This is a genomic window from Sphingomonas rosea (assembly GCF_039538065.1).
GTDB lineage: Bacteria > Pseudomonadota > Alphaproteobacteria > Sphingomonadales > Sphingomonadaceae > Sphingomicrobium > Sphingomicrobium rosea.
In genome coordinates this window covers 2,342,547-2,565,300 of the sequence record NZ_BAABBR010000001.1, presented here as the reverse complement: position 1 = coordinate 2,565,300, position 222,754 = coordinate 2,342,547, and the positions used below count along the sequence as shown (strand labels likewise).

212 protein-coding genes, 8 tRNA genes, 2 other RNA genes, 1 riboswitch and 1 other annotated feature (2 of these 224 only partly in view) are annotated in these 222,754 nt (G+C 67.4%); of the genes, 119 read left to right on the top strand and 103 right to left on the bottom strand.

Annotated features, from left to right (window positions below; all coding sequences use genetic code 11):
- The 3 genes in view from ABD693_RS12690 to ABD693_RS12680 are tightly spaced (at most 59 nt apart) and all read left to right on the top strand, a layout consistent with a single transcriptional unit that may run on beyond the window.
- Nucleotides 1-44, top strand: partial view of a hypothetical protein gene (locus tag ABD693_RS12690; protein WP_344697438.1) — the 3' end only. The gene continues 538 nt to the left of window position 1, outside the view; 44 of the gene's 582 nt are visible here — the last part of the coding sequence; its start codon lies off the left edge, out of view; its stop codon occupies nt 42-44.
- 59 nt (nt 45-103) lie between these two features.
- The gene (locus ABD693_RS12685; protein WP_344697437.1) at nt 104-556 is read left to right on the top strand and encodes an EF-hand domain-containing protein; all 453 of its coding nucleotides are present in this window, start codon (nt 104-106) and stop codon (nt 554-556) included.
- Entirely contained in the window at nt 504-1,031 is a 528-nt protein-coding gene (locus ABD693_RS12680) for a BLUF domain-containing protein (RefSeq protein WP_344697436.1), read from the top strand. Before ABD693_RS12685 ends, ABD693_RS12680 begins: the two co-directional genes overlap by 53 nt.
- Before the next feature lie 4 nt (nt 1,032-1,035).
- Here the strand turns inward: ABD693_RS12680 and trmFO are convergent, their stop codons facing one another.
- From trmFO to ABD693_RS12660, 4 genes are all read right to left on the bottom strand, one after another.
- The gene (gene trmFO, locus ABD693_RS12675) at nt 1,036-2,373 is read right to left on the bottom strand and encodes a methylenetetrahydrofolate--tRNA-(uracil(54)-C(5))-methyltransferase (FADH(2)-oxidizing) TrmFO (protein WP_344697434.1); all 1,338 of its coding nucleotides are present in this window, start codon (nt 2,371-2,373) and stop codon (nt 1,036-1,038) included.
- Nucleotides 2,374-2,393: 20 nt separating this feature from the next.
- A complete protein-coding gene (locus tag ABD693_RS12670; RefSeq protein ID WP_344697433.1) occupies nt 2,394-2,840 on the bottom strand; it encodes a hypothetical protein in 447 nt (148 codons plus the stop codon).
- The gene (locus ABD693_RS12665; protein WP_344697432.1) at nt 2,837-3,649 is read right to left on the bottom strand and encodes a fatty acid desaturase; all 813 of its coding nucleotides are present in this window, start codon (nt 3,647-3,649) and stop codon (nt 2,837-2,839) included. Before ABD693_RS12665 ends, ABD693_RS12670 begins: the two co-directional genes overlap by 4 nt.
- A 90-nt stretch (nt 3,650-3,739) precedes the next feature.
- Nucleotides 3,740-4,288 carry a GbsR/MarR family transcriptional regulator gene (locus ABD693_RS12660; RefSeq protein ID WP_344697631.1) on the bottom strand — a complete coding sequence of 183 codons (549 nt, stop codon included), beginning with the start codon at nt 4,286-4,288 and terminating at the stop codon, nt 3,740-3,742.
- Between the two features lie 101 nt (nt 4,289-4,389).
- Between ABD693_RS12660 and ABD693_RS12655 the strand changes: the two genes are divergently transcribed.
- Nucleotides 4,390-5,754, top strand: a complete 1,365-nt coding sequence (locus ABD693_RS12655; protein WP_344697431.1) for an alpha-amylase family glycosyl hydrolase — start codon at nt 4,390-4,392, stop codon at nt 5,752-5,754.
- A gap of 4 nt (nt 5,755-5,758) precedes the next feature.
- On the opposite strand, the gene ABD693_RS12650 is transcribed toward ABD693_RS12655, so the two are convergent.
- Both ABD693_RS12650 and ABD693_RS12645 read right to left on the bottom strand, forming a co-directional pair.
- On the bottom strand, nt 5,759-7,048 hold the full coding sequence (locus tag ABD693_RS12650) for a sugar transferase (protein ID WP_344697430.1): 1,290 nt from the start codon (nt 7,046-7,048) through the stop codon (nt 5,759-5,761).
- Between the two features lie 28 nt (nt 7,049-7,076).
- Nucleotides 7,077-8,384 (bottom strand): nucleotide sugar dehydrogenase, encoded by a 1,308-nt coding sequence (locus tag ABD693_RS12645; protein ID WP_344697429.1) that lies wholly within the window; start codon nt 8,382-8,384, stop codon nt 7,077-7,079.
- Nucleotides 8,385-8,544: 160 nt separating this feature from the next.
- On the opposite strand from ABD693_RS12645, the gene ABD693_RS12640 reads away from it, so the two are divergent.
- On the top strand, nt 8,545-8,934 hold the full coding sequence (locus ABD693_RS12640) for a hypothetical protein (RefSeq protein WP_344697428.1): 390 nt from the start codon (nt 8,545-8,547) through the stop codon (nt 8,932-8,934).
- Nucleotides 8,935-8,985: 51 nt separating this feature from the next.
- On the opposite strand, the gene ABD693_RS12635 is transcribed toward ABD693_RS12640, so the two are convergent.
- The 4 genes from ABD693_RS12635 to ABD693_RS12620 form a co-directional block, all read right to left on the bottom strand.
- The gene (locus tag ABD693_RS12635; protein WP_344697427.1) at nt 8,986-10,434 is read right to left on the bottom strand and encodes an AMP nucleosidase; all 1,449 of its coding nucleotides are present in this window, start codon (nt 10,432-10,434) and stop codon (nt 8,986-8,988) included.
- A gap of 56 nt (nt 10,435-10,490) precedes the next feature.
- Nucleotides 10,491-10,564 (bottom strand) — tRNA-Gly (locus tag ABD693_RS12630).
- Nucleotides 10,565-10,674: 110 nt separating this feature from the next.
- Nucleotides 10,675-13,410, bottom strand: a complete 2,736-nt coding sequence (locus ABD693_RS12625) for a TonB-dependent receptor (protein WP_344697426.1) — start codon at nt 13,408-13,410, stop codon at nt 10,675-10,677.
- A 198-nt stretch (nt 13,411-13,608) separates the two neighbouring features.
- The gene (locus ABD693_RS12620; protein ID WP_344697425.1) at nt 13,609-14,265 is read right to left on the bottom strand and encodes a queuosine precursor transporter; all 657 of its coding nucleotides are present in this window, start codon (nt 14,263-14,265) and stop codon (nt 13,609-13,611) included.
- 77 nt (nt 14,266-14,342) lie between these two features.
- On the opposite strand from ABD693_RS12620, the gene ABD693_RS12615 reads away from it, so the two are divergent.
- From ABD693_RS12615 to ABD693_RS12595, 5 genes are read left to right on the top strand one after another with little or no spacing between them, the layout of a single operon-like run.
- Entirely contained in the window at nt 14,343-15,329 is a 987-nt protein-coding gene (locus ABD693_RS12615) for an adenosine kinase (RefSeq protein WP_344697424.1), read from the top strand.
- Nucleotides 15,326-15,901, top strand: coding sequence for an LOG family protein (locus tag ABD693_RS12610; protein ID WP_344697423.1), 576 nt, complete (start codon nt 15,326-15,328; stop codon nt 15,899-15,901). The genes ABD693_RS12615 and ABD693_RS12610 overlap by 4 nt, the downstream gene beginning before the upstream one ends.
- Nucleotides 15,902-15,930: 29 nt before the next feature.
- A complete protein-coding gene (locus ABD693_RS12605) occupies nt 15,931-17,214 on the top strand; it encodes a NupC/NupG family nucleoside CNT transporter (RefSeq protein ID WP_344697422.1) in 1,284 nt (427 codons plus the stop codon).
- A 41-nt stretch (nt 17,215-17,255) separates the two neighbouring features.
- Nucleotides 17,256-18,206, top strand: coding sequence for an isopenicillin N synthase family dioxygenase (locus tag ABD693_RS12600; RefSeq protein ID WP_344697421.1), 951 nt, complete (start codon nt 17,256-17,258; stop codon nt 18,204-18,206).
- A complete protein-coding gene (locus tag ABD693_RS12595) occupies nt 18,203-18,535 on the top strand; it encodes a hypothetical protein (RefSeq protein ID WP_344697420.1) in 333 nt (110 codons plus the stop codon). Before ABD693_RS12600 ends, ABD693_RS12595 begins: the two co-directional genes overlap by 4 nt.
- Here ABD693_RS12595 and ABD693_RS12590 read toward each other — a convergent pair.
- The 7 genes from ABD693_RS12590 to ABD693_RS12560 all read right to left on the bottom strand — a co-directional run bounded on the left by ABD693_RS12590 (nt 18,516) and on the right by ABD693_RS12560 (nt 25,128).
- Entirely contained in the window at nt 18,516-19,352 is an 837-nt protein-coding gene (locus tag ABD693_RS12590; RefSeq protein WP_344697419.1) for a sterol desaturase family protein, read from the bottom strand. The genes ABD693_RS12595 and ABD693_RS12590 overlap by 20 nt on opposite strands.
- A gap of 134 nt (nt 19,353-19,486) precedes the next feature.
- Nucleotides 19,487-19,562: transfer RNA gene (locus ABD693_RS12585), tRNA-Lys, on the bottom strand.
- A gap of 85 nt (nt 19,563-19,647) precedes the next feature.
- Nucleotides 19,648-20,763 carry a rod shape-determining protein RodA gene (rodA, locus tag ABD693_RS12580; protein WP_344697418.1) on the bottom strand — a complete coding sequence of 372 codons (1,116 nt, stop codon included), beginning with the start codon at nt 20,761-20,763 and terminating at the stop codon, nt 19,648-19,650.
- Entirely contained in the window at nt 20,760-22,661 is a 1,902-nt protein-coding gene (gene mrdA / locus ABD693_RS12575; protein WP_344697417.1) for a penicillin-binding protein 2, read from the bottom strand. The genes rodA and mrdA overlap by 4 nt, the downstream gene beginning before the upstream one ends.
- A complete protein-coding gene (gene mreD / locus ABD693_RS12570; protein WP_344697416.1) occupies nt 22,658-23,179 on the bottom strand; it encodes a rod shape-determining protein MreD in 522 nt (173 codons plus the stop codon). The genes mrdA and mreD overlap by 4 nt, the downstream gene beginning before the upstream one ends.
- Before the next feature lie 2 nt (nt 23,180-23,181).
- On the bottom strand, nt 23,182-24,066 hold the full coding sequence (locus tag ABD693_RS12565) for a rod shape-determining protein MreC (protein ID WP_344697415.1): 885 nt from the start codon (nt 24,064-24,066) through the stop codon (nt 23,182-23,184).
- A gap of 15 nt (nt 24,067-24,081) precedes the next feature.
- Nucleotides 24,082-25,128, bottom strand: a complete 1,047-nt coding sequence (locus tag ABD693_RS12560) for a rod shape-determining protein (protein ID WP_344697414.1) — start codon at nt 25,126-25,128, stop codon at nt 24,082-24,084.
- Nucleotides 25,129-25,245: 117 nt separating this feature from the next.
- Between ABD693_RS12560 and mutL the strand changes: the two genes are divergently transcribed.
- Nucleotides 25,246-27,036, top strand: a complete 1,791-nt coding sequence (mutL, locus tag ABD693_RS12555; protein ID WP_344697413.1) for a DNA mismatch repair endonuclease MutL — start codon at nt 25,246-25,248, stop codon at nt 27,034-27,036.
- A gap of 169 nt (nt 27,037-27,205) precedes the next feature.
- On the opposite strand, the gene ABD693_RS12550 is transcribed toward mutL, so the two are convergent.
- From ABD693_RS12550 to ABD693_RS12540, 3 genes are read right to left on the bottom strand one after another with little or no spacing between them, the layout of a single operon-like run.
- Complete coding sequence (locus tag ABD693_RS12550) at nt 27,206-28,609, bottom strand: MFS transporter (protein WP_344697412.1); 1,404 nt, start codon at nt 28,607-28,609, stop codon at nt 27,206-27,208.
- Nucleotides 28,610-28,661: 52 nt separating this feature from the next.
- The gene (locus ABD693_RS12545) at nt 28,662-29,252 is read right to left on the bottom strand and encodes a DUF4126 domain-containing protein (protein WP_344697411.1); all 591 of its coding nucleotides are present in this window, start codon (nt 29,250-29,252) and stop codon (nt 28,662-28,664) included.
- Nucleotides 29,249-29,773 (bottom strand): hypothetical protein, encoded by a 525-nt coding sequence (locus tag ABD693_RS12540; protein ID WP_344697410.1) that lies wholly within the window; start codon nt 29,771-29,773, stop codon nt 29,249-29,251. Before ABD693_RS12540 ends, ABD693_RS12545 begins: the two co-directional genes overlap by 4 nt.
- 128 nt (nt 29,774-29,901) lie before the next feature.
- Between ABD693_RS12540 and ABD693_RS12535 the strand changes: the two genes are divergently transcribed.
- Together ABD693_RS12535 and ABD693_RS12530 are read left to right on the top strand one after the other, a co-directional pair.
- Nucleotides 29,902-30,666, top strand: a complete 765-nt coding sequence (locus tag ABD693_RS12535; RefSeq protein ID WP_344697409.1) for an FkbM family methyltransferase — start codon at nt 29,902-29,904, stop codon at nt 30,664-30,666.
- Nucleotides 30,667-30,788: 122 nt separating this feature from the next.
- Entirely contained in the window at nt 30,789-31,502 is a 714-nt protein-coding gene (locus tag ABD693_RS12530) for a head GIN domain-containing protein (RefSeq protein ID WP_344697408.1), read from the top strand.
- A gap of 4 nt (nt 31,503-31,506) precedes the next feature.
- Here ABD693_RS12530 and ABD693_RS12525 read toward each other — a convergent pair whose 3' ends face one another.
- From ABD693_RS12525 to ABD693_RS12505, 5 genes are all read right to left on the bottom strand, one after another.
- Nucleotides 31,507-32,694, bottom strand: a complete 1,188-nt coding sequence (locus ABD693_RS12525; RefSeq protein WP_344697407.1) for an acetyl-CoA C-acyltransferase — start codon at nt 32,692-32,694, stop codon at nt 31,507-31,509.
- 49 nt (nt 32,695-32,743) lie between these two features.
- A complete protein-coding gene (locus ABD693_RS12520) occupies nt 32,744-33,199 on the bottom strand; it encodes a MaoC family dehydratase (protein ID WP_344697406.1) in 456 nt (151 codons plus the stop codon).
- A gap of 77 nt (nt 33,200-33,276) precedes the next feature.
- Entirely contained in the window at nt 33,277-34,680 is a 1,404-nt protein-coding gene (locus ABD693_RS12515) for a serine protease (protein ID WP_344697405.1), read from the bottom strand.
- A complete protein-coding gene (locus ABD693_RS12510; protein WP_344697404.1) occupies nt 34,680-34,970 on the bottom strand; it encodes a hypothetical protein in 291 nt (96 codons plus the stop codon). Before ABD693_RS12510 ends, ABD693_RS12515 begins: the two co-directional genes overlap by 1 nt.
- Nucleotides 34,971-35,038: 68 nt before the next feature.
- On the bottom strand, nt 35,039-36,937 hold the full coding sequence (locus ABD693_RS12505) for a TIR domain-containing protein (protein ID WP_344697403.1): 1,899 nt from the start codon (nt 36,935-36,937) through the stop codon (nt 35,039-35,041).
- 176 nt (nt 36,938-37,113) lie between these two features.
- Here ABD693_RS12505 and ABD693_RS12500 point away from each other — a divergent pair, with 176 nt between their 5' ends.
- Nucleotides 37,114-38,046 carry a DUF2167 domain-containing protein gene (locus tag ABD693_RS12500; protein WP_344697402.1) on the top strand — a complete coding sequence of 311 codons (933 nt, stop codon included), beginning with the start codon at nt 37,114-37,116 and terminating at the stop codon, nt 38,044-38,046.
- 4 nt (nt 38,047-38,050) lie between these two features.
- Complete coding sequence (locus ABD693_RS12495) at nt 38,051-38,353, top strand: alkylphosphonate utilization protein (RefSeq protein ID WP_344697401.1); 303 nt, start codon at nt 38,051-38,053, stop codon at nt 38,351-38,353.
- A 27-nt stretch (nt 38,354-38,380) separates the two neighbouring features.
- Here the strand turns inward: ABD693_RS12495 and ABD693_RS12490 are convergent, their stop codons facing one another.
- From ABD693_RS12490 to ABD693_RS12480, 3 genes are all read right to left on the bottom strand, one after another.
- Nucleotides 38,381-39,334 carry a transferrin-binding protein-like solute binding protein gene (locus tag ABD693_RS12490; RefSeq protein WP_344697400.1) on the bottom strand — a complete coding sequence of 318 codons (954 nt, stop codon included), beginning with the start codon at nt 39,332-39,334 and terminating at the stop codon, nt 38,381-38,383.
- An 86-nt stretch (nt 39,335-39,420) separates the two neighbouring features.
- The gene (locus ABD693_RS12485; protein ID WP_344697399.1) at nt 39,421-40,518 is read right to left on the bottom strand and encodes a mechanosensitive ion channel family protein; all 1,098 of its coding nucleotides are present in this window, start codon (nt 40,516-40,518) and stop codon (nt 39,421-39,423) included.
- Nucleotides 40,519-40,567: 49 nt separating this feature from the next.
- A complete protein-coding gene (locus tag ABD693_RS12480) occupies nt 40,568-41,659 on the bottom strand; it encodes a DNA topoisomerase IB (RefSeq protein WP_344697398.1) in 1,092 nt (363 codons plus the stop codon).
- A 39-nt stretch (nt 41,660-41,698) separates the two neighbouring features.
- On the opposite strand from ABD693_RS12480, the gene ABD693_RS12475 reads away from it, so the two are divergent.
- Together ABD693_RS12475 and ABD693_RS12470 are read left to right on the top strand one after the other, a co-directional pair.
- The gene (locus ABD693_RS12475) at nt 41,699-42,229 is read left to right on the top strand and encodes a type 1 glutamine amidotransferase domain-containing protein (RefSeq protein ID WP_344697397.1); all 531 of its coding nucleotides are present in this window, start codon (nt 41,699-41,701) and stop codon (nt 42,227-42,229) included.
- Nucleotides 42,230-42,253: 24 nt separating this feature from the next.
- Nucleotides 42,254-42,751 carry a hypothetical protein gene (locus tag ABD693_RS12470; RefSeq protein WP_344697396.1) on the top strand — a complete coding sequence of 166 codons (498 nt, stop codon included), beginning with the start codon at nt 42,254-42,256 and terminating at the stop codon, nt 42,749-42,751.
- Nucleotides 42,752-42,758: 7 nt separating this feature from the next.
- On the opposite strand, the gene ABD693_RS12465 is transcribed toward ABD693_RS12470, so the two are convergent.
- Complete coding sequence (locus tag ABD693_RS12465) at nt 42,759-43,040, bottom strand: hypothetical protein (RefSeq protein ID WP_344697395.1); 282 nt, start codon at nt 43,038-43,040, stop codon at nt 42,759-42,761.
- Nucleotides 43,041-43,339: 299 nt separating this feature from the next.
- On the opposite strand from ABD693_RS12465, the gene ABD693_RS12460 reads away from it, so the two are divergent.
- A complete protein-coding gene (locus tag ABD693_RS12460) occupies nt 43,340-43,972 on the top strand; it encodes a S24 family peptidase (RefSeq protein ID WP_344697394.1) in 633 nt (210 codons plus the stop codon).
- On the opposite strand, the gene ABD693_RS12455 is transcribed toward ABD693_RS12460, so the two are convergent.
- Nucleotides 43,969-44,145, bottom strand: a complete 177-nt coding sequence (locus tag ABD693_RS12455; RefSeq protein ID WP_344697393.1) for a hypothetical protein — start codon at nt 44,143-44,145, stop codon at nt 43,969-43,971. The genes ABD693_RS12460 and ABD693_RS12455 overlap by 4 nt on opposite strands.
- Nucleotides 44,146-44,254: 109 nt before the next feature.
- On the opposite strand from ABD693_RS12455, the gene ABD693_RS12450 reads away from it, so the two are divergent.
- Nucleotides 44,255-44,461: a hypothetical protein gene (locus ABD693_RS12450; protein WP_344697392.1), complete on the top strand. Its 207-nt coding sequence runs from the start codon at nt 44,255-44,257 to the stop codon at nt 44,459-44,461.
- Nucleotides 44,462-44,541: 80 nt separating this feature from the next.
- Entirely contained in the window at nt 44,542-45,957 is a 1,416-nt protein-coding gene (locus ABD693_RS12445) for an amino acid permease (RefSeq protein WP_425567299.1), read from the top strand.
- Here the strand turns inward: ABD693_RS12445 and ABD693_RS12440 are convergent.
- A complete protein-coding gene (locus ABD693_RS12440; protein WP_344697391.1) occupies nt 45,954-46,883 on the bottom strand; it encodes a PilZ domain-containing protein in 930 nt (309 codons plus the stop codon). The two genes, ABD693_RS12445 and ABD693_RS12440, sit on opposite strands and share 4 nt — an antisense overlap.
- 140 nt (nt 46,884-47,023) lie before the next feature.
- Here ABD693_RS12440 and ABD693_RS12435 point away from each other — a divergent pair, with 140 nt between their 5' ends.
- Nucleotides 47,024-48,007, top strand: a complete 984-nt coding sequence (locus tag ABD693_RS12435) for an NAD(P)H-binding protein (protein ID WP_344697390.1) — start codon at nt 47,024-47,026, stop codon at nt 48,005-48,007.
- Nucleotides 48,008-48,075: 68 nt separating this feature from the next.
- The gene (locus tag ABD693_RS12430) at nt 48,076-48,978 is read left to right on the top strand and encodes a response regulator (protein ID WP_344697389.1); all 903 of its coding nucleotides are present in this window, start codon (nt 48,076-48,078) and stop codon (nt 48,976-48,978) included.
- Nucleotides 48,979-49,009: 31 nt separating this feature from the next.
- Here ABD693_RS12430 and ABD693_RS12425 read toward each other — a convergent pair whose 3' ends face one another.
- Genes ABD693_RS12425 through ABD693_RS12410 form a run of 4 tightly spaced genes read right to left on the bottom strand, consistent with a single transcriptional unit; the run spans nt 49,010 to nt 55,912 of the window.
- Entirely contained in the window at nt 49,010-51,643 is a 2,634-nt protein-coding gene (locus tag ABD693_RS12425) for a M1 family metallopeptidase (protein ID WP_344697388.1), read from the bottom strand.
- 39 nt (nt 51,644-51,682) lie between these two features.
- Nucleotides 51,683-53,083: an efflux transporter outer membrane subunit gene (locus ABD693_RS12420; protein WP_344697387.1), complete on the bottom strand. Its 1,401-nt coding sequence runs from the start codon at nt 53,081-53,083 to the stop codon at nt 51,683-51,685.
- A 4-nt stretch (nt 53,084-53,087) separates the two neighbouring features.
- A complete protein-coding gene (locus ABD693_RS12415; protein ID WP_344697386.1) occupies nt 53,088-54,230 on the bottom strand; it encodes an HlyD family secretion protein in 1,143 nt (380 codons plus the stop codon).
- Nucleotides 54,230-55,912, bottom strand: a complete 1,683-nt coding sequence (locus ABD693_RS12410) for an MFS transporter (RefSeq protein WP_344697385.1) — start codon at nt 55,910-55,912, stop codon at nt 54,230-54,232. The genes ABD693_RS12415 and ABD693_RS12410 overlap by 1 nt, the downstream gene beginning before the upstream one ends.
- A 247-nt stretch (nt 55,913-56,159) precedes the next feature.
- Here ABD693_RS12410 and ABD693_RS12405 point away from each other — a divergent pair, with 247 nt between their 5' ends.
- On the top strand, nt 56,160-56,582 hold the full coding sequence (locus ABD693_RS12405) for a GNAT family N-acetyltransferase (protein WP_344697384.1): 423 nt from the start codon (nt 56,160-56,162) through the stop codon (nt 56,580-56,582).
- A gap of 43 nt (nt 56,583-56,625) precedes the next feature.
- Here the strand turns inward: ABD693_RS12405 and ABD693_RS12400 are convergent, their stop codons facing one another.
- Together ABD693_RS12400 and ABD693_RS12395 are read right to left on the bottom strand one after the other, a co-directional pair.
- The gene (locus ABD693_RS12400; RefSeq protein WP_344697383.1) at nt 56,626-56,964 is read right to left on the bottom strand and encodes a DUF6481 family protein; all 339 of its coding nucleotides are present in this window, start codon (nt 56,962-56,964) and stop codon (nt 56,626-56,628) included.
- Between the two features lie 65 nt (nt 56,965-57,029).
- Nucleotides 57,030-57,758 carry an N-formylglutamate amidohydrolase gene (locus ABD693_RS12395; RefSeq protein WP_344697382.1) on the bottom strand — a complete coding sequence of 243 codons (729 nt, stop codon included), beginning with the start codon at nt 57,756-57,758 and terminating at the stop codon, nt 57,030-57,032.
- Nucleotides 57,759-57,831: 73 nt separating this feature from the next.
- On the opposite strand from ABD693_RS12395, the gene ABD693_RS12390 reads away from it, so the two are divergent.
- From ABD693_RS12390 to ABD693_RS12365, 6 genes are read left to right on the top strand one after another with little or no spacing between them, the layout of a single operon-like run.
- A complete protein-coding gene (locus ABD693_RS12390) occupies nt 57,832-58,758 on the top strand; it encodes a transglutaminase family protein (RefSeq protein ID WP_344697381.1) in 927 nt (308 codons plus the stop codon).
- The gene (locus ABD693_RS12385) at nt 58,758-59,573 is read left to right on the top strand and encodes a transglutaminase-like domain-containing protein (RefSeq protein ID WP_344697380.1); all 816 of its coding nucleotides are present in this window, start codon (nt 58,758-58,760) and stop codon (nt 59,571-59,573) included. Before ABD693_RS12390 ends, ABD693_RS12385 begins: the two co-directional genes overlap by 1 nt.
- Nucleotides 59,566-61,560 (top strand): M3 family metallopeptidase, encoded by a 1,995-nt coding sequence (locus ABD693_RS12380; RefSeq protein ID WP_344697379.1) that lies wholly within the window; start codon nt 59,566-59,568, stop codon nt 61,558-61,560. Before ABD693_RS12385 ends, ABD693_RS12380 begins: the two co-directional genes overlap by 8 nt.
- A gap of 2 nt (nt 61,561-61,562) precedes the next feature.
- Complete coding sequence (locus ABD693_RS12375) at nt 61,563-63,038, top strand: circularly permuted type 2 ATP-grasp protein (protein WP_344697378.1); 1,476 nt, start codon at nt 61,563-61,565, stop codon at nt 63,036-63,038.
- Entirely contained in the window at nt 63,016-63,957 is a 942-nt protein-coding gene (locus tag ABD693_RS12370; RefSeq protein ID WP_344697377.1) for an alpha-E domain-containing protein, read from the top strand. Before ABD693_RS12375 ends, ABD693_RS12370 begins: the two co-directional genes overlap by 23 nt.
- Nucleotides 63,957-64,826: a transglutaminase family protein gene (locus ABD693_RS12365; protein ID WP_344697376.1), complete on the top strand. Its 870-nt coding sequence runs from the start codon at nt 63,957-63,959 to the stop codon at nt 64,824-64,826. The genes ABD693_RS12370 and ABD693_RS12365 overlap by 1 nt, the downstream gene beginning before the upstream one ends.
- On the opposite strand, the gene ABD693_RS12360 is transcribed toward ABD693_RS12365, so the two are convergent.
- The 3 genes from ABD693_RS12360 to ABD693_RS12350 form a co-directional block, all read right to left on the bottom strand.
- Entirely contained in the window at nt 64,827-65,687 is an 861-nt protein-coding gene (locus ABD693_RS12360; protein ID WP_344697375.1) for an ROK family protein, read from the bottom strand.
- Nucleotides 65,687-66,763: a glycoside hydrolase family 68 protein gene (locus ABD693_RS12355; protein ID WP_344697374.1), complete on the bottom strand. Its 1,077-nt coding sequence runs from the start codon at nt 66,761-66,763 to the stop codon at nt 65,687-65,689. Before ABD693_RS12355 ends, ABD693_RS12360 begins: the two co-directional genes overlap by 1 nt.
- 69 nt (nt 66,764-66,832) lie before the next feature.
- The gene (locus ABD693_RS12350) at nt 66,833-69,304 is read right to left on the bottom strand and encodes a TonB-dependent receptor domain-containing protein (RefSeq protein WP_344697373.1); all 2,472 of its coding nucleotides are present in this window, start codon (nt 69,302-69,304) and stop codon (nt 66,833-66,835) included.
- A 146-nt stretch (nt 69,305-69,450) separates the two neighbouring features.
- Here ABD693_RS12350 and ABD693_RS12345 point away from each other — a divergent pair, with 146 nt between their 5' ends.
- From ABD693_RS12345 to ABD693_RS12335, 3 genes are all read left to right on the top strand, one after another.
- The gene (locus ABD693_RS12345) at nt 69,451-70,794 is read left to right on the top strand and encodes an MFS transporter (RefSeq protein WP_344697372.1); all 1,344 of its coding nucleotides are present in this window, start codon (nt 69,451-69,453) and stop codon (nt 70,792-70,794) included.
- A gap of 17 nt (nt 70,795-70,811) precedes the next feature.
- Nucleotides 70,812-71,837 carry a LacI family DNA-binding transcriptional regulator gene (locus ABD693_RS12340; RefSeq protein ID WP_344697371.1) on the top strand — a complete coding sequence of 342 codons (1,026 nt, stop codon included), beginning with the start codon at nt 70,812-70,814 and terminating at the stop codon, nt 71,835-71,837.
- Between the two features lie 70 nt (nt 71,838-71,907).
- Nucleotides 71,908-71,963: a sequence feature (sul1 is cis-regulatory element that is thought to sense ions involved in sulfur or methionine metabolism; They are found in Alphaproteobacteria), on the top strand.
- 59 nt (nt 71,964-72,022) lie between these two features.
- The gene (locus tag ABD693_RS12335) at nt 72,023-73,519 is read left to right on the top strand and encodes a SulP family inorganic anion transporter (RefSeq protein WP_344697370.1); all 1,497 of its coding nucleotides are present in this window, start codon (nt 72,023-72,025) and stop codon (nt 73,517-73,519) included.
- Between the two features lie 78 nt (nt 73,520-73,597).
- On the opposite strand, the gene ABD693_RS12330 is transcribed toward ABD693_RS12335, so the two are convergent.
- Both ABD693_RS12330 and rtcR read right to left on the bottom strand, forming a co-directional pair.
- Nucleotides 73,598-75,547: an AAA family ATPase gene (locus ABD693_RS12330; protein WP_344697369.1), complete on the bottom strand. Its 1,950-nt coding sequence runs from the start codon at nt 75,545-75,547 to the stop codon at nt 73,598-73,600.
- 266 nt (nt 75,548-75,813) lie between these two features.
- The gene (gene rtcR, locus ABD693_RS12325; protein WP_344697368.1) at nt 75,814-77,406 is read right to left on the bottom strand and encodes an RNA repair transcriptional activator RtcR; all 1,593 of its coding nucleotides are present in this window, start codon (nt 77,404-77,406) and stop codon (nt 75,814-75,816) included.
- Between the two features lie 243 nt (nt 77,407-77,649).
- Here rtcR and ABD693_RS12320 point away from each other — a divergent pair.
- From ABD693_RS12320 to rtcA, 3 genes are all read left to right on the top strand, one after another.
- Nucleotides 77,650-77,723, top strand: a tRNA-Pro gene (locus ABD693_RS12320).
- 75 nt (nt 77,724-77,798) lie between these two features.
- Nucleotides 77,799-79,025, top strand: a complete 1,227-nt coding sequence (locus ABD693_RS12315; protein ID WP_344697367.1) for an RtcB family protein — start codon at nt 77,799-77,801, stop codon at nt 79,023-79,025.
- Between the two features lie 52 nt (nt 79,026-79,077).
- Complete coding sequence (gene rtcA / locus ABD693_RS12310; protein ID WP_344697366.1) at nt 79,078-80,109, top strand: RNA 3'-terminal phosphate cyclase; 1,032 nt, start codon at nt 79,078-79,080, stop codon at nt 80,107-80,109.
- A gap of 49 nt (nt 80,110-80,158) precedes the next feature.
- Here rtcA and ABD693_RS12305 read toward each other — a convergent pair whose 3' ends face one another.
- From ABD693_RS12305 to ABD693_RS12290, 4 genes are all read right to left on the bottom strand, one after another.
- The gene (locus ABD693_RS12305; protein ID WP_344697365.1) at nt 80,159-80,698 is read right to left on the bottom strand and encodes a type 1 glutamine amidotransferase domain-containing protein; all 540 of its coding nucleotides are present in this window, start codon (nt 80,696-80,698) and stop codon (nt 80,159-80,161) included.
- A gap of 44 nt (nt 80,699-80,742) precedes the next feature.
- A complete protein-coding gene (locus ABD693_RS12300) occupies nt 80,743-82,275 on the bottom strand; it encodes a catalase (protein WP_344697364.1) in 1,533 nt (510 codons plus the stop codon).
- Between the two features lie 319 nt (nt 82,276-82,594).
- Nucleotides 82,595-83,947: a sigma-54-dependent transcriptional regulator gene (locus ABD693_RS12295; protein ID WP_344697363.1), complete on the bottom strand. Its 1,353-nt coding sequence runs from the start codon at nt 83,945-83,947 to the stop codon at nt 82,595-82,597.
- Nucleotides 83,944-85,719: a sensor histidine kinase gene (locus ABD693_RS12290; RefSeq protein WP_344697362.1), complete on the bottom strand. Its 1,776-nt coding sequence runs from the start codon at nt 85,717-85,719 to the stop codon at nt 83,944-83,946. Before ABD693_RS12290 ends, ABD693_RS12295 begins: the two co-directional genes overlap by 4 nt.
- Nucleotides 85,720-85,933: 214 nt before the next feature.
- Between ABD693_RS12290 and ABD693_RS12285 the strand changes: the two genes are divergently transcribed.
- Genes ABD693_RS12285 through ABD693_RS12275 form a run of 3 tightly spaced genes read left to right on the top strand, consistent with a single transcriptional unit; the run spans nt 85,934 to nt 91,384 of the window.
- Nucleotides 85,934-87,307: a dicarboxylate/amino acid:cation symporter gene (locus ABD693_RS12285; protein ID WP_344697629.1), complete on the top strand. Its 1,374-nt coding sequence runs from the start codon at nt 85,934-85,936 to the stop codon at nt 87,305-87,307.
- Between the two features lie 16 nt (nt 87,308-87,323).
- Nucleotides 87,324-90,470, top strand: coding sequence for a TonB-dependent receptor domain-containing protein (locus ABD693_RS12280; protein WP_344697361.1), 3,147 nt, complete (start codon nt 87,324-87,326; stop codon nt 90,468-90,470).
- A 2-nt stretch (nt 90,471-90,472) separates the two neighbouring features.
- Entirely contained in the window at nt 90,473-91,384 is a 912-nt protein-coding gene (locus ABD693_RS12275) for an SGNH/GDSL hydrolase family protein (protein WP_344697360.1), read from the top strand.
- A gap of 143 nt (nt 91,385-91,527) precedes the next feature.
- Here ABD693_RS12275 and ABD693_RS12270 read toward each other — a convergent pair whose 3' ends face one another.
- The gene (locus ABD693_RS12270) at nt 91,528-95,016 is read right to left on the bottom strand and encodes a hypothetical protein (RefSeq protein ID WP_344697359.1); all 3,489 of its coding nucleotides are present in this window, start codon (nt 95,014-95,016) and stop codon (nt 91,528-91,530) included.
- A gap of 172 nt (nt 95,017-95,188) precedes the next feature.
- Nucleotides 95,189-96,208: a helix-turn-helix domain-containing protein gene (locus ABD693_RS12265; protein WP_344697358.1), complete on the bottom strand. Its 1,020-nt coding sequence runs from the start codon at nt 96,206-96,208 to the stop codon at nt 95,189-95,191.
- 513 nt (nt 96,209-96,721) lie between these two features.
- Here ABD693_RS12265 and ABD693_RS12260 point away from each other — a divergent pair.
- On the top strand, nt 96,722-97,957 hold the full coding sequence (locus ABD693_RS12260) for a hypothetical protein (RefSeq protein WP_344697357.1): 1,236 nt from the start codon (nt 96,722-96,724) through the stop codon (nt 97,955-97,957).
- Between the two features lie 65 nt (nt 97,958-98,022).
- The gene (locus ABD693_RS12255; protein WP_344697356.1) at nt 98,023-99,345 is read left to right on the top strand and encodes a hypothetical protein; all 1,323 of its coding nucleotides are present in this window, start codon (nt 98,023-98,025) and stop codon (nt 99,343-99,345) included.
- A gap of 365 nt (nt 99,346-99,710) precedes the next feature.
- Here ABD693_RS12255 and ABD693_RS12250 read toward each other — a convergent pair whose 3' ends face one another.
- The 5 genes from ABD693_RS12250 to ABD693_RS12230 form a co-directional block, all read right to left on the bottom strand.
- Nucleotides 99,711-100,433: a hypothetical protein gene (locus ABD693_RS12250; RefSeq protein WP_344697355.1), complete on the bottom strand. Its 723-nt coding sequence runs from the start codon at nt 100,431-100,433 to the stop codon at nt 99,711-99,713.
- 504 nt (nt 100,434-100,937) lie between these two features.
- Entirely contained in the window at nt 100,938-101,564 is a 627-nt protein-coding gene (locus ABD693_RS12245; protein WP_344697354.1) for a TadE/TadG family type IV pilus assembly protein, read from the bottom strand.
- Complete coding sequence (locus ABD693_RS12240; protein ID WP_344697352.1) at nt 101,558-102,157, bottom strand: TadE/TadG family type IV pilus assembly protein; 600 nt, start codon at nt 102,155-102,157, stop codon at nt 101,558-101,560. Before ABD693_RS12240 ends, ABD693_RS12245 begins: the two co-directional genes overlap by 7 nt.
- The gene (locus tag ABD693_RS12235; protein ID WP_344697350.1) at nt 102,154-103,584 is read right to left on the bottom strand and encodes a TadE/TadG family type IV pilus assembly protein; all 1,431 of its coding nucleotides are present in this window, start codon (nt 103,582-103,584) and stop codon (nt 102,154-102,156) included. The genes ABD693_RS12240 and ABD693_RS12235 overlap by 4 nt, the downstream gene beginning before the upstream one ends.
- Nucleotides 103,585-104,402: 818 nt before the next feature.
- Nucleotides 104,403-105,659, bottom strand: a complete 1,257-nt coding sequence (locus ABD693_RS12230; protein ID WP_344697349.1) for a S41 family peptidase — start codon at nt 105,657-105,659, stop codon at nt 104,403-104,405.
- Nucleotides 105,660-105,722: 63 nt separating this feature from the next.
- Here ABD693_RS12230 and ABD693_RS12225 point away from each other — a divergent pair, with 63 nt between their 5' ends.
- Nucleotides 105,723-106,316 (top strand): helix-turn-helix domain-containing protein, encoded by a 594-nt coding sequence (locus tag ABD693_RS12225; protein WP_344697348.1) that lies wholly within the window; start codon nt 105,723-105,725, stop codon nt 106,314-106,316.
- A gap of 120 nt (nt 106,317-106,436) precedes the next feature.
- On the opposite strand, the gene ABD693_RS12220 is transcribed toward ABD693_RS12225, so the two are convergent.
- Nucleotides 106,437-106,513: transfer RNA gene (locus tag ABD693_RS12220), tRNA-Arg, on the bottom strand.
- Between the two features lie 14 nt (nt 106,514-106,527).
- Nucleotides 106,528-107,424: an alpha/beta fold hydrolase gene (locus ABD693_RS12215; RefSeq protein WP_344697347.1), complete on the bottom strand. Its 897-nt coding sequence runs from the start codon at nt 107,422-107,424 to the stop codon at nt 106,528-106,530.
- 152 nt (nt 107,425-107,576) lie between these two features.
- On the opposite strand from ABD693_RS12215, the gene phaR reads away from it, so the two are divergent.
- The 4 genes from phaR to glmU all read left to right on the top strand — a co-directional run bounded on the left by phaR (nt 107,577) and on the right by glmU (nt 111,039).
- Complete coding sequence (gene phaR / locus ABD693_RS12210) at nt 107,577-108,116, top strand: polyhydroxyalkanoate synthesis repressor PhaR (RefSeq protein ID WP_344697346.1); 540 nt, start codon at nt 107,577-107,579, stop codon at nt 108,114-108,116.
- A 6-nt stretch (nt 108,117-108,122) separates the two neighbouring features.
- Nucleotides 108,123-108,539 (top strand): hypothetical protein, encoded by a 417-nt coding sequence (locus ABD693_RS12205; RefSeq protein ID WP_344697345.1) that lies wholly within the window; start codon nt 108,123-108,125, stop codon nt 108,537-108,539.
- A gap of 318 nt (nt 108,540-108,857) precedes the next feature.
- Nucleotides 108,858-109,589, top strand: a complete 732-nt coding sequence (locus tag ABD693_RS12200) for a hypothetical protein (RefSeq protein WP_344697344.1) — start codon at nt 108,858-108,860, stop codon at nt 109,587-109,589.
- A gap of 91 nt (nt 109,590-109,680) precedes the next feature.
- Entirely contained in the window at nt 109,681-111,039 is a 1,359-nt protein-coding gene (gene glmU, locus ABD693_RS12195; protein WP_344697343.1) for a bifunctional UDP-N-acetylglucosamine diphosphorylase/glucosamine-1-phosphate N-acetyltransferase GlmU, read from the top strand.
- 9 nt (nt 111,040-111,048) lie between these two features.
- On the opposite strand, the gene ABD693_RS12190 is transcribed toward glmU, so the two are convergent.
- Together ABD693_RS12190 and ABD693_RS12185 are read right to left on the bottom strand one after the other, a co-directional pair.
- A complete protein-coding gene (locus ABD693_RS12190) occupies nt 111,049-111,528 on the bottom strand; it encodes a DUF2846 domain-containing protein (protein ID WP_344697342.1) in 480 nt (159 codons plus the stop codon).
- Nucleotides 111,529-112,098, bottom strand: coding sequence for a hypothetical protein (locus ABD693_RS12185; protein ID WP_344697341.1), 570 nt, complete (start codon nt 112,096-112,098; stop codon nt 111,529-111,531).
- A gap of 173 nt (nt 112,099-112,271) precedes the next feature.
- On the opposite strand from ABD693_RS12185, the gene glmS reads away from it, so the two are divergent.
- Nucleotides 112,272-114,095: a glutamine--fructose-6-phosphate transaminase (isomerizing) gene (gene glmS / locus ABD693_RS12180; protein ID WP_344697340.1), complete on the top strand. Its 1,824-nt coding sequence runs from the start codon at nt 112,272-112,274 to the stop codon at nt 114,093-114,095.
- Nucleotides 114,096-114,101: 6 nt separating this feature from the next.
- On the opposite strand, the gene ABD693_RS12175 is transcribed toward glmS, so the two are convergent.
- Complete coding sequence (locus ABD693_RS12175) at nt 114,102-115,016, bottom strand: LysR family transcriptional regulator (protein WP_344697338.1); 915 nt, start codon at nt 115,014-115,016, stop codon at nt 114,102-114,104.
- 52 nt (nt 115,017-115,068) lie between these two features.
- Nucleotides 115,069-115,323, bottom strand: coding sequence for a hypothetical protein (locus ABD693_RS12170; protein WP_344697337.1), 255 nt, complete (start codon nt 115,321-115,323; stop codon nt 115,069-115,071).
- Nucleotides 115,324-115,378: 55 nt separating this feature from the next.
- Here ABD693_RS12170 and ABD693_RS12165 point away from each other — a divergent pair, with 55 nt between their 5' ends.
- Nucleotides 115,379-115,546 (top strand): hypothetical protein, encoded by a 168-nt coding sequence (locus ABD693_RS12165; protein ID WP_344697336.1) that lies wholly within the window; start codon nt 115,379-115,381, stop codon nt 115,544-115,546.
- A 7-nt stretch (nt 115,547-115,553) separates the two neighbouring features.
- On the opposite strand, the gene ABD693_RS12160 is transcribed toward ABD693_RS12165, so the two are convergent.
- Complete coding sequence (locus ABD693_RS12160) at nt 115,554-116,195, bottom strand: alpha/beta hydrolase (protein ID WP_344697335.1); 642 nt, start codon at nt 116,193-116,195, stop codon at nt 115,554-115,556.
- A 79-nt stretch (nt 116,196-116,274) separates the two neighbouring features.
- Between ABD693_RS12160 and ABD693_RS12155 the strand changes: the two genes are divergently transcribed.
- The 3 genes from ABD693_RS12155 to ABD693_RS12145 are packed head-to-tail and all read left to right on the top strand — an operon-like array spanning nt 116,275 to nt 118,738.
- Entirely contained in the window at nt 116,275-117,348 is a 1,074-nt protein-coding gene (locus tag ABD693_RS12155) for a cysteine desulfurase family protein (RefSeq protein WP_344697334.1), read from the top strand.
- Nucleotides 117,345-118,436, top strand: a complete 1,092-nt coding sequence (locus tag ABD693_RS12150) for a cysteine desulfurase family protein (RefSeq protein ID WP_344697333.1) — start codon at nt 117,345-117,347, stop codon at nt 118,434-118,436. The genes ABD693_RS12155 and ABD693_RS12150 overlap by 4 nt, the downstream gene beginning before the upstream one ends.
- Complete coding sequence (locus ABD693_RS12145; RefSeq protein WP_344697331.1) at nt 118,433-118,738, top strand: 2Fe-2S iron-sulfur cluster-binding protein; 306 nt, start codon at nt 118,433-118,435, stop codon at nt 118,736-118,738. The genes ABD693_RS12150 and ABD693_RS12145 overlap by 4 nt, the downstream gene beginning before the upstream one ends.
- A gap of 7 nt (nt 118,739-118,745) precedes the next feature.
- Here the strand turns inward: ABD693_RS12145 and ffs are convergent.
- Nucleotides 118,746-118,843, bottom strand: an RNA gene (ffs, locus tag ABD693_RS12140) — signal recognition particle sRNA small type.
- Nucleotides 118,844-118,917: 74 nt separating this feature from the next.
- On the opposite strand from ffs, the gene ABD693_RS12135 reads away from it, so the two are divergent.
- From ABD693_RS12135 to ABD693_RS12115, 5 genes are all read left to right on the top strand, one after another.
- On the top strand, nt 118,918-120,618 hold the full coding sequence (locus tag ABD693_RS12135) for a DNA polymerase III subunit gamma/tau (protein ID WP_344697330.1): 1,701 nt from the start codon (nt 118,918-118,920) through the stop codon (nt 120,616-120,618).
- The gene (locus tag ABD693_RS12130) at nt 120,611-120,934 is read left to right on the top strand and encodes a YbaB/EbfC family nucleoid-associated protein (RefSeq protein WP_344697329.1); all 324 of its coding nucleotides are present in this window, start codon (nt 120,611-120,613) and stop codon (nt 120,932-120,934) included. The genes ABD693_RS12135 and ABD693_RS12130 overlap by 8 nt, the downstream gene beginning before the upstream one ends.
- Nucleotides 120,935-120,990: 56 nt before the next feature.
- Nucleotides 120,991-122,598 carry a long-chain fatty acid--CoA ligase gene (locus ABD693_RS12125; RefSeq protein ID WP_344697328.1) on the top strand — a complete coding sequence of 536 codons (1,608 nt, stop codon included), beginning with the start codon at nt 120,991-120,993 and terminating at the stop codon, nt 122,596-122,598.
- Nucleotides 122,599-122,687: 89 nt separating this feature from the next.
- Nucleotides 122,688-123,061, top strand: an RNA gene (gene rnpB / locus ABD693_RS12120) — RNase P RNA component class A.
- A gap of 29 nt (nt 123,062-123,090) precedes the next feature.
- Nucleotides 123,091-123,627 carry a J domain-containing protein gene (locus ABD693_RS12115; RefSeq protein WP_344697327.1) on the top strand — a complete coding sequence of 179 codons (537 nt, stop codon included), beginning with the start codon at nt 123,091-123,093 and terminating at the stop codon, nt 123,625-123,627.
- Between the two features lie 6 nt (nt 123,628-123,633).
- Here ABD693_RS12115 and ABD693_RS12110 read toward each other — a convergent pair whose 3' ends face one another.
- Genes ABD693_RS12110 through pspA form a run of 7 tightly spaced genes read right to left on the bottom strand, consistent with a single transcriptional unit; the run spans nt 123,634 to nt 126,510 of the window.
- Nucleotides 123,634-124,077, bottom strand: coding sequence for a PaaI family thioesterase (locus tag ABD693_RS12110; RefSeq protein ID WP_344697326.1), 444 nt, complete (start codon nt 124,075-124,077; stop codon nt 123,634-123,636).
- Nucleotides 124,074-124,478: a SufE family protein gene (locus tag ABD693_RS12105; protein WP_344697325.1), complete on the bottom strand. Its 405-nt coding sequence runs from the start codon at nt 124,476-124,478 to the stop codon at nt 124,074-124,076. Before ABD693_RS12105 ends, ABD693_RS12110 begins: the two co-directional genes overlap by 4 nt.
- Nucleotides 124,479-124,528: 50 nt before the next feature.
- The gene (locus ABD693_RS12100) at nt 124,529-124,768 is read right to left on the bottom strand and encodes a hypothetical protein (RefSeq protein WP_344697324.1); all 240 of its coding nucleotides are present in this window, start codon (nt 124,766-124,768) and stop codon (nt 124,529-124,531) included.
- Nucleotides 124,769-124,804: 36 nt separating this feature from the next.
- A complete protein-coding gene (locus tag ABD693_RS12095) occupies nt 124,805-125,092 on the bottom strand; it encodes a hypothetical protein (protein ID WP_344697323.1) in 288 nt (95 codons plus the stop codon).
- A gap of 27 nt (nt 125,093-125,119) precedes the next feature.
- Nucleotides 125,120-125,509: an envelope stress response membrane protein PspC gene (gene pspC / locus ABD693_RS12090; RefSeq protein ID WP_344697322.1), complete on the bottom strand. Its 390-nt coding sequence runs from the start codon at nt 125,507-125,509 to the stop codon at nt 125,120-125,122.
- Entirely contained in the window at nt 125,509-125,838 is a 330-nt protein-coding gene (gene pspB, locus ABD693_RS12085; protein WP_344697320.1) for an envelope stress response membrane protein PspB, read from the bottom strand. Before pspB ends, pspC begins: the two co-directional genes overlap by 1 nt.
- Nucleotides 125,839-125,841: 3 nt before the next feature.
- Nucleotides 125,842-126,510 carry a phage shock protein PspA gene (gene pspA / locus ABD693_RS12080; RefSeq protein WP_344697319.1) on the bottom strand — a complete coding sequence of 223 codons (669 nt, stop codon included), beginning with the start codon at nt 126,508-126,510 and terminating at the stop codon, nt 125,842-125,844.
- A 155-nt stretch (nt 126,511-126,665) separates the two neighbouring features.
- Here pspA and pspF point away from each other — a divergent pair, with 155 nt between their 5' ends.
- Together pspF and ABD693_RS12070 are read left to right on the top strand one after the other, a co-directional pair.
- Nucleotides 126,666-127,715: a phage shock protein operon transcriptional activator gene (gene pspF, locus ABD693_RS12075; RefSeq protein ID WP_344697318.1), complete on the top strand. Its 1,050-nt coding sequence runs from the start codon at nt 126,666-126,668 to the stop codon at nt 127,713-127,715.
- A gap of 81 nt (nt 127,716-127,796) precedes the next feature.
- The gene (locus ABD693_RS12070; protein ID WP_344697317.1) at nt 127,797-128,405 is read left to right on the top strand and encodes a superoxide dismutase; all 609 of its coding nucleotides are present in this window, start codon (nt 127,797-127,799) and stop codon (nt 128,403-128,405) included.
- A gap of 92 nt (nt 128,406-128,497) precedes the next feature.
- Here the strand turns inward: ABD693_RS12070 and ABD693_RS12065 are convergent, their stop codons facing one another.
- The 5 genes from ABD693_RS12065 to dapF are packed head-to-tail and all read right to left on the bottom strand — an operon-like array spanning nt 128,498 to nt 132,524.
- Nucleotides 128,498-129,259, bottom strand: coding sequence for an ABC transporter permease (locus tag ABD693_RS12065; RefSeq protein WP_344697316.1), 762 nt, complete (start codon nt 129,257-129,259; stop codon nt 128,498-128,500).
- Nucleotides 129,256-130,200, bottom strand: coding sequence for an ABC transporter ATP-binding protein (locus tag ABD693_RS12060; RefSeq protein ID WP_344697315.1), 945 nt, complete (start codon nt 130,198-130,200; stop codon nt 129,256-129,258). The genes ABD693_RS12065 and ABD693_RS12060 overlap by 4 nt, the downstream gene beginning before the upstream one ends.
- Nucleotides 130,197-130,817: a septation protein A gene (locus ABD693_RS12055; RefSeq protein ID WP_344697314.1), complete on the bottom strand. Its 621-nt coding sequence runs from the start codon at nt 130,815-130,817 to the stop codon at nt 130,197-130,199. Before ABD693_RS12055 ends, ABD693_RS12060 begins: the two co-directional genes overlap by 4 nt.
- The gene (gene ftsY / locus ABD693_RS12050; protein WP_344697313.1) at nt 130,814-131,734 is read right to left on the bottom strand and encodes a signal recognition particle-docking protein FtsY; all 921 of its coding nucleotides are present in this window, start codon (nt 131,732-131,734) and stop codon (nt 130,814-130,816) included. Before ftsY ends, ABD693_RS12055 begins: the two co-directional genes overlap by 4 nt.
- Before the next feature lies 1 nt (nt 131,735).
- Complete coding sequence (gene dapF / locus ABD693_RS12045) at nt 131,736-132,524, bottom strand: diaminopimelate epimerase (protein WP_344697312.1); 789 nt, start codon at nt 132,522-132,524, stop codon at nt 131,736-131,738.
- 58 nt (nt 132,525-132,582) lie between these two features.
- Between dapF and ABD693_RS12040 the strand changes: the two genes are divergently transcribed.
- Nucleotides 132,583-133,026 carry a hypothetical protein gene (locus ABD693_RS12040; protein WP_344697311.1) on the top strand — a complete coding sequence of 148 codons (444 nt, stop codon included), beginning with the start codon at nt 132,583-132,585 and terminating at the stop codon, nt 133,024-133,026.
- Between the two features lie 3 nt (nt 133,027-133,029).
- Complete coding sequence (locus ABD693_RS12035; protein WP_344697310.1) at nt 133,030-133,539, top strand: CPBP family glutamic-type intramembrane protease; 510 nt, start codon at nt 133,030-133,032, stop codon at nt 133,537-133,539.
- A 2-nt stretch (nt 133,540-133,541) separates the two neighbouring features.
- Here ABD693_RS12035 and ABD693_RS12030 read toward each other — a convergent pair whose 3' ends face one another.
- Nucleotides 133,542-133,724 carry a hypothetical protein gene (locus ABD693_RS12030; RefSeq protein WP_344697309.1) on the bottom strand — a complete coding sequence of 61 codons (183 nt, stop codon included), beginning with the start codon at nt 133,722-133,724 and terminating at the stop codon, nt 133,542-133,544.
- Nucleotides 133,725-133,870: 146 nt separating this feature from the next.
- On the opposite strand from ABD693_RS12030, the gene lon reads away from it, so the two are divergent.
- The 3 genes from lon to ABD693_RS12015 all read left to right on the top strand — a co-directional run bounded on the left by lon (nt 133,871) and on the right by ABD693_RS12015 (nt 136,746).
- Nucleotides 133,871-136,261, top strand: a complete 2,391-nt coding sequence (lon, locus tag ABD693_RS12025) for an endopeptidase La (protein WP_344697308.1) — start codon at nt 133,871-133,873, stop codon at nt 136,259-136,261.
- An 88-nt stretch (nt 136,262-136,349) separates the two neighbouring features.
- On the top strand, nt 136,350-136,622 hold the full coding sequence (locus tag ABD693_RS12020) for an HU family DNA-binding protein (protein ID WP_344697307.1): 273 nt from the start codon (nt 136,350-136,352) through the stop codon (nt 136,620-136,622).
- Between the two features lie 49 nt (nt 136,623-136,671).
- Nucleotides 136,672-136,746: transfer RNA gene (locus ABD693_RS12015), tRNA-Val, on the top strand.
- Nucleotides 136,747-136,759: 13 nt separating this feature from the next.
- On the opposite strand, the gene ABD693_RS12010 is transcribed toward ABD693_RS12015, so the two are convergent.
- Together ABD693_RS12010 and ABD693_RS12005 are read right to left on the bottom strand one after the other, a co-directional pair.
- Nucleotides 136,760-137,473, bottom strand: coding sequence for a Crp/Fnr family transcriptional regulator (locus tag ABD693_RS12010; RefSeq protein ID WP_344697306.1), 714 nt, complete (start codon nt 137,471-137,473; stop codon nt 136,760-136,762).
- Between the two features lie 88 nt (nt 137,474-137,561).
- Nucleotides 137,562-138,005: an HIT family protein gene (locus tag ABD693_RS12005; protein ID WP_344697305.1), complete on the bottom strand. Its 444-nt coding sequence runs from the start codon at nt 138,003-138,005 to the stop codon at nt 137,562-137,564.
- A 96-nt stretch (nt 138,006-138,101) separates the two neighbouring features.
- Here ABD693_RS12005 and ABD693_RS12000 point away from each other — a divergent pair.
- From ABD693_RS12000 to ABD693_RS11960, 9 genes are all read left to right on the top strand, one after another.
- Nucleotides 138,102-138,178 (top strand) — tRNA-His (locus ABD693_RS12000).
- Nucleotides 138,179-138,214: 36 nt separating this feature from the next.
- The gene (locus ABD693_RS11995; RefSeq protein ID WP_344697304.1) at nt 138,215-139,264 is read left to right on the top strand and encodes a Glu/Leu/Phe/Val family dehydrogenase; all 1,050 of its coding nucleotides are present in this window, start codon (nt 138,215-138,217) and stop codon (nt 139,262-139,264) included.
- A 166-nt stretch (nt 139,265-139,430) separates the two neighbouring features.
- Nucleotides 139,431-140,147 (top strand): heme ABC transporter permease CcmC, encoded by a 717-nt coding sequence (gene ccmC / locus ABD693_RS11990; RefSeq protein ID WP_344697303.1) that lies wholly within the window; start codon nt 139,431-139,433, stop codon nt 140,145-140,147.
- A complete protein-coding gene (locus ABD693_RS11985; protein WP_344697302.1) occupies nt 140,144-140,275 on the top strand; it encodes a hypothetical protein in 132 nt (43 codons plus the stop codon). The genes ccmC and ABD693_RS11985 overlap by 4 nt, the downstream gene beginning before the upstream one ends.
- Nucleotides 140,272-140,718 carry a cytochrome c maturation protein CcmE gene (gene ccmE, locus ABD693_RS11980; RefSeq protein ID WP_344697301.1) on the top strand — a complete coding sequence of 149 codons (447 nt, stop codon included), beginning with the start codon at nt 140,272-140,274 and terminating at the stop codon, nt 140,716-140,718. Before ABD693_RS11985 ends, ccmE begins: the two co-directional genes overlap by 4 nt.
- The gene (locus ABD693_RS11975; protein ID WP_344697300.1) at nt 140,715-142,628 is read left to right on the top strand and encodes a heme lyase CcmF/NrfE family subunit; all 1,914 of its coding nucleotides are present in this window, start codon (nt 140,715-140,717) and stop codon (nt 142,626-142,628) included. The genes ccmE and ABD693_RS11975 overlap by 4 nt, the downstream gene beginning before the upstream one ends.
- Nucleotides 142,625-143,155: a DsbE family thiol:disulfide interchange protein gene (locus ABD693_RS11970; protein WP_344697299.1), complete on the top strand. Its 531-nt coding sequence runs from the start codon at nt 142,625-142,627 to the stop codon at nt 143,153-143,155. The genes ABD693_RS11975 and ABD693_RS11970 overlap by 4 nt, the downstream gene beginning before the upstream one ends.
- Nucleotides 143,156-143,268: 113 nt before the next feature.
- Nucleotides 143,269-143,646 (top strand): cytochrome c-type biogenesis protein, encoded by a 378-nt coding sequence (locus tag ABD693_RS11965; RefSeq protein ID WP_344697297.1) that lies wholly within the window; start codon nt 143,269-143,271, stop codon nt 143,644-143,646.
- Entirely contained in the window at nt 143,646-144,344 is a 699-nt protein-coding gene (locus tag ABD693_RS11960; RefSeq protein WP_344697296.1) for a tetratricopeptide repeat protein, read from the top strand. Before ABD693_RS11965 ends, ABD693_RS11960 begins: the two co-directional genes overlap by 1 nt.
- 79 nt (nt 144,345-144,423) lie before the next feature.
- Here the strand turns inward: ABD693_RS11960 and ABD693_RS11955 are convergent, their stop codons facing one another.
- Together ABD693_RS11955 and ald are read right to left on the bottom strand one after the other, a co-directional pair.
- The gene (locus ABD693_RS11955; protein WP_344697295.1) at nt 144,424-144,648 is read right to left on the bottom strand and encodes a DUF3072 domain-containing protein; all 225 of its coding nucleotides are present in this window, start codon (nt 144,646-144,648) and stop codon (nt 144,424-144,426) included.
- A gap of 63 nt (nt 144,649-144,711) precedes the next feature.
- Nucleotides 144,712-145,815, bottom strand: coding sequence for an alanine dehydrogenase (gene ald, locus ABD693_RS11950; RefSeq protein ID WP_344697294.1), 1,104 nt, complete (start codon nt 145,813-145,815; stop codon nt 144,712-144,714).
- Nucleotides 145,816-145,939: 124 nt separating this feature from the next.
- On the opposite strand from ald, the gene ABD693_RS11945 reads away from it, so the two are divergent.
- From ABD693_RS11945 to ABD693_RS11935, 3 genes are read left to right on the top strand one after another with little or no spacing between them, the layout of a single operon-like run.
- Nucleotides 145,940-147,892: a potassium transporter Kup gene (locus ABD693_RS11945; protein WP_425567284.1), complete on the top strand. Its 1,953-nt coding sequence runs from the start codon at nt 145,940-145,942 to the stop codon at nt 147,890-147,892.
- A gap of 49 nt (nt 147,893-147,941) precedes the next feature.
- On the top strand, nt 147,942-148,508 hold the full coding sequence (locus ABD693_RS11940) for a PRC-barrel domain containing protein (RefSeq protein ID WP_344697293.1): 567 nt from the start codon (nt 147,942-147,944) through the stop codon (nt 148,506-148,508).
- A gap of 25 nt (nt 148,509-148,533) precedes the next feature.
- Nucleotides 148,534-149,037, top strand: coding sequence for a 2'-5' RNA ligase family protein (locus tag ABD693_RS11935; RefSeq protein WP_344697292.1), 504 nt, complete (start codon nt 148,534-148,536; stop codon nt 149,035-149,037).
- Here the strand turns inward: ABD693_RS11935 and ABD693_RS11930 are convergent.
- Nucleotides 149,034-149,453 (bottom strand): DUF3775 domain-containing protein, encoded by a 420-nt coding sequence (locus ABD693_RS11930; RefSeq protein WP_344697291.1) that lies wholly within the window; start codon nt 149,451-149,453, stop codon nt 149,034-149,036. The genes ABD693_RS11935 and ABD693_RS11930 overlap by 4 nt on opposite strands.
- Before the next feature lie 121 nt (nt 149,454-149,574).
- Here ABD693_RS11930 and ABD693_RS11925 point away from each other — a divergent pair.
- The 12 genes from ABD693_RS11925 (at nt 149,575) to fabZ (ending at nt 160,614) form a co-directional block, all read left to right on the top strand.
- A tRNA-Met gene (locus ABD693_RS11925) sits at nt 149,575-149,651 on the top strand.
- A 119-nt stretch (nt 149,652-149,770) separates the two neighbouring features.
- A complete protein-coding gene (gene rpsB, locus ABD693_RS11920) occupies nt 149,771-150,529 on the top strand; it encodes a 30S ribosomal protein S2 (RefSeq protein ID WP_344697290.1) in 759 nt (252 codons plus the stop codon).
- A 151-nt stretch (nt 150,530-150,680) separates the two neighbouring features.
- Nucleotides 150,681-151,613 (top strand): translation elongation factor Ts, encoded by a 933-nt coding sequence (gene tsf / locus ABD693_RS11915; protein WP_344697289.1) that lies wholly within the window; start codon nt 150,681-150,683, stop codon nt 151,611-151,613.
- Between the two features lie 115 nt (nt 151,614-151,728).
- Entirely contained in the window at nt 151,729-152,454 is a 726-nt protein-coding gene (gene pyrH / locus ABD693_RS11910; RefSeq protein WP_344697288.1) for a UMP kinase, read from the top strand.
- Nucleotides 152,455-152,457: 3 nt separating this feature from the next.
- Nucleotides 152,458-153,015: a ribosome recycling factor gene (gene frr, locus ABD693_RS11905; RefSeq protein ID WP_344697287.1), complete on the top strand. Its 558-nt coding sequence runs from the start codon at nt 152,458-152,460 to the stop codon at nt 153,013-153,015.
- Nucleotides 153,016-153,082: 67 nt separating this feature from the next.
- The gene (locus ABD693_RS11900) at nt 153,083-153,826 is read left to right on the top strand and encodes an isoprenyl transferase (protein WP_425567298.1); all 744 of its coding nucleotides are present in this window, start codon (nt 153,083-153,085) and stop codon (nt 153,824-153,826) included.
- Nucleotides 153,823-154,470 (top strand): phosphatidate cytidylyltransferase, encoded by a 648-nt coding sequence (locus tag ABD693_RS11895; RefSeq protein ID WP_344697286.1) that lies wholly within the window; start codon nt 153,823-153,825, stop codon nt 154,468-154,470. Before ABD693_RS11900 ends, ABD693_RS11895 begins: the two co-directional genes overlap by 4 nt.
- Nucleotides 154,470-155,624: a 1-deoxy-D-xylulose-5-phosphate reductoisomerase gene (locus tag ABD693_RS11890; protein ID WP_344697285.1), complete on the top strand. Its 1,155-nt coding sequence runs from the start codon at nt 154,470-154,472 to the stop codon at nt 155,622-155,624. The genes ABD693_RS11895 and ABD693_RS11890 overlap by 1 nt, the downstream gene beginning before the upstream one ends.
- Nucleotides 155,624-156,754, top strand: a complete 1,131-nt coding sequence (locus tag ABD693_RS11885) for a M50 family metallopeptidase (RefSeq protein ID WP_344697284.1) — start codon at nt 155,624-155,626, stop codon at nt 156,752-156,754. The genes ABD693_RS11890 and ABD693_RS11885 overlap by 1 nt, the downstream gene beginning before the upstream one ends.
- A gap of 122 nt (nt 156,755-156,876) precedes the next feature.
- Nucleotides 156,877-159,528, top strand: coding sequence for an outer membrane protein assembly factor BamA (gene bamA, locus ABD693_RS11880; protein WP_344697283.1), 2,652 nt, complete (start codon nt 156,877-156,879; stop codon nt 159,526-159,528).
- On the top strand, nt 159,528-160,133 hold the full coding sequence (locus ABD693_RS11875; protein ID WP_344697282.1) for an OmpH family outer membrane protein: 606 nt from the start codon (nt 159,528-159,530) through the stop codon (nt 160,131-160,133). The genes bamA and ABD693_RS11875 overlap by 1 nt, the downstream gene beginning before the upstream one ends.
- Nucleotides 160,134-160,137: 4 nt before the next feature.
- On the top strand, nt 160,138-160,614 hold the full coding sequence (gene fabZ / locus ABD693_RS11870) for a 3-hydroxyacyl-ACP dehydratase FabZ (protein WP_344697281.1): 477 nt from the start codon (nt 160,138-160,140) through the stop codon (nt 160,612-160,614).
- On the opposite strand, the gene ABD693_RS11865 is transcribed toward fabZ, so the two are convergent.
- Genes ABD693_RS11865 through ABD693_RS11850 form a run of 4 tightly spaced genes read right to left on the bottom strand, consistent with a single transcriptional unit; the run spans nt 160,580 to nt 164,802 of the window.
- Nucleotides 160,580-161,308, bottom strand: coding sequence for an ABC transporter ATP-binding protein (locus ABD693_RS11865; RefSeq protein WP_344697280.1), 729 nt, complete (start codon nt 161,306-161,308; stop codon nt 160,580-160,582). The genes fabZ and ABD693_RS11865 overlap by 35 nt on opposite strands.
- Nucleotides 161,305-162,261 carry a FecCD family ABC transporter permease gene (locus tag ABD693_RS11860; protein ID WP_344697279.1) on the bottom strand — a complete coding sequence of 319 codons (957 nt, stop codon included), beginning with the start codon at nt 162,259-162,261 and terminating at the stop codon, nt 161,305-161,307. The genes ABD693_RS11865 and ABD693_RS11860 overlap by 4 nt, the downstream gene beginning before the upstream one ends.
- Nucleotides 162,258-163,013, bottom strand: coding sequence for an ABC transporter substrate-binding protein (locus ABD693_RS11855; protein ID WP_344697278.1), 756 nt, complete (start codon nt 163,011-163,013; stop codon nt 162,258-162,260). The genes ABD693_RS11860 and ABD693_RS11855 overlap by 4 nt, the downstream gene beginning before the upstream one ends.
- Nucleotides 162,979-164,802: a TonB-dependent receptor plug domain-containing protein gene (locus ABD693_RS11850; protein ID WP_344697277.1), complete on the bottom strand. Its 1,824-nt coding sequence runs from the start codon at nt 164,800-164,802 to the stop codon at nt 162,979-162,981. The genes ABD693_RS11855 and ABD693_RS11850 overlap by 35 nt, the downstream gene beginning before the upstream one ends.
- A 94-nt stretch (nt 164,803-164,896) precedes the next feature.
- A riboswitch (adenosylcobalamin-variant (AdoCbl-variant) riboswitch) is annotated at nt 164,897-164,989 on the bottom strand.
- 115 nt (nt 164,990-165,104) lie between these two features.
- Between ABD693_RS11850 and rpmE the strand changes: the two genes are divergently transcribed.
- From rpmE to ABD693_RS11835, 3 genes are all read left to right on the top strand, one after another.
- The gene (gene rpmE / locus ABD693_RS11845; RefSeq protein ID WP_344697276.1) at nt 165,105-165,335 is read left to right on the top strand and encodes a 50S ribosomal protein L31; all 231 of its coding nucleotides are present in this window, start codon (nt 165,105-165,107) and stop codon (nt 165,333-165,335) included.
- Nucleotides 165,336-165,438: 103 nt separating this feature from the next.
- Nucleotides 165,439-165,978 (top strand): GNAT family N-acetyltransferase, encoded by a 540-nt coding sequence (locus tag ABD693_RS11840; RefSeq protein ID WP_344697275.1) that lies wholly within the window; start codon nt 165,439-165,441, stop codon nt 165,976-165,978.
- Nucleotides 165,979-166,111: 133 nt separating this feature from the next.
- The gene (locus ABD693_RS11835; protein ID WP_344697274.1) at nt 166,112-167,446 is read left to right on the top strand and encodes a terminase large subunit domain-containing protein; all 1,335 of its coding nucleotides are present in this window, start codon (nt 166,112-166,114) and stop codon (nt 167,444-167,446) included.
- A gap of 21 nt (nt 167,447-167,467) precedes the next feature.
- On the opposite strand, the gene ABD693_RS11830 is transcribed toward ABD693_RS11835, so the two are convergent.
- The gene (locus tag ABD693_RS11830; protein ID WP_344697273.1) at nt 167,468-168,601 is read right to left on the bottom strand and encodes an acyl-CoA dehydrogenase family protein; all 1,134 of its coding nucleotides are present in this window, start codon (nt 168,599-168,601) and stop codon (nt 167,468-167,470) included.
- A 61-nt stretch (nt 168,602-168,662) separates the two neighbouring features.
- Here ABD693_RS11830 and ABD693_RS11825 point away from each other — a divergent pair, with 61 nt between their 5' ends.
- Entirely contained in the window at nt 168,663-169,754 is a 1,092-nt protein-coding gene (locus tag ABD693_RS11825; RefSeq protein ID WP_344697626.1) for a CaiB/BaiF CoA transferase family protein, read from the top strand.
- Nucleotides 169,751-170,896: an aminotransferase class I/II-fold pyridoxal phosphate-dependent enzyme gene (locus ABD693_RS11820; protein ID WP_344697272.1), complete on the top strand. Its 1,146-nt coding sequence runs from the start codon at nt 169,751-169,753 to the stop codon at nt 170,894-170,896. The genes ABD693_RS11825 and ABD693_RS11820 overlap by 4 nt, the downstream gene beginning before the upstream one ends.
- An 8-nt stretch (nt 170,897-170,904) precedes the next feature.
- Here ABD693_RS11820 and ABD693_RS11815 read toward each other — a convergent pair whose 3' ends face one another.
- Together ABD693_RS11815 and ABD693_RS11810 are read right to left on the bottom strand one after the other, a co-directional pair.
- Nucleotides 170,905-171,747 carry an EAL domain-containing protein gene (locus ABD693_RS11815; RefSeq protein WP_344697271.1) on the bottom strand — a complete coding sequence of 281 codons (843 nt, stop codon included), beginning with the start codon at nt 171,745-171,747 and terminating at the stop codon, nt 170,905-170,907.
- Nucleotides 171,744-172,136: a response regulator gene (locus tag ABD693_RS11810; RefSeq protein ID WP_344697270.1), complete on the bottom strand. Its 393-nt coding sequence runs from the start codon at nt 172,134-172,136 to the stop codon at nt 171,744-171,746. Before ABD693_RS11810 ends, ABD693_RS11815 begins: the two co-directional genes overlap by 4 nt.
- Before the next feature lie 133 nt (nt 172,137-172,269).
- Here ABD693_RS11810 and ABD693_RS11805 point away from each other — a divergent pair, with 133 nt between their 5' ends.
- Complete coding sequence (locus tag ABD693_RS11805; RefSeq protein WP_344697269.1) at nt 172,270-172,968, top strand: PilZ domain-containing protein; 699 nt, start codon at nt 172,270-172,272, stop codon at nt 172,966-172,968.
- Nucleotides 172,969-173,048: 80 nt separating this feature from the next.
- The gene (gene msrA, locus ABD693_RS11800) at nt 173,049-173,594 is read left to right on the top strand and encodes a peptide-methionine (S)-S-oxide reductase MsrA (RefSeq protein WP_344697268.1); all 546 of its coding nucleotides are present in this window, start codon (nt 173,049-173,051) and stop codon (nt 173,592-173,594) included.
- Here the strand turns inward: msrA and ABD693_RS11795 are convergent.
- Complete coding sequence (locus ABD693_RS11795) at nt 173,591-174,577, bottom strand: NAD(P)/FAD-dependent oxidoreductase (RefSeq protein WP_344697267.1); 987 nt, start codon at nt 174,575-174,577, stop codon at nt 173,591-173,593. The two genes, msrA and ABD693_RS11795, sit on opposite strands and share 4 nt — an antisense overlap.
- 58 nt (nt 174,578-174,635) lie before the next feature.
- Between ABD693_RS11795 and ABD693_RS11790 the strand changes: the two genes are divergently transcribed.
- Genes ABD693_RS11790 through rplS form a run of 3 tightly spaced genes read left to right on the top strand, consistent with a single transcriptional unit; the run spans nt 174,636 to nt 176,103 of the window.
- On the top strand, nt 174,636-174,956 hold the full coding sequence (locus ABD693_RS11790; RefSeq protein WP_344697266.1) for a hypothetical protein: 321 nt from the start codon (nt 174,636-174,638) through the stop codon (nt 174,954-174,956).
- Nucleotides 174,953-175,690 carry a tRNA (guanosine(37)-N1)-methyltransferase TrmD gene (gene trmD / locus ABD693_RS11785; RefSeq protein WP_344697265.1) on the top strand — a complete coding sequence of 246 codons (738 nt, stop codon included), beginning with the start codon at nt 174,953-174,955 and terminating at the stop codon, nt 175,688-175,690. The genes ABD693_RS11790 and trmD overlap by 4 nt, the downstream gene beginning before the upstream one ends.
- Nucleotides 175,687-176,103: a 50S ribosomal protein L19 gene (gene rplS / locus ABD693_RS11780; protein WP_344697264.1), complete on the top strand. Its 417-nt coding sequence runs from the start codon at nt 175,687-175,689 to the stop codon at nt 176,101-176,103. Before trmD ends, rplS begins: the two co-directional genes overlap by 4 nt.
- Before the next feature lie 61 nt (nt 176,104-176,164).
- On the opposite strand, the gene ABD693_RS11775 is transcribed toward rplS, so the two are convergent.
- The gene (locus ABD693_RS11775; RefSeq protein ID WP_344697263.1) at nt 176,165-178,429 is read right to left on the bottom strand and encodes a M20/M25/M40 family metallo-hydrolase; all 2,265 of its coding nucleotides are present in this window, start codon (nt 178,427-178,429) and stop codon (nt 176,165-176,167) included.
- 79 nt (nt 178,430-178,508) lie between these two features.
- Here ABD693_RS11775 and ABD693_RS11770 point away from each other — a divergent pair, with 79 nt between their 5' ends.
- The 3 genes from ABD693_RS11770 (at nt 178,509) to ABD693_RS11760 (ending at nt 182,379) form a co-directional block, all read left to right on the top strand.
- On the top strand, nt 178,509-180,734 hold the full coding sequence (locus ABD693_RS11770; protein ID WP_344697262.1) for a S9 family peptidase: 2,226 nt from the start codon (nt 178,509-178,511) through the stop codon (nt 180,732-180,734).
- Between the two features lie 71 nt (nt 180,735-180,805).
- The gene (locus tag ABD693_RS11765) at nt 180,806-181,831 is read left to right on the top strand and encodes an aspartate-semialdehyde dehydrogenase (RefSeq protein WP_344697261.1); all 1,026 of its coding nucleotides are present in this window, start codon (nt 180,806-180,808) and stop codon (nt 181,829-181,831) included.
- A 107-nt stretch (nt 181,832-181,938) separates the two neighbouring features.
- Nucleotides 181,939-182,379: a GFA family protein gene (locus ABD693_RS11760; RefSeq protein ID WP_344697260.1), complete on the top strand. Its 441-nt coding sequence runs from the start codon at nt 181,939-181,941 to the stop codon at nt 182,377-182,379.
- A 6-nt stretch (nt 182,380-182,385) separates the two neighbouring features.
- Here ABD693_RS11760 and ABD693_RS11755 read toward each other — a convergent pair whose 3' ends face one another.
- From ABD693_RS11755 to ABD693_RS11730, 6 genes are all read right to left on the bottom strand, one after another.
- Entirely contained in the window at nt 182,386-183,159 is a 774-nt protein-coding gene (locus tag ABD693_RS11755; protein ID WP_344697259.1) for a dimethylarginine dimethylaminohydrolase family protein, read from the bottom strand.
- Nucleotides 183,160-183,291: 132 nt separating this feature from the next.
- On the bottom strand, nt 183,292-183,870 hold the full coding sequence (gene rpsI, locus ABD693_RS11750; RefSeq protein ID WP_344697258.1) for a 30S ribosomal protein S9: 579 nt from the start codon (nt 183,868-183,870) through the stop codon (nt 183,292-183,294).
- A 1-nt stretch (nt 183,871) separates the two neighbouring features.
- Nucleotides 183,872-184,351 carry a 50S ribosomal protein L13 gene (rplM, locus tag ABD693_RS11745; RefSeq protein WP_344697257.1) on the bottom strand — a complete coding sequence of 160 codons (480 nt, stop codon included), beginning with the start codon at nt 184,349-184,351 and terminating at the stop codon, nt 183,872-183,874.
- A 129-nt stretch (nt 184,352-184,480) separates the two neighbouring features.
- Nucleotides 184,481-184,837 (bottom strand): bleomycin resistance protein, encoded by a 357-nt coding sequence (locus ABD693_RS11740; protein ID WP_344697256.1) that lies wholly within the window; start codon nt 184,835-184,837, stop codon nt 184,481-184,483.
- Nucleotides 184,834-185,163 (bottom strand): divalent-cation tolerance protein CutA, encoded by a 330-nt coding sequence (cutA, locus tag ABD693_RS11735; protein WP_344697255.1) that lies wholly within the window; start codon nt 185,161-185,163, stop codon nt 184,834-184,836. Before cutA ends, ABD693_RS11740 begins: the two co-directional genes overlap by 4 nt.
- The gene (locus ABD693_RS11730) at nt 185,160-186,242 is read right to left on the bottom strand and encodes a COX15/CtaA family protein (RefSeq protein WP_344697254.1); all 1,083 of its coding nucleotides are present in this window, start codon (nt 186,240-186,242) and stop codon (nt 185,160-185,162) included. The genes cutA and ABD693_RS11730 overlap by 4 nt, the downstream gene beginning before the upstream one ends.
- Nucleotides 186,243-186,347: 105 nt before the next feature.
- Here ABD693_RS11730 and ABD693_RS11725 point away from each other — a divergent pair, with 105 nt between their 5' ends.
- Entirely contained in the window at nt 186,348-186,734 is a 387-nt protein-coding gene (locus tag ABD693_RS11725; RefSeq protein WP_344697253.1) for a MerC domain-containing protein, read from the top strand.
- Here ABD693_RS11725 and ABD693_RS11720 read toward each other — a convergent pair.
- Nucleotides 186,731-187,438 (bottom strand): TMEM175 family protein, encoded by a 708-nt coding sequence (locus ABD693_RS11720; protein ID WP_344697252.1) that lies wholly within the window; start codon nt 187,436-187,438, stop codon nt 186,731-186,733. The genes ABD693_RS11725 and ABD693_RS11720 overlap by 4 nt on opposite strands.
- A 70-nt stretch (nt 187,439-187,508) precedes the next feature.
- Between ABD693_RS11720 and ABD693_RS11715 the strand changes: the two genes are divergently transcribed.
- From ABD693_RS11715 to ABD693_RS11640, 16 genes are all read left to right on the top strand, one after another.
- Complete coding sequence (locus tag ABD693_RS11715) at nt 187,509-187,967, top strand: Fur family transcriptional regulator (protein ID WP_344697251.1); 459 nt, start codon at nt 187,509-187,511, stop codon at nt 187,965-187,967.
- A gap of 38 nt (nt 187,968-188,005) precedes the next feature.
- On the top strand, nt 188,006-188,566 hold the full coding sequence (gene pnuC / locus ABD693_RS11710; RefSeq protein ID WP_344697250.1) for a nicotinamide riboside transporter PnuC: 561 nt from the start codon (nt 188,006-188,008) through the stop codon (nt 188,564-188,566).
- Nucleotides 188,567-189,607: an AAA family ATPase gene (locus ABD693_RS11705; RefSeq protein WP_344697249.1), complete on the top strand. Its 1,041-nt coding sequence runs from the start codon at nt 188,567-188,569 to the stop codon at nt 189,605-189,607.
- 19 nt (nt 189,608-189,626) lie between these two features.
- Complete coding sequence (dxs, locus tag ABD693_RS11700; protein ID WP_344697248.1) at nt 189,627-191,555, top strand: 1-deoxy-D-xylulose-5-phosphate synthase; 1,929 nt, start codon at nt 189,627-189,629, stop codon at nt 191,553-191,555.
- Nucleotides 191,556-191,608: 53 nt separating this feature from the next.
- The gene (locus tag ABD693_RS11695; protein ID WP_344697247.1) at nt 191,609-191,953 is read left to right on the top strand and encodes a hypothetical protein; all 345 of its coding nucleotides are present in this window, start codon (nt 191,609-191,611) and stop codon (nt 191,951-191,953) included.
- The gene (locus ABD693_RS11690; RefSeq protein ID WP_344697246.1) at nt 191,950-192,684 is read left to right on the top strand and encodes a TlyA family RNA methyltransferase; all 735 of its coding nucleotides are present in this window, start codon (nt 191,950-191,952) and stop codon (nt 192,682-192,684) included. The genes ABD693_RS11695 and ABD693_RS11690 overlap by 4 nt, the downstream gene beginning before the upstream one ends.
- A gap of 3 nt (nt 192,685-192,687) precedes the next feature.
- Nucleotides 192,688-193,254 carry a TspO/MBR family protein gene (locus ABD693_RS11685; protein WP_344697245.1) on the top strand — a complete coding sequence of 189 codons (567 nt, stop codon included), beginning with the start codon at nt 192,688-192,690 and terminating at the stop codon, nt 193,252-193,254.
- Nucleotides 193,255-193,256: 2 nt separating this feature from the next.
- Entirely contained in the window at nt 193,257-193,574 is a 318-nt protein-coding gene (locus ABD693_RS11680; RefSeq protein ID WP_344697244.1) for an accessory factor UbiK family protein, read from the top strand.
- A 2-nt stretch (nt 193,575-193,576) separates the two neighbouring features.
- Complete coding sequence (locus ABD693_RS11675) at nt 193,577-194,092, top strand: type III secretion system chaperone family protein (RefSeq protein ID WP_344697243.1); 516 nt, start codon at nt 193,577-193,579, stop codon at nt 194,090-194,092.
- An 87-nt stretch (nt 194,093-194,179) separates the two neighbouring features.
- Nucleotides 194,180-194,986: a pyrroline-5-carboxylate reductase family protein gene (locus tag ABD693_RS11670; RefSeq protein ID WP_344697242.1), complete on the top strand. Its 807-nt coding sequence runs from the start codon at nt 194,180-194,182 to the stop codon at nt 194,984-194,986.
- Nucleotides 194,987-195,054: 68 nt separating this feature from the next.
- Complete coding sequence (locus tag ABD693_RS11665; RefSeq protein WP_344697241.1) at nt 195,055-195,927, top strand: branched-chain amino acid aminotransferase; 873 nt, start codon at nt 195,055-195,057, stop codon at nt 195,925-195,927.
- A gap of 74 nt (nt 195,928-196,001) precedes the next feature.
- Nucleotides 196,002-197,606, top strand: a complete 1,605-nt coding sequence (locus ABD693_RS11660) for an MFS transporter (protein ID WP_344697240.1) — start codon at nt 196,002-196,004, stop codon at nt 197,604-197,606.
- A 107-nt stretch (nt 197,607-197,713) separates the two neighbouring features.
- A complete protein-coding gene (locus ABD693_RS11655) occupies nt 197,714-200,059 on the top strand; it encodes a putative bifunctional diguanylate cyclase/phosphodiesterase (RefSeq protein WP_344697239.1) in 2,346 nt (781 codons plus the stop codon).
- A gap of 64 nt (nt 200,060-200,123) precedes the next feature.
- A tRNA-Gln gene (locus ABD693_RS11650) sits at nt 200,124-200,198 on the top strand.
- Nucleotides 200,199-200,311: 113 nt separating this feature from the next.
- Nucleotides 200,312-201,955, top strand: a complete 1,644-nt coding sequence (locus ABD693_RS11645) for a hypothetical protein (protein ID WP_344697238.1) — start codon at nt 200,312-200,314, stop codon at nt 201,953-201,955.
- Complete coding sequence (locus tag ABD693_RS11640) at nt 201,922-202,212, top strand: site-specific integrase (protein ID WP_344697237.1); 291 nt, start codon at nt 201,922-201,924, stop codon at nt 202,210-202,212. Before ABD693_RS11645 ends, ABD693_RS11640 begins: the two co-directional genes overlap by 34 nt.
- Nucleotides 202,213-202,311: 99 nt before the next feature.
- Here ABD693_RS11640 and ABD693_RS11635 read toward each other — a convergent pair whose 3' ends face one another.
- The 4 genes from ABD693_RS11635 to ABD693_RS11620 form a co-directional block, all read right to left on the bottom strand.
- Nucleotides 202,312-205,644, bottom strand: coding sequence for a DEAD/DEAH box helicase family protein (locus ABD693_RS11635; RefSeq protein WP_344697236.1), 3,333 nt, complete (start codon nt 205,642-205,644; stop codon nt 202,312-202,314).
- Nucleotides 205,645-205,728: 84 nt separating this feature from the next.
- Nucleotides 205,729-206,694 carry a hypothetical protein gene (locus ABD693_RS11630; RefSeq protein ID WP_344697235.1) on the bottom strand — a complete coding sequence of 322 codons (966 nt, stop codon included), beginning with the start codon at nt 206,692-206,694 and terminating at the stop codon, nt 205,729-205,731.
- 25 nt (nt 206,695-206,719) lie between these two features.
- On the bottom strand, nt 206,720-209,776 hold the full coding sequence (locus ABD693_RS11625) for a DNA methyltransferase (RefSeq protein WP_344697234.1): 3,057 nt from the start codon (nt 209,774-209,776) through the stop codon (nt 206,720-206,722).
- 33 nt (nt 209,777-209,809) lie between these two features.
- On the bottom strand, nt 209,810-212,686 hold the full coding sequence (locus ABD693_RS11620) for an SNF2-related protein (RefSeq protein WP_344697233.1): 2,877 nt from the start codon (nt 212,684-212,686) through the stop codon (nt 209,810-209,812).
- 176 nt (nt 212,687-212,862) lie between these two features.
- Between ABD693_RS11620 and ABD693_RS11615 the strand changes: the two genes are divergently transcribed.
- Nucleotides 212,863-216,261, top strand: coding sequence for an AAA family ATPase (locus ABD693_RS11615; protein ID WP_344697232.1), 3,399 nt, complete (start codon nt 212,863-212,865; stop codon nt 216,259-216,261).
- 247 nt (nt 216,262-216,508) lie between these two features.
- Here the strand turns inward: ABD693_RS11615 and ABD693_RS11610 are convergent, their stop codons facing one another.
- Both ABD693_RS11610 and ABD693_RS11605 read right to left on the bottom strand, forming a co-directional pair.
- Nucleotides 216,509-216,712: a hypothetical protein gene (locus ABD693_RS11610; protein ID WP_344697231.1), complete on the bottom strand. Its 204-nt coding sequence runs from the start codon at nt 216,710-216,712 to the stop codon at nt 216,509-216,511.
- A 196-nt stretch (nt 216,713-216,908) separates the two neighbouring features.
- Nucleotides 216,909-217,112 (bottom strand): MbcA/ParS/Xre antitoxin family protein, encoded by a 204-nt coding sequence (locus tag ABD693_RS11605; protein WP_344697230.1) that lies wholly within the window; start codon nt 217,110-217,112, stop codon nt 216,909-216,911.
- Between the two features lie 456 nt (nt 217,113-217,568).
- Between ABD693_RS11605 and ABD693_RS11600 the strand changes: the two genes are divergently transcribed.
- Both ABD693_RS11600 and ABD693_RS11595 read left to right on the top strand, forming a co-directional pair.
- A complete protein-coding gene (locus tag ABD693_RS11600) occupies nt 217,569-218,459 on the top strand; it encodes a TIR domain-containing protein (protein WP_344697229.1) in 891 nt (296 codons plus the stop codon).
- A 28-nt stretch (nt 218,460-218,487) separates the two neighbouring features.
- Entirely contained in the window at nt 218,488-220,278 is a 1,791-nt protein-coding gene (locus tag ABD693_RS11595; protein ID WP_344697228.1) for a hypothetical protein, read from the top strand.
- A 3-nt stretch (nt 220,279-220,281) separates the two neighbouring features.
- On the opposite strand, the gene ABD693_RS11590 is transcribed toward ABD693_RS11595, so the two are convergent.
- The gene (locus ABD693_RS11590) at nt 220,282-220,728 is read right to left on the bottom strand and encodes an ion channel (RefSeq protein WP_344697227.1); all 447 of its coding nucleotides are present in this window, start codon (nt 220,726-220,728) and stop codon (nt 220,282-220,284) included.
- 22 nt (nt 220,729-220,750) lie between these two features.
- A protein-coding gene (locus ABD693_RS11585; protein WP_344697226.1) for a serine/threonine protein kinase crosses the window boundary here: on the bottom strand, nt 220,751-222,754 show its 3' portion. It continues 282 nt past the right edge of the window; only the last 2,004 of its 2,286 coding nucleotides appear in the window; its start codon lies off the right edge, out of view; it ends in the stop codon at nt 220,751-220,753.

Here is a 222,754-nt window from a genome sequence, read left to right as displayed (position 1 = left end):
GACGCTCGTGGACCCTGATCCGGCACCGGCTGACGGGTCGTTGACGAGGCGCAACAACTAGCGGACAGTGGGTGCGCCGGATCGAGTCTCGTGGAGACTTGCGATGAACTCTCTCGCCCTCGGCGCCGGCGCCGCCATCCTGCTCGCTTCCGGCACCTTCCTGTTTTTCACCAGTCGCGCCGCCGAGCCGTCGCTTCCGCCTGCACCCGCGGTCACCGCCGCTGCCGCGCCGCTGGTCGCCGCCGTGCCCGCCACGCCCGGATTCCGGGCCCCGCTCGTCGCCACGCCCAAATCACGCGAGGAGAAGCGCTTCGCCCGTGCCGACAAGGACGACGACGGCCGGATCACCGCCGCCGAACTGCTCGAGCCACGACGCAAGGCGTTCGCCAAGCTCGACAAGGACGGCAACGGGACGCTCAGCTTCGAGGAATGGGCGACCAAGACCATCGGCAAGTTCGCCGAGGCCGACGACGATCGCTCGGGCTGGCTGACCCCGGCCGAATATGCCAGCACCGCGCCCAAGGCGCCCAAGCGCAAGGCGGTCTGTTCCTGCTGATTTGCCAATGGGTTGGCGTTCGATTAATGTTCCCGCGGACAGCAAGGTCCGGAAGGGTATCCGTGTGAAGTACAAGCGTCTTGCCTACACCAGCATGGCCGCTCTCGACCTGAGCGTCGAGCAGCTGTTCGATATCGGTCAGACCGCCCGCGACCTCAACGCGCTCGATGGCGTGACGGGGCTCCTGCTGTTCAACGGAACGCACTTCCTCCAGTGGATCGAGGGCGCGCCCGAGACGCTCGACGAGCTGATGGAGCGGCTTCGCCGCGATCCCCGGCACAGCGCGGTCGAGATCCGCGAAACGCAGATGGCCGACGAGCGGCTGTTCTCGGGCTGGGCGATGAAGCTCGTCCGGGTCAGCACCGATCGGATGCAGGCGCACGACGATGTGCTCGAGTCGCTTCCGGCCGGCATGCCCGACACCATCCGTGAGCGGATCGCCGGAATGGTCGAACTGATCAGCGTCGAAGTCTGAGCGGTCAGGCCGCGGCGGCGACCTCCGTCTGGCCGGTCGCCGCGAGCCATTCGCCGAAGGCCGCGCGGGCGCGGTCGGTATAGGCCTTTTTGCGGTCGGCCTTCTTGAAGCGCTCCGGCAGCGGCGGCATCAGCCCGAAATTGACGTTCATCGGCTGGAACGTCTCGGGATTGGCATCGCCCGTGATGTGCCCGAGGAGGGCGCCCAGCGCCGACACGTTGGGCGGGGTGGCAAGCTCCCCGCCCCGTGCCTCGGCTGCCGCGAACCGGGCCGCGATGAGGCCGATGGCGGCGCTTTCGACATAGCCTTCGCAGCCGGTGATCTGGCCGGCGAAGCGGACGTTGGGCTTGCTCTTCAGGCGAAGCTGGCGGTCGAGCAATTCGGGCGAGCGGATGAAGCTGTTGCGGTGGATTCCGCCCAACCGCGCGAACTCCGCATTCTCGAGCCCGGGGATGGTGCGGAAGATGCGGACCTGCTCGCCATGCTTCAACTTGGTCTGGAAGCCGACGATGTTCCACAGCGTCCCGCTGGCATTGTCCTGGCGGAGCTGGACGCAGGCATGGGGCCAGCGACCGGTGCGCGGATCGTCGAGCCCCACACCCTTCAGGGGGCCGAAGCGCAGGGTCTGGACGCCGCGCTCGGCCATGACCTCGATCGGCATGCAGCCCTCGAAATAGGGCGTGTCCTTTTCCCAATCCTTGAATTCGGTCTTCTCGCCGGCATTCAGCGCGGCGACGAACGCGTCATATTGCTCGCGGGTCAGCGGGCAGTTGATGTAGTCGTCGCCGCCCTTGCCCCAGCGCGCCGCCTTCCAGGCGATACTCATGTCGATGCTGTCGCCGTGGACGATGGGGGCGATGGCGTCGAAGAAGGCGAGCGCGCCCTTGCCGGTCTCGGCGGCGATCGATTCGGCCAGCGCCGAGCCGGTCAGCGGGCCCGTGGCGACGATCACCGGGTGGTCGGGGAGGGCGTCGACGCGCTCGCGAACGATGGTGATGTTGGGCTGGCTTTCGAGCGCCTGCGTGACTCGCGCTGCAAAGCCCTCGCGGTCGACCGCAAGGGCGGAGCCGGCGGGCACCTTGGTCGCATCGGCGCAGGCCATGACGAGGCTGCCCATCCGCCGCATCTCCTGATGGAGGAGGCCGACGGCATTGTTGTCCGCATCGTCCGAGCGGAAGCTGTTCGAGCAGACCATCTCGGCCAGCCGGTCGCTCTCGTGCGCCGGAGTCGTGTCCCCGCCGCCGCGCATCTCGCTCAGCCGCACCTTGAGCCCGGCGTTCGCCAGCTGCCACGCGGCCTCGGATCCGGCGAGCCCGCCGCCGATGATGTGAATGTCGTGCATGGCAAGGCCCTTAGCGCCGATCAGGGCAAAGGCGAAAGATGCTCGAAGCGCCAGCAGACATAGCCGCAGATGCTGCCGGCGACTCCGAACAGCGGGATTGCGGCGAGCGGCGGAACTCCGGGTACCAAGATGGCGACGGGGAGCGCCAGCACGAAGCCTGCCAGCATCCAGGCGGAGCTGCGGCGCGCAAATGCGCTATCCTCCGTCAACGCCCCCATGAAGGCGGTGCCGATCAGGCTTGCGATCAGACCGGGCAGGAAGCCGACGACCATCGCCAGCAAAAGCCCCCAGAACAGCGTCCCGAGGTCCCACGGACCACGGAGCGCGCCGGGGCTCGTCAGGAGGATGATGAAGAAGGGCGTGACCACGGCTTCAATCAGGACGAGGGGGCCAGCGATAATCGCCGAAACGAGGACCCCGCCGACCCGGTTCGGAGCGGCGGCGCGCGGCTCGCGATACCCACTCATCCCAGCACCCGGCGCGCCTGGATGGCGTAAGCGGGGACGGCGGCGTCGATGCGGTCGGCGAGGCGGGCGAGCCGCTTCACCGGCACGGCGGGGAAGAGGTGGTGCTCGAGGTGAAAGAACATGTTGTAGCTCAGCAGGTTGACGAGCCTCGAGCGCTGCGTGCGGGCCATGAACAGGCCGTCCTCGCAGTCATGATGCGTGATCCACACGGCGAAGAAGGCCGTCATGCATTGCGCCACGATCATCAGCGCGACGTGCCAGCGGAGGAATTCGAGCCCCGGCACGAGGAGAAGCGCCAGCATCAGCGCGTTCAACCCGCCGTCGATCGCCATCCGCCGCCGCGTCTCTGGCTTGCCCCGCGTCCAGGCGAACCAGTGCATCTGGAATGGGAAGAGCGGCCCGAACAACAGCACCTTGCCCATGCTCATCCGGCCGCAGGCGCCTTCGTGATCGTCGGGCTCGCCGACATGGGCGTGATGATGCATGTGGTTGAAGGCGACCGCGTGGTTCGATCCCGTCATGAGGAAGCTCAAGCCATGGAGGACGGCGAGATGGCCGCCGCGTCCGAAGCCGAGCGACCGGTGGATCGCCTCATGGTTGAGCCGCAGCGCGGTCAGGAAGAACATGAAGGCGGCGGCGATCCCGAGCGGCCACCACCCTTGCGCATGGGCCCACCATGACAAGCCAAGCCAGGGCAGGGGGTGAAGGCACTCGACGAAACCGTCGGCGGGCCGCATCGCCACCAGATCCTGCCACCGCACGATCCGCCGCAGCCTGTCCCTGGCGACCCTGTCTGCGTCCTTTCCCATGATCCTGCTCCCTGTCTGCAGTTTCAAACGTTTCTGAAATTCCCGAAACTCCATGCCGCGATGATGCCCCTCGCAGCTCGTGTTATTGGATCATCCTGAGTCCTTACCGCTGCCGGGGATGAAGCGGGCGACCTTGGCGCCGAGCTTCATCAGGGTGACGAGCGTCGGCTTGGGCAGCTTGCGGACCTGCTCGTACCAATTGCCGAGCGTACCGATGAACTCGTGCATGTGGGTCACCCGCTCGCGCAGCTGGGGCGGGGCGGTGGGGTCGTTTTTGAGCTTGGCCGCAAGCTCCTCGAGCAAGCGGACGGTGGGGTCGATCTCGCGCCGCTTCCGCTCGGCCGCGATCTTCATCAGCATGTCCCACAGGTCGGTGTCGGCGACAAAATGGTCGCGACGATCGCCTTCGACATGGACCCGGCGCACGATCCCGTAGCCCTGGAGCTCGCGCACCCCGGTCGAGACGTTCGAGCGGGCAAGCCCGAGCTGCTCGACGATTTCCTCGGCATGAAGAGGCCGGTCGGAAAGGTAGAGCAGCGCGTGCAGCTGGGCGACCGAACGGTTGACGCCCCACTGGGTCCCCATCTCGCCCCAGTGGAGGATGAACGCCTTGGCGTCGGGATGATCGACGATTCTCATTGCAGTCATTTCTGTATCAACAGAAATTGAAGAAGACAAGCGCGCCATGAATACGTGTGCAGTGACTGGCGGGCGGCGCTGCGAGGTGCTTCACTCCGCCGATGAAGCGTCTGTTCCTTGCCGCCGCCCTGGCGACCGCCGCCCTTCCTTCCGCCGCGCTGGCCGGGCCGTACGCCCCGCAGGACCTCTCGGGCGTCAGGCATCCCGACTGGGCGAAGGACGCGGTGATCTACCAGATCAACACCCGCCAGTTCACGCCCGAGGGGACGTTCAAGGCGGCCGAAGCGCGGCTGCCGCGCCTCAAGGCGATGGGCGTCGACATCCTGTGGGTGATGCCGATCCAGCCGATCGGGGTGAAGAACCGCAAGGGCACGCTGGGCTCGCCCTACAGCGTCAGGGACTATCGCGCGGTCAATCCCCAGCTCGGCAGCCTCGCCGACTTCCAGTCCTTCGTTCGCGCCGCGCACGGCCAGGGGATGAAGGTCATCATCGACTGGGTCGCCAACCACAGCGCGTGGGACAACCCGCTCGTGACGCAGCACCCCGACTGGTACGACCGCGACTGGAAGGGCGACTTCCGCCCGACGCCGTGGTGGGACTGGTCCGACATCATCGACTTCGATTATTCGAAGGAGGGGCTTCGCCAGTATATGGCGGAGAGCATGCTCTACTGGGTCCGGACCGCCGACATCGACGGCTTCCGCGCCGACGTCGCCGCTTATGTCCCGCTCGACTTCTGGGAAAAGGTCCGCGCCGAGGCTGACAAGATCAAGCCGGTCTTCATGCTCGGCGAGGCGCAGATGCGCGATCTCCACACCAAGGCCTTCGACGCGACCTACGGCTGGGCCTGGTACAATGCGCTCGCCGACATCGCGCAAGGGAAGGCCGACACCGGCGCGCTCTACGGCTATTTCAGCGAGAACGAGAGCGCGTGGCCGGCGGGTTCGATGCGGATGGTCTATGCCGAGAACCACGACCAGAACGCCTGGCACGGCACCGGCGCCGAGGTGTTCGGCCCGGCGCTGACGCAGGTCCACGTGCTGAGCTTCGCGGGCGAGGGCATTCCGCTCATCTACAACGGTGAGGAAGCGGGTAATCCGAAGCGTCTGAAATTCTTCGAAAAAGACCCCATCGCCTGGCGCGAGCATCCCAATCGCGCGCTGTTCACGAAGCTCGCCGCCTTGAAGAGCCGCAATCGCGCGATGTGGAATGCGCCATGGGGCGGGCGGATGGTGCTCGTTCCCAACGACCACGCGCAACAGGTCTTCAGCTTCGTTCGCAAGACCGGCAATGCGCGCGTGTTCGGCTTGTTCAATTTCTCGAAGATGCCGCAGACGGTGAAGTTCACCCAGCGCCTCGCCGACGGGACCTATCAGGACTTCGACACCGGCCAGTCGATCAGGGTCGATGCCGCCACCAGCTTCGCCATGGCGCCGTGGAGCTACCGCCTGCTGACGGTAGAATGAGCGCCTAACGCGCGCCGAAACCGGTCAGCATCGTCCGCAGCGTCTTGAAGACGATCAGCAGGTCGAGAAACGGCGAGAAATATTTGATGTAGTAGAAGTCGTACTGGAGCTTGCGGTTGATCGCGTCGACCGAGGTGACGTGCCCCTGGTTGGTCTGCGCCCAGCCGGTGATCCCCGGCTTCACCACGTGGCGATAGCGGTAGAAGGGGATGTCGCCGACATACCAGTGCGACAGCACCTCGGCCTCGGGGCGCGGCCCGATCCAGCTCATCTGCCCGACGAGAATGTTCCAGATCTGCGGGAGTTCGTCGATCCGGCTCTTGCGCAGGAAGGCGCCGACCTTGGTGATCCGCGGGTCGAAATCGCCGGTCATGGCAAGCTTGCGCGCGTCGCTGCCCGAGCCCGCGTCGACCCGCATGGTGCGGAACTTGAGCACCGGGAAGGCGCGGCCGCGGTGGCCGATCCGGCGCTGGCGGAAGAAGACGGGACCGCCGTCGTCGAACTTGATCGCGGCGGCCGCGACCAGGAGGATCGGCAGCAGCACGGGCAGCGCGATCGCGGCGGCAACGAAGTCGATCACCGTCTTGAAGTAGAAATAGCCGCGCGCGGGGACGAGCGAGCCGAAACTGTTCTCGGACAGATGGTCGACCTCGACCCGGCCGGTCAGCGATTCCGCGAGCGGCTTGACCTGGTAGACGATGAGGCCCGCGAGCGCGGCGTCGGCGAGGAAGCGCTCCCACTCGGGCGAGAGGTCGGCATTGAAGTCGGCGACGATGGCGTCGCAGCGGCGCGCGACCTCGAGGTCGGGGCCGTCGAGCCGGATCCAGCCGACCTGATCCATCCGCTCCAGTTGGCGGTAGGAGCCGACCGGCACCACGCCGATCTGCAGCATGTGGCGCCGCTGGACGAGGAAATAGACGACGTAGAACCAGGCGACGTGCAGCAGGAAGCCGAGCACGAAGGCGGTCCGGTCGTAGGGCAGGCGGGTGAAGAAGAAGAAGGCGAGTACGACGGCATGGGCCACGGCGCAGGTCGGGGCGATGACGAGGCTCGAGCGGATGCCGGGGTAAGGCTCGACGCTGAGCCGGAGCCAGAAGGCGATGACCACCGCGACGACGTTCGCGTAGAAGGCGTTGGTGGACGAAATCCACAGGCTCGATGGCGTGAAGAACAGCCGGACCGCGAACGGCACCAGCGCCGCGAGCAGGATCGCGCCGATCAGCTGGACGCGCCGGCGCGCGAGCCAGCCGCCGCGCCGGACCCGCTTCACCGGGGAGGTTTCAAGCATCATCATGCGATCACTGGCCCGGTCGAGCTAATCTCTACAGCGTCCACACCGGCACGGCCGACGCATCGCCCTTATGCCACAAGCGCTTGAGATCGGCCACCATTCCGCCATCGCCGAGCATGGCGGCGAGCTCGTTTTCGCCGATCGCCTTGTAACTGTCATGGGCCACCGCGCCGATCACCATGTCGACCTTGTCGGTGAGCGCCTGGGGGTCGGTGAGGGTCAGGCCGTATTCGTGCTGCGCCTCTGCCGGGTCAGCGAGGGGATCGGCGACCAGCACCTCGTGCCCGAGCCATTCGAGGCGGCGGATGACGTCGATCACCCGGCTGTTGCGAAGGTCGGGCACGTTTTCCTTGAAGGTGAGGCCGAGCACGAGGACGCGCTTGGCCTTGTTGCCGAGCTTCTCGTGGAGGCGATCGGCGATCCACGCGCCCATCTGGTCGTTGGTCTCGCGGCCCGCGAGGATGATGCGCGGCTCGTGGCCGAGTTCGCGCGCGCGGTGGGCGAGATAATAGGGGTCGACGCCGATGCAGTGGCCGCCGACGAGGCCCGGCTCGAACGGCAGGAAGTTCCACTTGGTCCGCGCCGCGGCGAGGACATCCCAGATCGACAGGTCGAGCTTGGCGAAGATCTGGGTGATCTCGTTGATGAAGGCGATATTGATGTCACGCTGGGCGTTCTCGATCACCTTGGCGGCTTCGGCGGCCTTGATCGAGGCGGCCGCGAAGATCTTGCCGCCGTTCATCGCGCCATAGATGCGGGCGAGCAGCGCCGAGGTCGCGTCGTCCTCGCCGGCGACGACCTTGACGATCCGGTCGACGGTATGTTCGCGGTCGCCCGGGTTGATCCGCTCGGGGCTGTAGCCGAGGCGGAAGTGGGTGCCCCGCTTGAGGTTGCCGGCGCGCTCGAGCTCGGGCCCGCAAATGTCCTCGGTGACGCCGGGATAGACCGTGCTCTCGTAGACCACGACCGCAGGCCGCTCGGGATCGATCATGGCCGCGACGCTGCGGGTCGCCGAAATGAGCGGGCGAAGGTCGGGAACGTTCGAGCCGTCGACGGGGGTCGGCACGGTGACGATATAGACGTCGGCGCCGCGCGCTTCGGCGGGGTCGCTCGTCAGCCGAAGCGAGGAGGCGGCGAGACGGTCGGCCTCGATCTCTCGGGTGCGGTCATGGCCCTGGCTAAGTTCGCTGATCCGGCCCTCGTCGATATCGAAGCCGAGCACCTCTCCGTGATTGGCCAGCGCCACGGCCAAGGGGAGCCCGACATAGCCAAGCCCGACGACAACAATCCGCTGATCCGACACGGTAAAAAACCCCAAATCCGTTCGAGACGGGTCCATAAAGGTGTGCAGCAGAACAACAAGGCAAGAATGATCCGTCATTCGCGCTTTGGACTTTGCAACCGATCCGGCGCAACGTAGGTTACCGCATCGGGCGCCCTCACTTCGGCCGGGTGGCCGCACATGCATCGCTAAAGAAGTAAGAGTGGAGGACGCATTTATGACCAAATTGTCCATCGTCGCCGGCCTCGCCGCCGTGTCGATGATCGCCGGCAGCGCTGCGGCGCAGTGGGTTCCGGGTTCGGAAATCGCCGGCCAGACCCTTCAGGTCGAGACCAACGGCGTCGTCAACAACATCACCTTCCAGCCGGGTGGCTCAGCCACCATCACCACGCCGAGCGGCAATGCGATCCCGGCCAGCTGGACCGCCACGGGTGGCCAGCTCTGCCTTCGCACCGGGACGGCGAGCGAGTGCTTCCCCTATCAGCAGGCTTTCCAGGCCGGCCAGAGCGTGACCGCGACCAGCAGCTGCGGCGCGACCAGCCGCTGGCTCGCCAGCGCCGTCAACCAGCAGCAGCCGCCCGCGCGTGCTGCGGGTGAGCGCGGCTAAGGCCCTTCGAACGTCGTCCCGGTTTCGGCCGGGACGACATTCCTTTCCTTCTTACCGGAACGGCGGCTCGTCGAAGCTGCGCAGCTTGCGGCTGTGGAGCGCGTCGCCTTCCTCGCGAAGCAGGTTCAGCGTCTCGATCCCGATCCGGAGATGCTGGCTGATCGCCCGCTCGTAAAACGCATTGGCCTGGCCCGGCAGCTTGAGCTCGCCGTGGAGCGGCTTGTCCGACACGCAGAGCAAGGTCCCGTAAGGCACGCGGAAGCGGTAGCCCTGCGCCGACACGGTCGCGCTCTCCATGTCGATTGCCACCGCGCGGCTCTGGTTGAAGCGCAGTGCGCTCGCGGTGTAGCGAAGTTCCCAGTTGCGGTCGTCGGTGGTGACCACGGTTCCAGTCCGAAGCCGCTTCTTGAGCGTCTCCTCATCCTCGCCGGTGACCTTGGCGGCCGCGTTGTAGAGCGCGGTCTGGACTTCGGCGATGGCCGGGATCGGAACTTCGACCGGGAGGATCCCGTCGAGCACATGGTCGTCGCGCAGATAGGCGTGGGCGAGGACGTAGTCGCCGATCGTCTGGCTCGGGCGAAGGCCGCCGCAGTGGCCGATCATCAGCCACACCTCGGGCCGCAGCACCGCGATATGGTCGCAGATCGTCTTGGCGTTGCTCGGGCCGACGCCGATGTTGACCAGCGTGATTCCGTCGTCGCCGTTGGGGCCGATGAGGTGATAGGCGGGCATCTGGAAGCGCCGCCACGACCCGCCGGCAATCTCCTCCTCGGCGTTGTCGAGCTCGCCCGGATCGTAGCGCCCGCCCGGGACCGACAGTCCGAGATATTGACTGCCCTCGGCGCGCAGTTCCTCGGCGGCGAAGCGCACGAACTCGTCGACGTAGCGGACATAGTTGGTGAACAAGACGAACCGCTGGAAATGCTCGGTCGGGGTGCCGGTGTAGTGGCGCAGCCGCGCGAGGCTGAAGTCGGTCCGCGGCCCGTCGAACAGCGCGAGCGGGCGGGCCGAGTGGCGGGTCGCGTCCCAGTCGCCGTCGGCGATCTCATCACCGATGTGGACGAGCTCGGTCGTCGGGAACCAGCGCCCAAGCTCGGCCGACTGGATCCCGCCCAGCGCCAGGTCCTCGGACCCGTCGAGGACATAAGGATAGGGGATTTCGCTCGCCGACAGGCCGACGCTGATGCGCACGTCATAGTCGCGCGACAGATGCTCGAGCTGAGTGCGCAGATAGTCGCGGAAGAGCTTCGGCCGCGCGATGCTCGCGACATAGACGCCAGGCTGGTTCAGGCGCGCGAAGGCGCGGGCCGGCAGCGGCGGGGGAGTCGTCGGGTCGTAGTCGATCCGCAGCTCCGGATAAGCGAAGCGGCCGTCGTTGCGGGCCGCGGCCTCGGGCCGGATGCCCTCGCGGACATAGGCCATGAGCGCACGCCGCAGATTCTGCACGGAGCGGTCGAAAATGGTCTCGAGCTGGTCGAGGATCGTTTCGATGTCAGACATGGCGCCGTGTAGCCCAACTTCGTGGCAGGGCAAGGGCAGCAATGTTGCGAAACGGCTGGAGCGGGTAGCGGGAATCGAACCCGCGCGTTCAGCTTGGGAAGCTGACAGGCTACCATTACATCATACCCGCGGCGCCGGCTGGCCGGTTGCCACAGCGTTTCGCGCGGCACAAGGGCACAAAAGGAGAGGGCGCCGCTCTTTCGAGCGACGCCCCTTCCGGTTGGTCGTGAGACCGAGGCCTTAGAGGCCGATGTTGAGCGTCAGCATGGCCGAACGCGTCGCCACCGGCGTGAAGCGCGGCGCCTGGGCGTTGAAGCCGTAGGCGTTGATCTGCGTCGACAGGTTGCCGAAGTAGCGCGCGTTGAACAGGTTGTTCAGGTTGAACTGAACGTAGCTGCGCTTGTTCGCGATCATCGGCAGACCGACGCGGGCGTCGAGGTCGACGAACGTATAGGCGGCGCTGACCACGTCATTGACGTCGGTGGCGAAACGCTTGCCGACATACTTCGCCTGGATGCCGAAGGTGACCGGGTTGAAGCTGAACTCGGCGCGGCCGCCGACCTGCCACTTCGGCGTTTCCACGACCTGCTTGCCCGCGGTGCGCGCGCAGACGTTGTAGGTGTAGACACCCGACGCGGTCGGCAGCGGGCTCGGAAGGCCGTTGCAGATGTAGGTCAGGCCGGTGATCGACGTCGGGATCGTGACGTTGCGCGGGATCGCGACGGTGGTCGGCTGGCCGGTCACCGGATCGATCACGGCCGGGATCGCGACCGGGACGTAGTTGAACGCACCGATGATGAGGTCGCTTTGCAGGCGGGCCTTGGTGTAGCTGACGTTCCCGATGAGGTTCAGGAACGGCGCCACGCGGGTGCCGACGCTGGCGTCGAAGCCCGAGCTCTTCACCTTGCCGACGTTGCGGTCGATCGAGACGTTGGTGATCGGGTCGAAGCTCGACACGATGCGGTTCTTGTAGTCGATCTTCCAGGCAGTCGCCTCGATCTGCAGCGCGCGGCTCACGTAGCGCGCACCGAAGTCGTAGCTGTTGGTCGATTCGGGCGTGATGTTGATGAACGGCTGGCGATACAGGTTGTCCGTACGCGGCGCCGAGAAGCCCTTCGAGTAGCTCGAGAAGATGCTGATCGCGTCGGTGACCGCGAAGGTCGCGCCGACGTTCGGCAGCAGCTTGTGGAACTTATACTTGGCCTTGAACGGGGCATATTCCGGCGTTCCGAGCAGGCCGGCCGCGGGCGGCGCGTAGCTGTTCGGCACGACGTAGCGACCCGAGTTCGGACCGTTGGTCGAGACCGCGGTCGAGACGAGGCAGTCCGGGAAGCCCGAACCGGCGGCCGGGGTGAAGCAGCGCTGGTCGAGGTTACGCTGGAACCACGGCGAACGCAGGCCGAGCTCGACGCGCAGGCGGTTGTCGATGAAGCGGCCGATGTACTGCCCAGAGAGCTGGTTCAGGAGCGCGATCGAGAGACGGTCGCGGTTCTGGAGCACGGTGCCCGCCGCGGTGATCACCGGACGGCCGTTGCGGCCGAAGAACGGGTTGTCGAGGCGGAAGTTCTGGTCGGTGTAGCTGTATTCGCCGGTCTGGCGGTGACGCGCACGGTCGAAGGTGTAGCTCAGACGGAAGGTGTGCGCGGTGCTCGGACGGAAGACGAGCGAGCTGACCAGCGTGAAGCGGTTGGTGTTGGTGATCGACGGACGACCCAGCACCACCGTGTCGAGGATGTCGTTGTCGCCGTTGAGGTCGACGCCGCCGGCCGGCTGGCCCTGCGCGAGCAGGTAGCTGTTCTCGGCGATCAGCGCGGTCTGGCTGCCGCCGTTGGCGAGCGTGTACTGATAGGTCGGGTCAACCGTCAGGATCAGGCCCTGGCCGAGCGTGAAGCGCGACTGGAGGCCGATGTTGCCGGTGTTCGACGGGTTGATCTGGCCCGACAGCTTGTTGGCGATGCCCTGGCTTGCGAGCGGGCCTTCCGGGGTGAAGCAGGTCGACGGATCCGACTGCGCGGTGCCCTGGACGGGGGTCGGGCGGGTCTGGATCGTGCCGTTGGCGGCAAGGCAGTTCTTCGGGAACGACAGCTGGTCGAGGCGATCCCACTGCTGCTCGTTGTAGTTGCCCACGACGGTCGGACGGTTGGCGTAGGTCGCCGGAACGTCGGTGGTGCCGAAGATCGAGCGGAGGTCGCTGAGCGTCGGGTTGTTGTAGTTGTTGTTGCGGTTCTCGTTGTAGTGCGCGTTGAGCGTCACGAAGTCGCCCTGCGTGCCGAGCGGCTGATAGACCTTGGCATTGAACTGGGTCTTCTGGATGGTGCCGTCACCGCGCCAGTGATCGTAGTTGGTGCGGCTGCCCGACACCCAGGCGCGCAGGCCCGAGGCGGTCAGGTCGCCGGTGTTGATCTGCATGAACAGGCGGCGGAAGTCGAAGCTGCCGCCCGACAGCGCGATACGGACCTGCTGGTCGCGGGTCGGGAGCGCGGTGCGCAGGTTGACGGTGCCGCCGGCCGCCGAGGCGGTGGGGCTGTCGACGTCGGTCGCGCCGAGGTTGACGTTGACCTGCTCGATCAGCTCGGGGTCGACCTGCTGGTTCGAGAAGATGGCGTAGTTGCCGCTGTCGTTGAGCTGCGCGCCGTTGAGCGTCAGGCTGATGCGGTTGCCGTCGAAGCCGCGGATACGGATGTTACCGCCCGAGCTGCCGTAGGGGTCGTTCTGGGTGAAGTTCACGCCCGGGATGATGTTGATGCTCGAAAGCACCGACTGGCCGGGGTTCTGCTTGCTGATGAGTTCCTGCGTGATCAGGCCCTTGGCCTTGGTCGAGTCCTGCACGACCACGCCGGCGGTGCCGGGCTGCCGGCGGGTGCCGGTGATGACGATCGTGTCCTTCTCGGTCTCCTGCGTACCCGTCGACTGCGCATACGCGGCAGTCGGGAAGGTGGCAGCCGCGGTGGTGCACAGCAGAATAAGCTTTTTCACGTTTGAACCCCGATGCTTTTGGTAAGGGACTGACTCTTGTTCGATCAGTTCACTGGGGCCGCTAGGGCTGGATTAAGACAAAAAGGTGACGACCGGTCGGCCTCACCTTTTTGCGTAATCCGTGTTGTTTCAAAACAACGCTAGCCCGTCGCCACCCCCGCGACTCGCGCCGGGTAACAGCAGCTTAAACTGTCATTTTCAAGTGACGTTGCGGTCCAGCTTCCGTCCGAGGCGCACAAACATCAGAATGAGTGGCGGAACGAACACAATCGAGAGCACCACCTTGGCCAGCATCTGCCCGGCGAGCAGGGTGCCGATCGGGAACACGCCGTAGAAGGCGACGGTGACGAAGATCAGGGTGTCGACGACCTGGCTAAGCACCGAGGCGACCGCCGAACGGAACCACAGCAGCCTGGCGCCCTCGCGGCCCTTGAGCGCGCTGAAGATGGTGACGTTCAGCGCCTGGCTGGTACCGTACGCGATGAGGCCGCCTAGCCAGATCCGGAGGTTCGAGCCCATGATCGTCTCGAACGCGACGAGCCGTTCGGGCTCCATCTTGGGGGAGGCGGGGAGGGCGAGGACCAGCACCGCGAGGCCGGCCGAGATCAGCAGCGGCACGAATCCCCACAGCACGAGTCGGTTGGCGACCGCGCGGCCGTGCAGTTCGGCGACGGTCGAGCTCGTCACCACCAGCAGGAGGAAGGCGAAAATTCCCGCCTCGACCGCGAGCGGCCCCAGGGCCACCTGCTTGTTGCCGAGCACGCCGGCGATGCAGACCATGCCTCCGTAGAAGAGGGCAAAAGCGAACAGGCTCGGCGAAAGCGCGCGGGTTCCGGAGGCGGTGTCATGTTCCATGGGGGCGGAGGCGTAACGGCTCGAAATCAAAGTGCAACATTGACCGTCGCGGGTCGCATGCCTAACCGACCGCCCTCGTGACTTCCCCCAATCTCGACATCCTCGCCATGGGCGACGCCCTCGTCGACGTGATCGCGACCTGCGAGCCCGAGTTCCTCGAGCGATTCAACCTGCCCAAGGGCGCCATGCAGCTGCTCGGCCAGGACGAGACGATCGCGCTTTATGATGCGATGGGCTCGGCGCGCGAGACGAGCGGCGGCTCGGCGGCCAATTCCATGGCGGGCGCGGCCGCGATGGGCGCCAGGGTCGGCTTCGTCGGCCAGGTCGCGGACGACCAGCTCGGCACGATCTTCACCCACGACATGCGCGCGCTGGGCGTGCGCTTCGACACGCCGCCGCTCGGCAATGGCGCCGCGACGGGCCGCTGCCTGATCCTCGTGACGCCCGACGGCGAGCGGACGATGAACACCTGCCCGGGCGCGGCGCATCTCCTGTCACCGGACGCCGTCGACAAGGCCCAGGTCGAAGCCGCTTCGATCCTCTATCTCGAAGGCTATCTGTTCGGTCCCGAGCTGCCGCGCCAGGCGATGTTCAAGGCGATCGACATCGCCCATGCTGCCGAGCGCACCGTTGCCTTCACTTTGTCCGAAAGCGTCTGCCTGCCGGGCCGCAAGGAGCCGCTCCAGCAGCTGATCGCGGGCGGCGGGATCGACCTCATTTTCGCCAACGAATCGGAAGCATTGCAACTGGCCGGCGCGGCCGACCTCGACACGGCGGTGGCGCGGCTCTCGCAGAGCGTGAAGACGCTGGTCTTCACCCGCGGCCCCGCCGGCGCACTCGCCTTCGAGGGCGGGGAGAAGACCGAGGTGCCCGCCATTTCCGTCTCCCAAGTCGTCGACACGACGGGCGCGGGCGATCTGTTCGCCGCCGGCTTCCTTGCCGCGCGCGCCAAGGGCCACGGGATCGACCGGCAACTGATGACCGGCGCGATCGCCGCCGCCGAGATCATCAGCCATTTCGGTGCCCGCCCGGTCGCCGACCTCAAGGAACTGGTGAAGCTGTGACCATCCGCCGAATCGCCGTCTATTGCGGCTCCGCGCCGGGGAATGATCCGGTCTTTGCCGAGGCCGCGGTCGAACTCATCCGCGCCATGGCCGCGCGCGGGATCGACCTCGTCTATGGCGGCGGGAAGCTCGGGCTGATGGGCCTCGTCGCCGACGAGATGCTGGCCGCGGGCGGCAAGGTCTATGGAGTCATTCCCGCCGCGCTGGTCGACAAGGAAGTCGCCCACCTCGGCCTCACCGAGCTCCATCAGGTGTCGGGCATGCACGAGCGCAAGGCCAAGATGACCGAGCTGTGCGACGCCTTCGTCTGCCTGCCCGGCGGCATCGGCACGCTCGATGAATTGTTCGAGGCCTGGACCTGGAACGCGCTCGGCTATCACGCCAAGCCGTTCTGCCTGCTCAATGTGAAGGGCTTCTGGAGCGGGCTCGGCGACTTCATGGACCATGTCTCGGCGAGCGGCTTCCTGTCGCCCGACCGGCGCCGCCAGCTGATGATCGCCGACGGCGTGGGCGAAGCGCTCGACAGGCTGGACGAAGCCGCGGCAAACGCTACGCAAGGCATGGTCTGGTAATCACACTGCCAGGGGGCGGGGACTCAAGAATGAATCACTGGTTCGGTTTGCTCGGGATCGCCGCGATCCTGCTCGTGGCCTTCGCTTTCTCGAGCGACCGCAAGGCGATTCGCCTCCGCGTCGTCGCCGCCGCCTTTGCGCTGCAGGCGGGCATCGCCTTCCTCGTCCTCTATACGCCATGGGGCCGCGCGGGCATCCAGGGCATGGCGCATGGCGTCTCGAACCTGCTCGGCTATGCCGGGGAGGGGACCGCCTTCCTGTTCGGGCCCAAGGAAAACAACCCGGCGCTCTGGAACACCTTCGCGCTCGGCGCCCTGCCGGTGATCATCTTCTTCGCCGCGCTCGTCTCGATCCTCTATTATCTCGGCATCATGCAGCGCATCGTGCGCTGGGTCGGCGGCGCGATCGGCTGGCTGACCGGCATCGGCCGGGTCGAGGCACTGGGCTCGGCCGCCAACATCTTCGTCGGCCAGTCGGAAAGCCCGCTGGTCGTCCGTCCCTATCTCGCCAGCCTCACCCCGCCGCAGCTCTTCACCCTAATGGTGGTCGGCATGGCGGGCGTCGCCGGCACGATCCTCGCCGCCTACGCGAGCCTGCTCGGCGAGACCTACCTGCCCTATCTCCTCGCCGCCGCCTTCATGTCGGCGCCGGGCGGCATCCTCATGGCCAAGATCGTCATGCCCGACGTCCGCGCCGAACTCCCGCCGACCAACGCCGAGGCGCGCGCCGAAGCGGGTCCGCCGGCCGAGACGATCGACATCGCCGAGACCTTCGAGGAGGGCGAGAAGCCCGCCAACATCATCATGGCCGCCGCCCAGGGCGCGCAGACCGGCGTCAAGCTCGCGGTCGCGGTCGGCGCGATGGTGCTCGCCTTCGTCGCGCTCGTCGCGCTCGCCAACGGCATCCTCGGCGGGGTCGGCAACTGGTTCGGCTTCCAGGGCCTGAGCTTCCAGCGGGTCGTCGGCCTCGCCTTCCAGCCGATCATGTATCTGATCGGCGTGCCGTGGAACGAGGCGGGCACCGCGGGCGGCCTGTTCGGGACCAAGATTGTCTTGAACGAATTCGTCGCCTTCATCGAACTCGGCAATGCCAAGGGCGCCGCGGCGCTGCTGACCGACCGCAGCCGCGCGATCGTCACCTTCGCGCTGTGCGGCTTCGCCAACTTCAGCTCGATCGCGATCCAGATGGCGGTCACCGGCGGTCTTGCGCCCAACCAGCGCCCGGTGATCGCGCGGCTTGGCCTCAAGGCGCTGCTCGCCGGTAGCCTCGCGAACCTGATGAGCGCGGCGCTGGCCGGGATCATGCTGCCGTAGAAGTCTTGGCGGAAGAACGGCTTGGGGGTAGAGGCGGAGCCATGAGCACCGACACCCTCACCGCCGACAACATCGCCTCCGTCAGCCTCAAGGAAGCCGACGCCGATCGCGACGCCTTCGCCCAGCATCTGGGCAAGAGCTTCGAGGAATATGGCTTCGCCGTCCTCGCCGATCACGGCATCCCCGACGAGCTGATCGCGCGGGCCGAAGAGAAGGCGAAGGAGTTCTTTGCGCTTCCCGAGGAAACCAAGCGCAAATATGCGCTCGGGTCGGGCGGGGCGCGCGGCTACACGCCGTTCGGGATCGAGACCGCCAAGGGCGCCAAGGCGCACGACCTCAAGGAATTCTGGCACGTCGGGCGCGAGCTGACCCCGGGCCACAGCTTCCGTGACGTCATGGCCGACAACGTCTGGCCGGACGAGGTGCCGGGCTTCAAGGAAACCTTCCTCGAGCTCTACGATACCTTCGACCGCACCGGCGTCACGGTGCTGAAGGCGATCGCGCGCTACCTGCAGATCGACGAGGATTATTTCACCGACACCGTCCGCGACGGCAATTCGGTGCTGCGCCTGCTGCACTACCCGCCGCAGAAGGAAGCCACCGGCGAGCACATCCGCGCCGGCGCCCACGAGGACATCAACACCATCACCTTGCTCTTGGGCGCCGAGGAAGCGGGCCTTGAGCTCAAGACCCGCGACGGGCGCTGGATCCCGGTCAGCCCCAAGCCTGGCGAACTCGTCATCAACATCGGCGACATGCTGCAGCGGCTGACCAACGGCAAGCTGCGCTCGACCCCGCACCGGGTCGTCAACCCGACCCCGGACCGGGCCAGCAACGCGCGTTATTCGATGCCCTTCTTCCTCCACTTCCGCCCCGACTTCATGATCGAGGCATTGCCCGGCACCGTGGGGCAGGGCGAGGAGCCCAAGTGGCCGCCGATCAGCAGCCACGACTATCTCATGGAGCGCCTGCGCGAGATCAAGCTCGCGTGAGGCGCGCCGCGATCGTCCTCATTCTCGGCGCCAGCCTGGCGCTTGGCGGCTGCGTCGCGGGCATGGCGGCTGGCGCGATCAGCGCCGCGGCGCGGAGCAGCCAGAAGGGCAAGGACGTTTATCAGAACGACGAGGGGCTGAAGCTCGCCGCCGCCGCCGCCTGCCGCGCCCAGGCGGCCCCCTATGGCGAGGTCGCGCTCATCGACATCGAGCAGCGCGGTGCGACCAAGGCGACCGTCTGGGGCACCGCCACGGGGGCGACCGGGCGCCAGTCCTTCGAATGTCGCTACGACCGCAAGGTCGTGGCCTTCAAGTTGCGGAAGCTCTGAGCTCTTCCCTGGGCGCGGCCTCGGGCGGCGCGGCAGGGAAGAGGAACGCGTTCAGGCTCCGCGCCTCCGGCAGATAGTCGACCCCGGTGCGCGGCAACTCGTCCTTGGCGGGCCAGTAGGCCGGCCTGAACAGCACATCGAGGACCGGGAAGTAGAAGGAGAAGTTGCGGTTCCAGTGCCGCTCTTCGATCGAATGGTGGATCCGGTGAAAGCGCGGTTCGGTGACGAGGTAGCGCAGCGGCCCGAAATCGATCCGCGTGTTCGCATGACCGAGCTTGCCGACGACCGAGACGAGCGCGGCGGTAATCACCACCTGCGGCTCGCTGACCGCGAACAGCAGGTTGAGCGGGATCGTCAGCAGCGGGATGCGGAACAGATATTCCGACACATGATGGTAGGAGTTGAAGGCGTTCAGCTCCTCGATCGAATGGTGCAGCGCGTGGTAGCGCCACAGGAACGGAACCGTGTGCTGGAGCCGGTGGAAGAGGTAATAGCCGACGTCATAGACGAGGATGCCGATCAGCGGCGCAACCGTATAGCCGAAGGTGATCACCAGCGGATTGCTTGAGTGGATCGTGCTCGCAAGGTCGAGCGCGAACAAGGGCGTGAGGTGGGCGCCGTGCATCAGCTGCTGGGTGAGGGCGGTCATCAGCACCGCTGCGGCGAGCGACAGCGATGTGAACAGGAATCCGCGCAGCCGCGAGGACCAGCCCTGCCGCTCGGCGCAGAGCGACAGCTCGACCAGCGTGCAGGTCGCGGCCCCCAGGACGAAGGTCGCGATGGTTGTCGCGATGTTCTGAAGGAGATCGGGAAGCAACTGGAGACCCTCGGCGATGAAACGCGAGCGCCGTTCTGCCGCGATCTTCCTGCAATAGGGTTAACCCGGCCGCTTAACGGCGCACCGTCGCCGCGGAAGCCGGCGCCATCGCGTCAGTAGGAGAGGAAAAAGGATGGTGGACGCACTTGGGCTCGAACCAAGGACCCGCTGATTAAGAGTCAGCTGCTCTACCAACTGAGCTATGCGTCCATGCCGATCCGGCAGGGCTCCGACCGCTCTGCAGCGGGGGTGCGGATGGGCCTCTAGCGGTGCCTCGCCCCTCGCGCAACCCTCTTTAGTGAAAGCTTGAGCGGGTTCTTTGCTGGCGCTCGAAACTCATCAGCAAACCAAGGCAGATCATCACCGTCATCACCGCCGAACCGCCATAGCTGATGAGGGGGAGGGGGATGCCGACCACGGGTGCCAGGCCCATCACCATCAGGAGGTTGATCGCGAAATAGCTGAACAGGACGGCGGTGAGCCCTGCGCAGCTCAGCCGGGCGAAGCGCGTCGTCGCCTTGGCCGCGACGCCGAGGCACCAGCGGATCACGAAGAGGTAGGCGATGATGACGAGGCTGCCGCCGACCATGCCCCATTCCTCGGCCAGCGTCGCGAAGGCGAAGTCGGTGTGGCCTTCGGGAAGATATTGCAGGTGGCTCTGGCTGCCTTGGAGGAAGCCCTTGCCGAACAGCCCGCCCGAACCGATCGCGATCTTGCTCTGGATGATGTGGTAGCCCGCGCCGCGCACATCGCTTTCGGGATCGAGGAAGATGTCGATCCGCTTGCGCTGGTAATCGTGGAGCAGGAATTCGTAGATGAGCGGGATCGCCGCGGCGAGCAGGCCGCCGGGGATCAGGAACCAGCGCAGCGGCACGCCGGCGAGGAACATGACGGTGACCCCCGCGAAACAGATCATCAGCCCCGTGCCGAGGTCGGGCTGGAGGATGACGAGGCCGGCCGGCACCGCGATCAGCGCCGCGGCGGGCCAGATGGCGCGCAGGCTCTTCATGTCGCCGGCGGGAAGGAGGTCGTAGAAGCGCGCGAGCATCAACGCGATCGCGGGCTTCATGAATTCGGATGGCTGGAGGCGGATGATGCCGAGGTCGAGCCAGCGCTGCGCGCCCTTGCCGACGAAGCCAAGGAGGTCGGTCAGCACCAGCATGACGACGATCGCGCCATAGATGGGGATTGTGACCTGCTTGACCCGTTCCTCGCGGACGTTCGAGAGGACCACGGCGAGCGTCAGGAAGACCGCGAAAGCGGCGCCCTGGCGCATCGCCCACGGCTGGATCGCGCCGCCCGCAGCCGAGTAGAGGTTGATCAGCCCGAAGCCGCCGATCCCGCAGACGAGGAAGATCAGCCGCCACGGCAGACGCGCGAGGGGCTGGGGAATGATCGCGCTCGAGATCATGTCGTGCTCTTGGCCGCCTGGGCTGCCGCGGCGGCCGCCTCGATCGCCGCCGCGCGGCGCGCGGTCCGCTCGGCCAGCGTCCCGCCCCACGACTGCTCGAGCGGGCCGAGCACTGACCAGGCCTTCTCGGAGTCGAACAGGTAAGTCATGCAATCGCGCACGATCGGCGCCGCCGAGGCTGCGCCGAAACCGCCATGCTCGATGATGCAGCCGATGGCGTATTTGGGTTTGTCGGCGGGCGCGAAGGCGATGAACAAAGCGTGGTCGCGCAGCTTCCAGTTCGAGTTGGCGACGCCGCGCGTGGTCAGCTTGTAGACCTGCGCGGTGCCGGTCTTGCCGGCCATCAGCACACCGTCGAGCGGGAGCTTCGAGCCGACACCCGTGCCGCGGCCGTTGACCACCGCCGACATGGCGTTGCGGATGATCACCAGATGTTCGGGATCGGCCGCGACATCCGGGGCCGGCTGCCTCGGCGCGCCCATCAGCAGGCGCGGCTGGATGATCTTGCCCGAGGCCAGGCGCCCCGGCATCACCGCCAATTGGAGCGGATTGACCAGCACATAGCCCTGGCCGATCGAGGTGTTGGCGCTGTCGTAGCCTTGCCACTTGCGCTTGTACTTCTGTTCGAGCCACTTGGGGCTCGGCATGGTCCCGAAGCGCTGGCTGGCGAGACCCATAATCGGAAATTCCTGCCCGTAGCCGAGATAATTCACCATCTCGGTCGTCTGCTCGGGGTCGGTGCGCAGGCCCATCGCCCAGAAATAGGTGTTGCAGCTCCGCTCGATCGCCGCGTGCATGTCGACCGATCCGTGGACCGCGTCGCAGCTGAAGAAGCGATTGCCGATCCTCAGGCCACCCGGGCAATGGACACGCTGGCGAGGATCGACCCCCTGCTTGAGGAAGGCGAGCGCCATCGCCGGTTTGATCGTCGAACCCGAGGGATAAAGGCCCTGGCTGACCTTGTTGACCAGCGGCTTGTGGTCGTCCTCGGACAAGGTCTTCCACTCGGTCCGGCCGATTCCGCTCGAGAAGCTGTTCGGATCGAATGCAGGCATGGAGACGAAGGCGAGGACATCGCCACTCTCGACGTCGAGCGCCACCATCGCGCCCGATTCGTCGCCCATCCGCCGCGCGGCGAATTCCTGCAGGCCCGCGTCGATGGTGAGCTGTACCGCCTGCCCGCTGCGGTCGGGTTTGGGCTCGAGTTCCTTGACCAGCCGACCGCTCGCGGTAACTTCGATCCGCTGCCCGCCGGGCACCCCGCGCAAATAGGGTTCGAGCGTCTTCTCAAGTCCCTGCTTGCCGATCTTGAAGCCGGGTGTGAGGAACAGGGGGTCCTTGGTCTTCTTGTAATCCTCGGCCGAGGGCGTGCCGACATAGCCGACCAGATGCCCGACCGCGGGCCCCGCCGGATAGTAGCGCGAGAAGCCGCGCGAGGGCTGGACGCCGGGCAGTTCGGGCAGTCGCACCGTGACCGCCGCATAGGCTTCGTAGGGGACGTTCTCGGCGACCTGGATCGGCTGGAACGTGCGTGCGCCGGCAAGCTCCCGGTTGATGCGGTCGACCTCGTCGGGCGGGATCTTGAGCAATTGCGTGAGCAGCGCGACCGTACGGTCCTTGTCCTTCATCTGCTCGGGGATGAGGTCGACCCGGAAGTCCGAGCGGTTGGTCGCGATTTCCTTGCCGTGGCGATCGACGATCCAGCCGCGCCGCGGGGGCACGATGATCAGCTGGACGCGATTGTCTTCGCTCAGGAGGTTATATTTCTCGTTCTCGCGGATCGCGAGCCAGCCCATGCGGCCGATCAGCGCGCCCGCCACCGCGATCTGCGCGCCGCCGACAACCAGCATGCGGCGCGAGAAGACCATGTCGGCCTGGACGCTGGTGAAGCGGTTCATCGCCCGAGCCTCCACCGGTCGATCGCGCTCGCGGCCCAGGCGGCGACCGGGAAGGCGAGGATGGCGATGGCGATCGAAGGCAGCACGGCACCCCAGTCGGCGCGCGCGCCCATCGCCGCATCGACCTCGCGCCGGGCAAGCTCGGCGAGCGTGATCAGCCCGCTCGCGATCAACCACTCGAGCCAATAGTCGCGCCACATGGTGCGCCGGTCGAGGAGATCTAGGATGATCATCGCCGCGGTCCATGTGGCGACGCTGAGCCCGATCGGAAGACCCAGCACGAGGTCGTTCCACAGCCCGAGCGGCGCGGACCACCAGCCGGGGATGACGTCGCTCCGCAGGAGGCGCCAGGCGAGAAGCAGCAGGAACCCGGTCTCGGGCATCCAGCCGACCTCCGCCATGATCGGCAGGAGCGGGATGAGCGAGGCGAATGCGACCGACAGCGCGGGGGCGAAGCGGGCGATCCTTTTGGGCCCGCGGTCGATGCTGCTGGGACGGCCGAGGGCGGAGCGGACCATCGCTAGCGCTGCGCCTCTTCCGCCGGCGCGGCCGAGGGCAGGGCGCTCTCCTCGTAGGGTCGTTCGACGATCGCGAAGCTCGCGTCGGCAGGATCGGCCATCGGCACCGCAATCGCACCGTCATCGTCGAGCCGGACAACGCGCGCGACGGGCACGTTGGGCGGATAAAGTCCGCCGGTGCCCGAAGTCACGACAATGTCGCCGGGCTTGAACGGATTGCGGCCCACCTCGAGCGGGCGAAGGTCGATCGTGCCGTCGCCGCGTCCGGTCGCGATCACCGGTTGATTGCCGCGCAGGAGGCGGGTCGGAACGATGTTGGCCCGGTCGGAGACGAGCAGCACCCGGCTCGCCAGCATGCCGGAGTCGACCACGCGGCCGATCAGCCCGTCAGGCGAGCGCACAGGCATTCCGACCATCACCCCGTCGCGCGACCCCGCCGAGATGACCGCGAAGCGCCGCTCGCTCTCGAGGCTGGAGCCGACGATCCGGCCGCTCGCCACCGCGACGGCGCTGCGCTCCCGGAGGGCGAGCGCGGCCTTGAGTTGCCCATTCTCCTGGAAGATCGCACGGGCCTGGATCGACTGGCGGCGAAGCTTGGCATTTTCCTCGCGAAGCGCACCATTCTGCCGCGCCGCGTCCCAGTAATTGCCCGCGCCGCTGACGAGGCCGCCGACGGTGTCGGTGACGCTTCGCATGGCACCGGTGACCGGGGCAGTGATGTCGAGCGCTGCGCCGCGCACCCCGGCATAGGCCGAGGGCGCGACGATGCTCAGCGCCAGAAGCGCGAGCCCGACCAGCAGCCCGGCGACAACCGCCAGGAAGCCGAAGAACAGGCCATATTGCGCCCGCCTGGACCAGCCCGGGCGCGCGCTAACAGGCGGCGCCACCTTGCACCCTTTCGCTTAGGCGGTCTGAAGAACGCCGCGGAACTGCTCTTCCTCCAGCGCGCGGCCGGTGCCGAGCGCGACGCAGGTCAGCGGGTCCTCGGCGACGGTCACCGGAAGGCCGGTCTCGTCGCGCAGCACTTCGTCGAGACCCTGCAGCAGCGCGCCGCCGCCGGTCAGCACGATGCCCTGGTCGCAGATGTCGGCGGCAAGCTCGGGCGCGGTGTTCTCGAGCGCGATGCGGACGCCCTCGACGATCGTACCCACGGGTTCCGACAGCGCTTCGGCGATCTGGCCCTGGTTGATCGAGATTTCCTTGGGCACGCCGTTGACGAGGTCGCGGCCCTTGATGTGGACCGTCTTGCCGATGCCGTCGACCGGGGGCTTGGCGATTCCGACTTCCTGCTTGATCCGCTCGGCCGTGGCTTCGCCGATGAGGAGGTTGTGATTGCGGCGAACGTAGGAGGAGATCGCCTCGTCCATCTTGTCACCGCCGACGCGCACCGAGGTGGTGTAGGCAAGGCCACGCAAGCTCAGCACCGCGACTTCGGTGGTGCCGCCGCCGATGTCGACAACCATCGAGCCGACCGGCTCGGTAACCGGCATGCCGGCGCCGATCGCGGCGGCCATGGGTTCCTCGATCAGATAGACTTCGCTCGCGCCGGCATTGCTCGCGGCGTCGCGGATCGCGCGGCGCTCGACGCTGGTCGATCCCGACGGCACGCAGATCACGATCTCGGGGAAGCGCAGGGAGCGCAGCTTGCCGCCACCATGCACCTTGTGGATGAAGTGCTTAATCATCTGCTCGGCGACATCGATGTCGGCGATGACGCCGTCACGAAGCGGACGAATGGCCTCGATCTGATCGGGCGTCTTGCCCATCATCAGCTTGGCGTCCTCGCCGACGGCCTTGACCTTCTTGACCCCGTTGATCGTCTCGATCGCGACCACCGACGGCTCGTTGAGGACAATTCCGCGACCCCGGACATAGACGAGCGTGTTGGCCGTCCCGAGGTCGATCGCCATGTCATGGCTCATCCACTTGAACCAGCGTGTCCAGAACATCGAGATCGCCAACCTTCCCGCAAAAATCGGTTAAAAGTCAGCAGCGTAACGACTGCATAATTGGATCGGAAATGCTGTCCCTCGCCGCTGCTTGGCGATTGGGCTAGAGGGTTTCACATGTCAATAAGAAGGCTTCCTTCGCACCTCGTCGACCGCATCGCCGCGGGAGAGGTGGTGGAGCGTCCCGCAAGCGCCCTCAAGGAACTGATCGAGAACAGTCTGGACGCGGGTGCGACGCGCGTGGACGTGCGCCTGGCCGCGGGCGGGCTCGACCTCGTCGAAGTGAGCGACGACGGAACGGGCATGGCGCCGGACGAACTGCGGCTCGCGATCGAACGCCATGCGACCTCCAAGCTCCCGAACGAGGCGATCGAGGAGGTCGCAAGCTTCGGATTTCGCGGCGAGGCCTTGCCCTCGATCGCCAGCGTCGCCCGGTTCACGCTCGAAAGCCGGGTGCGCGGCGCCGACGGCTGGCGGCTGGAGATCGACCATGGCGTGCCGGTGGGCGAGGGGCCGGCGGCGCTTCCGCCCGGTACGCGGGTCCGGGTCGAGGACCTGTTCGGCAAGGTGCCCGCGCGGCGCAAGTTCCTGCGCTCCCCGCGCGCCGAATATGCCGCCTGCCTCGACGCAGTCCGGCGGCTCGCCATGGCGCGCGCCGACGTCGCCTTCACGCTCGACCACGACGGCCGGCGGATCCTCAGCCTCGCACCCGCCGCGCTGCCCGCGCGGGTCGCGGCGCTGCTCGACAGCGGATTGAGCGAGCACGGGCTTCCGATCGACCTCGATCGCAACGGGATCCGGCTTGGCGGGGTGGTCAGCCTGCCGACCTTCACCCGCGGCGCGGCCGACCAGCAGTTCCTTTTCGTCAACGCGCGGCCGGTCAAGGACCGGCTTCTCGTCGGCGCGCTCCGGGCGGCCTATCAGGACCTCATCGCCCGCGAGCGCTCGCCGATCGTCGCGCTGTTCCTCGAGCTTCCCGGCGACCAGGTCGACATCAACGTCCACCCGGCCAAGACCGAGGTCCGCTTCGCCGATCCGCAGGGCGTGCGCGGGCTGATCGTCGGCGGCTTGCGGAGCGCGCTCGACCAGGCCGGGCATCGCAGCGCCGCACGGACCCAGGCCGCCGCGCCGGTCAACTGGACCAGCGAACTGGACCATCATTCTTCCGTCGTGGGGGAGGGCCCGCCGGGAGCCAGTTTCGCCTACGAACATTCCCGGCCCGCCCCATCCTTCGAGCGTCCGGGCTCAAGCGCGCTTCACGAGGACCGCCACCTTTTCACCGCGGCGCCCGCCGCCCGCGCCGAGCCCGCGCATGCGCCGGTCCCCGACCATCCGCTCGGCGTTGCGCGGGGGCAGGTGGCGAACACCTATATCGTTGCCGAGGCGGCCGACGGCCTGGTCCTGGTCGACCAGCATGCCGCACACGAGCGGCTGGTCCTCGAACGGCTGAAGCGCGGCGCGGGCAATGGCGGCGTGCCGAGCCAAGCGCTGCTCCTGCCGCAAGTCGTCGAGCTCGACGAGCCCGAGGCCGACCGGATCGAGGACGCGGCGGGCGAGCTTGCGGCCTTCGGCCTCGAGGTCGAACGCTTCGGCCCGTCCGCGATCCTCGTCCGCGCCACACCGGCGCCGCTGGGCAAATTCGACGTCGAGCGCCTCGTCCGCGACCTCGCCGCAGAAATCGCCGAGCTCGGCGGCCCGCAGGCGCTCAAGGCCCGGCTCGACCTCTTGGCCGCGACCTTCGCCTGCCACCACAGCGTGCGGGCGGGACGCGTGCTCTCAGTCGCCGAGATGAACGCGCTTCTGCGCGAGATGGAGATCACGCCGCATTCGGGTCATTGCAACCACGGCCGCCCGACCTGGGTGAAGCTTGCGCACGGCGACATCGAGCGGCTGTTCGGTCGCCGCTAAGCTCTTGAAAACACGCGAGGCGGGGCCATCTTCTTCGCATCGTCAACAATGCGAAAGGAGGTGGTCAGATGTCTCATTGTCCCAAGTCGGTGAGCCCTGCCTCCATGAACGAGGTTCTCGCCTAAAGGTCGGGCAATCCGAGCAAGGCAATGCGGAAGGCCGTCGGCGCTCAGGCGTCGGCGGCCTTCTTCTTTTGGGTGTCGGCCGAGACGGTGAACCAGGCGACCGCGCCCGCCCCGATGCAGACGACCGCCGCGACCAGTAGCGCCACGTGGAAGGCGCCGACGAGCTTTTCGCCCTTGGCCGCCAGCACCGCGCCCAGCAACGCGGTGGCGATCAGTCCGCCGGTCCGCGCCACCGCGCTGTTGAGGCCGCTGGCCGTTCCCGCATGCTTGTCGTCGACCGAGGCGAGGACCGTGCTGGTGAGCGGCGCGACCGCGAGTGCCATGCCGCTGGCAAGCACCAGCACCGCAGGCAGGACGTCGCGGACATAGTCGCTTCCAATCCCGATCCGCTGGCCGAGCAGCAACCCGCCCGCGACCAGCACCGGTCCGAGCGTCAGCGGCAACCGCCCGCCGATCCGCGCCGCGAGCTTGCCCATCAAGGGCGAAGCGAGCGCGATCACCACCGCGAGCGGGGTGAGCGCCATGCCCGCCTGGAGCGGCGAATACCCACCCGCCTCGATCAGCACGTAGGGCAGCAGCAGCATCGCCGCGCCGAACGCGCCGTAGAGGAGGAAGGTGAGGGTGTTGGTGCCGACGAAGCTCGCGTTGCCGAACATGGCGAGCGGCATCATCGCCTTGTCCCCGCGCTTGCCCTCGACCCAGAGGAACAGCCCGAGCAGCAGCACGCCCGCGACGACCAGCCCGACGATGAGCGGCGTGAAGCGCAGCGCGACCGACCACAGGGTCAGCCCGTAGGTCAGGCCGAGCAGCCCGAGCGTCGCAAGCAGCGCGCCCGGATAATCGGTTCGTGCCGCGCCCTCGTTCCTGCTCTCCTGCGCGAATTTGGCGGCGATCAGGATCGCACCCGCGGCGAGCGGCAGGTTGATGTAGAAGATCGCCGGCCAGCCGACATGATCGACCAGCCACCCGCCGATCAGCGGTGCGATGGCCGCGGCGCCGGCGCCGACCGCCGCCCAGATCCCGATTGCCCGCCCGCGCGCCTCGCCCTCGAAGGTGGCGTTGAGGAGCGCCAGACTGTTGGGAAGGAGCATCGCCGCGCCGATCCCCTGCAGCACGCGGCCGCCGAGCAGCATCGGGAGCCCGGTCGCCAGCGCGCAGGCGAGCGAGGCGACCGCGAACAGGCCGGTGCCGAGGATCAGCAGCCGTTTGCGGCCATAATGGTCGCCGAGCGCGCCTCCGAGGAGCAGCAAAGCCGACAAGGGCAGCAGGTAGGCGTTCACGACCCATTGCACTTCGCTCGCCCCCGCGCCGACGCTTTCCCGGATCGCGGGAAGCGCGACATTCAGCACCGAGCCCTCGACGAAACTCAGGCTGGAGGCGAGGATGCAGGCTGCGAGGGTCCAGCGCTGGTGGGAGTGCGAACGGGCCGCGGGTTTCTCATCGGTCATCGGATAAGCGGCGTAGATAGTCGGAGCGGCGCTGGCCAGACGGTCGCAAGGGTCAGGTCGCCGGGGCGCCGAGGAAGCGGCGAAGCGCGCGGCGGCCGGCGAGGACCAGCCAGACGCTGAGCAGCACCAGGATCAGCGCGATGAGGCCGGCGGCGACCGGGTTGGCGATGGCCAGCGCGAGGAGGCCGGCGGTGGCGACATCCTCGCCGGTCGAGACCGCGATGTTGCTGAACGGTTCGGGACTGGTGTTGACCAAAGCCCGCGCGCCCGCCTTGCCGGCATGGGCGACGAACGCCGCGCCCCCGCCCAGCAGGAAGGCCGCCGCCTGCCACGCAGGATCGCCGGGATCGATGATCGCCAGCGCGAGGAGGGCGCCGCCGAGCGGCCGGACGACGGTGTGGATTCCGTCCCACAGGCTGTCGATGAAGGCGATCTTGTCGGCGAAGAATTCGAACAGCGCCGCCGCGCCCGAAATTACCAGCACCCACGGATTGGCGAGCACGTCGAGCGCGGCGAGCTTGTCGGGCAGGTCGATCCACCCCATCCGCATCGACAACCCGGTGACGAAGGTCACGAGATAGAGCCGCCAGCCCGCGAGCAGGCTGGTCGAAGCGGCGAGCGCGAGAAGCTCGACGCCGGTCACGGCGCGGGTTTCGCCGGCTCAGGCGGAAGTTTGGCGATGGCCGCCAGCACGCGCGGATCGTTCGACGTGTCCGCCGTGATTCCCTCGGCAATCACGATGCCATTCAAGCCGTCGGTCTCGAACAGGACGACGAGCGTGCCGACCGGTGCGGTCGCGCCCGAGCCTTGCTCGAAGACTGCGCACCGCATCTGCAACTCGTAACGCAGCGGAACCGGTTCGGCCTTTAATGGGCCTTTCACGCTGGCAATTGGGAGGGCGACGGCTTCCCAAACGGGTCGCGGGGAATCGCTGCCCGCCTGGCTTGGTGGATCGACCCTGCCGGTGCTGCTGGTGATCCGCGCAAGACTTACCCGGACGGCATCGTCGAAGGCATTCCTTTGCCAGCCGCGCGACATGTTGTCCGCCCAATTGGTGATCCACGGATTGATCCGCGCCTCGTAGGCGGCGTCGCTCTCCTTGGGGTCCCGGGTTGGCAAAGGGTAAATGCAGGCCAGCGCTTCGCCTCCGGTCCCGAGAAGCATGGCGGCGAGGAGGAGTAGGTGACGGCGCATGAAGCGAGCCTATCGCAATCGCCGGCCTTCGCAATCCCGCGACCGTGGCGCCGTCATCGATCGATTGCACTGGCGGTTCCCGCAGCTATCATCGGCTGATGCGGTCCTTGCTTAACGAACTGCGCCGTAACGCAGTGGATGTCCGCACCTTCGGCCTGGGCATCCTCGGACGGCATTTGTCGCGCAGTGCGCGCTGGTCGGGGCATCTTCGCGGCATCGGGCGGGTCAGTCTCCGCCCCGCCCAATCGGACACTGCCGCGTTCCGCCAGGTCTTTGCCGGGCGGGAATATGATCTTTCGGACACGCCCGGGATCCAGGCGCGGGTCGACGCCGCCTACGCGGCCATGCTCGCGGCAGGCGAAACCCCCGTGATCCTCGACGCAGGCGCCAATGTCGGCGCCTCCGCGCTCTGGTTCGCGCGGCGCTACCCGCGGGCGAGGATCGTCGCGGTCGAGCCCGATCCCGGCAATTTCGCCGTGCTGTCCGACAACGTCCGCGACCATGCGATGATCGAACCGGTGCACGCCGCCATCGGCGCCGAGCCCGGCTTCGTCGCGGTCGATCCCATGTGGGCCGGCTGGGCCGCCCGCACCACGCGGGCGGAAGAGGGCGTTCCGGTCGTCACCGTTCAGGACTGCTGCAAGGCCGGCAAGCTTTTCATCGCCAAGATCGACATCGAAGGCTTCGAGAAGGACCTGTTCGCCAGCAACACGGGCTGGATCGAGGAAGCGGCGGTGGTGGCGGTCGAGCCGCACGACTGGCTGATGCCGGGCGAGTTCACCTCGCGGCACTTCCTGACCGAACTCTCGAAGCATCCGTTTGAAGTCGTCATCAAGGGCGAGAATTTGATCTTCGTCCGCTAGCGTCGAGAGCATCGTCACCGCTTCACCGTCGTTCGTCGACGATCCCCGCCATTCGTCGAAGTCCGGCTTGGAAGCTTTACATTTGTAGCGCTACAAATGTCGCATCAATCAGGAGAGACGCCGTGACCCGCCCCCGTATCGTGATCATTCTCGCCAGCCTCGTCAGCGCGACCCTGCCGCTTGGCGCCGCGCTCGTTCCTGCAACGCCGGCGCATGCCGAGGGCTGGAACGTCGTCCATCGCACCAATGCGCCGATGGTGAGCGGTAGCGGGCGCCTGATGCAGCAGGCCCGCGCCGTCGCCCCGTTCCGCCGGATCGAGACGCTGGGCGCCGAGAACGTCACGGTGCAGATCGGGCCGCGCGCGTCGGTGGTCGTCACCGCCGACGACAACATCCTGCCGCTCGTCACCACCGAGGTGCGCGGGGGAACGCTGCGGATCGCGAGCCGCGGTTCCTTCCGGTCGCGCACGCCGATCCGGGTGGCGATCACCGTCCCCGCGCTCGACGCCTATCAGTCGACCGGTAGCGGCAATGCCACCATAACGGGTATCGATAGCCCGCGGCTGGCGCTGACCCTGACGGGCTCGGGCAACATCCGCGCCACCGGCCGAACCGGCGAATTGCGGCTTGGCGTCAACGGATCGGGCAATGCCGACGTCGCCGGTCTCGCCGCCGCCCGCGCCGAAGTGACGGTCCATGGCAGCGGCAATGCCGACGTCCGGGCCGAGCAGAACCTCGACGCCGCGGTCTACGGCTCGGGAAGCATCAATTATGCGGGCCGCGCGGCGGTCCAGCAGCGCCGCTACGGCAGCGGCTCGATCGTCGCGCGGCGCTAGTCCCTCAGAAGACCTCGAACAGGCCCGCTGCGCCCATGCCGCCGCCGACACACATGGTGACGACGACGTACTTGGCGCCGCGGCGCTTGCCTTCGAGCAGCGCGTGGCCGGTGAGGCGCGCACCGCTCATGCCATAGGGGTGGCCGATCGAGATCGCGCCGCCGTTGACGTTGAGGAGCTCGTCGGGAATGCCGAGCTTGTCCTGGCAGTAGAGCACCTGCACCGCGAACGCCTCGTTCAGCTCCCACAGGCCGATGTCCTCGACCTTGAGGCCGAAGCGGTTGAGCAGCTTCGGCACCGCGTAGACCGGGCCGATGCCCATCTCGTCGGGCTCGGTGCCCGCGACCGCCATGCCGACATAGCGGCCGAGCGGCTCGAGGCCCTTCTTTTCCGCCAGGCTCGATTCCATCACCACGCAGGCCGAGGCGCCGTCCGAAAGCTGCGAGGCATTGCCGGCGGTGATGATGTTGTCGGGGCCCATCACCGGCTGCAGCTTGGCGAGATCCTCGAGCGTGGTCTGCGGGCGGTTGCCCTCGTCCTTGGCGAGGGTCACCTCCTGCATCGAGGTTTCGCCCGTCTCCTTGTTCTTGACCGCCATGCGCGCGGTGACGGGGACGATCTCGTTGTCGAACAGCCCACTGGCCTGCGCCTGCGCGGTGCGCTGCTGCGAGCGGAGCGCATATTCGTCGCAGCGCTCGCGGCTGACCGAATAGCGCTTGCCGACCACTTCGGCGGTCTGGATCATCGGCATGTAGACCGCATTGTGCATCGCGAGGAGCTCGGGGTCCGAGCCGAGGCGCATCTCGGGGGTCTGGACGAGGCTGATGCTCTCGACGCCGCCGGCGACGCAGACGTCCATGCGATCGACGATCACCTGCTTGGCGGCGGTGGCGATCGCCATGAGGCCCGAGGCGCACTGGCGGTCGATGCTCATGCCGGCGACCCGGACGCCCAATCCGGCGCGAAGTGCGGCGGTGCGGCCGATGGTGGTCTGGACCCCCTGCTGGAGCGCGGCGCCGATGACGCAATCCTCGATCTCGTCCGGGCTCACGCCGGCACGCTCGACCGCGGCGCGGATGGCGTGGGCGGTGAGCGTCGGCGAGGGGGTCGCGTTGAACGCGCCGCGATAGGCCCGGCCGATCGGCGTGCGGGCGGTGGAGACGATGACGGCGTCGCGAACGGTGGTGGTCATGAGGGCTCCTGAAGCGTGAGTCTGTAAGGGCCTTAGCGGGGCGAACGGATCAAGCGAAGACCTGCCCGATCCAGATGGCGTTGAGCGCGGGCTTTTCCTCGCCCTCGATCTCGACCGTGACGTCGTGCGCGAACTGATATTGACCGGGGCGCTTCTCCTCGAACGAGACGAGGGTGAAGCGGCCGCGCACCCGCTTGCCGGCGCGAACGGGGGAGAGGAAGCGGACCCGCTCGAAGCCGTAATTCACGCCCATCCTCGTCGTCTCGGGAACGAGCATCACGTCGGCCGCCATGCGCGAGAGCAGCGACAGCGAGAGGAGGCCGTGGGCGATGGTGCCGCCGAACGGGGTCTGCTTGGCCAGCGCCTCGTCGACGTGGATGAACTGGTGGTCCTCGGTCGCGTCGGCAAAGACGTTGATCCGGTCCTGCGTCACCTCGATCCAGTCGGAGACCCCGAGCGCCTCGCCGACCTTGGACTTGATGGTGTCGATCGAAGCTGCCGGCATGATTGGTCCTCCAGAACGCGCACATGAGAATGCGACGCCGTTCAGGTGGAAGAAGCCGGCCCGCCTTGCAAGCCCGCTCAGCGCGCAGACACGGGCACCGGTCGTGGCGGCCAGTCGGTGAGCTGGCCCGGCTTCGCGGCCTTACGCGCCTGCGCGATCCAGCCCGCGTAGGCGCTGACGTCGGTATAGACGCCGGGCACGCCGGGAAGACCGCAGCCGCGCCCGAACGAGACGAGGCCGACCAGCACCTTCTCGCCGCCCGGCAGCGTCCGGATCAGCGAGCCGCCGCTGTCGCCCTGGCAGGCATCGACCCCGCCCTCGCCGTAAGCGCACAGCTGGCCGCGGCCGACCTGGCTCGCCCCGGCAAAGGCGGCATTGCCGTTGCACGCGGCGGCGGGCTTCATCACCAGATTGGCTTCCTGCAGGATCGGGGTCGCCATCTTGGCCGCGCCGTAGCGATTGCGGAACTTGGCGCCGATCGCGGTCTCGGTGGTGTTGCCCCAGCCGAACACCGTCAGCGGCTCGGCCGGCCCGATCGGGGCGTCGCCCCGCCGGGGCATGCGAATGACCCGCGCCGAACCGTTGGCGGCGAGGCTGGTCTCGGCATCGGGCTCGAGGACGAGGAGCGCGATGTCGTTGCGCTGGTTGCTGTCGTAGCCGCCGTGCCGGACCGCGGCGGCGATCCGCCAGGTCGTGCCGCCATAGCGAATATCCTGGGTCCCCGTGCGCACCCGTCGGGTCTGGAGGAAGGGCCCCGGCGGCGGATCCTTGACGCAATGCGCGGCGGTCAGGACCAGCCGCGGGGCGATGAGCGCGCCGCCGCAATGATGCGTACGCTGGTAGGGGAGAAGCGCCTGGCCGTAATTGTCGAACTCGCGCCGAAGCTCGAGCGGCGACAGGGGCGCCGCGCTCACCCCTGCCTTGAAGATCTGCACCTGGAACGGCGCCATGTCGTTTTCCGCGATTCTCGCGCGCGTGACCTGCTCGGGCGGATCCCAGACATATTCGAAGGTCTTCCACGCGGCCTCGGCGGGGGCGTCGGCTTGGTCTTCGGGAGTCGTCGTGTAGCGGGCCCGGACGAACAGGTCGTGATAGGCGCGGTCGGTGCCGACCTTCGAGATGTAGGTCGCAAGCCCTTCGACGAACTCGGCGGGATAGCGCCCGAACCGGCCGGCGAGCTTCTCGACTTCGGCGTCGTCAAGCCGCGCCAGCAGCGCGGTGAAGCGGCGGCGGGTGTCCTCGGGCGCGGCGAGGAAGGCGGCGACGACGAAGCCGCGCCGGCCCTCGCCGAGCCCGTCGGTGAGGAGGCGCATCCGACCCTGCTCGGCGGGAGTCATGCTCGCCCACCAGGCGGCCCATTGCGGCTGCTCGGCGGCCTCCAGCTCGGCACCGACGCGGTCGTCGGACTGAGCCGCGGCGGGCGCCGCCAGTAGCAGCGCCAGCCCGAGGCCGGCCGCCGCCGGCCAGCATGGCGCACGCATCAACGGTCGTCGGGATTGGTCCGCATGTCCGCGGAACTGCGGTCATCCGGATTGGTCCGGTCATCCGGGTTCGTGCGATCGTCGGGGTTGGTCCGATCGTCGGGGTTGGTCCGATCGTCCGGGTTGGTCCGATCGTCCGGGTTGGTGCGCTGGTCGGCGCCATTGCCCATCACCTGGTTGGCCGGAACCGGCTGATTGGCTGCAGCCTGCGCGGCGGCTTGGTTGGCATCGTCGCTCGCCGCTTCCTTGGCGGTCTTGCCGCACGCCCCGAGCGCGGCGGTCAGCAGCAAGGCGGCGGCTAGGGCGGTCTTCGGTGTTCCAGTCACACGCATCTCCTTCGGACAAGGCAAAGGCGGTCTCACGAGAAGCCGAGCCGCCGGGACAGTGCCGCGAACCGGGGATCGGCGCGGCAGGGGTTGAGAAAGGGGTCGTTGCGAAGCCGGACGAGCCCGGCGTCGCGCGCCGCGAGGGCCTGGTCGAGCTGGTCGAGCGCTGGCCCGACCGCGCCCCAGAAGGCGAGCACCTGCGCCTGCTGGTAATGGCTCTCGGGGCCGTGGTCGGCGACGAGCTCGGCCATCGCGGCCCTAGCCTCGGCCGCCCGTCCGCGCTTGTGCTCGGCCATGGCGAGCCCGCGCAGCCTCGACACGTCGTCGGGCTCGGCGGCGAAATAGCCTGCGGCGGCCTCGGCATCGCCCTGCATCAGCGCGACGTCGCCGAGGAGCGAGCGGATGATGCTGCCCTTGGGTCGCAGGTCGAGCGCGGTGCGAAGCGGCGGGAGCGCCGCCTCATAGTCGCCCGCCGCGAACTCGAGCAGGCCGGCGTTGCGGAATACGGTGGCGTTCAGCGGATCGAGCCGCTGCGCCCGGCGAACCGCCTTGCGGCCATCTTCGAACCGCCCGGTTCGCCCGGCGAACACCGCATAGGCCGAGAGGATGTCGGCATTGCCGAAGCCCAGTTCGAAGCTGCGCTGGTAGGGCTGCTCGGCGGCCTTGGCGTCGAGGTCGCCGTTGATGATGGCGAAGCCGAGCGCGCCATGCCCCTCGGCCATGTCGGGCGCAATGGCGACCGCGCGGGCGGCTCCCGTGCGGGCCTGCGTGTAGAGGGCCTCGCGCGCGCCCGCCTTGGCGCCATTGTTGGCGGTCGCGGTGAGGACGCGGGAGCGGGCGGCATGCGCGGCGGCGTAATTGCGGTCGCGGGCCAGGGCGGCGTCGAAGCGGGCGAGGGCGGCGCGGTCGCCCTCGGCGCCGCCTGCCTGGCGGTAGAGCGCCATCCCCTTGAGGTAATCCTCGAACGCGGCCGGGTCGCTGGTCCCGCCGATCCGCGCCAGTTCGGGCGAGCGCTTGAACATGCCGGCCAGCAGCGAGTCGGTCACCAGCGAAGCGATCTCGGCCTGGACCGCGAGGACGTCGGCGGCGACCCGGTCGAAGCTCTGCGCCCAGCTGTCGAAACCGGTCGTCCCGTCGATCACCCGCGCGTCGATCCGCAGCGTCTGGCCGGCGCGGCGGACGCTGCCTTCAAGGAGATAGGCGACCTGCAGCCGGCGGGCGATCGTCTTGGCGTCGGGTGGGTCGTCGCGAAAGCTCTCCGAGCTCGTCTGCGCCGCGACCTCGAGCATCGGATTGCTGCTGAGGACCGAGCGCAACTCCTCCGCCAGCCCGTCGCTGAAGAAGCCTTCGGCCGGATCGAGGTTGCGGAAGGGCATGACGGCGATGCTGTTGGTCCGCGCGGTGGCGACCGGACGCAGCCACTGCCATGCGCCCACCCCGGCAAGCCCGAGCGCGGCCACACCTGCCGCTCCGGTCAGCCATTGCCGCCGGTCGATTCCGCGCTCCTCGATCGCGCCTGTCCGGCCGACATGCTTGCCGGCCATGATCGCGGCCACCTCGTCGCGCAGCGTGGTGATGCGGTGGTCGGCGGGGTCGCCCTTCCATCCGACCAGCGACAGCGCCTGCACCTCGCCGAAGCCGAGGGGCGGCTCGACCCGGTCGATCCGGACAGGAAGATAGACGTGGCGGCGGAGTGCGCGGGTCGCCTCGTCATGGACGAAGCCGCCTTTCTCGCCGATCGAGCGCTTGGACCAGACGACGATCACGCAGCGCGCGGCGTCGAGCGCGTCGCTGATCTCCTTGCGCCAGCCGGTCCCGGCGCCGATCCGCGCATCCCACCAGACCGACAGGCCCCCCGCTTCGAGCGCATCGACGAGCGGCGCGACGCGGCGCCGGTCTTCAGCCTTGTAGGACACGAACACGTCGGTCACCGGGCGCCCCCTGCGGACGGCTTCTTGCGGCACTGTGCGGGAAGGGGGGGCAGTTGGCAATGATGCCCGCAAATCAGCGCTTCCTGCGCCTTGAGACATGCCGAAAGTCGAAGCGGCTTGCGCGCCGGTCCCGTCGCTGTAGGCTCGGCGCTTCATCCGGGGGGATTTTTCGAACCATGACCAATGCGTATCGGCTGCTGCTGTCGGCTGCCCTGTTGTCACTTGCCGCGCCCGCGCTCGCCAAGGGCGAGGCACCGCCCTCGCCGCAGGAGCAGCAGAAGGCGGTAGCCGAGTTCAAGGCCTCGCTTCATCCGCGGACGGGCGTCATCGCGCTGCCCGAAGCCAAGGCCAGGCTGAACCTGGGCCAGGGCTATGTCTTCTACGGTCCCGAGGATTCGCGCCGCGTGCTGGTCGATGCGTGGGGCAATCCGGCGGACGCCGCCGACGGCGTGCTCGGCATGGTGTTTCCCGCCGGCGGGGACTTCTCGAACAGCTGGGGCGCGGTGGTCACCTTCGAGGACACCGGCCATATCACCGACAAGGATGCCGCCTCGCAGGATTATGCCGCCGTTTTGAAGGACATGCAGGAAGCGACCGAGAACGCCAATGAGGAGCGCGTGAAGGCCGGCTACGGCAGGATGCACCTCGCCGGCTGGGCGCAGGCGCCGACCTACGATGCCAACCGCAAGGTGCTGGTCTGGGCGCGCGACCTCGCCGCCGAGGGCGAGCCCGAGCACAGCCTCAACTACGACGTCCGCTCGCTGGGCCGCACCGGCGTCCTCAGCCTCAACATGGTCGACGGGATGAGCCGCCTGCCGGTGGTCAAGGCTGCGGCGGGCGACCTCGGGCAGACCGTCCAGTTCGATGCGGGCGCGCGCTACGCCGACTTCGTGCCGGGCACCGACGCCGAGGCCGAATATGGCCTTGCCGGGCTGGTCGCGGCGGGCGCGGGGCTGGCGGCGGCCAAGAAGGTCGGGCTGATCGGCATCCTGCTCGCCTTCGGCAAGAAGTTCGCGGTGCTGGTCGCAGTGGCCTTCGGCGGTGCATGGCGCTGGCTCAAGGGCCGCTTCGGCAAGGGCGACGACGCCGACGGTCAGCTGCAGGACTGAGCGCATGGCCGACGACGATTACGTCTATGACGAGGAAGGCGGCGAGTGGCTGCCGGCGGCCGAGCTCGCCGAGCGCCAGCGCGCCGCCGCGGCGGTGGAGGTGCGCGATTCGGTCGGCAACCTCCTCGCCGACGGCGACCAGGTGACGCTGATCAAGGACCTCGACGTCAAGGGCGCGGGCCAGACCCTCAAGCGCGGGACGCTGATCAAGTCGATCCGCCTGACCGGCGACCCGCAGGAGATCGACTGCAAGTTCGACGGCATCCGCGGCCTGGTCCTGCGCGCGGAGTTCGTGCGCAAGCGCTAGGGCGTCAGGGATGCAGCCCGGCGCGGGCTAGCGAACGCCAGCCGCCGCGCCGCCGATTTGCGCGCCGTTCGGATCGGCTAGCCTGAAGCCGAAGCCGACTTCGGCGGCGCCAGGGCCCGTGAACAGGCCGGTGAAGCTCCCGTTATAGCCTGATCCTGAAAGGGACCCGCCCAAGGTCCCGTTGGCCTGCAAGGTGCCGGTGCCGGTGAAGGCGAGATTGGTCTGACTCTGATTGACGACAGGTCCGCCAAGATTGAGGCTCGTCTGCACCGTCTTTGCCCCGAAGTCCGCGACGAGTTGCATGAAGCCCGAACTCAGGATGGAGTCCGCGCCAAACGTATAATACGCGCGCGCCGGGCCGGTGAATGTTGCCGTACCGGTCGAAGGCATGTCGCCGGGCTGAGTGGCGAAGCCGCCAACACCCAAAAAGGCCTGGCGCTGCTTGTCGACGAAACCATTGCCGCTGACCGTCTCGGTCAGGCGCGTAAAGTTGACAATGGTCGTGTAGCGCAGCGGCTTGTCGCTCCCGGTGCCACCGCTCGGACGGTAGACGGCTAGGTAATCGCTGACATTGCCGTTGGTCTTCTCATAGGCCGCAAAGGCGGCATTGCTGTACGCGCTGCTCGCATCGGCGGGGCCGAAGGTCTGGCTGAGCGTCGCGTTGCGCACGGTGTAGGTACCGCTGGCGGGATTGAAGGTGATTGAGAGTACGCCACTCTCCGCGGGCTGCAGTGAAATCGATCCGCTCGGGACATTGCTGCCCTCGGCCCGCACCATCGTTGCGCCGGACAGCGGAATGGTCTGCTCACCCGTCAGCGCACCGAAGCTGTTGTAGGTGTAGGTAGGGTTCGAGGGCGGGGGCGGGGTCGAGGCGACCGGGGTGCCTGCGCCACCGCCGCCACAAGCCGCGAGCATGAGTGCAAGAACCGACAAAGAGGCAACGCCACACAAACGCATCGGACCGCCTTTAACTTGAAGCATTCGGGGCTCCAATGTCGCGTCGACTGTTGGCGGGCAATGTCTCAAGCGGCTCCGGGCACGGAAGAACCGCGACTGTGGCGCGCTGACTACATAGTGGTGACGGGCGGCGGCACCGCGTAGGGCATGACCAGCGTTCCGTCGGGGGCGGCGGTGAAGGTGGTTTGGGTGGGGTAGGCGAACTCGATTTCTTCGGCGGCGAAGCGGCGGAGGAGGTCGAGGATGATCGCCGCCTTGGCCTGGAACAGGTGGTCCTGGTCGAGGCCCTCGTGGCGGAAGACGAGGTCGTGGTCGAGGCTGCTCGGCCCGAACGCGGTCATGACGCAGCGCTGAAGGTGACAGCCGGGCTGGCTTTCGACCGCGGCGCGGGCGAGGGCGGGGACGGCCTCGAGCTTTGCCGGGCTGGTCTGGTAGGTGAGGCCGAAGCGCAGCGTCTCCTGCCGGTCGCTCCCGCCGGCGAGATTGCGGATCTCGCGCTCGAGCAGCTTGGTGTTGGCCATGATCACCGCCTCGCCGGTGACGCTGACGAGGCGGGTGGTCTTGAGGCCGATCTTCTCGACCGTGCCGGTGGTGGTGTCGAAGCGGATCGTGTCGCCGCGCCGGAAGGGCTTGTCGAACAGGATCGAAAGCGCGGCGAAGAGATCGGAGAAGATGCCCTGCGCGGCAAGGCCGATGGCGATGCCGCCGATGCCGAGGCCCGCGACCAGCGCGGTGACGTTGACCCCGAGATTGTCGAGGATGACCACCAGCGCGATCGCAAACACCGCGACGCTGACGAGGACCCGGATCACCCCCATGGCATTGCCGACCGCGGTGTCGCCCGGGCGCTCGCCGGCGCGCGTGCCGATCACGCCGAGGATGAGCTCGCGGCCCCAGACCGCGGCCTGGAGCGCGAAGGCGACGGTGAAGGCGATGTTGCTGAGCCGGGCGATCCGCGCGGGCGGGTCGGCATAGTTGAGGACGATGTCGATCGCCGCAATCGCCATGAAGACAAGGCTGGTCTTGGTCAGCACCCGGCCGATCACGCCCGACCAGCCGACGCAGCGCGGATCGCGGTCGATCATCTTGTGGCCGACCGCGCGCGCGATCAGCATCAGCCCGACGAGGCCGATCGCGACGAGGGTCCCGATCAGCAGCGCGTCGCTGTTCTGGGTCAGCCAGCGGCTGAGCGAATTGACTTTGTCCATGGGGGCAGCGGGATGGCCGCGACCGCCCGCGAAGGCAAGCCGCCGTGCCTCAGGCCGCGACCGCCTCGGCGACCTTGGCGGGCGAGGTCCTGGCGGCCTTCACCACCTCGTCGACCTTCTTCGCCTTGCGCTTCTTCTTGCCCATCAGCCAGTCGAGGAGACCGACTTCGGCGCTCGACAGATATTTGCGCGCCCGCGGCCGCTCGATCGCACCGAGGGGAAGCTTGGGATTGTCCCGCGCGGCGTCGATCAGCTTGGGATGGACATAGCTCTTGCGGCTGATCGCGGGCGTGTTGCCAAGTGCCTCGGCGACCGGTTCTAGCACGGTCTTGAGGCTGATCTTGCGGGCTTCCTCTTGCTGCGCGGTCAGCATCTGTTCGAAGGCGATCACGCTCGCGCCCCAAGTGCGGAAGCTTTTGGCGGTGAACTCGCCGCCGGTGCCCTCGCGGATATAGTCGTTGACGTCGGCGCTGGTCACCGGACAGGCTTCGCCGTCGTCGGTCAGATACTGGAAGAGGTGCTGGCCGGGCAGGTCGTGGACCTTGCTGACGACCCGTTTCAGCCGCGCGTCCGACATCTTGAGTTCGCGGACGATGCCGTGCTTGCCCTTGAACTTGACGACCAGCTTGTTGCCCGCCTTGCGGACGTGGCGGCTGCGCAGCGTGGTTGCGCCGAAGCTCTTGTTCGACTTGGCATATTGCTCGTTGCCGATGCGGATATGCTCGGTGTCGAGGAGGCGGACGACCGCGGCGAGGACGGCCTCGCGGCTGGTCGCCTTGGCGCCGAGGTCCTGTTCGACCTTCTTGCGCAGTCGGGGAAGCGCGGCGCCGAACTCGATCGTGCCGAGATACTTCTTCTTGTCGCGGCGCGAGGTGAAGTCGGGGTGGTAGCGATATTGCTTGCGGCCCCGGGCGTCGCGGCCGGTCGCCTGGATGTGGCCGTTGGGGAAAGGGCAGAACCAGGCGTCGGTGTAGGCGGGCGGAAGCGCGATGCCGTTCAGCCGGTCGATCTCGTCCCGGTCGGTGATGCGCTTGCCGTCGGGATCGAAATAGGCCCACTTTCCCTTGATCTGTTGGCGCGAGATGCCGGGCTGGTCGTCGCAGCAGTGGCGGAGGCGGGCGGGGGCGGTGGGCTTGTCCATCTTGGCGGAAAAGCGCCGAAGGGCTAGGGCTTGTTCCGGATGCGGCCCAAAGTCCTGATCATGGCAAGCGACGGGTTCGAACAGGACGAGCTGTTCGTGCCCCTCGAACGACTGCGCGAGGCAGGCTGCACGGTCGCGGTCGCCGCGCCCGCGTCGGCGCCGATCCGGGCCACCGTGCTCGACGATCCGGGCGAGTGGATCACCCCCGACCTCACCATCGCCGAGGCGTCGGCGGCGACATGGGACGCGCTGATCCTGCCCGGCGGCCTCATCAATCCCGACCACCTGCGGACCAACGCCGAAGCGGTGGCGCTGGTGCGCGATTTCGTGGACGCCGGAAAGCCGGTCGGCGCCATCTGCCACGGGCCGTGGCTCTTGGTCGAGGCCGACGCGCTGCGCGGCAGGCGGGCGACGGGCTGGCGCTCGATCCGGACCGACCTGCGCAACGCCGGCGCGCTGGTGGAGGAGGGGCCGGTGGTGGTCGACGGCACGCTCGTCACGGCGGTCGGGCCGTCCGACAGCGCGGCCTTCGCCGATGCAATCCTGCGCCTCGCGTCAACCAAAGGCTAACCATTCGCGCTTACCCCAACGCCCATGGACGGGAGTGGGGACGACATGCTGGGCTGGAGCCTCGATGGCCTGGCCGCGGGGCTGCTCGGCGCAGCGGTGGGCGTATCGGCGCTATTGCTCGGGCAGGGCGTGCCCGGCGTGGTCGCGGCGGCGGCGGTGAGCCTTACCGCGCTCGCTATGCTGCGGCAGGTGCGGCCCGAGCCGCGGCGTTTCAAACTGCCGGTCTTCGCCTTGCCGGCCGTGCCGGTCGAGGCGGTCGACGTCCTCGACCTGACCGACGTGGCCGAGGACGAGGAAGCGATGCTCCTCGAGGACCGTCTCGAACCCGCGCCCGAGGACAGCCGCGTGGTGCAGCTCTTCGCCGCGCGTCCGCTGCCGACCCCGGGCGAGCTGCGCCAGCGGATCGAAGCACATCTCGGCGAGCGACCAGAAAGCCGCGGCGGCACCGTCCTCGAACTCGAGGTCGATGCCACTGCCGCCCTCCGCCAGGCCCTCGGCGACCTCCGCCGGAGCCTCGCCTGACCCGGCCCTAATCGTCGAGAGTCAGGGCTCCGATCTCGACCTCGACCGACCCGTCGGGTCGTTTCATCGGCGGGCTCGTCACCTCGATGTCGGCGACGAACCCGCGCGGCAGGTCGAACTCGGCGTCGCACAGGCCAGCAAGCCATAGCGCGGTAAACGCTTCGGCCTTGTCGCCCGACACGACGAAACTCGCTTCGTGCCGTTCGCCCTCGAGGGTCAGGCTGTGCCAGTCGGTGGTGGACCAATGGCCTAGCGAAATGCGGTTGCGGTCCTCCCCGGCGCGTTGCATCAAGCAACGGAGCAGGGAGGTAGCGTAGGCGGTCATCCGCGGCCGGTTCATCGAACCTGCTCCAGATAGTGCCGTACCTTCGTTATCGTCTCGGCTCTGGGTTCGCGCCCGCGACGAAGGTCGAAGACAAATCTCGGATCCCCCATCACAATTCGCCCGAACCTCGCTGGACTCTGGTTCGTGCTGTTAAGAAATCTTTCAACGTCCCGCAGTAAATACACCGTCCTGGCCCCCCGACCAATGACGACTCGGCACCTCAGGTGTCTCAATTGGCGTCCTACATGTCTAGGTGTTTTCCTATGGCCGAAAGTAAAAATCCTATTGCCGATCCACGCGAAACGCTTCGCCGACTGACCCAGGAAAGGGGCGAGGACTTCACCAGCCTGTCGCGGCTGGTCGGGCGCAACACCGCGTACATCCAGCAATATATCCGGCGCGGGACACCCAAGCGCCTGCCCGAGCGGGAGCGCCGGATCCTCGCGCGGCACTTCGGAGTCTCGGAACAGTTGCTCGGGGCCGAAGCCGCGTCCTCCGTCGCGGGCGGGATGGTGAGCCTGCCGCTGGTGGAACCGGATCCGGGGGCGGGAAAGGCAGGCCTCGCTTTCGCCGCCGACTGGCTCGCGCGGCTCGGCGGGAACGGGGCCGACGCCTTGCGGCTCGCGACGGTGGCCGGGGACGTGATGGCGCCGACCCTCAGCGAGGGCGACGATCTTATCGTCGATGTCGAGGATGGTGCCGCGACGCTGCGCGACGGGCTTTATCTGCTCGCGCTCGAGGATCGCCGCGAGGTCCGCCGCCTGACCCTCCACCCGGTACGGGCCGAGGTGACGGTGCAGTCGGACAATCCGGCCTATGCCGACTGGCCGGGCGTCGCGCCCGCCGAATTGCAGGTGATCGGGCGCGTAATCTGGGCCGGGCGGCGCTTCGCCTAGCGCTGGCGGCGCATCACCCAGAGGAGGACGGCGATTCCCGCGCCGACCGCGACCCCGATCATGGTGCCGATGCTCGGCTGGTCGACCGCGATCCCGATCGCGGCCCCGACGAGGAAACCGACGAAGAGCAGGCATCCGCCGGCGTAAAGGGGTTTGTCTTGCTGGGCAGCCATGGACGGGCTCATGGCAGAGCGGGCGGCCCGCGCCAAGGAAACATGGTGAACGGCCTCCTAATCCTGTTTCTTGGGCGCTCCTTACCGGCTCGGCCCGTAATCCCGGCGGGTGCTTGCCTACATCGCCTCGAGAGCCGCGCTTGCGGACGCCTGCCAGCTGATCGACACCTTCGGCGACGACGCTTCGTTCGAAGCGGCGCTTCGTGCGGAAAAGGCCCGCGACCGGGGCAATGTCGTCAATTTCTGCCACTGGCGGCAGATCGAGCGGGTCATCGTCACGCTCGCCAGCAACGAACCGGTCGGCACCGTCCACTAGGGCTCAGGCCGCTCGACAGAGGTTGACCTCGACCGCCCCCTCGGCTTCCTGTGGATGCCGAAAAGGGGAGCGTGTCGATCTTGTCCAACTGGAACGTGAAGAAGCACGTCGGCGCCGCCGACGAGCAGCCCGAGCATCATCGCCTGGCGCGGACCCTGGGGTGGCCGCACCTCGTCGCGCTCGGAGTCGGCGCGATCGTCGGCACCGGCATCCTTACCCTGATCGGGGTCGGGGCAGGGAAGGCTGGTCCCGCCGTCATCCTCTCCTTCGCCATCGCCGGCGTGATCTGCGCCTGCGCCGCGCTCGCTTATGCCGAAGTCGCGACGATGATCCCCGCCTCGGGCTCGGCCTACACCTACAGCTATGTCGTGTTCGGCGAGCTCATCGCCTGGATCATCGGCTGGAGCCTGATCCTCGAATATAGCCTGGTGGTGAGCGCGGTGGCGGTCGGCTGGTCGGGCTATGCCGCGGGCTTCCTCTCGGGCACGGCCTTTGCGCTCCCGCCCGAGTGGATCGCGGGCCCGCATGCCGGCGGAATCCTCAACCTGCCGGCCGTGTTCATCATCGCCGTCGTCGCCTTCATGCTGAGCGCCGGGACGCGCGAAAGCGCGACGCTCAATGCGATCCTCGTGGTGATCAAGATGCTCGCGCTTGCGCTGTTCGTCGCGGTCGCATTGCCGCACTTCGACGCCGCCAATTTCGAGCCCTTCATGCCGTTCGGCTTCCCGCGCTCGGGCGCCGCCGGATCCGAGGTCGGAGTCATGGCCGCCGCCGCGATCATCTTCTTCGCCTTCTACGGGTTCGACGCGATCGCGACCGCCGCCGAGGAAGCCAAGAACCCCGGCCGCGACCTCTCGATCGGGATCGTCGGCTCGATGATCGCCTGCGTCGCCATCTACATGGCGGTGGCCGCCGCCGCGATCGGCGCGCTTAGCTTCACCCGCTTTGCCGCGAGCCCCGAGCCGCTCGCCCTGATCCTGCGCGAGATCGGGTCGGGCTGGGCCGCGCGGATCCTCGGCGCCAGCGCGGTGATCGCGCTTCCGACGGTGATCCTCGCCTTCTTTTACGGGCAGAGCCGGATCTTTTTCACCATGGCCCGCGACGGTCTCCTGCCGCAGCCGCTCGCACGCGTGTCCAGCCGCGGCAGCCCGGTGCGGATCACCATCTTCACCGCGGTCATCGTCGCCGTGATCGCCGGGCTGTTCCCGCTCGACGAGATCGCCGCGCTGGCCAATGCCGGAACGCTCGCGGCCTTTGTCGCGGTGTGTGCGGCGATGCTGGTGCTGCGCCGGCGCGCGCCCGACGCGGAGCGCAAGTTCCGGGCCCCGCTGGCGCCGGTCATCGGCACCGTCGGCATCCTCGGCTGCCTCTATCTCTTCTACAGCCTGCCGGCGAAGACCCAGCTCTACTTCCTGATCTGGAATGGCATCGGGCTGGTCGTCTATTTCGCCTGGGCGCAGTTCCAGGCGGCGCGGGTGCGGCGGGCCGCGGCCTAGAAGCGGGGCTTGCGCAGCGAGCGCTGGAGCCCCGCGAGGTCGCTCCGGCCCCACTGGCTGGCCCAGGGGCTGTTCGCGGCGCGGTCGTCGCGCAGATAGTCGGGGGCGACCCAGCGCGCGGCGGCGATCTCGGGGCGGGCCTCGGCCAGCTTCTTGAGGTCGTAGGGCGCATGGAACTTGAGGCCGGCGGTGTCGCCATGCGCCCAGGTGACGGTCGCGAAGATCGCGCCCGCCGCGTCGAGATCGAGCAGCAGTTCGGCGCCGAGCGGAAGACCCGACACGCCCTCGATCAGCGCGCCGCCGGCCGAGATGTTGCGCAGTCGGACAGGCGTGGTGTCGTGATTGTAGCAGACGTTGCCGCTCCAGATGAGCGGGTGGCGAAGTGCGCGCTCCTGCTGCGCGGGCGCGTTCTCCTCGACCGGAGCGGGAGCGGGCTCGGCAATCGCCTCGGGCTCGGCATCCTCGGCCAGCGCGACATCGGGGAAGGAGCGGCTGAGCACGTCGCGCAGCGTGTCGGCGAGTTCCTCGACCTCGAGGTCGATCCGCGTTTCGTGCGCGAATTCGAGGCCGATGCGGTCGCCCTTGATCCAGCGGACCGCGGCCTCGACCCTGTTGTTCTCGCCGAGGCACAGCTCGATCCGGTCCCACAGGCGAAGTTCACCGGCGCCCTCGATCATCGCGCCGCCGCCCGACAGGTTGATCAGCGTGACCTCGCGCTCGGCACCGTCGTGAACGAGCCCGACCGTCTTCGCTTCGAGCCGATGCCGGTCGCCATCGCGGTGATTGGCCTGACGCACCGTTTCGCGCGGGATCGACAGATCCGAGAAGCTTTCATCCTCGTGCGGTTCGATCGCACGCGGACGCTTGGTCTTCAGCAGCGGGCTTTCCTGCTTGCTGCCGAACAGCTTTTCCCGAAATTCGTTCATCGCCTGTCGGCCGCCCTTCACCCGCTGGTTCGCGTAGACCATAGCGCGGCGAGGTTACCAAAGGGCTAAGTTTGACACCCCGCCGGATCCGGTGGGCGCGCCATTTGCCTCGCCGCGCGGCCTCGTGCACCTTCGCTGTCGTGACAGAGCAGAGCACCGCCCCCGTCCGCCGGCGCATCTTCCTTGCCGGCGCGACCGGGACGATCGGGAAGGCCACGGCGCGGGCTTTGCATGCGCGCGGGCACGAGGTCGTCTGTTTCGTTCGCCCGGCGGCGAAGGCCGAGGGGCTGGAGGGCGCCGACATCCGCCGCGGCGACGTCACCGATCCGCGCTCGGTCGAAACCGCTGGCTTTCGCGGCGAGCGGTTCGATACGCTCGTCTCGTGCCTCGCCTCGCGCACCGGCGCGCCGGCCGACGCGCAAGCCATCGACCATGACGCGCAACTGATCCTGCTCGACGCCGCACGACGCGCGGGCGTCGCGCATGTCGTGCTGCTGTCCGCCATCTGCGTGCAGAAACCGCGATTGGCCTTCCAGCATGCCAAGCTCGCCGTCGAGCGGGCGCTGGTCGGCAGCGGGATCGCCTACACCATCGTGCGCCCGACCGCGTTCTTCAAATCGCTGTCAGGGCAGGTCGCGCGGGTGCAGCGCGGCAAGCCGTGGCTGCTCTTCGGCGACGGCAGGCTCACCGCCTGCAAGCCGATCAGCGATGCCGACCTCGCGGCGTTCCTCGTCCGCTGCGTCGAGGACGAGTCACTGCGCAACCAGCGCCTTCCCATCGGCGGCCCCGGACCTGCGATCACTCCGCGCGAGCAAGCGGAGATGCTGTTCGCCATGCTCGGCAAGCCTGCCCGTTTTCGCTCTGTTTCCGTGCGCATGATGGATGCGATCATCGCCGCGCTGAGCTTGTTCGGGCGCCTGTCGCCCAAGCTTCGCGACAAGGCCGAGCTCGCGCGAATCGGGCGCTATTATGCGACCGAGTCCATGCTCGTGTGGAAGGGCACGCATTATGATGCCGACGCGACGCCCTCGACCGGTTCCGAAACGCTCCGCGATCATTATGCGCGGCTGCTGCGCGGGGAGGCTGAGAGCGATCTCGGCGCGCATGCGCTGCTACCGCCCTGAGGCCCGTTTGGTACATCGCCGATAACCGTTTATGAACGCGCGGCCCCAAGTTGCGTGAGTGATGTCGGATGACAGGGACGGACGACTTTCCCGAATTCGAACGATGGGGCCTGCGCTTCGAACCGTGGGTGCGCACCGTCGCGGTCGATGACCGCCGGACCTTGCTCGACCCGCGCTCGGGCAGCGTGTTCGAAACGCTCGCCCGCCGCTTTGGACAATGCGTCACCAAGGAAGAGCTGCTGCGCACTGCCTGGCCTGGGCAGATCGTCCAGGAGAACAGCCTCGCCAAGGCGATCAGCAAGCTGCGCCAGGCGATCGCCGGGTCGGATATCGAGATCGTCGCATCTTACGGCCTCGGCTACGTCATGCGCACGGTCGAAGGGGCGGTCCCGCGCGAGCCCGAACCCGAGCCGCGCGCCGCGCTCGGCGAACCCGTGCCGGCACCGCGCGAGCGGCCGGTCGGCAAGGCGGTCGCGCTCGGCCTCACCATCCTGCTTCTCGCTGGCGCCGGAGCCGCGACCATCGACCGCTCACGGGCACCCGCCGAAGTCCGCAAGGGCCCGCTGCTGACCCATGATGCGCCGGGCTCGGTCGCGACCATCCTGTGGGTCGACGACCATCCGTCGAACAACAGCCAGCAAGTCGCCGACTTCCGCAAGAACCAGATTGCGGTGCACCTCGCCGAGACCACCGAGGATGCGCTCAAGCTCCTCGCGATGAACCATTACGACCTGGTGATCAGCGACCTCGGGCGCGGCGAGGACCGGCTCGCCGGGCTCAAGATGACCGAGGCGCTGCGGGCGCGCGGCGACAAGGTGCCCGTGCTCATCTACACGATCCGCGCCAAGGATGCCGAAGGGCAGGCGGCGCAGCGGCGGATGGTTGCCGAGGCGGGGGCGACGGGACTGGTCGTGACGCCGCAGGAAGTGCGGACCGACGTCCTTCGACGCCTGTCCGCGACCTCCTCCTAGCGCCGCCTTCTTCCCGCAGCGGAGGCCGCCCTCACGCCTTGTGCGTGCGTAGCCACGCGAGCGCGGCAGGCTTCAGGCGCCCGTTCTCCGACAGGCGCGTCGCGATCCGCGTCGTGACCTGCGTGATCGGCTTGCGGTCGCTCGCTGCGACATTGGCCCTGGCGTAGGCGTCGAGCTTGGCGATCGTCTCGGGCTTCCCGCTGCCCGCGCCGAGCTGGGCGAGAAAGCGCGACCAGCCCGAGCTGTCGACCAGGCTTCGCACCTGCGCCAAGTGCGCGAGCGCGAAGTCGAGCGCCATTTCGGGATGCTCCGCCGCGACCGCCGAGATGATCCCCGAGCTCACGGTCTTGCCCGGTTCCGGCGTCAAAGCGAGGTCGAGCGCGCGGCGCGCGAGCGATTCGTTCTTCGTCCGCCCGAGCAGCTCGTAATAGGTCGTGCGCTCGACCGAGCCGGTGGCGGTCTGCGCGAGCTGGTGGAGTTTCTCCCACGTCGCCTCGTCGGCATCGTAGGCGACGACACCGAGCCAGGTCGACTTGAGCGAGCCCGGGATGGCGGCGGGGGCGGCGAACAGGCGACGCGCCTCGGCTCGCACCGCGGGATCGCCCACTTCGCCGAGCACGGATATCAACTGCGGCCGGAGCGTCGCGTCCATCACCGGCTCGCCCTCGCGCGGGGCGAGGCCCATGCGGTCGAGCATCGGCTTGAACCGCGCCTCGATCTGCGCCGCGACGAGCGCCTGGCTGGCCGCATCGCCCGAGAACAGGCCGTAGAGCCCCGACCATTTGCCGAGCGCGCTCGCCGCCACCTTGGGATGGGCATTGCCCGGCACCGCCGCGAGCATGTCGAGCGCGGGGGCATAGGCCTGATAGCCCGAGCGCGACAATGCGCTGGTGTCGTTGAGGAGGCCATATTGGTCGACCGGCCCGAGGCTCGCGAAGGCGCGGGTCAGTTCGGCGAGCTGGTTGGGCTGGTAGAGCGTCCGGTAATAGCCCGTCTGCCCGGCGTTGAGCAGCAGCGGGCCGCAGCCCGGCGCGCTGAGCGTCGTGGTCCGCCCTTCGGTGACGAGCGCGGTCGGCGTGCCCCCGACGGTCATCGCGCGCACCGGGACGTGCCATGACAGCGGAGTCAGCTTGCCTTGCTTGTCCTCGCTATACTGGTCCTGCGTCAGGGTCGCGCGCACCGTGCCGCCGGCGCAGGTCGCGGGGCCGACGCGGATCAGGGGAATACCCGGCTGCAACGTGAAGTCGTGCGCGATGCGCGTCAGGCCCCTGGCGCCCGCGCCCTCGACCGCCGACCACAGGTCGTCGCTGACGGTGTTCCCGTATTTGTGCTTGGCGACATAGGCCTGGATGCCGCGCTGCCAGACGTCGGGGCCGGCGAAGCCCTCGAGCATCGCGATCACCGATTCGCCCTTCTGATAGGTGATCGTGTCGAACGCCTGGTTGGCCTGTTCGACCGTGCGGACCTGCTGGACGATCGGATGCGTCGTCGACAGGGCGTCGATCGACAGCGCCGCCTCGCGCGAGGCGACATGGTCGACGTCGCCGCCCCATTCGGGGTGGAAATGCTGCTCGGTCTTGTTTGCCATCCAGCTGGCGAAACCCTCGTTCAGCCAGAGGTCGTCCCACCACGCCATGGTGACGAGATCGCCGAACCACTGGTGCGCCATCTCGTGCGCCTGGACGCCGAAGATGTCGTGGCGCTCGGCCTCGGTGGTGATGGCGGGATCGTCGAGCAGGATCCGCTCGAAGGTGAAGATCGCGCCCCAATTCTCCATCGCGCCGAAGAATTGCGACTGGCCGGGGCCGGCGACATTCTCGAGCTTAGGAAGCGGATAGCGCGTCCCAAAATACTGGTTGTAATAGGTCAGCACCTGGCCTTCGGCGTCGAGCGCGGTGCGGGCCTTGGCTTCGTTGCCGCGGCCGACGGTGATCGCGACCTCGGTGTTGTCGACCGTCTTCGAGATGCGGCCGAAGTCGCCGCTGGCGAAAAACAGGAGGTAGCTCGACATCAAGGGCGTGGTGCCGAAAGTGACGCGCTTTTTGCCGCCAGGCAGCGCCGCGGTCTTCGCGACGGGCATGTTGCCGATCGCCATCTGGTTCGCGGGCACCACCGCCGACAGGTCCCACGGCGTCTTGTAGTCGGGCTCGTCCCAGCTCGGCACGAAGGCGCGGGCGTCGGAGGCTTCGAACTGCGTAAAGAGCGAGCGGCGCGGGCTTCCGTCGGGTGCCTTGCTGTCGAGCGCGAACAGCCCGGTCGCCTGCTCGTTGATGACGCCGTCATAAGCGATGCTCAGCCGGTAGCGGCCGGCCTGGAGCCTGGCGGGGAAGGTGAGGGTGGCGGTCTCGTTCGCCTTGCTGACGACCGCCCGGCCGCGCTGCGCCGCGCCGCCGCCCGCGCGCTGGATCGACACCGCGCCCAGCTTGAGGTCCTTGGCGTTCAGCGTGAGGCTGTTCGTCGGCTTCACCACGTCGAGGTCGATCGCGACCTTGCCCGCAAAGCGCAGGTTCGCCGCGTCGGGCGTCACCTCGACGCTGTAGTGGCGCGGGATGGCGGTGCGGGGCAATTGCGTGACGCTGGATTCGATCCGGTCCTGCGCGGGCTGCGCGAGCGCGGCCCCGGGAAGAAGCGACGCACTCAGAAGCAAGAGGGGCAGTGTACGCATGACCGACATTCTCCAGCGATGGAACGGCGCCGTGTGCGCCTATCCGCCAGCGCTTGCAATCGGCCTCGACGCGGCCACCGGCGGCGCGCCGCCGACCGCCTGGTAGAGGCCGATCAGCGCGTTCAGCCGGTCGGCGCGAAGCTGCACCAGCGACAGCTCGACGCCGAGCAGGCTGCGCTGCGCGTCGACCTGCTCGATGTAGGGCGAATAGCCCGCGTCATAGCGGTTGCGCGCGTGGCGCAGCGCGTCGGCCACCGCGACCCGTTGCGCGTCGAGCGCGGCCTGCTGGTCGCGCAGGCGGGCGAGCGTCGCGAGCCGGTCCTCGACCTCGCGGAAGGCGGTGAGCACGGTGCCGCGATAGGCGAAGGCCGCCTGGTCGCGCCGCGCGGTCGCCGAGGTCAGCTGACCCTTGAGGCGCCCGCCGTCGAAGATCGGCGCGAGCACGCTTCCGCCCAGCGACCAGATCGAGATTGGCGACTTCAAAAGGTCGGAGAAGACCGTTCCGACCGACCCGCTGATCCCGATCGTCGGCAGGAAGCGCGCGCGGGCGGCCCGCATCTGCGCGTCGCTCGCCGCGAGCTGATATTCGGCCGCCGCAATGTCGGGACGGCGGCGCAGGAGTTCGGACGGGACGATCGCGGGGGGCGGGGGCTGGGTGAGGCTGGTGAGCGTACCGCCGCGCCGGATCGCCCCCGGCAGCGCGCCGGTCAGCACCGACAGCGCATTCTCCTGCCGCGCGATCTGCGCCTCGACCTGCGGCACCAATTGCGCGGTCGACTGATACTCTGCCTGCGCCTGACGCCATTCGAGCTGCGAGGTGTAGCCGACCTCCGCGCGCCGCTGCGCATAGTGGACCGACTTCTGCTGCACCGCGAGCGTGCGTTTGAGCGTGTCGAGCCGCGCGTCGAGCGCGAGCAGGGTGACATAGCCGCTGGCGGTCGCGCCGCTGACGCTGAGGAGCGTGGCCTCGCGCGCCGCTTCGCTCGCCGCCACACCGGCACGCGCGGCATCGATCCCGGCACGGTTCTTGCCGAACAGGTCGAGCTCGTAACTCACGCGCGCGAGCGGCTGGGCGACCACCGATTCCTGCGCCTTGCCGAACGCCGACACCTCGCGCCGGACCGCGGCATTGGCGCCGCCCTCGACCGTGGGAAAGAGCAGAGAGCGCGACTGTGCCTCGGTCCCGCGCGCTTCCTCGATGCGCGCTGCCGCGACGAGTACGTCGTTGTTGTTGGCCCGCGCGGCCTCGACCAGCGCCGTCAGCGCGGGGTCGCCGAACGAAGCCCACCAGCGCTGGTCGATCGCGGCCGTTCCGGGCAGCTCGGTGCGCCAGGCGAGCGGCGGCGTGACGACCGAGGCGTCGGGCACCGGGCGAAGGGCAGGGGCGCAGCCCGACAAGGCGAGCACGGCGACGAGGGCGAGGCGCGATGCGGCGGTCATCGGCTCACTTGCCCCCGGCGGTGTGGACGGTCGCCACCACCGACATGCCCGGCCCGAGGCGCTGGGAGAGTGGCTGATTGCGGTCGAGCGCGATCCGGACCGCGATGCGCTGCGGCACCTTGACGAAATTGCCCGCGCCCGCGTCGGGCTTGACCAGGCTGAACTCGGTGCCCGCCGCCGGCGCGATGCTCTGGACCCGGCCCGTGAGCTTCTCGCCGCCGAGCGCATCCACCGTCAGCGTCGCGCGCTGGCCGACCCGCATCTTGGCGGTCTGCGTTTCCTTGAAATTGGCCGTGACCCACAATTCGTCGGGCACCAGATACATGAGCTGCGTTCCCGCCGAGACCAGCTGCCCGACCCGCGCCGAAATCTCGCTCAGCCGGCCCGCGCGCGGCGCGCGTATCTCGGTCCGCGAGAGGTCGATGCGGGCGAGTTGGGCCGAGACGTCGGCGCCCTCGACCTGTGCTTCCAGCGCGCCGCGGCCGACCTGCACCGTGCGGACCTGTTCGGCCGCGATCGCCCGCTGCGCCTGCGCCTGCTGCACGCTCGCCTGCGCCTGCTTCAAGGCGGCGCGCGCCTGGTCGCGTTCGCGTAGCGAGACCGAGCCTTCGCCCGCGAGTTCGTCGATCCGGCGCATGTCGGCTTGCGCCTTCTCCAGCCCGGCGCGCGCGGCGCTGACCGCGGCGTCCTGAAGCCGCATCTGCGCTTCGCCCGAGCGCAGGCTCTGCTGGCTGTTGGCGAGGGTCGCGCGCTGCGCGGCGATGCTCGCCTCGCCCTGCCGGACCCGCTGCTGGAAGGGCGTGGGGTCGATCCGCGCGAGGAGCTGGCCCGGCTGCACCCGGTCGAAATCCTTGACCGGAACCGCGATCAAATAACCCGCGACCTGCGGGCTGATCACCGTCGTCTGCCCGCGCACATAAGCGTTGTTGGTGGTCTCGTCGCCGCTGTCGAAGGGGGGCAGCCCCCACGCCCAGAGCGCCGCGAGGACACCCGCGACGATGACGAAGATCCCGCCGACGAGCTTCGGGCGCGAGACATTGGGCGACCAGCCCTTGGGCCGGGCCGTCGCTGGGCTGGCGTCGGCAACCGCCGCGTCTGGGGCATCCACCTCGGTCGCGGGTCGATCGAGGACCTGGTCTTCACTCATCATTGGCTCCGGTTGGTCATGGCTTGAAGGGCGGCGAGCTCCTTGCCGAGCGGATTGTGCCCGCGCACGCGGTTGATCACCCACGGCACGAGCACCACCACGAAGGCGATGACGGCGAGCCACCCGATCACGAAGAACACGTCGTTGAAGGCGAGGACCGCCGCCTCGCGGCCCGCCTCGCGCGACACCTGGCCCGCAGCGAGGCTCTGGCGGAGCGCGGGGTCGGAGACGGTCGAGGCGGCGCTGGTCGCGGCGCGGCGCAGGCCCTCTGCGAGCTGCGGGTTGGCGGCGGTCAAGGTCGCGCTGGCGTCGAGCAGGTGGGTCTTGAGGCGGATGGTCTGGAGCGCCGACAGCCCGGCCGTGCCGGCGAGGCCGCCCAGCGTCTGCGACAGCGAGAAGATCGCGATGAAGCTGACCACATGGCCCGGTCCCGCCGCGAGCGCACGGACCATCCCCTGCATCAGGACCGGACCCATGGCGTAGACCGCGGCAAAGGCGATCGCGGCCTGGGTCAGGTAAAGGTTGTTCGGCCGCGAGAGGACGCCTGTGCGGGTGTCGGCGAAGGCCGCAATGGCGATGACGAGGATCGCGAACAGGATCGGGCGGGTGAGGTCCTTGGGATCGAGCCGCACGAGCGACAGCACCGCGCCCGCGACGCTCGCCCCCGTCAGCACCCAATAATAGCCGGTGAGCTGCTCGTTGGCGTAGCCGAGCGACGCGAACAACCCGCTTGCGCCGAAGCTCTGCTCGGAGACCAGCACGCGCACGCCTGCGCCGGTGATGGCGAGCGAGAGGATCGCGCGGCTCGACAGCCAGCGCGTGTGGAGCATCGGATTGCAGCGGCGGGACTCGAGGAGAAGGCACCCGCCGAGCCCAAGCACCGCCACCGCCAGCACCGCGCCCAGCCACGGCGTATCCCACCAGACGATCCGCCCCTGGATGAGGAAGGTCACGAGCGCCATCACGCCGGTGACGAACAAGGCGGTGCTCGGCACGTCGAGCCATTCGAAAGTCTCGCGCCGTTGCCCGGGCGGCAGCCGGAAGACGGTGACGAGCCCGAGCACCAGCAGCGACAGCGCGAACTGGAATTCGAACGCCCGGTCGATCCCGCCGTCAACCAGCAGGGTGGGCGAGATGGCGCGGGCGAGGGGGAAGGCGATCTGCGACAGGCCGGTGCCGAGCACCATGCCCCCGATCCTTGCTGCGGGCGGAAGCCCCTGCATCAGATAATAGATCGACAGCGCCGAGAGGCCGCTCGCGGCCAGTCCCGCGACCGCGCGGGCGGCAAGCTCGGTCCCGTAGCCAAGCTCGAGCATCTGCACCGTGTTCGCGGCGAGCAGGCCGACCATCGCGTAGCGGACGAACGGCTGGATGCCATATTCCTGCCGCATCCGGAGGAGCAGCATGCTCATGCAGGCATAGCTCGCGTAGAAGGAGACCGAGAGCCAGCCGGCCTCGACCGGGGTCAGCGACAGCGAGCCCTGAAGCGCCGGGGTGTTGGCGAGGAGAAAGCCGTTCTGCGCGCCGCCGACCAGTCCGACGAACAGCCCGATCAGCAGATAGGCGACGCGGCGGCGGCGGGGATGGTCCGGGGTCGCGGGCGAGCCGGGAATGAGCGGCATCTCGTGCGGCCGGAAGGTATAGCCCGACCGGGGATCTTCGAGAACGGGGGGCTGGGCCATGCCGGACGCCTCAGGCTTCGACCGGACCGTGCTGGCGCAGGGCGGGACGGTGGCGGGACGGCATGACACGAACCTTCGCAAGCGACGGAAGAATAGGGGAACGCGAACGAGGGTCGGCAGGCGCGAGCCCGGCCATGGCACCCGAAAGTCGTTACGAAGCCGAAAGCCACTTGTTCCCGGGGCGCAACAGAAAGTCCGGCAACCGACAATCATTGCCGCCGCGGCTTGGGACTGGCAGGGCGCGTCGATGACACCGACCATCAGGCGCGCCACGGTCCGCGACGTTCCGGCGATGCACGCCATCCGGAAGGCCGCGCGGGAAAACCGCCTGTCCGAGACGACGCTGATCCGCGAGGCCTCCTACCTCCCCTATATCGCGTCGGGCAGCAGCTGGATCGCCGAGGATGCGGCCGGAATGCTCGGCTTTGCCGCGGTCGACGCGCAGGCGCGCTGGGTCTGGGCCCTGTTCGTCCGGGTCGGGGCCGAAGGGGCCGGGGTCGGCCAAGCACTCCACGAACGCATCCTGTCCTGGGCGCGCTCGCAAGGCATCGCCAACCTCTCACTCAGCACCGAGGAAGGAAGCAGGGCGATCAAATTCTACGGCCGCGCCGGATGGCAGCGCACGCAGACCGGGCCCGACGGCGAGGTGTTCTTCCGGCGCGCGGTCTAGGCACTGGCCGCCCGGGAAAAACCCGGACGGCCAAGAGTTCAAGTTAGCGCCGGGCCTTGCGGGCAGCGTAACGAGCGTCGCGCGCGGCCTTGCGCTCTTCTTCGGTCAGCTCGGGCTTGATCTTCGCCAGCCGCTCGGCCTCGGCGTCTTCTGCGGCCTTCTTCTCGTCGAGGGCAGCCTGCCTGGCGGCTTCCTCGGCGGCCTTGCGGTTCGCGCGCTTCTCGGCCTCGGCGGCCTCGCGCCGGGCCTGCGAGGCGACGCGGGCTTCTTCGGCGGCCCGATCGACCGGCGGCTTCTTGCGGAGCATCTCGATCTTGCGCTGCTTGGCTTCTGCGGCCTGCGAAGCGCGGTCCTGGAACGTGGTATTCGTATAGGCTTTCATGGGTTTCCGGTTCGATGTTCGGGGTATCGGGCGCTCCCTAGCAGAAAAGCTCGGGTTCGACGCCCCTAAAGGTCGCGATACCGCGCACGGGCAGAAATCAACGCCTGTTCGGTCCGGTCGCACCACTCCGCGATCCCCGCTTCGTCGGCGAGCAGGTCCTGCCGAATCTCGATCTCGGCATAGGGCAGGCGGCGATCGTAGGCGTGGAACGGGATCGTGTAGTCGATGATGTCCATCGAATAAGGCTCATTGTCCCCGGCATGAAGGTCGGGGTCGCGCGCGAAATATTCGAGCATGGCGCGGGCGAAACGGCTGTCGCCCTTGTCGTGGAGGATGCCGACCTTCCACGGCCGGTCGATCCCGCGCATCCGGGGCGTGAAGCTGTGCAGCGCGATGAGGATCGTTTCCTGGCCCGCCGCCAGCCGGCGCTCGATCGCCTCGCCGATCACCGCCTGGTAGGGCGCATGGATCGCATCCGCGCGCGCCGCCGCGCCCGCTGCATCGAGCGCGGCATTGGCGGCGATCGCCGTCCCGTCGCTCACGGGGGGAATCGAATCGGGCGCGCCGGGCCGCCGGTTGCAGTCGATCACCAGCCGCGAATAGGTCTGGCGGATGAAGGTGGCGTTCAGCCGTTCCGACAGCGCCTCGCCCAGCGCCGCGATCCCGATGTCCCAGGCGATGTGCCGCGTGCGCTCGGTCTCGTCGAGGCCGAGGTCCGCCATCCCCCTTGGAATGACATTTCCGGCATGATCGCCGAGCAGCAGGAACGGGGAGGGCGCATCGGGATTAAGCACTTTGACGGGTGGCGGCTCATCGGCGGCCAAGATAGGGGGATGTGGTGACGCTTCGACGATGGGCTGATTTTGCATGACGATCCTGACCATCTCCCATGTGACGCGCTACACGTACCGGCAGCCCGTATCCTTCGGCGAACACCGCATATTTGTCCGTCCGCGCGAAAGCTACGACCAGCATCTGCTCGAAGCCCGCCTGGACATCACGCCCGAGCCCGCCGAACTGCGGTGGACCCAGGACGTGTTCGGTAACTCCCTCGCGCTCGCGACGTTCAATCGCCGGGCCAAGGAATTGCGGATCGACAGCTGGATCCGCCTCAAGCACAGCCCGCTGCTGAACGACGAGGTCGAGATCGAGCCCTACGCCCGGCGCTATCCCTTCGGCTATTCGCCCGACGACATGCCCGACCTGCTTCGCTCGATGGAGCGCCAGCACCACGATCCCGAGCGGATCCTCGACCATTGGGCGCGCAAGTTCGTCAAGAAGAGCGCCGAGACCGACACGCTGGCGATGCTGACCGCGATGACCAACGCGATCCGCCGCGACTTCACCTACCTGCCGCGCGCCGAGAAGGGCACGCAGCGACCGATCGAGACCCTCCAGAAGCGCCAGGGCACCTGCCGCGATTTTGCGGTGCTGATGATCGAGGCCTGCCGCGCACTGGGACTCGCCGCCCACTTCGTCTCGGGCTATCTGTATAATCCCAAAGGAACTTCGGGGCGTGTCGGGGGTGGTAGCACACATGCGTGGGTCCGGATCTTCCTGCCCGGTTCGGGCTGGGTCGAGTTCGACCCGACCAACGGGATCGTCGGGAATTCGGGCTTGATCCGGGTCGCCGTCGCCCGCGATCCGGCGCAAGCCATTCCGATTTCCGGGACGTGGAGCGGGTTTCCCGCCAGCGACCTCGGGATGGAAGTCACCGTCGACGTCACGCTCGATGAGCAAGTCGAACCAGAAATCCCGGCCGTTCCGGCCACCGTATCGAGAAAGTCCTCTTAATGCTGATCCGCGCCGGTTACGACATCCGCTTCACGTGCAAGCAGCCGACGCCGATGATGGCCCTGCTTGGCGTGCATGAATCGCGTCACCAGTATCTCAAAACCCAGCCCCGGCTTCGCAGCGATCCCGAAATCCCGATGCACGATTATCGCGACGGTTTCGGCAACATCGCGACCCGCTTCGTCCTTCCCGAGGGCGAGACCTTGCTGTCGAATACCTTCGTGATCGAGGACAGCGGCGAGCCCGACCGGGTCACGCCCGACGCCATCCAGCATCCGGTCCAGGACCTGCCCGACGAGGTCCTCGTCTATCTCCTGGGCAGCCGCTACTGTGAGACCGACCGGCTGTCGGATACCGCCTGGGGCCTGTTCGGCCACGTCGAACCGGGCTGGACCCGGCTTCAGGCGATCCTCGACTTCACCCACAAGCAGATCGAGTTCGGCTACCAGCACGCCCGCTCGACCAAGACCGCGTGGGACGCCCACCAGGAGCGACGCGGGGTCTGCCGCGACTATGCGCACCTCGCGATCACGCTGTGCCGCTGCATGAACATTCCGGCGCGTTACTGCACCGGTTTCCTCGGCGAGATCGGGGTTCCCAAGGCCGACGCGCCGATGGACTTCTCGGCCTGGTTCGAAGCCTATCTCGGCGGCGAGTGGCACACGGTCGACGCGCGCCACAACAAGCCGCGGATCGGGCGCATCCTCATGGCCCGCGGCCGCGACGCCACCGACTGCGCGCTGACCACGTCCTTCGGCTCGGCGATCTTGACCGGCTTCGACGTCCACACCGACGAGGTCGACAGCATTGCCTAATCCGCTCCTCCAGGAGTGGGGAGGCCCGGCCGGCTCGCCCGATTTCGCGGCGATCCGCGCCGACCAGTTTCTGCCCGCGATCGACGAGGGCATCCGGCTGAGCCGCGCCGAACTCGCGGCGATCACCGGCAATCCCGCCGCGCCCACTTTCGCCAACACGGTCGAAGCGCTCGAGCGCTCTGGCGCGGTGCTGGCGCGGGTCCGGCGGATCTTCTGGACCTTGTCTTCCGCGCAGGCCGACGATGCGATCCACGCGATCGAGGCCGACGTCTCCGCGCGGCTGACCGCCTGGGGGCTCGAAGTCAGCCACGACGTGGCGCTGTTCGAGCGCGTTGCGACGGTGTGGAAGACCCGCGAAACGCTGACGCCCGAACAGGCGCGGCTGGTCGACAACAGCTACAAGGGTTTCGTCGCCGGCGGTGCCGCGCTCGATGCGGCGGCCAAGCACCGCCTCGCCGAGATCAGCACGCGCCTTTCCGAACTTGGCGTCATCTTCGGCCAGAACGTCCTGGCCGCGACCAACGAGACCGAGATCCTCGTCGCCGACGACGAAAGCGACGGCATCCCCGAGGACCAGTGCGCGCTCGGGCGCGCGGCGGCGGCGGCACGCGGCCTTGCCGGCCAGCACCTGTTCCGCGCCGACCGCGGGACCTACGAGAGCCTGCTGACCTTCGCCGACAGCCGGGCGGTGCGCGAGCGCGTGTGGCGCGCCTTCACCGGACGCTGCCAGTCGGGTCCGTATGACAATCTTCCGGTCATCGCCGAGATCGTCGCGCTGCGCGACGAGAAGGCACGGCTCCTCGGCTACGCATCCTATGCGCAATATGCGCTTGAAGATTCGATGGCGAAGACCCCGGAGGCTGCCGCCGGCCTGATGGACCGCGTCTGGCGCCCGGGCCTCGTCCAGGCCAGGCGCGAGGCCGAGGCGCTGCAGCAGATCGTCACGCGCGACGGCAATGATTTCGAGCTCGCCGCCTGGGACTGGCGCTATTTCGCCGACCGCGTCCGGCGCGAGCGCTTCGCTTATGACGCCGCCGCCGTTCGCTCGCACCTGTCGCTCGGCAAGGTTCGGAGCGCCGCCTTCGCCGCGGCGGAGCGCCTTTACGGGCTGCGCTTCACTCGCCGCGAGGACGTCGCGGTCTATCATCCGGACGTCTGCGCATGGTCGGTCGACAATGCCGACGGCACGCCGCTCGGCCTCCTCTTCACCGACTATCTTGCACGGCCCGAAAAGCACGGCGGCGCCTGGATGGGCAGCCTCCGCGTGCAGGAAAAGATGGACGCGGCGGTTCGCCCGATCGTCTACACCGTCGCCAACTTCACCCGCGCCGAGCCCGAGGACGACGCGCTGCTGACGCTCGACGAAGCGCGCACCCTGTTCCACGAATTCGGGCACGCGCTTCATGCGTTGCTGTCCGACGTCACCTATCCGAGCCTTGCCGGCACCGCCGTCGCGCGCGACTTCGTCGAGTTCCCGAGCAAGCTCATGGAGCACTGGGTCGCGTCGCCCGAAGCGCTGCGCGGCTTCGGCATCCCGGACGATCTCGTCGAGGCGATCGGCCGCGCCGAGACCTTCGGCCAGGGCTTTGCGACGATCGAGTTTCTCGCCTCGGCGATCGTCGACCTGAAACTGCACCAGACCCAGCCGCCGCCGACCGACATCGCAGCCTTCGAGCGCGACACGCTCGCCGCGCTCGGCACGCCCGACGCCATCGGAATGCGCCACCGGCTGGCTTACTTCACCCATGTCTTCGACGGGGGCTATGCCAGCGCTTACTACAGCTATCTCTGGGCCGAGGTGCTCGATGCCGACGTGTTCGAAGCCTTCACTGCGACCGGCAACCTGTTCGATCCCGAGCTGGCCGACCGCCTTCGCCGCGAAGTCCTGGCGCAGGGCGATGCGCGCGATCCGATGACGAGCTTCACTGCCTTCCGCGGCCGTGCGCCCGACGAGGCCGCGCTGCTCCGCGCGCGGAGCCTTGCCTGACCATGGCGGCGCGCAAGGCCTTTGACGAACTCTGGGGGCAGGGCTCGGGCGAGACCCCGCGTCCCGGCTTCGAGCAATTGGGCGAATGGCTCAAGAATACGCCGGTGACCGAGCTCGCGCGGCGACAGGCGATGGCCGAGGCCGCCTTCCGCAGCCTCGGGATCACTTTCAGCGTCTATGGTGACGAGCAGGCAGGCGAGCGGATCATCCCGTTCGACATCGTGCCCCGCATGTTCACCGCCGCCGAATGGGACAAGTTGTCGCTCGGCCTCGAACAGCGGGTGCGGGCGCTGAACGCCTTCGTCGCCGACGTCTACGGGCCGCGCCACATCCTCAAGGACAAGGTCGTCCCCGAGGACGTGATCCTCGGCAATCCGCAATTCTGCATCCCCGCCAACGCGATCGTGCCGCCCCACGGGATCTACACGCACATCTGCGGGATCGACATCGTTCGCACCGGGGCGGACGATTTCTTCGTCCTTGAGGACAATGCCCGAACGCCCTCGGGCGTCTCCTACATGCTCGAAAATCGCGAGGCGATGCTCCGCCTTTGCCCCGAATTGTTCGCGCAATTGGCGGTGCAGCCGATCGACACCTATCCCGACCTCCTGCGCGACATGCTCTATTCGGTCGCGCCGCGCGGATCGCAGGAACCGACCTGCGTGCTGCTGACGCCGGGCCATTACAACAGCGCCTTCTACGAGCACAGCTTCCTTGCCGACAGCATGGGGATCGAGCTGGTCGAGGGCCGCGACCTCGAGGTCGCCGACGACATTGTCTACATGCGGACCATCGAAGGCCGCGTGCGGGTCGACGTCATCTACCGCCGCATCGACGACGCCTTCCTCGATCCGCTCGTCTTCAACCCTGACAGCGGGCTCGGCGTGCCGGGCCTGATGTCGGCCTATCGCGCGGGCAACGTCACCATCGTCAACGCGCCGGGCACCGGGATCGCCGACGACAAGGCGGTCTACAGCTTCATGCCCGAGATCGTCCGCTACTACATGGGCACCGACGCGCTGCTCCCCAATGTCGAGACCTTTCGCTGCCGCGAGCCGCAGGCGCTTCGCTACACCCTCGAGAATCTCGAGAAACTGGTGGTGAAGCTGGTCGACGGTTCGGGCGGCTACGGGATGCTGGTGGGCCCGACCGCCAGCCGCCAGGAGATCGACGACTTCCGCACCGCGCTGATGGCCGAGCCGCAGCGTTACATCGCGCAGCCGACCCTCGCGCTCTCGACCGTCCCGACGCTGGCCGAAAAGGGCATCACCCCGCGCCACGTCGACTTCCGTCCGTTCATCCTGAGCGGGGCCGACCGGGTCACCATCGTGCCCGGTGGCCTGACCCGCGTCGCGCTCGCCGAAGGGTCGCTGGTGGTCAATTCGAGCCAGGGCGGCGGCACCAAGGACAGCCTCATCATCGCCGCGCCCGAGCTCCAGCCCACGGAGGAGCAGCATGCTCTCCCGTACAGCCGCTAACCTCTACTGGATCGGGCGCTACATGGAGCGCGCCGAGTTCACGACCCGGCTGATCGAGGCGACCCTGCGCCTGTCATCGCTCTCCTATGGCATCGATGCCGCCAACGCGACGTGGGAAAGCGCGCTCGCGGTGGTCGGCCGCGGTCCCGCGCCGGGCGACACCGCGCAACCCGGCGCGACCGCGTTCAACGTCTGCAAGGCGCTTGCGCTCGACCTCGACAATCCCAATTCGATCCGCTCGTGCCTGTCCCGCGCCCGCGACAATGCCCGCTCGGCGCGCAACGCCTTGTCCTCCGAAGTGTGGGAAGCGATCAATCGCGCCTGGCTCGACGTCGGCGACCGCACCAGTCCGGGCGGTATCCAGAACACGCTCTCGCTGATCGACACGCTCAAGGCCAACAGCCGGGGCTTCGAAGGCGCGCTTGCCCGCATGCTGCGTCACGAGGGCTTCTGGTTCATGCGCCTCGGCTCGGCGATCGAGCGCGGGGACAACAGCGCCCGCCTTCTCGACGTCAAATATTACCTGCTCCTGCCGAAGGAGCAGAAGGTCGGCGGGGTCCTCGACCGCGACCAGTGGACTGCGATCCTGCAGACCGTCTCGGCCCGCAACGCCTATCGGTTGTTCTATCACGATACGCTGAAGCCGTGGCTCGTCGCCGACCTGCTCATCTTCAAGAGCGAATTGCCGCGTTCGATCGCCGGCGCTTCGACCGAGGTGGTCGACCTGCTCGCCGAGATCGGTGGGCGGACCGGGCGGCAGGGCGAGGCCGACCGGCTTGCGCGCCTTCGCCATTCGCGGCTGACCGAGACCAACATCGGCGAGGTGTTCCGCAGCGGTCTCCACGAGTTCCTGCGCGATTATATCGAGGAAAATGCCGCGCTGGACACCGCCATCTCGCACCAGTTCCGCTTCCCCTGATGCGCCTGACGATCAGCCACAGCACGCGCTTCCGCTTCACGCGTCCGCTCACGAATGCGGTGCAGATGCTTCGACTGACCCCGCAAAGCAGTCTCAACCAGACGGTCCTCGACTGGCGGATCGATGTCGACTGCGACGCCCGGCTGCGCGAGGCCCGCGACGGTTACGGCAATTGCCTCACCGCGCTCTACGTCGACGAGCCCGTCACCACCCTGACGATCACCGCGCAGGGGCAGGTGGTGACCGACGACCGCGCCGGGGTCGTGTCGGGGCTCGGCAGCGAACTCCCGCCGGGCGTCTTCCTGCGACCGACCGCGCTGACCATGCCCGATGAGGCGATCGGCGACTTCGCGGCCGGGATCACGCGGAGCCTCCCCTCGACGCTCGACCGCCTTCACGCACTGAGCGGCGCCCTCGCCGAGCGCATGACCTTCGAGACCGGCACCTCGGCCGTCTCGACCACGGCCGCCGATGCCTTCGCCGCAGGCCGCGGCGTGTGCCAGGACTATGCGCACATCTTCATCACTGCCGCGCGCGCCCGCGGCATTCCGGCACGCTACGTCTCGGGGCATCTCTATCGCCGCGACGGAGCCGGTCCGCAGCCCGCCGGCCATGCCTGGGCCGAAGCCTGGGTCGACGGGCTCGGCTGGGTCGCCTTCGATCCCGCCAACGGCACCTGCGCCGACGACGCCTATGTCCGCGTCGCCTCGGGCCTCGACTTCGCCGACGTCTCGCCGATCGTCGGGACGCGGCGCGGCGGGGGTACCGAAGAGATGGAGGTCGAGGTGCGGGTCACCAAGTCGACCGCCCGCCGCCAGTCGCAGCGGCAGGGCAGGGGCGGCTCGTGGCAGAGCCAGTCGCAGGGCTGACTAGAGGGACAGCCCCGCCGCAATCGTCAGGGCGCCGACGATCCCAGACCGGGTGCCGAGCCGCGGCGCACTGACCAGGTGTCGTTCGCGGCCCGGGAGATAGCCGGCATCAAGTTCTCTCGCCCGCGTCGCCACCCGCTCGAGGAGGCCCGGCGCGCCCATCACGCCGCCGCCGCACACCACCGTCTCGACCGATGCGGCGGCGAAGATCGTGTGGCACGCCTGCGCGAGATATTCGGCGACGAGGCCGTGCGCGGGATGGTCGGGCGGAAGGTCCGACAAGGTTGCGCCCCAGCGGGCAAGGATCGCCGGCCCGCTCGCCAGCCCCTCGAGGCAGTCGCCATGGAAAGGACAGGTGCCGGGAAAGTCGGTGTCGCCGGCCGGACGGCGCGGATAGAAATGCCCCATCTCCGGATGCGCGGCGCCGTGAACGCAGCGGCCGTCGAGCACCAGCCCGACGCCGATCCCCGTTCCCACGGTCATGTAGGCGAGCGACTTCGACGCGCTGTGCGGCTGCGCGCCGGCTTCGGCGAGCGCGGCGGCGTTGACGTCGGTCTCGACCGCGACCGTGACACCAAGCCCGCGGGCAATCGCGCCGGTGAGATCGAAGCGGCTCCAGCCGGCCTTGGGCGTGTCGAGGATATGTCCCCAGTCGTCGCGCGCGGGATCGAGCCCGACCGGTCCGAAAGTGGCGAGCCCGAGCGCGGTGATGCGCGGCTGCCGCGCAAACCAGCCGAGGATATCGGCGACGGTTTCTTCGGGGCTCCGCGTCGGCACCGACACGCAGGCTTCGATCCGGTCGGGTGCCGACCCGATCGCGAGCACGCATTTGGTGCCCCCGGCCTCGATCCCGCCGAGCATCAGGCGGCGGCCGTCCCGGCAAGACGCACGGTCTCGCCGTCGAAGGTGAGTTGCAGCAGCGGCGCCGGACAGCCGCCGAAGCCATGCCCCGCGACATCGTCGACGAAGCTCGACACGATCCCCTCGCGCGTCACGAACCAGCTGTAGGTCAGCCCGGGATCGGTCGCCGGGTTGGTGAGGACGAGCCCGCCGTGGTTGAGCGGGGTCCAGGGCCCGGCAAGGCTGGTCGCCACCATGCCGTAGAGCCCGGTCGGGCCGGGGGTCAGGTCGGGCGAGAAGGTTGCGCGCTGGGTCACCCAGAAAAGGTAGTAGAAACCGCCATGCGCGACCACGTGCGCGCGCTCGAGTTCGTTGTTGACCCCGTCGGCGTGGACGAGCGGCGGCAGGAGCGCCCAGCCCTCGCCCTCGCGCCGCGCCAGCCCGACGGCTCCGTTATAGGCCGATTGCGTCGCGGCGAGCGACGCGGTGAACACGAGATAGTCCTCGCCCGTCGCGGGATCGCGGAAGAAGGCGGGATCGCGGAAGGCCTTGATCCGCCCGGGCTCGCCATCATGCGCATCGGCCGCGCAATAATCGTCGGTCAGCGCCGTGATCGATGGGCACGGCCGGTCCCATTGGCCGATCGTTCCGTCGGCCGACACGGGAGCGCTCGCCTCGAACAGGCGCTGCTGATAGCCGCCCGGCCGCTCCGACGTCCCGGCGCCGGTGAAGAACAGGGTGAGGCGCCCCCGGTCGAGCAGCGCCGAGCCGGCCCACTCGCGCTCGTAAGGGGCGGCATGCGGGGGAAGGACGGCGCCGCGATCGCGCCACGCGTCGCCCTGGCGCTCGATCCAGCGGATTTCGGCCTCGAAATGCCGCCGCCCGGGGTCGCCGCGGTCAGTGGCCGAGAGCGCCATCCACCATTCGCGCGTGCCGAGCTTGGCCACGGTCCCGTCGGCATGCTGGATCGGCCACATGTCCCAATAATAACGGCCTTCGCCGCCCACTGGCCGGCGGCGGGGCTCGAACTTCGGCACCGTCCCCGCCAGGCCGCCGTCGATGGCGGCGACCTGCGCCCTGGTCCACGCACTCGTCACTTGATCATGTCCTCGTCTGGCGGCGGGTCCGCGCCGCCCGAAAGCAAGCGCAGGACCGGTCGCGAGGGGTCAGAAGTCGAAGCGGACCGACGCCGAGATGGTGCGCCCGTTGATCGACCGCGCCCGGACGATCCCGTTGGCCGGGATCGATCCTTCTTCCGCTTCGGTGAAGCCCTTGGTGTTGAACAGGTTGTTGCCGTTGACCGACAGCGTTACGCGCTGGAGCGGGCGAACGTTGACGAAGGCGTTGACGGTGGTGAAGCCCGGCAGCTTCAGCTGGTTGCTGTCCTGCGCATAGCTGTCGCCGGTACCGACGAGATTGACGCCAAGCCCGAAGCTTTTCTGCTCATAGGCGGCGGTGGACTGGTAGATCCATTTGGCCTGGCGGCGCGGACGGTTGCCGACATTGGCGGGGCTGATGTTGTCGCGCGAGATGTTCGCGTCGGTGTAGGTCGCGCCCGCCGACAGGTTGAACGGACCGCTGCGGTACGAGCCTTCAAGCTCGATCCCGCGCGCCTTGTACGAACGGCTGAACACGCGCTGCGAGGTGGCTTCGTAATTCTCCTCCTCGGTGCGGGCGTCGAACAGGGTCGCGTAGAAAGCGACACCGTTGGCGCGATACTTGAGCCCGATTTCGGCCTGCTTGACGAAGTCCACCGCGACCGCGTCGTTGCGCAGCGCGCCGGTCGCCGGATCGACGTTGTTGCTGTTGAACAGGATGCGGTCGGCGTTGGCGCGGCCGCCCTTGCTGTACCGGCCGAACACCGACAGGCTGTTGTTGATGAGGTAGTTGGCGCCGACCGAGTAGGACGCATAATCGGTCTTGTAATCGACCAGCGCGGCGCCGGTGGTCGGAAGCACGCTGACCAGCTGCTCGGCGGGCACGATCACGCCGTCATTGTTCATGTCGCGCGTGACCACCGGACCGTCGCCGAAGGTCCGGCCCTTGGCGCGGGTGAAGTCCCAGCGCAGGCTTCCGTCGAGCGACAGGCTGCCGAGATCGACCGAGAGGGACGCAAAGGGCGCGCTCGTGTCGTAACCCAGGTCGTAGGCGCGGCGGCAGCAATTGCCGAAGAAGGACGCGCTGTAGCCGACCGTCCCGTTCTGCGTGATGCGCTGGCCGAGCGCGTTGCGGACGTCGAGCAGCACCGCATTGCCCTTGCCCTCGACCGAGGTGAGGTACGAGGTCCACAGCCACTCGGTGTCGATCTTCTGGTGCGAGTAATAATAGCCGCCGGTGAGCGTCGCCTCGCCGCCGGTGAAGGCGAACACCTTGCTCGCGCGCAGGTCATTGGTGAAGTTGTTGAGGTTCTTCAGCCGCGTGTTGAACAGCACGACATTGGCGGCGAGCCCGTTCCCGCCGAGCGACGAGGGGCTGGTGACCTGCTGCCCGGCCTTGTCGCCGCTGGCGTAATAAAGCGTCGAGCCCGCGCCGCCGATCGCATTGGCGGCGGCCTGCGCGGTCGTCACGCTGGCGGGGAAGGGAGAGACGAACGCGCCGCCGACATCGGCATAACGCGCACGCTCGGTGATCGAGACACCGCCCACGTCGAACTTCGCCTCGATGCCCAGCGCCGCGACCTTGGGGTGCATGCCCTCGTCGATGTCGAAGGTGCGGATGTTGTTGCTGCCGTCGAGCGAGACCAACGGCTGGAAATTGCGCGAGTGCAGCGAATCGCGGTTGATCGAGAAGTTGGCGATGCTGGTGTATTTCGGATCGCTGTCGCTGCCGGTCACGAGCACTGGATTGGGCAGGTAGCCGACCGAATGGTCGTCGAGATACTTGCCATAGAGCCGGACGTAGCCGCCGTTGAAGCGCCTGGTGATATTGGCCTTGATCTGGCCGCCGCGCGCGCCGTCGAAGCCGACCCGGCGCGGGCCGTCGCCGATGTGGGCGAAGCCGCCGACGTGGAAGTCGGTGCTGGCGTCGATCGCGCCGCCATAATCGAAGTCGGCGCGATATTCGCGATAGTCGACGCCGGCGGTCAGGCCGAACGATCCGCCGGGGCGGTCGCCGGTCTTCGAGATGAAGTTGACCACGCCGCCGGGCGAATTGGAAGCGAAGGTCGAGGCCGAGCCGCCGCGCACCGCTTCGACCCGCGCGACATTATAGTCTGTGCGAAGAAAGATGTCGGCGTTGCCGAAGGTGATGTCGCCGAACTCGAGGATCGGCAGGCCGTCTTCCTGGAGCTGGAGGAACTTGGCGCCGCCCGAGGCCACGGGGAGACCGCGGACCGCGATATTGGCATTGCCTTCGCCGCCCGAGCTTTCGGAGCGGATGCCGGGGATCTGGCGGATGAGCTCGGCGGCCGAACGCGGCGCGAGGTCGACGATTGCCTTGCTTCCGATCGAACTCACCGAGACCGAACTGTCGAGCACGTTCTGGCCGCGCGCGACGGCGGTGACGACGATCTCCGATTGCTCCGTGGGCGGCGACGGGTCCTTCCGTTCGGAGGACGATTCGGGTGCCGTCTGGGCAAAGGCGGGCGAGGTCAGCGCCGAGAGCGCAACGCTCGCGGCGAGGGTGAGACGAACGTTCATCGCTTAACTCCTCCAAAGCGAAACTCGTTACGGCCTAGCGTCGATGCAAACGTTTGCAACAAAAATGTTGCAATCGTTTGCATCAGGTCTGCAGCTGTGACACTTTTAGCTCGCAGTGCCCCGGCACGGGTTGGAGGAGAGGAAAGATGCAAGGGGCGAAACCGCGCCTGTCGCTCGCGCGAATCGTCGAAATGAACGTGGGCTTCTTCGGGCTTCAGTTCAGTTTCGGCCTGCAGCAGGCGAACATGGGGCCGATCTACGGCTTTCTCGGCGCCGACGAGGCGACCATGCCCCTTTTGTGGCTCGCCGGGCCGATGACCGGCCTCCTCGTCCAGCCGATCGTCGGCGCGCTGAGCGACCGCACCTCGAGCCGGCTCGGCCGCCGCACGCCCTACTTCCTGGTCGGCGCGATCATCTGCTCGCTCGCGCTCTTCGCCATGCCTTATTCGCCCGCCCTGTGGGTCGCGGCGTCGCTGCTGTGGCTGCTCGACGCGGGCAACAACGTCACGATGGAGCCCTACCGGGCCTATGTCTCGGACCGCCTTGCCCCCGACCAGCGACCGACCGGCTTTCTCACGCAAAGCGCCTTCACCGGCCTCGCGCAGACCCTGAGCTACCTCGCACCGACCCTGCTGACCGCCTTCGTCGGCAAGGACGTGATCGACAGCAACGGCATTCCGGTGATCGTCCGCATCGCCTTCGTGATCGGCGCGATCCTGTCGATCAGCACCATCGTCTGGTCGATCTGGCGCGTGCCCGAACTCCCGCTCGACGCCGACGAGAAGGCCGCACTGGCGGCGCGCCCGCTGTCGGTCGGATCGGCGCTCGGCGACATCGGCCAGGCACTGCGCGAGATGCCGCGCCCGATGCGCCAGCTCGCGGTGGCGATGCTGTGCCAATGGTATGCGATGTTCGTCTACTGGCAGTATATCGCCTTCGCCGTCGGGCGCTCGCTCTACCGCACCGCCGATCCCCAAAGCGCCGCCTTCCGCGAGGCGACGCTCACCGCGCAGCAGATGGGCGCTTTCTACAACCTGGTCGCCTTCATCGCGGCGCTGGCGCTGATTCCGCTCGTCCGGCGTCTCGGCGCGCGCTCGGTCCACGCCTTCTGTCTCGCGGCTTCGGGCGCGGCGATGCTGCTCATTCCCACCGCTTCCAGCCCGCTCATGCTGTTCGTCCTGATGATCGGGATCGGGATCGGCTGGGCCGGCATGATGGGCAACACCTATGTCATGCTGGCCGATACGATCACGCCCGAGCGGACCGGGATCTACATGGGCATCTTCAACATGTTCATCGTCATCCCGATGCTGATCGAGACGCTGACCATGCCGATCATCTACCAGCCGTTGCTTGGCGGGGATCCGCGCCACGCGCTGATCCTTGGCGGCGTCCTCATGGTGATCGGCGCGGTCGCGACCCTATTCGTCCAGTGCGGTGCGCGCCCCGTGACGCTTCGTCCCGCGGTCGCTGGTTCTGCCGGGGTCTGACCTGCTAGGGAGCGCCCGTGAGCCCGACCCGAACCAGCGACCAGCCCCCCGTCCGCACGCTGAGCGATCTTGCCAAGATCGCCGGCGTGTCGGCGGGCACGGTCAGCCGGGCGCTCGCGGGCAACAGCCTCGTCAACGACGCCACCCGTGACCGCATCGTCGCGCTCGCCCGTGCCCATGGCTTCCGCCCCAACCAGATGGCGAGCAGCCTCCGCCGGCAAAAGACCGACGTCATCGGGATCGTGATCCCGCTCGGGCACGACCAGCGCCAGCAGATCAGCGATGCCTTCTTCATGACCTTGCTCGGCCATCTCGCCGACGCGCTCACCGAACGCGGCTACGACCTCATGCTCCGCCGCGTGTTGCCCGACCGCGACGAGGACTGGCTAGACCGCTTCATCGGCTCGGGGATGATCGACGGCGTGATCGTGATCGGCCAGTCCGACCAGCTCGAGCGGATCGAGGAAGCCGCCGCGAACTTCCGTCCGATGGTGGTGTGGGGCGACCATGCGCAGGGTCAGCAGCATTGTGTCGTCGGCACCGACAACCGGCTCGGCGGGAAGCTGGCAGCCGAGCGCCTGATCGCGGGCGGCGCGCGCCACATCTATTTCCTGGGCGACGTCTCCGCGGTCGAGTTCGCCGCGCGCTTCGCCGGGGCGACTGACGCCGCCGAAGGCCACGGCGTCGCGATCACCCCGCTCACCAACCACCTTTCGGCCGACCGGCTCGAGGCCGAGGTCGCCGGCAATCTCGACCGGCCGCTCGGCCCCGGCGACGCCATCTTCGCCGCCAGCGACATGCTCGCGGTCGCGGCGCTCGCACGGCTCCGGACACGCGGCATCGACGTCCCCGGGACGGTCAAGGTGATCGGTTTCGACGACCTGCCCTTTGCCGCCCAGACCTCGCCGCCGCTGACGACCATCCGCCAGGACATTCGCGCGGGTGCCTTCGCCATGGTCGACCGCCTGATGCGCCGCCTCGACGGCGCGGATGCGCCGAGCATCGTCCTTCCCCCGACGCTGGTCGAGCGGGGAACCGCCTGAGGGCAGGGGACCAGGGCCCCGCGGCCGGTCTGGCCACAGAGGGCAATTCCGGCTAGGGCGCGGACATTCGCAAGGACCCGGTGCAACTCCGGGTGGCTATTCCGGCCGCCAATCCGCCGGACAACATCACGCACCTCACCATCCAGCGCCTCAGGGGCGCCGTGCGTTCTGATGTGGAAAATCCAATGACCATCCTTTCTGCTCGCCTTCGCCAGCAATGGCTCGGCGGCAACGCCTCCCCCCGGCACGAGCTGCTTGCCGGGATCGTGGTCGCGCTCGCACTGATCCCCGAAGCCATCGGCTTCTCGATCATCGCCGGGGTCGATCCGCGCGTCGGCCTCTACGCGTCCGTGGCGATCGCCATGGTGGTCGCCTTCACCGGCGGACGCCCGGGCATGATTTCCGCCGCGACGGCCGCCGTCGCCGTGCTCGTCGGACCGCTCGTTCGCGAGCACGGCGTCGAGTATCTGTTCGCGGCGACGATCCTGATGGGGCTCATCCAGATCGTCGCCGGCCTGGCCCGGCTCGACCTGCTGATGCAGTTCGTGTCGCGCTCGGTCATCACCGGCTTCGTCAACGCCCTCGCGATCCTGATCTTCATGGCGCAGCTGCCGCAGCTGACGAACGTGACGTGGCAGGCTTATGCGATGGTCGCCGGCGGGCTGGCCATCATCTACCTTCTCCCGCGCCTCACCAGGGCCGTTCCGTCGCCACTGGTCGCCATCCTGTTCCTGTCGGTCATCTCGATCGCGACCGGAGCGCCGGTCAACAGTGTCGGTGACATGGGGCAACTGCCCGAAGGCCTGCCGAGCTTCGCCCTTCCCGACGTACCGCTGACGCTCGAGACCCTCCGGATCATCCTGCCCTATTCGCTGGCGATGGCGGCAGTGGGGCTCCTCGAGTCGCTGCTGACGGCGCAGATCGTCGATGACATGACCCACAGCGACAGCGACAAGCGCCGCGAGTGCGGCGGGCAGGGCGCCGCCAATATCGCGGCCGCGCTCGTCGGCGGCATGGGCGGCTGCGCGATGATCGGCCAGTCGGTCATCAACGTCACCTCCGGCGGGCGAGGCCGCCTGTCGACCTTCACCGCCGGCGCATTCCTCCTGTTCCTGCTCGCCGTATTGGGGCCGTTCGTCGGACAAATCCCGATGCCCGCGCTGGTCGCGGTCATGATCATGGTGTCGATCGGGACGTTCAGCTGGAATTCGATTCCCAACCTCCGTCATCACCCCTGGCCATCGTCGGTGGTGATGCTGACGACGGTGGTCGTGGTGGTCGCGACGCACGACCTGTCGATGGGCGTGCTCGCGGGTGTGCTGCTGTCAGGCATCTTCTTTGCCGGCAAGGTGCAGCGCCTGTTCGCGGTCGAGCGGACCATTTCCTCGGACGGGTACACCGCCACTTACCGGGTCTCGGGCCAGATCTTCTTCGCGTCGGTGGATCGCTTCGTCCGCGCTTTCCAGGTAGAGGAGAGCGCGCCGAATATCCTCATCGACATGACGGCCGCGCATTTCTGGGACATCTCGGCCGTCGGCGCGCTGGACAAGGTCATCGCGCGCCTGCGCCGCGAGGGCCGGACCGTCGAGACGATTGGCGTCAACCGGGCCAGTGCGAACCTCGTCAGCCGGTTCGCGCTGCACGACAAGACGGGGGTCGAGATCGGCGTCGTGCCGCACTGAGTGGTGCGGTGACGAGGCCCGGCCTTCGCCGCTCGGACCTGTGATCCGCTCGGCAGCAAAGCCTCGCGAGCCCCTTCGTCAGAAACCCACCCTCACCGAACGGCCACGCTTTGCCTCCGCTTCGACGCGGAGGCGGTCGACGAGCTCCTGCCCGCCGCTCGCGGGCATAAAGCGCAGCTGGCGTTTGACGACCTGGAAGTCGCCCGGCGTGAGGCCGGAGACCTCGCCGAGGCTGCGTGGTGCCGGCATGCCGAAGAAGCGCTCGAATGCGCGGGCGGCGCGCGCGGGGCTCATCGGATCGAGGCGGACCTTGAAGACGAAGCGGCGCAGGGTCGCCGGATCCAGTCGCTCGACGTAATTGGTGGCCGCGACGACCGGAAGCGGGTGCAGGTCGAGCCAGGTGAGCAGTTCATTGACCTGCCCGACCTCCCAGCTGGTTCGCGCCGTTGCACGATCGAACAGCAGCGAGTCCGCTTCGTCGAACAGCAGCAGTGCGCCGCGTTGCCGTGCCTCGGCGAATGCGCCCGCGATCTGCGCTTCGGTCTCGCCGACCCACTTGGAGAGCAGGTCGGAGGCCCGCTTGACGAGCAGCGGGCGGTCGATCGCTTCGGCAAGATGATGCGCGAACGCTGTCTTCCCCGTGCCCGGCGGCCCGCTCAACAGGATGGCGACGGCATCGTGTCGGCCGATCGAGCCGAACAGGCTGGCGATCGAATGGTCGCTTTCGAGGAGATCGAGGTCGAAGTCCGCAGGCGGGGGCGGGGCAAGATCACCTCCGCGCAGCGCCCGGACGAGCGCTTCCGCGGCCGTGGCGCCGCCATCGACGTCACCGGCGAGGCGCCCGGCCCGCGAGGCGACACGCAGTACGGTCGCGGTCTCGGGGGCCGCGGCGAGCAGGGCCGTGAGGCGCGGGCTGGGCGCGACCGCTTCCTCGCGCGTGACGCGCGCCAGCATCGCCTCGGCAGCCCGCCGGTTCGGCAGGTCGAACTTGAGGACAAAGCTCATGCGCCGGAGGATGGCCCCGTCGACGTTGCCGATGGCGTTGGTGGTCCAGATCACCGGAACCTTGTTGGTTTCGAGCAATCGGTTGACGAACACCTTGCTTCCCTGGCGCCGCGAGACCCAGTCGCCGCCGGACGGGCGCGCGTCGCCGATCAGATCTTCCATCTCGTCGAACAGCAGGACCGCATTGCCGCGCCCGGCGAGGAGCCGCTGCGATAGGGTCAGCGCTGCGATGCGGTCCCAGCGGCTAGGCTCCTCGCCATCGTCGTCAGCCTCGCCGACCCCGTGCAGCGTCGCGCCGGCGGCGTGTGCGAGCGTACGGGCGAACTCGGTCTTGCCCGTGCCCGGGGGACCGTGGATCAGGACGTTGATCCCGCATTCGCGCTGGCTCACCGCGCCACGAAGCAGGCGCACCAGAAAGTCGGCGTGGGCGACATGCGCGAAGTCGGCAAGGCCGAGCACTGGCGGCTGGCGTTGGCCGACCAGGGTTTCGAGCATCTCGGCACCCCCATTGGGCGCGCGATCGAGCAAGCGCTCGAGCGGCCAGCTCACCATGACCTCCAGCTCGCCCTGCCGGTTCAGGATGAACTCGGCGAGGTCGAGGCGAATGGGCGCGCTGCGCCGCACCAGGCGCTCCGCCTCGTTCGGCGGCGCGCCGGCCACCTCGCCAAGGAGCGTCGGCAGATGGTGTCCGTGCTTGCCCAGGATCCTGGTGAGCAGGGTGACGCGCGGCAGTCGGTCGCACGCGACCATCGCCGTCAGCAGGGCCGCGTCGAAAGGCGGGAGTTCCAACAGCGCGGCAAGCGCGCCGACGAGATCGAGTGACTGCGACGGCTCCTCGACCGCGCGCGGCTCGGCGAGGCTGGCGAGAAGCGCCGGCCAGTCGAGGTCGTCAACACGTCCAGGCGTCAGCCAATCGCGATGCGGTGTTGCCCACTCGAGCAACGCGGCCGCGAGCGGGGATGATTCCGGCAAGCCGCCGGCGGTCCGAAGCACCATGCTCCGGACGATCGAATGTTCGTTCATGAATTTCCCACGAGCCGGCACGCGCAAGGGCGCGCGGCTTCCTCAGTTCAGTCAGGGAGGTGCGGCAGCCCGGTTCCGGCGTGCCGCGCGCGTCGTGGGACGGTTACGCGAAAGGCCGGAGGAAGGGGCTCGTCGCACCGCGGGTGGCGGCAAGAACCAGCAATGTCTTTCTCCTTGCTCGGATTCCTATCGAGCGGAGCGGCCGATAGCAGCGAAACGCCAAATCGGCAATGCCGCCGCGATCCCGGTGCCCGGCGTACCCGTGGTCAGCCGGCGGTGACCGTTGCCCAGTCGAGGCCAAAGCGGGCAAGATATTTGCGCAGGCGGTCGGCATCGTTGGCGGAGGTCCGTCGGCTCCGCGAGGCGGCGAACAGCGCGCGGCCGGCTTCCGAGAGCGATCGACTGCGGCGGCAGACGCGGACGGTCTCGGCGAGCTGGACGCGATCGAACGGATCGATCCCCGCGAGGGCTTCAGCATCGAGCAGGCTCGCAAGGTCGTCGGCCGCCGCGCCGGCCTGGCCCGACCAGTTTCGCTGCAGCCGCGCGATTTCGGCGTCGACGCAGGCAAGGTCGATCCGGCCTTTGGGGCTCAGCGTCGCCATGCGCGTCACGCTCGCCGCCAGGTCGCGGAAATTGCCGGGCCAGCTCGCCTCCGGGCCCGTCGCATAGGCAAGATAGCGTTGGCGGGCTTCCTTGTTGAAGCTCGCGCGCTCTCCCTCGCGTTCCGCGAAACGATCGAGCTCATAGTCGAGATTGGGTTCGATATCCTCGCGGCGGTCGGCCAGTCCCGGGAGGGTGAACGTCCACAAATTGAGCCGGGCATAGAGATCGTCGCGGAAGCTGCCGTTCGCGACGGCTTCTCCCAAATCCCGGTTGGTGCCCGCGATCAACTGGAATTCGGACGCCGTCTCCTTGTCGGCGCCGACGGGCAGGAAGCGCTTGTCCTCGACTGCGCGCAGGATCATCGCCTGTTCGTCGAGGCCCAGTTCGCCGATCTCGTCGAGGAACAGCATGCCGCGATCGGCGGCGCGAAGCAGGCCCGGCCGCTCGGCAACGGCGCCGGTGAAGGCGCCCTTGCGGTGCCCGAACAGCGCCGACATCGCGCCGTCGCCTTTCAGCGTCGCACAATTCACCTCGACGAAGGGGCCGGCGACCTGGTGCTTGAGCTTCTTCAGTTCGTAGATGCGCCGCGCCAGCAGGCTCTTGCCCGCCCCCGTCGGGCCCATCAGCAGCACCGGCGCCTTGGAGCGCAGCGCGACGCGCTCGATCTCGTCGATCATGCGGTTGAAGGTGGCGCTCCGGGTATCGATTCCCGACTTCAGGAACGAGGTGCTCTCGGCGCTGGCCGCTGCGAAGCGCGTGGCGATGCTGTCGTAGCGCGACAGGTCGAGGTCGATGGTCGTCCAGCTCCCGACCGGGCTGGCCGTGCCGCGTTCGGGCTGCGTCTGGAGCAGCTTGCCGGGCAGGTATCGCGCTTCGGTCAGCAGGAACAGGCAGATCTGCGCGACATGGGTGCCGGTGGTGATGTGGACGAGGTAGTCCTCGATCTCGGGATCGAACGGCTCGGCGCGGGCGAAGTCGAGGAGCTTGCCGTAGACTTCCTCGAAGTCCCAGGGATCGTTGAAGTCGAGCAGGCGCGGTTCGACCTGCGTTTCGGGTGACACCGACGCGATGTCCTCGGTGACGGCCTCGGCGAGCCGGCGGTGCGCGGTGCCGTGGAGGAGGATCAGGCGGTCGACGCGCAGGTCCTCGTGCATGGTGAGGCCGACCGTCGGACGCCACTTGTTCCACCGCGACGGGCCGAACTTGCTCGCATCGAGCGTGGAGCCGAGAAATCCGATCACCACCAGCGGCTTCATTCTTATCTCCAGAGATAAAGGGCAATCCTAAGAGATAAGATGAAGCGAGGGAAGGTCTCGCTGCTTAGCCTTCCGTCGCAAGAATATTATCACGCACTAACAGACACTTACGCGATTTTTACCGATCTTAGCGATCCTTTGGCACGCCCCGTGCTCATGAATATTCGTCGGTCGAGGCGAACATCTCGGCCGATCGCGGAAGCCGGGGCGGTCGGAATGGGCCGGCCGCCCCAGAGGATTTCACAGGGTGTAGCTCAGCCAGGCAGAGCACCGGTTTTGGAAACCGGGCGTCGCAGGTTCAGATCCTGCCTCCCTGACCCGGGCGACCTCAAACGCGCGAAATGTCTCGCCACTCCATGTCGCGGGCACCAAGATGATTTCAGGAGGTCAGGATGACCGAGACTTTGTACGACTATCAGCACGTCGAGGGCGGCGTTCCGATCAAGATGTGGACGCGGGGCGTGCCGGTGGAAGACGAAGCCCGCGCCCAGCTTTCCCGCGCGGCGCAGATGCCGTTCGTGTTCAAGCATGTGGCCGCGATGCCCGACGTCCATGTCGGCATCGGCGCGACCGTGGGCTCGGTGATCCCGACCAAGGGCGCGGTGATCCCGGCGGCGGTCGGGGTCGACATCGGCTGCGGCATGATGGCGGCGCGGACCTCGCTGGTGGCGAGCGACCTTCCGGACAACCTCGAGGCCATTCGCTCGGCAATCGAGCAGGCGGTGCCGCACGGCCGGTCGGTCGGGCGGGGCCAGCGCGATCACGGTTCGTGGGGCAGCCCGCCGCCGGCGATCATCGAGGCCTGGGCGACGCTCGCGCAGCGCTTCGCGCGGATTTGCGACCGGCATCCGCGTCTCAAGAACACGAACAACCTCGTGCATCTGGGGACGCTCGGCACTGGCAACCACTTCATCGAGCTGTGCCTCGACGAGGACCAGCGCGTGTGGGTGATGCTCCACTCGGGAAGCCGGGGCGTGGGCAATGCGATCGGTAGCTTCTTCATCGAGCTAGCGAAGCGGGACATGCGCAAGTGGCACATCAACCTGCCCGATCAGGACCTCGCCTACTTCCCCGAGGGGACCGATCATTTCGACGATTATGTCGAGGCGGTCGGCTGGGCGCAGGACTATGCCGCGCTCAACCGACGGATGATGATGACCAACGTCATTCGCGCGCTTCGGACGCAGATCGCGAAGCCCTTCGATGCCGAGCTGGAGGCGGTGAACTGCCACCACAACTATGTCTCGCGCGAACAGCATTTCGGCGAAAACGTGCTCGTGACCCGCAAGGGCGCGGTGCGGGCCGCCAAGGGTGTGCTCGGGATCATCCCCGGGTCGATGGGCGCCAAGTCGTTCATCGTGCGTGGACTCGGCAACGCGGAATCGTTCGACAGCTGCTCGCACGGTGCCGGCCGGGTGATGAGCCGGACCGCCGCCAAGAAGCTGGTGTCGCTCGACGAGCACATTGCCGACACGGCGGGCGTGGAGTGCCGCAAGGACGCGGGCGTCATCGACGAGACCCCGAAGGCCTACAAGCCGATCGAGGCCGTCATGGCCGCGCAGGCGGACCTGGTGGAGATCGTCCACACCCTCAAGCAGGTGGTTTGCGTGAAAGGCTGAGCCTTTCACGCAAACGCCTCTCTAACCACTGCTCCCGGCAGTCTTAAAGGAAATGATCAGGCAGATGATCGAGATCGATGGTTCGGAAGGCGAAGGGGGCGGGCAGGTCGTCCGCAACGCGTGCGCCCTCTCGCTCGCCACCGGGCAGCCGTTCCGGATCGTGCGGGTCCGGGGCAAGCGAAGCAAGCCCGGGCTGATGCGCCAGCACGTGACCGCGATCGAAGCCGCGCTGGCGATCGGCGGTGCCTTCGCCGAGGGCGTAGCGGTCGGCTCCTCCGAGATGAGCTTCACGCCGCGCGCGGTCACGCCCGGCGAATATCGCTTCGCGGTCGGCACGGCGGGCAGCACCAACCTTGTCTTCCAGACCGTGGTGATGCCCTTGCTGCTCGCCGACGCGCCGTCGCGTCTGGTGCTGGAAGGGGGCACGCACAATGTCATGGCCCCGCCGTTCGAATTTATCGAAAGGGCCTTCGTCCCGGTGCTTCGGCGGATGGGCGCGCGGATCGCGCTTCGTCTCGACCGCCATGGCTTCTATCCGCGCGGCGGAGGCCGGATCGAGATCGACATCCAGCCGAGCAAGCTCGTGCCCATCGACTGCCTCGAGCGCGGCGCCCTCCGCGCCGTGTCCGCGACCGCGATCTTTGCCGGCTTGCCGTTCGATATCGCCGACCGCGAGCTCGCCGCGGCGCGCAAGGTGTTGCCGGACTGGCCGGACGATGCGTTCACGGTTCGGCAGCTGAAGGATGATCAGGGGCCCGGCAACGCGCTGTTGCTCGAAGCCGAGTTCGAGCAGGTGACCGAGGTCGTCACCGGCTTCGGCAAGCTCGGGGTGTCGGCGGAGTCACTGGCCAAGACGGCGGCGACCCGGATGGCGGGCTTTCTGGCCTCGGATGCGTTTGCCGGACCGTATCTCGCGGACCAGCTGTTGCTGCCGTTCGCACTGGCCGGAGGCGGGACCTTCACAACGGTGAAGCCGGGCGGCCATGCCCGGACGGCGGCCGACGTGATCCGGCTCTTCACGGGCCAGCAATGGGTGTTCGAGCAGCTGCCGGACGGAAAGCATCTCGTCCGGCGACGGGCCTGACGGGTGGGCCTGCGGGGTCAGCAGCCCGCCAGAGCCTCGCCGCGCGAACCTAGCCGGCGAGCTGCTTCAGGATCGCCGAGCAGAAGGCGGGAAGGTCGTCCGGATTGCGGCTGGTGACGAGGTTGGAGTCGACCACGACTTCCTGGTCGACCCAGGTCGCGCCGGCGTTGCGGACGTCGGTCTGGACGGTCGGATAGGAGGTCAAGGTGCGACCGCGCAGGGCGCCGGTCTCGATCAGCACCCACGGCGCGTGGCAGATGGCCGCGACCGGCTTGCCGGCCTTGAGGAAAGCGCCGACGAATGTCACCACGGCTGGTGAGGAGCGAAGCTTGTCGGCGCCGACCGTCCCACCCGGCACCACGACGGCGTCGAAATCGGAAGGATCGACCTCGTCGATCGTCGTGTCGACCTTGATCGTCGAGGCGGGGTCGAGGTCATTGTTCACCGTCTGCGCATCGTCGGCTTCCAGCCCGACGACGGTCACCGTGACACCGGCTTGCTCGAGCGCCGCTCTGGGCTTGGTGAATTCCGGGTCTTCGGTGCCGCGCGGGGCAATGAGAAGGGCAACGTTCTTCGCGTCGAGGGACATGGTCGATTCCTGTTGAAGAAAAGGGGAGGGCGCGAGGCTGGCGGCTATTTCGCCAGCTCGGGCTCGCGCACGGCCTCGGCCGACGCCATGCCGGGCTCGTCCGACTTCCCGCCGAGGAGGTCGCGGACCGCGGCCTCGACCTTGCGGCCGGTCTCCTCGTCGATGTTGCGCCAATATTCGAAGGCACGGACGAGGACGGGTTCGCTGACCCCGTCGGCAAGGTGCCCGGCGATGTTCTGCACGAGCCGGCCGCGCTGTTCCTCGTCCATCACCTTGCGGATGAGGTCGCGGGGCTGGCTGAAGTCGTCGTCATCCTGCCGCAGCGTATAGGCGGCGCGAACCATCTCGCCGTCGGCATGCCAGGTCGCCTCGCCGCCCACCTGCGGCTGGGCCGCGGGGCCGCCGTAGCTGTTGGGCGCGTAGACCGGGTCGAGCGCGTTCTGCACCCGCATCGCGCCACCGCGCGAATAGCTGTGGACGGGCGACTTGGGCGCGTTGACCGGGATCTGCTTGTAGTTGACGCCGAGCCTGTGGCGATGCGCGTCGGCATAAGCGAAGCCGCGGGCGAGCAGCATCTTGTCGGGCGACAGGCCGGTGCCGGGCACCATGTTGTTGGGTTCGAAGGCGAGCTGCTCGATCTGCGTGTCCCAGTCGACCGGGTTGGTGGTGAGCGTGAGCTTGCCGACCTCGATCAGCGGATAGTCGCCGTGCGGCCAGACCTTGGTCAGGTCGAACGGATTGATCCGGTATGTCTTGGCTTCCTCGAAGGGCATGATCTGCCACTTGAGGGTCCAGCTCGGATAGTCACCCTTGGCGATATGATCGAACAGGTCGCGGCGGTGATAGTCGCCGTCGGTGCCGGCCAGCCGATCGGCCTCGTCCTGGCCGAGATAGGCGTTGCCGCTCTCGCTGCCGACGTCGGTCATCCAGTGGAATTTGACGAAGAACTTCTCGCCGGCCTCGTTGATCAGCATGTAGGTGTGGCTGCCGTAGCCGTTCATCTCGCGCCAGTTCTTGGGGATGCCGCGGTCGCCCATCAGATAGGTGACCTGGTGAGCGCTTTCAGGGCTCAGCGTCCAGAAATCCCACTGCATGTCATGGTCGCGCAGCCCGTTGTCGGCGCGGCGCTTCTGGCTGCGGATGAAGTGCTGGAACTTCAGCGGATCGCGAATGAAGAAGACCGGCGTGTTGTTGCCGACCATGTCGAAATTGCCGTCCTCGGTATAGAGCTTGACCGAGAAGCCGCGCGGATCGCGCCAGGTGTCGGGGCTGCCCCGCTCGCCCGCGACGGTCGAGAAGCGCATCGCGGCCTCGCTCCGGGCGCCAGGCTGGAAGATCTTGGCCTTGGTGTAGCGCGAGACGTCGGCGGTGGTCTCGTAATGACCGAACGCGCCCGAGCCCTTGGCATGCGGCTGCCGCTCGGGAATCCGCTCGCGATTGAAATTCGCCATCTGCTCGATGAGGTAGAAGTCGTTGAGGACCAGCGGCCCGTCCGCGCCGAGGCTGAGCGAATGTTCGTCGCTCTGGACCGGGATGCCGGCGTCGGTCGTGGTTGGCGGCACAGGCTTGTCGGTCATGTCAGCGTCCTTCGAAAGCGGTGCAGCGTCAACGAAGTGGCTGATGCCGCCGTTCCGGTCGCTTCGGGAAAAGATGCCGCGTCAGGGTTTGGCCGAAACCCGCAGCGCCACGCCCCGCCACTTACGGCCCAAGGACATGAAGGTCGGTGGCGCGCCCGGCATGAATATGGTGGGCACTCAGATCATTGGAAAATTTCGATACGACTAGGCCACTGAGGTCCGCGGAAGCTGAGGTCGGCCCCGCCTGACTGGCACTTGATGCTGGCGAGCGGAGCGGCCGCAACCGGCATTGCAGACCGCAAGACGATTCCTGAGACTATCATCGCATCGGCTCTTTAAGATCGGGACGTCGGAGCGCGGTAATGTCGATACCGAGCCTGCTCACCTTGTCGTAGAAGGTCTTCCTCGGAAGGCCCAAGCGCTTGATCGCTTCGCCGACTCGTCCATCGCTTCGAAGCAACGCCTCCTTGATCAGCGCAGCCTCATACAAAGCCACACGGCTCTTAAGGTCGTCTGCGGCCTCTTCTTGAGCGCCACCGTTCTCGCCATCATGCAAGACGAGCGCGAATGCGCGATTTCGAAGCTCACGAATATTCCCTGGCCAATCGTGCAGTCGGAGCGAAGCAAGATGCTCCGCCGGCACCGCGAAATCCGGCTTACCGAATTGCTCTTTCGCTTCTTCGACGAAGACGTCGAATAGCAAGCGGATGTCGTCGCCGCGCTCCCGCAACGCCGGGACGCGGAGGCGAGTGGTCGCCAATCGATGAACCAAATCCAGGCGGAAGGTGCCAGCCCGCGCGGCCTGCTCGAGATCGGACTTGCTGGTCGCGATGACGCGAAGATTCACGGCTTCGGGACGCTCGGCACCCAGCGGCTGAACTTCCCGTTCCTCGATCACCCGGAGCAACCGAGCCTGCATCGCGAGCGGGAGGCTGTCGATCTCGTCGAGCAGGAGGGTGCCTCCGCTCGACGCGGCGATCATTCCGCGCCGTGCCGAGCGATGGTGAGCCACCGCCTCGCTGGCGTGGCCGAAGAGTTCGACCTCGAAGCTGCTGTCGACCCACGCCGCACAATTTACCGCGATGAAGGGCCGCCCGGCGCGTTTGCTGAAGCGATGGATCTGCGCTGCGACGACTTCCTTGCCGACGCCGGTCTCGCCTTCGATCAGCACGTCGACGTCGGCTGCCGCCAGCTGCCGTATGGAGGCTCGGAGCCGTGCCATGGCGATGCTTGTTCCGAGCAAGGGATCGCGTGCATCGCCAAGATCGGCTGCCGCGCGAAGGCGTCGGTTTTCGATTTGAAGAGTGCGGTGTTCGATCGCGCGCTCCACCGAGGAAGTGAGGTGATCGATCGCAAACGGCTTGCTCAGGAAATCATAGGCGCCATCCTTCAGCGCCTTCACCGCGAGCGGGACGTCGCCATGCCCTGTAACGAGGATCAGCGGGATACCGGGGTCGATGCTGCGCACGGCTGCCAGCAGTTCCAAACCGTCCATTCCCGGCATCCGGATGTCGGAGACGATCACGCCGTCGAACACGCCCGTAATGCTGGCGAGGAGGGCCTCGGCACGGTTGAAGGACTGGACCGTAAAGCCGGCCAGTTCGAGCGCCTGCGCGGTGGCGAAGCGAAGCGCGTCGTCATCCTCGGAGAACAGCACGGTCGGCGTGGTCATCGGGCGATCCTTAGCGCGACGACGAAGGTCGCGCCTGCACCTTCCGCCGGATCGAGCCAAAGGTCTCCGTCGAATTCGCGGGCGATGTCGCGGGCGATGGCGAGACCGAGGCCGAGGCCGCCGCTCTTGGCGGTTTCGAAGGGCGTGAACAGGCGCTCGCGAATGGCGGGATCGATCCCGGGCCCCTGATCGGCGATGGTGATCAGCATTTGCTCGCCATCAGCGTGCGCGGCAAGGCGGATCGAACCGGGGCGCTTGCCGACCGCGTCGAGCGCGTTGCGCAGAAGGTTGATGAGCACCTGTTCGAGCCGCACGCGGTCGCCGACCAGGACCCGCTGGCGATCCACGTCGGACACCGCGAGTTCGATCTGGGACGAGGCCTTGGCGCCGAGTAGCAGCAAGGCGCCCTCCATAATCGATCCGAGCGTCGCCTGCACCGGGACCGGCGTCTTGCGCCGAGTGAAGCTGCGCAGTTCCGACGTGATCGAGGCAATGCGCTCGGTCAGGCCGACGATCCGCTCGAGATTGAGCTGCGCGTCGTCGGCGCGACCGCGGATGATGAGCTTCGTGGAATTTTCGGCGAAGGTCCGGATCGCTGCCACCGGCTGGTTGATCTCGTGGGCGACGCCGGCGGTGATCTGGCCCAGGGTTCCGAGCCGGTTCGCGCGGGCCAGGTCCTCTCGCGCCGCCACATATTTGTTCGTGGCCTCCTCACGCTCCTGCGACTCGATCAGCAAGCGATCGTTCGTATCGCGCAGCTCGGCGGTCTGACGTTCGACCTCGAGCGAAAGCATCGCGCGCGACTCGAGAAGAAGGCGCTGACGATCCCACTGCCGCAGGAGGAAGGCGATGGTGGCCCCGAGGACGAGTAGGATCGCCAACGCCCATAGCATGGCGACGCGGCGAGCATCGTCGAGGAAGGGCTGGAGCGCGACCATGGCGGTCAGCCGGCCGCCACCGATCGGGGCCGGGAGTGCGGCCGCGACGTAACGCTCCTGCTCCTGGCCCGCACCCACGATGGCTTCCGATCCGGACAAGGTGAGCGGCGCCCGCGCGGGCGGGGAGGGGCCGAATTGAAGGGTGCGGACCGCATCGTCGAGTGCCTGGCGGGAGAGGGGCGTGGTGGCCTGGAAGCGCCATTCGGGCCGACTGGTGACCAGGATCACTCCATGGGGGTCGGTGACGAGCCCGATGCTGCCATTGGCGCCCCAGGCCCGCTCGAGCCGACTGAATTCGACCTTCACGACGATGGTCCCGAGCGCCCGGCCTCCCTGATCGACCCGCCTTGCGAGATAAAGGCCAGGACGGCCGCTGACCGTGCCGAGGGCGAACAGCTCCGACGCCCCTTCGCGCATGGCGCCGCGAAAGTAGGGACGGAAGCCATAGTTCTGGCCCACGAAGCTCGTCGGGAGGCGCCAGTTGCTTGCGGAACGGGTCACGCCGTCGCTGCCGATCAGGTAGATCACGGCGGCGTCCGTCCGTTCGGCTAGCAGTTCGAGCTGTCCGTTAAGGTGGGCGGCCGCCTGCGGATTGCGGTTGGCAAGCACCTCCGCCACGTCCGGGAATTCGGAAAGAACCAGCGGCAACAGGCGGAATTTCTGAAGCTCGCTGACCAGCAGTCCCTGGTTGGCGCGCGCGGCTGCCCGGGCCGCGATCTCGGCATTCTCGCGAGCGGTGATGCTGCTCCATCGATCGGCCGCGACGAAGGCGAGCGCGAGGAGCAGGACGATGATCCCTGTAAGCGCCACCACGACTCGCCGCGAACGCGACATCACTTTGTGCGGATTTCCGCACATCGGGTCGCGGGAATGCGCGGCAAACCGCACAGTTTTCGGGTGGCAATCAAGGGCCGATAATCTCGAAAGACCGTGAAATCAGACATTTAGGGTGATTTTCTCGTTCGCATGGTGCCGCCTTCCGCGGCGGCTAGGATGCACGGGCGGCGGCCGCTGACAAGTATTCCGCGTCCGCCTCGAGGAGGACATCATCGTTACCATCGCGGAGCCATCGCCGGCAGCGGCGGAGCATCGGCCATTCTATCGGCACCTCTATTTCCAGGTGCTGGTTGCGATCGCGCTCGGCGTGATCGTCGGCCATTACTGGCCCGAGACGGGCGAAGCGCTGAAACCACTCGGCGACGGCTTCATCAAACTCGTGAAGATGATCATCGCGCCGGTCATCTTCCTGACCCTCGTCACCGGGATTGCGGGGATGAAGGAGATGGCCGCGGTCGGCCGCGTCGCTGGCAAGGCCTTCGCCTACTTCCTCTTCTTCTCGACTCTCGCGCTGATCATCGGCCTGATCGTCGCCAACGTTGTCCAGCCGGGCGCGGGGATGAACATCGATCCCGCCAGCCTCGACCAGGGCGCCATCGCGACCTACACCGAGAAAGCGCACGAGAGCAGCATCACCGCCTTCCTGCTTGCCGTCATCCCTACGACGATGGTCTCGGCGCTGACCGAGGGATCGATCCTCCAGACCCTGTTCGTCGCCATCCTGTTCGGCATCGCGCTGGCGCTGGTCGGCGAGCCCGCGAGGCCCGTCACCGACCTGCTCGAGCGGCTCAGCCTCGTCGTCTTCCGGCTCGTCGGCATCCTGATGCGCGCCGCGCCGATCGGGGCGTTCGGCGCCATCGCCTTCACCATCGGCGCCTACGGCATCGGGACGCTCGCCAACCTCGGCAAGCTCCTCGCCACCTTCTACCTGACGAGCTTCCTTTTCGTCGTGGTGGTGCTCGGCCTCGTCGCGCGCTTCACCGGCTTTTCGCTGTGGAAGCTCATCCGCTATCTTCGCGCCGAGCTTCTGCTGGTTCTCGGCACCAGTTCGTCCGAGGCGGCACTTCCCGCGCTGATCGACAAGATGGAGCGGGCGGGCTGTTCACGCAGCGTCGTCGGGCTGGTCGTGCCGACCGGCTATTCCTTCAACCTCGACGGCACCAACATCTACATGACGCTGGCGGCGCTGTTCATCGCGCAGGCGACCAATGTCGACCTTTCGCTCGGCGACCAGATCGCGCTGCTGCTGGTGGCGATGCTTAGCTCCAAGGGCGCGGCCGGGGTGACCGGCGCGGGCTTCATCACGCTGGCCGCCACCTTGTCGATCGTGCCTTCGGTCCCGGTCGCCGGCATGGCGCTGATCCTCGGCATCGACCGCTTCATGAGCGAGTGCCGAAGCCTCACCAATTTCATCGGCAATGCGGTGGCCACGGTGGTCGTCGCGCGCTGGGACGGTGCGCTCGACCGCGAGCAGCTCGCCGCCGCGCTCGACGGTCATGCGGGTGCCGCCCCGCGCGGCACGTCGGCCGCACGACAGGAAATCGAAAGCGACATCCAGGCCCTGGGTGTCGCACCGCAAGATTGAACGGGGAGGAGAACCTATGTCCTACAAGCTTCTGCTGCTGACTACGGTATTCGGCACGGCGTCGAGCCCGCTCGCGGCGCAAGCCGTGGCCGTCACGGCGCAACCGGCGCCGGTCGCGCAGCCGGCTCCACCGGCACCGAAGGAGGAGGAAGAATCCGTCGTTACCCCGACAGGGCAAGTGGATCCGGCGGTGCCCGCAACCGACGGGGAGGAGCCCGCCAAGGACATCGTCGTCGTCGGCACCCGCATCGTCGGCGCGCGCGTCACCGAGGCCTTGCCCGTCGTCGTGGTCAACGAGGACAAGCTCGACGCCATCGGCGCGGTCAGCGGCGATGAGCTCATCCGCGCCATTCCGCAGATGGGCGACGTCACCTTCAATCCCGGCAACAATGCGCAGACCAGCAATGCCGCGCGCGGCGACGTCGGCTCGGTCAACCTGCGTTCGCTCGGCGTCGGCAATACGCTGGTGCTGCTGAACGGACGGCGCGTCGTCACGCACCCGGCAAGCCAGGGCCTGTCCGACACCGGCACCGTTCCGGTCCTAAGCTACAACAGCAATGCCATCCCGACCCTCGGCCTCAACCGGCTCGAAGTCCTGCTGGATGGTGCGGCGGCGCTCTACGGCTCCGACGCGGTCGCGGGCGTGGTCAACACGGTGCTCAAGACCAATTACGACGGCTTGCGCCTCGAGGCGCAATATGGCGGCGCCGAAGGCACGCACCTGCGCGAATTCCAGGCGGGCGGCCTGTTCGGCAAGAACTTCAGCCGCGGCAACGTCACCGTCTCGATCGAATATACCCAGCGCGAGGCCCTCCGCGCCGAAGACCAGGATTTCACCGCCTCCGCCGACCTGCGCTCGCTGTTCGCCGACGATCCGAACTTCGCCGGCCTGACCGCTCCCGATGCGCGTGCGACGCGCGGCGTCTATCCAGCGCTGCAGGTGCCGGTCACGGGCGGGCGTCCGCGGCGCGGGACGACCAACCTCACCTCCGCCGCAGGCTCCTTCACGGTGCGGCCGGTGCAATTCGGTGGCTGCACCTATGCGCTCACCGCCGATCTCTGCCTGGTCAACACCGCGCTCGCGACCAGCGGCGCGTTTCGCGACGTCCGCTACGACACCGCGATCGGGACCACGGTCTTGCCGGCGGTGAAGCGGGTCAATGCGTTCGCGTCGGGTAATTACGAACTGACCGACGGGCTGACCCTCTTCAGCGAGCTCGGTTATTATTATTCGGACACCACCCGCATCCAGCCACCGGTGATCAACCTCAACAAGATCACGATCCCGGCCAGCAACTATTACAATCCGTTCGGCCCGACGACGATTAACGGTCAGCCCAACACCAACCGTATTCCGGGCCTGACCAACGTGCCGGCCGCCGGGCTGCCGGTCACACTCACCAATTACCGCTTCGTGGATGCCGGTCCGCAGCGGGTCAACGTCACGGGTGAGCAGCGCCGCGCGCTCCTCGGCATCAAGGGCGAGACGTTCGGGTTCCGCTGGGACAGCGCCTTCGTCTACTCGGACGCCAAGGCGACCGATTCCTCCTTCGCGGTGCGCAGTTCGGCACTGCAGCAGAGCCTCGCGCTGAGCACGCCAGACGCTTACAATCCGTTCAACGGCGGGTGCACCGCGACGCCGAGCTACGGCGACTGCACGCCCAGCAGCCAGGTCGCCCTCGATGCGATCGGGTTCCAGCTCAAGCGGCGTTCCAAGACGACGCTGGCGATGTGGGACCTGCGCGCCTCGCGATCGCGCCTGTTCGCGCTTCCCGCGGGCAATGTCGGGCTGGCGCTCGGCGTCGAGGTTCGCCGCGAGACCCAGCGCGATGATCGCGATGCGGCGGTCGACGGCTCGTCACCCTTCGTCGATGCCGTGACGGGCGAGGTCACGATCAGCGATGCGGCCGCGGTCAGCGACAACCCCGACACCTACGGCAAGCGCACCGTCGCCGCCGCCTATGCCGAGCTCGCGGTGCCGCTCGTTTCGGAAGACATGAATATCCCGGCCTTCCGGCGCGTCGATCTTCAGCTTGCCGGGCGTTACGAGCACTACAGCGACTTCGGCGGCGTCGCCCGGCCGAAGGTCGCCGCTGCATGGGACCTCGCCGACGGCATTCGCCTGCGGGGCTCCTACTCGCGGGGCTTCCGGGCGCCCAACCTCGAGCAGGTGAACGCCGTCGAATATGCCCGCCTGTCCACAACCCAGGACTTCGTCCGCTGCGAAGCCGATCTTCGCACCGGGCGCATCTCCAGCTTCGGCGCGTGTGGCAACAATGTCGGCTATTCGCGGCGGGTGTCGGGCAATCCGGACCTCAAGCCCGAGACCAGCACCAACTACAATATCGGAACGGTGCTCGAGCCGCGGTTCCTGCCGCGCGACCTTGGGAAGATGACCTTTACCGTCGACTATTGGTCGATCCGACAGAAAGGCATCGTCGGGATCCTCGGCAACGACACCGCGATCGCGCTCGACTATCTCCTCCGCCTGCAAGGTTCGTCCAATCCCAATGTGGTCCGGGCGGCGGCCAATGCCGACGACATCGCAGCCTTTGCCGGGACCAACATCACGCCGGTCGGCCAGATCGTGGCGGTGCGGGACCAGTTCATCAACCTCCTACCGCAGACAGTGCAGGGGCTCGACTTCGGCGCCTACTGGACCACCCCGCGGACGAAGTTCGGTCGGTTCGACCTGTCGGTGAATGCCTCCCGGCTACTCAAGTTCTCGCGCCCGCCGGGAGATGCGGTGGAGGCACTCGTCGCAGCCCGGTCGCAGGGCCTGATCAACGCGGGAACGCCCTTGCCCGAGACGCAAAACCTGATCGAAGCCAATGGTCGGCCGAAGTGGCGCGGAACCGCGTCGCTGAGCTGGTCGCTCGGCCGCTTCCGGGTCGGCAGCTTCCTTCGCTACACGGGCGCGGTCGATGAGACCGGCTTCGTCGACGCCAATGGTAATCCGTACCGGGTGAAGTCGCAGCTGACCGCCAACCTCTACGTCGAGGCCCGTCTGCTTCAACGCAAGGAAGGGGCGAGCGTCCGCTGGCGGATCGGCGCGCGGAACATCACCGACGAGAAGCCGCCGCTCACCTCCGAGGGCTATCTGGGCTCGCTCTACAATCCCTATGGCCGCTACATCTACACCTCGCTGACGACGGAGCTTTGAGGATGAAGTTCGCGACTGTGCTTCTTGTTGCGGCGGCGCTGTTGGCCTCGCCGGCCGGCGCCAAAATTCCGAAACCGGAAGCGCCGCCGCGAACGATCCTGTTCATCGGCAACAGTTTTACGCAAGGGGCGCACTCGGCCGTACGCAATTGGCGCGCCTCGTCGGTGACGGATCTCAACCGCGCCGGCTACGGCGGCGTGCCGGCGCTGTTCAAGGCGTTCACCGAGCAGGCGGGCCTCAACTACGTCGTCAGCCTTGAGACGCAGGGCGGCAAGTCGCTCGGCTTCCATTACGACGAACGTCGCAGCCTGTTCGACAAGCCTTGGGATGTCGTCGTGCTGCAGGAATTCAGCACCCTCAATCGCGAGAAGCCCGGCGACCCGGCGACGACACTGAAGGACACGAGGCGGCTGTCCGAGCTGCTGACCCGGCGCAATCCCAGGGTCCAGATCGATCTGATGGCGACCTGGAGCCGCGCCGATCTCACCTACAAGCCGGGCTCGCGCTGGTCCGGCTCCACGATCGCGAGCATGGCGGGAGACCTGCAAAAGGCCAGCGAGGAGGTCTGCCGCGACGTTCCGCAGGTTCAGCAGGTGCTGCCCGTCGGTGCCGCCTGGACCCGCGCTTTCGAGTCCGGCGTGGCCGACCCCAATCCCTACGACGGCATTGCCTTCGGACAGCTCGGTTTGTGGGCCTATGACCATTATCACGGCAGCGTGGCCGGCTATTATCTCGAAGCCTTGGTGGTGTTCGGAGCCATCACCGGAATCGATCCGACGACGTTAGGCAAGGACGAGGTTGCCGCTGACGAGCTCGGCTTGAGCGACCAGCAGGCGGCGGCGCTGCAAAAGGTAGCCAGCGAAGAACTCGCCAGCCGCCGCGGCGGCGGCAGGTGCCGTGCTTTGGCACGGTAGAAGTCCTGATTGAGCTCTTCAGGGTCGACGACGAATCCACGAAAAATGCGTTTCCAAACGTCCGCTTTTAACCCGTAGCGAACGCTCGGTCGGCGGACCAGGCGCGATCTCTTGTGCGCCTGATCGTTATCGCGCGGACGGGCTCAAAACTCGCCAGCGACACCCAGTCTCACGACGTTGTTCTTGTTGCCGCCATAGGCAAAGCCGCCGGTGACCGCGAAAGGAGTTTCGGTGTTGAACCGGTGCGCGAATGAGCCGCCAAGCGCTTCGCGACCGCGGAACATGGTCCCGTTCATGACGTAGCTTGTGCGACCAGGCGCCGAGGGCATCGGCGCGTAGCCGAGGGCGGCGGCGGCGGCGATGCCGGACCGGGCATCGTCGCGATCGCGGCGCATCTGCGTGTCGAGCGCGACGAGGTCGCCGGGACCGAAGCCTGAGAGCGCGAGGTTCCCGTTCCGGTCGGACGTGACGTAGCTGACCGATCCCGACTGCGCGGCGAGGCTGGACGCCGAGCCGATCCCCGACAGCGTGTAAGTGGACGAGCCGCTGCCGAGCGCGATCTGGCCGGCACGGCCTGCCTGCGCATTGTCGCCGATCGCAACGCTTCCGGCGCCGTTGGCACGGGCATTGAGTCCGATGGCGACAGAGGACTGGCCGTTGGCGACGCTATCCGCGCCGATCGCGACCGCGGCGAGACCGGTCGCCTGATTGTCGGCGCCGATCGCCACCGCCCCGCGCCCGGTCGCGACATTGGGATCACCGATCGCAACCGCGCCCGCGCCCGAAGCATGGTTACCGGCACCGATCGCGACGGCTGCCCCGTTTTCGGCGAGCGCCATCGTTCCGAGCGCGACGCTGTTATTGCCGCTCGCGGTCGCGCCGGAGCCCATGGCGATGGCATTCGTGCCGGTTGCGGTCGGCCGGGCGCCGCTCGCGTTCACTGCGATATATTCGGTTCGCTGGAGGGCGCGGTCGGCCGAGGTCTGCGCCGCTTGCGCCGTTCCGAGCGCATTGTTGGCGACCAACCGGGCCAGATCTGCCCCGGCCTGCGCGGCATCGGCCGCCTGCTGCGCCGTGTCCGCGCGAGTCTGCGCGGCCTGGGCCGCCGACTGCGCGTTGGCGGCATTGGCCAGCGCCAGCTCGGCGGTGCGCTGGTTCTCGCCGCCTGCCGCGAGAGCCTGATTGGCAAGCGAATAGGCGTCGTCGGCACGCGCCTGCGCCGTGGCGGCCTCGGCCCGGGCGGTCACAGCTTCGGCGCGGGCGGAATCGGCCGTGGTCTGCGCCGCGGCGGCATTGGCGAATGCTAGGTTGGCGGTGCTCTGGGCCGCCGCCGCGCTGGCGACGGCGGAGGTGGCGGTGCTTTGCGCGGCCGCGGCTTCGCTGCGGGCCGTGTCGGCGGTGCCTTGCGCCGCGGCCGCGTTCACCAGCGCCTGGCTTGCCGTGCCCTGCGCGGACGCGGCGTCCGCAAGCGCCGTATTGGCCGTCGCCTGCGCCCCCGCGGCGGCGGTTTGCGCCGCGGCCACATTCTGGTTGGTGGCATAAAGCTGGGCGCCAGTGACCGCCTCGCTACTGCCAGCGGTAACGGCGCCCGCTGCGACGCCGCCGAGGGTGCGGGGACCGTCGGTCCCCGCGAAATTGACCGACGTCCCGCCGCTGGAGGCGCCGACGGTGATCGGTCCGGTGGCGCTATCCTGTTGGACGAGACCGACCGTGCCGCTCGCAATCTGCCCCTGCAGCGCGGCAATGCCGGCGGCGTTGTTGCTGACCTTCGCGTCGAGGGCGGTGAACGCGCCCCCGACCGTCGTGTAATTGCCCCCCTGGATGACGAAGGTCGGCGCCACGAGCTGGCCGGCGCTGTCCAGGCCGGCGCCGCCGCCGAAGATGTCGGCGATCCGACGGCTGGTCGCATAGGCCTGGCCGCCGGTGACGGCGTCGTGCGACCCGCTGGCGATCCGCCCGTCCGCGATATTGACGATCCGCCGCTCGGCGCCTTGCCGCCCGACCGACACCGTATTGGCCTCGTCGGCGAGCGACAATTGGCCGAGCGCGACGCTGCCGTCGGCGGTGCTCGAGGCCTGCGTTCCGACCGCGACACTGTTCTGGCCGCTTGCGCTTGCGGCATAGCCGAGGGCGACGGCATCCGCCCCGGTCGCCGCAGCCGCCGGAAGGTTGCTGGCGTTGTTGCCGGCGATCAGGCCCGTCCCGGCATTGACTGCGCTGATCGCGGCGTTGAGCTGGCCGAGATTGACCGCGTCGGTCGCTCCGGTGCCCGCCGCGACGTTGACGATCCGCCGGCCCGCCTGCGCGGTCCCGACCGACACCGTATTGGCCTGGTTCGCGACCGAGTTCATCCCGAGGGCCACGGACCCGTCCGCATCGGCGCGGGCATTCTGGCCCAGCGCCATGCTGCCGACGTTGTTGGCAAAGGCGTGGCCCCCGATCGCCACGGTGAAGTCGGAATAAGCGAAAGCCTGGAAGCCCGACGCGACGGCTTCGCGCCCGCTGGACTGGCTGTTCGCGCCCGTTGCCAATGAATAAGCTCCGCTCGCGGTCGCCGTGGTGCCGAGCGCAGTGCTGACGCCGCCACTGGCGCTGGATCCCCAGCCAAGGGCGAGGCTGCTCGGGCCCGTCGCGACCGGAAAGGCGAAATTCGAGGGATTGGTGGTCGCCAGAGGCAGGCCGCCGATGGCGAGGTCGAGTTGTCCCTTGTTGACGGCGTCGGTGGCTGACGTCCCGGCCGCGAGATTGACGATCCGACGCTCCGATCCCACGCGACCGACCGAGACGGTGTAGGCCTGGGTCGCCTGGGAGCCGGCGCCGATCGCCACCGAATTGGTCGCGGTCGCAACGCTCCCGTACCCAAGCGCGGTGCTGCTTTGGGTGGATGCGTTGCTGTTGACGCCGAAGGCCGCACCGCCGGCCGACGCATAGCTCGATGCGCCGACCGCGACCGATGCATTGCCTTCGGACAGGCTTCCGTTGCCGAGGGCGGTTGACCCGATCCCGGCCGCCGACGCGCCGGTCCCGACCGCCGTCCCATTATTGCCGCCGCTGGCGGCGCCGTATCCGACCGCGAGCGAGTCGGTGCCGGTCGCCGCAGGCGCCGCGAGGGCCGAGCTGTTGTTGGCATCGATGGGGAGGGCGTCGACCTGGGCGTTGATGGCCGCGATGTCCTGGGTGACCGAGAAGAGCTGGGCCCCGGTGACGGCATCGCTGCTGGTGCCGCTGACGATGCCGGTCGCAACGTTGGTGATCGTGCGCTTGAGCGAATTGCTTCCGACCGACACCGAGTTTGGGGACGCCGCGACCGACCCCTGGCCGAGGGCTACCGAGCCGATCGCATTGGCGGCCGCGCCGGACCCGAGCGCGGTCGCGCCCAGGCCGCTGGCGGTCGCGACGGCGCCGATCGCCGTCGACAGATCCGACACCGCTTGCGCCTGGAAGCCGACGGCGCTGCTCTGTACCCCGACCGCCGAAGCCTGGTCGCCGCAGGCCGTGGATCCCGGCCCGAACGCCGCTCCGGCGCCGGGCTCGCAGACGACATTGGTGGCTTGGGCCGAGGCGGGTGCGCTCCACAGGACCGCGAGCGCGGTTGCCGAGGCCGTGGCGACCAATTTTGTCTTCATGTTCATGACGCGCGCTCCACTTCTGCGACCGGCAGCCGTCATCGTCACGGCCGGCAATCGCGCCCGGCCAGGCGCCGGGGTTCGGGCTCGATTTGTACGAGGCGGCCGGTTCCGACGTCGATTGGTCAAGCGTTCCGATGGCGTGGTCCGCGCGTCTCCACGCGGCCCGGGAGGAGCCTCAGTTGAGCGCGCGAAGCCATGTCCGGAACAGGTGCGGCGCGTCGTCCTTCGAGGCGGTTGCCGGGTCCGCGATGGTTCTGGGTTTCGCCCAATGGTCGCGAAACGCCCCGGGGCTCAACCCGTAGGCCTTCTTGAAAGCTCGCGTGAAATGCGACTTGTCGATGAACCCCGTCATTCGTGCGAGTTCGGAGATCGCGCGGGTCTCGTCGGGATTGCGAAGCAGCCGGTGGATTCGCTGCAAGCGGCGCGCCTGGACCTGACGGAGCACGCCGCCGCTATCGCCGCAGATGCGGTAGAGCGCCGAGCGCGAGACACCGAGCGCGGCGCAGATCGTCGCGACATTGAGATCGTTGCCGAGGTTGCGCTCGATATGGTCGCGAAGCCGGCTCGCCAGCGCTTCTTCCCGGGCCTTCTGCGCCGCCGCCGCGCGCAGGCTGTCGAGCAGTGTGTCCGCCACCAGGTCCATGATCATCCGCTCGATCGCGTCCTGCTGCGACAGGTCGAGGCGAGGGAGCGTGGCGCAGAGCGTGCGCAGGCTGGCGTGGAGCAGGGGCGCAAGCCGTTCATGCGCGACGAGACCGTGAACGTCGAGCTCACCGATCCGCTCGATGAACCGGTGGCGCGGAATGGCGATGGAGACCGCCCGCAGCGATTTGGTCTCGAGCCGACACGGCTGGCGCATGTCGACGACCACGAGCGAGCCCGGGCCGCACATCCTCCTCCGCCCTTCGGACGTGACCCAGACCCGGCCACCCATGTGGAGATTAACGTAGAAATGATCGACATGATCTCGCGCCAGGCGCTCGCTCGAACGGTCGTAATCGGCGGAGTCGGAGTTGAACTGGGTCACGACAAGCGATCCGATCCGCCACACGAGGGCCCGCGCGTCGAACGCACCGACACCGGGCCGCGACATGTCGAAATTGGCCATGGCCGCCGCGAAGTCGGCGAACTGCTCGCTTTCGTCGAGATTCTCGCTGTCGAAGCGAAGTGGCGTGAATTTCGGTTGGGCGCTCAAGCTACAGACCCCGGGGACGCTGAAACGTCAGATTACGACATTATGCTTCGAGTGCCAGGGATTCGCTTCGCCTTCGAAGTTGCTCGACCCGAAGCGCAAGGTCGAGATCAGACCATATGGAGCAACAGGAAGCGGGTCACGCGCGCGGATCGCGCGGCCGGCCCGACCAGATCGCGACACCAAACCAATCGTCACCGAGGACGGGTCCTTAGTCGGCCGAGGGTTCGCCTCCTGAGGCGTTTGCGTTCGTTCGATGGAGAGGACCGGGCCTCCGCGACCCGGCATGCTTGCGATATGAATGAGTGGCGCGCCCGGCATATATATGATGGGCATTCAGATCATTTGGAAATCTCGGTTCAGCTAAGCCGCTGAGGGTTCGCTTCGCGCCCATCTCGGCCATTCAAATGGTCAGCGAACGAGCCCGAAAGCGGATGCTTGTGTATGTGAGAACGGCCAGCGAAGCGAGCGACGGATCTTTGCGATGGTGTTGATCCCGACTTCAGGGAGGATGCGATGTCGAAGAAGGCTACCTTGGCTTCTTATCTCGACCCGCCCAGCTGGCGGTCTCTTACGCCCGACGAACAAAAAGCCTATTTCGCTGAACTGCGTGGGCGCGTGAGGGCGGTAAGGAAGAGGCGCGCGGCAACGCGGGGACGCAAAGCCGGGCTCGTTCTGCAGGAGAGCGTCTCGCCCTTCGACGCCTACACCTATCTGCACGCCCGATTTGGTGCGCCGAACGGTCTCCAGACGATGCTGGCGCGGGACGATTCCGACAACCTGTTCCACTGGGACTACTATCTGAAGGCGGGCGGTGCGAACCTCCAGTTCGTTGGAGCGTCGGAGGAGGTCCATGTCCATTTCGACATCAACGTTACCGACGAGCAATGCGTCGCCTTCATCGAGGCGTTGCGCGCCGATTTCGGGAGGGTTGGCCAAGACAAGGGGCGCTTCGCCGCCAGCCTCGAAAAATGGAACATTTTCCCCAACCAATTCCTTGCGATCGCCGATCGCTGCGCGGAACTCTATGACGACATCACCACAGCGCTGCCGAAGATCGAGCGCAAGATACTCGCCGATAAGTTGACCACCCAGGCACTGCTGGCTGAAAAGCGGCGTAAGTCGCATGCCGGGTGGATGAAGGCCGTCACGACCGCGCCGACGGAGCTGTCGGTGCTGATGCCCGTCCTTTTCGAGTCCTTTATCGGTCTCATCGTCGCCTTGCTGATCAAGCCGGAGGTGAAGAGCGACGCGGACGCGTTCAACGCATTCGTCAGGAGCCCCCTCAATCAAAAGCTCCTCGCGATAGCCGACCGGTGCGCGGGCTTCGCTAGGCCGCTCGCACAGGAAGATCCGGTCTTCGGGCGGTATTGGACGGTAGTGAACCGACGCAACGACATCATCCACGGCAATGTCGATCCGGTCCGGGACGCGCTCGAAGTAGTCTATTTCCATGGGAAGCGCCCGCTCTACAAGACGGGGGGCGATCGCATGCGCCAGCACTGGAAAAGGTTAATCGACCGGTACCGGCCGCAGGAGGTTGTGGACGACTATTTGGCGATGCACGCCTTCATCGTCGACATCCTTGACCACATGACCGCTGGTGGGCGTCGCTTAGTCGAAATGGTGATGGAGGACACCCAGCCCGGCTGGGATAACCGGCGCAAGATCGCCGGTCGCTTGTTTCCCGACCATGTGGCAACGACGGTGTTTGAGGGTATGCGGTACGATTGGCAGCTGAAGCGAATTTAGTTTCGCGCCGATCACGCGCTCGAAGCAGAAACGAGGACGAGACGACCACCATGGCGCGAAATCCAATGTGGATCGCCACCAGGGAGGGACAGGATTGGCGCGACGAGACATCGCTCGCGGCGATCAACTGGCTCGTTTCGACCGTCCCGCTCGCCGACTGGACCACCCGCATGGACCGCGTCCGCGCGGTGTTCGAGCCCGCTCGCGACCTTTGGCCGACTGGCGCCAGGCCTGCACTCTACGATCCGCGCGATCTAATTGCCTGGTACATATTCCAGGCAAACGCCTATGCCACCGATCGCGCAAACCTAGTCGAGCATGAGGCGTATCGGATCGCTCCCGTTTTCCGCCGGCTCGGCCAGCTCCTGCCGACGTTGAAGCGCGTCGTAGGCGCCGAAGAGCGAGCGGCGCGCATGATGGTCAATAATCGTTCGACCCCCGACGAGGCACTTTATGAACTGCTGGTAGCGGGCGCCTACGGCTCGCGCGGCTGGAGCGATGTCCGGTTCGTGCCCGAGGATCCGCCCAACCGGACACCGGATCTCCATATCAGTCGCGGACGCAGCCGCTGGGCGGTCGAATGCACGCGCACAGGCCGATCCGACTATATGGCACGGGAGCGCGCCGCCGGCGACGTCCTAGCTCGTTTGGCGCTCGAGGAAGCCGAGCGGGCCCGAGTGTCGATCCGGGTGGAGACGATCTACCAAGACGAGTTGATCAACCTCCCCGAGCGATACCTCGCCGACAGGGTCGCCAACTTTCTTTTGGGCGGGTCCGGCGAATGGGAAGATGCGGCCGGCGGAGGCAGAATCGAACGTGCGGATCTCAGGCCGCTGCGAGCCTTGCTTCGCTATGACGACATCATCTTCGGTGCAAGCCGGATGATTGAGTTGGTGATGGGCGACTATATGGATGCCGTCGACTATCGCATGGCGGGCGAATGGACGCCGGCGCCCGGCCGCACCTTTCATGCGACGGCGGTTTCTCGAGCCAGCGTGATCGGCTGGATCAGCGCATCGGAGGAGGCCGCACGGCGCAAGGCGATGCACTTCCGGTCGCTGGTCGCCGACAAGGCGGGACAGCTGCACGACCGGCCCGGTGTTCTCCATGTCGGTTATGAAACGACGGGCGGGAATGCCGTGGAGGGTCTGCGTCATCGATTGAATGCAGAGCAGATGCGAAACTTTGAGCCGCGTGGCAGCACGCTCGAGTGGGTCTACGGGAACTATATGATGCCGGAGCACACGACCGCGCGAATGGAGTCGGCGGCGCTTTCGGAGACCACCGCCACTTATCCAATCAAAGGCCGCCGGCATCGCCAGCCACTCCGACATCATATGCTTTTCCTCGACGACGACGGAACGCCGGGAAGCCACTGGCGACGGTGAAGGTTGAACTCACGCCGTCAGCCTATCAAGGCTGTTCGCGTCCTATGTCAGCTTATCGTTGGAGCGTTCTTGATAACTGTCAGGCGCTTTCGGCCAGGTCGTGCCTTTCGACTCAACGCCCTCTCCCGGACGCTCAGGCTGCACGACCCTTAGCCGCGACCCAACCCCTTTCGGCACCGTCTCAGGCCAGCTGTTGGTGGATGACGGATCGGGCGCTCGAGTGGCATAAGCGGCCGTTCGTCCAGATGTTACCCGCCGCCTAGGCGCTTAAGATGCGAAAGTTGGACAAGATCGATACCGAAATCGTCACGCCTGGCGATCGGATGGATTCGGGGCTGAAGACCGAAGCTGGTCCCAAAGCGCTCTTAAGGCCAGACCTCAAAGACTCGTCCAACATCGCGCGGGTCGAGCAGCACGATCTTGTCGAAGCTACCGGGCGTGATCGAAGCCTGATCGAAGAAGAGCTCCTGCTCGAAGTCGTCGAGCCCGTATCCGATCTGGTCGGGAAGGACGAGCCACCATTCCGGATAGCGTGCGCGGTAAGGGGCTATCTTCCCGGTCTTCTCCGCAATGCAGTGCGCAAGGTTGCTCTCGATCTCCGCGATCAACCAGCCTCCCGACTGCTCGTCGCTATGGCCAGAAGGTCGAAAGAAGGAGGGTTTCGGTGTCGGGGCACGGAAAACTTTGATCGAAAATCCGCCGGTCAGCTCCGCCTCGAAAGGCTGAGGGTCGGGGTGTGCCATGAAAGGTACGAGCAGTGCGTCGAGCTCGCGCTTGATGGTTTTCCAATCCGGGAGCGGGCGACCAAATCTATAAAACACATACCAACTCTGATCCGACGCAGGCGCAGCGCCTAGGCCGGTGAGATAGTCTCGGACGCGTCGCCAGAGGGGGATTGCCACCTCCTCCAGGCCCCGCAGACCGCGCCCCGTGCCGTCGTCGTGGTTCTGGTTGAGCCGGCGGACCTCCACCGCCACCCGGCCGTCGCAGAGGAAGTCCGGCGGCACGTTGCCGTCCGGCTCGTACCGCACTTCCTTAAAGGCGAGCCCCTTGAGGTAGGTCTCAACTAGCCGTTCGGAGCTATCCATGAGCATTCCTTCGTCGCCGCTTCATCGGCATGTTCGCGTTCAGCACCATATGACCCGGCCTTCCCTCATCCAAAAGTGCGAGAATTACCCCGTGCGCCGCAAGACCGAAGTTCGGCAGCTTCTGCCTGCGGTCCATCGGAAAGCAGACGGACCGCTCACGGCCAGGATCAGCTACGCGGCTCGAGCTTGAGCCGGGACCGAAGGGATGGCGGCGACTGGTGGAAAGCGGAATGGCAGCTTCTGGGTGAGCTGAGGCAGATAGCAGACGCTTGTTCATGTGGCGTCGGTGCGTCGGGTCAGCGCCCATAGCGGACGGCCAGAGCGTACGAGCGAGCGCCTGAAAGCGGTCATTCATTCAGCTGCCCACTGATGTCCGCTTTCGACTGAAAGCAGATGTTCGCGAGATGGGCTCAGGTTCGCCCGCCTAAAGAAACATCATGCTTGGAAACAGACGTCGTGTAAGCTGCGTCGAAGTGCTTCCGACGTCCGCGTCCGACCTGCAGATCAGCAAGTTTTCGGCGGCTTGCCCTTGCTGTTGGTGATTCCCAACTGGTCACGCTCGCGCACGTTGAAGGCGGCTTCGTAGCGGATTTCCTTTGAGGGGATGATGCCCTTCCACAGGATCGGCTCGTAGTCGTAGACCACCTCGGCATACATCACGGCGGTGCCGGCGGGCGCGGACACCTTCCGGCCCGGCGGCCCGACCCCGTCCTTCAGCGCATTGTCGCTCGCGCCCTTGCCCTCGCGTCCGTACTTCGGCTCCTTGACCTTCTTGCCGTCGCAGCGCTGCCAGGCGATTTTCTGACCCTTGGCGCTGCCGCCCTTCCCATTGTCTTCGAGCGACGAGAGGATGATCCGGCCCTTGTTCTCGAGGTCGATCGACTTCCCCTGGAGCTCGACGCCCTCGAATACCTGCCCGAGGTCGAACTCGTCGACCTGGGTCGGAATGCGGCTGGCGTTGTCGGCGAGAGTCTCCGCGGCGCGGTTCAAGCGCAGATGGGTGAGCGCGAGATTGGTCAGCTCGAAGCCGCCCGTCAGCATCAGCACGAACAGGGGCGCGGCAATCGCGAACTCGACAAAAGCCGCGCCGCCCTGGTCGGCCCGCAACGATCTGAGATTGAGGTTCAGCATACGACGTCCGGTTGCCGCTGGTTAGCGTAGGGTTGGGTCCGGACGAGCGCGCTCGCCGAGACGCTGTACTTGGGGTTCGAGGTCACGAAGCCGAGCACCGGGAAGAGATGCGGCGCGCTCAGCCCGACGTTGTAGACCACGACATCCTCCGCTCCGCCGAGGCCGGCGCGGCCCGCGCTCGTATCGAAGCGACCGTTGGGGTTGCTGTCTTCCCAGCAATCGCCGGCATCGTACTGGCCGTTCTTGTTCTTGTCGGTGATCAGCGATTCCGGTCGGTCGATCGCCGAGAAGTTTTTGAAGTTCTGGATGTCGAACGTGTAGGTGCCGTTCGAGACGAGCGACTTCATGCGATCCTTGATTGCGGCCTGGATTCGGTCCTCAATCGTTCCCGTGCCGCCGATCCGGGGATCCTCGACGACAGCGGTGCGAGCGATGTCGTTCAACGACGCCTGCAGGTTGGCCTTGACGTAGGTCTGGTAGGCGAGATCCCCGAACCCGAGGATCATCCCCAGGAGAGGCACGCTCAGCAACGCGAACTCGACGATGTTCGCGCCGCCTTCGTCGCACAGCATGCGGCGGAAGGTCGCGATCATTGGGTCAGCCTCAGTCGCCCGATTCCCTTGCCGATGCGCTGGAAAACTTGGTCGAGGTCGGAGCCGTTGCTGACGAAGAACCGGTCGCTGCCGCTGGCGCAGGGCGAGATGTCGGCGGTGGCGCCAACGTCGATGGCGATGACCCAGATGGTCGCGCCCATCTGGCGGGCCCGGTTGCAGGCATTAAGGAACCGCGCTTTGTGTCGGTCGACCAGCGCGCCGGTGGCGACCATCCGAGTCTCCCGCGCCGGGATGCCATACGCGCTGTAATTGTTGCTGTCGGCCGTCATCTCGCCGTCGGTGAGGAAGATGATGTGCTTGGCGACAGGCACTTGGCGATAGGTCTCTGGATTGTCGGTCGCGAACATGCCCGAGGACGAGAGGTAGCGCATGCCCCACGTGATGCCGAGATCATGGTTGGTGTAGCCGCCGACCTTCGAGAGGCTCGCATTCACCGCGCTTTGGAAGCTGTTCTGGCTGTTATATTCCGACAATCGCTGCGCCGCCGCCGGGCAGAACGTCGTGAGGTTCGGATAGGCGCCCGTCTCGCCGACGGTGCCGTCAGGGTCGTAAGGAGCCCATTGGAGCGACGTTGCCACGCCCGTCTGGTCGATATCGCCCTGAGCGACGTCCGACGAGATGCGGATGCTGGCGCCACCCCCTTGCGAGATCGTCGAGCGCTCCTCGAGGCAACCGCTCCAGGTTGTCTTGTACCAGAGACTGTTGTGCGAGACGGACTTTTGCGCCCAGTTGTTCCCCGTCTTCTGCCAGTAATTCGCCGGCTCGCGGATCCAACTCTGCTGGAGGTCACTGCCAACGTTGACAGTCATCGAATAGGGCATGAACCCGTAGCGGGTCCGGACGCCCCTCGCGTCCTTGAGACTGTTGTAGAGCGCCGCGGTCGCGGAGCGCACGCGCGACAGGCGCGACGTGCTCTGTTCGGTCGCGGCATAGGCACAGCTGTCGCCGGTGCCCGCCGTGCAATTCATCGATCCGGTGACGTCGAGCACGAGCATGATGTCGTTGTTGACGTAGTCCTGGTCCGCGCTGCACTCGACCGATACCGCCATCTTGTCGGTGCCGAAGAGGGCCATGATGGTGGTTGGCACGGTTGTTTTGGCGGTGACGTTCACGGTCGACACGTCGGATGCGTCGGGCGCGAAAGTGAGCTCGACCGGAGCCGCATCCATCGTCCCGGCGGGGAAGTTGAAATTGAAGAATTTCTGCCCTTCGGCGATGGCCGCGGCATCGAGCGTCCCGCCCGCCATGTAACGCCGCGCGGCAAGCGAGCCGGCGTCGCAGGCAGTCTGCATCTTCGATCTGACGAGATAGCCACGCGTCAGGTCCATGCCGGAGCCGATGAGACCGAGCAGAGGAATAAGCGCCGCGGCCAGCAGCAGCATCGCATTGCCGCCCTCGTCCCGCATCAAGCGGCGGAACAGTTTCCCCAATGACACGGGAACAAGCATTGCGAACTCCAGAACAGGAAGCCCATTCTGGTTTCAAAATCTTAACGAAACCTTCTGCGTCGCCGATACGCAGCAGGGGCCTGCGGGAGTTGCTCGAGAGTACGCCGTTCATGATCCCAATGAGAGACGGAGGGACAGTGGTTGCGGCAGCTCTGTCAATTCGACCCGTAGAGAGGGGCGGTCTCCTTCTCGCCGTAAGCGGCCGTTCTGCTAAACACGATCACAAGCCCATTCGCTCTTTTTCTTATCGGCCGCTGTTGGCCTGAGGAGATGAAGCATGGGACATGCAATCTACGATCCCGGTCAGGTAGGCCGTCCCGCGTGGAATGTTGGCCGTAAGCTTGGCGCGAAGCGCCCGCTCCTGCCTAAGCAGGTGTGGGCCGTGCGCTTCTTCCTTAAGCAGGAGCATCGCCTCCGCGATCGGGGGGCCTCAGCAGAGAGGTGACCGTCAGGAGGGAGAACTTCGGACACGCTCGCGCTCAATCCGGCGTTAGTTAGATCCTGTAAGAGAAATGGCGAGGTCATCTTGCAGGGTGGCAGCGCGACGACCGCTGAGGCGCCATTCTCTCGTTGCTCGATCCTGATCTCTTCTCATCTAGCATCAAGTTAGCGGACCCGCGAACGTCCGCAATGAGTCGAAAGCCGACATAAGGCCGGCGGCTGAACGAATGGCCTCTTTCCATCCTCAGCCGCGAGGACCGGACGGTCTCCTGACGGCCAGGAGCAGTCGCAGCCTCGTCGGATCGTGGATGCTGAATGCCGCGGGTCGAGCGATATCAATGCGCCGGCGCTGCAGGCTGGAGATACATAGGGGCCTGACTTCCCGACGGTGGGTCGAGCACAAAGCGCGGATAGGAGAGCACGAGACCGGTATTGGGAAGCTTGATGCTCTGCACGCCCCCTGACTGCCGGGTTCGTGCGGCTCCCCCCGTTCCGACCAGCGTTCCGAAGCGGTAATCCCGGACCACGTTGCTGAACAACACGGCGGACGAGTAAGTCGAAGGGCCTATCAGCACTTCAACCTTGCCGGCAAAGTGTAGCGGTTCCCCCTCGACCGGCTGCGTCCATGATGTGATCGTGCCCGTTACCTTTTCTCCTGATTTCTCGCGCTTCGTGTAGGTTGAGCCCTGCTTGTATGGCCGCGTGGCGATGTAGCGGAGGATACCGTCCTTCCACATGTCGTCATCGCCGCCGCCATTCTGGCTGACATCGATCAGCAGGCGATCGCTTCCCGCCGCCTTCATCCTGGAGAAGCAATCGCGGGTGAAACTGAAGAACCGCTCCTTGTCGGCCCACACGAACGAAGACACGGTCAGTTTGGCCGACCGATCCGGATTGATCTGGCAAATGAAAAGTCGCTCGAAACTGGCGTCCCGACGCAGGATGGCGGGCAGCGAATGGGCCGCATCAGCGATGACGGGCCGCTTGCCGCTGTCGAGCACGAGCGTGTAGCTCTGCGGTGTCCCGTAGAGCGTCGCAAACCATAGCCACCATCGCTGCGCGAGAAGAGCTTTTCGGAAAGCTGGGGTGTCGCCGTGCGTCCGTGCCATCAGCGATCGAGCAACGGCGCGTGCGTCACGCCCCTCGATCCGGAGAATACGACGTCCCTCGAGCGGAGACGCCGAGCCTCCGAGCGCCGCAGTAATGACGGGATATCCTTTGCGGTCGAGGTTGATCTCGAAGGGAAACAGCCCGACGCCCGATCCAACTTTTTCTTCGCTCCGTGCCCGCCAGTCCGGCAGCCCAATGAACAAGTGGCCATCCGCCAGCAGAGGATTAAGCTCAGCCAAGTTCGCCCAGGCTTCCGCTTGCCCCATGGGATGGTCGAGCTGGCGATCGATCCTTAACGCTTGTCGTTCTAGCTCGGACGTCTTCACGGAATGCGTCAGGTCCGGGTGCTGACGCTCGATCGTCTCCAGCGCGAACCTAAGGTCGGCTCGAAGCGCCGAGGGGTCGGTCATTCCCGGAGAGCCGCCGTCCGCCGAGAGGCTGATGAGTGACAGGAACAAAGAGGTAGAGAAAAGCCACTCCAATGCCAGTCACCCTTCAAAAGCAGCGAATGTTGAAATAGGTGATACATATTTCAACAGGTGTCCATGCTCGTGAGTGATCACAATCCGCGCTTGATCAGGGACCGCGTCCAAATTCGGCTGTTGAGCTCGCCGGTAAGACAGGAGATCGTCGACACGCTTGCCGCGCTCGGGGGAGAGGCTGATGTATCGAGCTTGGCCGAACACCTCGGCCGCCCCGCAGATGGTCTTTATTATCACCTGCGATCATTGGCCCAAGGCGGATTGATCAGGGAAATCAGGCGGGACGGAGGACGGCTTTTTGCGCTTGTCGGGGAAGGCAAAACTCCTCTTCGGCTGGTCTACGACCTGAGCCCGGACGGAAACGGTGCTGCTTTGAAGGAGTTCGTGAAGGGGTTGTTGCATGTGGCCGGCCGCGACTTCGAGACGGCTGTTGAAAGCGGCAGCGCCGTGGTCGCGGGCACCAGACGCGAGCTTTGGGCATCACGAAATAAGGGCTGGCTGGCACCGCAAGACATTCAGGAAGTGAACGCGCTTTTACTGCGGTTGAGCGAACTTACCAGTCAGCCAAGATCCGCTGGGCGTGATCGGCTCGTCAGCGTCGCCTTCATGATGTCTCCGATCGATCCCAAGGGGAAAAGGCGCCAAGGAGAAAGCTAGAGTGTCTAGGCGATTGTCTCCTCCGAGACAGTCCTCGTTCGAGGAAACAAGCGTGCGCTCGAACACGCCGTATTCCTTAGCGCCGGCGCGCGTGATGGCGTTCTTACTTCAATACAGGAGTGGCGCACCCGACAGGATTCGAACCTGTGGCCTCTGCCTTCGGAGGGCAGCGCTCTATCCAGCTGAGCTACGGGTGCCTGGTGCTGTCGCCCTAGCCGCGCGGGGCGAGGCCTTCAAGCCATGTCCGCAACGGGCGGTGCAACAAGTCGCCCGCGCGGCGCCCGACGACCATCCCGACATGACCCGCCTGCGCGGCGATGCTGGGCCCGGGCGCGGCGGTCGCGGCCGGCACGATGCGGTCGTCGCTGGCGGTCACGTGCAGCATCGCGCAGTCGGGGAGGGGGCCGAGGCCCTCGGCGCCGGCACCGAACAACTGCTCGACCATCTGCGCCGCGGCCGGGAGGGGGAGCGGCTCGCCGGCATTGGCCCAATCCTCGATGCCGACAAAGGCCCGCGCCTCGGGACTTCCGGACGCGAGGTCGGCGAAATGCGCGAACTTGGCCACGATCCGCTCGGGATCGATCTGCCAGAAGGCCGCCTGAAGCACCTCCATCGGCAGGAACCCCAGTCGCTCGGCGACCGGGCGGCTGGAGCGCCAGAGCTCGGTCAGGGCTTGCCGGGCGCTCGCCGGATAGACCTCGAAGCGCCACGGCGAGGCGAGCGTCGCGACCGCCCGCACCGCCGGCTCGCGCGCCGCCGCCGCCAGCGCGAGCGTCCCGCCGAGACAATAGCCGACCAGCACCGCCGGCCCGACCGCGCCGAGCAGCGGTCGCAGCCGTTCCTCGACGTGCCCGGTCAGGTCGAGCCCGGCCCGCGCCCGCGCCGCGCCCCAATCGAGCAGCAGCACGCTATTTCCCCCGGTCAGCGCTTGCGCGAGCGATCGCGAGGATTCGAGGTCGAGAATCGTCGGCGGATTGATCAGCGAAGGGACCAGCACCACCGTCGGTCCCGATCCGCCGCAGTCGCGCAGCATGGTGCCGGCGACGTCGGCGACGACCGGACGCTCGGGTGGAGGCGACGCCGGTTCGGCCGACTGGTAGCGGCGCAAGCCCTCGAGCGCCTTCGCCGCCAGTTCAGGGTTTCGCAACGCCGCCTGTCGCAGATGTTCGAGGAACAGGGGCAGCGGCCTTGGCCCGCGGTTTTGTTGCGGTGCGGCAAACGGCGGTGCTAGGTCCTTCCTCACCCTGCCGAGGACTGACGATGAACGCCGCTTCCCACAAGATCACGATCAAGAAATATGCGAACCGGCGTCTCTACGACACCGAGAGCTCGACCTACGTCACGCTCGACCGGCTGGCGCAGATGATCCGCGAGGGCCGCGATTTCGTCGTGGTCGACGCCAAGACCGGCGAGGACATCACCCACCAGGCGCTGACCCAGATCATCGTCGAGGAAGAGGCACGGGGCGGCGCAACCATGCTTCCCGCGAGCTTCCTTCGCCAGCTCATCGCGCTCTACGGCAATTCGATGCAGACCATGGTCCCATCCTATCTCGATGCCGCGATGCAGAGCTTTTCCAAGAGCCAGGGCGCGTTCAAGGACGCGTTCGGGAGCAACCTCTTCACCGATCTCGCCAAGCGGCAGATGGCGTTGTTCGAACAGAGCGCCAAGGCGATGAGCGGCATCGCCAAGCCCGCCGACAAGCCCGCGGCGCCGCAAGGCGGTGGCGGCGACGACGTCGCCAACCTCAAGGCCGAGCTCGACGCGCTGCGCGCCAAGGTCGACAAGCTGGCGCGCTGACCGGTTATGCTGCTGATGATGCTCGCGGCGGTGCAGGTCGCCGCCGTCGATCCCGCCATTCCCGCCGACTGGCGGACGCGGCCGATCACCGCCGGCGTCTGGTCGTGGCGCGCAACGCCCGAGGCAAGCGAAGCGATCTTTTCCGATTCGCGCGGACCGCAATTTTCGGTGCGCTGCATCCGCGCCACGCGGCGGGTGAGTTTCTCACGCACCGGCGCGGTCCCGGCGCAACCGATTCGAATCGCCACGACCGGCAGTGACCGGCTGCTTCCGGTCGGCAACATGGTGCTCGCCAGTGATCCCCTGCTCGACGCAATCGCCTTCAGCCGCGGGCGTTTGTGGGTGGATGCGAAGGGGACGTTGCCACTCGTCCTGCGCTCGGGCCCGGAGCCGGCGCGAAGCATCGAAGATTGCCGACAATAAGGATCATTACAAGACTTGAACGAACCCTCCGTTCGCGCATTCTGCAGGTGCCAACAACACAGCGAAAGGAGGTGATCCGATGTCTCATGGTTCAGCTAGAGGATCGGTGAAGTTCGTTCGGGAGCCGCGGGTCTAAACACCCCGCCAATGGTCTCCCGGGCTGGAGCTCTCCGGCCGCTGACCATGTCGAAGGGACCGTCGCAGCCAAGCGGCGGTCCCTTTTACGCATTGGCGCCAGGCCGCCGGCCCTTGACGCGGGAACCGTTGCGCTGCTGCATCGTCTTGTCGCCAAACGTCTTGCAACGGGGAGAAACTATCGTGGCCAGAGCCAAGACCTCCAAGTCCAACAATAGTGGTGGCAGCAGCAGCTTCACCGACCAGCATGGCGCCGCCCAGAATGGCGCCTCGCAGCAGCAGAAAAAGGCCGACAACGCCGACGACGGCGAGGGCTCGCTCAACGAGACCTTCGACAAGCTCGCCAAGGCCGCGATGAGCAAGGAGATGCTCGCCGCCGGTCTCGCCGCCGCCGCCGCCGCGATCAGCGCCAGTCCGTCGGTCCGCCGCAAGATCCGCGACGCGGGTGAAAATGCCGCCGACACCGCCAGCAGCGCGGCGAGCTCGATGGCCGCCAGTGTCAGCCGCCTTGGCTCGCTGATCGCCGAGGCGGTCGCCGACGCCGCGCAAAAGGTTCTCGGTGGAAGCTCGTCCTCGTCCTCGAGCCGCAGCAGCGGCGGCGGATCGCGCTCGGCCTCCTCGGCCGCCAGCACCGCCAAGCGCAGCGCCAGCCAGCGCGCCTCGGCCGTCAAGGAAAAGGCGACCGGCACCGGCCGCTCGGCCTCGTCGGCGACCAAGTCGCGCGCCCGCAAGCCAGCGGCAGCCTCAACCGCCGCCGCTTCGGCCGAAGGCGCCGCCACGACTGCCAAGCGTTCGGCCGCCGCGCGCACCGGCACCGCCTCGCGCCCGCGCAGCACCACGCGCGCCAAGACCGGCACGGCGCGCCGGCCGTCGACCCGCAAGCCGACCGGCGGCGGCGACAGCAGCAACAGCTAAGCACCGATCTCCACGACCTGAACGGCCCTCGCTTCCCCAGCGGAAGCGGGGGCCTTTCGCTTTTCGGGCCCGCGTGCCAGAGCCTCGCCCCATGAAGAAGCTCGCCGTCGTCATCCTCGCTGCCGGTCAGGGCACCCGCATGGCCTCCGACCTCCACAAGGTCCTTCACCCGCTCGCCGGTCGGCCGATGCTGATGCACCTCCTCGATACGGTCGCGCAGCTCGGCGCCGAGCGGACCGTGCTGGTGGTCGGCAAGGGACGCGAACAGCTCGAGGCGGCGGTCGCGGGCCGCGATCTCGCGGTCGCCGTCCAGGCCGAGCAGAAGGGCACCGGCCACGCCGTCGCGCAGGCCGCCGAGGCGCTTGCGGGCTTCGAGGGCAATGTCCTCGTCCTCTACGGCGACACGCCCTGCGTCGAGGTCGCGACGCTCCGCGCGATGGCTGAGCGGCTCGAGGCCGACGACCGGCCCGGCGTGGTCGTGCTCGCTTCCTCTCCCGCCGACCCCGCCGCCTATGGCCGCGTCATCCTCGGCGAGGGCGACCGGATCGCGCGGATGGTCGAATTTAAGGATGCGAGCGAGGCCGAGCGCGCCGTCCGGCTGTGCAACAGCGGCATGCTCGCCGCCGGCGCGGCCGATCTGTTCGGCTGGCTGGCCCAAGTCGGCAACGACAATGCGGCGGGCGAATATTATCTCCCCGACATCGTCATGGTCGCGGGCGCCGAGGGCCGTCACGCGGTCGCGCTCGAATGCGCGCCCTGGCAGACGGCGGGCATCAACAGCCGCGCCGAGCTCAGCGTCGTCGAGCGCGATTGGCAGCAGCGCCGCCGCGCCCGCGCCATGGCCGAGGGCGCAACCCTGCTCGACCCCGCCACCGTTTGGTTCAGTTTCGACACGAAGCTCGGCCGCGACGTCGTGATCGAGCCGAGCGTCTTCTTCGGCCCCGGCGTCGCCATCGCCGATCGCGCCACCATCCACGCCTTCTCGCACCTCGAGGGCGCCATCGTCGGCGAGGGCGCGGCGATCGGCCCCTATGCGCGGCTTCGCCCCGGCGCGGTGCTCGGGCAAGACAGCAAGGTCGGCAATTTCGTCGAGATCAAGAAGGCGACGCTCGGGGCCGGCGCCAAGGCCAATCACCTCAGCTACATCGGCGATGCCGAGGTCGGGGCCAAGGCGAACATCGGCGCGGGCACCATCACCTGCAATTACGACGGCTTCTTCAAGTATCGCACCCGGATCGGCGAGGGCGCCTTCATCGGCTCGAACAGCGCGCTCGTCGCCCCGGTGAGCATCGGCGCGGGCGCGATCGTCGGGGCGGGCTCGGTCGTGACCCGCGACGTCGAGGCGGAATCGCTCGGCGTGACGCGGGCCGACCAGAAGCAGCTCTCCGGCTGGGCCACCCGCTTCCGTGAACGGCAGCGGGCGAAAAAGGCCTCAGCCGGAGGCGCCTGACCGCTTGCCTCAGTTGGCGGCGGTCTTCTTCTCGTCCTTGTCGTCCTTGGGCACCCAAGCTTCCTGGAGCTTCAGCTTCTTGCCGCGCTTGTCGAAGTCCTCGCGGTTCTGCGTCGAGAGGTTCGGGCGGCCGGTCATGATGCCCATGGCGATCGCGCAGCGGACGTAGCTGGTCTCGCCTTCCTCGACATTCACCTTGAGCGTGTCGGTCGCCTCGGACTTGACCGAATAGTCGTAAACGCCCGGCTTCACCTGCTGGACGAAATACTTGCCCGGCGGCAGGCGGTTGACGACCGCGCCGTTGGCGCTGACGCGGCAGCTCACCAGCGCGCCCATGCTCGACGGGCGATAGAAGACCACCTGGCCCATGCCCGGCGGCGGCGGCGCGATCACCGGCGCGGCGGCGACGGGCTTGTCCTCGGCCATCGCCACGCTCGCGGGCACGCCGGCGAGCACGGCAAGGCTCGCCGCCATCATCATCTTACGCATTCAAAGTCCCCCTGTCGGTTGGTTGGTCTCGGTAGTGGTGGAAACGGTGGCGGCCGAAGCAGGCGCCGGAGCGAGCGCCGGGGCAGGGGCGCCGAGCGGCGTGTCACTCACCACCACCGCATTGGCCCTGGCGCCGACCGCGACGTCGACGTTGCCGCCCGAAATCAGCATCCCCGGCAAGCCGATCAGCGCGGTCGCGGCCATGGTCGTCCCGGTGTTGTCCTTGCCGTTGCCGGTACCGAAGCGGAAGCGCTTGAGCGTGATCCGGGTCCCGCCGACCTCGACATAGCGCGCGGCCAGCGTCAGCTCGCCCGCCTTGCCCATCATCCGCGCGGGCGAGGCCTGGATGACCTCGGCGACGACCGGGCTCCCGGCGGGGATCAGCAACTCGTTCTGGACTCCGCGCACGTCGCCGACGGTCTTGAGCGCCACCAGGTCGCCCGACTTGCTCGTCCGGCTGCTGGCCGCCTGGCTGAACTCGACGTCGATGGTGGTGCCGGCGCGAAGCACGCCCGGAACGGGCATCGGCGCGACAGCGGTGGTAGCGGACGGATCGGCGGCACGCGCCACGATAGGCGGAGCCAGGGCCTGGACGGCCGCGAACGCAAGAAACATCAATGGAAAACCCCCCGGTTTTATACGCGCAATCTAGCGCCACTTTTAGCGGAGGAAAGAGACATTTGCTTGGCGTCTTGGACGGAGCCCGCTAGCGGCCATGGCGAACATTTTCACAGGATCGTCCCATGTGCGGAATCGTCGCCATCGTCGGCAAGCAGGAGGTCGCGCAGCGACTGTTCGAAGGCCTGAAGCGCCTCGAATATCGCGGCTATGACAGCGCCGGAATCTGTACCGTCGTCGATGGCGACTTCGAGCGCCGCCGGGCCGAGGGCAAGCTCGACCACCTCGCCGCCAAGCTTGCCGAAAGCCCGTTGGGGGGCGACGTCGGGATCGCCCACACCCGCTGGGCGACGCATGGCGCGCCGACCGAGAGCAACGCCCACCCGCACATCGCGGGGCCGGTGGCGCTCGTCCACAACGGCATCATCGAGAACTTCAAGCCGCTCCGCGAGGAATTGCTCGCCGAGGGACGCACCCTGCTTTCCGAGACCGACAGCGAGGTCGTCGCCCACCTCGTCGCACGCGAGATCGAGCGCGGGGCCGAGCCGCAAGCCGCGGTCGCGGCGGTCCTCCCGCGCCTCCACGGCGCCTTCGCCATGGCCTTCCTGTTCCGCGATGCGCCCGACCTGGTGATCGGCGCGCGCATGGGGGCGCCGCTCACCGTCGGCTATGGCGAGGGCGAGAGTTACCTGGGTTCGGACGCCATCGCGCTCGCCCCCTGGACCAAGCGCATCGCCTATCTCGAGGAGGGCGACTGGGTCGTCGTCCGCCGCGACGACGTGTCGATCTTCGACCGCGCCAACCATCCCGTCGATCGCCCGATCGTCGACAGCCACGCCTCGGCCGAGACCATCTCCAAGGGCAATCACGCGCACTTCATGCGCAAGGAGATCTTCGAGCAGCCGCTGGTCGTCGCCCAGACCCTGCAGAGCTACGTCCGCGCCTTCGAGGGCGAGGTCGCCATTCCCGCCGCCGACTTCGACTTGGCCGGGGTCGAGCGCGTCACCATGGTCGCCTGCGGCACCAGCTATTACGCTGGCATGGTCGGCAAATACTGGATCGAGCGCTTCGCCCGCGTGCCGGTCGACATCGATGTGGCGAGCGAGTTCCGCTACCGCGACCCGATCCTCGAGGATGGCGGGCTCGCCCTCTTCATCAGCCAGTCGGGCGAGACCGCCGACACGCTTGCCGCGCTCCGCCACGCCCGCGAGCAGGGGCAGAAGATCGCGGTCGTGGTGAACGTGCCGACCAGTTCGATGGCGCGCGAGGCCGACCTTCTGCTCCCCACCCGCGCCGGGCCAGAGATCGGGGTCGCCTCGACCAAGGCCTTCACCTGCCAGCTTGCGGTGCTCGCCGCGCTTGCGGTCAACCTCGCCCGCGCCAAGGGCCGGATCACGCCCGAGGAGGAGCGCGAGATCGTCGCCCACCTCGCCGAGGCGCCCGAAGCCCTGGCGCACGCGCTCGACCATGACGAGGACATCGCCGCGATGGCGCACCTCATCGTGCCCGCGCGCGACGTCCTCTACCTCGGCCGCGGCCCCGATTATCCGATGGCGCTCGAGGGCGCGCTTAAACTGAAGGAAATCAGCTACATCCACGCCGAGGGCTATGCCGCGGGCGAGATGAAGCACGGGCCGATCGCGCTGATCGACGACCAGGTCCCCGTGATCGTCCTCGCGCCGTCGGGGCCGCTGTTCGAGAAGACCGTCAGCAACATGCAGGAGGTCCGCGCGCGGGGCGGGCAGATCGTGCTGATCAGCGACGCGGCAGGGATTGCCGAAGCGGGCGAGGGCGCGATCGCGACCATCGAGATGCCGCACGTCCACCCGCTCATCGCCCCGCTCGTCTACGCGGTGCCGGTGCAATTGCTCGCTTATCACGTGGCGGTGCTCAAGGGCACCGACGTCGACCAGCCCCGCAACCTCGCCAAGAGCGTCACGGTCGAGTGACGGGCCTCAGGCTGCGGCCCTGACCTGCAGCCCCCGGGCGTGGGCAAGCAGGCGTTCGTAGAGGAAGTCGATCACCGCGCGGACGGCGGGCTGGTGCCGGACCCGTTCGTGCGTCAGCAGCCATAGCAGCCGCCGCTCGTCGACCATCGGCGGGGCGCAGCGGACGAGGTCGGGCATGGCGTCGGCGACGAGGCAGGGGAGGACCGCGATTCCCAGTCCCGCCCGAATCGCGCTCAGCAGGCCGGTGGCGCTACCCTGCTCGATCAGCACCCGGTCGCCCAGCCCCGCCTGCTCGATCCAGTGGCCATATTGAAGCGCGAGCGAGCCGCCGCCGCCGCCAATCAGCGCATGGTCGCGGAGCGCGTCGATCGAGGACGGGACGCCGTGCCGCGCGGCATAGTCGCGGCTGCAATAGAGGGTCCAGTCGTCGCGCGCGATCACCCGGCCGACCAGTCCCGCGCCATGCGCGCTCTTGGTGCTGCGAAGCGCGATATCGGCTTCGCCGGCGCCGAGGTCGCGCACCGCCGAGCCATTGTCGATGTCGATCCGGATATCGGGGTAGCGATCGCGCAGGTCGAGGAGATGCGGCTCGAGAAGGCTTGCGCTGAACACCTCTTCCGAGGTGATCCGGACGACGCCGTGGACATTGCGGCCAGCGGCCCGGCCGTGCGCTTCAGCGGCGAGTGCTGCCTGTTCAATGGCCTGCGCGCGATCGACCAGCGCCGCGCCCGCTTCGGTCAGCGCATAGCCGGCGGGTCGCCGCTCGAACAACGGCAGCCCGAGCGCTTCTTCGAGCGCGGCGATCCGGCGCGCGACGGTGGTCTGGCTGACCCGCATCGTGCGCGCGGCGGCGAGCGTGCTTCCGCTTCGCGCCACGGCGAGGAAAGCGCGCCAGTCGTTCCAGTCCGCGTCGCGTTGCATGGTGGGCGGAGTATAGGGAAGGGCAGGGCGGCTTGCCACCACCCGGGCAGGCTCAGCCTTCGACGGCGGTCCGGTAGGAGCCGGGATCGAGCTGCACGGGCGAGACCAGTTCGACGCTTCGGGTGAGCTCCTCGAGCTCGGCCGCGAGGGTCTGCAGTTCGGCGACCAGCGCCTTGGGATCGGTCGCGCCGATCCCGCGCGAGGCGTCGAGGAGGGTTTCCAGCATCATCGCGATGCACGGCAGGATGGTGCCCTCGATCCGTTCGAAGGCATCGGCCAGTTTCTGGGTCTGTTCGGGCCCCACCATGCGTGCCCTGTAGGAGATCAGCGGTTAAGAAGCCGTTTCGCCGCTGGAGATTCGCTTGGAAAAGACCGCCGCCACCCTGCTGAGCATCGCCATGCTGGCCGCCTTCCTGCTGGTCGGCTTCGGGCTTCGCCTCGCGTTCCGGGCGGACACGCGGAAGCAGGGCCGGCTGATGGTGCTTGCCGGCCTGATCCTCGTCGCCAATGTCCTGATCCTGGTTGTCTGAGAACGACCTACTTGTTCAGCCGCATGTCGAGATAGCCGTCGACGCTCTTCATCAGCAGGTCGAGCTCGTTCGCGAAGAAGTGATTCGCGCCCGGGATCGTGTCGTGATGGATGGTGATGTGGCGCTGGGTGCGCAGCTTGTCGACGAGCTTCTGGACGCTCGCCGGGCTGACCACCTCGTCGGCTTCGCCCTGGATGATGATGCCCGAGGAGGGGCAGGGGGCGAGGAAGCCGAAGTCGTACATGTTGGCCGGCGGGGCGATCGAGATGAAGCCCTTGATCTCGGGCCGGCGCATCAGGAGCTGCATGCCGATCCAGGCGCCAAAGCTCACCCCGGCGACCCAGGTCTGCTCGGCCTCGGGGTGGATCTGCTGGACCCAGTCGAGCGCGCTTGCCGCGTCGGAAAGTTCGCCGATGCCGTTGTCGAACGTGCCCTGGCTCTTGCCGACTCCGCGGAAGTTGAACCGGAGCGTCGCGAAGCCGCGCTTCACGAACGTCTGGTACATCAGCTGCACGATCTTGTTGTTCATCGTGCCGCCCGCCTGGGGGTGGCTGTGCAGTATCAGCGCGACCGGCGCGCGCGGGCGGATGCCCGGGTGGAAACGGCCTTCGAGGCGGCCTTCCGGCCCCGGAAAGATGACTTCGGGCATGGTTTCCTTGAAGGCTATGGGGACTTCGAGCGGGCGCCTATATAGGCGGGGACCGCAAAACAGCAATCACGAGTTAAGTTTGGCCCGCCCCCGCATCTATCTCGATCATGCCGCCACCACGCCCGTGCTGCCAGAGGCGCAGGCGGCGATGGTGGAGGCGCTGGGGCGCTGGGCCAATCCCTCGAGCCCCCACGCAGAGGGCCGCGCCGCCAAGGCCGCGCTCGAACGCGCCCGCGCCACCATCGCCGATGCGCTCGGCTGGCAGCACGAGATCATCATCACCAGCGGGGCGAGCGAGGCGGTGTCGATCGTCGCTGCCCGTGCCGCCGTACGGGGCCGGGCGGTGGGCGCGACCGAGCATGACATCGTTCCGTATGCGATGGGCGAGGGAGCGCGGACCTTGCCGGTGGGCGCCGACGGCCTGATCGACCGCGAAGCTTTGTCGGCGGCGCTGGCCGAAGGGCCGACCCTCGTCGCGCTGCAGCAGGTCAACAACGAGACCGGCGTCATCCAGCCCTTGGGCGACATCATCGGTGAAATCCGCGCCGCCGGATCGCTGCTCCTCGCCGACTGCGCCCAAAGCGCGGGGAAGATCGACCTTCCGCAAGCCGACTTCATCGCCATTTCCGCGCACAAGTTCGGCGGCCCGCCGGGGATCGGCGCCCTGCTCGTCCGCGACCTTGCGACACTCAGCCCAAGCGGTGGGCAGGAGAAAGGCTATCGTCGCGGCACCCAGAATCTGCCGGCGGTGGCGGGCATGGCGGCGGCGCTGGCCGCGCGCACCCACCGCGACGCGATGCCGCGCCTCGCCGGGCTTCGCGACCGTCTCGAACAGAGCGTCAGAGCGGCAGGCGGCACCGTGATCGCCGAGGGCACCGAGCGCCTGCCCGCGATCAGCGCCATCGCGCTTCCCGGCGCATCCAAGGACGGCCTCCTGATCCAGCTCGACCTTGCCGGTTTCGCGGTCAGCGCGGGATCGGCTTGCTCGAGCGGGAAATTGAAGGCCAGCCGGGTCCTTGCCGCCATGGGTGTGCCCGAAGACGTCGCCGCCGGCACCTTGCGCGTCAGCATGGGGCCGCAAACGAGCGATACGCACATCGACGCCTTCCTCGCCGCCTTCACTGGCATCGCCGCCCGCGCCGCCGCCGCATGATCTACCTCGACTATCAGGCGACGACCCCGCTCGCGCCCGAGGCCAAGGCGGCGATGCTGCCGTGGCTCGACCATTATGCGAACCCCCATTCCCCGAGCCGCTGGGGACGCGAGGCGGCCGCCGCGATCGAGCATGCGCGCGGGCAGGTCGCCGCGGGCCTGCCGGCGGACGGGCAGGTCGTCTTCACCTCGGGCGCGACCGAGGCGCTCAACATGGCGCTACGCGGCACCGGTGGCCGCATCCTCACCCTCGCCACCGAGCATGCCGCCGTGCTCGACACGGTCGAATGGCTGGGCGGAGAGGGGCACGAGGTCGAGGTGCTCGGCGTCGGCCGCGACGGCCTCGTCGACCTCGACCGACTCCGCGAGGCGCTTCGCCAGCCGACCGGCCTCGTCGCTGCCATGCTCGTCAACAACGAGATCGGCGTGATCCAGCCGATCGCGGAAATCGCCGCCCTGGCGCACGCGGCGGGCGCGCTCATGCTGTGCGACGCGGTGCAGGGCTTCGGGCGGATGGCGATCCCCGTCGGCCCCGACCTCGTCGCGGTGAGCGCGCACAAGATCCACGGTCCCAAGGGGGTCGGCGCGCTGTGGATCCGCGACGGCATCGCGGTCGAACCTTTGCTTCACGGCGGCGGACAGGAGCGGGGCCTGCGCTCGGGTACCCTTTCGCCGATGCTGTGCGCGGGGTTCGGCGCGGCGGCGGCGCTGGCGGTTGCGCGGCGCGCGGCCGACGCGGCGCATGTCGAGAACCTGTGGGAGGCCGCGCTCGACGCGCTCGGCCCCGACTGGATCGTCAACGGCAGCCGCGACCATCGTTACCATGGCAATCTCAACGTCCGTCGCGAGGGCCTCGATTCGGCCCGCCTGCTCGCCGATTGCCGGCAGGTCGCCTTTTCGCTCGGCTCCGCCTGCGCCAGCGGGTCGGGCCGGCCGAGCCACGTGTTGCGCGCGCTCGGCCTCACCGACACCGAAGCCCGGCAGAGCGTCCGGCTCGGGTTCGGCCGCACCACGACCGTGGCGGAGCTGAGGGCGGCCTGCACGCTCATCCGCGGCGCTGCCGACGCCCAGAGGAAATTCGCCGCATGACCCGCATCGCCTTCCTCAAGCCCGACGGCAGCCTCGACTGCGAGGTGGACGCGCCCGAGGGCGCCAATCTCCTCGACGTCGCGCAGGCCGCCGGGCAGCCGCTCGAGGGCACCTGCGACAAGTCGATCAGCTGCTCGACCTGCCACGTCATCCTCTCGCCCGAGGATTTCGCCGCGCAGCCGCCCGCCAGCGAGGAGGAGGAGGACCTCCTCGACCTTGCCTACGATGTCAGGCGCACGAGCCGGCTCGCCTGTCAGCTGACGGTCAAGGGAACGACGATGTCGGTGAGGATGCCCGGCTGAACTGCCGGAGGGTGGGAGCCGGAACGACCCGGGACGAAATCGTTGTGGCTGCTTCCTTCCGGACCTGACCAGGTTGGCGACAATCCCGTCCGCCCGACTCCCGGTGGCGCATATGGCGACATGCGGGCGCGAGCGCAAGAAGTGGCGCGGGGGCGAAGCGCCGCCTACATTGGCCGACGATGACCGACGACGAATCGCCCGGCCTCGGCCTCGACCTCCCTGCCCAGCCGCTGGAGAAGAGCGCTTCGGCCTCGCCCTACCGCGTGCTTGCGCGCAAATATCGCCCGCAGAGCTTCGCCGAGCTGATCGGTCAGGAAGCGATGGTTCGCACGCTCGGCAATGCCATCGCGTCGGGCCGCATCGCCCACGCCTTCCTGCTGACCGGGGTGCGCGGGGTCGGCAAGACCTCGACTGCCCGCCTCGTCGCCAAGGCCTTGAACTGCATCGGTCCTGACGGGAACGGCGGCCCGACCATCGATCCCTGCGGCGTGTGCGAGCCCTGCCGCGCCATCGCCGAGGGCCGCCACATCGACGTCACCGAGATGGACGCCGCCAGCCACACCGGCGTCGACGACGTCCGCGAGATTATCGAGGCGGTGCGCTATTCGGCGGTCAGCGCGCGCTTCAAGATCTACATCATCGACGAAGTCCACATGCTCTCGAAGAACGCCTTCAACGCGCTGTTGAAGACGCTCGAGGAGCCGCCGGCGCACGTCAAATTCCTGTTCGCGACGACCGAGGTCAACAAGGTGCCGGTGACGGTGCTGTCGCGCTGCCAGCGCTTCGACCTGCGCCGGATTCCCGCCGAAGCGCTGGTCGCGCACTTCCATCGCATCGCCGAGATTGAGCAGGTCGAGATCGAGCCCGACGCGCTGACCCTCGTCGCCCGTGCGGCCGAAGGCTCGGCCCGCGACGGCCTGTCGCTCCTCGATCAGGCGATCGCACACGGGGCAGGGACCGTCACCGCTGATGCGGTCCGCGACATGCTCGGCCTCGCCGACCGCGGAAGGATCCGCCGGCTGCTAACCGTGCTGCTGTCGGGCGATGCCGCGGCCTCGCTCGCCGAACTCGACGAAGCGCAGGCGCTGGGAATCGAGCCGACGGCGCTCTTGCGCGGGCTGATGGAGCAGGTCCACGCCGCCTCACGCGCCAAGGCGGGCGGCGGCGCCGACGCGCTCGCCAGCGCCGAGGAGCGCGAGGGCAATGCCGAGCTCGCCGGCACGCTCGGCTGGTCGCAGCTTCACCGCCTGTGGCAGCTTTTGCTCAAGGGCCTGTCCGACGTCACCGCCGCGCCCGATCCCAACGAGGCCGCGGCCATGGTGCTCCTGCGCATCATCCACGCCGCCGAGCTGCCCGACCCCGCGGCGCTGATCGCCCGGCTGCAGGGTGGGGGAGAGACAGCCACCGCTCCCGCGCGGCCGCGCGCACCGGCGCCTGCCGCCCCGGCAATGACCGCTGCGCCCGCGCCCACGCCAGCTCCTGCGCCCGCCGCCCCGGCCGAGCCCGAGGCGCCGGCCAGCTTCGCTGTGCTGGTCGATGCGATCGAGGCCAGGGGCAAGGCCCTGCGCGCGGTCCAGCTTCGCGACCAGGTCGGCCTCATCCGCTACGCGCCGCCCGAGCTGGTCCTCAAACCACTCCAGCCGCTGGGCCCCAACTTCACCCGCGAGCTTGCCGACGACATTCGCGCGGCGCTCGATGCACGCTGGACCGTGACGCTCGGCGACGGCGAGGCCGAGCCCTCGCTCCATGCGCAGGAAAAGATGGCCGAGGAGCGCGCCCGCGACGCGATCCTCGCCGAGCCCGCGGTCGCCGCCGTTTTCGCCGCCTATCCGGGCGCAACCCTCGAATCCGTATCAGCCAAGGACGCCAACCATGCCTAGTCTCGAAGAAATCATGCAGATGGCGCAGAACGCGCAGGCCGAACTCCAGAAGGCGCAGGACAATCTCGACAGCATCGAGGTCGAGGGCCAGTCGGGCGGCGGGCTGGTCAAGGTGCGCTGCTCGGCCAAGGGCCGGATCATCGCCATCTCGATCGACGAAAGCCTGATGGTCCCGTCCGAGAAGACCATGCTCGAGGACCTCGTCGCCGCCGCCTTCAACGATGCGCGCGCAAAGGCCGACCAGGCCGCTGCCGCCGAGATGCAGAAGATGAGCTCGAGCCTGCCCTTGCCGCCGGGCTTCCAGATGCCCTTCTAAGGGCGCTTGCCTCGCTGCCGGGATGACGCCACTCTCCTCACCTGGAGGAGACACACATGCATCCACTCGGCGCCATGCAGCACTGGCCCCTGCGCGTCATGCGCCTCGTCGACCATGCCGCGCGCGAGCATGGCGGCCGCGAGATCGTCAGCGCCTGGGCGGACGAGACGATCACCCGCACCAACTGGCACGGGGTGGCGAGCGACGCGCGGCGGATGGCCAAGCGCCTCGCCGGCCTCGGCATCAACAAGGGCGACCGCGTCGCCACGCTGGCGATGAACCACGCGCACCACCTGACCAGCTGGTATGGCGCGATCGGGATGGGCGGCATCCTCCACACCATCAACCCGCGGCTGTTCCCCGACCAGCTCGCCTATATCGCCAATCATGCCGAGGACCGCGTCCTCCTCTACGACAAGGCGTTCGCACCGCTGGTCGAGAAGATGAAAGGCCAGTGGCCGACCATCGAGCATTATATCTGCATGGACGACGGCGAATTCCGCGCCTGGATCGAAGGCGCCGACGACGACTTCGCCTGGGTCGAGGGCGACGAGCGCGATCCCTGCGGCCTGTGCTACACCAGCGGCACCACCGGCAATCCCAAGGGCGTCCTCTACGAGCATCGCTCGACCATGCTCCACACTTTGGTCGAGGTGAGCCCCGACGTGTTCGAGCTGTCCGGCCGCACCACCGTCCTCCCGATCGTGCCCATGTTCCACGCCAATGCCTGGGGCGTGCCGTGGGCGGCGCCGATGGTGGGGGCGAAGCTGGTCCTCTCGGCCGACTATCGCCCCGCCCAGATGTGCGAGCTGTTCCGCGAGGAAGGCGTCACCCATTCGGCCGGCGTGCCGACCGTCTGGCTCGGCATGATCGACCATATCGAGCGCACCGGCGCGGACCTGGGCTCGCTGAAAAGCGTGTCGATCGGCGGCTCGGCCGCGCCGCGCGCGATGGTCGAGTGGTTCCGCGGGCGAGGCATCAACGTCGGCCATGCCTGGGGGATGACCGAGACCAGCCCGATCGGGACCTGCGGCACGCCGCCGCCCAACTGGGACGACATGACCGACGATGAGCAGGTCGATTTCGTCTGCCGCCAGGGCCGGATCCCGTTCGGGATCGAGCTTCGGATCGTCGACGACGAAGGCAACGTTCTCCCCCGCGACGGGATCGCGACCGGACGCCTCCAGACCCGCGGCCACTGGGTGGTCCAGCGCTACTTCAAGGAAGAGCAGGATTCGACCGACGCCGACGGCTGGTTCGACACCGGCGACGTCGCCGCGCTCCATCCCGACGGCACCATGCAGATCACCGACCGCGCCAAGGACGTGATCAAGTCGGGCGGCGAGTGGATCAGTTCGATCGAACTCGAGAATGCCGCGGTCGGCGTGCCCGGCGTCGCCGAGGCCGCCGCCATCGGTATCGCCCATCCCAAGTGGGACGAACGGCCGCTGCTCCTGATCGTCCGCCGTCCGGGCAGCGATGTCCACGCCGAGACGATCCGCGAGCATCTGGCGAAGCATATCGCCCGCTGGTGGATGCCCGACGCGATCGAGTTCGTCGACGCGCTCCCGCACACCGCGACGGGCAAGCTCAGCAAGAAGACCCTGCGCGAGCAATGGAAGGATTATGTCCTCCCGACGGCGGCGGCGATGGTCGGGCGCTAGTCGGCCCGGCCCACAAAGGTGGTCGGGCGCTAGTCGGCCCGGCCCACAAAGGTGGTCGGGCGCTGATCGATCTGCTAGTAGCCCCTTCGCCAGAGGGCCGGGCGGCCGCGTCGAGAACATGTTCTCGCCGAGGAAAGTCCGGGCACCACGGAATAACGGTGCCGGGTAACGCCCGGCGGGTCGCCCTCGGGCGGCTCAGGGACAGTGCCACAGAAAGCAGACCGCCGCTCTTCGGGGCGGTAAGGGCGAAAGGGTGCGGCAAGAGCGCACCGCGGCTCCGGCAACGGCAGCCGGCACGGTAAACCCCACCGGGTGCAAGACCGAATAGGGGCGACACATGGGCCTGTTCCGGCTCGTCGCCCGGGTTGGTTGCTGGAGCCGTCGCGCAAGCGCCGGCCGAGAGGAATGGCCGCACAGCCGCGCAAGCGGTGGACAGAACCCGGCTTACAGGCCCTCTGGCACTTTCACCCCGCGAGACTAGTTAGACACGAAATGGCGCGTTCGACCCGAAACAACGACTGGGGCTTCCCCCGCTGGCGTTCCTATGCCGACAAGGGGCGGGACGCCGCGCGCATCCGCCTGTGCGACCGCGAGGGCTGCACCGAAGCCGGTGACCGACCCGCGCCCAAGGCGCCGAACAGTCCCGAGCGGTGGATGTTCTGCGAAGCCCACGCCGCCGAATACAACAAGAACTGGGACTATTTCGCCAATCTGTCGGCCGCCGAGGCCGCCGCGCGCGAGGAGGCCGAGCAGCGCGACGCCGGCGCCTTCCGCCAGTCCTCGCATTACGCCTGGGGCGGACCCGGCGACGGCACGCGGACCCGCGAGGAAATGCGCGCGCTGTCCGTCCTAGACGTCGAAAGCGACGCCAGCTTCGCCGACATCAAGGCCGCCCACCGTCGCCTCGCCAAGGAATTTCACCCGGACCTCAGGCCCGGCGACGAGGAGGCCGCCAAGCGGTTCCAGGCGGTCCAGGCCGCCTATGATGTGCTGCGCAAGGCCGAGGAGCGGCGCGAAGCCGCCAAGTAACGAGGGTCAGTCCACCGCCACGAAGGTCGCCGCGCTGTGCGCGATCGGGCGGCTCTCGTCGCCGCCGTGCGCGACCCCGCGCACGAACGCCACCTGCCGCGTCACCTTGTAGCATTCGCAGCGCGCGATCACCGTCTCGCCCTTGGCCGCGGGCCGGAGATAGTCGAGCCTGAGGTCGAGCGTCACCGCCGGCCGAAAGCCGCCAAGCGCCTGCCAGATCGACGTGCCCGAGCAGGTGTCGACGAGACTGACGATCGCGCCCGTCGCCATGATCCCGCTGTCGGGCATGCTGACGAGCTCGGGTCGCCACGGCAGCGCCAGCTCGACCCAATTGTCGCCATGCGCGCGATATTCGAGGCCGAGCGCGCGGCCGTGCCCGACCCGCCGCGCCATGGCGAAGAAGGTGGCGGGGTCGAAGGGGCCGCTGACGTTGTCGTGGAAGTTGCTCATGCGAGCCGCTGGGCCGTGTCCTGGATCAGCGCGATCATGTTGGGAATGCCCTGCGTCCGGTTGCTCGACAGCTGCCGCCCGAGCTCGAACGGCTCGAGCGCGGCGGTGATGTCGGTGGCGGCAATTTCGGCCGGCGAGCGGTCCTGCACCGCGCTCAGCACCAGTGCCACGATCCCCTTGGTGATCGCGGCATTGCTGTCGGCGAGGAAATGCAGCCGCCCGTCGTCCAGTCGCGTCGGATAGACCCAGACGCTCGCCGAGCAGCCGCGCACCTTGGTGGCGTCGGTCTTCAAGGGCTCGGGCATCGGCTCGAGGTCGCGGCCGAGGTCGATCAGCAGCCGGTAGCGCTCCTCGGCGTCGAGGAGCTCATAGTCGTCGAGGATTTCCGGAAGGCTGTGCATCGCCGACGCCTTAGGCAAAGCGGTCGGCGGTTGAAAGCTCGGCCGACGGGCTACTTGTTGCGCAAGTCCTCGATCTCGCGCGCCAGGCTGTTTTCCTTCTCGACCGTGATCCGCTCGAGCACGTGGATCCGCTCCTTAAGCGCGCGGACCTCGTCGCGCAGCATGCGGGTTTCGCCGCTGCTGATTTCGTCCGAGGGCTCGTGGATGATGCCGTGCCGCTCGCTTCGCTGCCCCAGCCGGTTACCGCGAAGGCCGCCCTTGTTCTTGATCATCTGGAAGATGAAAACCATGCCGATCAGAAGAAGCAGAAATTCAAACGGGTTCATTTAGAGCACTTTCTCACGCACGAAATCGGAAGTGGGGGGCGCATCGCGTAGCGCCTCGATCTGGGCAGCCGTATGAATGCCGCCGTCGGTCGCGATCCGCTCGAGGACGCGGACGCGCTGCTCGAGCTCGGCGACGCGGCTGGCATATTGCGCAGCCTTCTCGGCGGTATTCTCACCCATGGCACTGATCTGCCGCTCCTTCATCTCCATCGCCTTGGTGAAGACGCGGGCGAGGATGGCGACGATCGGGATCATCATTCCCATGATGGGGATCAGAAGCGGGCTCATGCGACAGGTCCTTGATGGAAAGGGGAATCAGCGCAGCTCGTCGATCTCGCGAGCGAGGCTGCGGTTGCTGGTCAGCACATAGCTTTCGACGTCGGCCAGGCGGCGATCAATCGCCTTCATGCTGGCGCGGATCTCGCGGGCGGTCCGGGTCGGGGAAGCACGAACCTGCTGCCAGAAGCGCTGGTCCTCGGGGCTGTCGTTCATCAGCTCGCGCGGGCGGTCCTCGGCGATCCAGCCGGCGATGAAATAGACCGGGAGGATCGAGAAGCCGCTCAGCCACAGGGCGAGGAACATCAGGATCCGGACCACCGCGACGTCGACGCCGGTGTAGTCGGCGATCCCGGCGCAGACGCCCATCACCTTGCCGTTGCGCTTGTCCTTGTAGAAGCGCGTGCGGGTTGCGGGCTGGACGCTCATCAGCGGGCCTCCCGAACCCGGCTGCGCTCGGCGAGGCGGGCGAGCTCGGCGTCGAGGTCCATGTCGAGGCTGTCATGGCTGGGCAAAACGTTGCTCTGGTCGGGCGCGCATTGCTGGCGCCAGTTGGGGTTCTCGGCGGTCATGATGCGCTCGATCGAGCACATCCGGTCGTCGAGCCGGCGGGCGAGGTCGTGCAGCTCTTCGAGCAGCCGCTCGTCGCCACCGGTCAGCGTCGCCGCGGTCTTCCAGCGGGTCACATAGTGCATGATCAGCCAGGGCAGGCCGATGAAGAGGGTGGCAACCACCAAGACTGCCGCAAATGAGTCCACGACTTAATTCCCCTTGTTCGCAAGGCGCGCTTTCAGCGCTTCCAGTTCCTTGTCGACCTGCTCTTCGGCGCGCAGGTCGGCGATTTCTTCCTCGAGGCTCTTGGGGCCGGTCATGCCCAGCGCCTCGGCGCGGCCCTCGGCGAAGTCGGCGCGGCGCTCGAGCAGCTCGAACCGGCTGAACGCTTCCTCGGTGCGGCTGCCGTTCAACAGCTCGCGGGCCTTGGCGCGGGTGACCGCGCTCTCGATCCGGGTCGAGATGGCGTTCTGCCGGGCGCGGGCCTCGCGCAGCTTGCCCTGGATCTTGGCGATGTCGCCCTCATAGGCCTTGAGCGTGTTGTCGATGACCGCGACCTCGTCCTCGAGGCCCTTGGCCATGTCGGCCGCCTTCTGCCGCTCGATCAGCGCCGCCTTGGCGAGATCCTCGCGGCCCTTGGAGAGCGCGAGCTCGGCCTTCTCGGTCCAGCTGTCCATCAGCCCTTCGAGGCGAACCATCGCGCGGCGCATTTCCTTGGCGTCGGCAATGCTGCGGGCCGCGGACGCGCGGACTTCGACCAGCGTCTCCTCCATCTCGAGGATGACCATTCGGATCATCCGCGACGGGTCTTCGGCCCGGTCGAGGAGCTCGGTCAGATTGGCGGCCATGATGTCCCGGGTGCGGGAAAAGATGCTCATTAGTAATCCTACCTCACTTGGCGTGGGGTCCCTGCCTGAATTGGGATATGCAGGGGACGTGCCATTGCCGGTTTTCCGCTATTTCGGCCACCGCCGTTCGTCGGTCTGCCTGAAAGCGCTTGCCAAGACTTGGAAAATTGCACCAACTCCTTCCCATGCCGCGGGTGCAGAATTTCATCGGCTCGAGCCTTGCCTTCATGGACGCGGTCGAGCGCGCCAGCCGCGCCGCGCCGCTCAACCGCCCGGTCCTTGTGATCGGGGAGCGCGGGACCGGCAAGGAGCTGATCGCCGAGCGCCTGCACCACCTGTCGTCGCGCTGGGCGGGGCCGCTGGTGACGATGAACTGCGCCGCCCTCCCGGAAAACCTGATCGAGGCCGAATTGTTCGGGCACGAGGCGGGCGCCTTCACCGGCGCCGCCAAGACCCGCAAGGGCCGCTTCGAGGAAGCCGATGGCGGCACGTTGTTCCTCGACGAACTGGCGACGCTGTCGAGCCCGGCGCAGGACCGGCTGCTGCGCGCGGTCGAATATGGCGAGATCACGCGGATCGGGGCGTCGAAGCCGGTCAAGGTCGACGTCCGCATCGTCGCCGCCACCAACGAGCATTTGCCCAAGCTCGTCGACGAGGGCCGCTTCCGCGCCGATCTCCTCGACCGGCTGAGCTTCGAGGTCGTGACACTGCCGCCGCTCCGGCTGCGCGCGGGCGACGTGCCGCTCCTCGCCGAGCATTTCGGGCGGCGCATGGCGTCCGAGCTCGAATGGGGCGGGTGGCCCGGTTTCTCGGCCGAGGCGAAGCTCGCGCTCGAGCGCCATCCCTGGCCCGGGAACGTGCGCGAACTGCGGAACGTGGTCGAGCGCGCGGTCTATCGCTGGGACGAACCCGAAAAGCCGATCGCGGCGATCCAGTTCGACCCCTTCTCCTCGCCCTGGGCGCTCGGGCAGGCGGCTTCGCAGACGCCCCAGATCGCATCCGAAGGCGCCGAGGAAAATGTCGCCGCGCCAGTCGCTTCCGAGCAGCGCCTGCCAAGCCATGTCACCAGCGACTTCCGGGCCGCCGTGACCAGCTTCGAGCGCGCCATCCTCGAGGAAGCGCTCAAGGCCAATCGCTTCAACCAGCGCGCCACCGCGGCGGCCCTGTCGCTCTCCTACGACCAGCTCCGCCACGCGCTGAAGCGCCACAAGCTGATGGACAGCGAGCCCGCGTAACCTTCACGGCGCGACCGCGTTGACTATGGCATCGCCGCCAACCACATGGCCGGTACGTCCATACCATCAGGAGCAATACCCATGGCCTTCGAAGTCGCCCCCCTGCCGTACGATTATGCCGCGCTCGAGCCGACGATCGACGCGACGACCATGAAGCTCCACCACGACAAGCATCACCAGACCTATGTCGACAACCTCAACAAGGCGGTCGAGGGCGACTCGGCCCTGCAGGGCAAGAGCCTCGAGGAACTGGTCGCCAACGCCGGTGCCGGCTCCAAGGTCGTGCGCAACAATGGCGGCGGTCACTGGAACCACAGCTTCTTCTGGGAAGCGATGACGCCGGGCGGCGGCAGCCCGTCGGGCGAGCTCGCCAGCGCCATCGACAGCGCCTTCGGCGGCCTCGACGGCCTCAAGGAGAAGTTCAACGCCGCGGGAGCGGGCCAGTTCGGTTCGGGCTGGGTGTGGCTGGTCGCGGTGCCGGGGCAGGGCCTCGTCGTCTCCTCGACTCCCAACCAGGACAATCCGCTGATGGACGTCGCCGAGGTCAAGGGCACGCCGATCATCGGCAACGACGTGTGGGAGCACGCCTACTACCTCACCTACAACAACCGCCGCGCCGATTACCTCAAGGCCTGGTGGGACGTGGTGAACTGGGACAAGGCCGCCGAGCGGATGGCAGCCGCCAAGTAAGTCTCAGGGTGCTTCGACTTCGCTCAGCACGAACGACCTGCTATCGTTCGTCCTGAGCGGAGCGCGAAGCGCGCAGTCGAAGGGCGCTGGCGCTAGGCCTTCAGGCGATAACCCGTCCGGAAGATCCACCAGATGCCCGCGAGGCACGCCGCCGCGAACGCCAGCGTCGCCGCCAGCGCCACCCCGAAGCTGACGTCGGCAGTGCCGAAGAAGGTCCAGCGGAAGCCGTTGATCAGATAGACCACCGGATTGAACAGGGTGATCGTCCGCCACGGCTCGGGCAGCATGGTGATCGAGTAGAAGCTCCCGCCGAGGAAGGTCAGCGGCGTGACGACGAGCAGCGGGATCACCTGCAATTGCTCGAAGCCCTTGGCCCAGACCCCGATGATGAAGCCGAACAGGCAGAAGGTCACCGCCACCAGCAGCAGGAAGGCGAGCGCCAGGAACGGGTGCATCACCTTCAGCGGCACGAACAGGTGCGCGGTGGCGAAGATGACGAGGCTGACGATCGTCGCCTTGCTCGCGGCCGCGCCGACATAGCCGATCACCGTCTCCACCGCCGATAGCGGCGCCGAGAGAATCTCGTAGATGGTGCCGGTGAAGCGCGGCATGTGAATTCCGAAGCTGGCGTTGAAGATGCTCTCGGTGAACAGCGACAGCATCATCAGCCCAGGGACGATGAACGCGCCATAGGGGACGCCCCCGACCTCGCTCATCCGGCTTCCGATCGCCGAGCCGAAGACAACGAAGTAGAGGCTGGTGGTGATCACCGGCACGGCAAGACCGGTCCAGAGCGTCCGCCGGAAGCGGTGCATCTCGAACTTGTAGATGGCGAGGATGCCGCGGATGTTCATGCCTGCGCTCCTGCGTTCCCGTTCCGGATGAGGCCGACGAAGATGTCCTCGAGGCTCGACTGCTTGGTATCGAGGTCCTTGAACCCGATGCCGGCGTCCCGCATCGCCGCGAGCAGCGAGGGGATGCCGGTCTTATCGGCATGGCGGTCGAAATCGTAGGTCAGGGTGAGCCCGTCGTCCGACAGCTTCGGCGCCCAGGCGCCAAGCGCCGCCGGCACCCCGCCGAGCGGCTCGGCCAGCTGGAGGTGGAGCGTCTTGCGGCCGAGCTTCTTCATCAGCTCGGCCTTTTCCTCGACGAGGATCAGCTCGCCCTTGTTGATGACGCCCACGCGGTCGGCCATCTCCTCGGCCTCCTCGATGTAGTGCGTCGTCAGGATGATGGTCGTGCCGCGCTCCTTGAGCTTGCGGACCATCGCCCACATTTCCTTGCGCAGCTCGACGTCGACGCCGGCGGTGGGCTCGTCGAGGAACAGGATCTTCGGCTCGTGCGCGAGCGCCTTGGCGATCATCACGCGGCGCTTCATGCCCCCCGACAATTCCTTGAGGATCGCCTTGCGTTTGTCCCACAAGGTGAGGTCCTTGAGCACGCCCTCGAGATAGGCGTCGTCGCGCTTCAGCCCGAACAGTTCGCGGCTGAAAGCGACCGTGTTCCAGACGGGCTCGAACACGTCGATGTTCATTTCCTGCGGGACCAGCCCGATCTGCCGCCGCGCCGCCTTGAACTGGTCGCGCCAGTGGCAGCCGTTGACCAGCACCTCGCCGCCCGTCGCCGTCACCAGGCCGCAGACGATCGAGATGAGCGTCGTCTTGCCCGCGCCATTGGGACCCAGCAGCGCGAAGATCTCGCCGTGGGCGATGTCGAGGTCGACCGCCTTCAGCGCCTCGGTGCCGCTGGCATAGGCCTTGCGCAGGCCCCGGATGGAGAGGGCAACATCGCTCATTCGATCGGTCCCGGTTCGGCCGGCTGCGCCTTGTCCTCGGCGTTGAGGCCGTGTTTCAGCAGCATCGGCAGGTTGGCGGCGGCGAACAGGAAGGTGAGGGGGATCGCGCCCCACAGCTTGAAGCCGACCCAGAAGTCGGTGCTGCTGTTGCGCCAGACGAGCTCGTTCAGGACGCCCATGAAGAGGAAGAACAAGGCCCAGTTGCGCGTAAGCTTGCGCCACCCTTCCTCGCTGAGGCCCGGATAGGCCGAGCCGAGCACGCTTTTGAGCAGCGGCTTGTCCTTCCACAGCCCGAAGCCGAGCAGCGCCGCGACGAACCAGTAATAGATGGTGGGCTTCAATTTGATGAAAGTCTCGTCGTGCAGCCACAGCGTCAGCCCGCCGAGCACCACCACCATGATCCCGCTGAACCACAGCAGCGGCGAGACGCTCCGGAAGCGGACCGCCGAATAGATCATCGCCGCGACCATCGCGACCATGAAGGCGCCGGTGGCGATGAAGATCTTGGCGATTCCCGGCACCGGCGCGAGGAAATTGACCGCGAAGAAGACGATCAGCGGCCCGAGGTCGATCAGCAGCTTGGCGCCGCCGGCAGGTTCTTTCGAGGCGGCGCTCATGCCGGCAGCCCCGCGATGGCGCGGGCAACCGCGCGCGGGTCGAAGGGGCGCAGGTCGTTCACGCCTTCGCCGACGCCGATCGCGTGGATCGGCAGCTTGAACTTCTCGGCGGCCGCGACCAGCACGCCGCCGCGAGCGGTGCCGTCCAACTTGGTCATGACGAGGCCGGTGACGCCCGCGAGGTCGCGGAACACCTCGATCTGGCTCAGCGCATTCTGCCCGGTGGTCGCATCGAGGACGAGGATGACGTCGTGCGGCGCCTCGGTGTTGAGGCGGCCGAGGACGCGGCGGACCTTGGCCAGCTCTTCCATCAGGTGGGTCTTATTCTGGAGCCGCCCCGCGGTGTCGACGATCAGGCAGTCGATGCCGGTCGCGGTCGCCTGCTTGACCCCGTCGTAAACGATCCCCGCCGCGTCGCCGCCTTCCTTGCCGCTGATCACGGGCGCGTCGATGCGTTCGCCCCAGATGCGGAGCTGCTCGATCGCCGCGGCGCGGAAGGTGTCGCCGGCGGCCAGCATCACGCCATAATCCTGCTCCTTGAGCCAGGCGCCCAATTTGCCGATGGTCGTGGTCTTGCCCGAGCCGTTGACCCCGATGACGAGGATGACGTGCGGGCGGGGGAAGCCCCAGATGTCGAGCGGCTTGGCGACAGGGGCGAGGATGGCCTCCATCTCCTCGGCCAGGATCGTACGCAGCCCGCGCTCGTCAAGTTGCTCGAACCGCCTCGCGGCGATGGCATTTCGGATCCGCTTGCTCGCCTCGGGCCCGATGTCGGACGCGATCAGCGCTTCCTCGATGTCGTCGAGGGTCGCGGTGTCGAGCGCCGCCTTGGGGCCGGTGCCGAGTCCGCCGATATTGTCGCCGAGGCGGTCGGCGGTCTTGCGGAAGCCGCCGGTGAGTTTGTCGAGCCAGCTCATATCAGAGTTCGATCGTGCCTTCGAAGACATGGGTCGCGTCGCCGCGCATGGTGACGGCTTCGCCCGGCGCCCACGCGATGACAAGGGATCCGCCCGGCATGGTCACCGTGACGGGGGAGGAGACGAGCTTCGCGCGGATCGCGGCGACCGCGGTCGCGCAGGCGCCGGTGCCACAGGCGAGGGTCAGGCCCGCGCCGCGCTCGAACGTCTTCAAGCGGATGGCCTCGCCGGTCACTTGCGCGACATTGACGTTGATCCGCTCGGGAAAGGTCGGGTCGGTCTCGATTCCGGGTCCGAGACCCTCGATGTCGATGTCGTCGAGATCGTCCACGAAGAAGACGAGATGCGGATTGCCGACGTTGACGGCATGGGGCCGCTCGAGATTTTCCCACCCCATCGGCACCGGATCGGTCGCCATCGGATAGGCGAGGGGGATCTGGTCCCAGTCGAAGCGCGGTTCGACGAGGCTGACCTCGACCTCGGCACCCGTGACGTCGCCGTGGATGGTGCCGCCCGCGGTCTCGATGTCCCGCGCGCCCGTGAGCTTGACGACGCAGCGCGTGGCGTTGCCGCAGCTTTCGACCTCGCTCCCGTCGGCGTTGAAGATCCGCATCCTGAGGTCGGCGCTGTCGCTCGGCTCGAGGAGGATCAACTGGTCGCAGCCGATCCCGCGCTTGCGGTCGGCGAGGCGCGCGGCGAGGCCCGCGTCCATCGCCAGCGGCGCGTCGCGCGCGTCGAGGATCACGAAGTCGTTGCCGAGCCCATGCATCTTGTGGAATTGCCGAAGCATCGCCGCGGACTTAGGGGGCCTCTCCACCTTCGTCTACCGCCCAGGAGTTCCCGTTCCCATGCCCCGCGCTGCCCAGGACGTCATGCAGAGCCTCATTTTCTCCGCCGTGCTCGATGCGATCGCGGCGCTGAAGGCGGCGAGCGGCAACCTGCCGAACAATCTCCTGCGCCAGGTCCAGGCGATCCACGGCAACGTGACCATGGCCGACCTGCCCAAGGAATTGCAGGACGCGATCGCCGCCTCGACCCGCGCCGCCTTCGCCGGCCTCCTCAAGGAAGGCTATTCGGTCGCGCCGCGCGATGCCGCGCCGGTTCGCAGCGCCCCGCGCCAGGGCCAGGTCGTGCCGCGCGGGGTCGATCGCGCGCCGCGCCCGGCGCCCCGCGGTCCGCGCGGCGACGGTCCGTCGCGTGGTCCCCGTGGTGACGGTCCGTCGCGCGGCCCCCGCGGCGATCGACCGGGCGGGGCGGGGCGCGGTCCGCGTGGCCCCAAGCCGACCCGCTAGGCCATGGAAAGCGCTCCCGTCGTCAGCCGGCGGCCCGACCTGCTTCGCTTCCTGCCCGAACGGCTGTTCCGCCCCGAACGGCCGCTGACCTACGTCCTCGTCGCCTGGCTGCTGGCGCTGATCCCGTCGCTCGGCCTGTCCGCGCTCGCCAGCCACCTCGTCGAGGCGGGCGGCCCGACCTTCCCGCCAGTGGGGCCGGGGCTGCTCCTGTTCATGCTCGTGGTCTTCGCGCCGGTGGTCGAGACGCTGATCATGGGCTGCGTGCTGCTGATCCTCGACAAGCTGTTCGGCTTCCTGCCCGCGATCCTGCTGAGCTCGCTCGGCTGGGGAATCGCCCACTCGCTCCAGGCGCCCGCCTGGGGGCTGGTGATCTGGTGGCCGTTCCTGATCTTCTCGACCGTGTTCATGGTGTGGAAGCAGCGCAATCTCGCACTGGCCTTCCTCCTGCCGATGCTGGTGCACGGTCTCCAGAACCTCGGCCCCGCGCTGATGCTCGTGACCGGGAACGGCTGAGCCTATTCCGGAACAGGCACCCCGAGCGCCTCGGCGATCCGGGCGACTTCCTCGTCGGTGGGGGCTTCGGGAAAGGAACGGCCGGGGAGGGCGGCATCGTCGGGGATGCCCGGGCCAGTCCCGGCGATCGTCTCGTTACGCGGCGACTCGTTGGGACCGGTGCTGATCTTTTCCTTGGCGTCCATGATCGGGTCTCCTGTGTCGTCCAGCCAACACCATCGAGGCGACGCGGTTCCGCGCCTACGCCCAGTCGATTGATTAGCGCGTGAGGGCGGCCCATATGCTTTCCTGACACCGGCCGGACGCCCGGCCCCTTGGAGCCTTCACGAACTTGACCTTGACCCTGCCCATCCTGCCGCTGCGCGACATCGTCGTCTTCCCCAAGCGGATCGTTCCCCTGTTCGTCGGGCGCGAGAAGTCGGTCGCGGCGCTGGAAGCGGCGATGAACCAGGACAAGCAGATCTTCCTCGTCGCGCAGCTCGATCCGAGCGAGGACGATCCCGATCGCGACGCGCTCTACGATCTCGGCGTCGTCGCCACCGCGATGCAGCTGCTGAAGCTTCCCGATGGCACCGTCCGCGTGCTGGTCGAAGGGGTGAAGCGCGCGCGCCTCGTCGCCCTCCACCGCGAGGAAGGCCACCTCACCGCCGAGGTCGAGGAAGTCGAAGAGGAAGGCTCGGACGCGACCGAGGCCCAGGCGCTGATGCGCTCGGTGCTCGACCAGTTCGAGAACTATGCCAAATTGAACAAGCGCCTCCCGGCCGAGACCGGGGTCCAGCTCGCCGAGATCGAGGAACCCTCGGTGCTCGCCGACGCGGTCGCCTCGAACCTCTCGGTCAAGGTCGCCGACAAGCAGGCGCTCTTGGGCGAACTCAATCCCGCGCGCCGGCTCGAGATGGTCTTCGCCTTCATGGAAGGCGAGCTCGGGGTCCTTCAGGTCGAGAAGAAGATCCGCAGCCGCGTGAAGCGGCAGATGGAGAAGACGCAGCGCGAATATTATCTGAACGAGCAGCTGAAGGCGATCCAGCGCGAGCTCGGCAACGAGAGCGAGGATGGCGGCGACGAACTCGCCGAACTCGCGCTCAAGATCCGCAAGACCCGCCTCAGCAAGGAAGCGCGGATCAAGGCGACTGCCGAGCTCAAAAAGCTGAAAGCCATGGCGCCGATGAGCGCCGAGGCGACCGTCGCGCGCAACTATCTCGACGTGCTCCTCGGCCTGCCGTGGGGCAAGAAGTCGAAGCTCAACAAGGACATCGTCACCGCCGAGAAGGTGCTCGACGACGACCATTACGGGCTTGAGAAGGTCAAGGACCGGATCGTCGAATATCTCGCGGTCCAGGCCCGCACCAACAAGTTGAAGGGCCCGATCCTCTGCCTCGTCGGTCCGCCCGGCGTCGGCAAGACCTCGCTCGGCCGTTCGATCGCCAAGGCCTGCGGGCGCGAGTTCGTCCGCCAGAGCCTCGGCGGCGTGCGTGACGAGGCCGAGATCCGCGGCCACCGCCGGACCTATATCGGCAGCTTGCCGGGCAAGATCGTCTCCAACCTCAAGAAGGCGGGGACCAGCAATCCGCTGTTCCTGCTCGACGAGATCGACAAGCTCGGCCAGGACTTCCGCGGCGATCCCGCATCGGCGCTGCTCGAAGTCCTCGATCCCGAGCAGAACAACAAGTTCCAGGACCATTATCTGGAGCTCGACTACGACCTGTCCGACGTCATGTTCGTGACGACGGCGAACAGCCTCGACATGCCCCAGCCCTTGCTCGACCGGATGGAGATCATCCGCCTCGAGGGCTATACCGAGGACGAGAAGGTCGAGATCGCCAACCGCCACCTCGTGCCCAAGCAGCTGGAAGCGCATGGCCTCAAGGACGGCGAGCTGACCATCGAGGACAGCGGCCTTCGCGCCGTGCTGCGCTACTACACCCGCGAGGCCGGCGTCCGCACGCTCGAGCGCGAGCTCGCCAAGGTCGCCCGCAAGGCGCTCCGCCAGATCCTCGAGGGCAAGGCCACCACGGTCACCGTCACCGAGGACAATCTCCAGGATTTCCTCGGGGTGCGCCGCTATCGCTACGGCGTCAGCGAGGAAGAGGATCAGATCGGCGCGGTGACAGGCCTCGCCTGGACCGAGGTCGGCGGCGAACTGCTGACGATCGAGGCCGTGACCGTTCCCGGTAAGGGGCAGATCAAGACCACCGGCAAGGTCGGCGAGGTGATGAGCGAGAGCGTCCAGGCCGCCTGGAGCTTCGTCAAGGCGCGCGCCCCGGCCTATGGCGTCAAGCCGAGCATCTTCGCGAAGAAGGATGTTCACGTCCACCTGCCCGAGGGTGCGGTGCCCAAGGACGGACCCTCGGCCGGTATCGGCATGGTCACCGCGCTCATCTCGACGCTGACCGGGGTTCCGGTCCGCCGCGATGTCGCGATGACTGGCGAAGTCACGCTGCGGGGCAGGGTACTCCCGATCGGCGGCCTGAAGGAAAAGCTGCTCGCGGCGCTGCGCGGCGGGATCACCACCGTGCTCATCCCGCAGGAGAATGAGAAGGATCTCGTCGAGCTTCCCGCCAACATCAAGGAAGGTCTGCGGATCGTTCCGGTCGCGCACGTCGACCAGGTGCTGGTCGAGGCGCTCGCCGCCAAGCTCGAGCCGATCGAGTGGAGCGACAGCGACGAGCATGCGGCCGAGCCCGCGCCGCCGGCCGAGGTCGCCTCACCGCTTCGCCACTAGCCTTTTCCGGCTCGTTCCGGCATCAGCGACATTAACATTGATCATGTTTTCTGCGGGGAAGCAGGAAACAACGGAGTAAAGTGTACCGATGAACAAGCAGGACCTGATCGGGCGTGTGGCCGATCGCGCCGGCCTCAACCGCAATGACGCCTCGCGCGCCGTCGAGACGATGCTCGAAGTGATTACCGACGCGCTCCGCCGCGGCGACGAAGTCCGCCTCGTCGGCTTCGGCAATTTCGTGGTAACCCGCCGCAAGGCCTCGGTCGGCCGCAATCCGCGGACCGGCGAACCGATCCAGATCGACAGCACTGCGCAGCCCAAGTTCCGCGCGGGCAAGCTCCTCAAGGAAGCGGTTCAGTAACACTGGACTTGGGGGAAGCGGTTCGCTAACCGCCCCCCTCACAAGGCGTGGGCGCGTAGCTCAGTGGTAGAGCACACCCTTCACACGGGTGGGGTCGCAGGTTCAATCCCTGCCGCGCCCACCACGCCTTGTTCCCTTTACTGCAGGTAGTTCGGGCTGAAGCTCGCCACCCGTCGCAGCTCGTTCCAGTCCTGGAAGATGATCTCGCGCCCTTCGCGGCGGATGAGGCTCTGCCGCTCGAGGTCGGCGAGCACCCGGTTCACGTTGACGCTGGTCTGGCCGGTGATGTCGGCGATCTGCTGCTGCGTGAACGGGTTGATCATCCGCTGCGACACCGCGTCGATCCCGCTGCGCTCGGCGGTCTCGCACAGGAGATGCGCGACTCGCGCCACGCTGTCGCGGCGGCCGCAATTGAGCAGCCATTCGTAGCCGATCGCGGCATGCCGCTGGGTCAGCTTCCAGAAGAAGCGGGCGAGCTCGGGATGCGTATCGATCAGCGCTTCGAAATCGGCGCGCTGCCCGACCGCGACCTTGCTCCGGACGATCGCCTGGATGCCGTAGTCCGCCGCGCTGTCGCGCGGGAGAATGCCGTCGCCGGCGAAGCGCAACGCGATGATCTGCCGGCGTCCCGCGCCATCGGTGCGATATTTGGAGATGATGCCCTGGGCGACGAAGAAGACCTCGTTGCGCTCGACCCCCGGCTCACGGAACGGGCGGCGCGAATCGACCTCGACAACGCGGTGAGGGATCCTGCCGAGGACTTCGGCGAGATCGGGCTGGAGTCCTCGGCTGATCAGCGCCTCGCCGACCGAGACTTCGCTTCCGAGACCACTACGCGAGCGCCTGCTCATTCCCCGTTCCTTTCACCTCTCCCATAGGCGATTATCTGCCCGGTTAACGCCGACTGCAAGAAAATTGATGTAAGTTAGACTTGGCGGTTTACTCGGAAAATTGCTGCCACAGGCTGGCGAGATAGGTGACCAGCGCTTCGGTGGCAATTTGCGACTGACCCAGCGCCGGCGGCCCGGGCCAGCCCGAGTCGGGAAAGGCGATCCCCTCGAACTCCCGCGGCTGCGGATAGCGTGGGATGACATGGAAATGGACGTGGGGATCGACCATCATCAGCATGAGATAGTTGATCCGCTCATAGGACGTGGCCTTTCCAAGGACCCGCTCGATCCGCGCGACCAGCCGGCCCTGCTCGGCGAAGGCACCGGAAGGAAGGTCGCCGTAGGCGGTCGCGTCGCTGGTCGAGCAGAGGATGAGGCTGCCCAGGGTCGGTTGAGCGGGACGGACCAGCACCGCCCAATGCTCGCCCTCGTGGAGGCAAGAAGCGGGATAGCCAAACTTGCGCAGCGTCGCGTTCGGGGCGGAGTTGGTCATCGGGCGCTCGCTCTTGCTTGCATCGTGGGCCGTGCACCCTTAAGGGGCGGCGGCGCCGTGCCAAGCCGTCGATGAGGTCTTGGGTTCGCGGTCGTGGCGATCGTAGCTCAGTTGGTTAGAGCATCGGTTTGTGGTACCGAGGGTCGCGGGTTCAAGTCCCGTCGATCGCCCCATTTTTTCTTCTCCACAGCGATTCGGATCACCCCTTCATGACCGACATCTGGAGCCTGCCCGATTTCGACGGGCACGAGGCCGTGCATTTCGTCACCGACCCTGTCAGCGGGCTGAAGGCGATCATCGCCATGCATTCGACCCATCTCGGGCCGGCGGCGGGCGGAAGCCGATTCTGGCATTATGCCGAGAACGAGCAGGCGCTGACCGACGCGCTCCGGCTGTCGCGGGGCATGAGCTACAAGAATGCCATGGCCGGTCTTCCGCTCGGCGGCGGCAAGGCCGTGATCCTCGCTGACGAGAACCGCACCAAGACCCCGGCGATGCTCGCCGCCTTCGGCCGCGCGGTCGACCGGCTCGGTGGCCACTACGTGACCGCCGAAGACGTCGGCATCGGAGTCGCCGACATGCAGGCCGTGCGCCGCGAGACCCGCCACGTCGCGGGTCTGCCCGTGGCCGAGGGCAGCGTCGGCGGCGATCCCGGGCCCCATACCAGCTATGGCGTCTTTCTCGGCATCAAGGCCGCGGTGAAGCGCGCGCTTGGCCGTGATGACCTGTCGGGCCTCCACATCGCCATGCAGGGCGCGGGCAGCGTCGCGAGCGGCGTCGCCCGCCGCGCCGCCGCCGAGGGCGCCCACCTGACCATCGCCGACGTCGATGCGGCCAAGGTCGCCGCGCTCGCGAACGAGGTCGGCGGCGCGATCGGTGACCCGGCGACCATCCTCGCGCTCGAAGCCGACGTCGTCAGCCCCAATGCGCTTGGCGCCATCCTCGATGATGCCAGCATCGCCGCGCTTCGCGCGCCGATCGTCGCGGGCGGCGCGAACAACCAGCTCGCCCGGCCCGAACACGGCCGCCAGCTGATGGAGCGCGGGATCCTCTACGCGCCCGACTATGTCATCAACGCGGGCGGGATCATCAACGTCTCGACCGAATATCTGCAGGACGGCGGGCCCGAGGTGGTCAAGGGCCGCATCGAGGGCATCCCCGCGCGCCTCGAGGCGATCTGGGCCGAGAGCCAGGCCAGCGGCCGCGACGCCGGCACGGTTGCCGATGCCATGGCGCAGAAGCTGATCGGGCGGGGCTGACGCTCCGCTGGTAGCCTGCTTCGACTTCGCTCAGCACGGACGAGCCGCGAGCATCTGGTTCGTTTGCCCTGAGCGAAGTCGAAGGGTCTGTGCGGCTTCTCGGGCGACCCCGTCCAACCGCCTATTTCCAAGCCCCAACTTTGCTCTAAGATGGTGCGCAGTTCCCATGCACCGCTTCGCCAATCCCGCCCGCTTCCTCAAGATCGCCCGACCGGCCACCAGCTGGCTGCTCGGCATCGGACTGGTGCTGAGCGCGATCGGGATCGTCGGTGCGCTGGCGATCATCCCGCCCGACTATCTGCAGGGGCAGACCGCGCGAATCCTGCACATCCATGTGCCCGCCGCCTGGCTCGGCATGGGCGGATGGACCGGAATCGCGGTCGCCAGCGCCATGCAGATTATCTGGCGCCATCCGCTCGCCGGGGTCGCCGCCCGCGCCATCGCCCCCGCCGGCGCGCTCTTCGCGCTCATCTGCCTTGCCACCGGGTCGATCTGGGGCCGCCCGACCTGGGGCACCTGGTGGGAGTGGGACGGACGCCTGACCAGCATGCTCGTCCTGTTCTTCCTCTACTGCGGCTACATGGCGCTGTCGGCGGCCGAGCAGGAGCGGGGGCCCGACGGCCGCGCCGCGCCGATCTTCGGGCTCGTCGGCGCGATCAACCTGCCGATCATCCATTATTCGGTGCTGTGGTGGAACACGCTCCACCAGGGCGAGAGCATCACGCTCACCCGCAGCTCGATCGCGCCCGCCTTGCTCTGGCCATTGCCCTTCACCCTGCTCGGCTTCTCGGCCCTGTTCGGCGCGGTGGTGCTGCTGCGGATGCGGACCGAGCTTGCCGCGAACAAGGTCGAGGCGCGCCTTCGCCGGGCGAGCGCCGAATGAACCAGTGGGCATATGTGATCGCCGCCTACACGGTGGCGCTGGGGGGCACGGCGGGGCTGCTGGCATGGGCGCTCGCCGCCTGCCGCCGCGCCGAGGAGCAGGCGGACCGGATCGGCCGACGCCCATGAGTCTCGCGCCCAAGCACCAGCGGCTGGTGCTGGTCTCCCTCGCCGTGGTGGCGCTGATTGGAGCGGCCCTGCTCGCCATGTGGGGGCTGGCCGACAAGGCCGCCTATTTCCGTACTCCGCAGGACGTCGCCGCGGGCCGGGCCGAAGTCGGCGTTCCGCTGCGGCTGGGCGGCATGGTCAAGGCCGGCAGCATCGCCCGCGCCGGTGACGGGGTGACGGTCAACTTCACCCTGACCGACGGCGTCGCCGACGTGCCCGTCCGCTTCCGCGGGATCGTGCCCGACCTGTTCAAGGAAAACAGCGGCGCGATCGCCGAAGGTAGCCTCGGCGCCGACAAGGTGTTCGTCGCCGACAACATCCTCGCCAAGCATGACGAGCGCTACATGCCGCCGCAGATGGGCAATCAGGCCGCCGAGATGAAAACCCGCGAGACGGCGAAGTGATCGCCGAAGTCGGCCTCGCCGCCCTCTGGCTCGCCGCCAGCCTCGCGCTGCTGCAGTTCGCGCTGTCGCTGCTCGGCCAGCGGATCGGCGAACTCCGGACGATGGTCGTGCCCGTCGCGGTCGCGCAGGGGCTGCTGACGCTCTTGAGCTTCCTGCTGCTGATCCTCCTCTTCGTCCGCACCGACACCAGCGTCCAACTGGTCGTCGCCAACAGTCACAGCGCCAAGCCGCTCATCTACCGGATCGCGGGCACCTGGGGGAATCACGAGGGCTCGATGCTCCTGTGGGTGACCGTACTGACCGTCGCGGGCGCGCTGCTGGCGATCGTCGAGCGGCGCCTGCCCGAACGGACGATGCGTGCGACCCTGGGCGCGCAGGCGCTGCTGGCGCTGGGCTTCTTCGGCTTCCTGCTGATCGCATCGAACCCGTTCACGCGGCTCAACCCGGCGCCGGACAACGGGCAGGGGCTCAACCCCTTGCTCCAGGATCCCGGCCTCGCCTTCCATCCGCCGACGCTCTACCTCGGCTATGTCGGGCTCTCGATCGCCTTCAGCCTCGCAGTCGGCGCGCTGGTCACCCGCGAGGTCGGCCCGGCGATGGCCAAGGCGATGCGGCCGTGGGTGCTCGGCGCCTGGGTGCTGCTGACCATCGGGATCGTCGCCGGCTCCTACTGGGCCTATTACGAGCTTGGGTGGGGCGGCTGGTGGTTCTGGGACCCGGTCGAGAACGCGAGCCTCATGCCGTGGCTTGCCGCGACCGCCTTGCTCCACTCGATCAACGTGCTTGCCGCCCGCGGCTCCCTGCGGGCCTGGACGATCATGCTCGCGGTCGTCGCTTTCTCCATGTCGATGATCGGCACCTTCCTGGTTCGCTCGGGCATCCTCACAAGCGTCCACAGCTTCGCGGTCGATCCGACGCGCGGCAGCTTCATCCTTGGCCTCCTCGTCTTCTACACCGGCGGCGCCTTGCTGCTGTTCGCCCTGCGCGTGTCGAGCGTCCGTGAGGGCGCGCGGTTCGATCCCGTCAGCCGCGAGGGCGCGCTGGTCGCCAACAATCTCCTCCTCACCGTGATCCTCGGCACGGTCTTCGTCGGCACCCTCTATCCGGTGCTGGTAGAGGCGGTGACGGGCGAGAAGATTTCGGTCGGCCCGCCTTACTTCAACGCGGTCACGGGCCCGATCGTCCTGCTCCTCGCGGCGCTGCTGTTCATCGGCCCACTGCTGCGCTGGCGCCGCGACAGCCGGCCGAACCTGCGCCGCGTCGCGCTTCCCGCGATCGTCACGGTGGTCGCCTTCGCCGCGACCTTCGTCTGGCCCGCGATGCACCTCCTGCCGCGCCTCGGCCTCGCCTTCGCCGCCGGCCTGTTCGTCGCGAGCTTCCTACCGCTCGCCGGACGCAACCTGCGCCGCACGCCGCTCACCATCTGGGGCATGGTGCTGAGCCACCTTGGAATTGCCATCGCGATGATCGGGGTCGCGGCCGATTCGTCGCTGACTAGGGAAACGCTCGCCGCCGCGCGGCCGGGCGAGACGCTGAGCGTCGGCCCGTGGCAGGTCCGCTTCGTCGGCGTCGATCCCGTCGGCGGCCCCAACTGGACCGCGATCGAGGGGCATCTGGTCGCCACGCGCGGCGAAACCAGCATCCGCCTCGATCCGCAGAGCCGCTATTTCAACTCGCCCCCGACCGAGACCAACGAGAGCGCGATCGCGACCCGGCTCGACGGACAGCTCTACACGGTTCTCGGCCACCGTGACGGCGACCGCTGGCAGCTCCGCTTGTGGTGGAAGCCGATGGTGACCCTGATCTGGCTCGGCGGCGGGTTCATCGCGTTCGGCGGTTTCCTGGCGCTGATCGGCCGGATCCGCCGCGAGAAATTCCGCCCGACGGTCTTCACCGAGGCCCGGGCATGAGCCGCAAGCTCTGGCTGCTCCTGCCGTTGCTCGTCTTCGTCGGCTTCGTCGCCGCGGCCGCGTGGCGCTTGAGCGATCCGCCAGACACGACGGTGAGGAGCCGGATGGTCGGTCGCGAAGCCCCCCAGTTCGCCGCCGCGCCGATGCTGCCGGGCCGCGCCGGCCTCGCCAGCACCGACCTCGGCCAGGGCAAGCCCCGCCTCGTCAACTTCTTCGCCAGCTGGTGCGTGCCCTGCATCGCCGAGGCGCCGGTCCTCGCCGACTTGGCAAAGCGCGGCGTCACCATCGATGGAATCGCGCTGCGCGACCAGCCGCGGGACATCGCCAAGTTCCTCGCCGACAATGGCGACCCCTTCACCGCGATCGGCAGCGATCCCGTCGGCGAAGCGCAGATCGCCTTCGGCTCCTCCGGCGTCCCCGAGAGCTTCATTGTCGATGGCAAGGGCGTCATCCGCTACCAGCATATCGGCCCGATCCTGCCCGAGCAGGTCGGCGAGGTACTGGACGAATGGAGGAAGGCGCAGTGAGGGTGGCGTCGCGCCAGCGCCCTTCGACTTCGCTTCGCTCCGCACAGGGCGAACGGTGGCGGGGGAGCGCTCGTCCTGAGCGCAGTCGAGGGACGCTGGCGCTCGCCCTTTTGGTGGCCTTTGCGCTTCCCGCGCACGCCGATTCGAACCGCCCGCCCGCGCCTTATGCCTACAAGCAGCTCGCCGACCCCGCGAAGGAGGCGCAAGCCACCGATCTCATGGCGACGCTCCGCTGCCTCGTCTGCCAGGGCCAGTCGATCCACGACAGCGACGCCGAGATGGCGGGCGACATGCGCCACCTCGTCCGCACCCGCATCGAGGCGGGCGAGAGCCCTGAGCAGGTGCGCGCCTTCCTCATCGACCGCTATGGCAGCTGGGTGAGCTACCAGCCGACCCTCGATCGCGACACCTGGTTCCTGTGGGCCTTCCCGCTGTTCGTGCTCGCCGTCGGCGGCTGGCTCGTGCTGCGCCGGATCAAGGTGCGCCGCTGATGGGCTTCCTCTGGCTCCTTGTCCTTTTGCTGTTCACCGCGGGCGGGCTGTGGCTGGTCGGCAAGCTGCGCGGCCCCGCGCTCACCGTCATGCTCGCGACCCTGTTCGTCGGCGCGGCGGGCTATGCCTTCCAGGGCAGTCCGACGCTCGCCGGCGTGTCGCGCGAGGGCGAAGAATCGCCCCCGGCGCTGGTGCTCAAGGAACCGCGCCAGGCGATGCTCGGCACCTTCACCGCGGGCGAGCGCTACCTGACGATCGCCGACAGTTTCGCCAGCCGCGGCAAGACGCGCGAGGAGATCGGCGCCATCCGCGCGGGGATCAAGAGCTATCCCAAGGACCTCTCGCTGCGCATCGGGCTCGGCAATGCGCTGGTCGACCATGCGCAGATGATGACCCCGGCGGCGGAGCTTGCCTACGCGCAGGCCCGCGCGCTGAACCCGAAGCACCCGGCCTCCTATTTCTTCGAAGGTCTCGCCCGCGCCCGTGGCGGCGAGCAGGAGGCCGGTCTCGCGCTGATGAAACAGGCGCTCGATCTCGCGCCGCCGGGGGTCAGCTACCGGCCGATGATCGAGCAGGGGGTGATGATGCTCTCGGGCGCGATTGCCGAGCAGCAGATGAACCTGACGCCCGAGCATATGCGTGGTGGCGGGGCGGTGATGCCGACCTCGCCGGCGGCACCGCCGTCACCCCGGCCCTGAGCCGGGGTCCACCTGCCTTCGAGCGCGAAGAGAAAGATGGATCCCGGATCAAGTCCGGGATGACGTTGATCGAAGTAACTTACTCGCCCCGACCGGTCGCATCCTGCAGCGAATCGATCTTCTTCGAGGCCTCGGCCTTGCTCAGCGACGAATCGAATTCCTCGCCCGCTTCCTCGCTCAGCGTCTGGAGATAGCTCGCCTGCGCGCCCGTCATCGGCTCGTCGCCGGTGGTCCAGTGATCGGGGTCCTTGACCGCATTGCCGGTCGGGTGCGCCTTGGGATCGTTGGAAATCTCGGTCGTCATTTGTCCTGCCTTTTCAACACTGTGATCAGGCAGGACAACGAAGATGTTCTTGTCTTGTTCCGTTCAGGCGGCGGCCTCGAACGGGAGGTCGAGCGCCTCGGCGACCGCTTGGTGGCGGATCTTGCCGTTCGACACGTTGAGGCCGTTGGCGAGGTGCGGATCGGCCCGCATCGCCTCGTCCGCGCCGAGGTTGGCGAGCTTCAGGGCGAAGGGCAGGGTCGCGTTGTTGAGCGCGAACGCGCTGGTCCGTGCGACCGCGCCCGGCATGTTGGCGACGCAATAATGGATCACGCCATCGACCTCGAATACCGGATCGGCGTGGGTGGTCGCGTGGCTGGTCTCGAAGCAGCCGCCCTGGTCGATCGCGATGTCGACGAGCACCGAGCCGCGCTTCATCGTCTTGAGCATCTCGCGGGTGACGAGCTTGGGGGCCGCCGCGCCCGGGACCAGCACCGCGCCGATCACCAGCTCGGCCTCTTCCACCGCCTTGGCGATGGTCGCCTTGGAGGCATAAGCCGTCTTGATCTGGCTCGAGAAGAACATGTCGAGCTCGGCCAGGCGCTCGTTCGAGATGTCGTAGATGGTGACGTCGGCGCGCATGCCGACCGCCATCTGCGCCGCGTTTACGCCCGAGACGCCGCCGCCGAGAATCGCGACCTTGGCCGGGGCGACGCCCGGAACGCCGCCCAGCAGCACGCCGCGGCCGCCCTGTTCCTTTTCGAGATAATGCGCGCCGACCTGGACGCTCATGCGGCCCGCCACTTCGCTCATCGGCTTGAGGAGCGGCAGCGCGCCCGAGCGGCTGGTCACCGTCTCGTAGGCGATGCAGGTCGCGCCCGACTTCATCAGCCCCTCGGCCTGCGGCTTGTCGGCGGCAAGGTGGAGGTAAGTGAAGAGGAGGTGATGCGGCTTGAGGAGCGCGATCTCGCTCGGCTGCGGCTCCTTCACCTTGACGATCATTTCCGCCTTGTCGAACACCGCGGCGGCGTCGGGAAGAATGGTCGCCCCGGCCTTCACATAGGCGCTGTCGGGGCAATCGATGCCGTTGCCGGCGCCGGTCTCGACGAACAGCTCGTGGCCGGCCGCAACCAGCTCCTTGACCGAGGCCGGGGTAAGGCCGACACGATATTCGTGGTTCTTGATTTCCTTGGGCACGCCGACGCGCATGGGAACGATCGCCTTTTGCTGAGTTGTGTTGTCTGATGGTTGTCGCGCGCGCCTATAGACCGGACTTCGGCCGCTTAGCCAGCCGATTGCGGGGCTTAAGCGACGCTGCTAGGGGCCCGCGCCGATGAACGTCACCGCCCAAGCCACGGACAATGCGTCCAACGAGTCGGTGACCGAGAGCGAGCACAGCCACGGCCACGCCCCCGAGGGCTCGCTCGCCAAGCTGATGATCGGCGCGGTCGGGATCGTGTTCGGCGACATCGGCACCTCGCCCATCTACGCCTTCCGCGAGACCTTCGCGGGCCATCACGTCCTCGCCCCCGACCGGCTGCACATCTACGGCGTGCTGAGCCTCATCTTCTGGTCGATGATGATCATCGTGACGCTCAAATACGTCACCATCATCATGCGCGCCGACAACAAGGGCGAGGGCGGCAGCCTGGCGCTGCTCGCCCTCATCAACCGCTCGACCGGCACCCCGCGCAAATGGACCAGCGGGATCATCCTCTTGGGCGTCTTCGCGACTTCGCTGTTCTACGGCGACAGCATGATCACCCCGGCGATCTCGGTCCTGTCGGCGGTCGAGGGGCTGACCACGGTCAACAGCGGGTTCGAGCCGTTCGTCCTCCCGCTCGCGATCGGCATCCTCGTCGGGCTGTTCGTCATCCAGAGCCGCGGGACCGCCCGAGTCGGCAATCTCTTCGGCCCGGTGATGATCGTCTATTTCATCACGCTGGCCGTGCTCGGCGTCTGGCATCTCACCGGCCATCCGGGGCTGGTCCTCGAGATGCTCAATCCCGGCAATGCCGCCAACTTCTTCATCCAGGAGCCGGTCCGCGCCTTCATCGCGCTGGGCTCGGTGGTGCTGGCGGTGACCGGGGCCGAGGCGCTCTACGCCGATATGGGCCACTTCGGCCGCCGCCCGATCCGCTACGCCTGGGTCGCGGTGCTGGTCTGCCTGCTGCTCAATTACGTGGGGCAGGGGGCGATGCTCCTGTCGCTTTCGCCCGCCGAGGCGATCGAGACGGTCAAGAACCCGTTCTTCTTCCTCGCCCCCGAGCCGCTGCGCCTGCCGCTCGTGCTCCTCGCCACCGCCGCCACGATCATCGCCAGCCAAGCGGTCATCACCGGCGCCTTCTCGGTGACGCAGCAGGCGATCCAGCTCGGCTTCATCCCGCGCTTGCGGATCCTCCACACCAGCGAAAAGGCCGCGGGGCAGATCTACATCCCGGCGATCAACTGGGCGCTGATGGTGATGGTGCTTCTGCTCGTGGTGAATTTCCGGTCGAGCAGCAACCTCGCCGCCGCCTATGGCATTGCCGTCACCGGCGCGATGTTCATCGACACGCTGCTGCTGGCGGTGGTGCTGACCTCCCTGTGGAAGTGGCCGGCGTGGAAGGCCTGGCCGTTGCTCGGGCTCTTCCTCGTGGTCGACATCGCCTATTTCGGCGCCAACCTCCTCAAGGTCCCCGTCGGCGGCTGGTTCCCGCTGCTGGTCGGCGCGATCGCCTTCACCATGCTGACGACCTGGGCGCGCGGGCGGCAATTGATGCTGCTGCGCATGGCCGAATCGAGCCTTCCGATGGAGGTCTTCGTCAAATCTGCCGCGGGCAGCGCGACGCGTGTCCCCGGGACCGCCGTCTTCATGACCAGCTCGGCCAAGGGCGTGCCCCACGCGCTCCTGCACAACCTCAAGCACAACAAGGTGCTGCACGAGCGGGTGATGCTGCTGACGGTCAAGATCGAGGACGTGCCCTACGTCCCCGTCGCCAAGCGCATGCAGACGCAGGACTATACCGCCGGCTTCTTCCGCGTGATCCTGCGCTACGGCTTCATGGACGAGCTCAACGTCCCCGAGGAACTGAGCAAGCTCGAGACCTGTGGCCCGAAGTGCCGGATGATGGACACCAGCTTCTTCCTCGCGCGCCAGACCCTCATCTCGACCTCGCGCCCCGGCATGGCGAGCTGGCGCGAGCGGTTGTTCGCCTGGATGCTCCGCAACTCCGAAAGCGCGATGGAATTCTTCAAGCTGCCCCCCAACCGGGTGGTCGAGCTCGGCAGCCAGGTCGAGATCTAGGGCTTTCGGGACACTGCAACTTTGCGGGGCGCTCCGGCATTGCCCGCCCATGGATCAAATCGCCTCCTGGGTCGCGACCGTCGCCACCATCGTCGCCGCCTGCTTTACCGCCTCCAATCTCGGCAGCCGGATCACCGGCATCGGCTTCATCATCTTCACGATCGGCTCGATCGCCTGGTTCACCAACGGGCTGCTCACCGGCCAGCCCGCGTTGATGTGGACCAATGTCGTCATGACGCTCCTGAATGCCTTCGGCGTCTATCGCTGGCTCGGGCGCCAGGCGAAGCTCGAGGACGGGGCGAGCAAGGCGGCCGAGAAGAGCGCGGACGAGCCCGGCGAGGACCTGTTCGCTGCCTCGAGCCTCACCAGCGCCAAGCTGCTCGGCCGCGGCGGCCAGCCGCTGGGCGCGACGGTCGACGCGATGCTGAGCTGCAACGGTGGCAAGCTGCGCTACCTCGTGGTCGCCGCTGGCGGGGTCGCGGGGGTGGGGGAGACCTTCCGCCGGGTCGACTGGCATTATGCCGGGGTGCAGGAAGGCGCGGTCCACACCGACATGACCCCGCGCGAGTTCGAGCGCCTGCCTGAGCTCCAGAAGGACAATTGGCCCGGAGCGTGAGCGACTTGGTTGTAAGGAACCGTCGATGAGCGGTGCATTGATCGTCACGGCGGCGCTTCACCCGGAGGATTTCGCTTGGCTCGACGGGGAGCGGAAGGCCTATTTCCCGCCCGAGCGCAACCAGCTTGCCGCCCACCTCACCATGTTCCACGCGCTTCCGCCCTCGGCCGAGAGCGAGGCTTCGCGGCTGTTGTCCGAACTCGTCCGCCGCCCGCCGCCGCGCGCGACCGTCGCGGGGCTGATGAACCTTGGCCGCGGCGTCGCCTACCGGATCGTCTCGGACGAGCTGGAAGCCGTCCGCCGCGAGATCGCCGAGCATTTCCACGGGATGCTCACCGCGCAGGACGGGCAGGGCTGGCGGCCGCACGTCACCATCCAGAACAAGGCCGAGCCCGCGGCCGCCAAGGCGCTTCTGCGCGAACTCGAATCGCAATTCGCCCCGCGACCCTTGCGGATCGCGGGGCTGGAATTGCATCGCTACCTCGGCGGCCCGTGGGAACGCCTCGGCAAGTGGAGCTTCCGACCCTAGCTGAGGTCGCCGACCCCGTCGCAGCTCAGTTCGAACGCGGCCATGCCGCTTTCGAGCACGCTCGCCAGCATCGGCATCTCGAGGAACTGGTCGACGATGTCGCCCGAGCGCACCTCGTCGGTCGCCTCGGCGATCGCCTCGTCCCAGTCGGACGCCTCGTAGGTGCCCTGGCCGACCCAGCAGAAGGCGAGCAATTCGGCCTGCTGGTCCTCGGCGAGGTCGTCGATCGCGGCGCGAAGCTCTTCCTCGACGCCGTCGTTGATGTCGTCGTCGAGCACGGAGAGCGCTTCGCCATCCTCGCCGTCGACATTCTCGGCATCCTCGCCCGCGTCATAGTCGGAAGGCACCTGCGCCTCATATTCCTTGGCGCGCAGGATGATCCGGCACAGGGTGTCGAGGGGCGTCAGCGGGTCCATTGGTTTGTCTCTCCTTTTGACAGCGCTAACACGGGCGGGGGGACAGCGGTTCCTTGACGCGTTGACCGACCCATATGTCCCGCGTATAGGCCCGCCCGCCATCACGGCGCCTCGACGACGGGGCGGAGTAGCTCAGCTGGTTAGAGCAGCGGAATCATAATCCGCGTGTCGGGGGTTCAAGTCCCTCCTCCGCTACCACGTCGCTTGCGCCCGACGGCGAATGTACAACCCGCATGGGGGGCATCATAGCCCGGTGCGAGTGGCGAAGCCGCCCTCGTTCCCGCTCCCCAGAGGATCAACCGGAAGGAATTATCCCTATGGCGAGCACGCTCGTCTCGATGCAGCAATTGCTCGAAGCTGGTGCCCACTTCGGCCACCAGACCCACCGCTGGAACCCGCGGATGAAGCCGTACATCTTCGGCGACCGCAACGGCGTTCACATCATCGACCTGTCGCAGAGCGTTCCGCTGTTCGCCCGTGCGCTCGACTTCGTCCAGCAGAGCGTCGCCCGCGGCGGCAAGGTGCTGTTCGTCGGCACCAAGCGCCAGGCGCAGGACGCCGTGGCCGAGGCCGCGCAGCGCTCGGGCCAGCACTTCGTCAACCACCGCTGGCTCGGCGGCATGCTGACCAACTGGAAGACCATCTCGAACTCGATCAAGCGCCTGAAGACGCTCGAGGAGCAGCTGTCGGGCGACACCGCCGGCCTCACCAAGAAGGAAGTCCTCCAGCTCACCCGCGAGCGCGACAAGCTCGAAAAGAGCCTCGGCGGCATCCGCGACATGGGCGGCCTGCCCGACGTCATGTTCGTGATCGACACCAACAAGGAAGAGCTGGCGATCAAGGAAGCCAACGTCCTCGGTATCCCGGTCGTCGCGATCCTCGATTCGAACTCGAACCCCGAGGGCATCGCCTTCCCGGTTCCGGGCAACGATGACGCCAGCCGCGCCATCCGCCTCTATGCCGACGCGATCGCCGAGGCCTCGCTCGCCGGCAAGACCGGCAACCAGCAGCGCCAGGGTGTCGACATCGGCGCCATGAGCGAGCCGCCGGCCGAAGCCGCCACCGCCGAAGCGTAAGCCTCTTGCTCCCCTCCCGCCCGCGGGAGGGGACGAGCCGCAGAGCGGCGAAGGGGAGGGCCTGTCACGGTGGTGACGCTCTCCTCCGGCAACGACATTCCCTCCCCCAACCCCTCCCGCCAGCGGGAGGGGAGAAGCAAGGACAAGACACATGGCTGAGATCACGGCCGCATTGGTGAAAGAACTGCGCGAGCGCTCGGGCGCTGGCATGATGGACTGCAAGAAGGCGCTCGCCGAAAATGGCGGCGACATCGAAGCCTCGATCGACTGGCTGCGCGCCAAGGGCCTCGCTTCGGCGGGCAAGAAGGCCGGCCGTACCGCCGCCGAGGGTCTGGTCGGCGCTGCCGTCTCGGGCACCAAGGGCGTGGTGGTCGAGGTCAATTCGGAAACCGACTTCGTCGCCAAGAACGAGCAGTTCCAGAACTTCGTCCGCGACGTGACCAAGCTCGCGCTCGAGACCGGCGATGACGTCGAGGCGCTCAAGAAGGCGACCATGCCGAACGGCAAGAGCGTCGAGGAAGCGCTGACCGAGAACATCGCCACCATCGGCGAGAACCAGAACCTGCGCCGCGCCAAGAGCCTCGAAGTCTCGCAGGGCGCCGTCGTCAGCTACGTCCACAACGCCGCTGCGCCCGGCATGGGCAAGATCGGCGTGCTGGTCGCGCTCGAGGGCGATGCCCCGGCCGACAAGCTCGAAGCGCTTGGCCGTCAGCTCGCGATGCACATCGCCGCCGCCGCGCCGCTGGCGCTCAACGGCGACGACATCGACCCGGCGATCATCGAGCGCGAAGCCGCGATCGCCCGCGAGAAGAATGCCGACAAGATTGCCGGCAAGCCCGCCGACATCGCCGAGAAGATCCTCAAGGGTCCGGTCGACAAGTTCCGCAAGGAATCGGCGCTGCTCAGCCAGGCGGTCGTGTTCGACGGCAAGACCCCGGTCCAGGACTGGGTCGCCGGTGAAGCCAAGGCGGCCGGCGGCAGCGTCACCGTCAAGGACTTCGTCCGCTTCCAGCTCGGCGAAGGCATCGAGAAGGCGCAGAGCGACTTCGCCGCCGAGGTCGCCGCTGCGGCCGGCGTCGCCTGACACCAGCATCTGACCCCGTCGTGCCGGATCAAGTCCGGCATGACGGGTTGGCTTTCGGGCGGGGGCTGCATAGAAGCGCCTCCGCCCTTCCTTTTGTCCGGAGCCCCACATCCTCATGCCCCGTCGCTTCAACCGAATCCTGCTGAAGCTGTCGGGCGAGGCATTGATGGGCCCGGGCCAGTTCGGCATCGATCCCGAAACCGTCGCCTCGATGGCGGCCGAGGTGAAGGCCGCCAAGGAAGCCGGCTTCGAGCTCTGCCTCGTCATCGGCGGGGGCAACATCTTCCGCGGCATGGCCGGCGCGGCCAAGGGCATGGACCGGGCCCAGGCCGACTACATGGGCATGCTCGCGACCGTGATGAACGCGCTCGCGGTCCAGAATGCGCTCGAGCAGATGGGGGTCGAGACCCGCGTCCAGTCGGCGATCAAGATGGACCAGGTGTGCGAGCCCGTCATCCGCCGCCGCGCCGAGCGCCACCTCGCCAAGGGCCGCGTGGTGATCTTCGCCGCGGGCGTCGGCTCGCCCTATTTCACCACCGATACCGGTGCCGCGCTCCGCGCCGCCGAGATGAAGTGCAATGCCCTGTTCAAGGGCACCAGCGTCGACGGCGTCTATTCGGCCGACCCCAAGAAGGACTCGAACGCCAAGCGCTACGAGACCATCGGCTTCGACCGCGTGCTGGCCGAGGACCTCAAGATCATGGACGCGGCCGCGGTCGCGCTGTGCCGCGACAACGACATCCCGATCGTCGTCTTCAACATCCGCCAGCCGGGCAATCTCGCCAAGGTGCTCGCGGGCGAGGGGACCGCCACGATCGTTCAGAACCAGGAGGGAAACTGATCCATGCCAGCCTATGACAAGGCCGATACCCAGCGCCGCATGAGCGGCGCGGTGGACTCGCTCAAGAGCGATCTGGGCGGACTTCGCACCGGCCGCGCCTCGACCGCGCTGCTCGATCCGGTGCAGGTCGAGGTCTATGGCGCCAAGATGCCCCTGAACCAGGTCGCGACCGTCTCGGTGCCCGAGCCGCGGATGATCTCGGTCCAGGTCTGGGACCGCTCGAACCTGAACGCGGTCGAAAAGGCGATCCGCTCGGCCGGCCTCGGCATCAACCCGATCACCGACGGGCAGATGATCCGCCTGCCGATCCCCGACATGACCGAGGAGCGCCGCAAGGAGCTCGCCAAGCTCGTCAGCCAATATGCCGAAAAGGCCCGGATCGCGGTGCGCAATGTCCGCCGCGACGCGATGGACGCCTTGAAGACCGACGAAAAGAAGAAGGAAATCGCCGAGGACGAGCACAAGCGGCTCGACACCGAGGTCCAGAAGATGACCGACGACACCATCAAGGAAGTCGATTCGGTCGCCGCGGCCAAGGAAAAGGAAATCCTCGGCAAGTGAGGTCGCGTCGAACCGGCACCGTGCTTCGACGTCGCTCAGCACGAACGAGCTGACCGTGTCCGACCCCATCGTTCGTCCCGGGCGGAGCGCCGAGCGCGAAGTCGAAGGGCAAAAGGCCACCCCCCGCCACGTCGCCATCATCATGGATGGCAACGGCCGCTGGGCGGCGCGCCGCGGCTTGCCGCGGGTCGCGGGGCACCGCGCCGGGGCGGAAGCCGTTCGCCGGACGATGCAGGCCGCGGCCGACGCGGGGGTCGAGGTGCTGACCCTCTACGCCTTCTCGAGCGAGAACTGGCGGCGGAGCGAGGACGAGGTCAGCGACCTCAAGGGGCTGATGCGCTTCTACCTCGAGCGCGAGCTCGGCACGCTCCAGAAGGAGAAGGTCCGCCTCAAGCTGATCGGCGAGCCGGCGGCCTTCGGCAACGACCTCTACGATCGCCTGTCCCAGGCAGTCGAGGAGACCAAGGACAACGACCGGCTGACGCTCGTCGTCGCGCTGAACTACGGCAGCCAAGCCGAGCTGGTCGGCGCCGCGCGGGCGCTCGCCGAGCGCGCCAAGGCAGGCGAGATCGACCCGGCCACGATCGACATCGCGGCGGTCGAGAGCCTCCTCCACACCCGCGACCTGCCCCCCCTCGATCTGCTGGTCCGCACTTCGGGCGAAGTCCGGTTGTCGAACTTCCTCCTGTGGCAAGCCGCCTATGCCGAGCTGGTCTTCACCGACACGCTCTGGCCCGACTTCGACGAAGCGGCCTTTGCCGCGACCCTCGCCGAATTCGCGCGGCGCCAGCGACGGTTCGGCGGGCGATGAACGAAGTCGCCCTGCGCTCGGTCACCGGCGTCATCCTGATCGTCGCTGCGCTCGTCGCCGAGTGGCTCGGCGGAACGGTCTTCGCGCTGCTCGCCGCCGCGGCCGCCACCGCCATCTATTACGAATGGTCGAAGCTGACCCGCGGCTGGGGCGCCGCGTGGAAAATCGGCGGCTTCCTCTACGCGCTGCTGCCGACAATCGCGCTCCTGTGGGTGCGCGAGCGCGGCGGGGTGCCCCAGGGGAGCCACGGCTTCGAGCTCGTGCTGTGGGCGTTCATCGTCACCTGGAGCGCCGACATCGGCGCCTTCTTCGCCGGCCGCAGCTTCGGCGGGCCCAAGCTCGCCCCGTCGATCAGCCCCAACAAGACCTGGTCGGGCTTTGCCGGCGGAGTCATCGCCGCCACCCTGATCGGCGGCATTTGGGCCAATTTCGCCGGGCTCGACCGCGCCTGGCTGCTGCTCGCGCCCGTCTTCGCGGCCTTTGCCGCGGGCGGCGACCTGTTCGAAAGCTGGATGAAGCGCCGCGCCGGGGTCAAGGACAGCGGCCGCCTTATTCCGGGCCATGGCGGCGTGTTCGACCGGCTCGACGGGTTGCTGCCCGTTGCCATGCTGACCGGGCTCGGCGTGCTGGCGGGGCTCGGCTGATGAAGCGGATCGCCATTCTCGGCGCGACCGGCTCGATCGGCCGCTCGACCCTCGACCTCGTCGAAGCCGCGCCCGAACGGTTCGAGGTCACCGCGCTGACCGCCGCGACCAGCGTCGCGCAGCTTGCCGAGGACGCGAGGCGGACCCGCGCCAGGCTCGCCGTCATCGCCGACGAGGCCCGCCTCGGCGAGCTTCGCGACGCGCTCGCCGGCTCCGGCATCGCGGCCGCGGCGGGCGAGGGGGCGCTTGCCGAGGCCGCCACCAGCGCCGACCTCGTCATCGCCGCGATCGTCGGCACCGCGGGCCTCGCGCCCGTCATGGCCGCGGTCCGCGCCGGCAAGACCATCGGTCTCGCCAACAAGGAAGCGCTCGTCTCGGCGGGCGCGCTGATGATGGACGAGGCCCGCCGCACGGGCGCGACCCTGCTTCCGGTCGACAGCGAACATAATGCGATCTTCCAGTGCCTTGCGGGGCAGGATTGCGACCGCGTCTCACGCCTGATCCTGACCGCGAGCGGGGGGCCGTTCCGGACCTTCTCGGCCGAGCAGATGGCGACGGTCACGCCGGCTGAGGCCGTGGCGCATCCCAACTGGTCGATGGGCGCCAAGATCAGCGTCGACAGCGCGAGCATGATGAACAAGGGCCTCGAACTGATCGAGGCGCATCACCTGTTCGCGCTGCCCGAGGACCGGATCGACATCCTCGTCCACCCGCAATCGGTAATCCACAGCCTCGTCGAATATGCCGATGGCTCGATGCTGGCGCAGCTTGGTTCGCCCGACATGCGGGTGCCGATCGGCCACATCCTCGCTTATCCCGAGCGCATGGCGACCGCTGCGCGCCGGCTCGACCTGCTGCAGGTCGCCCGGCTCGATTTCGAGGCGCCCGATCCCGTCCGCTTCCCGGCGCTGAAGCTGGCCCGCGAGGCCCTGAAGCGCGGCGGGGCGGCGCCGCTCACCTTGAACGCCGCCAACGAGATTGCGGTCGAGGCCTTCCTTGCCGGCCATATTCATTTCCCCGCCATCGCGGCGCTGGTAGAAACGCTGCTGACCGCCATGGACCGACCGCTTCCCCAGACCATCCCAGAGGTGCTCGCGCTCGATGCCGAGGTCCGGGACGCGGCGCGCGCCCGCCTTGGAGACTTTGCCGCCTGATGCTCGCAACGCCGCCCATCTGGTTCATCCTGCTGGCCTTTTTCGCGGCGCTCGGCCCGCTCGTCTTCATTCACGAATATGGCCATTACATCGTCGGCCGCTGGTTCGGGATCGGCGCGGACACCTTCTCGATCGGCTTCGGCCGCGAGGTCGCGGGCTGGACCGACAAGCGCGGCACCCGCTGGAAGATCGGCTGGCTGCCGCTCGGCGGCTACGTCAAGTTCGCGGGCGACATGGATCCGGCGAGCATGGGGCAGGGGCTCGACAAGCTTCCGCCGCACGAGCGGCTGCGCGCCTTCCACGGCAAGCCCGTGTGGCAGCGCGCCCTGGTGGTCGCCGCGGGACCGGTCGCCAACTTCCTCCTCGCCATCCTGATCTTCGCCGCGTTCATCGCCATCTACGGCGCGCCGCGTGCCCCCGCCGTGGTCGCGACCGTGCTCGAGGGGTCGCCGGCGGCTGCCGCTGGCCTTCGTCCGGGCGACCGGATCATCAGCGCCAACGGCAGCGCGATCGACGATTTCACCGACCTCACCGACCTCACCCGGCTGCGCCCGGGCGAGCCGCTCCGGCTCAGCTACGTCCGCGACGGCCGAGCCGCCGACCTCGACGTCACCATCGCCACCGTTACCGAGGTCGACCGCTTCGGCCAGCAATATCGCGTCGGGCGGCTCGGCATCGGGTCGGGCAAGCTGGTCTACGAGAAGGTCGGCGCGCTCCAGCTGCTGCCCGAGGCGGTCAAGGTCACCGGCACCGTCATTCACGGCACCATGGTCGGCCTGTGGCAGATCATCACCGGCCGCCGCCCGCTCACCGAGCTCGGCGGGCCGGTCAAGATGGCGCAGCTCGCGGGCCAGGTCGCCAGCCTCGGACCGTTCGAATTCGTGCAGTTGCTGGCCTTTTTCTCGATAAACCTCGGGTTCATCAACTTGCTGCCAGTTCCGATGCTCGACGGGGGTCATCTCGCGCTCTACGCGGTCGAGGCAGCACGCCGCCGGCCGCTCGGGGCAAGAGCACAGGAGTGGCTGTTTCGCGGCGGTCTTGCCGCCCTTCTGACCCTGATGCTGGTGGCGACCCTGAACGATCTGTCGTCGGTCGGTCTGTGGCAGGCATTGGGGCGATTGTTGGGCTGAGGCCGCTTGATCAATGACGGGTTGGCGGGGCACCGGCCCGCCGCTAAAGGGCAAGCCGTCGTCGGCAGGCCCGAACCGAAAAAGTCCGGCAAATTCATTTCACCGAGGCGGGGAAAGATTACGTGAGTTCACACCCGAACAAGGCTCTGGTCCGCCGCACGCAGGCGGCTCTGCTGCTCGGCACGATCATCGGCGGCTGGGCGTCGCCAGCGCTCGCGCAGCAGGCGGCGACCACCGCCCAGCCCGCGCCGGCAGCGCCGACCACCACCACCGCCGCCCCGGCTGCGGCCGCGCCGGTTCAGCAGCGCATCATCCGCTCGGTCGCCGTTCGCGGTGCCCAGCGCCTCGAGCCCGAGACGGTCCGCTCCTATGCCGGGCTCAACCCCGGCGAGGCCTATGACGCCGAGAAGCTCGATACCGCGATCAAGGCGCTCTACGACACCGAGCTCTTCCGCGACGCGCAGATCGAGGGCGCCGACACCGGCAACCTCGTCATCGTGGTGCAGGAAAATCCGGTCATCAACCGCATCGTCCTCGAGGGCAACAAGCGGCTGAAGGAGGACAAGATCCTCCCCGAGATCCGCCTCGCCCCGCGCCAGATCTTCACCCGCTCGAAGGTCCGTTCGGACGTCGAGCGCATCATCGAGCTCTACAAGCGCCAGGGCCGCTTCGGCGCCCGCGTCGAACCCAAGACCGTCAATCTCGACCAGAATCGCGTCGATCTCGTGTTCGAGATCACCGAAGGCGACCTGTCGAAGGTCCGCGCGATCAACATCATCGGCAACGAGCAGTTTCCCGACAGCCGCCTGCGCAAGGAAATGTACACGCGCCAGGCCGGCGGTGCCTTGGGCTTCCTCAAGTCGAACGACACCTACGATCCCGACCGCCTCGCGGCCGACCAGCAGAAGCTTCGCGCTTTCTACCTGACCGAAGGTTACGCCGACTTCCGCGTCGTCTCGGCGCTCGCCGAGCTGACCCCGGACCGCCGCGACTTCGTCATCACCTACGTCGTCGAGGAAGGCCCGCGCTACAAGTTCGGCGACATCACCGCCGAGAGCGAGCTGCGCGACCTTAAGAATGACGTGATCCTCAAGATCGCGGGCATCAAGAAGGGCGACTGGTTCAACGCCAAGGCGATCGAGGATGCGGTGACTCGCCTCAACGAGAGCGCCGGCCTGCTCGGCTACGCCTTCACCGAGATCGACCCGGCCTACGACCGCCAGGCCGACACCAAGACGATGAACATCGCCTTCCGCGTCGGCGAGACCCCGCGCACCTATGTCGACAAGGTCAACATCTCGGGCAACACCGGCACCCGCGACAAGGTCATCCGCCGCGAGTTCCGCCTGAACGAAGGCGACGCCTTCAACACCATCAAGGTGAAGCGCAGCCAGGACCGCATCCAGAGCCTCGGCTATTTCCAGGAGAAGCTGGAGATCAAGCAGGACCAGGTCGCTCCCGACCGGGTCGCGCTCAACGTCGACGTCGAGGAGAAGCCGACCGGCCAGCTCCAGGTCTCGGCGGGTTACTCGAGCCTCGAGCGGTTCATCCTCGCCCTGTCGGTCGAGCAGAACAACTTCCGCGGCATGGGCCAGTCGCTCTCGGCGGGCATCAACTATTCGCGCTATTCGAAGTCGATCCAGCTGGGCTTCACCGAGCCTTACTTCCTCGACAAGTCGATCCTGCTCGGCGGCCAGCTCTATCGCCGCGATTTCAACAGCTTCAACTACATCGGCAATACGCGCAACACGACGTACAGCCAGAACCAGACCGGCGGCGGCTTCTCGCTCGGCTTCCCGGTCAACGAATATGTGAACTTCGGGCTTCGCTACACGCTGAACCTCGACGACATCACGCTCGATAAGGCCACCTTCTACACCAACGGCGTCTGCGACCCGCAGAAGGCCGGCCAGTATCTGTGCGACGAAATCGGCAAGCGCACGACCTCGCTGCTCGGCTACAGCCTGGTGTTCGACAACACTAACGGCGTCCGCGCGACCCGCGGCCAGCGCCTCGTGCTGAGCCAGGATTTCGCAGGCCTCGGCGGCGACGTCCGCTACATCCGCACCCGCGGCGAGGGCGCCAAATTCTGGGGCATCGGCCGCAGCGGCTTCATCCTCTCGGCCCGCGCCGAGGGCGGCATCATCCAGCCGCTGCAGAAAGCCAAGCGCGTCGGCGTCGATCCGATCCGCATCTCGGACCGCTTCTTCACCCCGCAGCTGCGCGGTTTCGACCTGCGCGGCATCGGCCCTCGCATCCGCCGCACCAACTACACGGGTGACGGCTCGACGCTGGAAAGCACTGGCCAGATCACCGACGCGCTCGGTGGCCGCGCTTACTATTTCGGCCGTGTCGAGCTCGAAATCCCGCTCGGTGCCGGCGCGCGCGGCCTCGGCCTGCGCCCGTCGGTCTATGTGGACGCCGGTTCGCTGTTCAAGCTGAAGCGGCCGAACACGATCGACATTCCGGGCGTCTGCAGCTTCGTCATCCCGGCGGCCGGGACGGTTCCGGGCTCGTCGCGCCAGGTCATCCTGAACCCGGGCCAGACGCAGGCCAATTGCGGCACCGCGCAGACCGGCGAGACGCTCACCTTCAGCCCGCTGTACCGCGAGGACTTCCTCGGCAACAGCGCCAGCCCGCGCCTCTCGATCGGCGTCGGCGTCAACTGGAACTCGCCGTTCGGCCCGCTTCGCATCGACCTCGCCAAGGCGCTGCTCAAGCAGGATGGCGACGACACCAAGCTCTTCCAATTCAACGTAGGGACTCAATTCTGATGACCAAGAAGCTCGTTCTTGCCGCGCTCGCGGCCACTGCGGTTGCGGCTCCTGCCGCCGCCCAGACCCGCATCCCGGCCGCCGTCGTCGCCGTGGTCGACACCGACCGCGTCTACACCGAGTGCACCGCCTGCCGTTCGGCCGTCGCCACCCTGCAGAGCCAGGCGCAGCAGCTCCAGTCGCGCCAGCAGGCGCTCGCCGGCCCGATCCAGACCGAGGCCCAGGCGATCCAGACGGCGTTCAACGCGCTTCCCGCCGCGCAGCGGACCAACCCGCCGGCCGCGCTCAAGGCCCGCGCCGAGAAGCTCGAGCAGCAGCAGAACACCGCCAACCAGGAGCTTCAGCGCCTCCAGCAGAACCTCCAGTCGACGCAGGCCAATGTCCGCCAGCAGATCGACGCGCGTCTCGGCCCGGTGATCAACACCGTCATGACGCAGAAGGGCGCCAACGTCGCCGTCAGCACCGACGCGACGCTCGCGCGCTCGAACAGCGTCGACATCACCAACGACGTCCTCGCGGCGCTCAACGCGCAACTCCCGTCGGTCAGCGTCACCCCGCTTCCGCAGCAGGCGCAGCCGCAGGCCGCGCGTCCGGCGGGCCGCTAAGCCGATGAGCGAGGGGGGCAGCGCGGCAGCGACCGTAACGCGCGACATTCGCGCGGTCATGGCGGCGCTGCCCCATCGCTATCCGATGCTGCTCGTCGACCGGGTTTCCGAACTCGTGATCGACGAGCGCATCACCGCCATCAAGGCGGTGACGATCAACGAATCCTTCTTCCAGGGGCATTTCCCCGGCCGCCCGATCATGCCGGGCGTGCTGATCGTCGAGGCGCTGGCGCAGGCCGCGGGCGTGCTCGCGGTCGAGAGCCTCGGGCTCAAGGGCTCGGGCAAGCTCGTCTATTTCATGGCGATCGACGGCGCCAAGTTCCGCGCGCCGGTAGAGCCGGGCTGCTTGCTCGAACTCAAGGTCAGCTTCGTTCAGAAGCGCTCGAGCGTGTGCAAGTTCGCCGGCCAGGCCTTTGTCGACGGCAAGCTCGCCGCCGAGGCCAATTTCACGGCGATGATCGCCGATCCCCCGAAGGACTGAGCCGCCAGCCGGTTTCGGCGGGCTCCACCTCGAACACCTCGCGGAACAGCGCCGAGCCGAGCAGGGCTTGCGGCGCGTCGTCGGCGACCAGTCTCCCCCCCGAGAGCATCAGCACGCGGTCGAACGCAGGCGCGAGCGTCAGGTCGTGGACCGAGACGAGCAGCGCCGTGCCGGTCGCCGCGGCGGCGCGGAAGAGATCGACGATCCGCAGGCTCCACGCCGGATCGAGGTTCGACAGCGGCTCGTCCAGAAGCAGCAGGCGCGGGGCGGGGGCGAGCGCCCGCGCCAGCAGCACCCGCGCGCGCTCGCCGGTGGACAGGCTGTCGACCGGCCGCTCGGCCAGCGGATGGAGGTCGAGCGCGGCCAGCAGTTCCGCGACCCGCGCCGGATCGGGCTGGTCGAGCCCGAGCGCGATGACGTCGCGCACGGGGATCGGCCAGGCGACCTCGCGCGAGGCTGGGAGAAAGGACAGGAGCTTGCGGCGCCGGGCAGGCGCGGCGGCAGCGACGTCTTCGCCATCGATGCTCACCATTCCCGACCGCGGCGGCACGCCCGCCAGCGCGCGCAGCAGGCTGGTCTTGCCGCTGCCGTTGGGGCCGATGAGCGCGACCATCGCGCCCGCCGCGACAGCGAGGTCGAGCGGGTCGAGCCGCCCCGGCACCGCGATCCCGCGGGCTTCAAGCAATGACGTCATGGCGCCAGCCTCCAGCGCATCCGCAGCAGCACCCACAGGAAGAGCGGCGTGCCGGCCGCGGCGGTGACGACGCCGAGCGGGATCGTCCGGCCGAGCGGGGCGAGGCGGGTGAGGAGGTCGGCGGCGGTCAGCAGTACCGCGCCCAGCAAGGCGGCCGGGAGCAGCGCCCGTCCCGGATGCCCGCGCACCCAGACCCGCGCGATCACCGGTGCGATCAGCCCGATGAAGCCCACCGCGCCGCACACCGCGACGCAGGCTCCGACCGCGACCGCCGCGCACAGCACGACCTCGCGGCGAAGGCGCGCGGGATCGAGCCCGAGCGAGGCGGCGACCTCTTCGCCAAGGGCCAGGCGGTCGAGCGCGGTGGCGCGCCCGAACAGCCATGCCCCGGCAAGGGCGGCGGGCAGGAGCGCGGCGGCGGCTTGGGGCAGGCTGCGGTCGACGAGGCTCCCCATCAGCCAGTCGAACGCCTCGTAGAAGGCGAAGGGCGAAGGGGCGAGGGCGAGCGCGAGGCTGGTCAGCGCGCCCGCCGAAATGCTGATGGCGAGGCCGGCCAGCAGCAGCGTCGCGCTGTCCGACCGCTTTCCGGCGAGCGCGAACAGTAACGCCAGCGCGACGAGTGCTCCGGCCGCGCCGCTCAGCCCCAGACCGAGGGGGCCGACGAAACCGAGGAAGGTCGAACCCACCACCGCGCCCAATGCCGCGCCGCTCGACGCGCCGGTGAGGTCGGGCGAGGCGAGGGGATTGGCGAACAGCGCCTGCAGCGCCGCGCCGGTGAGGCCGAGCGTCGCGCCATAGCCGAGCGCGAGAAGCAGCCGGGGCAGGCGCAGCTCGACCAGCACCAGCCGCGTGACCTCGGGCGGACCCTGCAGGGGGCCAAGCGGCCACAGCATGGCGAGCGCCGCGAGGATCGCGATCAGTGCGACCAAGAGGAGGATCCGCCCGGCGCTCATCGAGGCATGACTTGCCGCAGCCGCGCCACTTCGGCCAGCATCGGCAGGCCCCCGCAGGTCCAGGCGCGGCCATCGGTGCGAACCGTGCGCGGGGCGAGGCGCGCGACCAGCGGATGCTTCAGCCAGGCCGTGCCGCGGCTCGCCTGGCTTTCGCGATAATCGCTTCGGATCAGGAGCTTGGGCGGGTCGGTTGCGAGGCCTTCCAAGGTCAGGCGCCCGCCCGGCAACGCGATCTGGCGAACCCCCGCCAGCGCCAGCCATTGCGCGCCGAGCCCGCCGGGCGACAGGCTTTGCCCGCCGCCCGACAGGAAGGCGCCGGGCCGAAGCGACTGGCGGGTCGCCACGAGCCGCGCCAGCGCCGCGCGATAGGGCCGCGCCGCCTCCGGACGGCCAAGCGCGGCGGCGACCGTTTCGGCCTGCCGCACGACCTCCGCCGGGCTCGTGGGATAGGAGAGGTCGATCAGCCGGATCCCGAGCTTCGCGGCAAGGCTTGCCCGCGCGCGCCCGCTCCCGCCCATCGACAGGAGCAGGGTCGGGCGCCGCGCGGCGACGCTTTCGAGGCTGCCGTCATTGGCCGGGACGCGCTGTCCCAGCCGCCACAGCGCGGTTTCTTGCGCGTTACGTCCGAGATGGCTGACCGAGACGATCTGCTCCGGCCGCCCGAGCGACAGGAGCAGTTCGTCGGTGCACAGGTTGAGGCTCGCCGCGCGCACCGCCTCAGCGGCGGCCAAGGCCCAGGCGGATGCCGGCATAAGCCGTCCTCCCTTCCGAGCGATAGCCGACCACGTCGACCGCGCGATCGTCGAACGCATTGGCGAGCCGCCCGAACACCTCGACCGCCTCGTTGACGCGATAGGCGACGCGCGCGCTCGCCAGCCAATAGGGGTCGAGCCGGACCAGCGGCGCCGGGAACAGGTCGAAGTCGCGGTCGAGCCGGGCGCCGGTGTAGCTCAGCGCCGCGCCATAGCTGAACCGGCCCGCAACGCCGTCGGCCGCGACCGACCCGCTATGTCGCGGACGGCGCAGTTCGCGGCCCGCGGGCTCGGTCGCGTCGAGCGCGGCATAAGTGGCGGTGAGCGACAGCCACTCGCCGGGGCTCCATCCGCCCTCAATCTCGACGCCCTTGCGACGGCTGCGCTGGTCGCTGTTGGCGGCCGAGGACAGGCCGGTGACAGGGTCGTAGGTGCCGATGATCTCGTTCGTCAGCCGCTGGCGATAGACGGTGGCGCCGGCCCGCCATGGGCCGTTGGCGTAGCGCAGCGAGACTTCGCCGCCGCGGCTCCGCTCGGGGCGAAGCGCCGGATTGCCGCGAAAGCTGCCCGGGAAGAACCCGTAGAGGTCGAACAAGGTCGGCTGCGCGATGCCTTCGCCCCAGTTCGCCGCGACATGCACCCCGCCGCCGAGGCGGACGAGGCCGCCCGCTCGCGCGGTGGTTGCATCCTGAAAATCGCTGAAATGGTCGCGGCGGAGCGCGGCGGTGAGGGTCACCGGGCCAATGTCGCCGCGATACTCGCCGGTCAGCGCCGACTGGTCGCGCTTGCGGCGCTGGTCGGTGAAACCCCCGTAGATGACGTCCGACGCGATGAACCGTTCGCGGCTCGCCTCGGCCGCCAGCGTGAGGCGGTGCCCAGCGGCGATCTCCCGGGAGACGTCGCCGGTCAGGGTGTCGCGGCGGCCGCTCGTCCGGTTCTGCTCTTCGGCCGCGAGATAGTTGATGTTGCGCGAGGTGATCCGCGACAGCCCGGCCGAGGCGATCCAGCCGCCGTCCTCATAGCGCGCGCCGATCCGCCCGGCACCGAGCCGATTGCGGGTCCGGTCGAGCGTGTCGGCGCGGGTGAAGAAGACGGGGTCGAAGCCGTCGAAGTCGGTTCGCGACCGCACCGCGAATCCGCTCGCCGAGAGGGTGACCGGGCCGCTCTTCCAGTCGAGTCGGCCGCGCAGCGTCGCGTTGCGATAGCCGTCGCGCTCGCCCGGGCCCGCCACGGCGTTGATGCCCTTCGCGCCCTGCAGGCCGGCGGCGAGGCCGAGCGTCACCTTGCCCTGCTCGACCCCACCCGACGCGCTGACGCGGCCGAAGCCGTGGCTTCCGCCCTCGACCTCGGCGCTGGCCCCGGTACGGGGCGCGGCGGTCAGCGACACCACGCCGCCGATCGCCTCGCTGCCCCACAGGGCCGATTGCGGTCCGCGCACTACCTCGATCCGGTCGCCGAGGTCGGCGGACAGGAGCTCGAAACGCGGCTCGTTGCCCGCGGCGGGATCATTGGCGCGGATCCCGTCGATGAACAGGAGCGTGTGATTGGCCTCGGCGCCGCGGATCCGGACCTGGCTCTGCGAGCCTGCCGGCCCGGCTTGCGACAGCGACGCCGAGGGCACCAGTCGGAGCAGCGAGGCGAGCAAAGGCTCGCCGAGGCGCTCGACCCGCTCGGGCGGAATGACGGTGACGCTGGCGGGCGTGGCGCCAAGCGGCTCGGGCACGCGGCTGGCGGTAACGACGATGGTGTCCGCCGCGGGGGGCGGCGGAGGCAGATCGGAAAAGAACACGGAATCAGACCTTTCGATGACGACATTCAGACTCAGTCGTCACGGAGGCCAGGCCACGCCTTCCGCCTGGTCCCGGGCGGTCGAACGGACGACGGATCAGGCCGACGATCGGACTTGTGCATGAAAGCCACGCACTCACCGTTCCGGGCAGAGCGCCGGATTTGCACCGGCTTCCTCGGGTCTGATCCCGCGCGCCTTGTCCGCCGGGCCTGCGCGCCTTGTCAAGGAGAAGCGCTTCGGCTAGGGGCGCGGCACCTTTTCAAGGCTGGTCGGAACCAGCCACATCCACGAGGAATGTTGCCATGAAGAACGGGATCCACCCGGACTATCACATGATCACCGTCGAGATGACCGACGGGACCAAGTATCAGACCCGTTCGACCTGGGGCAAGGAAGGCGACACCCTCCACCTCGACATCGATCCGACCGCCCACCCGGCGTGGACCGGTGGCTCGGGCAAGCTGCTCGACGCGGGCGGCCAGGTCGCGCGCTTCAACAAGCGCTTCGGCGGTCTCACCCTCGGCAAGAAGTAAGCCCCGCGGCCCGGCCTCGCCGGGTCCGGTTTGCTTCCGCGCGCAACGCGCTAGAAAAGCCCCCGTGGCCCGGCCCAAGAACCGGACCCACGGGGGTTTTTTCATGCCTGGACGCGCCGCACCGATCATCGAAACCGAACGCCTCCGCCTGCGCGGCTGGCGCAAGGAGGATTTCCGCCCCTATCACGCAATCCTCTCCGAGCCCGCCGTCCACCGCTATTTCGGGCCCGAGCCGATGGGGCAGGAGGAATGCTGGCGCCGGCTGTGCGCCGCGATCGGCAATTGGGAGATGAACGGCTTCGGCTCGATGGCGGTCGAGGCCAAGGACGACGGCCGCCTGCTCGGCAACATCGGCCTGTTCACCGCCTGGCGCGACTTCGATCCGCAATTCGGCGACGAGCCCGAGATGGGCTGGATCATGGCGAGCGAGACCCACGGCACCGGCATGGCGCGCGAGGGCTGCGAGGCGGTGCTGCACTGGGCCGAAGCGACGCTCGATCCCACGCCCGTCTGGGCGATCATCAGCGAAGGCAACGAGCCCAGTTTGAAGCTCGCGGCAAAGCTCGGCTTCAACCGCTTGCACCTGATCGATTATCACGGGCCGACCCACGTCCTCCAGCGTCCCGCCTGGTCGCGCATTTAAACCCATACGGTTCGTTTTTGCTTGACATGTAGGATTTGGGCAGGCTTCCTGCGCGGGTCGGAAGCGGCATTGTCCCTTTCGAGCGCGGGGGCGCTGCCGGTGACGTGATGGCCCATGCCGTCCGTCGCCGGCCTTGCCTGCCGGGCGGTGCAGTCAGCCGGGACACGGCCCCATCAACGACCATCCTTTCGGTCCCGCCGAGGACCAGCCAGACGAGGCCCTGCGGCCTTGGTCCGAGCGCGCGCATGCCGGTCAGCTCGAACCCGAGGGCGACCACGACCAGTGGCTGATCCTCGCCGGGCGCGGTTTCGGCAAGACGCAGGCCGGGGCCGAATGGCTCGCCGAGCAGGTGCTCGCCCACGGGAAGATGCGGATCGCGCTCATCTCGGCGACGGTCGAGGAAGCGCGCGACGTGATGGTGCTTGGCGCCACGGGAATCATGACCATCCGCCCCGACGTGCTCGAGAAATGGGTCCCGAGCCGGGGTGAGATCCACTTCGTCGGCGGCTCGATCGGCAAGCTTTTTTCGGGTGCCAATCCCGAGCGTTTGCGCGGCTTCCAGTTCCACCTCGCCTGGTGCGACGAGCTGGCGAAATGGCGCAAGGCCGAGGCCACGTGGGACAATCTGCAATTCGCGCTTCGCCTCGGCGAGCGGCCCAAGGCGCTGATCACCACTACGCCCTCGGCAAGCCCGATCCTCGCTGACATCCTCGCCGCCCGGAACACCGCGACCACCCGCGGTACCACCTTCGACAATCCCCATCTCGGCGCCGTCTTCGTCCGCAAGATGAAGGACAAATATGGCGCGACGCACAAGGGCAAGGTCGAGCTCTACGGCGAGCTTCCGCCGCCGCCGGGCGCGCTGTGGACGCCCGAGATGATCGCGGAGAGCCGCGAGGGCGAGCCCGACGGCACGGCGATGGAAAGCGTCGCCATCGGGGTCGATCCGCCGGCACGCGACGGGACCTGCGGGATCGTCGTGTGCGGGCGCGACGTGGCGGGCAATTACCATGTGCTCGACGACCACAGCATCGCGGCGAGCAGTCCCAAGATCTGGAGCAGCAAGGTCGCCGACGCGGCCCGATCGAACCAGGACCGGCTGGAGGACGGGCGCTCGGTGCAGATCGTCGCCGAGGGCAACCAGGGCGGCTCGATGGTCCGGGACGTCATCCTCCAGCACGAAGGCGACGATTTGTCGGTCGGGCTGGTCCATGCGGCGGTCAACAAGTCGGCCCGGGCCGAGCCGATCGCCATCCTGTTCGAGCGCGGCAAGGTCCGGATGCACCGCAGCTTTCCCGAGCTCGAGCGCCAGCTCTGCGGGCTGATCGCGGGCGGGGGCTATGAAGGGCCGGGGAGCAGTCCCGACCGGGCGGACGCGATGGTCTGGGCGCTGACGAAGCTCAGCGATACGGGGACGAGGCGGCGCGTCGGCCCGGGCATCCGCAGCTTCGACGACCCGCCGGACTAGCCCCAGGGACGACGGTGAGGCTCAGATCGACCGCGCGATCAGCTCCTTCATGATCTCGCTCGTGCCGCCGTAGATCCGGGTGACGCGCGCGTCGCGCCACAGTCGGGCGATCGGATATTCGTTCATGTAGCCCGCGCCGCCGTGAAGCTGGAGCGAGATGTCGCAGGCGTCGAACTGGAGCTCGGAGTGCCATAGCTTGGCCGCGCTCGCCTCGGCGGGGGTGAGCTGGTGCTTCAGGTGCCGCTGGATCGCCCAGTCGAGATGCGCCCAGCCGACCTGCAGCCGGGCCTTCAAATCGGCCAGCGTGAAGCGCGTGTTCTGGAAGTCGAACACGGTCTTGCCGAACGCCTTGCGGTCCTTGGTGAATTCGACCGCGAGATCGAAGGCGCGCTGGGCGGCGGCCTGGCACTGGACCGCGATCGACAGCCGCTCCTGCGGGAGCTGGCTCATCAGCATGCCGAACCCGCCATTCTCGGGTCCGAGCAGGCGATCGGCGGGAAGGTGGACCTCGTCGAAGAACAGCTCGGACGTGTCGTTGCCGTGAAGCCCGATCTTGTCGAGGTTGCGGCCGCGGGTGAAGCCTTCGTCGCCGGTCTCGACCAGGAACAGGCTGATGCCCCGCGCGCCGCCTTCCTCGGTCGAGCGGGCGCAGACGATGACGAGGTCGGCGGCCTGCCCGTTGGTGATGTAGGTCTTGGAGCCCGACAGGCGCCAGCCGTTGCCGTCCTTGCGCGCGATGGTCTTCATGCCCTGAAGGTCGGAGCCGGCGCCGGGCTCGGTCATCGCGATGGCGGTGATCGCCTCGCCGGTGACCATCCGCGGCAACCACTTCTTCTTCTGCTCCTCCGAGCCGTAGGCGAGGATATAGTCGGCGACGATGTCGCTCTGGAGCGACCAGCCCGCGGCGCTCCCGGCATAGCTCACTTCCTCGCCCACGATGGCGTTGAAGCGGAAGTCGAGGCCGTATCCGCCATATTCCTCGGGGACGGTCGGGCAGAGCATTCCGGCCTCGCCCGCCTTGAGCCACGCCTCGCGCTCGACGATCCCCTCGCGTTCGTGGCGGTCGGTGTCGAGCCCGGCGACGACCCGCCGGACGGTGTCGCGGAACGCTTCGTGCTCGGAATCGAACAGGGTCCGCTGCGAGGTATCGAGCACTTGGTTCTCCCTTGCCTTTGCGCCAGCCTAGGCGACAAGGCGGCAATTGGAAGGGGACTTGATGCCGGGTGCGCTCCACGGACTGACGATCGTCGAAATGGCGGGGCTGGGGCCGGGGCCCTTCGCCGGAATGATGCTGGCCGACCATGGCGCGCGGGTGATCCGGGTCGAGCGGGCGGGGATGATCGGCGTCCCGAACGATCCCTTGCTCCGCAATCGCGAAAGCATCGCGCTCGACCTCCGCCAGAACGAGGGGCGCGACATCGTCCGCAAGCTGGCGGCGACGGCCGACGGGCTGATCGAGGGCTACCGCCCGGGCGTGATGGAGCGGCTTCGGCTGGGACCCGACGTGCTGTGCGCGGCCAATCCGAAGCTGGTCTACGGACGGGTGACGGGCTGGGGGCAGGAGGGGCCGCTGGCCCAGGCCGCGGGGCACGACATCAACTATCTCGCGCTGACCGGCCTCCTGTCGGCGGTGGGAGAGAAGGACCGGCCGCCGGTGCCGCCCCTGAACCTCGTCGCCGATTACGGCGGCGGCGGCCTGATGCTGGCGTTCGGGATGGTGGCGGCGCTGCTGGCGTGCCAGCGGACGGGCGAGGGGCAGGTGATCGACGCCGCCATGACCGACGGCGCGGCGCTGACCGGAGCGCTGATCTACGGCTTGCGGGCGGCGGGGCTGTGGCGCGACGAGCGGGCGTCGAATCTCCTCGACGGGGGCGACCCCATCTACGGCTGCTACACCTGCGCCGACGGCAAGGCGCTGAGCGTCGGCGCGATCGAGCCGCAGTTTCGCGCCGCTTTCTACACCGAACTCGGGCTCGCGCCCGGCGCCGACCGGGATGCGATCGCGGCGGTGCTGGCAACCCGGACCCGCGACGAATGGGCGACACGCTTCTCCGACAAGGACGCTTGCGTCGCCCCGGTGCTCGGGCTCGGCGAGGCGCCCGACCACCCGCACAATGTGGCGCGCGAGACCTTCGTCGAGGTCGGCGGCGTCACCCAGCCCGCGCCCGCGCCGCGGCTTGGCCGCACGCCGGCTTCAATCGCGCACGGCCCCCGGCGCGAGGGCGAGGACGGGGCGGCGATCCTCGGCGCGCTCGGCTATGACGAAGCGGCGGTGGCCGCGCTCCGGACGAAAGGCGTGCTCCTGTGAACCCCACCTTCGAGCGCATGCCGGTCAGCATCTTCGAGCAGATGAGCCAGGCCGCGGTCCGGCACGGCGCGGTCAATCTCGGCCAAGGCTTCCCGGACTTCGGCTGGCCCGAGGAATTGCTCGCCGAAGCCGCGCGGCTGGTGACCAGCGGCAGCAATCAATATGCGCCCTCGCGCGGGGCACCGGCGCTGCGCGAGGCGATCTGCCACTTCTATGCCGAGCGGCAGGGATTGGACCTGACGCCCGACCAGCTGGTGGTGACGAGCGGCGCGATCGAGGCCATCGCCTCGCTGTTCTTCGCCACGCTCAATCCCGGCGACGAAGCGGTGATCGTCGCGCCCGCCTATGACGGCTATGCGCCGCTCCTGCGCCGGGCGGGCGCGGTAATCCGCGAGGTCGCGCTGCGGCCGCCGACCTGGGCGCTGACGGCCGAGGCGCTGGAAGCGGCGATCACGCCGAGGACGAAGCTCCTCGTCATCAACAACCCCCACAATCCCACCGGGCGGCTGTTCTCGAACGCCGAGCTGGAAGCGGTGGTGACGCTCGCCCGCGCCCACGACCTCCTGATCCTCAGCGACGAGGTGTGGGAAGAGGTCATTCCCCCGGGCGCGACGTTCCGCAGCCTGATGGCGATGGCGCCCGAGAGGACGATCAAGATTGGCTCGGCGGGCAAGATCTTCGCGCTGACCGGCTGGCGGGTGGGCTGGCTCGCCGCCCCGGTCGAGCTCGCCGCGCTGGCCGCCAAGGCGCACCAGTATCTGACCTTCGCCGCGCCGCCCAATCTCCAGGGCGCGGTGGCATTCGGGCTGTCGCGGCCCGAACTGATCGCACCGATGCGGGGTGCCTTCGAGCGGGCCAAGGCACGGCTCTCGGACGGGCTGGCCCGGGCAGGCTATGTCCTGCTGCCGAGCGAGGCGACCTATTTCCAGTGCGTCGACTTGCACGCCTCGGGCATCGCGCTCGACGACATGGCGTTTGCGCTGGCGGCAGTGGAGCAGGCGGGGGTGGCGACCATTCCCTTGTCACCCTTCTACGAAGGCGAGGCCGAGCGCGGGCTGGTGCGCCTGTGCTTCGCCAAGAAGGACGAGACGATCGACGCGGGGGTGGCCGCGATGGCGCGGGCGAAAGCGATGTTCGGCTAGCGCCTCGATCAGGCGTTGGCTTCGAGCCGGCGCCGGAGGTGCGGGTCTTCGGGCGGGCGCACCAGCAATTTCCAGCGGCGCTTGTGGCGGCTCGCCCAGCCGATCAGCTCGCCCGCCTCGAGCGGGTGGGCGAGGAGGTAGCCCTGGACGAGGTCGCAGCCGAGGCTGCGGAGGGCATGGAGCTGCTCGACCGTCTCGACCCCCTCGGCGGTGACCGCGAGGCCGAGGCCGTGGGCGAGGTCGATCACCGAGCGGACGATCACCTGGTCGTCGTGGCTGGTCGGAAGGCCGGTGACGAACTGGCGGTCGATCTTGATCTCGGTGAAGGGGAGTTTCCGGAGTTGGATCAGCCCCGAATAGCCCGTGCCGAAATCGTCGATCGCGAGGCCCACGCCCTTGATCCGGAAGCGGGTGAGCGTGTCCATCAGCTTGATCAGGGGCTGGGTCGCGCCTTCGGTCAGCTCGAGCACTAGCCGCTCGGTCGGCACGTTGAGCGCGCGGCACATCCGCTCGACGAGGTCGGGAAAGTCGAGCTGCTCGAGGCTGATCGCAGAGATGTTGACCGCAATGTCGGTGTCGAGTCCGGCGGCATGCCATTCGCGCCACTGGCGAAGCGCGGTGCGGAGCGCCCATTGGGTGAGATCGCCGATGAGGCCATGCTCTTCGGCCAGCGGCACGAAGCGCCCTGGCGGCACGTCGCCCAGCACCGGATGCGCCCAGCGGACCAAAGCCTCGACCCGGACGAGGCTGCCGTCGGCGACCGACACCTTGGGTTGGTAGGCGAGCCGGAGCGCGCCGGCGGCAAGCGCCTGCTCGAGCTCGTCGAGCAGCCGCCGCTCCTTGGCATTCACGGGAGCATGCCCGGCTTGACCGAGAGGAGCAGGCGCTCGAGATCCTCGAGGCGGACGGGCTTTTCGAGCGGACCGACCATTTCGAGCCCGAGCGCCCCGCCGAGGCGGAAGGCGCTTTCGAGGACCCGGCGGTCGAAGCCCGAGACGATCAGCACCGGACCGCGATACTCATGCTCGGCGAGGTAGCGGAGGAACTCGACCCCGTCGGTGTTGGGCATGCCGAGGTCGAGCGCGACGACGTCGGGGGTCGCCGCGGCGAAGGCCTCCTCGAATTGCGCGCGGTCGGCGGTGATCGTCGGCGCATAGCCGGTCAGAGTCGCGGCATTGGCCATGAAGTCGGCCAGCGCGGGTTCGTCGTCGATCAGAAGGAGGCGGGGAAGGTCGGCCATTCAGTTACGCCCCTTCAAGCCTTTGGCGCGCACTTGCAACCGCTTCTTAACCTTGCTGGCCTAGGTACAACCATAACTGCGCAGTTCCCCGACGCGCGCCAATCCAAGCGACCCCGCGAGGAGACCGTATAGCGTGTTCGATAGCCTGATCCGTCGCCGGGCCAAGCGCCCCGCCGAGGTGGATGCCGCGGCATTCGATTCGACCAACGTGTCGCTGAGCCTGGCCGTCCCGCGTCCGCCCGAGCGGCGGACCGAGGATCGTGTCCTTCCGACGCTTCGCGTGGCCAAGCTGACCGGACGGCTGGGCGAGCAGCTCATCCGCATCCGCAACATGTCGGCCGGGGGCGTGATGGCCGATTGCGCGCGCTGCCCGCCGGTCGGCGACGAGGTGAAGCTCGAGTTCAACGGGCAAAGCATTCCGGCGAGCGTGGTGTGGATCCGCGACGGGCTGATCGGCCTCAAGTTCGACCAGGGCGTCGACCTTGGCGAGCTCCTCGCCGGGCGCAAGCCGCGCCACGGCTTCCGCCCGCGCCCGCCACGGCTCGAGGTCGGCTGCGGGGCGACGGTCAAGCTCAAGAAGCTCTATTACAAGGTCGAGGTCCACGACATTTCGCTCGGGGGCATGAAGGTCGGCCCGATCGACGAATATTGCATCGGCGAGAAGGTCGTCGTGGTGGTCGAAAGTCTCCGTCCGATCCGCGGCGAGGTTCGCTGGTATTCGGAGCGCCGCGCGGGGATCGTGTTCGACAAGGAGCTGAGCTTCGACGAGCTGGCCGAATGGGTCGGGAAGCGGGTCGAGCTGGCCAGCCTCAAGGCCGCGTTCAAGCACTGACGCGTGGGTCGCGAACGCGCGGCGATGCTTGTCTCGCGCGGCCAAGCGACCATATTCGCTCCCGAAACAAGGAGCATTTGATGGCGCAAGAACAAGCGATCCTGGCTGGCGGCTGTTTCTGGTGCACGGAAGCCGTGTTCCTCGACCTCGTCGGCGTGAGCGGGGTCGAGAGCGGCTATATCGGTGGCCAGACGGTCAATCCGACCTACAAGCAGGTGTGCGGCGGCGATACCGGCCATGCCGAGGCGATCCGGGTCACCTACGATCCCGACCAGATCAGCTACGGCGACCTGCTCGACATCTTCTTCGCGACGCATGACCCGACGCAGCTCAACCGCCAGGGCAACGACATCGGGACCCAGTATCGCAGCGCGATCTTCCCGCTGAACGAGGGGCAGGAGCGCGAGGCCCGCGCCAAGATCGTGGCGCTCAACGCCGAGCAGGGCGGCAAGATCGTCACCACGATCGAACCCGCGACCGACTGGTATCCGGCCGAGGACTATCACCAGGATTATTGGGCCAACGAAGGCCAGAGCAATCCTTATTGCCTCGCGGTCATCCCCCCCAAGCTCCAGAAGCTCCGCAAGAGCTTCCAGAACCGGCTGAAGGCGACCGCGACCGCTTAATCGTCGCCGGCCTCGACCCGCTGCCGCTCGTTCTCGCTGTCCGCGGGGACGGGCGGCTGGCGGAAGAGCGGCGATTTCGCGGCAAGGTCGTTGCGGATGGTGGTTGCGGCCTGGCCGCCTTCACCCATCGCGTGGCTGATCTGGTCGAGGCCGTGGACCACGTCGCCAGCGGCATAGAGCCCTTCGATGCTGGTCCGCATCTTGTCGTCGCAGGTGATGCAGCAATCCTCGGCGTTGAGGCTCGCGCCGAGCATTTCGGCGAGCTGGGTGTGCGTGTCGCTCCCGAGCGCCGGATAGATGCTGTCGAAGGTGAGCAGGCCTTCGGCGGTGTCGACGGTGATGCATTGCTCGATGCAGCCGATCGCCTCGGCCGGCCCGTCGACGAGGGTCACGCCCGCCTCCTCGAGCTTCTTGCGATCCTGCTCGCTGACCTCGAGCTTCTTGTCGGGCGCGATCAGCGTCACGTCGGCGGTGTAGGAGCGAAGGAAGATCGCCTCGCCGACCCCGCCCTTGCCCGAGCCGATGATCCCGACGCGCTTGTCGGTGACCTCGAAGCCGTCGCAGATCGGGCAGTAGCGGATGAGGCCGCGGGCCATCGCCTCGTCGTGGAGCTCGGGGTCCATCGGCGGCTTGCGGTTGGTGAGGCCGGTGGCGAGGAGCACCGCGCGGGCGCGCTCCGGGCCGGTGCCCCAGTCGGCGGTGAAATAGCCGTCCTCGTCCTTGTCGAGGCGGTGGACGCGCCCGGTCTCGATCTTGGCGCCATATTTCTGCGCCTGCGTGCGCATCAGTTCGAGCAGCTCCTTGCCGTTGATCCCGTCGGGATAGCCGGCGTGGTTGTGGCTGCACGGGATCCACGAAGCGCGACTCTTGCCCTCGTCGACGACGTGGATGTCGAGGTGGAAGCGGGCGAGATAGATGGCGGCGGTGAGCCCGGCCGGGCCGCCGCCGATGATTAGGACGTCGTGTGGTGCTTGGGTAGCCATGGCGCCGCAATGAGCGGCGCGGCTTGGCGGTTCCTTGGCCGATGTCTAGGAGCATCGCGTGATGGAGCCCATCCGCCTTTTCCTGACGCATCCCTTCGGCCTCACCGTCGTCGCGCTTGCGGTCGTCCTCGCGGGTCTGCTCGCTGCCGTCCTGGAGCGCAGGCGAGCGGGCTGGTCGGGCAAGCACTTGGTTCTTGCCGCCGCCCTGCCGCTCCCGCTCCTCTGCGTGATCGCGACGGCGGCGCTGTTTCTGGTCTCGCCCTGGGAGGATCCGCTGATCGAGGCCGTTCTACTGACGGTGGGCCTGCTCGGTACTGCCTTCACGCTTATCGCGGGAGCGTTAGCGGCGTCGCTGGTCGTCGCAGGGATACGCCGATGACCTTCCGCGCCTCCGTCCTGACCCTCTATCCCGGCATGTTCCCCGGCCCGCTCGGGACCAGCCTGGCGGGCCGCGCGCTCGAGGCGGGGAAGTGGAGCCTCGACACGACCAACATCCGCGACTTCGCGATCGACAAGCACCGGACGGTCGACGACACGCCGGCGGGCGGGGGCGCGGGGATGGTGCTGCGTTGCGACGTGCTCGCCGCGGCGATCGACAGCGTCGCCGACGGCCGCCCGGTGCTCGCCATGAGCCCGCGGGGATGCCCGCTCACGCAGGCCAGGGTCCGCGCGCTGGTGGCGGGCGAGGGGGCGATCGTCCTGTGCGGCCGGTTCGAGGGCTTCGACGAGCGGATCTTCGAGGCGCGCGACGTCGAGCCGGTCAGCATCGGCGACTATATCCTCTCGGGCGGCGAGCTCGGGGCGATGGTGCTGCTCGATGCTTGCGTTCGGCTGCTTCCCGGCGTAATGGGCGCCCCCGATAGCGGTGTGGACGAGAGCTTCGAAACGGGGCTGCTCGAACATCCGCATTATACCCGACCTCAAGAGTGGGAAGGGCGCACGATCCCCGAAGTGCTGCGATCGGGGGATCATGCGAAGATTGCCGCTTGGCGAAAGTCACAGGCGATCGAGGATACACGGCTACGGCGGCCGGACCTGTACGAGCGCCATGGGGGCGTCTCGCAGGCGTCGCCCTCTGGTGCGCGGCAACGAGACGAAGGCAAGAACAAGTGAACCTGATTCAGACCCTCGAGCGCGAGCAGATCGACGAACTGACCGCCAAGCGCGCCATCCCCGAATTCCGTCCGGGCGATACGCTCCGCGTCGGCGTCCGCGTCGTCGAAGGCGAGCGCACCCGCGTCCAGAACTACGAGGGCGTCTGCATCGCGCGCTCGAACAAGGGCATCGGCTCGAACTTCACCGTTCGCAAGATCAGCTTCGGCGAGGGCGTGGAGCGCGTCTTCCCGCTTTATTCGCCGTCGATCGAAGAGATCCACGTCGTCCGCCGCGGTGTCGTGCGTCGCGCCAAGCTCTATTACCTGCGTGGCCGCACCGGTAAGTCGGCGCGTATCGCCGAACGCCGCGACCCGCGTCCGGCCAAGGGCACGGCCCCGGCCGCTCCGGCGCAGGACAGCGCCGAGGGCTAAGCCGTTCGGCACTGCCGACAGGAAACAGGGGCTCGACCGCAAGGTCGGGCCCTTTTTCGTGTCAGAGCTTCAGGCGGCTGACGAGGATCGTCGCGTCCGGCAGATATTGCGGGCGGGCGAACCGGGGCCGCGCGGCCTGCAGGGGCGCGGCGGCCGGGGGCAGGCGCCAATGGGTGGCGGTCAGCTGGACGGTGACCGGCGCGGTTCCAAGGTCGAGCTGGACGACCGCGCCGTCGCAGCTCCGGCCAGTGCAGGTCAGGCTGTAGGGCGCCTTGGTCCCGGGCCTGAGGATCACCGCGCGGCCATTGAAGCCGCCCCCGATCAGCGCGTCCTGCTTGTCGATCCCGAGGCTGACGCTGTCGGCACCGTTGGTCCGCAGGCGGAAGAGCTGGGCGCGGCCGATCGGCGTGCCGGGGCCACCAGTGACGGGCGCGCTGAGGATCGGGATGTCGCCCGCGGGCTCGAGCGTCGGGGCAGCGAAGCCCGGCTGCACGGGCGCGGCGGCGAGCCAGCGCTGCCGCTTGCCGAGCGGCAAGGTGCCCTGGCGCCATTCACCGAGCTTCTGAAGATCGGCGGGCAAGGGCTTGCGATCGTTGACGATCGACCAGACCGGTGGCTTGCCGGCCTCGAGCACATATTGGAGCGTCCACTGCTGCTGGCGGTCGGCGCTGTAGGCGGGGGCGAGCGCGGCGGGGACCCAGGCCAGCGCGGCGAAGGCGATGGCGATCGGCGCCGCGCGGCGCCAGCTTGCGCCCGCGAGGAGCGGCCGCGCCTCGATCAGCCACGGCATCAGGACGAGCGCGCCGAACAGGGCGAAGATCCACAGGGGGCCGCTGTTGGCGAGGTCCTGCAGGAGGCCGAGCATCGCGCCCAGCGTCATGAAGGTCAACAGGGCGGCGAGGAGGGAGCCGGCAAGCTCGGCATGGCGCCAGCGATGCTGGTTCTCGGCGCCGATCAGAAACAGGAGCGGGGGCACGAAGAAATAGACCAGGGCACCGGGCGCGAAGAAGGTGAGCGCGAGGCCGAGCAGGAGGTAGAGCGTCCACCAGCCGCGGCGCAGCGCGGACTGGCTCGCGCGGCTCCACGAGAGGACGAGAAGGCCGCTGGCGATGACGCCGGCATAAACCGCCAGCTCGCTCACCTGCGGGACCGCGCGCCAGAATTGGCCTTCGCGCAGCGCGCCGACGCCCGAGAGCCCGAGCCACGCAATGGCGGTGGCGAGCAGGGGAGCGCAAAGCAGCAGCGGAACGGTGGCGAGCCAGCGCCGGTGGGTCCCGCCGTTGCGCACGGCGCGGAAGCCGAGGCCGAGCAGATATCCGGCGACGACGCCGAGCGCGATGAAGGAGGGGAGGGTGAAGAGCGACCGTGTCCCGATGTTCATGAAAAGAAGGTTCTTGCCGGTTTGCCACGCCGGGGCCGGGCCGGCGCCAAGCGCGGTCGTGGTCGCCTGGACCTGGTCGCCCATGTGCTGGAGCGTCGCAAGGTCGATCGCCGCCACGTCGTCGCCCGGCGAATGATAGCGGGTCTCGTTGCCGATCGGCGCGAAGTTCAGCGTCAGCCACTTCCGGCTCTCGGCGAACGAATTGACGTCGGTGTAGTTGGGGATGAGCCGGTAGGCGCTGACGGCGAGGCTGTTGGCGACGGGATGCGCCACGCTGCTCCCGAACAGGCGGACCGCGGCGCCATTGGGGACCGAGGTCTCGAACATGTTGACGGGGCCGGTGGTGCCCCGTGCCTCGAGGTTGATCAGCGCGTCGACCCGGTCGCGCAGCGGATCGCCGTCGAGAAAGGCGCGGGCGCCGACCAGACCCAGTTCCTCGCCCTCGTTGAAGAGGAAGGTGACGGGGCGCGGCGGCGTGTCCTTCATCAACGAGGCCACCTCGAGCATGGTGGCGACGCCGAGCCCCGCGTCGCTCGCGCCCGGACCGACGGGGACGCTGTCATAGTGCGAGTTGACGAGGAGGTGCTTCGCCCCCGGCCGCTCGCCGAGCGTCACCACGATGTTGCGGACTCGCGCGCAGCTGACGCCCGACTGCTTGTGGAGGTTGTTGCAGGCGAAGCGGTCGTCGATGCGGGGGCGCAAGCCCATGGCGCGAAGCTCGGCGACGAGGCGGTCGCGGACCCCGTCGCTCGCCGCGCTGTCGGCGGGGTGGGGGGCCTGGTCCCCGAGGATGCGGGCGAGCCTCGCCTTCGCGCGGGCCGCGTCGAACTGCTCGGGGGCGTTGGCGGTGCGGACCGGGGGCGGGAGGGTCAGCCAGCGTGTCGCGGCCATGGCGGCGAGCAGCCCGACCAAGATCGCCACCAGTGCCACGGCCTTGCGCATCATTTCATCCCCCCGTCGAAGAGTGGAGCTTAACGGCCTGTCGCTGCTTGCCAATCGGTCGCGTGGCTCCCATCACGGCGCCATGGTTCGATCCCTGTTGCTCGCCGCCGCCGCGGCCGCCGCCCTCGTCTCCACCCCCGCTTCGGCCCAGACCCCGCGACAGCCGCTGACGCTAGAGCGGATCTTCGCCGCGCCCGCGCTGACCGGCAATTCGCCGCGCGCGGTCAAGCTGTCGCCCGACGGCCGCCTCGCGACGTTGCTGCGCAACCGTCCCGACGACACCGAGCGCTACGACCTGTGGGCGATCGACCCGGCGACGGGCCAGGCGCGAATGCTGGTCGACAGCAAGAAGCTCTCCTCGGGCGCCGAGCTTTCCGAAGCCGAGAAGATGCAGCGCGAGCGTGCGCGCGTCGGCAATCTGAAGGGCATCATCAACTACGACTGGGCGGCCGACGGGAAGAGCATCCTCGTGCCGCTGGACGGCGACGTTTATCTCGCCAGCCTCGACGGGCAGGTCCGCCGCCTGACCAACACCAAGGACACCGAGCTCGACGCGACCGTCAGCAAGGGCGGGCATTACGTCAGCTTCGTGCGCGGCAACGAATTGTACGTCGTCGACCTCGCCACCGGTACCGAGAAGAAGGTGACCAGCGGGGCGGGCGACACCGTCAGCTGGGGCCTGGCGGAATTCATCGCGCAGGAAGAACTCGGCCGCTTCAAGGGCCATTGGTGGGCGCCCAATGACCAGCGCATCGCCGTGACACGCGTCGACGAGAGCGGCGTCGAGGTCGCGACCCGCTCGTCGATCGGCGCCGACAAGACCACGGTCTTTCAGCAGCGCTATCCGCGCGCCGGGACCGCCAATGCGGTGGTCGACCTCTATCTCATGAACCCGGACGGGTCGGGGATGGTCAAGGCCGACCTCGGCTCCAACCCCGACGTCTATCTCGCGCGGGTCAACTGGCTGCCCGATTCGAGCGCCGTCATCGTCCAGCGCGAGAGCCGTGACCAAAAGCGCCTCGACTATCTCCGTGTCGATGCGCGGACCGGGGCCTCGACCCTGCTCTTCTCCGACACGTCGGACATGTGGATCAACCTGTCGGACGACTTGAAGCCACTCAAGGACGGGAGCCTGATCTTCTCGTCCGAGCGGAGCGGCTATCGCCAGCTCTACCGCTGGAACAAGGGGCGGATCACGCCGCTGACGCAAGGGCAGTGGGTCGTCAGCGGGGTCGAGGGCGTCGACGAGGCCGCGGGCCGGCTCTACTTCACCGCCAACCGAGAGACGAGCATCGAGCGCCAGCTCTATGCGCTCGATTACAAGAAGGCGGGCGCCAAGCCGCAGCAGCTCACCCCCAATGGTACCCAGAATGGCGTGACGATGGACGAGAGCGGCAAGCTCGCGCTCGTCACCACCTCCTATCCGGGGCAGCCGGCGCAGGTCTGGCTGGCGAACGGGCAGGGCAAGCGCCTTGCCTGGATCGAGGAGAACAAGATCGCGGGGAACCACCCCTACGCGCCGTACTTCGATCCCTCGATCAAGCCGGTCTACGGCCGCCTGCCCGCCGCCGACGGCAAGACCATGCTCGACTATCGGCTGGTGATGCCGGCGAATGCGAGCGCCAAGCCGGCGCCGGTGATCGTCACCGTCTACGGCGGGCCGCAGGCGCAGGACGTGACCAACGGCTTCATGGGGCCGATGGACCAGTATCTGGTGCAGCACGGCTACGCCCTGTTCCAGGTCGGCAACCGCGGGCAGGAGGGGCGTGGTACGGCCTTCCAGAAGCCCGCCTATCGCGCACTCGGCGGGGTCGAGGTGGCGGACCAGCTCGCCGGCCTGAACTGGCTCAAGAAGCAGCCGGGCGTCGATCCGACCAAGGTCGCAGTGAGCGGCTGGTCCTATGGCGGCTACATGGTGCTGAAGCTCCTGGAAGCGGCGCCGGGCGCCTATGCCGCGGGCCTGTCGGGCGCGCCGGTCACCCGCTGGGACCTCTACGACACCCATTACACCGAGCATTACATGGGCGATCCGCGCGAATTGAAGGCCGCCTACGACAAGGCGAGCGCGATCCCCGACAGCAGCAAGATCAAGGATCCGCTGTTCCTGATGCACGGGCTGGCCGACGACAACGTCCTGTTCCAGAACTCGACCGAGCTCATGGCCAAGATGCAGGAAGAGAAGACGCCGTTCGAGGTGATGGTCTTCCCGGGCAAGACGCACTCGGTCTCGGGACCGAACATCTCGGTGTTCCGCTGGAACGCGATGCTTAAGTTCCTCGAGCGCAACGGGGTCGCGCCGGCGAAGTGACCGGTGACGCGCGCGCTTTCGTTTAAGCGCGTGCCTCCCTATATCGCCGGCGAAGCTTTCCGGAGAACATCATGGGTTATCGGGTCGTCGTCGTCGGCGCGACGGGCAATGTCGGGCGCGAAATGCTGCAGATCCTGTCCGAGCGGCAGTTCCCGCTGGACGCGGTGGCGGCGGTGGCATCGGCGCGCAGCCAAGGCGACATCATCGATTTCGGCGATAATGGCGAGGAGCTCAAGGTCACCAACCTCGAGCATTTCGACTTTGCCGGCTGGGACATCGCGCTGTTCGCCGCGGGCTCGGCGGTGAGCAAGGTCCACGCCCCGCGCGCGGCGGCGGCGGGCTGCGTGGTGATCGACAACAGCTCGCTCTACCGGATGGACCCGGACGTGCCGCTGATCGTGCCCGAGGTGAATGCCGAGGCGCTGGCGGGCTACAAGGCCCGCAACATCATCGCCAATCCCAATTGCTCGACCGCGCAGATGGTCGTCGCCTTGAAGCCGCTCCACGATGCGGCGGGGATCAAGCGGGTGGTGGTCTCGACCTACCAGTCGGTTTCGGGCTCGGGCAAGCAGGGCATGGACGAGCTGTTCAACCAGTCGCGCAACATCTTCGTCGGCGATTCGGTCGAGCCGGCGTTCTATCCCAAGCAGATCGCCTTCAACGTCATTCCGCACATAGACGACTTCCTCGACGACGGCTCGACCAAGGAAGAGTGGAAGATGGTGGTCGAGACCAAGAAGATCCTCGATCCCAAGATCAAGGTGACCTCGACCTGCGTCCGCGTCCCGGTGTTCGTCGGCCACTCGGAATCGATCAACATCGAGTTCGAGCGCGAGATTTCGGCCAAGGAAGCGCAGGACATCCTGCGCGAGGCGCCGGGCGTCATGCTGGTCGATAAGCGCGAGCCTGGCGGCTACGTCACCCCGGTCGAATGCGTCGGCGACTATGCGACCTTCATCAGCCGCGTCCGCGAGGATCCGACGGTCGAGAACGGCCTCAACCTGTGGTGCGTTTCCGACAACCTCCGCAAGGGCGCGGCCCTCAACGCGGTGCAGATCGCGGAACTGCTCGGGCGTAAGCACTTGCAGAAGGCGTGATCGTCATCCCGGGCTTGACCCGGGATCCGCCTTTCTTCGTTCTGGTGCGGCAAGGCAGGCAGACCCCGGATCCAAGTCCGGGGTGACGAAGAAAGGGAAGGTCCACGATGACCCAGATGACCGGCGGCTGCGCGTGCGGGGCGAAGCGGTTCACCGCCGAGGTGGGGGACGAGCAGGCCTATCTCTGCCATTGCCGGATGTGCCAGCGGGCGAGCGGCAACGTCAGCCTTGCCATGGTCGTGCTTCCCACCAAGACCATCCGCTGGGACGGTGAGCCCGACTGGTACCGGAGTAGCGCGATCGCCGAGCGGCCGTTCTGCGCCCGGTGCGGGACGAGCCTCGGCTTCCGCTATCTCGACACGCCCGAGAAGATGGACCTGACCGTCGCGAGCTTCGACGATCCCTCGCGCTTCACGCCGCATACGCATTTCGGCGCCGAGAGCATGTGGCGCGCGTGGATCAACACCGAAGGGCTGCCCGAAATCCGCAGTGAGGAGCACGCCGCGCTGCAGGCGCGGTGGGAGAAGGCCGGCACGACCGCCGACTAGGCCGCGTCAGTCGGCGATGAGGCTCATGCAGGTCAGGCCCGCCTCGGCCTTCTCGAGTTCGCCGATATCGACCTCGTCGACCTGGAAGCCGAGCATCCGCAGCCGCTCGGCGGTGCGCGGATAGGCGCTCGGGTAGATCAGGCGGTCGCCGGCCTTGAGCGCGTTGGCGCCGAAGTCCTCGCCGGGGGCGCTGGGCACGAGGAAGACGTCCTCGAACACATTGGGGTCGATCCAGTCGGGATTGACCAGCACCACGTCGCGGCCCTGGTCGTCGACACCGGCATAGGTGGCGCCGGTCTTGAGGTGGAGGCAATGCTCGTGCGGAACCTCGATCACCTCGTAGCCGAGGCGCCCGGCCAGCCCCGCGAGATTGACGATGCCCGCGCAGTCGGTGCGGCGCGACTGGCCGACGTAGATCTTGTCGCCGATGCGCAGCACGTCGCCGCCGTCGAGCCGGCCTCGGGTCAGGCGGTGGACGGTAAAGCGTGTCGCAAGGCTCTGCGCCGTGCTGTCGGCCTCGGGCCGGCGCGAGGGGGCGCCGGGGCGGGTGATGATGGCATGCTCGCCAAGGATGATGGCGGTGTCCTCGACGAACACGGCATCGGCATGGGTCGGAAGGTCGGGCAGGCGCACGACGTCGAAGCCCGCGCGTGACAGCGCAGCCTCATAGGCCGCATGCTGCGCGGCAGCGCGGTCGAGGTCGATCGGCTTGCGATCGAGGTGGGTGAGTTCGCAGGCGGCAAAGGTCGGGCTCAGGCCCCGAGTGAAGGCGATCGGCATGGTCGCTCCCGATGAGTTTCAATCCAAGACGCAGCGGAGGGCGGCTGGTTCCTGAACAGATTGTCAGGAACCAAAAGAAAAGGGCGCCCCGCGATGAACGGGACGCCCTTGTCGGCTGGATGGTGAAAAAGCTTAGCGCTTCGAGAACTGGAAGCTGCGGCGGGCCTTCGCCTTGCCGTACTTCTTACGTTCGACGACGCGCGGATCGCGGGTCAGGAAGCCGGCGCGCTTGACGGTGGTGCGGAGCACCGGCTCGTAGCGCGAGAGCGCCTGGGCGATGCCGTGAAGCACGGCGCCCGCCTGGCCCGACAGACCGCCGCCCTTGACGGTGGCGATGATGTCATACTGGCCGGCGCGGTCGGTGATTCCGAACGGCTGGTTGATGACGAGGCGCAGCGTCGGACGCGCGAAATAGACTTCCTGGTCGCGGCCGTTGACCACGATCTTGCCCGAGCCCGGCTTCAGCCAGACGCGCGCAACGGCGTCCTTGCGGCGGCCGGTCGCATAAGCGCGGCCGAACTTGTCGAGCTGCTGCTCGCGCAGCGGGGCGTCCGAGACGGCCGGAACGAACGGGGCGTTCTCTTCCTGTGCGGCTTCCGGAGCGCCGGCGTCGGCAGCGGCGGTCTCGGCCGGAGCGGCGGCAGCCTCGGGGGCCGGCGCCGGCTGGCTGGTCAGCGCGCCGAGATCGGAGAGGGACTTCTTGTCGGCCATCTTATGCGCCCACCTTGTTCTTGCGGTTCATCGACGCGACGTCGAGCGTCTGCGGATCCTGGCCGGCATGGGGATGCTCGGTCCCGTTGTAGAGGTGCAGGGCACGCATCTGGTCGCGGCCGAGCGGCCCGCGCGGGATCATGCGCTCGACAGCCTTCTCGAGCACGCGCTCGGGGAAGCGGCCGTCGAGGACCTTGGCAGCGGTGGTCTCCTTCAGGCCACCGGCGTAACCGGTGTGCTTGTAGTAGATCTTCTGCTGCAGCTTGCGGCCGGTGAAGCGGACCTTGTCGGCGTTGATGACGACGACGTGATCGCCGCAATCGACGTGCGGGGTGAAGCTCGGCTTATGCTTGCCGCGCAGGATGTTGGCGATGATCGTGGCGACACGGCCGACGACCAGACCCTCGGCATCAATCAGATGCCACTTCTTCTCGACCTCCGCCGGCTTGGCCGACTTGGTGGTCTTCAACAGCGCCTTCATGGGCTGAAAACCTCACTTTGAAACAGGAAAACGCCGCCCCGAAAGGCAGCGCCTGAGCGGGCTAATCGTTTTCGAGGGCCGAAAAGTCAAGCAAAACCGCAGCTTTCTGGACGGGTAAAATGATACCGTTCAGTTCTGGATGAGGTGAAAAAGGCTGAAATCCGGGTCAATCATCGCCGCCCGGCGGATTTCGGGCTCCTGCCTGGGCGGATGAAGCCGCGGCGCGCCGATGTTCTTCACCGGAATGCCGGCGTCGAGACAGACCTGGTAGAAGGCGTCGAGGTCGTCGAGGCGCAGGCAGGTGCCGTAGCCGCTGTTCTCGGGATCGAAGTCGGGATGGTGGAAATATTCGATCTGCAGCGTGCCGCGGCGCAGGATCATCCAGCCGGCCGAGCGATAGGCGCGGGTGAAGCCGAGCGCGCCCATGAAGGCCTCGGTCTTGTCGAAGTCGCGCGAGGGGAGGTTGGGGGTCTGCCAGTCGCTCATGCGTCGCGCTCCTGTTCGGTGCTCGCCGCGACCCAGGCGGCATAGGGTTCAAAGGCGTGGGCGACCGGCCAGGCGGTGATCGCGGGGACGTCGTAGCTGTGGAGTTGGGCGAGGCGGGCGATCAGCGTGTCGATGGCGGAGGCGCTGGTCTTGAGGACCGCGGGGACTTCGCGGGAGTCCTCGATCGCGCCCTCCCAGGCATAGATGCTGCGGCAGGGGCCGAGGATGTTGATGCAGGCGGCGAGGCGTTCCTCGATCACGAGGCGGCCGATGCGTTCGGCTTCCTCGGCGTCGGCGAAGACGCAATAGACCGAGAGGAGGCTCACCGTCCCGCGACTGCGCCCGGGACGAGCGGCGTTGCGCCCATCCCGTTCTCGACGGGAGAAGCCGAGGCGCTCGCCAGCCGGTGCGCGGCGGCGACGATGCTGGCGAGGAGGAGCGCGGCGGTGGCCTGGTGGGCGACCGCGACATGGAGGGCGACCCCGGTCAGGAGGGTGGCGATGCCGAGCAGGATCTGGGTGCCGATCGCCGCATGGACGAGGATCGATTCGCGCCGTCCGCCCGCGCGCTTGACCCGGCGGGCCAGCACCACCGCGAAGGCGAGCACCACGAACGCCCACCAGCGGTGGATGAACTGCACAGTGATCGGATTGTCGACGAAGTTGCGCAGCGCCGGCTCGAGCCACGGCGCGCCGACGGGATAAAGCTCGCTTCCCATCAGCGGCCAGGTGCTGAAGGCATAGCCCGCGTCGAGCCCCGCGACATAAGCGCCGAACAGCAGCTGCACGAAGAGTGCGCCCAGGGTCCACAGGCCGATCGTCGGAATCCGGCGGGGCTGCGCTTCGGGGGAACGCAGGTCGAGCGCGGTCCAGAGCGTGTACGCGAAGATGAGGAGCGCGGTCAGCAGGTGGACCGCGAGGCGGACGTGGCTGACGTCGGTGCGCTCGCTGAGCCCGCTCGCCACCATCCACCAGCCGATCGCGCCCTGGACGCAGACCCCGAGGAAGATGATCGCGGTGCGCCAGCCGTATCCGGCGGGAATCGCCTTCCGCGCGGCGAACCAGATCAGCGGCAGCAGCGCAACGAGGCCGATCACGCGGCCAAGCTGGCGGTGCACCCACTCCCAGAAGAAGATGTTCTTGAACTCGGTCAGCGTCATGCCGCGGTTCAATTGCTGATATTCGGGAATGCGCTGGTAGAGCTGGAACTGATGCTCCCACTGCGCCTGGGTCAGCGGGGGAATGGCGCCCGTGATCGGCTTCCACTCGGTGATGCTGAGCCCGCTTTCGGTCAGGCGCGTGATCCCGCCGACCACCACCATCGCGAAGATGAGGACGCAGATGGTGAGGAGCCAGTTGGAGACGGCACGCGGACGCGCACGGGAGAGGGCCGGGGCAGCGATCATCCCCGCCATATGGCGGGGCGCCAAACCTCCGGCAAGCGGACCAAATGTCCCAGGCGAGATGTTGTATCTTTGCCGATGTTGCACTATTACATGACGAGCAAGACGATGACCAACGCCCACTCCCACAGCAACCGGCTCGACCGGCTGGCGATCGGCCTGTCCGGGCTGTGCCTGGTGCATTGCGTCGCGACCACGGTGCTGGTCGCGGCGATGTCGGCGTTCGGCAGCCTGCTCGGGAGCGATTGGATCCACGAGGTGGGGTTGAGCTTCGCGATGCTGCTCGGAGCCTTCGCGCTCGGCCGCGGGGTGCTCGAGCATGGCTTCATGATGCCGAGCGCGGTGGGCGGTCTCGGACTCGGCGTGATGGCCGGCGCGCTGACCCTGCCGCATGACGGTGGCGAAGCCTTTGCGACGATCCTCGGCGTGATGATCCTGGCCTTGGGCCACGATCTCAACCGCCGCGGCACCTCGCATCCCTTCGGGCGGCGCTAACCGTCGTTCTCGATCGCCGGCGCCTCGCCGCAATAGCGCGGGGTTTCGGGTGGCCTGAGCTTGATCAGCAGCCCCATCGCGATCAGCACGAGACCGGCGGGCCACCAGGCCCAGGCGACGATGGCCGCCATGACGTTCCACGCCGTCACCTTCCGGTAGAGCCGGGTCAGCCGCGCGACATAGGCGGGGTCGAGCCGGTCGTCGACATGGCCGAAGGCGTTGCCGATGCTCCACTTGAACAGCCAGGTGACCGAGGTCAGTGCCAAGCACAGGACGAGGTAGCGTGCGGCCGACGGCAGCGCGTCGGGGTAGGGGATGCTCTCGGCGAAGGCGCGGACGGGAAAGGCGATGTAGCCGATCATCGTCAGGAACAGCGCGGTGGCGAGCAGGAAATAATGGCCGGTGGTGCGATAGATCGCGCCCGAGAAATGATGGTGGACCCAGTAAAGCGCGATGACGAGGCTCGCGAGGGCATAGCCGACATGGTGCGGCCAGCCCGCGACGAGGTCGCGCCCGAGCGCCGCGCCGCTGCCCGACAGCGTCGGCATGACGATGTTGAAGATCGGCAAGGTGAAGGCGATGGCGAAGACACCGTCGGCGAACGCCTCCATCCGCCCGGTGCCGCGGGTCGCGCCCTCGCCCTCGTGCGCGTCGCGCCGGACGGGGGCGCCACTGGCGTGCGGAGGGTCGGGGCGGGTCAGCATCGGTGGGGAACGCCGCGACTGTGGCGCCGGTTCACTTGTCGCGGCCCGTCACGAGGCATATTGATATACCATGGCGAAACATGACCACCACGTGCACGGTAGCCCGGACCTCAAGGAAGCAGCCAGGGACCGGCTGACCGGGCGCGGCGAGCAATGGACCGGGATGCGCGAAGCCGTGTTCGACGCGCTCGCCGGCTTCGACCGTCCCGCCTCCGCCTACGACATCGCCGAAGCCGTTTCCAACGCGCAGGGACGCCGGGTCGCGGCCAACAGCGTCTACCGGATCCTCGACCTGTTCGTGGGCACCAACCTCGCGATGCGGGTGGAGAGCGCCAACGCCTATGTCGCCAACGCCCATCCGGGCTGCCTGCACGACTGCATCTTCCTGATCTGCGACCATTGCGGGCAGGCCAAGCATCTCGACGACGACAGCATTGCGGACAATGTCCGCAAGGTCGCGGAAAAGAGCGGCTTCGCCCCCTCGCGCCCGGTGATCGAAGTGCGCGGGACCTGCGAGGACTGCAACTGACGCCTTCTTAACACCATCGCGTCTACCAGTCCGCTCCGGTGAATTTGCTCGAAGCCATTGCGGCGGCGCTCGGTGTCGTCAACGTGACCCTGGTCGTCCGCCGGAGCCTGTGGAACTATCCCTTCGGGCTGGCCATGGTCGCCCTCTATTTCTTCGTCTTCTTCGAAGCGAAGCTCTATTCCGACGCGCTGCTGCAGATCTTCTTCTTCGTGGTCCAGCTCTACGGCTGGTGGGCCTGGGCGCGGGCCGACCGGGCCGAGGACGCGCATGTCGCGGTCGAGCGGATGGACGTCCGCCAGCGGCTCGCCTGGGCCGCGGGCATTGCCGCGCTGGCGCTCGCCTGGGGCATCGCCATGGCCCGGCTGACCGACGCAGCCGCGCCGCATGTCGACGGCGGGGTCGCGATCGCGAGCGTCGCGGCGCAACTGCTCCAGTCGAAGCGGCGGGTCGAATGCTGGTGGCTGTGGATCGCGGTCGATCTGGTCGCCATCCCGCTCTATCTCTCGCGCGGCCTCACCGTTACCGCTGCGCTCTACCTCCTGTTCCTCCTTCTCGCGCTGCTCGGGCTGCGCGAATGGCAGAAGAAAGTCCCTGTGTAAGTGAAACGTGGGTTCATCCTCGGCAAGTTCCTGCCGCCGCATGCCGGCCATGTCAGCCTGATCCGCTCGGCCGCCGCGCTGGTCGACGAATTGACCATCCTCGTCTGCGGGCTGCCGGGCGACGAGATTGCGGGCCGCACCCGGCTCGAGTGGATGCGCGAGCTCTTCCCCCAATGCCGCGTGGTGCTGCACGATGACCCGGCCGCCCCGCAGGCGCCCGAGGACCATCCGCGCTTCTGGCAGATCTGGACCGACATCGTCCGCCAGCACCATCCTGAGCCGATCGACCGCGTGTTCGCGGGCGAGGCTTATGGCGCCGAGCTGGCGCGGCATCTCGCGGCCTTCTTTGTGCCGCTGGGCGGGCGGATCCTCGGCGCCGACCGACACGGGCTGGGCGGCCTGTCCTCGACCGCGGTGCGCGGCGACTGGTGGGGGCATTGGCACTGGCTGCCCAAGCCCTCGCGGGCGCATTATTCGCTCTCGGTCGTCCTCCACGGGGTCGAGAGCACGGGCAAGTCGACGCTCGCGGCACGGCTCGCCGACCATTATGACACGGTGCTCGTCCCCGAATATGGCCGGGCGCATTGCGAGATCCACGGGACCGATTGCCGCGAGGAGGACCTGACCCTGATCGGCCTCGCCCAGCAGGCCGAGATCGAGGCCGCTCGGCCGTGGTGCAACCGGTTGCTCATCGCCGACACCGACGCACTGATGACCGCGGCCTGGTCGCAGATGATGATCGGCTTCGTCCCCGACCAGCTGATGTGTCACCGCAAGGCCGACCTCTATCTCATGCTTGCGGCCGACGTGCCATTCGTCGACGACGGGACCCGGGTCTATGGCGAGCCGCGCGCCCGCCAGCGCTTCGACAGCATCGCGCGCGACGTGCTCCAGCTGACCCGCGCGCCGACGGTCGTCATCGAGGGCGATTTCGAGGCGCGGTTCGAGGCCGCGCGGGCGGCGATCGACCTCCTCATCGCCGAGCGGCGCGCGGGCGGAATCGTTGCGGACAAAGAGCCTATTCGACTTAGGCGCGCTTAGGGTTTAGGGCAGGGGTCCTATGACTACGCGTCCCGAGACCCCGCTCCTCGACACGGTCCATACGCCGGCCGACATCCGACAACTCGACAAGAGCCAGCTTCCGCAACTGTGCGACGAACTGCGCCAGGAGGTGATCAGCGCGGTCTCGGTGACAGGCGGACACCTTGGCGCGGGCCTCGGCGTGGTCGAGCTGACGGTCGCGATCCACTATGTGTTCGACACGCCCGCCGACAAGCTGATCTGGGACGTCGGCCACCAATGCTATCCGCACAAGGTCATCACCGGCCGCCGCGACCGCATCCGGACCTTGCGCATGGGCGGCGGCCTGTCAGGCTTCACCAAGCGCTCCGAGAGCGAATATGACCCGTTCGGCGCGGCGCACAGCTCGACCAGCATTTCGGCCGCGATCGGCTTCGCGATCGCCTCGAAGCTTTCGAACGACAGCAAGCGCGCGATCGCGGTGATCGGCGACGGCGCGGCGACCGCGGGCATGGCCTTCGAGGCGATGAACAATGCGGCCGAGGCGGGCAGCCGGCTGATCGTCATCCTCAACGACAACGACATGTCGATCGCGCCGCCGGTGGGCTCCCTGCGCAATGCGCTGGCGCGGCTGGTATCAAGCAACAAGTATCTCAGCCCGCGCAAGCTTGCGGCGCGCCTTGCGGGGCATCTCCCCAAGCCGATGCGCAACGCGGCCGAGCGGATCGAGGAATATGCCCGCGGGATGATGACCGGCGGCACCCTGTTCGAGGAACTGGGCTTCTATTATGTCGGGCCGGTCGACGGCCATGACGTGCTGAGCCTCGTCGAGATCCTCGAGAACGTGCGCGAGAGCGACCACGGACCGATGCTCATCCATGCGGTGACGCAGAAGGGCAAGGGCTATGCGCCGGCCGAGAGCAGCGCCGACAAATATCACGGCGTGGTCAAGTTCGACGTCGTCACCGGCAAACAGGACAAGGGCCCGGGCGGCGGGCCGCCGGCCTATCAGAAGGTGTTTGCCGACGCGCTGATCGCCGAGGCCAATGAGGACGACAAGATCGTCGCCATCACCGCCGCCATGCCGGGCGGGACCGGGCTCGACCTGTTCGAGAAGGCGCATCCCACGCGCATGTTCGACGTCGGTATCGCCGAGCAGCATGCGGTGACCTTCGCCGCGGGCCTTGCCGCCGAGGGCTATCGGCCTTTCTGCGCCATCTATTCGACCTTCCTCCAGCGCGCCTACGACCAGGTGGTCCACGACGTCGCGATCCAGAACCTGCCCGTCCGCTTCGCGATGGACCGCGCCGGGCTGGTCGGCGCCGACGGCGCGACGCATGCGGGCTCGTTCGACCTCGCCTACCTCTGCACCTTGCCCAACTTCGTGGTGATGGCGGCGGCCGACGAGGTCGAGCTGACGCACATGGTCCATACCATGGCGCAGCATGACAGCGGGCCCATCGCGGTCCGCTATCCGCGCGGCAACGGGCGCGGGCTCGCCATCCCCGAAGTTCCCGAGAAGCTCGAGATCGGCAAGGGCCGCGTCGTCCGCGAGGGCAAGACCGTCGCCATCCTCTCGCTCGGGACCCGCCTCGAGGAAGCCGAAAAGGCCGCCGAGCAGCTGGAGGCCATGGGCCTGTCGACCACGGTCGCGGACCTCCGCTTCGCCAAACCGCTCGACGAGGCGCTGATCCGCAAGCTGCTGACCACCCACGAGGTCGCGGTGACGGTCGAGGAAGCCGCAGTCGGCGGGTTCGGCGCGCACGTCCTGACCATGGCCAGCGACGAGGGCCTGATCGACGGTGGCCTCAAGCTTCGCACCATGCGCCTGCCCGACGCCTTCCAGGACCAGGACAGCCCGCAGAAGCAGTATGACGAAGCGAAACTGAACGCGCCACACATCGTCGACACCGTGCTGAAGGCGCTCCGCCGCAACAGCGTGGGGGTCGAGACGGGGGTGAGCGCCTGAACGGTTGGGTGTTCGCCGGCGCGGCTTTGACGCTCTTCGTCGGATGGACTGTCATGACCAACTTTCGGGAGCGGCGCCGGCAAGCGCGGCTGGCCTCGACACGTTCCTGCCTGAGCCAGCGGGACTTTATCGATCAATGCGAACTTGCCGGAGTCGACGGCGCAGTCGCTGCCTTTGTCTGGCGTAAAATGCAGCCTTACTACTTCAAACCCCTGACCCCGAGCCCCGGCGACAGACCCGTCGGGGAATTCCGGATCGACGGGGGCGATCTGAGCGACATGGTAAGCGACTTCGAGAAGGCATTCGGCCGGCGCTGGAAGGGCCAATGGGTCGGCAGCGACGATCCGACTCTGCTCGAATTCATGCAGGGTCTCGTGGCCTCGACGGAAGCGGAATGAAGCAACGCGTCGACCAGGCCCTCGTCGACCGGGGGCTCGCCGAGAGCCGGAGCCGGGCGCAGGCGTTGATCATGGCGGGGCTCGTCTTCGTGGGCGAGCGTAAGGTCCTGAAGGCGGGGGAGACGCTTGCCGCCGATGCCGCGCTCGAGGTGCGCGGCAAGGATCATCCGTGGGTGTCGCGCGGCGGGCTCAAACTGGTGGGCGGGCTCGACCATTTCGGAATCGATCCGGCGGGCTGGACCTGCATGGACGTGGGCTCCTCGACCGGCGGCTTCACCGACGTGCTGCTCAGCCGGGGCGCGGCCAGGGTCTATGCGGTCGATGTCGGCACCAACCAGCTCGCCTGGAAGCTTCGGCAGGACGAACGCGTGGTGGTCCTCGAGCAGACCAATGCCCGGCATCTGACTGACGAGCAGATCCCCGAGCCGATCGATCTCCTCGTCTGTGACGCGAGTTTCATCGCGCTCTCGAAGGTGCTGGAGAAGGCGGTCGACTTCGTGGCGCCCGGCGGTCACGCCCTCCTGCTGGTCAAGCCGCAATTCGAGGCGGGACGATCCGAGGTGGGGAAGGGCGGGGTCGTGCGCGACGAGGCGGTCCATGCCCGCGTGGTGGCGGAGGCCGAGCAATGGATCGCATCGCGGGGGTGGCGTGTTCTGGGCACGACGCGTAGCCCGATCACCGGTCCGGAGGGCAATGTCGAGTTCTTGCTTGGCGCCCGCAAAGGAGAGTGACTGATGGCCACGATGGCCGACAATTTCGACCGCCGCCGCCGTCCCGACGACCGGCCGACCCGTCCCTGGTGGAAAATCGCGCTGGTCACCGTGCCCGTGCTCGTCGTCGCCGGCTCGGCGATCGGCTATCTGTCGAACAGCGGCTTCTCGAACGGCTGGTACGTTCCCTTGAAGAAGCCGAGCTTCCAGCCGCCGGGCTGGGCCTTCGGGGTCGTCTGGACGATCCTCTACACCTTCATGGGGATTGCGCTGGCGCTGATCCTGTCGCGTCCCGCCTCGAAGCAGCGGACCCTCGCGCTGGCGCTCTTCGGCGGGCAGCTCCTCCTCAATTGGGCCTGGTCGCCGACCTTCTTCGGCGCGGGCTTCATCGACGGGGGCTTCCTCCTCATCCTCGGCATGGATGTGCTGGTCACCGCGCTGATTATCGCGGCCTGGCCGCTCTCGAGGGTAGCGGCGTTGCTGCTGGTGCCCTATCTGGCATGGCTGTGCCTTGCCACGACGCTCAATTACGAGACGGGCAAGCTCAATCCCGGCGCCGATCGCGCGCCGCTGGGGATCACTGGGGGTTAGTTATGCAATCGCAGAACCGCTTTTTCGAAGACCTCGTCAAGATCATGAACGGTGCGGCCGGAACGGTCGCCGGCATGACCCGCGAGGCGCAGGACGGCATGCGCGAGCGCGCCAAGGAATGGGTCGCGGGCATGGACTTCGTGTCGCGCGACGAATTCGAGGCGGTGAAGGCGATGGCCGCCACCGCGCGCGAGGAGATCGAGGCGCTCAAGGCCGAGGTCGCCGCGCTCAAGGCCGGCAAGGCCACGCGCAAGACCGCGACCGGTGACGTCAAGACGCCGCCCACCGGCACCACCGGCATCGAGACGCCCGAGGAGTGAGCTTGCCCGCGCGTGACGACGAAGCCGAGGCTCCCGAGCGGGACGACGGCGCCCCGATCGAAGTCCTGGAGGCTTATTTCGAAGCCCGTGGCTGGGCGTGCGAGCGTTCGGGCGACGGCGAGATCGTCGCCTCGGCGCCGGGCAGCTGGACGCAGTATGAGCTGCGCGGCGTGTGGCGCCCCGACGACGGGGTGCTGCAGTTCCTCGCCTTTCCCGACGTCAAGGTCGGCGACGACAAGCGCGCCGCCATGTACGAGACGCTTGGGCTTGTGAACGAGCAGCTCTGGCTCGGGCATTTCGAGCTCTGGTCGAACAGTGGTCTCATCGTCTTTCGCTACGCCGCGCTCATGGACGGTGGCGACGAGGGGCTGAGCTTCGAGCAGGCCGAGCAGCTGAGCGAGGCGGCGCTCGAGGAGTGCGAGCGCTTCTATCCGGTGTTCCAGTTCGTCCTGTGGGGCGGCAAGAGCCCGAGCGAGGCGATCTCGGCCGCGCTGATCGAAACGGCCGGAGAGGCCTGACAACATCCCATCGCTCGTGCTGAGCCAGGTCGAAGCACGTCAGCGCCAACTGCCCTTCGACTTCGCTCGGGGCGAACGAGGTTTCAAATGTCACACAATCTCTTCGTCGGCTGCGGGAACATGGGGTCGGCGATGGTCGCGGGATGGCTCCTCGCGAACGAGAATCCTGGCGACTACACCGCGCTTCGTCCGAGCGGGCGGTCGGTGCCGGGGATCCGGACCATCCAGCGATTGGGCGAGATCGACCGCGCGCCCGACCGGCTGATCCTCGGCTTCAAGCCGCAGCAATTGCGTGCCCTCGCGCCCGACGTCGCGCGCTGGGTGACCCGTGACACGATGATCGTCTCGATGCTTGCCGGCGCCGACGTCGCGACGCTTGGCCGCCTGTTCCCGGGCGCGCGCGCGATCGTTCGCGTCATGCCGAACCTGCCCGTCGCGGTGCGGCGCGGGGTGCTCCCGCTCTATACGCCCGCGCATGAGGACAAGGCGCTTCAGGCCGAGCTGCAGCCGTGGTTCTCGATGCTCGGCTTCGCGCCCTGGTGCGCCAGCGAGGAAGAATTTGGCGCGATCGGCTTCGTCGCGGGCTCGACCCCGGCCTATGTCGCGCGCTTCATCGACGCCTTCGCCAAGGCGGGCGAGGGCAGGGGCCTCGATCCCGGTCTCGCGCTCACCGCGGCGCGCGAGGCGGTGCTCGGCTCGGCCTGGCTGGGCGCGACGACCGGCGAGCCGATGGCCGAACTCGCGCGGCGCGTGACCAGCCCCAACGGGACGACCGAGGCGGGCCTCAAGGTCCTCGACGCCGATCTTCCGGGTCTCGTCGACCGGACGCTCGCCGCCGCCACGCGGCGGTCTGCCGAAATGGCGGCCGAGATCCGCGGCGAACCGCTCCAGTAAGCGGCGCCCAAGTTGCGCCGGCGCGCGCCGCCGCCTAAGCCGCGCCGAGATTGCGAAAGGGTGGATTTGTGAGCTTCGACGACCGCGACGGCTTTATCTGGTTCGACGGCAAGATGGTGCCGTGGCGCGAGGCGAACGTCCATGTCCTGACGCATGCGCTCCATTACGCCTCGAGCGTGTTCGAAGGCCAGCGCGCCTATGGCGGCAAGATCTTCAAGCTGTCGCAGCACAGCCAACGCCTGCGCAACTCCGCCGAGCTGCTCGGCTTCGAAATCCCGTGGAGCGTCGCCGAGATCGACGCCGCCTGCGAGGAAGTCCTGAAGGCCAACAACCTCACCGACGCCTACATGCGCCCGGTCGCGTGGCGCGGGTCGGAGAGCATGGGGGTCAATCCGGCCGGCACCAAGCCGCACCTCGCCATCGCGGCCTGGGTTTGGGGCAAATATTTCCCGCCCGAGAAGGCCGCCAAGGGCATCCGCCTCGACATCGCGCCGTGGCGCCGTCCCGCGCCCTACACCGCGCCGGTCCACAGCAAGGCCGCCGGCCTCTACATGATCGCGACGATGAGCAAGGCGCATGCCGACAATCGCGGTTTCGATGACGCGCTGATGTTCGACTATCGCGGGCAGGTGGCCGAGGCGACCGGCGCCAACGCCTTCTTCGTGCGCGACGGCGTGCTGCACACCCCGACTCCCGACTGCTTCCTCAACGGAATCACCCGCCAGACGATCATCGAACTCGCCCAGCGCCGCGGGATCGAAGTCCAGGAACGCGCGATCTGGCCAGAGGAACTGGAAAGCTTCGAGAGCTTCTTCCTGACGGGCTCGGCGGCCGAAGTGACCTTCGTGCAGTCGGCGGGGCCGTGGAGCTTCGAGGTCGGGCCGATGCAGCAGATGCTGGCCAAGGATTACGACGACCTGGTGAACGGGCGGCTGGCCTAAGGGCTCGCGAGACACGAGCATTTGACGATAGCGGCGACGTGGCTAACGTCCCCCGCAAGGGGAGGAACACGAACTTGGCCACCGCCGCAGCGCAATCCGACACGTCAGGACACAAGCCGCCCAGCGACAAGCTGGTGATCACCGCCTCGGCGCTCGGCACCGTGTTCGAATGGTACGATTTCTTCCTCTACGGAATCCTCGCCGCGCTGCTCGGGCGATTGTTCTTCCCGGCCGACAATCCCACCGCCGCGACGCTGGCGAGCCTCGCCGCGTTCGGCGCGGGCTTTGGCGTTCGGCCGCTGGGCGCCCTGCTGTTCGGCTGGTTCGGCGACCGGGTGGGCCGCAAATACACCTTCCTCATCACCATCACCCTGATGGGCGGCGCGACCGCGGCGATCGGTTTCCTGCCGACCTACGCCAGCGCCGGGATCCTCGCTCCCGCACTGCTCGTGAGCCTGCGCCTCCTCCAGGGCCTCGCGCTCGGTGGCGAATATGGCGGGGCGGCGATCTACGTCGCCGAGCATGCGCCCGAGGGCAAGCGCGGCCAGTATACGAGCTGGATCCAGGTCAGCGTCGTCGGCGGCTTTCTCCTGTGCCTGTTCGTGGTGCTCGCCTGCCGCTTCGCACTGACGCCCGAGCAGTTCGACGCCTGGGGCTGGCGCATCCCCTTCCTCGCCAGCCTCGTGATGCTCGCCATCTCGCTCTACATCCGGATGAAGCTCCAGGAGAGCCCGGTGTTTCGCGAGATGAAGGCGGCCGGCACGGTCAGCCGCAACCCCTTCAAGGACAGCCTGACCTATCCCGGCAACGTCAAGCGGGTGATGGTCGCGCTGTTCGGCGTCGCGGCGGGCCTGACGGTCATCTATTACACCAGCCAGTTCGGGACGCTCTACTTCCTGCAAGGCACCGCGCGGGTCGGGGAGACCGAGGCCTTGCTCTATATGGCGGTGGGCGCATGCATCGCGGCCCCGCTCTATGTCGGCTTCGGCGCGCTCTCGGACCGGGTCGGACGCAAGAGGCTGCTGCTCATCGGCTACGCGCTGACCCTCGCCCTCCTGTTCCCGCTGTTCCACATGATGGCGGACGGGGCCAATCCGGCGCTCGCCCGCGCCACGGCCAGCGCGCCGGTGACGCTGGGGGTCGATCCCGACTGCAACTATTCGGTCTTCGCGCCCAAGCAGGGGCAGGACTGCGGCAAGGCGCTCGCCTTCCTCGCCAAGCGCGGGATCAGCTACGCCAAGGCCGACGTCGCACCCGGCACCGGGGGCGCGGCGCTGCAGGTGGGCACGCAGCGGGTCGAGGGGTTCGACGAAAAGGCCTATGTCGCCGCGCTCGCTTCCGCCGGCTATCCGGACAAGGCCGATCCCGCGCAGAAGCAGCGCTGGAAGATCATCCTCGCGGTGGCGGTGATGGTGGCGCTGTCGGCGATGACCTACGGGCAGGTCGCCGCGATCATGGTCGAACTGTTTCCCGCGCGCATCCGCTACACCTCGATGAGCGTTCCCTATCATATCGGTACGGGCTATTTCGGCGGCTTCCTGCCCTTCATCAGCCAATATATCGTGGTCCGCACGGGCGATGCCTATGCCGGGCTCTGGTATACGATGGCAGTGGTCGCCATGGCCCTCGTGGTGAGCGCGATCTGGCTGCCCGAGACGTATCGCAAGCCGCTCGATTAGTCCGATACGGATGTAAGTTCCTCAAGCCCCGAGATTTCCTTTAGGATTCCTTTGTGACTTGGGGGTACACCAGCGATGTGGCGGAGGGTGTGACAGGGGCGTCGGACATGCTGGAGGCTGAGCGGCCGGACCGCATCAGCCTCGCCGAACTGCTGTTTCTCGCGCCCCCGCATGACGCGGTTGGTCACCAGGTCCGCCAGGGGCAGGTCGAGGCGCTGGTCCGCCTCGTGCCGTTGACGATCAGCGTTAACCTTTCGGCTGCGTTCGTCCTTGCCATCTGTCTTCAAGGCAACGTGCCCGGCCTCCAGCTTGCCGGCTGGCTCGGCGCCTTCATTGCCTTTTGCGCGGCGCGCATGTGGCGCATCTACCGTCTTCGCCGCGACCCCGCTTATGCCGCCGCGCGCCCGCCGAGCATCCGCACCATCCTGCCGCCGATCGCCATCCTCAGCCTCTTGTGGGTGGTGCCGGTCCTCGTCTGGTTCGACACCGTCCCGCCCTACGACCAGGTCATGGTGATCCTCGTCCTGTTCGGAATGGCGAGCGGGGCGTCGGTGACGCTCTCGGCCATTCCCCCGGCGGCGCTCATCTACGTCGGCACCGTCACCGCCGCGGGCATGACCAAGGCGACCGCGCTCGGGCCGCTCACCGTGGCGCTGCTCCTGCCGCTGTTCGCCGGGCTCCTGGCTTATGCCATCGTCTGGAACGCGCGGCAGTTCACCGGCCACCTCGCCGCGACGCTCGCGCTGCAGGAAAAGGCCGAGCTCATCACCCTGCTGCGCGAGTTCGACGCCTCGGGCAGCGAGTGGCTGTGGGAACTGAGCCCCGACCTTACCATCAGCCGCGTGTCGAGCGGGCTTGCCGACGCGCTCGGCCAGCGCGCGGCGGACGTCGTCGGGCGCGACGCGCGGGCGATGCTCGATCCCTTGGGCCGGGTCTCCTCGCTCTCGACCGGCATGCGCACCATCCTCGACGCGCTGCGCGACGGCCGGCCGTTCCGCGACGTCGCCATTCCCGCGCTCGGCGGGCGCGCCTGGTGGTCGCTTTCGGGCAAGCCGCAATTCGACGCGGCGGGTCAGCTGCGCGGCTGGCGCGGGGTCGGCTCGGACATCACCGCCTCACGCCTCACCGGGCACGACAGCATCACGGTCGCGCGCCACGACCTCATGACCGGCCTCGCCAACCGCCTGCTGATCCGCGAACTGCTCGAGGAAGCCCTGCTCCGTCGCCGCTCGAACCGCAGCGGCTGCGCGCTGATGCTGGTCGATCTCGACCGCTTCAAGCTGGTCAACGACACGCTCGGCCACGAGGTCGGCGACGAACTGCTGTGCGAGGTCGCGCGGCGATTGAAGCTGGTCGCCGCGGGCCCGCGCGTCGGGCGGCTCGGCGGCGACGAATTCGCGCTCGTCCTGACCGGACTGCACAGCCGCGAGGACCTGGCGCAGCTCGCCGAGGAAGTGATCCGCCGGCTGTCGGCGCCCTACCGGATCGGGCTGGCCGAGCTCAACATCGGCGCGACCATCGGCATCGCGGTGGCGCCGGTCGACGGCCTCACCCAGGAAGCCCTTACCCGCAGCGCCGACCTCGCGCTCTACAGCGCCAAGCGGGCGGGGCGGGGCGGCTTCCACTTCTACGCGCCGTGGATGGCCGAGCAGGCGGCCGCCAACCGCGCGCTCGAGAGCGACCTTCGCTCGGCGCTCAAGGACGGGCAATTGAGCCTTGCCTACCAGCCGATCGTCGATTCCGCCGACCATCACGTCATCGCCCGCGAGGCGCTGCTGCGCTGGACCCATCCCGTGCGCGGCGACGTGCCGCCCGACCTGTTCGTCCCCGTGATCGAGGATGCGGGGCTGATCGGGCAGGTCGGCAACTGGGTGTTGCGCGAGGCCTGCCGCGAGGCCGCGGCCTGGAGCGACGGCGCGCGCGTCGCGGTCAACGTCTCGAGCGCGCAGCTCGCCGCCGGCCCCCTGCTCGTCGGCCACGTCATGCACGCGCTGGGGCAGAGCGGGCTGTCGGCCGAGCGGCTCGAGCTCGAGGTCACCGAGAGCATCTTCCTCGCCGACGACAGCACCACGCGCGCCACGCTCGAGCAATTGTGCGCGATCGGGGTCCGGCTGGTGCTCGACGACTTCGGCATGGGCTATTCCAACTATGCCTGCCTCGGGCACGGCCATTTCTCGAAGCTCAAGATCGACCGCAGCTTCACCGCCGCCGCGGCGCTGCCCGGGCGCAAGGCCGAGCGGGCGATCGTCGAATCGATCCTGACGCTGGCACGCGGGCTCGAGCTCGACGTCACCGCCGAGGGAATCGAGACCGCCGAGCAGGCGCGGGTCATGGCCGCGCTCGGCTGCGGGCAGCTGCAGGGCTTCCTGTTCGGCCGCCCGACCATTCCCGACGATCTCGGCCAGGCCGACCGCCGCCACCGCGGTCCGCGCACCAACCCCCGCGCGGCCTGAGGCAGAAGGCGGCCTCATAGACCCTTCACCTTCGCGAACGAGCGGCTATAAGCCGCCCGCGCATTGGGGCGTCGCCAAGTGGTAAGGCACCGGTTTTTGGTACCGGCATTCGCAGGTTCGAATCCTGCCGCCCCAGCCAACATCTACTCTAAGTCATTGAGATCGGACTGACTTCTCCGTCCCAGACTGGCCCTCGGGCCAGTCACTGTACCCACGGACTGTACCCAACGGCCGTGGGAAGGAGATCGATCAATGACCGCCATCCCCAACACGAAGCGTCGCGGCGCTATCTACTGGTATCGCCGGTCGCGCCGTTTGCCCTGCGGTAACCACTTCCGTCCCATGGTGTCGCTGAGGACGGCCTGCCCTCAAGCCGCTCGCCATCGGGCGGCGATCCTCACGGCGAAATTCGAGGAACTCTACATGCGCCTCTTCGGCAAGCCGGCCCGCCGGCTCGCTCTCGATAAGGATGCGGCGACGCGGATCTTCCAGGGCGAATTCAACAAGGCCCTGGATGCGCTCGACGACGAGCGCGAGCAGTACGCCATTCGCGGCTACGAGTTCGGCGACCTCGACACGTTCCTCGACGTGCACGAGGAGGTCTATCGCTATCTCGCCGAAACCAATTGTTCCGGCGACGAGCCGACCGCCGAGGCGTGGACCGAACGTGTGCCGCATCTGGATCGCGACGTGGCGATGCTGGCTCACCAGCAGGTGTCGCGGCTCAGCGCCATCTGGCACCAGAGCCTCGATGAGACGGCCGAGGCGCTCGAGAACGAGCAGATCGAGACCGACATCTTCCACATGGATCAAGCGATGCGTCTGCGCTTCGAGGCGAGGCTCGCCGCCGTCCAGGAATATCGGCGCCGGCTGAGCGACCCCGACCGACGATTCGAGAGCCTGCTCGCCGCGCCGGTGGGGCAGGCGACGGTTAGGCCCGCCGCGCCTGCCGCGGTCATTCAGCCGACGACGGTCGCGCCGACGGCACCGACCATCGATCCCGCCTGGGCGTCGCTCACGGCGGAGCAAGCCGCCCAGAAGTTCATCAATGACAATCCGAAGCTCGTTGCATCGGAGACCGGCAAGCGTGAGGCGAAGTGGACGGACAAGACGAGGTCGCAGTTCGAGACGGCTATGCGCCTCCTGCAGAAGAGCATGGGACCAAAGCCGTTCGTGGCGCTTTCGAATGAAGACCTCCGCCAGCTCATGAAGCATTTTGATGGGCTGCCGCCGAACCATCATAAAACGCCGCGCCACGGTCCGATGACGCTGGAGGAGATCTGCGCCGAGGCTAAGGCGGAGATCCGCAAGGGTCGGCTCGAGAAGTCGGCGCTTGGTCTCAACGTGCCGACGCTCAACCGGCACTTCCGCTTCCTGAAGATGGCGCATGAATGGGCGCGCAAGCAAAATCCGGCGATCCAGGCGCTCGACTGGAGCGAGTTCGCATTTGAGGACGGCCGAAGCGCCCGAGAACAGCGCGATGCCTTTCCCGTGTCGGTCGCGCGAAAGATCTTCCGGCTCCCGCCCTGGCATGGGTGCGCCAACAAGCGGCACCGCCTGAAGCCCGGCCGCGATGTCTATCATGACAGCCTCTACTGGGTGCTGCCGATCATCTGGTATTCCGGCATGCGCCGCGAGGAAGCCTGCAAGCTCCAGGTGACCGACATTGCCCGCAGTGAGGACGGCATCTGGTATTTCGACGTCGATGTCACCGACGCCGGTCGGCTGAAGAATGCCAGCTCGCGCCGCTGGATCCCGGTCGCCGACGAGTTGGTGCGGCTCGGCTTCATCGACTTCGTCGCGGCGGTGGCACGGCGCGGCAGAAGCTGCTCTTCCCGGAGCTGGTCCGCGACACCCGCAACATGGGCGATTCCTATTACCGGCTCGGCTGGATGAAGATCCTGGCCTGCCTTGAGGAGAAGCCCGATGACCTCACGCTCCACGGCATCCGCCACACGGTCGCCGATGAGCTGAAGGCCGCGGGCATAAACGAGGAGGTCCGCGCCGATCTTCTCGGCCACACGCTCGAGAGCGAGACGGCCGGCCGCTATTCGAAAGCGAGCCGGCTCAGCGTTCTCCTCGAAGCGGTCAACAAGATCCCGGTGGTCACCAGCTCGGTAAGGCCCGCGAGGATAATTCTGCCGATCGCGTGATAGAACCTCGCGGCGAGCGCATTGGTCGCGCTCGCCGCAGGGTCTACCAACACCTACTGCGACGGATTGGATGGGCTCACTGCCGAGAAGCGAGCCCTGTTATTTGTTTGCGACGCTCATGCCGGCGACCAGCTTTCCCAGATAGGCATCTCGGCCGGAGTCCATGAAAAGCACGTTGCGAGCCTCAAGATCGGCTTGGGTAGCGCCCGCAGCCGCGTTCAGAAGATCACCGTATTTGGTCGCGGAGAGGATGAATGCGTTTAGCGTGAGCTGAGGATCGTTCAGCTTCTCTTCGATCCTCTTCATCTCCATCGGAAGCGCCAGCTTCGGGTCGCTGAGGTCCAGGTTCCTGATTCCCTTCGGATCGACAAGGCTGAGCCACTGCTGGCCGGTGATGTCGTCGACCAGCCAGAGCAGAAAATCCGGGTAGAAATTGCCGGCGGTTGCAAAACCCAACCCTTTGGCCTTGGTGTCGGCGTTCCGGAGCAAATAGAGGCTCCGAATGCCAATCGCCACCCGGCCAGCATCGGATTGATGGTAGGCCTGCAGATCACGGACGAACTGGATCTCGCTGGGCGCCTCGAACGCGATTGGGCGCATCCGGAGCGGGACCTCCTTCCCCTCTTCGATGCCCATCAGCGGGTAGTAGAGATGGGCGCCGAAGCTGATCGCCACCATGTGGTTGGCGTTCCACCGGCTGGCTTGGCCCAGATCGCCTGAAGCGACGATCGCTTTCAGCTCCTCCAGCTTCCGCAGATAGACGTCGCCCTCGTCGCTCGCATCGATCTCGAACTCGTACAGCTTGAGCATTGACCCATGCTGCTCGTCGACGGTGGCCACCTCGAAGAACTGGCCCTCGTAGCCCGCCTTGAGCGACTGATAGAAACGGTCGGTGAAGTCGGTCAGCAGGCGAATCAGGATCGCTTGCTGCCGCTCGACCGCCGCGAAGCCGTCGAGCGCAAGCTCCGCCTCGGGGATATAGAGAGTGTACCAATCGTCGCGGCCGGTGCAGAAATCGATAAGGCGCTGGCGATCGAGCCGCAAATTACTCCAGCTCTTCAGCAACTTGTATTCCTGAACGGCGAGATACAGGGCGTCCCAGTCGAACATCGCCATCACCGCCGGATCTAGCTTCCCTTGGTGACGCGCTTCAGGCGCGACCTTGGCTGCGCCTTTGTCGAGCGTATTGATCGCCTCGACGCGGGGATAGAGGTCCAGCGTGACGTGGGCCGGCTTGATCTTGCCTTCGAACTCGGCGGGCGTCTGGTAGAGCCAGGGGAAATGGACGCGTTTGAAGCCGAGCTTCTGATTGTCCTTGTAGCCGTCCTTGAGCTTCAAGGTTTTCAGGCGCTTGCCCTGTGGCAGGTTCGGCCGGGTCGGGAAGTCGAGCTGGATGATCTCGTCGCTCGGCGTGATCCCTTCCTCACGGAGATAATCCTTGAAGGTGGCCATGTAGTTGGCGCGGACGCCGAATATATTGAGCGTTTCGAGACGATCCAGGAACGCGCCCTTTGGCCTTTCGTGCTGGAGCGACCGCTTTAGCGACATACCGCGACCCTTGAGGCGCACGCCGCGGCCGAAAAGCTGGATGATCTGGGAACCCTCGCCCTGGCCCATGTTGAGCAAACCCATCGTCGACACGCGCCAGCTCGACCAGCCTTCAGTGAACTTGCGCGAGCCGATCAGGATGTTGAGCTTGCTGTCCTTGTCGTTGATCGTGTGGAATAGCCCGGAGCCGAAATCGTCCGCCTCAGCGTCAAAGGCGGCATCCTCCTCCGCCATCTTGAAGAAGCCGCTGTCGTCACCGATGCTGATGAGCCCGAAGGGATCGGCTGTGCCGACGCGCAGGGCGAGCTCGCCCTTGCTGTTCTTCAAGTTGACGAGCTTCAGGCGCTGTCGGCTCGCCGAATTGAACAGCCGTGCCAGGATATCGGCATAGACCTCGTCCGCAGCCCTCCCCATGAGCGGCGTGAAACGGCCGGCGAAAATGTCCTGCCCGCGCGGATCGAGCAGACGCGCCCGGTCGGCGATCAGGTCAGCGATCCACGCATGGGCCCGGCGGTCGTCGTTCAGGAAATCCGCGAGGAAGCGAAGGACCGTCAGGATGTCGCTGTCTTCCCCGTTGACGGTGTTGCCGACGAATACCCAGAGCGGCTTCTCGATGTTGAAATCGGCGATAGCATCGCCGTGGCGCTCCCACAGCCATAGCTGTTGGTAGAAGCTCAGGAGACAGGCGGTAAAGTAGAGGCCGAGATCCGTCGCATAGCGCCGGTCGTCGAGATTGAGGATCAGCGATTCCTTGCCGTAACCGTCGGCATAGAAGAATTTGTAGCTGTAATCGAACAGGATCGCCTTGGCGTAATTCTCCCGCACCGCGTCGGTCTTGGCCCGGCGCTTCTCGGAGGAGGCGAGCGCAATGTGCGTCCGCTCAGCGTCGGTGAGGGTCCTCAGGCTCGTCGTTCCGAACCACTTTTTCGCCTTCGCCTTCAGGATCTCGTTCTCGGCTTCCTCGATGGTGCGGCCCTTGCGGACGGCCTGGCTGAACGTTGCCGAATATTCGAAGGCAAAGCCTTTGCTGACCAGCGCCCCGCGCCGCGCCATCCAGGCGCCGCCGGCGCTTCCGGCGCCGCGATGGCCCTCGTCGACCAAGACGAGATTGTCTCCCTCGAAGGCGTCGACCGCGACGGTCTTGTCACCCATCTCGTCGCCCAGCTTGTTGATGTCGATCACTTCGATCGTTCCCGGGAAATCTGGCGCGCGGTTCTTGTCGAAGAGGCGGTGGAACGAGAAACCCGATAGCGCGAGCTCTTCCAGATGCTGGCGCGACAGCCCCTCGTTGGGCGTTAGTAGGATGATCTTGTCAGGCCACGCGCCCCGATTGCCGGCTTGGAAATAGTGCAGATACTGGCGGATGTTGATGTGGAGCAGCAACGTCTTGCCGCTTCCGGTCGCGCTCCAGAAGGCAATCTTGTTGAGGTCGTCGGCCGTATAGTCGCGGAACCTCTCGGCGCCCGCCTCCTGGCGGTATGCCGCCATCGCCTCGTTGAGGCCGTACAGCAGCTCCTGCCGCCGATTGAAGTACCAGTCGAGGTAGATTTCCGAGAACAGCAGCGACAGGTACTGGAAATATTTCATCGTCAGAACCGCGCCGTCCGCGGCGTTGCGCCGCTGCGTGATCGCCTGCCAATGGCCGACGATGTTAAGATCGTAGCGCCTCAGCTCCGCGTCGCCGATCCGGTTCGCCTGGAACAGGTCGCGCACCAGCTCGTGGAAGAATCTGGTCTGGCCGTCCTCGCCGATTCCCTCGTGGCGCTCCTCCCACAGCCGCTCCTTTAGCGCGGCAAGCGAGCCGCCCTTGAAGAAGCCGAGCATCCAGCGGTTGAGGACCAGTTCCTGATGGAAGGTGCGCCGCGGGCGCGCGGGCTTAGCCATCAGGCGGTTCGCTCAATGAGGTGGTTTGCCTCGACTCGCGTCGACGACGCGATCTTCCCGGCTGTGGGGGCCATGTTCATAATCCTAAGGCAGATAGCGGGACAGGAGCGGTATCATCCTGTGCAGGTTGCCGATCGTCCCGCCATACTTGTCGCGACGGCCTCCGTGCTCGATCGGCAGATAGCCCTTCCAGGTGCTCAGCGAGAAGCCGGGTTCATCCGCCGCATTGTTCAAGACGAAGTCGCGCAGAAGCCCCGTCTCGCGCGAGTGCCTGAGCAGCCTGTAGGTGTCGGGGTTCTGGCGCCGTCCGTAACGCTTGATGTCCGGGTTGAACAACATCCATTGTCTGAGTCCGAAGAAATTGGCCCGTATGTGGCCACTCAATCCGCCTTTCCCGTTAGCGCGCGCCAACGTCTCGGCAGCGGCGGGTTCCGGCCGGGCTGCGAGCCAGGCCTTGAAAGCATCGTAATCGCCATAGCGGGCTGCTCGGGGCGACCCGCTTTCCACCCTGTCTTCGTTGAACCTCCTGTACTTCCCTGGATTGGCTTTGCGATAAGCGTTCACCGCATCCTGATGCAGGCCGATATAGGCGTCGAGCCCGGCGCGGGTGAGCTTCGCGAACTTGATCGTATAGTCGTCGAGCGTGGCGAGCATATCGGTGCGGTGCCTGGCACCGCGCGCCCGCCACAACAACTCATGACCGACACCCGAAAAGCCTCGCACCGTCAGGTTGGCGGAGCCGAACAGGCACGTGTTTCGGCCGACATAGGCCTTGGCGTGGGCGATCCGGTGCACCCACAGGTGGGTGTCGATCCCGGCATCCTCGTGCCGCTTGATGAAAGCCGAAAGGCCGGGCGGATCGATCATTCCCCGCTGCCACTCCTGGCTCGAGTCCAGGTCAAGCCTGACCATCAGGTCGAGGCGCTGCGCCGTTACCGAAATCTTCTGCAGGGCCGACGGCGAGTAGAAAGCGGTGGCGATCACGTTTCTATCCCCGGAAAAGTCCAGCTTCTCGAGGTCCGCGAAGTCCGGTCCAACGATCCCGTCCATGAAGTATGTCTCCTGGCGACTTGGCTTACGCCGCTCCTGAGGCGAACATGCGCTCCAGGAATTCCGGCTCGATCTGGCGGAGGCGCAGCGTCCTGGTGACTTCGCCTTCCTTCTCCGAAGACGTGCTTACCGTCGGGATATTGTGATCGCCGTTGATATAGACGACGTCATATTCGCTGTCGCCGGGGTTGATGGCGAGCTTGTCGCATAGCCGGCTGAGGGCTTCATAGTCGAGCACGTCCGCGTCCCGCCACAGGACGAGGGTTTTCTCGCCCGTGGGCAGAGTGCCCTCGACAGTCACGAATCCCTGGTCATATTGCATGTCGATGTGTTTGACGGAGAGCCCGATCAGATAGTTGAAGGTTTCAACGAGATCGATCGTGACGTCGCGGTAAGCTCCGGCGCTATCGGTCGCGATATTGAGCCTGTAATCGAACGGCTTTCGAAAGTCCTGCACGTTAAGAAGCGAGTCTCGAGTTTCGATGTCGAGCATATAATGAAACAGATAATCGTCCCGAGCCGTCTCGCTGATCCGCTCGAGCAATGCTCCCTGCTCCAGGGTTCGCTTCATGAGCAGGTTGTTGAGCGTGTCTTCGTAACTCTCCATCCTGATGGTTTTGAACGCATGGCCGAGGCCCAGCCCGGGCGCCGTTGGCCTTCCATCTTGCCACTGAGGTGAAAAAACCACCTTCTGGAGACGAGGGCGGAGCACGGTATCGAGATAGTCTCCCTGCTCAACAAGGATATATTTGCGTCTACCTTCATCTTCTCTGTTGAGCTCGATCACTGCATGGCCCGTCGTTCCGGATCCGGCAAAGTAGTCCAAGGCGGTATCGCTGGGTCCCAAGCCGGAGACAATCAAGGAATGGCGGACCGTATGCAGAGACTTCGGGTACGAGAATGCAGCATCCGGAATCATGTTCTTGAGTAGGGTGCTGCCATATTCGGCGGCATTGAACTCCGCATCGCTCCAGACGGTTCTGTACGATTCCTTCGCCTTGGCGAGGTTGATGACGGGTTCGCCGCTCCTTCCCCTGCGAACTTCGAGGCCCTGGAGGACGGCCTCCACGGACTGGCGGGCATAGCGCCATTTCCGTTCCATCCCGTCGGAGGACGAGATTGGCCAAACCTCGCTGGTACCGTCATCCCGTTCGATGACGGCGCCGGCCGGATGCCAATCGTCCGAGGGCACGTCGCCGAAGGCGACCACTTCCGAGCCCCTAACGATGATCGGATAGAAGCAATTCTTGGCCGTGGAGCGGGCCGACTCCCCCCCGGTCTTCATCAGCGGCTTTGACTTGGCGGACTCGAGCGATCGCAAGCCGAGAGGGTGCCCCGGACTGTGCACGAAATAGGCGAATTCGTTGGTGACTGAAAAGCCGCTGCCCTGGATGCCGCGCGGGTTGTGGATCACGCTCACGCTGGTGATCTCATGCGCCGGGAAATTCATTTCCAGGATGAGGCCGAGTCGGTCGCGCTCGTTCTCGTCGATGGCGATGGTCAGGACGCCGGTTGGTTGCATCAGCCGGCGGGCCGGGCCGATGCGGTTGTCCATCAAGCTCGCCCAGGAGCTGTGCTTGTATCCGTTCTTGTACAGAATCTCGCTGGTCGTGGCATTGTAGGGGGGATCGAGGTAGATCGCCTTGACCTGCTCCCGAAAGCGCTCGCCGAGCAGGCGCAAAGCCTGAAAATTGTCGCCGTGGACGAGCAGCCCGTCCGTATTCGAATCGATGTCCGGGATCGCCTTCAGCAAGGCGGCCCGGAAGGAAGGTTCGAAGAGGGCGGTGTCCACCATGAAGAAAGGGTTCGACTTCAGCTCGTCCACCGAGCCGGGATCGCCATCGTGGCGCAGGCCGAGCGCGTGCCATTCAGCCCATTGCGCCGGGTTCGCAGCGATTGCCGGATAGAGCGCCTCCGGCACCCGATCGAGCGTCATGCAGTAATGGGCCGAAACGACGAACTTCTTCTTGAGCCACAGCTTCTTCTGGAAATCTTCGACGGTTGCCAGAAAGGCGATCAGGTCGAGCGCAATGGCGCGCAGGCACTGGATCATGCGCAGCTGCTTCTCGATCGCGCCGAAGCTCTCCGCATTCTGCACGTCGTCGAGGTTCATCACCTCATTCTTGATGTAGAAATCCAGCTCGCGGCCGAGGAAGCCGCCCAGATCCTTGTGAATGAAATAATCGGCCGTGTTATTCTGGGTGTAGGTGGTCAGGTGCTTCTCGAGGAGTGTGCGCTGGGGCTTCTTGTCGGTGGGTGCCCGCTCGGCGAGCGCCAGCCAACGCGCCTTGACCGCCTCGTCCGCGAGCACCGCCTCGACCGCGGCGTCGACCAGGCTCTCCTGTTTCGTTCCCTTGGGCATCGCGCGATATTCGAAGCGGACGATGAGGTCACCGTCCTCCTCGGACACCGGGACAATCGCCTCCTCATATGCCTCGCCCTCTTCGTCTATCCGCGTGACCGTACGAGCCGCGGTGAGCGCGAAGCGACGCTCCTTGTCATTGTCCTTGCGGTTGTCCTTGGCGGTGTCGGCGGCGACCAGCCGGAAATGGACACGCCGGCCGTCCTGCACCTTGAAGCTATAGTTGCTGAACGCCTCGCCGCTCTTGGTGTAATATTGGTCGCGGTTCGCCCAGTGGAGGACCACCTCCTCGCCGGAATAGGGGATCGCGTAGGTGTCCCCCTTGTAGCGGCGCTGGCTGATGAAATCGCCCTTGTCGTAATAGCGCGAGAAGAAGGTGAGGAGGTGCGAGAAGACGGCATTCTCATGTTCGGACGCGCCCGCCGAGGACGCGGCGAGGGCGGCCCGCAGCTCCTTGACCCTGGGCGCATCATCCGGGCTCATGCCGAGCGCGGTCGCGGCCTTGACCGCCTCATCCAGATCCCGTTGCAGCTGCCCCGTATTCGCCGCCGCGCCCTCGGCGAGCGCCTCGGCAACACGCTCCTTCAGTCGGCTGGAGAGATAGTCGTTGATCTCGTCCGCGCGGGCGTTCAGGATCCGGTAGATGCCGAAATCGAGTTCCGGCCGGTCAATCTGAAAAATCTCGCGCAGCTTCGCGACGAGGTCGTCATACTTACTCATGCAGAATCAAAGCCCTTCCCCTGAAGGGCCTGCCTACACGACCGACCAGCGGATCGTGAACAGGGTTTCGGCCGTCTGGCCGCGCTGCATCCGCTTTTGGAGCCCGGCGATCAGCTGGTCCCGGCGGTCCGCGATCTCGTCCTCGACCGCGAAGATTTCCTGGCGCTGCTTCCGCTGCTTTCGCTCGAGCTCGACCAGTCGCGCCTGCGCGTCGTGCTCCTCCTCCAGCGTCGCCGCCGATCGCGCTTCGCGACGGAGCGCCTTGATCTGCTCCTTGGTGTCCTTCAGCGCCCGCTCGACCGCATACACCTTGTCCTCGGCCCATTGCTCCAGACGCTCGCGCGCGATGGCGAAATGCTTGTTGTTGGCTTCTAGTGAGCGGTTGAGGGCAGCCTTCTGCGCCTGCGCCGCTTCGGCCTCGATGCGCTCCGCTGCTTCTGCTGACACGCCACCCAACGGTCGGACCGCGGCCGCGACGCCGAACAGCCGTTCGCACGTCTCCTGATCGAGTGACCGACCGCCGTCTTTGACTCCGGAGAAGAGCAGATAATCCTCGGTTTCGAACGATGTGACCGTGAGCCGCCTGAGCGTAAGCCAGCCGCTTCGTCCCTTCAAAGCCTCCACGACCGCGTTCCGGCCGGGGTGCGATGTGACGTCGAACAGCAGCTCGGCGGCGGGCGTCGAGCCGGACTTGGCGGCATCAAGCACGTGCTCACCCAGCGGATGGGACAGACGATAAAGGAAGTAGCCATGGTCGTTGGTGGCGGCGCTCGGCTGATCGGCGCTCCTTGAGATCAGGTGGTAGCGCCCGCGCGCGATCCCGGGTGCTGGTGGCTGGGCCAGGTCGAACGCAAGCTCCGCATCGTCGAACGCCGCGGAATCCTGGAGGATGAACCGAGTGACGTCCCAGAACTGGCGGCCGACACGGTCGAGCTGGGCCTTGGTATCTTCAAGCCTCAGGCGGAGGCGCGCATGCACGTCCTCGTCGAAATTCTCGAGCAAGGCGCGGCGCGTCTCCTCCATCCGGGACCGGATTTGCTCGTCCAGCTCTGCCTGTAGCGCGTCGAAGGCGGCATCGATCTCCTTGGGCGTGCGACAATCCTGATAGATGGCGAGGATCCGCTTCTCGAAGTCGACGCCGGATTCGATCGAGCCCAAGACCTCGTCCGAGGCGCCGAAAACGCCGCTGAAGAGGTTGAACTTGTCGCGAAGGAGGGCGTGGATGCGTTGGTCCGCCTCGTTCCGCTCGTTCAGAAAGTTGATGACGATGACGTCGTGCTTCTGGCCATAGCGATGACAGCGGCCGATGCGTTGCTCGATGCGCTGCGGGTTCCATGGGAGGTCATAGTTGATGACCATCGAACAGAATTGGAGATTGACTCCCTCGGCAGCCGCCTCGGTCGCGATCATGATGTCGGCATGATCCCGGAAATGATCGATTAGCGCCGCCCGCACATCGATCGCCTTCGATCCCGTGACGTGGCCGGTGTCGAGATTCGCCTGCACCCAAGCCTGGTAGATCGCCTGAACCTGCTCCCCGGAATTTGTGCCGCTGAAGGTGACGACGCGGTCGGCATAGCCGTGGGTTTCGAGATATCGGCGTAGATAGTCCTGGGTGCGCCGGGACTCGGTGAAGATCAGCGCCTTTCTGGGCGCGCCCATCCGCGATTGTTCGGCGAATCCCACGTCCAGCGCCTGCAGGAGCGCCGTCGTTTTCGTGTCGACCTCGATGGAGTTGGCCATGTCCGCGAGCTTCGCCAGCTCGTCGATTTCCGACCGAAGGCGGGCAGGTTCAACAAGGTCGGGAATGCTATCGGCATCCTCGTCCGACAGCCATTCATCTAGCAAATCTTCCTCAATCTCCTCGGCGTCGATGATGGCGTCGGTCCAGTGATCATCCTGCTCGATTCCGTCCCGCAGGTCGACGAGCCGCGCGCGCAGCGTGCCGAGAGTGCCGGCAATCGCATAGGACGATGACGCAAGGAGTTTCCGCAGAATCAGAATGGTCAGGTGGCGCTGGCGCGACGGAATGGCATAGCTTTCCTCCCGCTGCAGCAGGCGGGATATGGCGTCGTAAAGGGATTGCTCGACATCGCTGGGCCGGAACGGCTGAGTGATCGCCTTTCGCTCGGTATAACGGACATATTCGAGAACCTGCTTGCGCAGGGTGCGCTTGCAGAAGTCGGCCAGGCGCAGGCGGAGACCATCGAGATCGCCCCCGGTATTGATATATTTCGACCGAAACGCGTTCGGATCGCCGAAGATGTTTTCGTCGATAAAGCTCGACAGGCCGTAGAGCTCCATAAGGCTGTTCTGAAGCGGGGTGGCGGTCAGCAAGAGCTTCTTGCGGCCTTCCGTCGCCCACCGGAGCGCCTGGCCAATACGATTGCTCGGGCGGTAGGCGTTGCGGAGCTTGTGCGCTTCGTCGATCACGACGAGGTCCCAGGCCATCGGCCGAAGCTCGTCCTGGAGCCGCGCCGCATAATGGTAGGACAGGATCACCACGGCCTTCTGATCGAGCGGCCATGGCTGACCGGCTCGCTTCAGGTCGCGATGCGTTTTCGCGTCGATGACGACGGCGGGCAAGTTGAACTTCTCAGCCAGCTCCGTCGCCCATTGCTTTCGGATCGAGGCCGGGCAGATGATGAGAAGCCGGCGCTTCCGTTCGGCCCACTTCTGGCAGAGCACGATCCCGGCCTCGATCGTTTTGCCGAGCCCCACCTCATCGGCAAGGATGGCGCCTTCCGCGATCGGCGACTGAAGCGCGAACATCGCCGCCTCGATCTGGTGCGGGTTGAGGTCGACCGAAGCATCGAACAGCGACATTGATAGCTGATCAGCCGCGCCGGGAGGTGCCTGCTTCGTCAGGTTATGGGCCAAATACTTGGCGTGATAGGCGGTTAGCTGCACAGCCCCTGCTTAGCTTCCCGATTGTGACGCTGTCGAATCGGTCTGTCGGTTCAGGTCGATTGGGCGGACAGCCGGGCTATGCGCCCGAGGGGGTGCTCGGTGGCCATCATCTCCTCCCACTCGTCGATGAGACCCTTCACCACATTGACGGCGGCCCGAAATTGTTGATCCGGACCATGCTCGTCTCCGAGCATCCGCTCACGTACCGGTGGATGCTCCGTGAGCCAGCTTGGGAGACAGCCAAGGACCTTGGGCTCGCCGCTGACGCGGGTCGGGAGCCGCAGGGCGACCCGTTCCCCGACTTCATGGTCAACACAGTGTGGGTGCAGGACGCGGACAACCAGCGGGCCATGCTGGACGGGTTCGCCCGTGAGCTCGCGCCCGAGCACTCCCTCGTCTTCTTCTATGCCAAGCGCACGCCGCTCGCCGAGTCGGGCAGCGCGATCGTGGCTGTGGCATTGCTGGAGCATGTCGGCCGCGTCGACGAATATCCGTACAAGGGCGGAGCGGCTGGCGGGCGGGTCCAATCGATGGTCTGGGAGCGTCCGTTCCAGCATTCGCTCCGGACAGCGGAGGGGGGATTCACCGGCGGAGTCGTGCTGCCGTACCAGCAGATCCTCGAACTGGCGGAGGCGGATCCGGAGCTTGACGCTGCGCACTTCCTGGCGGTGCCGCCGGAGGACGCGCGGGGAGAGTTCCTCTATGGCTCGGAGCATGTCGGCCATGGATCCGCGATCAGTGCGCTCCTGGCGGTGCGGACAGCTGTGGAGCGCTGCTCCGCGCTTGTGCCCGGAAACTGGGGGGAGGCGATCGGGTGGATCGACGCAAGGATCAACGACCTCTGGCGGCTCCGGGGGCCCGCCCCCGGGCTGGGAAGCGCGCTGACCTGCATCGAGCCCGCTAGCTTCAATGGCACGCTGTTCGCGCATGCCGTTCAGGACAATCTCCCGCCGGATGCTGACCCGTGGCCAACGGTCATCGACATCTTCGCGGGGCGCCGGCCGCAACCGTTCAGCGCCCCTCCACTCTCAACCTTGCCGAAGCGGCGTTTCGAACTGATCCGCACCAACAGGCCGGAACAGTTTGCGCTGATTCAGATGCTGTCGCGCTTCGAGCTGACGAAGACGCAGGCCGTTGCCGCGTTCGACGCGGAGGACCCGATGCGGGCGGTGAAGAACCCGTATGTCCTTTTCGAGGAATCGCGATTCTGGGACGAGCCGGTCCCGCTCAGTAGGATCGATCAGGGCCTCTATGGCGGCGGAGGCGCCGTCGGTGCCTGGCCGCTCCCGTCGGCCACGCTCGTAGACCCCACCGAACCTGACCACCCGCTGCGCCTGCGGGCATCTGCGGTCGAGGTGCTGGAGCGCGCCGCCGCCGCAGGCGACACCCTGCTCCGCGGTGCAGACATCGCAGCCGCCGCGGCCGAGCTGCCGCTCTCGCCGCCGGTGCCCCTCGACGAAATTGCGCTCGAGCTCTTGGAGCGTGATTTCTATCCCGCCGTGAATGTCGAAGAAGCGGACGGGTCGTGGACGGCCCAGCTTGAGCGCTATGTCGAAGCCGGCACGGTCATCCGCAGCCATGTCTCCGCCCGACTAGATGCACCGGCCGACGCGGTTCACGTGGACTGGCGCAAACTCCTGGAGGCGGAGTGGGGTGGGATCGAGGAAGGGGAAGAGGTCGAGGAGAAGGCGCGCGAGGAGAAATCTGCCGCGCTGAAGACGTTGACGGAGCATCGGCTGGCGGTGCTGACCGGCCCGGCAGGGTCGGGGAAGACGAGCCTCCTGAAGCTCCTCCTGCGAAGGCGCGATATCGTTGGGGGCGACGTCGCCCTCCTGGCGCCGACGGGAAAGGCCCGGGTACGCCTCGGCGCCCAGACCGGAATGCGCGACAGGGCCAGGACGCTCGCGCAGTTCCTGAAGGAGCAGGAAAGGTGGAATCCCGAAACGGACGAATATTCTTTCCGAAGCAGCGGCGCGACCGCCCGCGTATCGACCTGCGTCGTCGACGAGGCCTCGATGTTGACGGAGGACCAGCTCGCGGCGCTGTTCAGCGCGCTCCCCAAGAAGGCGCGGGTGATCCTCGTCGGCGATCCACGGCAGCTGCCGCCGATCGGCGCCGGCCGTCCGTTGGTCGACCTCATCGCGCACCTTGAGGAAAGCCATGCCGGGGCGGGAGTGGCGTCCCTCGAGGTCGGCCGGCGGCAGGGCAAGGACGGCAAGCCCGTCGCTGCCGCACTCCTTCCAGACGTCCAGCTGGCGCAGCTTTTCTCGGGGCGGATCCTTGGCCCGGGAGAGGACGAGATCGCTGGCGAGATTCTTTCAGGGCAGGCTGAAAACCGGCTGCGGACCCGGGAGTGGGACACGTCGCCGCGTTTGCGTGAGGTGCTCGCGGACGTGCTTGCCGAAGAGCTCGGAAGTGTCGACGGCGATCTCGAGCGGGCGGTGGATCTATCCCTTGGCGGGAAAGACTCGGATCGGATGTATTTCAATCTTGGCGCCGGGGCGAACGTCGAGCGATGGCAGGTCCTGACCACTTACCGCGATCTGCCGAACGGCTCCGGCGAGCTCAACCGTCACCTCAAGAGGGTTGCGCGAGCTCGAAAGCTGCGGCTCGCGCGCGAAGGCGACCGCGGCTGGCGCGTCGTTGAGCCCCGCGGCGCGGACCAGGTCACCTATGGAGACAAGGTGATCTGCCTGCAGAACCATTCGCGCGACAACTGGGACGGGAAGGCGCACGCTGGCTATCTCGCAAATGGCGAGGTGGGCCTAGTGGTCGGCGGAACCGGGCATTCCAGGCCATCCTGGACGAATGTCGAGTTCTCTACGCAACCCGGCCTCAGCTATGGGTTCAGGGCGAGGGATTTTGCCGATCACGCGAGCCCAATCTTGGAGCTCGGCTACGCGATCACGATCCACAAGGCACAGGGGTCAGAGTTCGGTGCCGTGATCCTGGTGCTTCCAGCCAACTCGCGGATGCTGAGCCGCGAGCTTCTCTACACCGCCCTGACTCGCCAGCAGAACAGCCTGTGGATCCTGCACCAGGGCCCACTGGGTGCCTTTCTTCGCTTCCGGTCGGACTTCTATTCGGAGACAGCCCGCCGCACCACAAATCTTTTCGCGCCCCCGTCCATGGTGCAGGCGAGCCCACCGGCTGGTGCGCCCCCTGCCACTCGCCGGACGTTCCTTGAACACAAGCTGATCCATGCAACTCGGCGGGGTGACCTCGTCAGTTCGAAGAACGAGGTGATCATCGCGGACATCCTGAACGAACTCGAGCAGGAGGGGTGGATCCGCTACAGCGTGGAGAAGCCGCTGGTGCTGGCCGGAATCGAACGCTGGCCTGACTTCACGGTCGAGCACGGGGGCGACGTCTGGTACTGGGAGCATTGCGGAAAGCTGGACGATCCCGGCTATCGCTCCCGGTGGGAGCGGAAGAAGGCCGGGTACGCGAAGGAAGGGATCGATATCTGGGCCAGCGACAACCCGACGGGCAGGCTGATCGTGACGACCGACGGCCCTGAGAAGGGCGTCGACAGTGGTTCCCTGGCCGAACTCGCGCGACGGCTCTGGTTCTAGAGTCAAGGCAACCGCAGCAGGGGCGCCCATGCCAGGCCTTTGTGCCGCTCGATGCGTCGAAGGCGTAGTTCACCGGTCAGTACTCCCTGCTGGAGCTGTGGGTGGTCCGAGTCGAACGGATGGTCGAGCAGGCGTTCGGCAGTGGTCGCGCCCACTGCGCGGCCTAGATGTGCACATAGGGGCTGGGCGGTGGGGTCGGATCGCCGTAGCGCGGCAGGACGCAGTCCAGGTCCTGCTGGCCGGAAACCTAGGCGCAGCAGTTCATTACCAGCATTACCTCCTCGAACAGACCGGTCAGCCGCATCGCGTTGGCCGCCCTGAAGCCGAGCAGGCCGCGCAGCGAGCTCGCCCGGGCGTCCGCCATGACGAGGGCGCAGCCGCTGGCGTCGGGCGGCGGCGGCACCAGGCCGTGGCGGGCGAAAAACAGATAGAGCCGCCGACCCCGGGGCATGCCGTGCATGTCGGCCTGTGAAGTGAGCCGAAAAACGAGCGAACGACCGAAGTTCAGCGGCGAGATGGGCGGTCGGAGCGTTTCGATGTGCGTCTTTGCGACATCGACCGCCGGGTGAATGTGGATCCGCTTTGCGCCCTTAATTGCTCTAAAGCCGCCAGTCCGCAATCGGCAGATTAGGTTCGCCGCCAAGTCGCTAGGCGTAAATGCCGGAATCGATGGCGGCGAGATAATCCAGGACCTCGGCGCCGCGTCCTTCATGGATCATCTGGCGCGCTGTTCGTTTGTCGAAGCCGGGGATCAATTCTTCCTCGTACCAGATCCGGGCGCGTTCAGCCGATCCGAAACGTGGCTGAACCATGGATAAGACGTTCGCCGCATCGTGCTTCGTGTTCTTCATCCCCTAGTTCTCGCACAATGCTTCAAGGGTGAAAGGGAACCGATCTGCATCACCGAAACTGATGGAGAGCGTGCTCGCCGCATGCCGATACGAAGCCCCTTGATTGGCATGTCCCGTCGTGCGAGTCCTCCTGCTCCAGCCGCGGCTAGAGCTGCGGTCGGGAGCCCGCGACTGTACCCAATGGGTGTAGCCACGGTTAATTCGCCCGGAGAAGTCGTCAGACTTTTCAATGATTTAGAAGGCTAACGGCAGCTACTGCTTTTCCTGCCGCCCCAGCCAAGCTCTTCCATCGCCGCTCGCCGCCCGCGTGAAGATCTCGCGCTTGTCGGCGCTGCCGGTCCTGCTCTCGACTCATCGGCGGTTTTCAGGGACAACGCTCGCCTCTCTGCGTGAATCGGGCCTGTATCTTCGCCCTTGCGACAGTGCCCGGCAACGGCGGGCGGGGACGCGACCGGTTTGTCAGGCACGGACATCTTCATCTCCTACAGCCGGTCGGACCGGACCGTCGCGCGGCACCTCGCGCAGCGGTTCGAGGAGGAAGGGCTGTCGGTCTGGTGGGACGCCGCGCTGCACCCGGGCGAAACCTTCGACGAGGTGATCGAGCGCAACCTGCGCGCCGCCTGCTCGGTGGTCGTGCTGTGGTCGCCGCGCTCGGTCAATTCGCGCTGGGTGCGGGCCGAGGCGACGCTCGCCGACCGGCTGAACAAGCTCGCGCCGGTGATCATCGAGGATTGCGAGCGGCCGATCATCTTCCAGCTGACGCAGACCACCGATCTGACCGAGTGGAACGGCGACCGCGACGATCCGGTGTGGCGGCGACTGATCGACGACCTGCGCCGCAACGTCGAGCGCGGCGGCAGCGCGGGGGAGGGCCGGGCGCCCGGCGCGCCGGCGCCGGGACGGCGCTTCGACCCCGAGGCCGCGCTGCAGCGGCGCGAGCGGGCACCGGCGCGCCAACCGGCCATGGCGCTCGCCGAGGATCCCACCAGCCAGTCGGGAATGACCGCGGCCGATCCGCTCGAGCCCCATGCCAGCACCTATCACACGCTCGAACCGCGCAATCGCATCGCGGGCGGCGGGGAGCGGTTCGTGGTGACCACCGCCGGCCTTCGCATCGGGCGGACGCCGCCTTCGGACGTGGTGCTCGCCGACCCCATGGTGTCGCGCGCGCATTGCCTGATCGAGCTTGCCGACGACCGGCTGGTAGTGACCGACCTGCGCTCGACCAACGGGACCTTCGTCGATGGCAAGAAGGTCGAGGGGAAGGCCTTTCTCGAGGTTGGCGCAGTGCTTCGGGTGGGCAAGGTCGAGTTCGAGCATTGCCTGAGGACCGCGGGGGTTCACTGACGATCGTGGCGTGAAGGGGGACAGGGGTTTGACGCAGACGCATCCGCCGCGGCCGCGGATCACGCTCAACATCGGCATCACCGGGCACCGCGCGAGCGTGCTTTCGGCCGATCTTGTCGCGCTGACCTCGCCGATCCTAGAGCGGGTGTTCCGCGCGCTCGGCGAGGGGACCGAGGCGGTGCGGCAGGGATCGGAAAGCCTGTTCGCCGATGCCCCGCCGCAGCTCCGGCTCCATACGCCGCTCGCGACCGGTGCCGACCAGATGGCGGCCAATGTCGCGCAGCGAACCGGTTTCACGGTGCGCGCGCTGCTGCCCTTCGCCGCCGACGAATATAGCGCCGACTTCCGCAAGGGCCGCGAGCTGAAGGAATTCACCCAGCAGCTCGAGACCGCGCACGAGGTGCTGGCGCTGCCCTCGGACCGGGCCGACCCCAATGCGGCTTATGTCCAGGTCGGCAAGGCGGTGGTCGCGGCGTCCGACATCCTGATCGCGGTGTGGGACGGGGGCGACGGCAACGGGCCCGGCGGGACCGCGCATGTGGTCGACCTGGCGCTCACCTCCCTGGTCCCGGTGATCCATGTCCCGATCGACCGCGAGGCGGGACTGCCGGGCGAGCCGATCCTGATCTCGGGGCGCAGCATCCTCGACTATGAGAAGGCGCCGCTGGCGGAGGCCGCGCAATTCCGCGAGCTTCTTGAGCGGGTGCTGGTGCCGGGCGACGAACTCGCCCGCGACCATGCGGCGCTCTACTATCGCGAGCGCGAGCACCGGACCAACTGGCGCTTCGAATATCCGGTGCTCCTGGCGCTTCTCGGGGTGAAGAGGCTGCCGCGCATTCCGTGGCGCGCGAGCCGGGTCGCCGACGATATCGAGTCCGATTGGAAGGACGTGCGCGATCCCGGGACGGCCGCGTCGCGCGAGCCGCTGGCGCTCGCCTACGCCTGGGCCAACAATCTCGCGATCCGCTACGCCCAGCAATTCAGAAGCGGGCACATCACCAATTACGTGCTCTCGGCGCTGGCGGTGAACCTCGCTCTGTTCGGGCTGATCATGCCCTCGATCAAGCTCTACCTCGTCTTCGCCGAGCTTGGCGTCATCGGCCTCCTGTTCCTCAACACCAATGCCGGGACCAAGGGCGAGTGGCACCGCCGGTGGCTGCAATATCGCTATCTCGCCGAGACGCTTCGGCCGTTCATCTATCTCAAGCGCACGGGGATTATCGGACCACCGTTCCGTGGCGAGCCGCTGCGCAAGGGAATGCACCGGATGCGCGGCATCGACTGGACACATTGGTATGCGGCGGCGATCTGGCGGCAGATGGACTGGCCGGTGGGCGAGATGACCGGCGAGACCGTCCGCCTGCTTGGGCAGGACGTGGTGCGCGAGCAATTGCTGCCGCAGGCCGCCTATCACCGGGTCAATGCCGAGCGGATGCACAAGCTCGACCACCGACTTCACGAGGTCGGCAACTTCCTGATCGGCGCGGTGATCGCCGCCTGCGTGTTGTTCATCATCGGCTATTTCACCGTGCACGACTGGACCAAGAGCCTGACCGGGCCCTTCATCTTCCTGACCGCCGGGCTGCCGGCGATCGGCGCGGCGGTGTTCGGGATGCGCGGGCATGGCGAGCACCTCCTCGCGGCGAGCCGCTCGGCGCATACGGTCGAGGCACTCGACCACAATGTCGCGCGGATCGCGGCGGCGAGCCGCCTCGATCAGCTGGCGGGCGAGCTCGAGAACAGTGCGAGCATCATGCTGGCGGACCTGAACGAATGGACGGCGAGCTACAGCGAGCGCTCGCTCGAGGTGCCGGCCTGAGGGTCACCGGCGCTCGGGCGCGATCTCCGACTGGGTCCACAGCCGCTCCATCACGAGATAGGTGAAGGACGCGCTCCAGGTGACGAGGATGAGCCCGGTCAGCGCCTCGACCCCGGCGACGATGCGGATGGGGCCGTGCGGCACGATGTCGCCGATGCCGAGCGTCGTGAAGGAGGCGATCGAGAAGTAGAAATGGTCCTCGAACCAGCCCGGCCCGCCGCGCACCGCGCCGAGCAGCCGACCGTAGCCTGCCCAGTCGAGCCCCGAGAGCGCGAGCGCGAAGATCGCGACTTCGACGAGGTGGGCGCAGAACAGGACAAGGATGATGAACAGGAGCGGGTGGCCCATGCGCCGCTTCTCGAGGATCTTCTTCAATGCGCGCAGCACGAGGAGGTGCACGTAGCAGCACAGGGCGGTCAGCGCGCCGGCGGCGAGGAGGGTGAAGATCACCGGAAGCCGTCCATCGGGCGGGCTAGCGGCCCTTCGCCCCGCTGGAACGCTTGACCAGGAAAACGAGGTAGGCGCGGGTCTGTTTCGCCTGCTTCACCATCGATTGCGCCTGTTGGTCCGAGCGCACGCCACGGAACGCATTTTTGAGGTTGGCGAGGCTTGCGTCATAGGTCTGGGCGAGCTGGGCGTTGGCGCGCAGCATGTCGTAGTTCGCGCGCTCCTCGGGCGTGCTTCCCGGGCGGGCGCGGCTGCCCATGCGGATGACCTGCTTGGCCATGCCGCGCGCGTCGTTGACGATGGCGTTGAACTCGCTGGTGGTCGCGGGCGAGAGCAGGGTTGCGCTGGCGGCGGGTGCGGCGACGACCGGGGCGGCGGCGGTCGCGACGGGGCGCGAGGCGGGCACGGCGGCGGCGGTCGCCCGCGCTTCCTTGCGGAGGCGCTCCTGCTCTTCGCGGCGCTTGGCTTCGTCCTGCTGGGCGAGGCGCCTGTCCTCGGCGCCTTGGATGTCGGCAACCGCCGTCGCCGCCGCGCCGAAGGCGCCGTAGGTCGCGACCAGCTTGTGCGCTTCGGCAAGCGCGACGCGCGGATCGGTCGCGGCCCGGACCCGGCCCGCGCTCCCGCGCAGGTCGCCGAGGCTGGTGCGAAGCGCGGTGACCGGCTGCTGACGATCGGCGGGAAGCGTCGCCGCATCGGCATTTGACCATGGCGCCTGGCGCGACAGCGCGTTGGTTCGTTCGTCGACCGACTGGACGAGCGCGGCCGCGAGGCCCGTGGCGGCGGTCCGGGCCTGCGCGGCGGCCGCGGCATCGGCGGGCGCCGGACTGGCCGAGAGGGCGGCGGTCAGCGCCGACAGCGGAGCCATCGCCGCCTCGGGAAGCCTGGCGGCCTCGGCGTCGCGCGCGAGATCGGTCGCGGCGGTCGTCAGCTCGGCGAGGGTGGCGGGCGCACTCGTGTCGGGGGCGGGGGTGTTGAGGACCTCGATCGGCCCTTCGCTCGGCCCCGGCGCAGCGCTCCGCTGGGTGAAGGCATAGCCGGCGCCGACCACCAGCAGCGCCGCCACCGCGCCGCCGATCAGGAGCGGCTTCTTGTCCTTGGGCGCAGCATCGGCCTTGGCCGGTGTCGAGGGCGGCGGGGCAGGGGGCAAGTCGGCCTTGCGCGCATCGACGTGTTCGGGCTTCGGCGGAGTGGGGTCGGGCTTGGGCACCACCGATGGCGGGGCCTCGGCAGTGGCGGTCTTCTTGCCCGCCTTGGTGTGCCCGGCGCGCTTGAACTCGGCCTGGCTCGGATGCGCGGGAACTCCGGTGTCGAGCGCCACCCCCGCCGACTCGCGGTCCACCGGGGCGACCGGCACGATCGTTTCAGAGGCCGTCATGAAGGGAACGACCTGGGTGACGTCCTCCGCTTCTTCGTCCGCCGCGCCGCCGGTCTCGTCGAGCATCTTGAGCCAGGCCGCGATCGACTGTGGGCGGTCCGCGGGCTTCACCGCCATCGCCGCATCCACGGCTGCGAGGAACCGCGGGCTGTAGCCAGGCCAGTGCCGGTCGGCGAGCGCCTCGCCCGCGCCGCCATGCATCCGCTCCAGAACCTCGGGCGGCTTGGTCCCGGTCACGCATTCGTAGAGGACGACGCCGAGCGCGTAGATGTCGGTCCACGGGCCCTGCTCGAACGTCTTCACATATTGTTCGATCGCCGCGTAGGGCGGGGTGTGGAAGGTGACCTTGGTGCTGGTCGCCTCCGCCGCCTCGAACCGGGCCGAGCCGAAATCGATCAGGACCGGCTTGCCGCTGTCGTTGATGAGGATGTTCGGCGGCTTGATGTCACGGTGGAGAACGCCGACGCGGTGCGCGCGGTCAAGACCCTCGGCGACGGGGCGGATGATCGCGAGCAGGCTCCGCTCGTTCCACTTCTGGCCCTGCTTGATCAGCCGCGACAAGGACATGCCGTCCTCGAAGTCCATCACCATGTAGGCGGTGCCGTGGATCTCGAAGAGGCTGCGGACGCTGACGATGTTCGGGTGGCGCGAAGG

Excerpts from the sequence above, each read along its gene's own strand:
- ABD693_RS12685 (WP_344697437.1), top strand. The coding sequence starts at position 104 with ATGAACTCTCTCGCCCTCGGCGCCGGCGCCGCCATCCTGCTCGCTTCC.
- ABD693_RS12680 (WP_344697436.1), top strand. The coding sequence starts at position 504 with ATGCCAGCACCGCGCCCAAGGCGCCCAAGCGCAAGGCGGTCTGTTCCT.
- trmFO (WP_344697434.1), bottom strand. The coding sequence starts at position 2,373 with ATGCACGACATTCACATCATCGGCGGCGGGCTCGCCGGATCCGAGGCC.
- ABD693_RS12670 (WP_344697433.1), bottom strand. The coding sequence starts at position 2,840 with ATGAGTGGGTATCGCGAGCCGCGCGCCGCCGCTCCGAACCGGGTCGGC.
- ABD693_RS12665 (WP_344697432.1), bottom strand. The coding sequence starts at position 3,649 with ATGGGAAAGGACGCAGACAGGGTCGCCAGGGACAGGCTGCGGCGGATC.
- ABD693_RS12660 (WP_344697631.1), bottom strand. The coding sequence starts at position 4,288 with ATGAGAATCGTCGATCATCCCGACGCCAAGGCGTTCATCCTCCACTGG.
- ABD693_RS12655 (WP_344697431.1), top strand. The coding sequence starts at position 4,390 with ATGAAGCGTCTGTTCCTTGCCGCCGCCCTGGCGACCGCCGCCCTTCCT.
- ABD693_RS12650 (WP_344697430.1), bottom strand. The coding sequence starts at position 7,048 with ATGATGATGCTTGAAACCTCCCCGGTGAAGCGGGTCCGGCGCGGCGGC.
- ABD693_RS12645 (WP_344697429.1), bottom strand. The coding sequence starts at position 8,384 with ATGGACCCGTCTCGAACGGATTTGGGGTTTTTTACCGTGTCGGATCAG.
- ABD693_RS12640 (WP_344697428.1), top strand. The coding sequence starts at position 8,545 with ATGACCAAATTGTCCATCGTCGCCGGCCTCGCCGCCGTGTCGATGATC.
- ABD693_RS12635 (WP_344697427.1), bottom strand. The coding sequence starts at position 10,434 with ATGTCTGACATCGAAACGATCCTCGACCAGCTCGAGACCATTTTCGAC.
- ABD693_RS12620 (WP_344697425.1), bottom strand. The coding sequence starts at position 14,265 with ATGGAACATGACACCGCCTCCGGAACCCGCGCGCTTTCGCCGAGCCTG.
- ABD693_RS12605 (WP_344697422.1), top strand. The coding sequence starts at position 15,931 with ATGAATCACTGGTTCGGTTTGCTCGGGATCGCCGCGATCCTGCTCGTG.
- ABD693_RS12600 (WP_344697421.1), top strand. The coding sequence starts at position 17,256 with ATGAGCACCGACACCCTCACCGCCGACAACATCGCCTCCGTCAGCCTC.
- rodA (WP_344697418.1), bottom strand. The coding sequence starts at position 20,763 with ATGATCTCGAGCGCGATCATTCCCCAGCCCCTCGCGCGTCTGCCGTGG.
- mrdA (WP_344697417.1), bottom strand. The coding sequence starts at position 22,661 with ATGAACCGCTTCACCAGCGTCCAGGCCGACATGGTCTTCTCGCGCCGC.
- mreD (WP_344697416.1), bottom strand. The coding sequence starts at position 23,179 with ATGGTCCGCTCCGCCCTCGGCCGTCCCAGCAGCATCGACCGCGGGCCC.
- ABD693_RS12560 (WP_344697414.1), bottom strand. The coding sequence starts at position 25,128 with ATGTTCTGGACACGCTGGTTCAAGTGGATGAGCCATGACATGGCGATC.
- mutL (WP_344697413.1), top strand. The coding sequence starts at position 25,246 with ATGTCAATAAGAAGGCTTCCTTCGCACCTCGTCGACCGCATCGCCGCG.
- ABD693_RS12550 (WP_344697412.1), bottom strand. The coding sequence starts at position 28,609 with ATGACCGATGAGAAACCCGCGGCCCGTTCGCACTCCCACCAGCGCTGG.
- ABD693_RS12540 (WP_344697410.1), bottom strand. The coding sequence starts at position 29,773 with ATGCTTCTCGGGACCGGAGGCGAAGCGCTGGCCTGCATTTACCCTTTG.
- ABD693_RS12535 (WP_344697409.1), top strand. The coding sequence starts at position 29,902 with ATGCGGTCCTTGCTTAACGAACTGCGCCGTAACGCAGTGGATGTCCGC.
- ABD693_RS12525 (WP_344697407.1), bottom strand. The coding sequence starts at position 32,694 with ATGACCACCACCGTTCGCGACGCCGTCATCGTCTCCACCGCCCGCACG.
- ABD693_RS12520 (WP_344697406.1), bottom strand. The coding sequence starts at position 33,199 with ATGCCGGCAGCTTCGATCGACACCATCAAGTCCAAGGTCGGCGAGGCG.
- ABD693_RS12515 (WP_344697405.1), bottom strand. The coding sequence starts at position 34,680 with ATGCGTGCGCCATGCTGGCCGGCGGCGGCCGGCCTCGGGCTGGCGCTG.
- ABD693_RS12500 (WP_344697402.1), top strand. The coding sequence starts at position 37,114 with ATGACCAATGCGTATCGGCTGCTGCTGTCGGCTGCCCTGTTGTCACTT.
- ABD693_RS12495 (WP_344697401.1), top strand. The coding sequence starts at position 38,051 with ATGGCCGACGACGATTACGTCTATGACGAGGAAGGCGGCGAGTGGCTG.
- ABD693_RS12490 (WP_344697400.1), bottom strand. The coding sequence starts at position 39,334 with ATGCTTCAAGTTAAAGGCGGTCCGATGCGTTTGTGTGGCGTTGCCTCT.
- ABD693_RS12485 (WP_344697399.1), bottom strand. The coding sequence starts at position 40,518 with ATGGACAAAGTCAATTCGCTCAGCCGCTGGCTGACCCAGAACAGCGAC.
- ABD693_RS12480 (WP_344697398.1), bottom strand. The coding sequence starts at position 41,659 with ATGGACAAGCCCACCGCCCCCGCCCGCCTCCGCCACTGCTGCGACGAC.
- ABD693_RS12475 (WP_344697397.1), top strand. The coding sequence starts at position 41,699 with ATGCGGCCCAAAGTCCTGATCATGGCAAGCGACGGGTTCGAACAGGAC.
- ABD693_RS12470 (WP_344697396.1), top strand. The coding sequence starts at position 42,254 with ATGGACGGGAGTGGGGACGACATGCTGGGCTGGAGCCTCGATGGCCTG.
- ABD693_RS12465 (WP_344697395.1), bottom strand. The coding sequence starts at position 43,040 with ATGCAACGCGCCGGGGAGGACCGCAACCGCATTTCGCTAGGCCATTGG.
- ABD693_RS12460 (WP_344697394.1), top strand. The coding sequence starts at position 43,340 with ATGGCCGAAAGTAAAAATCCTATTGCCGATCCACGCGAAACGCTTCGC.
- ABD693_RS12455 (WP_344697393.1), bottom strand. The coding sequence starts at position 44,145 with ATGGCTGCCCAGCAAGACAAACCCCTTTACGCCGGCGGATGCCTGCTC.
- ABD693_RS12440 (WP_344697391.1), bottom strand. The coding sequence starts at position 46,883 with ATGAACGAATTTCGGGAAAAGCTGTTCGGCAGCAAGCAGGAAAGCCCG.
- ABD693_RS12430 (WP_344697389.1), top strand. The coding sequence starts at position 48,076 with ATGACAGGGACGGACGACTTTCCCGAATTCGAACGATGGGGCCTGCGC.
- ABD693_RS12425 (WP_344697388.1), bottom strand. The coding sequence starts at position 51,643 with ATGCGTACACTGCCCCTCTTGCTTCTGAGTGCGTCGCTTCTTCCCGGG.
- ABD693_RS12420 (WP_344697387.1), bottom strand. The coding sequence starts at position 53,083 with ATGACCGCCGCATCGCGCCTCGCCCTCGTCGCCGTGCTCGCCTTGTCG.
- ABD693_RS12415 (WP_344697386.1), bottom strand. The coding sequence starts at position 54,230 with ATGAGTGAAGACCAGGTCCTCGATCGACCCGCGACCGAGGTGGATGCC.
- ABD693_RS12410 (WP_344697385.1), bottom strand. The coding sequence starts at position 55,912 with ATGGCCCAGCCCCCCGTTCTCGAAGATCCCCGGTCGGGCTATACCTTC.
- ABD693_RS12405 (WP_344697384.1), top strand. The coding sequence starts at position 56,160 with ATGACACCGACCATCAGGCGCGCCACGGTCCGCGACGTTCCGGCGATG.
- ABD693_RS12400 (WP_344697383.1), bottom strand. The coding sequence starts at position 56,964 with ATGAAAGCCTATACGAATACCACGTTCCAGGACCGCGCTTCGCAGGCC.
- ABD693_RS12390 (WP_344697381.1), top strand. The coding sequence starts at position 57,832 with ATGACGATCCTGACCATCTCCCATGTGACGCGCTACACGTACCGGCAG.
- ABD693_RS12385 (WP_344697380.1), top strand. The coding sequence starts at position 58,758 with ATGCTGATCCGCGCCGGTTACGACATCCGCTTCACGTGCAAGCAGCCG.
- ABD693_RS12375 (WP_344697378.1), top strand. The coding sequence starts at position 61,563 with ATGGCGGCGCGCAAGGCCTTTGACGAACTCTGGGGGCAGGGCTCGGGC.
- ABD693_RS12370 (WP_344697377.1), top strand. The coding sequence starts at position 63,016 with ATGCTCTCCCGTACAGCCGCTAACCTCTACTGGATCGGGCGCTACATG.
- ABD693_RS12365 (WP_344697376.1), top strand. The coding sequence starts at position 63,957 with ATGCGCCTGACGATCAGCCACAGCACGCGCTTCCGCTTCACGCGTCCG.
- ABD693_RS12360 (WP_344697375.1), bottom strand. The coding sequence starts at position 65,687 with ATGCTCGGCGGGATCGAGGCCGGGGGCACCAAATGCGTGCTCGCGATC.
- ABD693_RS12350 (WP_344697373.1), bottom strand. The coding sequence starts at position 69,304 with ATGAACGTTCGTCTCACCCTCGCCGCGAGCGTTGCGCTCTCGGCGCTG.
- ABD693_RS12345 (WP_344697372.1), top strand. The coding sequence starts at position 69,451 with ATGCAAGGGGCGAAACCGCGCCTGTCGCTCGCGCGAATCGTCGAAATG.
- ABD693_RS12335 (WP_344697370.1), top strand. The coding sequence starts at position 72,023 with ATGACCATCCTTTCTGCTCGCCTTCGCCAGCAATGGCTCGGCGGCAAC.
- ABD693_RS12330 (WP_344697369.1), bottom strand. The coding sequence starts at position 75,547 with ATGAACGAACATTCGATCGTCCGGAGCATGGTGCTTCGGACCGCCGGC.
- rtcR (WP_344697368.1), bottom strand. The coding sequence starts at position 77,406 with ATGAAGCCGCTGGTGGTGATCGGATTTCTCGGCTCCACGCTCGATGCG.
- ABD693_RS12315 (WP_344697367.1), top strand. The coding sequence starts at position 77,799 with ATGACCGAGACTTTGTACGACTATCAGCACGTCGAGGGCGGCGTTCCG.
- rtcA (WP_344697366.1), top strand. The coding sequence starts at position 79,078 with ATGATCAGGCAGATGATCGAGATCGATGGTTCGGAAGGCGAAGGGGGC.
- ABD693_RS12305 (WP_344697365.1), bottom strand. The coding sequence starts at position 80,698 with ATGTCCCTCGACGCGAAGAACGTTGCCCTTCTCATTGCCCCGCGCGGC.
- ABD693_RS12300 (WP_344697364.1), bottom strand. The coding sequence starts at position 82,275 with ATGACCGACAAGCCTGTGCCGCCAACCACGACCGACGCCGGCATCCCG.
- ABD693_RS12295 (WP_344697363.1), bottom strand. The coding sequence starts at position 83,947 with ATGACCACGCCGACCGTGCTGTTCTCCGAGGATGACGACGCGCTTCGC.
- ABD693_RS12290 (WP_344697362.1), bottom strand. The coding sequence starts at position 85,719 with ATGTCGCGTTCGCGGCGAGTCGTGGTGGCGCTTACAGGGATCATCGTC.
- ABD693_RS12280 (WP_344697361.1), top strand. The coding sequence starts at position 87,324 with ATGTCCTACAAGCTTCTGCTGCTGACTACGGTATTCGGCACGGCGTCG.
- ABD693_RS12275 (WP_344697360.1), top strand. The coding sequence starts at position 90,473 with ATGAAGTTCGCGACTGTGCTTCTTGTTGCGGCGGCGCTGTTGGCCTCG.
- ABD693_RS12270 (WP_344697359.1), bottom strand. The coding sequence starts at position 95,016 with ATGAACATGAAGACAAAATTGGTCGCCACGGCCTCGGCAACCGCGCTC.
- ABD693_RS12260 (WP_344697357.1), top strand. The coding sequence starts at position 96,722 with ATGTCGAAGAAGGCTACCTTGGCTTCTTATCTCGACCCGCCCAGCTGG.
- ABD693_RS12255 (WP_344697356.1), top strand. The coding sequence starts at position 98,023 with ATGTGGATCGCCACCAGGGAGGGACAGGATTGGCGCGACGAGACATCG.
- ABD693_RS12250 (WP_344697355.1), bottom strand. The coding sequence starts at position 100,433 with ATGGATAGCTCCGAACGGCTAGTTGAGACCTACCTCAAGGGGCTCGCC.
- ABD693_RS12245 (WP_344697354.1), bottom strand. The coding sequence starts at position 101,564 with ATGCTGAACCTCAATCTCAGATCGTTGCGGGCCGACCAGGGCGGCGCG.
- ABD693_RS12240 (WP_344697352.1), bottom strand. The coding sequence starts at position 102,157 with ATGATCGCGACCTTCCGCCGCATGCTGTGCGACGAAGGCGGCGCGAAC.
- ABD693_RS12235 (WP_344697350.1), bottom strand. The coding sequence starts at position 103,584 with ATGCGGGACGAGGGCGGCAATGCGATGCTGCTGCTGGCCGCGGCGCTT.
- ABD693_RS12225 (WP_344697348.1), top strand. The coding sequence starts at position 105,723 with ATGCTCGTGAGTGATCACAATCCGCGCTTGATCAGGGACCGCGTCCAA.
- phaR (WP_344697346.1), top strand. The coding sequence starts at position 107,577 with ATGAACGCCGCTTCCCACAAGATCACGATCAAGAAATATGCGAACCGG.
- ABD693_RS12205 (WP_344697345.1), top strand. The coding sequence starts at position 108,123 with ATGCTGCTGATGATGCTCGCGGCGGTGCAGGTCGCCGCCGTCGATCCC.
- glmU (WP_344697343.1), top strand. The coding sequence starts at position 109,681 with ATGAAGAAGCTCGCCGTCGTCATCCTCGCTGCCGGTCAGGGCACCCGC.
- ABD693_RS12190 (WP_344697342.1), bottom strand. The coding sequence starts at position 111,528 with ATGCGTAAGATGATGATGGCGGCGAGCCTTGCCGTGCTCGCCGGCGTG.
- glmS (WP_344697340.1), top strand. The coding sequence starts at position 112,272 with ATGTGCGGAATCGTCGCCATCGTCGGCAAGCAGGAGGTCGCGCAGCGA.
- ABD693_RS12175 (WP_344697338.1), bottom strand. The coding sequence starts at position 115,016 with ATGCAACGCGACGCGGACTGGAACGACTGGCGCGCTTTCCTCGCCGTG.
- ABD693_RS12170 (WP_344697337.1), bottom strand. The coding sequence starts at position 115,323 with ATGGTGGGGCCCGAACAGACCCAGAAACTGGCCGATGCCTTCGAACGG.
- ABD693_RS12160 (WP_344697335.1), bottom strand. The coding sequence starts at position 116,195 with ATGCCCGAAGTCATCTTTCCGGGGCCGGAAGGCCGCCTCGAAGGCCGT.
- ABD693_RS12150 (WP_344697333.1), top strand. The coding sequence starts at position 117,345 with ATGATCTACCTCGACTATCAGGCGACGACCCCGCTCGCGCCCGAGGCC.
- ABD693_RS12145 (WP_344697331.1), top strand. The coding sequence starts at position 118,433 with ATGACCCGCATCGCCTTCCTCAAGCCCGACGGCAGCCTCGACTGCGAG.
- ABD693_RS12135 (WP_344697330.1), top strand. The coding sequence starts at position 118,918 with ATGACCGACGACGAATCGCCCGGCCTCGGCCTCGACCTCCCTGCCCAG.
- ABD693_RS12130 (WP_344697329.1), top strand. The coding sequence starts at position 120,611 with ATGCCTAGTCTCGAAGAAATCATGCAGATGGCGCAGAACGCGCAGGCC.
- ABD693_RS12125 (WP_344697328.1), top strand. The coding sequence starts at position 120,991 with ATGCATCCACTCGGCGCCATGCAGCACTGGCCCCTGCGCGTCATGCGC.
- ABD693_RS12115 (WP_344697327.1), top strand. The coding sequence starts at position 123,091 with ATGGCGCGTTCGACCCGAAACAACGACTGGGGCTTCCCCCGCTGGCGT.
- ABD693_RS12110 (WP_344697326.1), bottom strand. The coding sequence starts at position 124,077 with ATGAGCAACTTCCACGACAACGTCAGCGGCCCCTTCGACCCCGCCACC.
- ABD693_RS12105 (WP_344697325.1), bottom strand. The coding sequence starts at position 124,478 with ATGCACAGCCTTCCGGAAATCCTCGACGACTATGAGCTCCTCGACGCC.
- ABD693_RS12100 (WP_344697324.1), bottom strand. The coding sequence starts at position 124,768 with ATGGTTTTCATCTTCCAGATGATCAAGAACAAGGGCGGCCTTCGCGGT.
- ABD693_RS12095 (WP_344697323.1), bottom strand. The coding sequence starts at position 125,092 with ATGAGCCCGCTTCTGATCCCCATCATGGGAATGATGATCCCGATCGTC.
- pspC (WP_344697322.1), bottom strand. The coding sequence starts at position 125,509 with ATGAGCGTCCAGCCCGCAACCCGCACGCGCTTCTACAAGGACAAGCGC.
- pspA (WP_344697319.1), bottom strand. The coding sequence starts at position 126,510 with ATGAGCATCTTTTCCCGCACCCGGGACATCATGGCCGCCAATCTGACC.
- pspF (WP_344697318.1), top strand. The coding sequence starts at position 126,666 with ATGCCGCGGGTGCAGAATTTCATCGGCTCGAGCCTTGCCTTCATGGAC.
- ABD693_RS12070 (WP_344697317.1), top strand. The coding sequence starts at position 127,797 with ATGGCCTTCGAAGTCGCCCCCCTGCCGTACGATTATGCCGCGCTCGAG.
- ABD693_RS12065 (WP_344697316.1), bottom strand. The coding sequence starts at position 129,259 with ATGAACATCCGCGGCATCCTCGCCATCTACAAGTTCGAGATGCACCGC.
- ABD693_RS12060 (WP_344697315.1), bottom strand. The coding sequence starts at position 130,200 with ATGAGCGATGTTGCCCTCTCCATCCGGGGCCTGCGCAAGGCCTATGCC.
- ABD693_RS12055 (WP_344697314.1), bottom strand. The coding sequence starts at position 130,817 with ATGAGCGCCGCCTCGAAAGAACCTGCCGGCGGCGCCAAGCTGCTGATC.
- ftsY (WP_344697313.1), bottom strand. The coding sequence starts at position 131,734 with ATGAGCTGGCTCGACAAACTCACCGGCGGCTTCCGCAAGACCGCCGAC.
- dapF (WP_344697312.1), bottom strand. The coding sequence starts at position 132,524 with ATGCTTCGGCAATTCCACAAGATGCATGGGCTCGGCAACGACTTCGTG.
- ABD693_RS12040 (WP_344697311.1), top strand. The coding sequence starts at position 132,583 with ATGCCCCGCGCTGCCCAGGACGTCATGCAGAGCCTCATTTTCTCCGCC.
- ABD693_RS12035 (WP_344697310.1), top strand. The coding sequence starts at position 133,030 with ATGGAAAGCGCTCCCGTCGTCAGCCGGCGGCCCGACCTGCTTCGCTTC.
- ABD693_RS12030 (WP_344697309.1), bottom strand. The coding sequence starts at position 133,724 with ATGGACGCCAAGGAAAAGATCAGCACCGGTCCCAACGAGTCGCCGCGT.
- ABD693_RS12020 (WP_344697307.1), top strand. The coding sequence starts at position 136,350 with ATGAACAAGCAGGACCTGATCGGGCGTGTGGCCGATCGCGCCGGCCTC.
- ABD693_RS12010 (WP_344697306.1), bottom strand. The coding sequence starts at position 137,473 with ATGAGCAGGCGCTCGCGTAGTGGTCTCGGAAGCGAAGTCTCGGTCGGC.
- ABD693_RS12005 (WP_344697305.1), bottom strand. The coding sequence starts at position 138,005 with ATGACCAACTCCGCCCCGAACGCGACGCTGCGCAAGTTTGGCTATCCC.
- ABD693_RS11995 (WP_344697304.1), top strand. The coding sequence starts at position 138,215 with ATGACCGACATCTGGAGCCTGCCCGATTTCGACGGGCACGAGGCCGTG.
- ccmC (WP_344697303.1), top strand. The coding sequence starts at position 139,431 with ATGCACCGCTTCGCCAATCCCGCCCGCTTCCTCAAGATCGCCCGACCG.
- ABD693_RS11985 (WP_344697302.1), top strand. The coding sequence starts at position 140,144 with ATGAACCAGTGGGCATATGTGATCGCCGCCTACACGGTGGCGCTGGGG.
- ccmE (WP_344697301.1), top strand. The coding sequence starts at position 140,272 with ATGAGTCTCGCGCCCAAGCACCAGCGGCTGGTGCTGGTCTCCCTCGCC.
- ABD693_RS11970 (WP_344697299.1), top strand. The coding sequence starts at position 142,625 with ATGAGCCGCAAGCTCTGGCTGCTCCTGCCGTTGCTCGTCTTCGTCGGC.
- ABD693_RS11960 (WP_344697296.1), top strand. The coding sequence starts at position 143,646 with ATGGGCTTCCTCTGGCTCCTTGTCCTTTTGCTGTTCACCGCGGGCGGG.
- ABD693_RS11955 (WP_344697295.1), bottom strand. The coding sequence starts at position 144,648 with ATGACGACCGAGATTTCCAACGATCCCAAGGCGCACCCGACCGGCAAT.
- ald (WP_344697294.1), bottom strand. The coding sequence starts at position 145,815 with ATGCGCGTCGGCGTGCCCAAGGAAATCAAGAACCACGAATATCGTGTC.
- ABD693_RS11945 (WP_425567284.1), top strand. The coding sequence starts at position 145,940 with ATGAACGTCACCGCCCAAGCCACGGACAATGCGTCCAACGAGTCGGTG.
- ABD693_RS11940 (WP_344697293.1), top strand. The coding sequence starts at position 147,942 with ATGGATCAAATCGCCTCCTGGGTCGCGACCGTCGCCACCATCGTCGCC.
- ABD693_RS11935 (WP_344697292.1), top strand. The coding sequence starts at position 148,534 with ATGAGCGGTGCATTGATCGTCACGGCGGCGCTTCACCCGGAGGATTTC.
- ABD693_RS11930 (WP_344697291.1), bottom strand. The coding sequence starts at position 149,453 with ATGGACCCGCTGACGCCCCTCGACACCCTGTGCCGGATCATCCTGCGC.
- rpsB (WP_344697290.1), top strand. The coding sequence starts at position 149,771 with ATGGCGAGCACGCTCGTCTCGATGCAGCAATTGCTCGAAGCTGGTGCC.
- tsf (WP_344697289.1), top strand. The coding sequence starts at position 150,681 with ATGGCTGAGATCACGGCCGCATTGGTGAAAGAACTGCGCGAGCGCTCG.
- pyrH (WP_344697288.1), top strand. The coding sequence starts at position 151,729 with ATGCCCCGTCGCTTCAACCGAATCCTGCTGAAGCTGTCGGGCGAGGCA.
- frr (WP_344697287.1), top strand. The coding sequence starts at position 152,458 with ATGCCAGCCTATGACAAGGCCGATACCCAGCGCCGCATGAGCGGCGCG.
- ABD693_RS11895 (WP_344697286.1), top strand. The coding sequence starts at position 153,823 with ATGAACGAAGTCGCCCTGCGCTCGGTCACCGGCGTCATCCTGATCGTC.
- ABD693_RS11890 (WP_344697285.1), top strand. The coding sequence starts at position 154,470 with ATGAAGCGGATCGCCATTCTCGGCGCGACCGGCTCGATCGGCCGCTCG.
- ABD693_RS11885 (WP_344697284.1), top strand. The coding sequence starts at position 155,624 with ATGCTCGCAACGCCGCCCATCTGGTTCATCCTGCTGGCCTTTTTCGCG.
- ABD693_RS11875 (WP_344697282.1), top strand. The coding sequence starts at position 159,528 with ATGACCAAGAAGCTCGTTCTTGCCGCGCTCGCGGCCACTGCGGTTGCG.
- fabZ (WP_344697281.1), top strand. The coding sequence starts at position 160,138 with ATGAGCGAGGGGGGCAGCGCGGCAGCGACCGTAACGCGCGACATTCGC.
- ABD693_RS11865 (WP_344697280.1), bottom strand. The coding sequence starts at position 161,308 with ATGACGTCATTGCTTGAAGCCCGCGGGATCGCGGTGCCGGGGCGGCTC.
- ABD693_RS11860 (WP_344697279.1), bottom strand. The coding sequence starts at position 162,261 with ATGAGCGCCGGGCGGATCCTCCTCTTGGTCGCACTGATCGCGATCCTC.
- ABD693_RS11855 (WP_344697278.1), bottom strand. The coding sequence starts at position 163,013 with ATGCCGGCATCCGCCTGGGCCTTGGCCGCCGCTGAGGCGGTGCGCGCG.
- rpmE (WP_344697276.1), top strand. The coding sequence starts at position 165,105 with ATGAAGAACGGGATCCACCCGGACTATCACATGATCACCGTCGAGATG.
- ABD693_RS11840 (WP_344697275.1), top strand. The coding sequence starts at position 165,439 with ATGCCTGGACGCGCCGCACCGATCATCGAAACCGAACGCCTCCGCCTG.
- ABD693_RS11825 (WP_344697626.1), top strand. The coding sequence starts at position 168,663 with ATGCCGGGTGCGCTCCACGGACTGACGATCGTCGAAATGGCGGGGCTG.
- ABD693_RS11810 (WP_344697270.1), bottom strand. The coding sequence starts at position 172,136 with ATGGCCGACCTTCCCCGCCTCCTTCTGATCGACGACGAACCCGCGCTG.
- msrA (WP_344697268.1), top strand. The coding sequence starts at position 173,049 with ATGGCGCAAGAACAAGCGATCCTGGCTGGCGGCTGTTTCTGGTGCACG.
- ABD693_RS11795 (WP_344697267.1), bottom strand. The coding sequence starts at position 174,577 with ATGGCTACCCAAGCACCACACGACGTCCTAATCATCGGCGGCGGCCCG.
- trmD (WP_344697265.1), top strand. The coding sequence starts at position 174,953 with ATGACCTTCCGCGCCTCCGTCCTGACCCTCTATCCCGGCATGTTCCCC.
- ABD693_RS11775 (WP_344697263.1), bottom strand. The coding sequence starts at position 178,429 with ATGATGCGCAAGGCCGTGGCACTGGTGGCGATCTTGGTCGGGCTGCTC.
- ABD693_RS11770 (WP_344697262.1), top strand. The coding sequence starts at position 178,509 with ATGGTTCGATCCCTGTTGCTCGCCGCCGCCGCGGCCGCCGCCCTCGTC.
- ABD693_RS11765 (WP_344697261.1), top strand. The coding sequence starts at position 180,806 with ATGGGTTATCGGGTCGTCGTCGTCGGCGCGACGGGCAATGTCGGGCGC.
- ABD693_RS11760 (WP_344697260.1), top strand. The coding sequence starts at position 181,939 with ATGACCCAGATGACCGGCGGCTGCGCGTGCGGGGCGAAGCGGTTCACC.
- ABD693_RS11755 (WP_344697259.1), bottom strand. The coding sequence starts at position 183,159 with ATGCCGATCGCCTTCACTCGGGGCCTGAGCCCGACCTTTGCCGCCTGC.
- rpsI (WP_344697258.1), bottom strand. The coding sequence starts at position 183,870 with ATGGCCGACAAGAAGTCCCTCTCCGATCTCGGCGCGCTGACCAGCCAG.
- rplM (WP_344697257.1), bottom strand. The coding sequence starts at position 184,351 with ATGAAGGCGCTGTTGAAGACCACCAAGTCGGCCAAGCCGGCGGAGGTC.
- ABD693_RS11740 (WP_344697256.1), bottom strand. The coding sequence starts at position 184,837 with ATGAGCGACTGGCAGACCCCCAACCTCCCCTCGCGCGACTTCGACAAG.
- ABD693_RS11730 (WP_344697254.1), bottom strand. The coding sequence starts at position 186,242 with ATGATCGCTGCCCCGGCCCTCTCCCGTGCGCGTCCGCGTGCCGTCTCC.
- ABD693_RS11725 (WP_344697253.1), top strand. The coding sequence starts at position 186,348 with ATGACCAACGCCCACTCCCACAGCAACCGGCTCGACCGGCTGGCGATC.
- ABD693_RS11720 (WP_344697252.1), bottom strand. The coding sequence starts at position 187,438 with ATGCTGACCCGCCCCGACCCTCCGCACGCCAGTGGCGCCCCCGTCCGG.
- ABD693_RS11715 (WP_344697251.1), top strand. The coding sequence starts at position 187,509 with ATGGCGAAACATGACCACCACGTGCACGGTAGCCCGGACCTCAAGGAA.
- dxs (WP_344697248.1), top strand. The coding sequence starts at position 189,627 with ATGACTACGCGTCCCGAGACCCCGCTCCTCGACACGGTCCATACGCCG.
- ABD693_RS11695 (WP_344697247.1), top strand. The coding sequence starts at position 191,609 with ATGACCAACTTTCGGGAGCGGCGCCGGCAAGCGCGGCTGGCCTCGACA.
- ABD693_RS11690 (WP_344697246.1), top strand. The coding sequence starts at position 191,950 with ATGAAGCAACGCGTCGACCAGGCCCTCGTCGACCGGGGGCTCGCCGAG.
- ABD693_RS11685 (WP_344697245.1), top strand. The coding sequence starts at position 192,688 with ATGGCCACGATGGCCGACAATTTCGACCGCCGCCGCCGTCCCGACGAC.
- ABD693_RS11680 (WP_344697244.1), top strand. The coding sequence starts at position 193,257 with ATGCAATCGCAGAACCGCTTTTTCGAAGACCTCGTCAAGATCATGAAC.
- ABD693_RS11670 (WP_344697242.1), top strand. The coding sequence starts at position 194,180 with ATGTCACACAATCTCTTCGTCGGCTGCGGGAACATGGGGTCGGCGATG.
- ABD693_RS11655 (WP_344697239.1), top strand. The coding sequence starts at position 197,714 with ATGCTGGAGGCTGAGCGGCCGGACCGCATCAGCCTCGCCGAACTGCTG.
- ABD693_RS11645 (WP_344697238.1), top strand. The coding sequence starts at position 200,312 with ATGACCGCCATCCCCAACACGAAGCGTCGCGGCGCTATCTACTGGTAT.
- ABD693_RS11640 (WP_344697237.1), top strand. The coding sequence starts at position 201,922 with ATGGGCGATTCCTATTACCGGCTCGGCTGGATGAAGATCCTGGCCTGC.
- ABD693_RS11635 (WP_344697236.1), bottom strand. The coding sequence starts at position 205,644 with ATGGCTAAGCCCGCGCGCCCGCGGCGCACCTTCCATCAGGAACTGGTC.
- ABD693_RS11630 (WP_344697235.1), bottom strand. The coding sequence starts at position 206,694 with ATGGACGGGATCGTTGGACCGGACTTCGCGGACCTCGAGAAGCTGGAC.
- ABD693_RS11625 (WP_344697234.1), bottom strand. The coding sequence starts at position 209,776 with ATGAGTAAGTATGACGACCTCGTCGCGAAGCTGCGCGAGATTTTTCAG.
- ABD693_RS11615 (WP_344697232.1), top strand. The coding sequence starts at position 212,863 with ATGCTCGTCTCCGAGCATCCGCTCACGTACCGGTGGATGCTCCGTGAG.
- ABD693_RS11610 (WP_344697231.1), bottom strand. The coding sequence starts at position 216,712 with ATGCCCCGGGGTCGGCGGCTCTATCTGTTTTTCGCCCGCCACGGCCTG.
- ABD693_RS11605 (WP_344697230.1), bottom strand. The coding sequence starts at position 217,112 with ATGAAGAACACGAAGCACGATGCGGCGAACGTCTTATCCATGGTTCAG.